General features: G+C 70.1%; 189 protein-coding genes and 8 pseudogenes (2 of these 197 cut by a window edge). 69 read left to right on the top strand and 128 right to left on the bottom strand.

Annotated elements, in window-relative coordinates:
- The 17 genes from ACQPZZ_RS17200 to ACQPZZ_RS17120 all read right to left on the bottom strand — a co-directional run.
- A protein-coding gene (locus tag ACQPZZ_RS17200; RefSeq protein ID WP_432933206.1) for a condensation domain-containing protein crosses the window boundary here: on the bottom strand, nt 1-927 show its 5' portion. The gene continues 852 nt to the left of window position 1, outside the view; only the first 927 of its 1,779 coding nucleotides appear in the window; it begins with the start codon at nt 925-927; the stop codon falls past the left edge of the window.
- Between the two features lie 13 nt (nt 928-940).
- Nucleotides 941-2,362: an acyl-CoA carboxylase subunit beta gene (locus tag ACQPZZ_RS17195; RefSeq protein ID WP_432933204.1), complete on the bottom strand. Its 1,422-nt coding sequence runs from the start codon at nt 2,360-2,362 to the stop codon at nt 941-943.
- Nucleotides 2,363-2,389: 27 nt separating this feature from the next.
- Nucleotides 2,390-3,112, bottom strand: a complete 723-nt coding sequence (locus ACQPZZ_RS17190; protein WP_432933202.1) for a 4'-phosphopantetheinyl transferase family protein — start codon at nt 3,110-3,112, stop codon at nt 2,390-2,392.
- Nucleotides 3,113-3,140: 28 nt separating this feature from the next.
- Nucleotides 3,141-4,643, bottom strand: coding sequence for a class I adenylate-forming enzyme family protein (locus ACQPZZ_RS17185; RefSeq protein ID WP_432933200.1), 1,503 nt, complete (start codon nt 4,641-4,643; stop codon nt 3,141-3,143).
- A gap of 10 nt (nt 4,644-4,653) precedes the next feature.
- On the bottom strand, nt 4,654-5,694 hold the full coding sequence (locus ACQPZZ_RS17180) for a 3-oxoacyl-[acyl-carrier-protein] synthase III C-terminal domain-containing protein (protein WP_432933198.1): 1,041 nt from the start codon (nt 5,692-5,694) through the stop codon (nt 4,654-4,656).
- Nucleotides 5,691-7,229, bottom strand: coding sequence for an AMP-binding protein (locus tag ACQPZZ_RS17175; RefSeq protein ID WP_432933196.1), 1,539 nt, complete (start codon nt 7,227-7,229; stop codon nt 5,691-5,693). Before ACQPZZ_RS17175 ends, ACQPZZ_RS17180 begins: the two co-directional genes overlap by 4 nt.
- Nucleotides 7,230-7,231: 2 nt before the next feature.
- Nucleotides 7,232-8,284 (bottom strand): beta-ketoacyl synthase N-terminal-like domain-containing protein, encoded by a 1,053-nt coding sequence (locus tag ACQPZZ_RS17170; protein WP_432933194.1) that lies wholly within the window; start codon nt 8,282-8,284, stop codon nt 7,232-7,234.
- Complete coding sequence (locus ACQPZZ_RS17165) at nt 8,277-9,488, bottom strand: beta-ketoacyl-[acyl-carrier-protein] synthase family protein (RefSeq protein ID WP_432933192.1); 1,212 nt, start codon at nt 9,486-9,488, stop codon at nt 8,277-8,279. The genes ACQPZZ_RS17170 and ACQPZZ_RS17165 overlap by 8 nt, the downstream gene beginning before the upstream one ends.
- 3 nt (nt 9,489-9,491) lie before the next feature.
- Nucleotides 9,492-9,749 (bottom strand): acyl carrier protein, encoded by a 258-nt coding sequence (locus ACQPZZ_RS17160; protein WP_363642834.1) that lies wholly within the window; start codon nt 9,747-9,749, stop codon nt 9,492-9,494.
- A 65-nt stretch (nt 9,750-9,814) separates the two neighbouring features.
- A complete protein-coding gene (gene fabG / locus ACQPZZ_RS17155) occupies nt 9,815-10,555 on the bottom strand; it encodes a 3-oxoacyl-ACP reductase FabG (protein ID WP_432933190.1) in 741 nt (246 codons plus the stop codon).
- The gene (locus ACQPZZ_RS17150) at nt 10,548-11,891 is read right to left on the bottom strand and encodes an MATE family efflux transporter (RefSeq protein ID WP_363642838.1); all 1,344 of its coding nucleotides are present in this window, start codon (nt 11,889-11,891) and stop codon (nt 10,548-10,550) included. The genes fabG and ACQPZZ_RS17150 overlap by 8 nt, the downstream gene beginning before the upstream one ends.
- A complete protein-coding gene (locus ACQPZZ_RS17145; protein WP_432933188.1) occupies nt 11,888-13,030 on the bottom strand; it encodes an acyl-CoA dehydrogenase family protein in 1,143 nt (380 codons plus the stop codon). Before ACQPZZ_RS17145 ends, ACQPZZ_RS17150 begins: the two co-directional genes overlap by 4 nt.
- A complete protein-coding gene (locus ACQPZZ_RS17140; protein ID WP_432933186.1) occupies nt 13,030-13,740 on the bottom strand; it encodes an acyl-CoA dehydrogenase family protein in 711 nt (236 codons plus the stop codon). Before ACQPZZ_RS17140 ends, ACQPZZ_RS17145 begins: the two co-directional genes overlap by 1 nt.
- Nucleotides 13,737-14,639, bottom strand: a complete 903-nt coding sequence (locus ACQPZZ_RS17135) for a hypothetical protein (protein ID WP_432933184.1) — start codon at nt 14,637-14,639, stop codon at nt 13,737-13,739. The genes ACQPZZ_RS17140 and ACQPZZ_RS17135 overlap by 4 nt, the downstream gene beginning before the upstream one ends.
- Nucleotides 14,640-14,641: 2 nt before the next feature.
- Complete coding sequence (locus tag ACQPZZ_RS17130) at nt 14,642-14,896, bottom strand: acyl carrier protein (protein WP_363642846.1); 255 nt, start codon at nt 14,894-14,896, stop codon at nt 14,642-14,644.
- Nucleotides 14,897-14,908: 12 nt separating this feature from the next.
- Complete coding sequence (locus tag ACQPZZ_RS17125; protein WP_432933182.1) at nt 14,909-16,219, bottom strand: type III PLP-dependent enzyme; 1,311 nt, start codon at nt 16,217-16,219, stop codon at nt 14,909-14,911.
- A gap of 1 nt (nt 16,220) precedes the next feature.
- On the bottom strand, nt 16,221-17,162 hold the full coding sequence (locus ACQPZZ_RS17120) for a 3-oxoacyl-ACP synthase III family protein (protein ID WP_432933180.1): 942 nt from the start codon (nt 17,160-17,162) through the stop codon (nt 16,221-16,223).
- 213 nt (nt 17,163-17,375) lie between these two features.
- Here ACQPZZ_RS17120 and ACQPZZ_RS17115 point away from each other — a divergent pair, with 213 nt between their 5' ends.
- Genes ACQPZZ_RS17115 through ACQPZZ_RS17105 form a run of 3 tightly spaced genes read left to right on the top strand, consistent with a single transcriptional unit; the run spans nt 17,376 to nt 21,523 of the window.
- Complete coding sequence (locus ACQPZZ_RS17115) at nt 17,376-17,687, top strand: hypothetical protein (RefSeq protein WP_432933178.1); 312 nt, start codon at nt 17,376-17,378, stop codon at nt 17,685-17,687.
- Nucleotides 17,688-17,694: 7 nt separating this feature from the next.
- A complete protein-coding gene (locus tag ACQPZZ_RS17110; RefSeq protein ID WP_432933176.1) occupies nt 17,695-19,941 on the top strand; it encodes a TOMM precursor leader peptide-binding protein in 2,247 nt (748 codons plus the stop codon).
- Between the two features lie 40 nt (nt 19,942-19,981).
- Nucleotides 19,982-21,523, top strand: coding sequence for a SagB/ThcOx family dehydrogenase (locus tag ACQPZZ_RS17105; RefSeq protein WP_432933174.1), 1,542 nt, complete (start codon nt 19,982-19,984; stop codon nt 21,521-21,523).
- Nucleotides 21,524-21,678: 155 nt separating this feature from the next.
- Here the strand turns inward: ACQPZZ_RS17105 and ACQPZZ_RS17100 are convergent, their stop codons facing one another.
- Nucleotides 21,679-25,224, bottom strand: a complete 3,546-nt coding sequence (locus ACQPZZ_RS17100; RefSeq protein WP_432933172.1) for a ThuA domain-containing protein — start codon at nt 25,222-25,224, stop codon at nt 21,679-21,681.
- 999 nt (nt 25,225-26,223) lie between these two features.
- Between ACQPZZ_RS17100 and ACQPZZ_RS17095 the strand changes: the two genes are divergently transcribed.
- Together ACQPZZ_RS17095 and ACQPZZ_RS17090 are read left to right on the top strand one after the other, a co-directional pair.
- Nucleotides 26,224-28,023, top strand: coding sequence for a lectin (locus ACQPZZ_RS17095; RefSeq protein ID WP_432933170.1), 1,800 nt, complete (start codon nt 26,224-26,226; stop codon nt 28,021-28,023).
- Nucleotides 28,024-28,192: 169 nt separating this feature from the next.
- A complete protein-coding gene (locus ACQPZZ_RS17090; protein ID WP_432933168.1) occupies nt 28,193-29,206 on the top strand; it encodes a LacI family DNA-binding transcriptional regulator in 1,014 nt (337 codons plus the stop codon).
- Between the two features lie 141 nt (nt 29,207-29,347).
- Here the strand turns inward: ACQPZZ_RS17090 and ACQPZZ_RS17085 are convergent, their stop codons facing one another.
- From ACQPZZ_RS17085 to ACQPZZ_RS17075, 3 genes are all read right to left on the bottom strand, one after another.
- Nucleotides 29,348-31,159 (bottom strand): ThuA domain-containing protein, encoded by a 1,812-nt coding sequence (locus ACQPZZ_RS17085; protein WP_432933166.1) that lies wholly within the window; start codon nt 31,157-31,159, stop codon nt 29,348-29,350.
- Nucleotides 31,160-31,277: 118 nt separating this feature from the next.
- Nucleotides 31,278-34,148, bottom strand: a complete 2,871-nt coding sequence (locus ACQPZZ_RS17080; protein ID WP_432933164.1) for a lectin — start codon at nt 34,146-34,148, stop codon at nt 31,278-31,280.
- Nucleotides 34,149-34,402: 254 nt separating this feature from the next.
- Nucleotides 34,403-36,823, bottom strand: coding sequence for an RICIN domain-containing protein (locus tag ACQPZZ_RS17075; RefSeq protein WP_432933162.1), 2,421 nt, complete (start codon nt 36,821-36,823; stop codon nt 34,403-34,405).
- A 527-nt stretch (nt 36,824-37,350) separates the two neighbouring features.
- On the opposite strand from ACQPZZ_RS17075, the gene ACQPZZ_RS17070 reads away from it, so the two are divergent.
- Together ACQPZZ_RS17070 and ACQPZZ_RS17065 are read left to right on the top strand one after the other, a co-directional pair.
- Entirely contained in the window at nt 37,351-38,091 is a 741-nt protein-coding gene (locus tag ACQPZZ_RS17070) for a FadR/GntR family transcriptional regulator (RefSeq protein ID WP_432933160.1), read from the top strand.
- Nucleotides 38,092-38,605: 514 nt separating this feature from the next.
- Nucleotides 38,606-40,063, top strand: coding sequence for a lectin (locus ACQPZZ_RS17065; RefSeq protein WP_432933158.1), 1,458 nt, complete (start codon nt 38,606-38,608; stop codon nt 40,061-40,063).
- Nucleotides 40,064-40,249: 186 nt separating this feature from the next.
- Here the strand turns inward: ACQPZZ_RS17065 and ACQPZZ_RS17060 are convergent, their stop codons facing one another.
- Genes ACQPZZ_RS17060 through ACQPZZ_RS17040 form a run of 5 tightly spaced genes read right to left on the bottom strand, consistent with a single transcriptional unit; the run spans nt 40,250 to nt 47,552 of the window.
- Nucleotides 40,250-43,210, bottom strand: a complete 2,961-nt coding sequence (locus ACQPZZ_RS17060) for an NEW3 domain-containing protein (protein ID WP_432933156.1) — start codon at nt 43,208-43,210, stop codon at nt 40,250-40,252.
- 39 nt (nt 43,211-43,249) lie between these two features.
- Nucleotides 43,250-44,476, bottom strand: a complete 1,227-nt coding sequence (locus ACQPZZ_RS17055) for a mandelate racemase/muconate lactonizing enzyme family protein (RefSeq protein ID WP_432933154.1) — start codon at nt 44,474-44,476, stop codon at nt 43,250-43,252.
- A gap of 1 nt (nt 44,477) precedes the next feature.
- Nucleotides 44,478-45,305 carry a carbohydrate ABC transporter permease gene (locus tag ACQPZZ_RS17050; protein WP_363642878.1) on the bottom strand — a complete coding sequence of 276 codons (828 nt, stop codon included), beginning with the start codon at nt 45,303-45,305 and terminating at the stop codon, nt 44,478-44,480.
- On the bottom strand, nt 45,305-46,279 hold the full coding sequence (locus tag ACQPZZ_RS17045) for a carbohydrate ABC transporter permease (protein WP_363642880.1): 975 nt from the start codon (nt 46,277-46,279) through the stop codon (nt 45,305-45,307). Before ACQPZZ_RS17045 ends, ACQPZZ_RS17050 begins: the two co-directional genes overlap by 1 nt.
- A gap of 4 nt (nt 46,280-46,283) precedes the next feature.
- Nucleotides 46,284-47,552: an ABC transporter substrate-binding protein gene (locus ACQPZZ_RS17040; RefSeq protein ID WP_432933151.1), complete on the bottom strand. Its 1,269-nt coding sequence runs from the start codon at nt 47,550-47,552 to the stop codon at nt 46,284-46,286.
- Between the two features lie 138 nt (nt 47,553-47,690).
- Between ACQPZZ_RS17040 and ACQPZZ_RS17035 the strand changes: the two genes are divergently transcribed.
- The 5 genes from ACQPZZ_RS17035 to ACQPZZ_RS17015 all read left to right on the top strand — a co-directional run bounded on the left by ACQPZZ_RS17035 (nt 47,691) and on the right by ACQPZZ_RS17015 (nt 57,090).
- Complete coding sequence (locus ACQPZZ_RS17035; RefSeq protein ID WP_363642884.1) at nt 47,691-48,461, top strand: FadR/GntR family transcriptional regulator; 771 nt, start codon at nt 47,691-47,693, stop codon at nt 48,459-48,461.
- A 495-nt stretch (nt 48,462-48,956) separates the two neighbouring features.
- Nucleotides 48,957-50,318, top strand: a complete 1,362-nt coding sequence (locus ACQPZZ_RS17030) for a lectin (protein WP_432933148.1) — start codon at nt 48,957-48,959, stop codon at nt 50,316-50,318.
- Nucleotides 50,319-50,499: 181 nt separating this feature from the next.
- Nucleotides 50,500-51,213: a FadR/GntR family transcriptional regulator gene (locus tag ACQPZZ_RS17025; protein ID WP_432933146.1), complete on the top strand. Its 714-nt coding sequence runs from the start codon at nt 50,500-50,502 to the stop codon at nt 51,211-51,213.
- A 465-nt stretch (nt 51,214-51,678) separates the two neighbouring features.
- Nucleotides 51,679-54,543: a glycosyl hydrolase family 95 catalytic domain-containing protein gene (locus ACQPZZ_RS17020; protein WP_432933144.1), complete on the top strand. Its 2,865-nt coding sequence runs from the start codon at nt 51,679-51,681 to the stop codon at nt 54,541-54,543.
- Between the two features lie 192 nt (nt 54,544-54,735).
- A complete protein-coding gene (locus ACQPZZ_RS17015) occupies nt 54,736-57,090 on the top strand; it encodes a ricin-type beta-trefoil lectin domain protein (protein ID WP_432933142.1) in 2,355 nt (784 codons plus the stop codon).
- Nucleotides 57,091-57,185: 95 nt separating this feature from the next.
- Here ACQPZZ_RS17015 and ACQPZZ_RS17010 read toward each other — a convergent pair whose 3' ends face one another.
- Nucleotides 57,186-57,761: a TetR/AcrR family transcriptional regulator gene (locus ACQPZZ_RS17010; RefSeq protein ID WP_432933140.1), complete on the bottom strand. Its 576-nt coding sequence runs from the start codon at nt 57,759-57,761 to the stop codon at nt 57,186-57,188.
- A gap of 110 nt (nt 57,762-57,871) precedes the next feature.
- Between ACQPZZ_RS17010 and ACQPZZ_RS17005 the strand changes: the two genes are divergently transcribed.
- The 5 genes from ACQPZZ_RS17005 (at nt 57,872) to ACQPZZ_RS16985 (ending at nt 63,930) form a co-directional block, all read left to right on the top strand.
- Nucleotides 57,872-60,103 carry a glycoside hydrolase family 3 C-terminal domain-containing protein gene (locus ACQPZZ_RS17005; protein ID WP_432933138.1) on the top strand — a complete coding sequence of 744 codons (2,232 nt, stop codon included), beginning with the start codon at nt 57,872-57,874 and terminating at the stop codon, nt 60,101-60,103.
- 332 nt (nt 60,104-60,435) lie between these two features.
- The gene (locus ACQPZZ_RS17000) at nt 60,436-60,600 is read left to right on the top strand and encodes a hypothetical protein (RefSeq protein WP_432933136.1); all 165 of its coding nucleotides are present in this window, start codon (nt 60,436-60,438) and stop codon (nt 60,598-60,600) included.
- Nucleotides 60,601-60,657: 57 nt separating this feature from the next.
- The gene (locus tag ACQPZZ_RS16995; RefSeq protein WP_432933135.1) at nt 60,658-61,743 is read left to right on the top strand and encodes a monodechloroaminopyrrolnitrin synthase PrnB family protein; all 1,086 of its coding nucleotides are present in this window, start codon (nt 60,658-60,660) and stop codon (nt 61,741-61,743) included.
- A 43-nt stretch (nt 61,744-61,786) separates the two neighbouring features.
- Nucleotides 61,787-63,085 carry a flavin-dependent oxidoreductase gene (locus tag ACQPZZ_RS16990; protein WP_432933133.1) on the top strand — a complete coding sequence of 433 codons (1,299 nt, stop codon included), beginning with the start codon at nt 61,787-61,789 and terminating at the stop codon, nt 63,083-63,085.
- Entirely contained in the window at nt 63,082-63,930 is an 849-nt protein-coding gene (locus ACQPZZ_RS16985; protein ID WP_432933131.1) for a class I SAM-dependent methyltransferase, read from the top strand. The genes ACQPZZ_RS16990 and ACQPZZ_RS16985 overlap by 4 nt, the downstream gene beginning before the upstream one ends.
- Nucleotides 63,931-63,941: 11 nt before the next feature.
- Here ACQPZZ_RS16985 and ACQPZZ_RS16980 read toward each other — a convergent pair whose 3' ends face one another.
- The 3 genes from ACQPZZ_RS16980 to ACQPZZ_RS16970 are packed head-to-tail and all read right to left on the bottom strand — an operon-like array spanning nt 63,942 to nt 66,384.
- The gene (locus tag ACQPZZ_RS16980; protein WP_432933129.1) at nt 63,942-65,195 is read right to left on the bottom strand and encodes an MFS transporter; all 1,254 of its coding nucleotides are present in this window, start codon (nt 65,193-65,195) and stop codon (nt 63,942-63,944) included.
- A gap of 29 nt (nt 65,196-65,224) precedes the next feature.
- The gene (locus ACQPZZ_RS16975) at nt 65,225-65,800 is read right to left on the bottom strand and encodes a TetR/AcrR family transcriptional regulator (RefSeq protein WP_363642904.1); all 576 of its coding nucleotides are present in this window, start codon (nt 65,798-65,800) and stop codon (nt 65,225-65,227) included.
- Complete coding sequence (locus ACQPZZ_RS16970; RefSeq protein ID WP_432933127.1) at nt 65,797-66,384, bottom strand: sugar O-acetyltransferase; 588 nt, start codon at nt 66,382-66,384, stop codon at nt 65,797-65,799. Before ACQPZZ_RS16970 ends, ACQPZZ_RS16975 begins: the two co-directional genes overlap by 4 nt.
- Nucleotides 66,385-66,886: 502 nt before the next feature.
- On the opposite strand from ACQPZZ_RS16970, the gene ACQPZZ_RS16965 reads away from it, so the two are divergent.
- Nucleotides 66,887-67,306: a hypothetical protein gene (locus ACQPZZ_RS16965; RefSeq protein ID WP_363642908.1), complete on the top strand. Its 420-nt coding sequence runs from the start codon at nt 66,887-66,889 to the stop codon at nt 67,304-67,306.
- Here ACQPZZ_RS16965 and ACQPZZ_RS16960 read toward each other — a convergent pair.
- On the bottom strand, nt 67,299-67,586 hold the full coding sequence (locus tag ACQPZZ_RS16960) for a hypothetical protein (protein ID WP_432933125.1): 288 nt from the start codon (nt 67,584-67,586) through the stop codon (nt 67,299-67,301). The two genes, ACQPZZ_RS16965 and ACQPZZ_RS16960, sit on opposite strands and share 8 nt — an antisense overlap.
- 286 nt (nt 67,587-67,872) lie before the next feature.
- Entirely contained in the window at nt 67,873-69,312 is a 1,440-nt protein-coding gene (locus ACQPZZ_RS16955) for an endo-1,4-beta-xylanase (protein ID WP_432933123.1), read from the bottom strand.
- Between the two features lie 435 nt (nt 69,313-69,747).
- On the opposite strand from ACQPZZ_RS16955, the gene ACQPZZ_RS16950 reads away from it, so the two are divergent.
- Both ACQPZZ_RS16950 and ACQPZZ_RS16945 read left to right on the top strand, forming a co-directional pair.
- Nucleotides 69,748-70,617, top strand: a complete 870-nt coding sequence (locus ACQPZZ_RS16950) for an NAD(P)H-binding protein (protein WP_432933121.1) — start codon at nt 69,748-69,750, stop codon at nt 70,615-70,617.
- A 176-nt stretch (nt 70,618-70,793) separates the two neighbouring features.
- Nucleotides 70,794-71,408, top strand: a complete 615-nt coding sequence (locus tag ACQPZZ_RS16945) for a TetR/AcrR family transcriptional regulator (protein WP_363642914.1) — start codon at nt 70,794-70,796, stop codon at nt 71,406-71,408.
- 91 nt (nt 71,409-71,499) lie between these two features.
- Here ACQPZZ_RS16945 and ACQPZZ_RS16940 read toward each other — a convergent pair whose 3' ends face one another.
- On the bottom strand, nt 71,500-72,477 hold the full coding sequence (locus tag ACQPZZ_RS16940) for an L-threonylcarbamoyladenylate synthase (RefSeq protein ID WP_432933119.1): 978 nt from the start codon (nt 72,475-72,477) through the stop codon (nt 71,500-71,502).
- 552 nt (nt 72,478-73,029) lie between these two features.
- Between ACQPZZ_RS16940 and ACQPZZ_RS16935 the strand changes: the two genes are divergently transcribed.
- Nucleotides 73,030-73,593 (top strand): RNA polymerase sigma factor, encoded by a 564-nt coding sequence (locus ACQPZZ_RS16935; RefSeq protein WP_432933117.1) that lies wholly within the window; start codon nt 73,030-73,032, stop codon nt 73,591-73,593.
- Entirely contained in the window at nt 73,586-74,446 is an 861-nt protein-coding gene (locus ACQPZZ_RS16930) for a CU044_5270 family protein (RefSeq protein WP_432933115.1), read from the top strand. The genes ACQPZZ_RS16935 and ACQPZZ_RS16930 overlap by 8 nt, the downstream gene beginning before the upstream one ends.
- A 227-nt stretch (nt 74,447-74,673) precedes the next feature.
- Here ACQPZZ_RS16930 and ACQPZZ_RS16925 read toward each other — a convergent pair whose 3' ends face one another.
- The 16 genes from ACQPZZ_RS16925 to ACQPZZ_RS16850 all read right to left on the bottom strand — a co-directional run bounded on the left by ACQPZZ_RS16925 (nt 74,674) and on the right by ACQPZZ_RS16850 (nt 92,098).
- Nucleotides 74,674-76,173 (bottom strand): hypothetical protein, encoded by a 1,500-nt coding sequence (locus ACQPZZ_RS16925; protein WP_432933113.1) that lies wholly within the window; start codon nt 76,171-76,173, stop codon nt 74,674-74,676.
- Between the two features lies 1 nt (nt 76,174).
- Nucleotides 76,175-76,522, bottom strand: a complete 348-nt coding sequence (locus ACQPZZ_RS16920) for a hypothetical protein (protein WP_432933111.1) — start codon at nt 76,520-76,522, stop codon at nt 76,175-76,177.
- 123 nt (nt 76,523-76,645) lie between these two features.
- Complete coding sequence (locus ACQPZZ_RS16915; protein ID WP_432933109.1) at nt 76,646-78,187, bottom strand: acyl-CoA synthetase; 1,542 nt, start codon at nt 78,185-78,187, stop codon at nt 76,646-76,648.
- 256 nt (nt 78,188-78,443) lie between these two features.
- Nucleotides 78,444-78,902 carry a MaoC family dehydratase gene (locus ACQPZZ_RS16910; protein ID WP_432933107.1) on the bottom strand — a complete coding sequence of 153 codons (459 nt, stop codon included), beginning with the start codon at nt 78,900-78,902 and terminating at the stop codon, nt 78,444-78,446.
- Complete coding sequence (locus ACQPZZ_RS16905) at nt 78,899-79,789, bottom strand: amidohydrolase family protein (protein ID WP_363643001.1); 891 nt, start codon at nt 79,787-79,789, stop codon at nt 78,899-78,901. The genes ACQPZZ_RS16910 and ACQPZZ_RS16905 overlap by 4 nt, the downstream gene beginning before the upstream one ends.
- 10 nt (nt 79,790-79,799) lie before the next feature.
- Nucleotides 79,800-80,726, bottom strand: coding sequence for an SDR family oxidoreductase (locus ACQPZZ_RS16900; protein WP_432933105.1), 927 nt, complete (start codon nt 80,724-80,726; stop codon nt 79,800-79,802).
- Nucleotides 80,727-80,980: 254 nt separating this feature from the next.
- A complete protein-coding gene (locus ACQPZZ_RS16895; RefSeq protein WP_432933103.1) occupies nt 80,981-82,228 on the bottom strand; it encodes a 2-hydroxyacyl-CoA dehydratase in 1,248 nt (415 codons plus the stop codon).
- Complete coding sequence (locus ACQPZZ_RS16890) at nt 82,216-83,337, bottom strand: 2-hydroxyacyl-CoA dehydratase (RefSeq protein ID WP_432933101.1); 1,122 nt, start codon at nt 83,335-83,337, stop codon at nt 82,216-82,218. The genes ACQPZZ_RS16895 and ACQPZZ_RS16890 overlap by 13 nt, the downstream gene beginning before the upstream one ends.
- A gap of 1 nt (nt 83,338) precedes the next feature.
- Nucleotides 83,339-84,577: a CaiB/BaiF CoA transferase family protein gene (locus tag ACQPZZ_RS16885; RefSeq protein ID WP_432933098.1), complete on the bottom strand. Its 1,239-nt coding sequence runs from the start codon at nt 84,575-84,577 to the stop codon at nt 83,339-83,341.
- Nucleotides 84,570-85,706 carry a CapA family protein gene (locus tag ACQPZZ_RS16880; RefSeq protein ID WP_432933096.1) on the bottom strand — a complete coding sequence of 379 codons (1,137 nt, stop codon included), beginning with the start codon at nt 85,704-85,706 and terminating at the stop codon, nt 84,570-84,572. Before ACQPZZ_RS16880 ends, ACQPZZ_RS16885 begins: the two co-directional genes overlap by 8 nt.
- Nucleotides 85,703-86,521, bottom strand: coding sequence for an amino acid ABC transporter ATP-binding protein (locus ACQPZZ_RS16875; RefSeq protein WP_432933094.1), 819 nt, complete (start codon nt 86,519-86,521; stop codon nt 85,703-85,705). Before ACQPZZ_RS16875 ends, ACQPZZ_RS16880 begins: the two co-directional genes overlap by 4 nt.
- Entirely contained in the window at nt 86,518-87,393 is an 876-nt protein-coding gene (locus ACQPZZ_RS16870; RefSeq protein ID WP_432933092.1) for an amino acid ABC transporter permease, read from the bottom strand. The genes ACQPZZ_RS16875 and ACQPZZ_RS16870 overlap by 4 nt, the downstream gene beginning before the upstream one ends.
- Complete coding sequence (locus tag ACQPZZ_RS16865) at nt 87,390-88,283, bottom strand: transporter substrate-binding domain-containing protein (RefSeq protein ID WP_432933090.1); 894 nt, start codon at nt 88,281-88,283, stop codon at nt 87,390-87,392. The genes ACQPZZ_RS16870 and ACQPZZ_RS16865 overlap by 4 nt, the downstream gene beginning before the upstream one ends.
- A gap of 149 nt (nt 88,284-88,432) precedes the next feature.
- Entirely contained in the window at nt 88,433-89,356 is a 924-nt protein-coding gene (locus ACQPZZ_RS16860; protein WP_432933088.1) for a PaaX family transcriptional regulator, read from the bottom strand.
- A gap of 146 nt (nt 89,357-89,502) precedes the next feature.
- Nucleotides 89,503-90,516 (bottom strand): PaaX family transcriptional regulator, encoded by a 1,014-nt coding sequence (locus ACQPZZ_RS16855; protein ID WP_363642972.1) that lies wholly within the window; start codon nt 90,514-90,516, stop codon nt 89,503-89,505.
- A gap of 181 nt (nt 90,517-90,697) precedes the next feature.
- Entirely contained in the window at nt 90,698-92,098 is a 1,401-nt protein-coding gene (locus ACQPZZ_RS16850) for a hypothetical protein (protein ID WP_432933086.1), read from the bottom strand.
- Between the two features lie 193 nt (nt 92,099-92,291).
- On the opposite strand from ACQPZZ_RS16850, the gene ACQPZZ_RS16845 reads away from it, so the two are divergent.
- From ACQPZZ_RS16845 to ACQPZZ_RS16820, 6 genes are all read left to right on the top strand, one after another.
- The gene (locus ACQPZZ_RS16845) at nt 92,292-93,284 is read left to right on the top strand and encodes a phosphate/phosphite/phosphonate ABC transporter substrate-binding protein (RefSeq protein WP_363642976.1); all 993 of its coding nucleotides are present in this window, start codon (nt 92,292-92,294) and stop codon (nt 93,282-93,284) included.
- Nucleotides 93,277-94,059: a phosphonate ABC transporter ATP-binding protein gene (gene phnC, locus ACQPZZ_RS16840; protein ID WP_432933084.1), complete on the top strand. Its 783-nt coding sequence runs from the start codon at nt 93,277-93,279 to the stop codon at nt 94,057-94,059. Before ACQPZZ_RS16845 ends, phnC begins: the two co-directional genes overlap by 8 nt.
- The gene (gene phnE, locus ACQPZZ_RS16835) at nt 94,052-95,749 is read left to right on the top strand and encodes a phosphonate ABC transporter, permease protein PhnE (RefSeq protein WP_432933082.1); all 1,698 of its coding nucleotides are present in this window, start codon (nt 94,052-94,054) and stop codon (nt 95,747-95,749) included. The genes phnC and phnE overlap by 8 nt, the downstream gene beginning before the upstream one ends.
- Before the next feature lie 38 nt (nt 95,750-95,787).
- Complete coding sequence (locus ACQPZZ_RS16830; protein ID WP_432933080.1) at nt 95,788-96,990, top strand: cytochrome P450; 1,203 nt, start codon at nt 95,788-95,790, stop codon at nt 96,988-96,990.
- Nucleotides 96,991-97,480: 490 nt separating this feature from the next.
- A complete protein-coding gene (locus tag ACQPZZ_RS16825; RefSeq protein ID WP_432933078.1) occupies nt 97,481-98,401 on the top strand; it encodes an alpha/beta hydrolase family protein in 921 nt (306 codons plus the stop codon).
- Nucleotides 98,398-99,789 (top strand): hypothetical protein, encoded by a 1,392-nt coding sequence (locus ACQPZZ_RS16820; protein ID WP_432933076.1) that lies wholly within the window; start codon nt 98,398-98,400, stop codon nt 99,787-99,789. The genes ACQPZZ_RS16825 and ACQPZZ_RS16820 overlap by 4 nt, the downstream gene beginning before the upstream one ends.
- A gap of 205 nt (nt 99,790-99,994) precedes the next feature.
- Here the strand turns inward: ACQPZZ_RS16820 and ACQPZZ_RS16815 are convergent, their stop codons facing one another.
- Both ACQPZZ_RS16815 and lgt read right to left on the bottom strand, forming a co-directional pair.
- Entirely contained in the window at nt 99,995-101,512 is a 1,518-nt protein-coding gene (locus tag ACQPZZ_RS16815) for a non-reducing end alpha-L-arabinofuranosidase family hydrolase (RefSeq protein WP_432933074.1), read from the bottom strand.
- A gap of 728 nt (nt 101,513-102,240) precedes the next feature.
- Nucleotides 102,241-103,134 (bottom strand): prolipoprotein diacylglyceryl transferase, encoded by an 894-nt coding sequence (gene lgt, locus ACQPZZ_RS16810; RefSeq protein ID WP_432933072.1) that lies wholly within the window; start codon nt 103,132-103,134, stop codon nt 102,241-102,243.
- 597 nt (nt 103,135-103,731) lie between these two features.
- Between lgt and ACQPZZ_RS16805 the strand changes: the two genes are divergently transcribed.
- On the top strand, nt 103,732-104,808 hold the full coding sequence (locus ACQPZZ_RS16805; RefSeq protein WP_432933070.1) for a glycoside hydrolase family 11 protein: 1,077 nt from the start codon (nt 103,732-103,734) through the stop codon (nt 104,806-104,808).
- A gap of 169 nt (nt 104,809-104,977) precedes the next feature.
- On the opposite strand, the gene ACQPZZ_RS16800 is transcribed toward ACQPZZ_RS16805, so the two are convergent.
- The 4 genes from ACQPZZ_RS16800 to ACQPZZ_RS16785 all read right to left on the bottom strand — a co-directional run bounded on the left by ACQPZZ_RS16800 (nt 104,978) and on the right by ACQPZZ_RS16785 (nt 109,396).
- Nucleotides 104,978-106,045: a carboxymuconolactone decarboxylase family protein gene (locus tag ACQPZZ_RS16800; RefSeq protein WP_432933068.1), complete on the bottom strand. Its 1,068-nt coding sequence runs from the start codon at nt 106,043-106,045 to the stop codon at nt 104,978-104,980.
- 100 nt (nt 106,046-106,145) lie between these two features.
- Nucleotides 106,146-107,279, bottom strand: coding sequence for a haloalkane dehalogenase (locus tag ACQPZZ_RS16795; RefSeq protein WP_432933066.1), 1,134 nt, complete (start codon nt 107,277-107,279; stop codon nt 106,146-106,148).
- A gap of 114 nt (nt 107,280-107,393) precedes the next feature.
- Nucleotides 107,394-108,950, bottom strand: a complete 1,557-nt coding sequence (locus ACQPZZ_RS16790) for a multicopper oxidase family protein (protein WP_432933064.1) — start codon at nt 108,948-108,950, stop codon at nt 107,394-107,396.
- Nucleotides 108,947-109,396: a hypothetical protein gene (locus tag ACQPZZ_RS16785; protein ID WP_363636200.1), complete on the bottom strand. Its 450-nt coding sequence runs from the start codon at nt 109,394-109,396 to the stop codon at nt 108,947-108,949. The genes ACQPZZ_RS16790 and ACQPZZ_RS16785 overlap by 4 nt, the downstream gene beginning before the upstream one ends.
- Nucleotides 109,397-109,667: 271 nt before the next feature.
- Between ACQPZZ_RS16785 and ACQPZZ_RS16780 the strand changes: the two genes are divergently transcribed.
- Together ACQPZZ_RS16780 and ACQPZZ_RS16775 are read left to right on the top strand one after the other, a co-directional pair.
- The gene (locus ACQPZZ_RS16780) at nt 109,668-110,318 is read left to right on the top strand and encodes a TetR/AcrR family transcriptional regulator (RefSeq protein ID WP_432933062.1); all 651 of its coding nucleotides are present in this window, start codon (nt 109,668-109,670) and stop codon (nt 110,316-110,318) included.
- Nucleotides 110,319-110,856: 538 nt separating this feature from the next.
- Nucleotides 110,857-112,107, top strand: a complete 1,251-nt coding sequence (locus ACQPZZ_RS16775) for an MFS transporter (RefSeq protein WP_432933060.1) — start codon at nt 110,857-110,859, stop codon at nt 112,105-112,107.
- A 24-nt stretch (nt 112,108-112,131) separates the two neighbouring features.
- Here ACQPZZ_RS16775 and ACQPZZ_RS16770 read toward each other — a convergent pair whose 3' ends face one another.
- The gene (locus ACQPZZ_RS16770; protein WP_432933058.1) at nt 112,132-112,587 is read right to left on the bottom strand and encodes a hypothetical protein; all 456 of its coding nucleotides are present in this window, start codon (nt 112,585-112,587) and stop codon (nt 112,132-112,134) included.
- Between the two features lie 90 nt (nt 112,588-112,677).
- Here ACQPZZ_RS16770 and ACQPZZ_RS16765 point away from each other — a divergent pair, with 90 nt between their 5' ends.
- Together ACQPZZ_RS16765 and ACQPZZ_RS16760 are read left to right on the top strand one after the other, a co-directional pair.
- Entirely contained in the window at nt 112,678-114,435 is a 1,758-nt protein-coding gene (locus ACQPZZ_RS16765; RefSeq protein WP_432933056.1) for a helix-turn-helix domain-containing protein, read from the top strand.
- Between the two features lie 206 nt (nt 114,436-114,641).
- On the top strand, nt 114,642-118,850 hold the full coding sequence (locus ACQPZZ_RS16760) for a molybdopterin-dependent oxidoreductase (protein ID WP_432933054.1): 4,209 nt from the start codon (nt 114,642-114,644) through the stop codon (nt 118,848-118,850).
- A gap of 48 nt (nt 118,851-118,898) precedes the next feature.
- Here ACQPZZ_RS16760 and ACQPZZ_RS16755 read toward each other — a convergent pair whose 3' ends face one another.
- From ACQPZZ_RS16755 to ACQPZZ_RS16720, 8 genes are all read right to left on the bottom strand, one after another.
- Nucleotides 118,899-119,939: an ABC transporter ATP-binding protein gene (locus tag ACQPZZ_RS16755; RefSeq protein WP_432933052.1), complete on the bottom strand. Its 1,041-nt coding sequence runs from the start codon at nt 119,937-119,939 to the stop codon at nt 118,899-118,901.
- Complete coding sequence (locus tag ACQPZZ_RS16750) at nt 119,936-120,769, bottom strand: ABC transporter permease (protein ID WP_432933050.1); 834 nt, start codon at nt 120,767-120,769, stop codon at nt 119,936-119,938. The genes ACQPZZ_RS16755 and ACQPZZ_RS16750 overlap by 4 nt, the downstream gene beginning before the upstream one ends.
- A gap of 4 nt (nt 120,770-120,773) precedes the next feature.
- Nucleotides 120,774-121,568, bottom strand: coding sequence for a molybdate ABC transporter substrate-binding protein (modA, locus tag ACQPZZ_RS16745; protein WP_432933048.1), 795 nt, complete (start codon nt 121,566-121,568; stop codon nt 120,774-120,776).
- A 12-nt stretch (nt 121,569-121,580) separates the two neighbouring features.
- Nucleotides 121,581-121,994: a TOBE domain-containing protein gene (locus ACQPZZ_RS16740; RefSeq protein WP_432933046.1), complete on the bottom strand. Its 414-nt coding sequence runs from the start codon at nt 121,992-121,994 to the stop codon at nt 121,581-121,583.
- Nucleotides 121,995-122,264: 270 nt separating this feature from the next.
- On the bottom strand, nt 122,265-122,957 hold the full coding sequence (locus ACQPZZ_RS16735; protein ID WP_432933044.1) for an SDR family NAD(P)-dependent oxidoreductase: 693 nt from the start codon (nt 122,955-122,957) through the stop codon (nt 122,265-122,267).
- Nucleotides 122,958-123,077: 120 nt separating this feature from the next.
- Nucleotides 123,078-123,401: a putative quinol monooxygenase gene (locus ACQPZZ_RS16730; RefSeq protein WP_432933042.1), complete on the bottom strand. Its 324-nt coding sequence runs from the start codon at nt 123,399-123,401 to the stop codon at nt 123,078-123,080.
- Between the two features lie 305 nt (nt 123,402-123,706).
- Nucleotides 123,707-126,475 (bottom strand): AAA family ATPase, encoded by a 2,769-nt coding sequence (locus ACQPZZ_RS16725; RefSeq protein WP_432933040.1) that lies wholly within the window; start codon nt 126,473-126,475, stop codon nt 123,707-123,709.
- Nucleotides 126,476-126,829: 354 nt separating this feature from the next.
- Entirely contained in the window at nt 126,830-127,174 is a 345-nt protein-coding gene (locus ACQPZZ_RS16720) for a hypothetical protein (RefSeq protein ID WP_432933038.1), read from the bottom strand.
- A gap of 10 nt (nt 127,175-127,184) precedes the next feature.
- Between ACQPZZ_RS16720 and ACQPZZ_RS16715 the strand changes: the two genes are divergently transcribed.
- Nucleotides 127,185-128,150, top strand: coding sequence for a ketopantoate reductase family protein (locus tag ACQPZZ_RS16715; RefSeq protein ID WP_432933036.1), 966 nt, complete (start codon nt 127,185-127,187; stop codon nt 128,148-128,150).
- A gap of 210 nt (nt 128,151-128,360) precedes the next feature.
- On the opposite strand, the gene ACQPZZ_RS16710 is transcribed toward ACQPZZ_RS16715, so the two are convergent.
- Nucleotides 128,361-129,083, bottom strand: a complete 723-nt coding sequence (locus ACQPZZ_RS16710; protein WP_432933034.1) for an NUDIX hydrolase — start codon at nt 129,081-129,083, stop codon at nt 128,361-128,363.
- Between the two features lie 138 nt (nt 129,084-129,221).
- Here ACQPZZ_RS16710 and ACQPZZ_RS16705 point away from each other — a divergent pair, with 138 nt between their 5' ends.
- The 6 genes from ACQPZZ_RS16705 to ACQPZZ_RS16680 all read left to right on the top strand — a co-directional run bounded on the left by ACQPZZ_RS16705 (nt 129,222) and on the right by ACQPZZ_RS16680 (nt 137,281).
- Nucleotides 129,222-130,967, top strand: coding sequence for a hypothetical protein (locus ACQPZZ_RS16705; protein WP_432933032.1), 1,746 nt, complete (start codon nt 129,222-129,224; stop codon nt 130,965-130,967).
- The gene (locus ACQPZZ_RS16700) at nt 130,967-131,857 is read left to right on the top strand and encodes a hypothetical protein (RefSeq protein ID WP_432933031.1); all 891 of its coding nucleotides are present in this window, start codon (nt 130,967-130,969) and stop codon (nt 131,855-131,857) included. The genes ACQPZZ_RS16705 and ACQPZZ_RS16700 overlap by 1 nt, the downstream gene beginning before the upstream one ends.
- 37 nt (nt 131,858-131,894) lie before the next feature.
- Nucleotides 131,895-132,563, top strand: coding sequence for a hypothetical protein (locus tag ACQPZZ_RS16695; RefSeq protein WP_432933029.1), 669 nt, complete (start codon nt 131,895-131,897; stop codon nt 132,561-132,563).
- 732 nt (nt 132,564-133,295) lie between these two features.
- Nucleotides 133,296-136,178: an immunoglobulin-like domain-containing protein gene (locus tag ACQPZZ_RS16690; RefSeq protein WP_432933027.1), complete on the top strand. Its 2,883-nt coding sequence runs from the start codon at nt 133,296-133,298 to the stop codon at nt 136,176-136,178.
- Nucleotides 136,179-136,391: 213 nt separating this feature from the next.
- Nucleotides 136,392-137,045: a hypothetical protein gene (locus ACQPZZ_RS16685; protein ID WP_432933026.1), complete on the top strand. Its 654-nt coding sequence runs from the start codon at nt 136,392-136,394 to the stop codon at nt 137,043-137,045.
- Nucleotides 136,964-137,281, top strand: coding sequence for an Ig-like domain-containing protein (locus ACQPZZ_RS16680; RefSeq protein WP_432933024.1), 318 nt, complete (start codon nt 136,964-136,966; stop codon nt 137,279-137,281). The genes ACQPZZ_RS16685 and ACQPZZ_RS16680 overlap by 82 nt, the downstream gene beginning before the upstream one ends.
- A gap of 256 nt (nt 137,282-137,537) precedes the next feature.
- Here the strand turns inward: ACQPZZ_RS16680 and ACQPZZ_RS16675 are convergent, their stop codons facing one another.
- Complete coding sequence (locus ACQPZZ_RS16675; protein ID WP_432933022.1) at nt 137,538-138,971, bottom strand: MFS transporter; 1,434 nt, start codon at nt 138,969-138,971, stop codon at nt 137,538-137,540.
- 78 nt (nt 138,972-139,049) lie between these two features.
- On the opposite strand from ACQPZZ_RS16675, the gene ACQPZZ_RS16670 reads away from it, so the two are divergent.
- Complete coding sequence (locus ACQPZZ_RS16670; RefSeq protein ID WP_432933020.1) at nt 139,050-139,619, top strand: TetR/AcrR family transcriptional regulator; 570 nt, start codon at nt 139,050-139,052, stop codon at nt 139,617-139,619.
- Nucleotides 139,620-139,864: 245 nt separating this feature from the next.
- Here ACQPZZ_RS16670 and ACQPZZ_RS16665 read toward each other — a convergent pair whose 3' ends face one another.
- The 9 genes from ACQPZZ_RS16665 to ACQPZZ_RS16625 all read right to left on the bottom strand — a co-directional run bounded on the left by ACQPZZ_RS16665 (nt 139,865) and on the right by ACQPZZ_RS16625 (nt 147,959).
- On the bottom strand, nt 139,865-140,038 hold the full coding sequence (locus tag ACQPZZ_RS16665) for a hypothetical protein (protein WP_432933018.1): 174 nt from the start codon (nt 140,036-140,038) through the stop codon (nt 139,865-139,867).
- Between the two features lie 41 nt (nt 140,039-140,079).
- The gene (locus ACQPZZ_RS16660) at nt 140,080-141,993 is read right to left on the bottom strand and encodes a glycoside hydrolase family 15 protein (protein ID WP_432933017.1); all 1,914 of its coding nucleotides are present in this window, start codon (nt 141,991-141,993) and stop codon (nt 140,080-140,082) included.
- A 272-nt stretch (nt 141,994-142,265) separates the two neighbouring features.
- Nucleotides 142,266-142,925: a TetR/AcrR family transcriptional regulator gene (locus tag ACQPZZ_RS16655; protein ID WP_432933015.1), complete on the bottom strand. Its 660-nt coding sequence runs from the start codon at nt 142,923-142,925 to the stop codon at nt 142,266-142,268.
- 62 nt (nt 142,926-142,987) lie between these two features.
- Nucleotides 142,988-143,131, bottom strand: a complete 144-nt coding sequence (locus ACQPZZ_RS16650) for a hypothetical protein (protein ID WP_432933013.1) — start codon at nt 143,129-143,131, stop codon at nt 142,988-142,990.
- A 39-nt stretch (nt 143,132-143,170) separates the two neighbouring features.
- The gene (locus ACQPZZ_RS16645) at nt 143,171-143,635 is read right to left on the bottom strand and encodes a YkgB family protein (protein ID WP_432934423.1); all 465 of its coding nucleotides are present in this window, start codon (nt 143,633-143,635) and stop codon (nt 143,171-143,173) included.
- 396 nt (nt 143,636-144,031) lie between these two features.
- Nucleotides 144,032-144,949 carry an NADP-dependent oxidoreductase gene (locus ACQPZZ_RS16640; protein ID WP_432933012.1) on the bottom strand — a complete coding sequence of 306 codons (918 nt, stop codon included), beginning with the start codon at nt 144,947-144,949 and terminating at the stop codon, nt 144,032-144,034.
- Nucleotides 144,950-145,201: 252 nt separating this feature from the next.
- Nucleotides 145,202-146,092, bottom strand: coding sequence for an RNA polymerase sigma factor SigJ (gene sigJ, locus ACQPZZ_RS16635; protein WP_432934421.1), 891 nt, complete (start codon nt 146,090-146,092; stop codon nt 145,202-145,204).
- 215 nt (nt 146,093-146,307) lie between these two features.
- Nucleotides 146,308-147,630: a sensor histidine kinase gene (locus tag ACQPZZ_RS16630; protein ID WP_432933010.1), complete on the bottom strand. Its 1,323-nt coding sequence runs from the start codon at nt 147,628-147,630 to the stop codon at nt 146,308-146,310.
- Nucleotides 147,631-147,704: 74 nt separating this feature from the next.
- Nucleotides 147,705-147,959: a hypothetical protein gene (locus ACQPZZ_RS16625; protein ID WP_432933008.1), complete on the bottom strand. Its 255-nt coding sequence runs from the start codon at nt 147,957-147,959 to the stop codon at nt 147,705-147,707.
- A gap of 384 nt (nt 147,960-148,343) precedes the next feature.
- On the opposite strand from ACQPZZ_RS16625, the gene ACQPZZ_RS16620 reads away from it, so the two are divergent.
- Nucleotides 148,344-149,324, top strand: coding sequence for a sensor histidine kinase (locus tag ACQPZZ_RS16620; RefSeq protein WP_432933006.1), 981 nt, complete (start codon nt 148,344-148,346; stop codon nt 149,322-149,324).
- 586 nt (nt 149,325-149,910) lie between these two features.
- Here the strand turns inward: ACQPZZ_RS16620 and ACQPZZ_RS16615 are convergent.
- The 5 genes from ACQPZZ_RS16615 to ACQPZZ_RS16595 all read right to left on the bottom strand — a co-directional run bounded on the left by ACQPZZ_RS16615 (nt 149,911) and on the right by ACQPZZ_RS16595 (nt 154,088).
- Nucleotides 149,911-150,333: an arsenate reductase ArsC gene (locus ACQPZZ_RS16615; RefSeq protein ID WP_432933004.1), complete on the bottom strand. Its 423-nt coding sequence runs from the start codon at nt 150,331-150,333 to the stop codon at nt 149,911-149,913.
- Between the two features lie 185 nt (nt 150,334-150,518).
- A complete protein-coding gene (locus tag ACQPZZ_RS16610; protein ID WP_432933002.1) occupies nt 150,519-150,884 on the bottom strand; it encodes an ArsR/SmtB family transcription factor in 366 nt (121 codons plus the stop codon).
- Between the two features lie 119 nt (nt 150,885-151,003).
- On the bottom strand, nt 151,004-152,224 hold the full coding sequence (locus ACQPZZ_RS16605; protein ID WP_432933000.1) for a GNAT family N-acetyltransferase: 1,221 nt from the start codon (nt 152,222-152,224) through the stop codon (nt 151,004-151,006).
- A gap of 61 nt (nt 152,225-152,285) precedes the next feature.
- Nucleotides 152,286-153,386, bottom strand: coding sequence for a GTP-binding protein (locus ACQPZZ_RS16600; RefSeq protein ID WP_432932998.1), 1,101 nt, complete (start codon nt 153,384-153,386; stop codon nt 152,286-152,288).
- A 312-nt stretch (nt 153,387-153,698) separates the two neighbouring features.
- Entirely contained in the window at nt 153,699-154,088 is a 390-nt protein-coding gene (locus ACQPZZ_RS16595; protein WP_432932996.1) for an ArsR/SmtB family transcription factor, read from the bottom strand.
- A gap of 151 nt (nt 154,089-154,239) precedes the next feature.
- Here ACQPZZ_RS16595 and pepN point away from each other — a divergent pair.
- Nucleotides 154,240-156,510, top strand: a pseudogene (pepN, locus tag ACQPZZ_RS16590) (aminopeptidase N); the annotation flags it as partial.
- An 18-nt stretch (nt 156,511-156,528) separates the two neighbouring features.
- Here pepN and ACQPZZ_RS16585 read toward each other — a convergent pair.
- The 9 genes from ACQPZZ_RS16585 to ACQPZZ_RS16545 form a co-directional block, all read right to left on the bottom strand.
- Nucleotides 156,529-158,034: a hypothetical protein gene (locus ACQPZZ_RS16585; protein ID WP_432932994.1), complete on the bottom strand. Its 1,506-nt coding sequence runs from the start codon at nt 158,032-158,034 to the stop codon at nt 156,529-156,531.
- A complete protein-coding gene (locus tag ACQPZZ_RS16580) occupies nt 158,031-159,254 on the bottom strand; it encodes an NAD(P)/FAD-dependent oxidoreductase (RefSeq protein ID WP_432932992.1) in 1,224 nt (407 codons plus the stop codon). The genes ACQPZZ_RS16585 and ACQPZZ_RS16580 overlap by 4 nt, the downstream gene beginning before the upstream one ends.
- 15 nt (nt 159,255-159,269) lie before the next feature.
- Entirely contained in the window at nt 159,270-160,610 is a 1,341-nt protein-coding gene (locus ACQPZZ_RS16575; RefSeq protein ID WP_432932990.1) for a metallopeptidase TldD-related protein, read from the bottom strand.
- On the bottom strand, nt 160,594-161,973 hold the full coding sequence (locus tag ACQPZZ_RS16570; protein ID WP_432932988.1) for a TldD/PmbA family protein: 1,380 nt from the start codon (nt 161,971-161,973) through the stop codon (nt 160,594-160,596). Before ACQPZZ_RS16570 ends, ACQPZZ_RS16575 begins: the two co-directional genes overlap by 17 nt.
- Nucleotides 161,964-162,881 carry a methyltransferase domain-containing protein gene (locus ACQPZZ_RS16565; RefSeq protein WP_432932986.1) on the bottom strand — a complete coding sequence of 306 codons (918 nt, stop codon included), beginning with the start codon at nt 162,879-162,881 and terminating at the stop codon, nt 161,964-161,966. Before ACQPZZ_RS16565 ends, ACQPZZ_RS16570 begins: the two co-directional genes overlap by 10 nt.
- A complete protein-coding gene (locus ACQPZZ_RS16560; RefSeq protein ID WP_432932984.1) occupies nt 162,836-164,356 on the bottom strand; it encodes a radical SAM protein in 1,521 nt (506 codons plus the stop codon). The genes ACQPZZ_RS16565 and ACQPZZ_RS16560 overlap by 46 nt, the downstream gene beginning before the upstream one ends.
- A gap of 115 nt (nt 164,357-164,471) precedes the next feature.
- A complete protein-coding gene (locus ACQPZZ_RS16555; protein ID WP_259402773.1) occupies nt 164,472-164,606 on the bottom strand; it encodes a hypothetical protein in 135 nt (44 codons plus the stop codon).
- Between the two features lie 105 nt (nt 164,607-164,711).
- Entirely contained in the window at nt 164,712-166,388 is a 1,677-nt protein-coding gene (locus ACQPZZ_RS16550; RefSeq protein ID WP_432932982.1) for an OPT/YSL family transporter, read from the bottom strand.
- Nucleotides 166,389-166,583: 195 nt separating this feature from the next.
- Complete coding sequence (locus ACQPZZ_RS16545; RefSeq protein ID WP_432932981.1) at nt 166,584-167,312, bottom strand: aquaporin; 729 nt, start codon at nt 167,310-167,312, stop codon at nt 166,584-166,586.
- A gap of 804 nt (nt 167,313-168,116) precedes the next feature.
- Between ACQPZZ_RS16545 and ACQPZZ_RS16540 the strand changes: the two genes are divergently transcribed.
- A complete protein-coding gene (locus ACQPZZ_RS16540; RefSeq protein ID WP_432934419.1) occupies nt 168,117-168,365 on the top strand; it encodes a hypothetical protein in 249 nt (82 codons plus the stop codon).
- Between the two features lie 140 nt (nt 168,366-168,505).
- Nucleotides 168,506-169,537, top strand: coding sequence for an inorganic phosphate transporter (locus ACQPZZ_RS16535; protein WP_432932979.1), 1,032 nt, complete (start codon nt 168,506-168,508; stop codon nt 169,535-169,537).
- A gap of 589 nt (nt 169,538-170,126) precedes the next feature.
- Here the strand turns inward: ACQPZZ_RS16535 and ACQPZZ_RS16530 are convergent.
- The 9 genes from ACQPZZ_RS16530 to ACQPZZ_RS16490 all read right to left on the bottom strand — a co-directional run bounded on the left by ACQPZZ_RS16530 (nt 170,127) and on the right by ACQPZZ_RS16490 (nt 178,850).
- Nucleotides 170,127-171,362, bottom strand: coding sequence for an iron-containing alcohol dehydrogenase (locus tag ACQPZZ_RS16530; RefSeq protein ID WP_432932978.1), 1,236 nt, complete (start codon nt 171,360-171,362; stop codon nt 170,127-170,129).
- Between the two features lies 1 nt (nt 171,363).
- Nucleotides 171,364-171,714, bottom strand: coding sequence for a hypothetical protein (locus ACQPZZ_RS16525; protein ID WP_432932977.1), 351 nt, complete (start codon nt 171,712-171,714; stop codon nt 171,364-171,366).
- Nucleotides 171,711-173,171, bottom strand: coding sequence for an NAD-dependent succinate-semialdehyde dehydrogenase (locus tag ACQPZZ_RS16520; protein WP_432932976.1), 1,461 nt, complete (start codon nt 173,169-173,171; stop codon nt 171,711-171,713). Before ACQPZZ_RS16520 ends, ACQPZZ_RS16525 begins: the two co-directional genes overlap by 4 nt.
- 76 nt (nt 173,172-173,247) lie before the next feature.
- Nucleotides 173,248-173,385: a hypothetical protein gene (locus tag ACQPZZ_RS16515; RefSeq protein WP_432932975.1), complete on the bottom strand. Its 138-nt coding sequence runs from the start codon at nt 173,383-173,385 to the stop codon at nt 173,248-173,250.
- Nucleotides 173,386-173,472: 87 nt separating this feature from the next.
- Complete coding sequence (locus ACQPZZ_RS16510; protein WP_432932974.1) at nt 173,473-174,549, bottom strand: ABC transporter ATP-binding protein; 1,077 nt, start codon at nt 174,547-174,549, stop codon at nt 173,473-173,475.
- On the bottom strand, nt 174,549-175,616 hold the full coding sequence (locus ACQPZZ_RS16505) for an ABC transporter ATP-binding protein (RefSeq protein WP_432932973.1): 1,068 nt from the start codon (nt 175,614-175,616) through the stop codon (nt 174,549-174,551). The genes ACQPZZ_RS16510 and ACQPZZ_RS16505 overlap by 1 nt, the downstream gene beginning before the upstream one ends.
- Nucleotides 175,616-176,527, bottom strand: a complete 912-nt coding sequence (locus tag ACQPZZ_RS16500; protein WP_432932972.1) for a carbohydrate ABC transporter permease — start codon at nt 176,525-176,527, stop codon at nt 175,616-175,618. Before ACQPZZ_RS16500 ends, ACQPZZ_RS16505 begins: the two co-directional genes overlap by 1 nt.
- Nucleotides 176,527-177,477 carry a carbohydrate ABC transporter permease gene (locus ACQPZZ_RS16495; protein ID WP_432932971.1) on the bottom strand — a complete coding sequence of 317 codons (951 nt, stop codon included), beginning with the start codon at nt 177,475-177,477 and terminating at the stop codon, nt 176,527-176,529. The genes ACQPZZ_RS16500 and ACQPZZ_RS16495 overlap by 1 nt, the downstream gene beginning before the upstream one ends.
- Nucleotides 177,474-178,850, bottom strand: a complete 1,377-nt coding sequence (locus tag ACQPZZ_RS16490) for an extracellular solute-binding protein (RefSeq protein ID WP_432932970.1) — start codon at nt 178,848-178,850, stop codon at nt 177,474-177,476. The genes ACQPZZ_RS16495 and ACQPZZ_RS16490 overlap by 4 nt, the downstream gene beginning before the upstream one ends.
- A gap of 445 nt (nt 178,851-179,295) precedes the next feature.
- Here ACQPZZ_RS16490 and ACQPZZ_RS16485 point away from each other — a divergent pair, with 445 nt between their 5' ends.
- From ACQPZZ_RS16485 to ACQPZZ_RS16475, 3 genes are all read left to right on the top strand, one after another.
- Nucleotides 179,296-180,024: a GntR family transcriptional regulator gene (locus tag ACQPZZ_RS16485; RefSeq protein WP_432932968.1), complete on the top strand. Its 729-nt coding sequence runs from the start codon at nt 179,296-179,298 to the stop codon at nt 180,022-180,024.
- Between the two features lie 100 nt (nt 180,025-180,124).
- Nucleotides 180,125-180,694 carry a DJ-1/PfpI family protein gene (locus ACQPZZ_RS16480; protein WP_363636301.1) on the top strand — a complete coding sequence of 190 codons (570 nt, stop codon included), beginning with the start codon at nt 180,125-180,127 and terminating at the stop codon, nt 180,692-180,694.
- A gap of 17 nt (nt 180,695-180,711) precedes the next feature.
- Nucleotides 180,712-181,533: an alpha/beta fold hydrolase gene (locus tag ACQPZZ_RS16475; protein WP_432932966.1), complete on the top strand. Its 822-nt coding sequence runs from the start codon at nt 180,712-180,714 to the stop codon at nt 181,531-181,533.
- Nucleotides 181,534-181,714: 181 nt separating this feature from the next.
- On the opposite strand, the gene ACQPZZ_RS16470 is transcribed toward ACQPZZ_RS16475, so the two are convergent.
- Nucleotides 181,715-181,885 carry a cellulose binding domain-containing protein gene (locus ACQPZZ_RS16470; protein ID WP_432932964.1) on the bottom strand — a complete coding sequence of 57 codons (171 nt, stop codon included), beginning with the start codon at nt 181,883-181,885 and terminating at the stop codon, nt 181,715-181,717.
- A 48-nt stretch (nt 181,886-181,933) separates the two neighbouring features.
- Between ACQPZZ_RS16470 and ACQPZZ_RS16465 the strand changes: the two genes are divergently transcribed.
- Both ACQPZZ_RS16465 and ACQPZZ_RS16460 read left to right on the top strand, forming a co-directional pair.
- Nucleotides 181,934-182,791: a metallophosphoesterase family protein gene (locus ACQPZZ_RS16465; RefSeq protein WP_432932963.1), complete on the top strand. Its 858-nt coding sequence runs from the start codon at nt 181,934-181,936 to the stop codon at nt 182,789-182,791.
- A 109-nt stretch (nt 182,792-182,900) separates the two neighbouring features.
- Nucleotides 182,901-183,098 (top strand): annotated as a pseudogene (locus ACQPZZ_RS16460) (hypothetical protein); the annotation flags it as partial.
- Here ACQPZZ_RS16460 and ACQPZZ_RS16455 read toward each other — a convergent pair.
- The 4 genes from ACQPZZ_RS16455 to ACQPZZ_RS16440 form a co-directional block, all read right to left on the bottom strand.
- On the bottom strand, nt 183,025-183,189 hold the full coding sequence (locus ACQPZZ_RS16455) for a biotin/lipoyl-containing protein (RefSeq protein WP_432932961.1): 165 nt from the start codon (nt 183,187-183,189) through the stop codon (nt 183,025-183,027). The pseudogene ACQPZZ_RS16460 and the gene ACQPZZ_RS16455 overlap by 74 nt on opposite strands.
- Before the next feature lie 86 nt (nt 183,190-183,275).
- A complete protein-coding gene (locus ACQPZZ_RS16450; protein WP_363636313.1) occupies nt 183,276-183,569 on the bottom strand; it encodes a DUF1330 domain-containing protein in 294 nt (97 codons plus the stop codon).
- A 33-nt stretch (nt 183,570-183,602) separates the two neighbouring features.
- A complete protein-coding gene (locus ACQPZZ_RS16445) occupies nt 183,603-185,036 on the bottom strand; it encodes an MFS transporter (RefSeq protein WP_432932959.1) in 1,434 nt (477 codons plus the stop codon).
- Nucleotides 185,033-185,491, bottom strand: a complete 459-nt coding sequence (locus ACQPZZ_RS16440) for a MarR family winged helix-turn-helix transcriptional regulator (protein ID WP_432932957.1) — start codon at nt 185,489-185,491, stop codon at nt 185,033-185,035. Before ACQPZZ_RS16440 ends, ACQPZZ_RS16445 begins: the two co-directional genes overlap by 4 nt.
- A gap of 474 nt (nt 185,492-185,965) precedes the next feature.
- On the opposite strand from ACQPZZ_RS16440, the gene ACQPZZ_RS16435 reads away from it, so the two are divergent.
- The 4 genes from ACQPZZ_RS16435 (at nt 185,966) to ACQPZZ_RS16420 (ending at nt 190,157) form a co-directional block, all read left to right on the top strand.
- On the top strand, nt 185,966-187,294 hold the full coding sequence (locus ACQPZZ_RS16435) for a sensor histidine kinase (RefSeq protein ID WP_432932955.1): 1,329 nt from the start codon (nt 185,966-185,968) through the stop codon (nt 187,292-187,294).
- A 25-nt stretch (nt 187,295-187,319) separates the two neighbouring features.
- Complete coding sequence (locus ACQPZZ_RS16430; RefSeq protein WP_432932953.1) at nt 187,320-188,021, top strand: response regulator; 702 nt, start codon at nt 187,320-187,322, stop codon at nt 188,019-188,021.
- A gap of 158 nt (nt 188,022-188,179) precedes the next feature.
- Entirely contained in the window at nt 188,180-188,920 is a 741-nt protein-coding gene (locus ACQPZZ_RS16425; RefSeq protein ID WP_432932951.1) for an alpha/beta hydrolase, read from the top strand.
- On the top strand, nt 188,913-190,157 hold the full coding sequence (locus tag ACQPZZ_RS16420; protein WP_432932949.1) for an acyltransferase family protein: 1,245 nt from the start codon (nt 188,913-188,915) through the stop codon (nt 190,155-190,157). The genes ACQPZZ_RS16425 and ACQPZZ_RS16420 overlap by 8 nt, the downstream gene beginning before the upstream one ends.
- A gap of 3 nt (nt 190,158-190,160) precedes the next feature.
- Here the strand turns inward: ACQPZZ_RS16420 and ACQPZZ_RS16415 are convergent.
- From ACQPZZ_RS16415 to ACQPZZ_RS16390, 6 genes and pseudogenes are all read right to left on the bottom strand, one after another.
- Nucleotides 190,161-190,508: pseudogene (locus ACQPZZ_RS16415) on the bottom strand (ISL3 family transposase); the annotation flags it as partial.
- 80 nt (nt 190,509-190,588) lie between these two features.
- Complete coding sequence (locus ACQPZZ_RS16410; protein WP_432932948.1) at nt 190,589-190,954, bottom strand: hypothetical protein; 366 nt, start codon at nt 190,952-190,954, stop codon at nt 190,589-190,591.
- A 172-nt stretch (nt 190,955-191,126) separates the two neighbouring features.
- Nucleotides 191,127-192,302, bottom strand: coding sequence for a cytochrome P450 (locus ACQPZZ_RS16405; protein ID WP_432932946.1), 1,176 nt, complete (start codon nt 192,300-192,302; stop codon nt 191,127-191,129).
- Nucleotides 192,303-192,439: 137 nt separating this feature from the next.
- The gene (locus ACQPZZ_RS16400; RefSeq protein ID WP_432932944.1) at nt 192,440-193,021 is read right to left on the bottom strand and encodes a copper resistance CopC family protein; all 582 of its coding nucleotides are present in this window, start codon (nt 193,019-193,021) and stop codon (nt 192,440-192,442) included.
- Nucleotides 193,018-193,734 carry a copper resistance CopC family protein gene (locus ACQPZZ_RS16395; RefSeq protein WP_432932942.1) on the bottom strand — a complete coding sequence of 239 codons (717 nt, stop codon included), beginning with the start codon at nt 193,732-193,734 and terminating at the stop codon, nt 193,018-193,020. Before ACQPZZ_RS16395 ends, ACQPZZ_RS16400 begins: the two co-directional genes overlap by 4 nt.
- A 109-nt stretch (nt 193,735-193,843) precedes the next feature.
- On the bottom strand, nt 193,844-194,464 hold the full coding sequence (locus ACQPZZ_RS16390; protein WP_432932940.1) for an MFS transporter: 621 nt from the start codon (nt 194,462-194,464) through the stop codon (nt 193,844-193,846).
- A gap of 189 nt (nt 194,465-194,653) precedes the next feature.
- Between ACQPZZ_RS16390 and ACQPZZ_RS16385 the strand changes: the two genes are divergently transcribed.
- The 3 genes from ACQPZZ_RS16385 to ACQPZZ_RS16375 all read left to right on the top strand — a co-directional run bounded on the left by ACQPZZ_RS16385 (nt 194,654) and on the right by ACQPZZ_RS16375 (nt 197,174).
- Nucleotides 194,654-195,226: an MFS transporter gene (locus tag ACQPZZ_RS16385; RefSeq protein ID WP_432932938.1), complete on the top strand. Its 573-nt coding sequence runs from the start codon at nt 194,654-194,656 to the stop codon at nt 195,224-195,226.
- Nucleotides 195,227-195,367: 141 nt separating this feature from the next.
- Nucleotides 195,368-195,919 carry a copper chaperone PCu(A)C gene (locus tag ACQPZZ_RS16380; RefSeq protein WP_432932936.1) on the top strand — a complete coding sequence of 184 codons (552 nt, stop codon included), beginning with the start codon at nt 195,368-195,370 and terminating at the stop codon, nt 195,917-195,919.
- On the top strand, nt 195,912-197,174 hold the full coding sequence (locus ACQPZZ_RS16375; RefSeq protein WP_432932934.1) for a Dyp-type peroxidase: 1,263 nt from the start codon (nt 195,912-195,914) through the stop codon (nt 197,172-197,174). The genes ACQPZZ_RS16380 and ACQPZZ_RS16375 overlap by 8 nt, the downstream gene beginning before the upstream one ends.
- A 429-nt stretch (nt 197,175-197,603) precedes the next feature.
- Here the strand turns inward: ACQPZZ_RS16375 and ACQPZZ_RS16370 are convergent, their stop codons facing one another.
- Nucleotides 197,604-198,131, bottom strand: coding sequence for a hypothetical protein (locus tag ACQPZZ_RS16370; protein WP_432932933.1), 528 nt, complete (start codon nt 198,129-198,131; stop codon nt 197,604-197,606).
- On the opposite strand from ACQPZZ_RS16370, the pseudogene ACQPZZ_RS16365 reads away from it, so the two are divergent.
- Nucleotides 198,088-198,609, top strand: a pseudogene (locus tag ACQPZZ_RS16365) (hypothetical protein); the annotation flags it as partial. The gene ACQPZZ_RS16370 and the pseudogene ACQPZZ_RS16365 overlap by 44 nt on opposite strands.
- Here ACQPZZ_RS16365 and ACQPZZ_RS16360 read toward each other — a convergent pair.
- The 7 genes and pseudogenes from ACQPZZ_RS16360 to ACQPZZ_RS16330 form a co-directional block, all read right to left on the bottom strand.
- On the bottom strand, nt 198,492-199,328 hold the full coding sequence (locus ACQPZZ_RS16360; RefSeq protein ID WP_432934417.1) for a type I-E CRISPR-associated protein Cas7/Cse4/CasC: 837 nt from the start codon (nt 199,326-199,328) through the stop codon (nt 198,492-198,494). The pseudogene ACQPZZ_RS16365 and the gene ACQPZZ_RS16360 overlap by 118 nt on opposite strands.
- Nucleotides 199,325-199,585 (bottom strand): type I-E CRISPR-associated protein Cas7/Cse4/CasC, encoded by a 261-nt coding sequence (locus ACQPZZ_RS16355; protein ID WP_432932931.1) that lies wholly within the window; start codon nt 199,583-199,585, stop codon nt 199,325-199,327. The genes ACQPZZ_RS16360 and ACQPZZ_RS16355 overlap by 4 nt, the downstream gene beginning before the upstream one ends.
- A 698-nt stretch (nt 199,586-200,283) precedes the next feature.
- On the bottom strand, nt 200,284-201,228 hold the full coding sequence (locus ACQPZZ_RS16350; RefSeq protein WP_432932929.1) for a hypothetical protein: 945 nt from the start codon (nt 201,226-201,228) through the stop codon (nt 200,284-200,286).
- Between the two features lie 344 nt (nt 201,229-201,572).
- The gene (locus ACQPZZ_RS16345; protein ID WP_432932927.1) at nt 201,573-202,715 is read right to left on the bottom strand and encodes an NAD(P)/FAD-dependent oxidoreductase; all 1,143 of its coding nucleotides are present in this window, start codon (nt 202,713-202,715) and stop codon (nt 201,573-201,575) included.
- Between the two features lie 41 nt (nt 202,716-202,756).
- Nucleotides 202,757-203,413, bottom strand: a complete 657-nt coding sequence (locus ACQPZZ_RS16340; RefSeq protein WP_432932925.1) for a peroxiredoxin — start codon at nt 203,411-203,413, stop codon at nt 202,757-202,759.
- 67 nt (nt 203,414-203,480) lie between these two features.
- Nucleotides 203,481-205,445, bottom strand: a complete 1,965-nt coding sequence (locus tag ACQPZZ_RS16335) for a BTAD domain-containing putative transcriptional regulator (protein ID WP_432932923.1) — start codon at nt 205,443-205,445, stop codon at nt 203,481-203,483.
- Nucleotides 205,446-205,740: 295 nt separating this feature from the next.
- Nucleotides 205,741-207,115: pseudogene (locus tag ACQPZZ_RS16330) on the bottom strand (IS1380 family transposase).
- Between the two features lie 421 nt (nt 207,116-207,536).
- Between ACQPZZ_RS16330 and ACQPZZ_RS16325 the strand changes: the two are divergent.
- Together ACQPZZ_RS16325 and ACQPZZ_RS16320 are read left to right on the top strand one after the other, a co-directional pair.
- Complete coding sequence (locus tag ACQPZZ_RS16325) at nt 207,537-207,728, top strand: hypothetical protein (RefSeq protein WP_432932921.1); 192 nt, start codon at nt 207,537-207,539, stop codon at nt 207,726-207,728.
- Entirely contained in the window at nt 207,725-208,837 is a 1,113-nt protein-coding gene (locus ACQPZZ_RS16320; protein ID WP_432932919.1) for an IS630 family transposase, read from the top strand. Before ACQPZZ_RS16325 ends, ACQPZZ_RS16320 begins: the two co-directional genes overlap by 4 nt.
- Here ACQPZZ_RS16320 and ACQPZZ_RS16315 read toward each other — a convergent pair.
- Nucleotides 208,773-209,393, bottom strand: coding sequence for an AraC family transcriptional regulator (locus ACQPZZ_RS16315; protein ID WP_346230975.1), 621 nt, complete (start codon nt 209,391-209,393; stop codon nt 208,773-208,775). The two genes, ACQPZZ_RS16320 and ACQPZZ_RS16315, sit on opposite strands and share 65 nt — an antisense overlap.
- A 436-nt stretch (nt 209,394-209,829) precedes the next feature.
- Here ACQPZZ_RS16315 and ACQPZZ_RS16310 point away from each other — a divergent pair, with 436 nt between their 5' ends.
- Together ACQPZZ_RS16310 and ACQPZZ_RS16305 are read left to right on the top strand one after the other, a co-directional pair.
- Entirely contained in the window at nt 209,830-210,861 is a 1,032-nt protein-coding gene (locus tag ACQPZZ_RS16310; protein ID WP_432932917.1) for an alpha/beta hydrolase family protein, read from the top strand.
- Between the two features lie 97 nt (nt 210,862-210,958).
- Nucleotides 210,959-211,438, top strand: a complete 480-nt coding sequence (locus ACQPZZ_RS16305; RefSeq protein WP_432932915.1) for a hypothetical protein — start codon at nt 210,959-210,961, stop codon at nt 211,436-211,438.
- A gap of 114 nt (nt 211,439-211,552) precedes the next feature.
- Here the strand turns inward: ACQPZZ_RS16305 and ACQPZZ_RS16300 are convergent.
- A pseudogene (locus ACQPZZ_RS16300) lies at nt 211,553-212,376 on the bottom strand (transposase); the annotation flags it as partial.
- A 152-nt stretch (nt 212,377-212,528) separates the two neighbouring features.
- Nucleotides 212,529-214,058, bottom strand: a pseudogene (locus ACQPZZ_RS16295) (IS1634 family transposase).
- Nucleotides 214,059-214,768: 710 nt separating this feature from the next.
- On the opposite strand from ACQPZZ_RS16295, the gene ACQPZZ_RS16290 reads away from it, so the two are divergent.
- Both ACQPZZ_RS16290 and ACQPZZ_RS16285 read left to right on the top strand, forming a co-directional pair.
- On the top strand, nt 214,769-215,692 hold the full coding sequence (locus tag ACQPZZ_RS16290; RefSeq protein WP_432932914.1) for a sensor histidine kinase: 924 nt from the start codon (nt 214,769-214,771) through the stop codon (nt 215,690-215,692).
- A gap of 294 nt (nt 215,693-215,986) precedes the next feature.
- Complete coding sequence (locus ACQPZZ_RS16285; protein ID WP_432932912.1) at nt 215,987-217,114, top strand: DUF5994 family protein; 1,128 nt, start codon at nt 215,987-215,989, stop codon at nt 217,112-217,114.
- 73 nt (nt 217,115-217,187) lie between these two features.
- Here ACQPZZ_RS16285 and ACQPZZ_RS16280 read toward each other — a convergent pair whose 3' ends face one another.
- Nucleotides 217,188-217,475: a hypothetical protein gene (locus tag ACQPZZ_RS16280; protein ID WP_432932910.1), complete on the bottom strand. Its 288-nt coding sequence runs from the start codon at nt 217,473-217,475 to the stop codon at nt 217,188-217,190.
- A 252-nt stretch (nt 217,476-217,727) separates the two neighbouring features.
- Between ACQPZZ_RS16280 and ACQPZZ_RS16275 the strand changes: the two genes are divergently transcribed.
- On the top strand, nt 217,728-218,819 hold the full coding sequence (locus tag ACQPZZ_RS16275) for a ferredoxin reductase (protein ID WP_432932908.1): 1,092 nt from the start codon (nt 217,728-217,730) through the stop codon (nt 218,817-218,819).
- Between the two features lie 11 nt (nt 218,820-218,830).
- On the top strand, nt 218,831-219,940 hold the full coding sequence (locus ACQPZZ_RS16270) for a fatty acid desaturase family protein (RefSeq protein ID WP_432926956.1): 1,110 nt from the start codon (nt 218,831-218,833) through the stop codon (nt 219,938-219,940).
- 17 nt (nt 219,941-219,957) lie between these two features.
- Here the strand turns inward: ACQPZZ_RS16270 and ACQPZZ_RS16265 are convergent.
- Nucleotides 219,958-220,146 (bottom strand): annotated as a pseudogene (locus ACQPZZ_RS16265) (SpoIIE family protein phosphatase); the annotation flags it as partial.
- A gap of 51 nt (nt 220,147-220,197) precedes the next feature.
- Between ACQPZZ_RS16265 and ACQPZZ_RS16260 the strand changes: the two are divergent.
- On the top strand, nt 220,198-220,380 hold the full coding sequence (locus ACQPZZ_RS16260) for a hypothetical protein (RefSeq protein ID WP_432932906.1): 183 nt from the start codon (nt 220,198-220,200) through the stop codon (nt 220,378-220,380).
- Between the two features lie 244 nt (nt 220,381-220,624).
- On the opposite strand, the gene ACQPZZ_RS16255 is transcribed toward ACQPZZ_RS16260, so the two are convergent.
- On the bottom strand, nt 220,625-221,479 hold the full coding sequence (locus ACQPZZ_RS16255; RefSeq protein WP_432932904.1) for a helix-turn-helix domain-containing protein: 855 nt from the start codon (nt 221,477-221,479) through the stop codon (nt 220,625-220,627).
- A 111-nt stretch (nt 221,480-221,590) separates the two neighbouring features.
- Here ACQPZZ_RS16255 and ACQPZZ_RS16250 point away from each other — a divergent pair, with 111 nt between their 5' ends.
- On the top strand, nt 221,591-222,037 hold the full coding sequence (locus ACQPZZ_RS16250) for a flavoprotein (RefSeq protein ID WP_432932902.1): 447 nt from the start codon (nt 221,591-221,593) through the stop codon (nt 222,035-222,037).
- Nucleotides 222,034-222,447, top strand: coding sequence for a hypothetical protein (locus ACQPZZ_RS16245; protein ID WP_432932900.1), 414 nt, complete (start codon nt 222,034-222,036; stop codon nt 222,445-222,447). Before ACQPZZ_RS16250 ends, ACQPZZ_RS16245 begins: the two co-directional genes overlap by 4 nt.
- Nucleotides 222,448-223,023: 576 nt before the next feature.
- Here ACQPZZ_RS16245 and ACQPZZ_RS16240 read toward each other — a convergent pair.
- The 5 genes from ACQPZZ_RS16240 to ACQPZZ_RS16220 all read right to left on the bottom strand — a co-directional run.
- The gene (locus ACQPZZ_RS16240) at nt 223,024-225,285 is read right to left on the bottom strand and encodes a DEAD/DEAH box helicase (protein ID WP_432932898.1); all 2,262 of its coding nucleotides are present in this window, start codon (nt 225,283-225,285) and stop codon (nt 223,024-223,026) included.
- Nucleotides 225,254-226,606 carry an ATP-binding protein gene (locus ACQPZZ_RS16235; protein ID WP_432932897.1) on the bottom strand — a complete coding sequence of 451 codons (1,353 nt, stop codon included), beginning with the start codon at nt 226,604-226,606 and terminating at the stop codon, nt 225,254-225,256. The genes ACQPZZ_RS16240 and ACQPZZ_RS16235 overlap by 32 nt, the downstream gene beginning before the upstream one ends.
- Nucleotides 226,603-228,675 (bottom strand): TerB N-terminal domain-containing protein, encoded by a 2,073-nt coding sequence (locus ACQPZZ_RS16230; protein ID WP_432932895.1) that lies wholly within the window; start codon nt 228,673-228,675, stop codon nt 226,603-226,605. Before ACQPZZ_RS16230 ends, ACQPZZ_RS16235 begins: the two co-directional genes overlap by 4 nt.
- A gap of 528 nt (nt 228,676-229,203) precedes the next feature.
- Complete coding sequence (locus ACQPZZ_RS16225; protein ID WP_432932893.1) at nt 229,204-229,593, bottom strand: DUF6461 domain-containing protein; 390 nt, start codon at nt 229,591-229,593, stop codon at nt 229,204-229,206.
- 780 nt (nt 229,594-230,373) lie between these two features.
- A protein-coding gene (locus ACQPZZ_RS16220; RefSeq protein WP_432932891.1) for an RICIN domain-containing protein crosses the window boundary here: on the bottom strand, nt 230,374-230,686 show its end. Its footprint extends 767 nt past the window's final position; the window shows 313 of its 1,080 coding nt (coding positions 768-1,080); the start codon falls outside the window, past its right edge — the gene reads right to left on this strand; it ends in the stop codon at nt 230,374-230,376.

The raw sequence follows: 230,686 nt of genomic DNA, 5'->3' as shown, positions 1-230,686 counted from the left end.
GCCCGCGTAGTTCGCCAGCCGGTCCCCGAACCGGTTGCCGACCAGGACGGTGAAGGGCCAGCGGGTGCGCCCCGTGCGCTGAGCGATCACGGCGCACGCCGCCGCCAGGACGACGTTCGACCGGCTCGCCCGGGTGCGCGCCGCCACATAGGGCAGAGCCAGGGCCGCGGCCGGCGACCACAGCTCGACCGCGACAGAGGCGCCGGGCCCGCCGGGGCGCGGAGCCGGGTACAGGCACTGCGGCAGGCGCCGCAACTGCTCCTCGAAATAACGCAGGGTGGCCTCGGCCCGCCGCCGTCCCCGAGGGGCGGCTTCGGCCCGTGCCTGATCCAGCGGCTGGTGGACGGGCGGCCCCGGACGGCGGCCCGCCGGGTCGCGAAGCATCCGGGTGAACTCACGCTTGAGCACGGCTATCGCCTGCCGGTCCACCGCCAGGTGGGAGTATCCGGCGAGCACCGCACGCACCAGACCCCCGCTCACGACGGCGGCGACCCGCAGCGGTAACTGCGTCTCCGGATCGTACGGATCGGCCCGCAGCGAGTCGCCGATCTCGTCGAACAGCTCCTGCGGATCCCGGGCGTCGTCCGGGCCGGCCTCGTAGACGTCGAGCATGAGTTCGCCGGCGGCGGCCACCCGCTGGAGGGGCTTGTCCTGCCCGGAGAAGGTGGTCCGCAGCGTTTCGTAGCGGCCGATCAGGGCGGAGAGGACCTCGACGACGTCGGCCACGGTCACCCCGCCGGGGATGTCTGCCGGGATGTCGAAGGCCCACTCGAGCGTGGCGTGCGCGAGCCCGGCCTCGTTTCCGGCCTCGCGCAGCCACGCCAGGATGTTCAACTGCCCGTGTGTGAGCGGCCCTGTCTCGGCCCGGTCGCCGCGAAAGCGCACCGGGACGCGGTGACGCGTGGCCGCCGTCGTGTCTGTGGTCATGTGTCGCTCCGTGTCAGAGAGGGATGTTTCCGTGAGCGCCCCGCCCGGGGAGCGCGTCGGCCAGGGCCCTGGCGAGGGCGCCGCGGGTCCGGGCCGGCTCGATGACCTCGTCCACCACCCCGATTCCGAGCGCCCGTTCCAGGCCGCCGGCGTCCCGTTCGTGCTCCTCGGCGAACCCTGCCGTCAGCGCGGCGCGCTCCGCCTCGGGCGCCGCCGCCAGCTCGCGGCGGCGCAGGACGCGCACGGCGGCCGTGGCGTTCATCACCGCGATCCGCGTGGCCGGCCAGGCGAAGACGCGGGTCGCGCCGAGCGATCGGGAGTTCATCGCGATGTAGGCCCCGCCGTACGCCTTGCGCGTCACCAGGGTGAGGCGGGGCACGGCCGCCGCGGCGAAGGCGTGCAGCAGCTTCGCCCCGCGGCGCACCACCCCGTCGTGCTCCTGTTGCACGCCCGGCAGGTACCCCGGCACGTCGACCAGGACGATCAGCGGGATGCCGAAGGCATCGCACATGCGGACGAACCGCGCGGACTTGTCGGCGGCGGCCGCGTCGATGCACCCGCCCAGGCGCATCGGGTTGTTGGCGACGACCCCCACCGTGCGTCCGCCGAGGCGGCCCAGGGTGGTCACCATGTTGGGTGCCCAGCGGGGGTGGAGCTCGACGCCCGGCTCGTCCAGCAGCCCCCGCACTAGCGGGTGCACGTCGTAGGCACGGCGGTCGGACTCGGGCAGCAGCGGGGAGAAGTCCACCTCCCCGACCCGCTCGGGCGCCACCGCGCCCTGGCGGCCCAGCAGGTCGGCCAGCCGGCGGGCGTGCGCGAACGCCTCCTCGTCGGTCCGGGTCACCACGTGGACCACGCCGCTGCGTCTGCTGTGCGGCTCGGGACCGCCGAGCGCGGCCATGTCGACGCTCTCCCCCGTGACGCTGCGGACCACCTCGGGGCCGGTGACGAAGATGCGACCGGCCTCCGACATGATCACGATGTCGGTCAGGGCGGGTCCGTACGCGGCTCCGCCGGCGGCCGGGCCGAGCACCACGGACACCTGGGGCACCACCCCGGAGGCCCTGGTCATGGCCGCGAAGACCCGCCCGACCCCGTGCAGCGACGCGACGCCTTCGGTCAGCCGGGCCCCGCCGGAGTGCCACAGGCCGATGATCGGCGCGCGTTGCCGTAGGGCCAGCTCGTAGGCCGCCACGATGCGGTCGCAGCCCGCGGCGCCCATGGCGCCGCCCTGCGTCCGGGCATCGGTGCAGAACGCCACGACCGGCAGGCCGTGCACGAGCCCGGTGGCGGCCAGCACACCGCTCCGGCCGGGCGGGCCGAGCGGGCGGGCCGAGCCGGGGTCGAGCAGCGCGGCCAGGCGTGCCGAGGGGTCTTCGGGATCGGCGTCCGCCACCGGAGGCGGGGGGATCGCCACGGTCATCTCGATCGTCATGACGGCATTCCTCTCTGTCGCGAAGCCTCACGCGCGGCCGGCCAGCAGCGGGCCGGCGTCTGTCTCGACGACCACCGGATCGCGGGCGCCGACGACCGCCAGCGCCGCCGCGTAGCCCTCTCCCGGGTCGAGGTCGCGGAGGGCGAACCGGGAGGTCAGCTCGGGCCGGCCCGCCCAGTCGAGCAGCCGGGGCGGCTCGTCCGGGGCAGAGACGGTGAGCGCGCGCATGGCCACGCGCAACCCGTCTCCGGTCGCCTTGAGCAGTGCCTCCTTGCGGGTCCAGTAGCGGGTGAAGCCGTGGCCGTCCTCCCCCAGCCGCCGCAACTGGGCCACCTCGGGCCGGGCGAGCACCCGGGCCGCCATCGCCCGGATCGGACGGTCGAGGGCGACCCGCTCGACGTCGACGCCGACCTGCGGGACGTCCGCCACGGCCAGGACGACCTTGCCCGCGGAGTGGGAGACCGACAGGCCGATGCCGGTGCCGCGAAGGCAGGGCTTGCCGTGCGGTCGCGGGCAGTCGGGACAGGTGCGGTCGATATCCACGCGGTCGGGCGCGGTCCCCAGCCGGGCGCCCGCGACCAGGCGGGTCAGCGCCACCCCCACCACGAACCTGGCCCGGTCCCGGCCGCGCCGCAACCCGTCGAGCCGGGCCCGTTCCGGCGGGGACAGCAGCCGCTCCAGGTGGGCGGGCGCCACGTCGGGGACGCCGGCCCACCACACTTCGCAGACGGCCGGGCAGGTGCTGGTCAACGGAGTCTCCTTCCGGTCGCGCGCGGGCTCAGGCCGGGGCCCCGGTGAGCTCGGGGACGTGCTCGGCCAGCGCCCGCTTGTCGGTCTTGCCGTTTCCGTTGAGCGGGAGAGCGCCGAGGGTGAGGCACCTGGCCGGCACCTTGTACGGCTCCAGCTCCCCCCGCAGCAGGCGCAGGACCTCGTGCGGGGGCAGGTCGGTGGCGGCCACCAGCACCGCATCGGGGCGACCGGCGGCGGGCGGCAGCACGGCCGCGGCCCGCACTCCCGGCACCCGCTGCGCGGCCGTCTCCACTTCGGTGGCGCTGACCCGGAAGCCGCGCTCCTTGTAGACGTCGTCGCGGCGGCCGGCGAAGTAGAGGTAGCCGTCCGCGTCGAGCCGGCCGTAGTCGCCGGTGCGCAGCTCCGGGAAGAGGCCCTCGGCCCTGAGGAAACGCGCCTCGGTCAGTCCGGGCCGCCGCCAGTATCCGGCCATCACGTTGGGCCCGCGGACGACGATCTCCCCGATCTCCCCCGCTGGCAGGCGGCGGCCGTCGTCGCCGACGACGAAGACCTCCGTGCCGGGCAGCGGCAGACCGCACGCGCCCGGCCGGCGCAGATCCTCGTCCGGCGGCATGATCGTGGCCCTCTTGCACTCGGTGAGCCCGAACATCAGCTGAACGCGCATCCCGGGGATGTGCCGCCGCAGGGTCGCCAGGACCTCCACGTTCATGGCGGCGCCGGTGTTGGTGAGGAGCCGGAGCGCCGGCGGCCGCCCGCCGAGCCGGTCCAGCAGCAGGGCCAGGTTCTGGGCCAGCGAGGGCACAGCCGGCAGCACCGTGGCCCCGCTCTCGCACAGATCCCGGGCGAGGCTGCCGCCGGCCTGCGCGGCCGAGCGGAGCTGCACGTGGGCCCCGCCCAGGGCGGCGAGCAGGAGCTGGTAGAGCCCGTAGTCGAAGGCGAGCGGCAGCGCGCAGAAGACGACGTCACCCGGCCGGTACGCCAGCCTGGCCTGGATGGCCCGCGCGGCGTAGACCATCTGCGCGTGCGTGGAGACCACGGCCTTGGGCATGCCGGTGCTGCCGGAGGTGTAGATGAGGCAGACCGGGTCCACCGGGAGCGGGGGCTCCGCCGGGTCGGCCGGAGGGCCGGGGACGGCCGCCGCCTCGGCGATCTCGCCGGGGGTGGCCACGGCGACGCCGCGGGCCTTCGCCTGGGCGAGCGCGGCCTCGTCGCCGGTCACCAGCAGGCGCGGCTCGGCGTCGGACAGCACGTGGGCCAGACCGGCGCCGCGCACCTGCTCGTGCAGGATCACGAAGGCCGCGCCGATCCGGGCGCACGCGTACAGGATGGGCGGCGTGACCGGGGACGGCGGCAGCAGGACGACGACCCGGTCGCCCCGCCGCACGCCCCGCTCCAGCAGCAGACGGCCGACGCCATGGCTGGCGGCTTCCAGTTCCGAATAGCTCAGGGTGCGGCCGCCGCAGGAAATCGCCGGCGACGGGCCGAACCGGCTCGCGGCCTCGTCGAGCAGACCGTGCAGAAGGTCGATCATGGGGAACTCCCTAGTCTCCGAGGTCGCCTGCCTGCAGGACGACCGCACCGAATGTCGCGCCCAGGCCGACCGCGGCCAGCACGTAGCGGTCTCCGGGCTTCAACCGGCCGGCGGCTTTCAGCGCCGCGAGGTTCACCAGCGGGTCGCCGGCCTGGAGGTGGCCGATCCGTGGCAGGGCGTCCAGGTAGACGCGCTCCATCGGAAGCCCGAGGCCCTTGGCCACGCTTTTCCAGGACAGGCGGTTCACGTTGTGCGGCACCACCATGGCGACGTCGTCCAGGTCCAGTCCCGCGGAGCCGACCGCGGTGCGGATGACCTCGCAGAAGACCGGAGCGTAGGTCTGGTGGTACTCGCGCTCGTCGTCGGGCCCGAGTCCGACACCCCGGTAGAACCTGCCCCGGGTCACGAAGTGCGAGCCCAGCACCGTGTCGCCGATGGGGTGGTCGTCCCGGCGGCCCAGCAGAGCGGCGGCGGCCCCGTCGCCGATCAGGGCGATGCCGGGGATGTGCCGTAACAGCTCGGTGAAGCCGCACTCGCCGGTGACGACCAGCGCGCGGGCGGCCGGTGGCTCGCCGGCCAGCAGCGTCGCCGCGAGGTCGAGCGCGAAAAGTCCCGAGGCGCAGTTCTGCTGGCTGACCGAGAAGACCGAGGCCCGGTGGAGGCCCAGCGTCCGGCGCAGCCGGTCGGCCAGGTTGACGCCGAGCGGCGCGACCTGCTGGGTGGTGTGCGCGTACAGCAGATAGCGGACGGTTTGCGGGTCGACGCCCGCGAGGGTGGCGCGGGTGGCTTCGAGCAGCATGTCCGGCAACCGCGCGCCGTCCGCCACGCGCACGCTGGAGAAGCCCAGGAAGCGGGTGTACATCTTCATCCGCTGCTCGGCGAGGCCGGTGTACGCGCGCAGCGCGGGCCCCGACAGCTCGGTGCCGGGCAGGCAGGCGCGCACCCGTTCCAGGACGGCGCCGCGACCGCAGAGTGCCGGACGAACGACGCCGTCTCGTCCCGGGTGTTCGCCCGATGGCGGGGTGCCGGCGGGCCTCGCGAAGGCGCTCACCGCGCCACCCGCTGCCGCGCCAGGCAGGCCAGCTCCTTGCGGTCGGTCTTGCCGTTGCTGTTCAGGGGGAACTCGGCGACGTGCTCCAGATAGCGGGGAACCAGCGAGTCGGGGAAGATCCCCCGCATCGCGCGGACCAGCGTGGCGCGGGGCGTGGCCTGCCCGGTGTAGAAGGTGTAGAGCTCGCAGGCGCCGTCGACCTCCACCACGACCGTGGCCGACTCCGCCACGCCGGGGCAGCGCCGCATCCCCCAGTCGATCTCGGCCAGCTCCACTCGCTGCCCGTGGATCTTCACCTGGCTGTCCTGGCGGCCGAGGAAGCCCAGTTCGCCATCGGGCAGCCGGCGGACCCGGTCACCGGTCCTGTACCAGCGCCGCCCGCCGTACTCCAGGAAGCGCCCGGTGTCGTCGGCGGGGTCGAGGTAGCCGGGGAACATCTGCGGGCCGGTCACGCACAGCTCGCCCTCGATCGCCGGCCGGTCGTGCTCGTCGCAGATCAGGTGGGCCATGCCCTCGTGCACCGCGCCGATGGACAGGAAACCGTTGACGGCCAGGCCGGGTGAGATGTCGGGCTCGTACCGGTGCACGCTGCAGGAGATGGTCAGCTCGGTGGGGCCGTAGAGGTTCTCCAGCGTCGACTTGGGGGCGGCGGCCAGCCAGGCGTCCGCGTCGGCCAGGGTGAGCGGCTCGCCGCAGAACAGGCTCCACCGCAGCGAGGGGAACGCCTCGGGGCGCAGGTGGCCGAGCCTGCGGACCGCGGCGATGGTGCTCGGAGTGGAGAACCAGACGGTCAGGCCGTGTCTGGCGACGAACTCGGGCAGGTCGAAGAAGGCCTGCTGCGGCGTGCTCACCACCGAGGCGCCCGCCCCCCACGCCGCGAACAGGTCGAACACCGCCAGATCGAAGGTCAGGTCGAAGGTCTGGGAGAAGACGTCGGCGGTGGTGAAGCCGTACCGCGCGTGCACGGCCCGCAGGTAGTGGTCGACGTTGCCGTGGGTGACCGGCACCCCCTTCGGGCGCCCGGTGGAGCCGGAGGTGAACAGGATGTAGGCGACGTCGCCGGGCGTCGCGGGCCGGGGAACGGCCAGGGCGAGGGCCGGGTCGGGGCGAAGCGCGGTGCCGCGATCCGCCGACGGCTGGAGCACCGGCAGACCGGCCGGTAAGGCGCCCGCGAGCTCCGCGGCCACCCGCGCCCCCTGGGCGTCCGCGATGATCGCGTCCGGCCGGGCCGCGTCCAGCATGCGCTGCGTGCGCTCGGCCGGGAAACGGGGGTTGAGCGGCACGGCGGTCGCCCCGGCGTACAGCGCGGCCAGCATGCCGGCGTAGGCCTCGACACTCCGGGTGGCGAGGATGCCGACCCGGTCCAGCCGGCCGCCCGACTCGGCCAGCATCGTGCCTGCCCAGGTGAGGGCCAGTTCGTGGAGTTCGCCGAAGGTGAGGCGGCGACGGTCCACGACGAGCGCCGGGTTGCCGGCCCCCAGCTCCAGGCCCCAGGAGAAACGGTCGTGCAGGGTGTGAGATGGCTGTGCTGACATGATCACTCGCTCCCGGAGAACCTGAGGACCGCCATCGCGGCGACCCCCGTCTCGTCGAAGGCCGCGACCAGGGCGGACCGCCCGGCCAGCCCGGGATCGCGGCGGCGCAGGGTGAGGACGTCGGCGAGTTGCACCGCGGCGAGCGCGCTGTAGCAGTCGCCCGCGATGCTCTCGGCGTCGCGCCAGCGCACGGCCGGATCGGGGAACAGGCCGGCCAGGCCCCGCCGCCGGTCGGCGTCGGCGTGCGGATCGCCGGTGCCCGACAGCGACACCACGGCGACCTCCTCGGCGGGCACCCCCGCCGCCGCCAGGGCGGCCCGGCCGAGCCGGTGGCTCGCGGCCCGGTCATCGGGGTCCCCGAATGTCTGGACCGTCACCGCGAGCAGCTCCGCCCAGGATCGCCGGCCGGGCCGGGCCGCGGCGGCCCGCTCGAGGACGAGCATCGCGGCCGCCTCGCCCAGGGGCGTGTCGTCCCCCCGGGGCCGCCCCCGGACGGCCGTCCACGCGTTCTCCGGAGTGAACTCCTCCACCGCCCCCACCAGGAGGGCATCCGCGTGGCCGGCCCGCAGCGTCAGCTGGGCGTGCCGCATGGCCAGCAGCCCGCTCACCCTGCCGCCGGAGACGGTGGTGTTGATCGCCTTGGCGCCCATCCTGATGGCGGCATGGCCGGCGGCGCAGTTGATCACCGTGTTCGGGAACTTGATCGGATTGACCATGTGCGGCCGCTCGTTGACGAAGCTGTCCCGGATGAACTCCGCCGTGCCCGCCACGCTGCCGCAACTGGTGCCGAGCGTGACTCCGACGCGTTCGGCCATCGGCTCGATCCGCAGGTCCGCGTCGGCCGCCGCCTCGTCGCAGGCCATCAGCGTGAGCGCGGTCGTCCGGTCGATGAACCTGGCCGTCCCGCGGCCGAGCCGGTTCACCGGGTCGAGCCCCGGGTCCACGAAGGCCCGGGTGACCGGGAGCGGGACCGCCGCCTCGGGGCGGCAACCGGCCGGGCCGGCGCCGGCGGGGCCGACCTGGCCCCAGCCGGTGATGAGCAAGGTGTCAGGCATCGCCCCTCCCGAGGATGACGACGGCGTTGTTGCCGCCGAACGCGAACCCGTTGTTCTGCACGATCGACAGGTCGGCGGGCCGGGCCTGGTTCGGCACCGGGTCGATGCCGGCGAGCTGCGGGTCCGGCGTGACGTGGTTGATCGTCGGCGGCAGGAACCCGTGGGTCATCGCCAGTGCGCAGGCCATCGCGCCGAAGCCGCTGGCCGCGCCCATGCTGTGCCCGAGGGCCGACTTGATCGAGCTGACCGGAGGCGGATCGTCGCCGAAGACCTCCAGGATCGCCAGCGCCTCGGTCAGGTCGTTGGTGGGCGTGCCGGTGCCGTGCGCGCACACGTAATCGATCTGGTCGGCGCGCACGCCGGCGTTGCGGTGCGCCAGCCGGAAGCAGCGGGCGATGCTGTTCCGGTCGGGCGCGACCATGTGCGAGGCGTCGCAGGTGGCGCCGTACCCGAGGACCTCGCCGTAGATCCGGGCCCCACGGGCTCGTGCGTGGTCCATGCGCTCCAGCACCAGCATGGCTCCGCCCTCCGCGGTGAGGATGCCCGCCCTGTCCCGGTCGAACGGGCTGCACCGCTCTTCGGCCAGCGCGCCCAGGCGCAGGAACCCGGCATGTGTGGAGCGCGCCACCGAGTCGGCGCCGCCGGCGAACGCGATGTCGGCCTCCCCCTGCCGGATCAGGTCGAAGGCGAAGCCGATGGCGTAGTTGGCGGCGGCGCAGGCGGTGGCGATGGTGGCCGCCTCGCCGGTCAGGCCCAGCTCGTGGTTGACCGCCGCCGAGAGGCGGCCGGCCGGCAGCAGCCGGGCGTCGTGGGGGTCGGTCGCCGGGTATCCGTCCAGCGCCCACGTCCTGGCGAGGTTCACGTCGATGACCGCCTCGCCCGAGGTGGTGCCGACCGCGGCCGCGGTCCGCGCCGCGGCCAGGGTGGCCGGATCCAGGCCGGCGTCCTGAACCGCCAGGCGGGCCGCCGCGGCGGCGAGCTGGCTGCTGCGTCCCCACTCCGCGGGGTCCAGCCGGTGCAGTATCGCATCGGGGTGGAAGTCCTCCACTTCACCCGCCATGACACGCGGGAACCCCGTCGTGTCGAAGCTCTTGATCCGTGAAGTGCCGGACTTGCCGTTGCGCAGCGCGTCCAGGAAATCGCCGACGCCGATTCCGATGTTGGACACCGGCCCGAGACCGGTGATCGCGACACGAGTGGACACGTGTCACCAGCCGGCCTTCTCGGCGACCACCCGGTAGGTGGCGCTCAGGTCGTTCAGCCGGGTCAGGTCCTCCTGTCCCAGCTCGACGCCGAACCGCTGCTCCAGCCGGGCGGCGAGTTCGATGAGCAGGAACGAGTCGGCGGACAGATCGTCGGCGAACGACGTCGCCCGCTCGACCTCCTCGGGTGTGGCCTCAAGCAGGTCGGCGACCATCGTGGCGATCTGGGTCAGCCGCTCGTCGACAGGGGCCGTGGTCTTCATGGATGTCTCCTTCATTGGTGGGTTGCGCGGTGGGCTGATGTGGGGGGCTGATGTGCGGTGGTGGGCTACAGGTGCAGGCCGCCGTCGACGGGGAAGATCGCCCCCGTGACGTACGCGGCGCGGTCGGACACCAGGAACGAAACGGCGTCCGCGACGTTCTGAGCGGTGCCGAACCGGCCGAGGAGGATGCCCTGCTCGGCCCGCTGCCGCTCCTTGCCGGCCAGGCCGGCGACCATGTCGGATTCGATGTATCCGGGGGCGACCACGTTGGCGCGCACGCCGAACGAGGCCACCTCCTTGGCCAGGGCGAGGGTGAATCCGTTGATCCCCGCCTTGGACGCGGCGTAGTTGGTCTGCCCGGCGTTGCCGACCAGGCCGGACACCGAGGAGATGTTGACCAGCACTCCGGCCCGGCGCTTCATCAGCCGGTACACGACGCTCCTGGTCAGGTGGTAGGCGCCGTCGAGGTTGGTACGCAACACGCTGGTCCAGTCGTCTTCCTTCATGACCGCCAGCGCCCGGTCCCTGGTGATGCCCGCACAGTTGACGACCGCGTACGCGGGCCCGATCCGCCGCTCCGCCTCGCCGACGAACGCCTCGACCTCCCCGGCGTCGGCCACGTCGACCCGGTCGGCGAACACCTCGGCGCCCAGGTCGGCGGCCTGCCGCGCCACCTCCCCGGCCGCATCGGCGGCGCTGTGGTAGCAGAAGGCGACGTCGTACCCGTCCGCCGCCAGTTGCAGGACGATGGCCCTGCCCAGGCCACGGGAACCGCCGGTGACGATCGCGCAGCGCCTGTCAGCCATTTCCCTGCCCCTTTCCGCCGCGCATGAGCAGCATCGCGAGCGGCGCCCCGAGGACGAGTCCCGCCACGTTGGCGACCGCCATGGTCTGGTAGAGGGGCGCAGGCCCGGCCGCGGCCGAGACGAGCGCCCAGCCGGCGACGAGCACGGCCACGGCCCACAGGAGGTTCCCGGCCAGGGCCGCGAGCCCGTGCCCCGTCTCCTCCAGAACCGCCGCGCCGGTGAGCGTGCACCCCATGCACGCCCAGGTGGGGGCGATCACGGCGAGGACGTTCCGCGCCTCGCCGGCCACCGCCGGATCCGCCGCCACGGTGGTCATCAGCACGTCGCCCCCGAGCACGACGGCCAGGACGATCAGGACATAACCCGCGGCGGCCACCCGCATCCCGAGCCACAGCACCCGCCGGGCCAGCTCCGGCCGGCCGGCCCCCCGCGCCTGGTTCATGGCGATCGCGACGGCGGAGCCGAAGCCGATCCCCGGCACCACGATCAACGTCTGCAGCGTGTACGCCAGGCTGAAGCCCGCGACCGTCTGCGGCCCGAACGGGGCCAGCATGCGCACGTAGCCGAGGTTGAGCGCGAACAGCACCAGATAGGAGACGGCCACGGGAGCGCCGATCCGGACGAACATCCGGCCCACCGCCGGTTGCCACCAGCCGTGCCCGGCCGCCGGGCGGACGCCCCGCCTGCGGGTCAGCAGCACGCCGAGGACGCACTGGACGATCCCGGCCGCGGCCACGGCGACGGGCACCGCCATGATCCCCCAGCCGGCCACGGAACTCAGCAGGTACACCCCGGCGACTTCGACCACGAGATAGGTGAGGCTGACGGCCGACCCCTGCCCGGTCGCCCCCGTCCCGCGCAGCGCCGCGGCCAGCACCTCCCCGATCAGGGGGAACAGCATGACCAGCGCCATCGCCCGGACGAAGGCGCGGAAGGCGGGCTCGTCGGCGGCGCCCATCCCGACCAGGCCGGCGACCTGCGCGCTCCCGGCCACCAGCAGGGCGCCGAGGGCGGCGTACGCGGCGAGGCCGCCGTAGAGGAATCCGGTGAGGAACCGTCCGGCGCCCGCCGGGTCACCCGCACCGGTCCTCACCGCGGCGGCGACCTGCGCGGACACCGACAGGCCCGCCATGACCGCGGTGTAGACGAGGCTGATCGGCACGTAGACCGACCGCAGGTAGAGGTCGTCGCCGCCCGCCCGCGCCAGGATCGCCAGCACGACGAAGCTCCCGGCCAGGGTGGCCGCCATGGCGCCCGCCATGGGCAGCCCCAGACGCAGCAGCCCCAGGGCCGAGGGCCTGCCGTCGACGATTCCGGCCGTCGCCGTCGCGCTCATGCGGCCGCCTCCCGGCGCCTGAGGTGGTCGCGGGCCACCTGGAGCCGCTGGACGTTGCCGGTGCCCTCCATGAACTCGAAGGCCGACGCGTCGCGCCACCACTTCTCCAGGAGCGGATGCTCCGGCAGCGCGCCGCGGCCGAGCAGCCGCGGCAGCCGGGTGGTCATCCGCTTCGCGAGCCGGACCCCCTCGATCTTGGCGGCGGCGGCCAGACCGGGGCGGTCCGGGCCGGCGTCGACCGCGGCGGCGGTCCGGTACACCATCGCCCGTACGGCGGCGATCTCGGCCTGGGCCGTCTCCAGCTCCGCCCGCTCCCACCGGGTCCAGCCGGTGCGGGCCGCGCGGACGTAGTCGCACACCGCCATGGAGGTCCCGACCGCCATGGCCGCGATCTGGGTGCGCATGTCGCTGAACACCCGGATGGCGCCCCACATGCCGCGCCGGGTCGGCGGCAGGTGCGAGCCGAGCAGCTGCCGCTCGGCGACCGGCACGCCGGTGAGCTCGATCTCGCTCAGGCGGGCGCCGCGTAACCCGATCATGGGCAGCGCCCTGGCCGACCACCCGGTGGCGGGGCTTTCGACGAGCATGGCGCGGATGGCGAGGGGCCCCTTGCCGGTGCGGGCGAAGACCACGCCGACGTCGCCGCGGGTGCCGTTGCCGATGTACCGTTTGACCCCCACCAGCCCGTGGTCCGGGACCAAAGTCGTGCTCATCCGGGTCGCGTCGCTGCCCACGTCCGGTTCGGTTATGGCGCAGAAGGTCCAGGTGCGGCCGTCGGCGATCCGCTGGAAGAACCGCTCCTGCTGTTCTGAGTCGCCGAGCAGGTGCATCACCACCCCGGCGAGCGCGGGCCCGGGCAGGGCGAGGACGCCGGCGGCGTCGCCGTACGCCAGCTCGATCAGCCCGATCACCACGAGCAGGCAGGAGCCGCCCTCCAGAGCCCGGCCGCCGAGGCGGATCGGGTCGGGGTTGACGGCGGACGGCGTCGACAGCCGGCGGATCAGGCCGATCGCGGGCGAATCGAGGTGCACGTCCATGCCCCCGGGGTCCGCGTCGATGCGCAGGGCCCTGGCACGCAGGTCGGGGGCGACTTCGGCGGCGGCGGACCGCAGCAGCGCCAGATGTCCGTCGAGTTCCATCACCCCTCCTCCCCCGGGCACCACTCCACCCACACGTCCGCGACCAGTTCCGACACGTACAGCTCGGCGGCCGGGTGGTCGGCGAGGTAACCGGCGGCGCCGAACAACGTGGCGATCCACCAGCCGATCTCGCCGATCCTGGCGTGCAGCCGCCCTGCGGCCAGTGCGGCGGCCGGTGCGGCGGCCGGTGCTGCGGCCTGCCGGGCCATGTGCCGGCACATGTCGATGGCGGCCAGGGCGTCGGCCACCGTGCCCTGAACCAGTTGCCGCCGGATGATCGGCTCCCCGTCCGCGTGCCGCCGGGTGAGGTGCTCGACCGCCAGGTCCAGCAGTCGCCGGGCCACGCCCAGGCGGGCCGCCGCCAGCCCCGCCACCAGTTCGGCCGCCAGTTCGGGCGCCAGTTCGGGCGGGGGCCGCACGCCCGGTGCATCCGCCGGCGCGCCGGCCGGGGTCACGCTCAGCAGGTCGAAGCCGGCGGACGCGGCGAGCGGGTGCTCGATCGGCGTGAGAAGCACCCGCTCCCAGGCCGTGCCGTCCACGCGCCATCGGCGGACCCCCGCCGCCAGGCCGGCCGGCAGCGCGACGTGGCCGCGACCGGCGCACACCTCGTCCGGCGCCGGGCCGAGCAGCGCGGTCACCGCCGCCGCCAGCCCTTCGGTGCGGCCGACGTGCTCAACATGGCCGAGATCGGGGCGGGTCGCCGTGATCATGACGCCTCCTCCTCAGGGCCGGGCAGGAAGCCGGCCGCGTGGAGCCGTCCGGTGGCGGGGTCGTAGTCGGCCAGGAGCAGGGCGGCGTCCTGCCGCCGGTCGTGCCCGGCCAGCTCCAGCCAGGTCGCGGTGCACAGGTGCCGCTCCGGGGCCACCCGCACCTCGTCGCCGCCCGCGCCGAGCTCCCGCGCGCAGGACGCCAGGGTGGATCCGAGCAGCAGCACGGCCCGGTCCGCGGGCAGCTCCCGGCGTACGCGGCCCACCTCCGCCGCCAATCGCCCGGGCTCCACCGGGACCTCCCACACCGACGCGAGCGCGGGACCGTCGAGCCCGGTCCCGACCACGATCGCCGCCCCGGCGTCGCGCACGGCCGCCCCGTGCACCCTGTCGTCCCAGAACGGCAGGGTGTTCTGGTCGAACACGAAGACCGCGCCGGTCCGCGCCTGGCCGGCGGCCACCATGCGTTCGACGAGCCGCAGCGCGGTGAACGGGGCACCGACGCCCTGGTCGGACACCGAGAACGCGACGGTCCGCTCACCGCGACAGCGGTAGGCCAGGAAGCACGCGGCCGACGCGGAGAAGTCCAGGTCCGGGGTCTCGTGTGCCAGGACGACCACGTCGAGGTCGGGCAGGCCGGGCACGTCCGCCAGCAGCCGCTCCCCCATGGCGATGAAGGAGTGCAGGCCGCCGGAGGCCAGCTGGGCCGACACCTTCTCGTGGTCGATCGGCGGCAGGCCGAAGGACGCCTGGTGGTCCGCGATGACCTGGAGCCGGGCCGGCTCGAACTCGTAGGTGCCCCGTTCCGGGAACACCCGGCCGGCCGCCCGGCCCATCCGCAGCACCGGCCGATCGCTCCGCTTCCGGACGGACGCCGGGGCGTCCGCGGGGGCGAGGATCATTCTCAGCCCACCTTCTCCGTCTTCATCAGGAAGTCCGCGAGCGATCCGACGGTCTCGAACACGTCGTGTTCCAGCTCGTCGGCCTGGATCTCCACGTCGGCCAGGTCCTCGAGGACGATCAGCAGCTCGATCACGCTGGTCGAGTCGAGCGCCAGCTCGTCGAAGAGCCTGGTCTCCTCGGCCACCTCCCCCACGCTGTGGCCGAGCACCTGCTCCAGGGCGTTCTTGATGTGGTAGACGATCTTGTGACGGTCCATTGCCTGCTCTCCTCACTGTCCGTACTGGTGATGGCGCTGCTGCCGTAGCAGGTCGTGCGGGGTGTCCCGGCGCCGGACCAGCCGGGCCCGGCCCTCGTGGACGAGCACCTCCGCCGGAAACCCGTGACTCAGGAACAGGCCGGGCGAGGCGGTGGGGCCGTACGCCCCCGAGCGCTCCACGCCGAGCAGGTCGCCGGGCCGGAGGTCGGGCAGCGTGACGTTCTTGCCGAGGGTGTCGTTGGGGGTGCACAGCGGACCGGCGATGTTCCATGGGCCGGTCGCGGGACGGGACGGATCGGTCAGCGGCACGATCGGGAAGTCGCGATGGGCGAACGAGCCCACGCCGACGGCCGCCATGTGGTGGTTGGTGCCTCCGTCGACCACGGCGAAGCGCACGCCCATCGAGGACTTCACGTATCTGACCCGCACGACGTACGTGCCGGCCCGCGCGGTGAGGTACCGGCCGGACTCGAACAGGAGGCGGACCCCCGGATGCCTGGCGCGGAAGGCCGACACCACCGGTTCCAGGCCCTCGCGCAACCCCTGGAGGTCCGGGTCCGACTCGCCGTGGAAGTAGGCCACGCCGAGCCCGCCTCCCACGTCCACCGCGGACAGGTCGACGCCCGTCGCGGCGGCCACCCGTTCGGCCAGGTCCAGCGCCCGTCGCGTGTTGTCCACGACGGTCTCCGCGTCCAGGATCCGGGTGCCCAGGTAGGCATGGGTGCCGGCGACGTCCAGGTCCGGATACCGCCGGGCCAGGTCGCCGGCGGCCAGCAGCACCTCCTCGTCGATGCCGAACGGCCGCGGCTTGCCCCCCATGGTCAGCCCGGCGCCCCGGGGAGGCCGGCTCGGATTGACCCGCAGCAGCACCCGCTGCCGGATTCCGGCCGCGGCGGCGAGGCGGGCCACGTCGGCCAGCTCGTCGAGGGATTCGACGACCACCGCGTAGATCCGGGCGGCGACGCACGCCTCGATCTCCTCCTCGCTCTTGCCCGGTCCGAGGAAGATGACGTTCCCCGGCGCCACCCCGGCGGCCAGTGCGGTGTGCAGCTCCGCCAGGGACGACACCTCGGCCCTGGCACCGTGGGCGGACAGCAGGGAGACCACGCTGATGTTCGGGTTGGACTTCAGCGAGAAGAAGACCTCCACGCCTTCCGGCAGCGCGCCGCACAGCTCGGCCAGCGAGCCGGCCATGCGATCGCCGTCGTAGACGAACAACGGAGTGCCGTACTCGGCGGCCAGGAGTTCGTAGTCGATGGCCGCTCCGGCCATCGCGTCGATCCCGCCGTGGCTCTCCGGGTCGACCTCGTCGATCACGGTCATTTCAGTCACCGCCCGTTCCGATCCGTACGACCAGTGCGCCGAACGCCGCCCCGATCCCCACGCAGGCCAGGACCACCGCGTCGCCAGGGCGCAGCAGTCCCGCCCGCCGGGCGGCGTCGAGGTTGACGAACGGATCCGCACAGAACAGGTGGCCGAATTTCGGAACATTGTCGAGAAATATCTTTGACAGTGGAATGTCCAGCGCCCCCGAAACGCCGAGCCAGGACAGCCGGCTGACATTGTGCGGGAGCACCAGCGCGATATCGGAGGGCTTCAGCCCGGCGCGGTGCACCGCTTCGCCGATTACATCGGCGAACGTTCGCGCGTAGAGACCGATGAGTTCCCGCATGTTTTCCTTCTCGATGTGTCTGCCGGCGTAGAACTTGCCGTGCAGGCGGAAGGCGCCGGACAGCACGCGGTCACCGGATCCGCCACTGCCGACCAGAACAGCGGCGGACGCCTCCCCCAGCAGCGCCACGTTGGGGATGAATCGCATCTCCGGGCAGAAGGCGCGCTCTCCCATGACCACCAGCGCGCGGCCGTCCTGTTCCGCGGACAGAAGATGGCCGGCCAGCTGCACCGCGTACAGGCCGGTCGCGCAGTTCTGGTGGCTGACCGAGAAGGCGACGGCGTGGTCCAGGCCGAGCGTGGCGCGGAGCCGGTCGACGGTGTTCACCCCGGGCGGCGGCGCCTGCGGGATGGTCTGCGCGTAGATCAGGTAGCGGACCCCGGCGGGGTCGGCGCCGTCCAGCGCCCGGCGCGCGGCCGACGCCAGCAGGTCCGGCAGGGGGATGCCGTCGGCGCTGGCCACCCGCTCGTATCCGAGGAAGCGGCGGTAGGTGCTCAGCTGGGTCTCGGGGAGGCCGAGGAGATCGCGCAGCTCCTCCATGCCGAGGCTGGCCTCGGGGATGAAAGAGCCGACCCGGTCAATCGTGACCGTCATGGACCCGGGCCTTTTCCATCGCGGTGATTCCTTTCCTGATGCCGAAATCCTGACCATGCCGAGAATGCAGCTGTCCCGACTTATCCGCCTAGTGATCGCTTAAGCAAAAACGATGTGATTTATTCACGGTCGATGAATGATCAGAACCCTGGCCCGCCACGCGGGCCGGCGCGCAGAATCGTGACGGATTCGCCGGTCAACCAGGAGGTGCGCATGAACGGCTTCGAGACTGTCTCGGCCCCCGAATCCGTCAGTGACGTCGAGGGCGACTGGCGCTTCGCCGACCTCGTCCTGCACGCCCTGATCGACCCCGGGCTGGCCGGGCGCTACCGGCGGGACCCGCGTGCGGTCCTGGCCGGGTTCGGCCTCCACCTCGCGGTGGACGCCACACCCCCGGCGCTGCCGGCCGCGGACGCCCGGGACCTGGTCGTGGAGGACCTCGATCACGGCGGGGCCGATGTGGCCTTCTTCACGCTCTGCTGGGTGGACGAGGACGTTCAGCACGCCGTTCCGGCCGGGCGATGAGGCGTCCGTGGACTTCACGGGTGACCCGTCCGCGCTCGCCGAGCCCACCGCGCTGATCGGCTTCCGGCGCCATCTGCGCACCGCGGTGGTCCCGGGCGACGGGGTCTGCCTGGTCTCCCCGCGCCGGACCCTCGTGCTGGCCGGGCGCTCGGCCGAGACGCTGGCGTCGCTGCTGGACGGCACCCGCACCCTCGCCGAGGTGGTGCGCGACGCCGCGCCTGAGCTGTCCCCCCGCCAGGTCGGGCAGGCGCTCGGCCGGCTGGCCGAGGCCGGCCTGATCGGCCGGAGCCGTCCCGGCGGCGCGCGCCGAGCCGACCCCGGCAGCGAGGCGTTCTGGGACCTGGCCGGGCTGGACCCGGTCCGGGCCGGGGAGGCGCTGAGCGGCAGCGCGGTCGAGGTGGTGACCGCGGGCGGCGTCGACGCGGACACGGTGCGGCGCGCCTGCTCCGCCTCCGGCCTTACCGTGGTCGACGCCGGCACACCCGCGGCCTTCTCACTGGTGATATGCGGGGACTACCTGGACCCGGAGCTGGCGGAGGTGAACGCGCGGCAGCTGGCGAGCGGCCGTCCCTGGCTGCTCGCCAGTCCCCACGGCCCCGACGTGTGGGTGGGACCGGTCTTCCGGCCCGGCTCCGGGCCGTGCTGGTCGTGCCTGGCCGCGCGGCTGCGCGCCCACCGCCGCCCGTACGCGGTCACGGGCGTGCGCCCCCCGGACGCCTCGATCCCGGCCGGCCGCGCGCTGGCCGTCGAGGCGGCGGTGCTGGAGGCGGCGAAGTGGCTGGCCGGGAGCCGCCACGAAGGCCAGGACACGATCTGGGCGCTGGACACGCTGACTCTGGACAGCCGCCGTCACCGGCTGTCCCGCCGCCCCCAGTGCCCCGACTGCGGCGACCCGGGAGTGGTCGCCGAGCGCGTACGCAGGCCCGTGGTGCCGGTGAGCCGGGGCAAGTCCTCCGGCGAGGGCATCGGCCGGCGCGCCCTGTCCAGCGCGGAGATGTGGGCGCGGTACAGCCATCTGGCCGATCCCGTCACCGGCGTCGTGGCCGAGATCCGGCCCGACAGGATCGGCGCGTCCCCCTCGCTGTACCGATACGTGTCCGGCGCGAACCTGGCTCTCGGCGGGGGCAGCCTGCCGTCGCTGCGGACCAGCCTGCGGATGCCGAGCGGAGGCAAGGGGACCACCGAGCTGGAGGCCAAAGTCAGCGCGCTGGCCGAGGCGGTCGAGCGTTACTGCGGCTCCCGGTCCGGAGACGAGCCCACCGTCCGCGCCGCCTACCGCGACCTCGCGGGTCGGGCCGTGCATCCGGACGACTGCCAGCTTTTCCATGATCTCCAGTACCGGGACCGGGACCGCTGGAACCGGGCGAACCCGCCGGCACTGCGCGTGCCCTCGCCGTTCGACGAGCACGCCCAGGTCGACTGGACTCCGGTGTGGTCGCTCACGCAGGCGCGGCAGCGGCTGATGCCCACCGCGCTGCTCTACTACGGTGCGCGGGCCGGCTTCGGCTCGGCGTGCTCCAACGGCAACGCCGCGGGCGCCAGCGTGGAGGACGCGATCGTGCAGGGCTTCCTGGAACTGGTGGAGCGGGACGCGGTGGCGATCTGGTGGTACAACCGGATTCCCCGGCCGGCGGTCGACCTGTCGTCCTTCGACGACCCGTGGATGCGGGGACTGCGGACGGCCTACCAGGCGCTGGACCGGGAGATATGGGCGCTGGATCTCACCTCCGACCTGGGCGTCCCGGTTGTCGCGGCGGTCTCCCGTCCGGTGGGAGGCACGGGCACGGGAGTCCTGCTCGGGTTCGGAGCCCACTTCGACATCCGGGTGGCGGTACGCCGGGCCATGACCGAGCTGGCGCAACTGCTGCCCGCCGCCGACGGCGGGGGCGAGCCGGGCACCCTGCTGGACTCGTGGTGGCGGCGGATGGCCCGCAGCCCGCAGCCCTACCTGCAGCCGGACCCCGGGCAGGCCCCCTGCGTGGCCGGCGCCCACCCGCACGCCCGGCGGGACGATCTGCGTGACGACGTCGCGGACATCTGCCGCCTGGCCGGGCGCCACGGTCTGGACGTCCTGGTGCTCGATCAGACCCGCCCCGATGTCGGCATGCCCGTCGTCAAGGTCGTGGCGCCGGGCCTGCGGCACTTCTGGCCGCGGCTGGCGCCGGGTCGCCTGTTCGACGTGCCCGTCCGGATGGGCTGGCGTGCTTCGCCGACCCCCTACGAACGGCTCAACCCGATTCCCCTGTTCTTGTGATCCGCACCCGGCACGCCGATGCGGAAAAAGGATCCCGATGGTGTCCCCATTCGAAGCGGGCATGTTCTCCGGCCCGTGGCGCAGCCTGCTCTCGCTCCGCGAAGACGTGCACGTCGAGGAGACGGCCGACGGTGATCTGGTGCTGCACGGCCGCTGGGGCGATGTGCTCCTGCGGCAGCCGGATCCGATCGTCCGCGGCGTGCTGAACAGGATGAGCCTGGGGCCGATCTCCCTGTCGAACGCCGTCAGCGGCCATGGCGGAGGCGCCCACGGAGTGGCGGCCGTACTGCGGGTCCTGGATCGGATCGAACCGCTGGTGGTCCGGACCGTCGGCCGTTCCGACGGCCGGCTGCTGGTGTCCGTCGCGCCGATCGCCCCGGCCGCGCGGCTGCGGCCCGAGCCGCTCCCCGCGGACCGGCCGATCCGTCTGTCCAGGTTCGCCATGGTGCGGACGGACGGCAGCGGCTACATCCTGGAGTCACCGCTCTCGCTGCATCGGGCGACTTTGCACCATCCCGGGGCGGTCCGGATGATCGGCATGCTGGCCCGCGCCACCACGACGGCCGAGGCCCTGGGCGACCCGCCGGACGACCGGCTCCTCGTGGACGCGCTGGTGCTGCTCACGGCGGCCGGCCTGGTGGTGCGCGGGGAGCACGCCGCCGCCCCCGCGGAGAAGGCGATGTTCGCCGAGGACACCGACCCCGCCCTGGCCGCGTGGTCGCCGCTGGACCTGATGTTCCACACCCGCAGCACGCTCGGCCGGCACGACCACGATTTCGGCGCGACCTACCCGCTCGGCACCGGACGCTCCCCCGAGCCGGTCGTCCGGCCCGCGGCGGACGGTCCGGTCATCTCGCTCGATCGCCCGGCCTGGGAGGAGATCCTCGGCGTCGACCCGCCGCTCAGCGTCGCCGTCGAGGGCCGCCGCACCGCCCGCCGCTACACCGGCGAACCGGTCAGCCTGCGGGAGCTAGGCGAGCTGCTGTACCGGACCGCGCGGGTGCGCTCCCTGGTGCTGCGTCAGGACGGCGAGGAGCCGTCCGCCAGCAGCCGGCCCTATCCGAGCGGGGGCTCCAGCTACGAGCTGGAGATCTACATGACCACAACCGGCGGCCGGGACCTGCCCGGCGGGGTCTACCATTACGACCCGCTCGGCCACCGGCTGGAAGTGGTGAGCACCGATCCGGCCATCGTGGCCGAGCTGCTGGAGAACGCCAGGACGGCCGCCGACGCGAGCGGGACCGCCGCCGTCCTGCTCACCATGACCGCCCGGTTCCGGCGGGTGTCGTGGAAGTACCGCGGCCCGGCGTACGCGCTGATGCTCAAGAACCTGGGGGCGCTGACCCAGACGCTCTACCTGGTCGCCACCGCCATGGGATTGAGCGCGTCCCCCCTCGGCGCCGGCGACGTCGACACCTCGGCCCGCGCCCTGGGTGTGGACTGGCGGGTGGAGTCGAGCCTGGGAGAGCTCCTGATCGGCCGCCCTGAGACCTCGTCCGGCGACACCGGCCGCCTGCCGGTGAACGACGCGGCCTGGGCGGAGCGCGCCGCGGCCTACCTCGGCGTCAAGAGGGGCGGTTGACCCTGCGACCGGTACGCCCGCGCTGATCGGGGTGACGAGGCGAACGCCCGGCGCCGCGCGATCGGGGCGGCGCCGGGCGTCATGTCACACAGGGTGGTGCCGGGGGGAGCGGACCTCCGGAGCTCCTGCCGCTCCCCCGGTGTGAACGGGTGGCCTCAGACGCGGGTCCACTTCTGGTTGTTCTGGCCGTTGCACGTCCAGATTTGGACCTTGGAGCCGTTGGCGGTGCCGGCGCCGCTGACGTCCAGGCACTTGTTGGCCCCGACCGCGGTGATGGACCCGTCGGAGTTGAGACGCCACTTCTGGTTGTTCTGCCCGTTGCAGTCCCAGATGACCACGCTGGTGCCGTCGGCCGTGCCGGCGCCGCTCACGTCCAGGCACTTGTTGCCGTAGACCCGCAGCTCACTGGCACTGGTCGAGGTCCACTTCTGGTTGTTCTGACCGTTGCAGTCCCAGATCAGCACCGTCGCGCCGTTGGTCTGCGACGCGCCGTTGACGTCCAGGCACCGGCCCGACGCCACGCCCCGCAGCGAGGTCGTGCTCTCCGCGGGCGGAGTCGGCGACGCGGACGGAGAAGTGGGTGGCGAGACGGAGGGCGACGGAGAGGGCGAGGACGAGCCCCCGTCCTGCGCGACACCCTTGCCGTTGAACGTCAGCGAGTCGAAGTCGAACGCGTTCGCCGTCGGCGCCTTGAACACCACGTAGAGGTCGCCCGTGCCACCGGGGTTGGTGACCCGCACCGCGGGGAGGGACACGTAGGTGTTCCATCCCCCGGTCGCCGGCACCGAACTGGAGGCGACGAGCGCCCCGGTGGGCGAGCCGGCGTGCAGTTCGATGGACGCCCCGGTGCTGGACGGCGCCGACACGCGGAAGGACACCGTGTCGATCCCCGACAGGTTGACCGGCGTGTAGGAGATCCAGTCGTTGTTGGAGATGTCGCCGACGCGCCTGCCGCCCTCGGCACCGGCCTCGTCGACGACCCGGATGCCGTTGGAGCCGTTGAAGTGCTCGGCCTGCTTGTGCTTGGGCTGCAGGGTGATTCCGGCGTCGCCCTTCAGGCCGTCCTTGTCGGTGTAGGACGCGCCCAGGACGTAGTAGACGTTGGCCGCCTCGTCGTGACCCGAGGCGGTCGTCGTGACCGTCCCGGAGCACCCGGTGAACTGGCCGGTGTCGTGGGCGTGCTGGTCGTGGCCGAGCGCGGTGAACACGTTGACCTTGGAGCAGTCGACGGTGCCGTCCTCGGGGTCGGTGACGTTGACCGTGTAGGACACCCGGTCGCCGAAGCTGATGAACCCGCCGTCCGGCGGAGCCGAGAAGACGACCTTGGGACGGGTGTTGCCGACGGCGATGGTCAGCGTGATGCTGCCCGTCTTCCCGCTCGCGTCCCGTACGGTCAGCCTGGCGGTGTAGGTGCCGTTGGTGTTGTAGGTGTGGGACGGGTTGGCGCTGGTGGAGGTTCCGCCGTCGCCGAAGTCCCAGCTGTAGGTGATCGCGTCGCCGTCGGGGTCGGACGAGCCGGCCGAGGAGAACGCCACCGTCAGCGGCGCGGCGCCCGAGTCGGGGCTGGCGCTCGCCTTGGCGACGGGTGCGCGGTTCCCGACCACGTAGTCGATCCGGTAGATGGCGTCGTCGGTGTTCGCGTGGCCGAAGCCGTTGCCCCAGTCGGCCATGTAGAGCGCGCCGTCGGGGCCGAACTTCATGTCGATCGGCGCGTGCGGGGCGATGTTCGCCACGAACGGGCTGATCTTCAGGAGGTTGCCGGAGGAGTCGAGGCGCATCTCCTTGACGAAGTTGCGGCTCCACTCGTACAGGAAGGTTCCGCCGTCGAAGTACTCGGGGAACTTGCGGTCGGAGGCGCTGGCCGCGTCGTAGCGGTAGAACGGGCCGCCCATGGGGGCCGCGCCGCCGCAGCAGTTGATCTCCGGGAACTCCGCCGAGGCGTGGTAGTTGTACCAGACGGTCGCGGGCTTGGCGGCCGGCAGGTTGGTCAGGCCGGTGTTGTTGGGCGAGTCGTTGACCGGCGCCGAGCAGTTGAACTTCGCCCCCGAGGTGTTGGTGGCGAAGTTGAAGTCGTTGAACGGCGTGTTGTTGCCGGTGCAGTACGGCCACCCGTAGAAGCCCGGCTGCTTGATCAGGTTCCACTCGACCGTGCCCTCGGGGCCGCGGTTGGAGTTGGCGCTGCCCGCGTCGGGGCCGTAGTCGCCCACCGAGATCCAGCCGGTGACCTTGTCGACCGAGAAACGGAACGCGTTGCGGAAGCCCATCGCGTAGATCTCGGGCCGCGTCTTGGCCGTGCCCGGCGCGAACATGTTGCCGGACGGGATCGTGTAGGTGCCGTCGGGCTCGGGGTGGATGCGCAGGATCTTGCCGCGCAGATCGTTGGTGTTGGCCGCGGACCGCTGGGCGTCGTAGTGCTCCCGGCCCGGCCGCTCGTCGATCGGGGCGTAGCCGCTGGAGGCGTTGGGGTTGGTGTCGTCACCGGGGGCGATGTAGAGGTTGCCGCCGGGGCCGAACGTGATGTAGCCGCCGGTGTGGCCCGGCTCGTCGACGTTGCGGAACGCCGGAACCTCGATGAGCTTCTTCTCGCTGCTCATGTCAAGACTGGTGCCGTTGAAGGTGAACCGGGAGACCCTGTTCACCTCTCCGCCGTTGGACGGCGAATAGTTAAGATAGATCCAGCCGTTGGTGGCGAAGTTCGGGTCGAGCGCCAGCCCGATGCCGCCGTCCTCGCCGCCGTCGTACACCGACAGCGTGCCGATGACGCGCGTGCTCCCGCCGCCCGCGGGGATCATGTTCACCTTGCCCGAGCGCGAGATGTAGAAGACCCGGCCGTCGGCCGCCACGTCCAGCTCCATCGGCTGGTCCGGCGCGCCGTCGAGGGTCACCTTCTGGAAGCGGGCCGAGATCGTGCCGCCGCAGTCGCCGGGCTCCGCGCCCGCCGCCCACTTCACCGCGCCGAGCAGGTGCTGCTTGAACAGCGGCTCCGAGTAGGAGGACGCGTTGTGGCCCATGGCGGTGGCCCACACCCGGCCGCCCTCCGGATTGTGACACCAGGAGATCGGGTGGTCGGCGCCCATCTTGTTCGGGCCCGCGTCATAGGTGGTCTCGTCCGCCGTCACCAGCACGTGCACCGAGCCGCGCATGTTCTTGTCGAAGTTGTACCACTCCTCCGTACGGGTCCACCGGTCCGGCAGGCCCTTGGTCGAGGGGTGGACCTTGTCGGCGACCTTGGCGGTGCCCTGCACGATCGACGAGTGCTGCGTCATGTGCGCGCCGGCCAGCACGGTCTGGTCCCACCAGGGGAACTGCGACTCGATGTTCATGTCGACGGCGTTGTGAATCGCCACCACGCCGCGGCCGCTGCGCACGTAGGCCTGCATGGCCTGGCGCTGCGCGTCGTTGTCCCACACCATGCCCGACGTCTGGAGCATGATCACCGCGTCGTAGTTGTTGAGGTTCGACGTGGTGAAGACGGAGGAGTTCTCGCTCGCGTCGAGCTGGAAGTTGTTGTCCGTCGCCAGCTGCTGGAACATCGCGATGCCGGCGGAGATGGAGTCGTGCCGGTAGGCGCCGCTCGCGGTCTTGCTGAACAGCAGCACCCTGAACTGCGGCGCCGCCGCCTGCGCCACCAGTGGCACCGCGGACAGCAGCAGTCCCAGCAGGGCCGCGGCCAGTGCGGCGAGTAATCGTGGTCTTCGCATTGAGGATCTCCTGGGGGGTTACCGATGACGGTTGGAGGTGAAACGTGCGAAGGCGTGAGCCGACTCGGCTCAGGCAGGAGACGGCCGGTCGGGTTTCAGGCTCTCCCTCGGCACGACGGCGGTGGCAGGCGGCCTCTCAGCGAGGCGGGCGGCCGGGACCCGTCTTCGCGCCGTCCGGGGTGAGCAGTCCTGCACGGGATCTCCTTGCGGGGGTGGGAGTCGTGCCGCGCCCACCGTGCGGTGGATCGATCCGGCCGCCGGCGAGGACGACGCCACGGCCGCTTGACCGGCCTCCACCCGACGCGACCGGCACGAGTTCCTCCCCGGTGGACGACGCGTGGTGCGGTGCGGGCGCCAGACCTGGCAGGCGAGGTGATCACGATTCGAGATGAAAATAGGTTGGCTCACTATGCCTGTCAAGCATGCTTATCCAGGCATTCAGAACGCGCCTTTCCGGCACACCCGCACGAGCGCCTCGCGGCCTCCTGTTGTATAAGCGCATTTCAGGACGAGGCCCCACTGCGTCACTGACGCCGTTTCCGCTTTCAGCCGGATGCCGATTGGCACGAATCTTCCAGCGGACACGGGGACGATGAGTATGAAACTTTCAGCTGCACGCCGGGGTGACGGGGCCACGACGAAGGGCGCCGTCCACGCCTGACGGCCGCGAATCCGCTCGGTGCCATACGTGATTCACGCCCCAGGACACGTGTCGTTGACATCCCTCGCCGACGAGACCTAGGCTTCGGGCGAATCGATTCGATAACACCCACCTCCAGTATGGCAGGCCAGCCGTCTCCGCCGAAGTGACCGGCGCACACGCGAAAGGCATCCGGAACCAGGCGTGTGGGGCGCGAAACCACCATGGCGGCTCCGCGGTCGTGCCGCGATGCCGCGCCGTCTCGGATGCTCGGGGAAGGCGTCCGGGCGGCTTTTCCGGGAGACGACCGCCGCCGCACCGGCACATCTCCCCATCCCCCTCTGTCCAAGGAGTCATGAGTGGACGCGAAAGACAGAAGGCGCCCCCCGGGCCGCCGCAGGATCGCCACGTTGTTCGCCCTCGGTGCGCTCGTCGCCGGATCCGTCTTCACGACGGCGGCGCCGGCCCAGGCCGCCGACGAGTCGATAACGGTGAACTTCTCCGCCGCCGGCGGCTCCCCGTCCTACCGGGCCTCCGGCTGGATCTACGGCATGACGGAGGACGCCGCCAACCCCCCGGACCATTTCTTCACGGACGTGAAATACCGGTACATGCGAGCCGGCGGTGCGCAGTTGGACGGTCCGGGCGGGTGGGTGTCGGGCAAGTACGACCGGCGGTGGAACGCCACCCGGGCGCAGTTGCTGCGTACCCGCTCGCTGGGCGGGGAGTTCGTCCTGCTGGTGCACGACCTGTGGGGCGCCGACGGTTACGCGATCTCCCGCTTCCCGGGCGACAACGGCAACTGGACCGACTACGACAACTTCCTCACCCGCCTGATCGACGACGTGCGGGCGACCGGTGTCCCGGTGCAGTGGGATCTGTGGAACGAGCCGAACCTCACCTTGTTCTGGAACCGTACGCAGTCGCAGTACTTCGAGATGTGGAAGCGCGCCTACCAGCGCATCCGCGCCGCGTTCCCCTCTCACCTGATCGTCGGCCCGAGCCTCGCGGGCGTGCCGTCCACGGGCGGCTGGTGGACGCAGTATCTCGACTACGTCAAGGCCAACAACGTCGTGCCCGACATCGTCAGCTGGCACTCGCTGCCCGGCGACCCGGTGGCCAACGTCGCCACGGCGAACACCACCCTCGACTCGCGCGGCATCGCGCACCCGCGGCCGTACCAGATCAACGAGTACGGGGCGTCCAACGAGCAGAACCCTGCCGACGGCGCCTGGTACATCGCCCGGCTGGAGCGGGCAGGAGCCGACGGGCTGCGGGCCAACTGGGCCAGCGGTGGCAACCTGCACAACGACCTGGGCAACCTCCTCACCCACAACTCCGCGGGCCAGTACTCGCCGAAGGGCGAATGGTGGGTCTACCGCTTCTACGGCTCGCAGACCGGGCAGATCGCCTCGGTGACCCCCAGCTCGAACTACGACGCCTTCGCCACCAAGGCGAACGGTGAGGCGAAGGTGCTGGTCGGCGGGGGCCGCACGACCGGCAACGTGGCGGTCGGCCTGCAGCGGCTCGACGCCACCAGCGGCATCGTGCAGAACAACCAGGTCCGGGTGGTGGCCGAGCGCATCCCCTACAACGGCGGGGGCGCGGTCGCCGGCCCGGTGACGGTGCAGAACACGGTGGTGACGTTGTCGAACAACGGCACGACGGTGAACCTGCCGCACACCAATGTCGACGAGACCTTCACCATCACCCTGCTGCCCCCCGGCACGCCCGGCCCTTCGCCGACCCCCTCGCCCACGGGCGGCACGGGGAGCACGAGCGCGCTGAAGGGTGTGGGGTCGGGCCGGTGCCTGGACGTCAGCGGCGCCTCGCAGAACAACGGCGCGCAGGTGCAGATCTGGGACTGCAACGGGCAGGCCAACCAGCGGTGGACCTCCACGAGCGCCGGTGAGCTGCGCGTCTACGGCAACAAGTGCCTCGACGTGAACGGCGGCGGCACCGCCGACGGCACCGGCGTGATCATCTGGGACTGCAACGGCCAGAACAACCAGAAGTGGCGCCTGAACTCCGACGGCAGCATCACCGCCGTCGGCGCGAACAAGTGCCTCGACGTGTCCAACAACGGCACCGCCAACGGATCCAAGGTGCACATCTGGACCTGCCACGGCGGCACCAACCAGCAATGGACCCGCGCCTGACCCTGGCGTCCTCCTGAATCGAATCGAATCGAATCGGTTCGGTTCGGTTCGGGGGGAGACCCGCGAATCGCCTGCATCGACGGATCCGGCGCAAACGCCGCCGGTTCGTCGCCTCTATCGATTCGACCTACGATGGTGCGGGGTGGGGACGGCAGGCTGAGGAGCGGGGATGAACATCGGGGAGATCGCCAGGCGATCGGGCGTGTCGCGCAGCACCGTCTCCTACGCTCTGAGCGGCAAACGTCCGGTGTCGGAGGAGACCCGCCGGCGCATCCAGGCGGTCATCGACGAGCTGGGCTACCAGCCCAACGCCACCGCCAGGGCGCTCAAGGAGGGCAGGACCCGCACGATCGGGCTGGTCATCCCCCCGGCCAGCCGGCGCCTCACCGACATGCAGCTCGGCTTCGTCGCCAGCGTCGTCGACGCGGCCGCGCGCGCCGACCTCGACGTCCTGCTGTCACCCTCGGGCGGCGAGCACGATCGCTCGTTCGAACGGGTGGTCGGCGGCAGGCGCGTCGACGGCGTGATCCTGATGGAGATCCGGCTGGAGGACGAACGGGTCACCCGGCTTTCGCAGACCGGACTGCCGTTCGTCGGCATCGGCCGCACCAGCCGTCCCGACGAGATGTCCTGGGTGGACATCGACTACGAGACGCTGATCGCGCAATGTGTGCATCACCTGGCCGACCTCGGCCACCGCCGCATCGCGCTGGTCAACCGCTCCGCCGAACTCATGGCCGCCGGGTACGGCCCCGCCCACCGTGCTCAGGCCGGTTTCAGCCGTGCCGCGGCGGAGCGCGGTGTGGAAGGCGTGCAGACGTGCTGCGCCGACGACGCCCGTGCCGGAGTGTCCTGCGTCGGGCGGCTTCTCACCGAGCACCCCGATCTCACCGCCATCGCCACCACCAACGAGGCCGCCATCCCCGGCATGTACCGCGCGCTCGAACGGGCGGGCCTGGCCGTGCCGGGTGACTTCTCCATCGCCGGCGTCGCGGGCCGGCACTGGGCCGAGAACCTGCATCCGCCGCTCACCGCCGCCGACGTCCCGGCCGACGAGCTCGGCGCTCACGCCGTCGAACTGCTCATCCGGCGGATCGCGGATCCCGCCACCCCTCATCACCGGCTTCTCCTCGCCCCGCCCATCTCCCTGCGCGCAACGACCGGACCCGCACGCCCGCGCTGACCCGGGGATCGGCTGACCGGGGATCGACGAGGTGACGCCCGGCGCCGCGCCCATCGGGGCGGCGCCGGGCGTCATGTCACACCGTCGGTCACAGGGGGCCGGACGGAGTCTCGTGAGCTCTCCCGGGATGAGCGGGTGATCTCATACCCGGGTCCACTTCTGGTTGTTCTGGCCGTTACACGTATAGATCTGCGCCTTTGTGCCATTGGCGGTGCCGCTGACATCCAGGCACTTGTTCGCCCCGACGGCGGTGATGCTGCCGTCGGAGTTGAGGCGCCACTTCTGGTTGTTCTGCCCGTTGCAGTCCCAGATGATCACGCTGGTGCCGTTGGCCGTGCCTCCACCGTTGACGTCGAGGCACTTGTTGCCGTAGACCCGCAGCTCGCCGGCGCTGGTGGAGGTCCACTTCTGGTTGTTCTGCCCGTTGCAGTCCCAGATCAGCACCTGAGCGCCGTTGGTCTGGGAGGCGCCGTTGACGTCCAGGCACCGGCCCGACGCCACGCCCCGCAGCGCGGTCGTGCTCGTCGCGGGCGGGGTCGGCGACGCCGACGGCGACACCGGCGGCGAGGGCGACGGAGAGGACGACGGGCCGCTCAGTTCCTTGATGCGGATGTTCCGGTAGGCCACCACGTTGCCGGACCCGTGGTTCTGGATGCCGATGTACCCCTGCTGCAGGGATCGCGCCGGGTCCGTGTTGGTGAAGTCGTTGATCTTGGAACCGTTGAGGAACACCTGCAGCCGCTCGCCCTCGACGAGCAGTTCGTAGGTGTTCCACTGACCCGGTGGGTTCAGCGCCGCGTCACGTGCGGCGATGTCGGCCGACTTGACGCCGTAGATCGCCCCGGTCGTCTTGTCCGCGGTGTCGGTGGCGTCGATCTGGACCTCGTACCCCGTGTCGAGGGCCGTCTGGGGGTCGCTGGTGGCCGGGAACCCGACGATCACGCCGGAGTTGGAGTCGCCGGTCATCCGCCAGTCGAGCTTGAGGGAGTAGGAGCCGAACTCCTTGGCGTTGTACCACAGCATGCCCATGCCGCCCTGGGAGGTCAGCGTGGCGTCGCTGTTGGTGAACGAGCCGGGCCCGGCCTGCGTCCAGCCGTTGGTCGACCCGTTGTAGAGAGTCGTGTAACCGGTCTCGGGACGGCAGTCGGCGTTCGTGGCCTTGGCCGCGTAACGGATGCCGCCGAGCAGCAGGGTGCGGAAGTTGGAATCGGAGTACGACTCCTGGGTGTGTCCGAGACCGGTGTAGAACGACCGGCCGGACGCCTGCGGGTGGCACCAGGTGATCGGGTGGTCGCCCATGTTCCCGCCGCTGTAGCTGCTCTCGTTCAGGCTCTGCAGCACGTGCACGTTGGCGCGCGGGTTGGTGCGGTAGTTGTACCACTCGTCGGTGCGCGTCCAGGTCTGCCCGAGATGGGCGGTGGCGCCGTGCGCGCGGTCCTCCTGCTTGAGGGTGGCCTGCTGGATCGCCGGGTGGTTGTTGAACCAGGCGCCCATCAGCTGGCCGTAGTAGGGCCAGTCGTACTCGGTGTCGGACGCCGAGTGCACGCCCACGTAACCGCCTCCGCCGTCCACGTACGACTGGAAGGCGGTCTGCTGGGTGGCGTTCAGCACGTCGCCGGTGGTGCTGAGGAACACCACGGCCTTGTACTGCGCGAGGTTGCCCGATGTGAACGCGTTCGCGTCCTCCGTGGTGTCCACGGTGAAGTCGTTGGCGGCGCCGAGTTCGCGGATGGCCTGAATGCCGGCGGGGATGGAGTCGTGCCGGAACGCGGCCGTCTTGGAGAACACCAGCACCTTGAAGGCGGCGGCCTGGGCGTGCGTGGCGGGGACCACCATCGCGGCGGCGGCGGTGGTGAACGCCACCGCGGTCGCCGACAGGCGTCGCAGCACCGATGTCTTCCGGTCGCTCCCCGCGCCGCGCCCGGGGGCGGCGGGGGTCAGATGTCGCAGCATGGATGTCCTTTCGTCGCGGCGCCCGGCGCGGTCCCCGTCTCGTCGTCGAGGGCGGGGCCGTGCCGGGCGTCGCATCAGGTGGTCGGTCGGATGGTGGGGAGTGGTCTGCGGGACGGCGTCAGACGCGGGTCCACTTCTGGTTGTTGCCGCCGGTGCACGACCAGATCTGCACCTTGGTGCCGTTGGCCGTGCCGCTGCTCGCCACGTCCAGGCACTTGCCGGCCCCGACCGCGGTGATCGTGCCGTCGGAGTTGAAGCGCCACTTCTGGTTGTTCTGGCCGTTGCAGTCCCAGATGATCACGCTGGTGCCGTCCGCCGTGCCGCCGCCGTTCACGTCGAGGCACTTGTTGCCGTAGACCCGCAGCTCACTGGCGCTGGTGGAGGTCCACTTCTGGTTGTTCTGGCCGTTGCAGTCCCAGATCAGCACCGTCGCGCCGTTGGTCTGGGAGGCGCCGTTGACGTCCAGGCACCGGCCCGACGGCACGCCCTTGATCGAGGTCGTGCTCCCCGCGGGAGGAGTGGGCGAGGCCGACGGTGACACCTGCGGGGAGGGCGAGGTGGAGGTGCCGGTGTCGAGGGTGAAGGCGTCCAGGTCGAACAGGTATCCCTGCCCGGTCGCCCCGCGGAACACCAGATACAGCGTGGTCGTCCCGGCCGGCGCGCCGCTGAGGTTCGCCGAGACGTCGGCGAAGGTCTCCCAGCCGCCGGTGGGCGACACGTTCACCGTGCCCAGCAGAGTGCCGGTCGCGGAGCCCGCCCGCACCTCCAGCCGGCCGCCGACGCCACCGGACGACACCCGCGCGGTGATGCGCGTGGCGTTGGAGACGTTGTAGGGGGTGAAGGAGATCCAGTCGCCGTCGTCGGTGTAGCCGACGGTCTTGCCGCCCTCGGCGGTGGTGTGGTCGGCCGTCTGCACGCCCTGCTGGGCGCCGAAGTGCTCGGCCTGGCGGTGCCGCGGCTGCAGCGTGCGAACGACGGTGGTGGTCAGGTCGCCCTTGTCGGTGTAGGACGCCTGCAGCACCCCGTAGATGTTGGCCGCCGAGTCGTGCTCACCGTCGACCGGCACCGCGATCGACCCGGAGCACCCGGACTTGGAGGTGATCTGGTGGGCGTGGCTGTCGTGCCCGAGGAAGTAGGTGACCGTCACCGCCGAGCAGTCGATCGTCCCGTCCTCGGGATCGGACACGGTGACCTGGAAGGGCACGGTGTCGCCGAAGGAGAACAACTGCCCCTCCACCGGCGAGGTGAGCGTGACCGACGGCGCGGTGTTGCCCACGTTCACGGTCACGCTCGCCGTCCCGGTCAGCCCCTGCGGGTCACGGACGGTCAGCGTCGCGGTGTAGGTGCCGTTGGCGGTGTAGGTCTTGCTCGGGTTGGCCGCCGTGGAGGTGGTGCCGTCGCCGAAGTTCCACGAGTACGTCAGCGAGCCGCCCTCGGGGTCGGAGCTGCCCGCGGAGGAGAAGCTCACGGTCAGCGGCGCGGGCCCCGAGGTCTTGTCGGCGGCGGCCTTGGCGATCGGGTTGCGGTTGGCCTTTCCGATGTACTCGATCCGGTACAGCGCCTGGTTGTTGCTTCCGGTGCCGTAGTCCAGGACGTACAGGGCCCCGTCGGGGCCGAAGGCCATGTCCATCACCTGCGTGCCCGACCAGGGGAACGCGCTGATCTCGCCGTACCCGCCGTCGGAGCGGACCTCGATCGCCTTGATCCACTTGCGGCCGTACTCCCCGGCGAAGAACCGCCCGTCCAGCGCCTGGGGGAACTTGACCGACGAGTTCAGGTTCGGGTCGTACCGGTAGACCGGGCCGCCCATCGGCGATTCGGACCCGCCGCCGAACTCCGGCGGCGAACCGGCGTCCCCTCCGTACCGGATCCAGGCCGGCTTGGCCGCCGGGAGCGTTGTGAGCCCGGTGTTGCGGAAGGAGTTGTTGGTCGGCCCGCCCGCGCAGTTGAACTTCGGCCCGGTGCTGTTGGTGGCGAAGTTCCACTCGTTGTAGGTCTCGTTCGTGCTGTTGGACCCGGTGCAGTACGGCCAGCCGAAGTTCCCCGCGCTGGTGATGCGGTTGAACTCCACCTGCCCTTGCGGCCCGCGGTTGGAGTTGGTCGACCCCGCGTCCGGTCCGTAGTCGCCCAGGTAGACCACCCCGGTGGCCTTGTCGACGCTCATCCGGAACGGGTTGCGCAACCCCATCGCGTAGATCTCCGGCCGCGTCTTGGCCGTGCCCGGCGCGAACAGGTTCCCGCTCGGGATCGTGTACGACCCGTCCGGCTGCGGCTTGATCCGCAGCAGCTTGCCCCGCAGGTCGTTGGTGTTGGCCGCGGTGCGCTGCACGTCGTACTGCGGATTGCGGTCCGTGCGCTCGTCCAGCGGCGAATACCCCGCCGACTCGAACGGGTTGCTGTCGTCGCCCGTGGTCAGGTAGAGGTTCCCGGCGGCGTCGAAGTCGATGTCACCGCCCACGTGGCAGCACATGCCCCGGTCGTTGGGCACCTCCAGCACGACCTTCTCACTGCTCAGGTCCAGCGTGTCGTCGGACTTGAGCGTGAAGCGGGAGAGGTTCAGGTGCCCCTTCCACTGGTCGAACTGCGACTGTGTGCCGTTGGAGGGGGCGTCGCCGGACGGGGTGCTCAGCCGCGGCGAGTAGTACAGCCAGACGTAGCGGTTGGTCGCGAAGTTCGGGTCGACCGCGACCCCCTGCAACCCCTCCTCGTCGTGGGTGTAGACGTTCAGCTTGGCGGCCACCTTCGTGGTGCCGTTGACGTCGGTGATCCGCAGCGTGCCGTCACGGGCGGTGTGCAGCACCGACCTGTTCGGCAACACCGCCAGCGACATCGCCTCACCCAGCTCCGAGCCGCCCGAGGCGAGCGACACCTGCTGGTAGTCGGACGCGGGAATGGTCAGCGCGTTCGCCGCGGAGGCGGTGAGCGTGAGGGCTCCGGGAGCGATCAGCGCCATCGTGGCCGCCAATGTGAGCCACGAACGTCGGGACATAAACGTTTCCTTCCTGACATATGGAGGTCAGTCAGGGCAAGGCGCGCGCCGCCGCGCTGTTGCCGAAAGTGCGTCGTGCCCAGAGGGGTGCCGCCTCTGGTTCCCTCGTCCCGGCCGCCGTGTCCCGGCGGCCGGTCCTGAGGGAGGTTCCGGTGGCCGGCCACCGTCGCGCGGAGAAGCCGGCTCGTCGAATCGATGCGGTCAGGGAGGGTGCCGCCCTCGCCGATGGCGGCGAGGGCGCGTCTCGGACAGTGTCAGGCGCGGGTCCATTTCTGGTTGGTGCCGCCGTGGCAGGTCCAGATGTGCACCTTGGACCCGTTGGCGGTGCCGTTGTTGGACACATCCAGGCACTTGTTCGCCCCCACGGCGGTGATGCTGCCGTCGGAGTTGAAGCGCCACTTCTGGTTGTCCTGGCCGTTGCAGTCCCAGATGAGCACACCGGTGCCGTCGGCGGTGCCGCCGCCGTTCACGTCCAGGCACTTGTTGCCATACACGCGCAGCTCACCGGAACTGGTGGACGTCCACTGCTGGTTGGCCTGGCCGTTGCAGTCCCAGATCTGCACCTGCGCGCCGTTGGCCTGCGAGGCGCCGCTCACGTCCAGGCACCGCCCCGACCCCACGCCCTTCAGCGCGCTCGTGCTCCCCGTGCCACCCGTGGGCGAGGGCGACGGCGAGGGTGACGTGCCGTTCTGGGGACCCGCGGACGCCATCACGGCCTGGGCGCCGGACGGCCAGTTGCCGTTGCCGACCGTGACGTTGTTGTTGACGACGTTGCCCCGGTCGCCGTTGGTGATGTTGGTGCTGCCGTTGGTCGACCAGTTGCCGGTGACCGTGAAGTTGCCCATGTTCTCACCGCCCCAGTAGTTGGCGGTGGCCCAGGTGCCGGTGTTCGAGAAGACGTTGTTCCTTGCGGTGAAGTACTTGGAGCCCTCATCGAAGTAGAGCCCGAACCAGCCGTTGGTCCGCAGGCAGTAGTTGTCGCTGATCACCGCGTTCGGGTTCCACGACAGCGTGTAGATGCACCCGCCGTCGGTCATCTGCTGCATGACGTCGTGCACGTAGTTGCCGACGAGCTTGTTGCCCGACGCGGTGGTGGCCGTCGTGTACCGCGGCTGGTAGTTGTACAGCCCGCGGTTGGCGTAGTTGGTGCTGCCGCCGGGCTCGTTGGCGCCCCACCCGTAGCCGATCGACATGCCGGTGTACGGCAGGTTGTAGACCTCGTTGTGCGAGACGTTCGAGGTGGTGACGTAGGTGGTCAGGACCGAGACGACGCCCCGGTAGTCCAGGCCGAGGTCGTGGATCCGGTTGTTGCTGACCGTGATGTTCCGGTTGACCATCCGCTGGTCGCTCGGGTGGTGCGCGTCGGCGCGCACCCCGCCGGCCACGACCCCGCCGGCCGAGTTGCGGGCGATCTCGGACCGGGTGACCGTGATGTCGCTCGCGCCCAGGCCCACACCACTGGCGTGCGCGTTCGCGTCGTTGCCGATGCCGATGGCCGTCTGGCCCAGGTTGACGAACTGCGAGTCGGTGAAGGTGATGTTGTTCGCGGCGGAGACCTGGACGGCGGCGGGCATCTGGTACCAGTTCGGCCGCGTGGACTCGAACGCCTGGCAGCCCTCCTGGCAGGAGGTCAGCCGGTCGCCGGGCCAGTTGTAGTTGCCCGCGATGTAGGCGCCGGTCTGCTGGTCCACGAAGCCCTGGTTGCTGCTCGGGCCGAGCCACGTCGTGCCGGTGAACGTGATGCCGCTGAAGGTGATGTGGTGCGCGGGCGAGTCGTAGGTGCCCCCGACGTCGACCAGCGACTGCAGCACCGGCAGCTCGACGGCGACGTTGTTGATGTTCTGCCCCGACGCCGGGATGTAGTACAGGACGCCGGTCCCGGGGTTGATGTACCACTCACCCGGGGAGTCCAGGAACTCGTACGCGTTCTCCAGGTACAGCGCGCCAGCCCGGTGCGGCTGGCTGAAGGTGTCGTACCCGAAGGTGTTGTTGTTCCAGCCGGGCTGCTGCATCGTGATGAAGTTGCCGCTGATGCTCTGCACCGTCACGTACCGGTCGGTGAACGAGCCCACGCTCTCCATCTCGACCCGGTTCTGGTTGGCGAGATTGTTCAGGTAGCTCAGCGCGCTGCTGCTGAACCTCATCCCGGTGGTGGTCGCGGTGAAGTCGTTCCGGTTCACCTGGGTGCGGGCGCGCGTGGCGAGGGCGCCGTTGACGTACAGCTGCCGGGTGTCGATCCCCGTGCCGACGTTGGCGCGCCAGATGTTCTTCCCGGAGTCGGCCAGGGACCACCCGGTGACCGCCCGGGCTCCGCTGATCACCGGGCGGGCGCCCTGCGCGGCCTGCCACTTGACGCTGTAGCCGTTCGTGCCGGAGTCGGCGGCGGTGAACCTCAACGGGGAGGTCTGCCGGTACACGCCGTCGGCGAGCTCGACGACGATGTCACCGGACATGGCGCTGTTCTGCGACCGCACCGCCGTCTGCGCCGCCGGCAGCGAGCAGGGCTCGGCGGAGGTGCAGGCGGTGCCGGTTCCGGAGGGGGACGCGTAAAGGGTGGTGGTGGCCGCGAGGGCCGGAGCGGCCGAGGCGACGAGGGCGGACGCCGCGGCCAGCGTCGCGGCGACGATTCCGGCCAGGACCGGTCTCCACGCCGTGACGAGCGAAGGTGACTGCACGGTGGTTCCTTTGGGGGGTAGGGGGGTGGTCAGGTCACGCCCTCCTCAGGCAGGTCACTCCCTCCCGAGGTGGAGGCCGTCGCCGAACGGTGAGGGGTACGACGGCGGCCGGCCGCCTCACTGGCGGCACCACGAGGGGACGCCTGGTGAAGCGAAGGCTGTGGACGTCGACGTGGCCGGCCGGGGTGCGGAGGGCCGCGCAGCGCCTCCGCACCCCGCCCATGTGATCCAGCCGCGGAGATTCCGGAACGAGCTCTCCCACCGGGATCTCGCTACCAATTACGATCGGAGCGCTGATGCCCGTCAAGACCTTAAGCCCACTTATTTCACCGTGCGCACATCGGCGCCCGGGCCACAGTTATCCTTTTCTCCTCGTTCACCTGTGGTTACGTCCGCCGGCGTATTCGCCGGTGCCAACCATCCCCAATGAATCGTTCATATGTGTCGTACTGATCGGACGTACGTGCCCCACGGGGAGACGACTCCGATCAGTCATACTCTGCAGGGAACGGCGAGGAGGGAGCACGGTGACCGACACCCCCCGTGAGAGCGGATACCGGCCGGGCTACGAGGTGGCCGCGGAACAGGTGCTCGAGTTGATCGTCCGGCTGGGCCTGCGTCCGGGGGACCGCATGCCGACCGAGAACGACCTGGCCCGGGAGCTGGGCACCAGCCGCACCGTCGTACGCGAGGCGGTGAAGATACTCTCCGCGCTCGGACGGGTGCGCGCCCAGAAGGGGCGCGGCCTGTACGTGGCCGACGACGAGGGAATGCTCGGCACCGGGCGCCGGGCGACCTTCTTCCTCCCGACCGACCTGGACCACGTCTACATGCTGTTCGAGTTCCGCCGGACGCAGGAGATGGAGACCAGCCGGCTGGCCGCCCGGCGTGCCACCCCTGCCGAGCTGCGGGCTATCGAGGAGGCGGCCGGCATGTGCCGGCACGGCTTCGAGACCGGTCGCGAGGAGCTGTTCAACGAGGGCGACGACACCTTCCACACCGCCATCGCCACCGCCTCCCACAACATGTTCCTGCAGATCGCGGTGCGGGAGGCCCGGCGCCTGCAAGCACAGTCGAGCCTCATCGGACTGCGGGGCTCGGTGGGCGGGCACGCCGCCAAGGCCGTCGAGGAGCACGACGCCATCGCCCAGGCCATCCGTGCCGGCGACCCCGAGGCGGCCGCCCAGGCCGCCGCCACGCACATCGACAACACTCTCGACGACTACCGCAGAGAGATCCAGCAGCGCCTCTTCTCCTCGTCCCGGTGATCCCGGCCGGCCATCGGCCGACCGAACCGGTTCGATAGCGTGGAACACGCGACACCGGCCACGCGAGCATCGGGCCGGCTCGGCGTGCGGGCGGGCGCCGCCGACGAGAGCCCGCCATAAGAGCCCATCTCGAGAGCCCGGTGAAGGGCTTTCGTGCGGTGGTCGGCCGGGCGGAGCCTTGACAGGCGGTCCGCGCGTCGTGTGTGCTTCGCTGTACACCGCCGTCTCCCCTCTCCAGCGGGGTTCGCATGGTGGCGAATCGATTCGCGTCGTCCGTGGCGGCCGGCCACCCCGGGCCTCTCGCGCCGTTCACGACCGGGAGATCCCCGGCACCGGTCTGGTCGGCGCGCGCCGCCTCCAGCCGTCTCCTGCGACGCCCCGCGGCTGTCCGGGCGCGGCCGTCTCCGCCACGCCCCACCCCCGAAGGAGTACGACATTGCAGCCTTCATCCGTTCCCTTACCACGCCGTACGACGCGTGGACGGCGCTCACCGGCGGCCGTCGCCGCATCTTTCGTGGCCGTACTGGCGACCCTCCTGGCCGCTGCCCTGACATGGTCGGCGCCCGCCTCCGCCGCGACCACGCCACTGGTCGGCGTCGGGTCGGGGCGGTGCCTCGACGTGAGCGGCGCCTCGCAGGCCAACGGCGCCCAGGTGCAGATCTGGGACTGCAACGGCCAGAACAACCAGCAGTGGACCACCACCAGCTCCAGTGAGCTGCGCGTCTACGGCAACAAGTGCCTGGACGTGTACGGCGGAGGCACGGCCGACGGCACCAGCGTGATCATCTGGGACTGCAACGGCCAGAACAACCAGAAGTGGCGCCTCAACTCCGACGGCACCATCACCGCCGTAGGGGCCGGCAAGTGCCTCGACGTGTCCAACAACGGCACCGCCAACGGGTCCAAGGTCCACATCTGGACCTGCCACGGCGGCACCAACCAGAAGTGGACCACCGGAGCCGAGCCCAGCCCGACGCCGCCCTCGTCGCCGACCCCGCCGCCGCCCGGCGCGCGCCCGTGTGACATCTACGCGTCGGGCGGCACACCGTGCGTGGCCGCGCACAGCACCACGCGGGCCCTCTACGGTTCGTACAGCGGCAACCTGTACCAGGTCAGGCGCTCCTCCGACAACGCGACCCGGAACATCGGCGTCCTGACCGCGGGCGGTGTCGCCGACGCCGCTGCTCAGGACTCCTTCTGTGCCGGCGCCACCTGCGTCATCACGGTCGTGTACGACCAGTCGGGGCGGGGCAACGACCTGTGGTATCAGGGCTCAAGCGTGGTTCCCGGATCCCCCCAGAGCAAGCCCGCGGTCGCGACCACCGAGTCCCTCACCGTCGGCGGCAACAAGGCCTACTCCCTCTACATCAACCCCGGCAACAGCTACTGGCGCGACGGCCACACGACCGGCGTCCCCACCGGCAGCGCCCCCGAGGGCATGTACATGGTCACCAGCGGCACCCACGTCAACAGCGGCTGCTGCTTCGACTACGGCAACAGCGAGACCACCCGCAAGGCCGACGCCGCCGGAGCCATGGACGCCATCAACTTCAGCAAGCAGTGCTGGTTCGGCGGCTGCTCCGGAAGCGGCCCCTGGGTGCAGGCCGACCTCGAATGGGGCCTGTACCCCGGCGGCAGCCAATCCTGGAACCCCAACCAGCGCGCCTTCACCAGCAAGTTCGTCACCGCCACGCTGAAGAACAACGGCACCTCCCGCTTCGCCATGAAGGGCAGCAACGCCCAGTCCGGCACCCTGTACACCCTCTACGACGGTGCGCTGCCCGGCGGCTACAGCCCGATGAAGAAGCAGGGCGCGATCATCCTCGGCAGCGGCGGCGACTGCTGCAAGCCCGACGGCGGCGCCAACCTCAGCGCCGGCACCTTCTACGAAGGCGCCATGGTCGCCGGCTACCCCTCCGACGCCACCGAGAACGCCGTCCAGGCCGAGATCGTGGCCGCCGGCTACCGCTGACCCGCTCCCGGCCGGGAGCCGAACCGCACCCGGACGCCGTGCCCCGGAGGCGGGACGCCCCCGGGGCACGGCCGACGACCAAGGGCCGGCCGCCACCGCGGCCGGCCCCCGGTCATGTCCGGACTCGGATGAGCCGGACACACAGCCCGGACACACAGCCCACACGCAGCCCGGACAGGGCCCGGATCAGCTCACGCCGAAGTCGGCGAAGCCGAACTGACCCGTCACGCCCGCGGCGTGGGACGTGGCGATCAGTCCCGCGTCCTGCCTGTCGGCGATGCCGGGCAGGGTCGCGGTCGGGCCGACCTTGGTCCAGGCGGTGCCGTTCGTGGAGTAGTAGCCGCTCACCTGGTCGCCGGAGCGGACGAGGCGGACCCAGGCGGGCGCCCTGATCCCCGAGACCCCGCTGAACGAGTCGAGGTAGCCGTTGCCGTCGGAGTCCCACTGGAAGGCGACCCCGTTGCCCGGCGTGACCACCATGACGGCGTATCCGGGCGACGAGCCCGTGCCGGTGACGTCGTTGCGGAGGACGACCCCCGCCTTGGCCCAGGCGTTGGTGTTGTCCATCTGGGTGACCCGCGCGGTCACGGTCGACGTGCTCCCGGCCGCGTCGTCCCGGTAGACGACGCCGTACTCGTCGAAGGACCCGGCGGCGTCCTGCCAGATGTCGGTCCCCTCGGTGAGGATGGCGTACTCGGATCCGGCCTCCGCGAACCGGCTCGGCACCGAGCCGTGCGCCTTGAGGGAGGTCAGCGGGTTGAGCGCGGTCAGGGTCAGCGACCTGTCCACCGTGTAGCCGGTCTTGCCGGCGCTGAAGGTCACCGACGCCTTGACCGCCGCGCGGCTGACCGGTGTCGTGAACGAGCCGGGTGCGGTGATCTTCCACGTCTCGGTGGCCGAGGCGCCGGCGGCGAGCCCGTGCTTCACCGGCTTGCCGATGCGTTCGGCCTGCCAGCCCTCGGGGACGGTGACCGAGACGGCCAGGCCGGCGGCCCGGCCGTCACTCACGTTCGCGACCGTGGCGGTGACGGTGGCCGAACCACCGGCGCTCACCCCGGCCGGGTCGGCCGTCAGAGAGACGCCGAGCGGCGGGCGCTGCGGGTCGGGTTCGCCGCGGTACTTCCCGGTGGGACCCGCCTCGTAGACGATCCGGGCGGCCTCGGCGGGAATGTTGCCGGCGCTGATGGTCACGTTGTCCCTGACGACGTTCCCACGCTGGCCGTTCACCAGGCCGGTGATCGCGGGGTTGGTGGAGAAGTTGCCGATCAGCGTGAGGTCACCGGTGTGGTTGCCGTTCTGGTTGTTGGCGTGCGCCCACTGCGCGGCGGTGCCGGCGAACACGTTGTGGCTCGCGCTCAGATACCGGGAACCCTCGTCGAAGTACAGACCGAGCTGTCCGCTGCTCTCGCAGTAGTTCTCGTCGATCGTGCTGCGGGGTATCGCCGACAGCGTGTAGATGCAGCCGGCGTCGAACATGGTCTGCACGACCTTGCGCACGTGGTTGCCCACCACGCGGACGTCGCTGAGAGTCGTCGGCGTGTCGTAGAGCGGCTGGAAGTCGTACAGCCCGCGGTTGATGTACTCCGGGCTGCCGCCCGGGTCGTTGGCACCCCAGCCGTAGCCGATGCCGATGCCGGTGTACGGCATGTCGGAGACGTAGTTGTGCTCGATGGCCAGCCGGGTGACGTAGCTGGCGAAGATCGCGTCCTGGTCCAGATACTCGAGCGCGGTCGCGTAGACGCGGTTGTCACGCAGCAGGATGTCGCTGTTGACCATGCGGGGATCGGACGGGTGGTGCGCGTCCGGGCGTATGCCGCCGACCACGATGCCGCCTCCGGCGCTCGCGGTGAACGTGCTTCCCACGACCGACACCTTGTGCGCGCCGAGTCCCACGCCGGTGGCGTGGGCGTTGGCGTCGTTGCCGATGCCGAGCCCGACGGAACCGAGGTTCACGAAGGTACTGTCCACGAAGGCGATGTCCTCCGCGGCCGACACCTGCACCGCCGCGGCCGCCTGCGCCCAGTTGTTACGGGTCGCCTCGAATCCCTTGCAGCCGGAGGAGCACGAGGTGAACGCGTCCGGCGGCCGGTGGGGCTGGACGCCGCTTATGAAAGCGCCGGTCTGCTGGTTCGCGTAGCCGTCGGAGGTGCCGGGGTGCAGCCAGGTGGTGCCGGTGAAGGTCAGGCCCTCGAACCGGAGGTTGCGGGCCGGTTCGTCGTAGGTGCCGCCGACCTGGACCAGCGACTCCAGCCGGGGCAGCTCGGCCCGCACCTGCGAGATGTCCTGCCCGGGGAGCGGTTTGTAGTACAGCGTTCCAGCGGTGGAGTCCAGATACCACTCGCCGGGCTCATCCAGGAATTTCCTGGAATTGAGCAGGAAGAACTTCGGCGTACGGAACGGAGCCTGGATGGCGTCGTACCCGTAGGTGTTGTTGTCCCAGGCCGGCTGCTGCATGACGACGGTGGAGCCGGAGATGCTCTCCACCGGCGCGAACCGGTTGGTGAACGAGAGCATCGCCTGGAAGTCGATGCGCTTCTGGTCGGGAAGCGTGGCGAGATAGGCGAGATCCGGGTTCCTGATGGTGAAGCCGGTGGGGGTCAGGGTGATGTCGGACCGCGCCACGCTGATCCGTGCGCGCTGCGCGGGTTTCCCGTCCACGTAGAGCTGGCGGGTGTCGAACCCGGCGCCGACGTGGGCCTTGTAGACGCCGGTGGCGGCGTCGTCGACCTCCCAGCCGGTGACGGGCGTGGCGCCGCTCAGCACGGGCGTCGCCCCGCGCGCGGCCTTCCAGGTGACGGTGTGCCCGTTGCGGCCGGAGTCGGCGGCGTCGAACCGCAGCGGCGAGGTCAGCCGGTAGGTCCCGTCCAGGAGTTCGACCGTGACGTCGTGCTTCCCCTGCGCCGCCGCGGCGCGGGCTCGTCGCTGTGCCTCCCCGAGGGTGGCCAGCGGCCGGCCCCTGCTGCCCGGGCCGTTGTCGTCGGCGTTCTTGGTTCCGGCGGGCGCCACCACGATGGCGGCGGCCCCGGCCGCTTCCGCCCGGGCGGCGCCCGGCGCGGCGAGCAGTCCGGCGGTGACGAGTAAGGCGGCGGATGCCGCGGCCGTCGTTCTACCGTGTGGTCGTTCATGCGGCACAGGTGACGGACGCATGGTTCTTCCTTTCTTCCGGCACTGCGTGCGCAGGGACGGTCAGCGCCGGACGGCGCCAGTCACCTCGTCGTCCGGCCGCGTGCGAGGGGCGGGCTGGTGCGGCTGTGCGAGATGGTCATGGCCGGCCACGGAAAGCAGCCGTCGTCCGGCGTGTTCCGGCCGGACGCCGGGGCCCGCCGCGGCCCCGTCGTCCGGCCGGCGGGTGACCCCCTTCATCGCGTGCTCGTCGATCGTGATGCCGAGCCCCGGCGAGTCCCCGAGGATGAACGCGCCGTCCTCGACGTACAGGTCGAGTGACAGCCCGAGCGGCGGGTGCAGGTCCTGCAACTCGCTGGCCATGTGGTTCGGCACCGACGTCGCGGCGTGCAGCAGCCCGACCGGCGTGTTGCCGATCGGGCTGACCGGCAGGTCGTGGGCGTGCGCCAGGGCGGACACCCGGAGGAAGTGGGACACCCCCCAGACCGCGGCCGTCTGGACGACGTCGACGGCCCCCGCGGCCAGCAGCGGGCGGAACTGTTCGAGCCCGGTGAGGTTCTCCCCCGTGGCGACGGAGGCGCGGACGCCACGGCCGACGGTGGACAGGCCCTCGGCGTCCCACCGCCGGACCGGCTCCTCGATCCAGATGAGATCCAGGGAGCGCTCGAGCTCGCAGACGTGCCGGACGGCCTGCTTTCGCGTCCAGGCCTCGTTCACGTCGAGCATGAGGCCCGGCCGCGATCCGTGCCCGGCCTCGGTCAGGACGTCGCGTACCAGCGTCAGGCGGCGCCGGTCGTGCTCGATGTCGAGGCCGCCCTTGATCTTGGCCGCGCGCAGCCCGTACCGGGCGTAGACCTGGTAGGCCGAGACGAGTTCCTCGTCGGTCAGGCCGATGTCGAGGCCCGAGGCGTAGGCGGGGACCCGCCGGTCACGTCCGCCCAGCAGACGCCACAGCGGTTCACCGGCCGCCTGCGCCTTGATGTCCCACAGGGCGGTGTCGAGCGCGCCGATCGTGCCGAACACGGCCCCCGCGTGCCCCGCCTTGAAGGTCTGCCGCAGCATGCGGTCGTAGAGCGCCGTCACGGCGCGCGGATCCTCGCCCTCGATCGCGGCGAACACGGCGTCGATCTCCACCTGCGGGCCGAGACCGACGCCGGTGATCCCCTCATCGGTGTCCACCAGGACGATCGACACCGGGACGACTCCGTCGGCGAAGACGCCGTTGGCGTCACCGACGGGACGTCCCCATTCCTGGACCGTCGTCAACGTGCGATACCCCGTGATCCGCATGTCAGCCCTTCGTGGAACCGGCGGTGACGCCGTCGGCGATCTGGCGCTGGAGGAACAGATAAATCATCAGCACGGGTATCGCGGCGATCAGGACCCCGGAGGCGAAGGTGGGGATGTCGTCGGAGTACTGTCCGCGCAGCGAGTTGACCCCGATCATGAGGGTGCGATGCTCGGGCGACGGCATCATCAGCAGAGAGATGAGCACGTCGTTCCAGCAGAACAGCGTGTCGAGGATGCCGACCGACACCAGCGCCGGCACGCCGAGCGGGAGCATGATGCGCCGGTACACGCCGTACACCGAGTTGCCGTCGATCCTGGCCGCGTCGACGATCTCCGCCGGAATGGTCTTGTAGTGGCTCGTCATCAGGAAGACGGTGAACGGGAGGAACTGCGCGACGTAGGCGAGGATCAGTCCCGGGTAGGTGTCGACGAGGCCGCTGTCGGCCATGACCACGGTGAGCGGCACCATGATCACCTGGAACGGGATGAACAGCCCCGCGAGACAGCCCAGGAAGATCATGGAAGAACCGCGGAACCGCAGCCGGGCCAGCGCGAAGCCGGCCATCGACCCCAGCAGAAGCAGCAGGGCCACGGCGGAGGCCACGACGATGAAGGAGTTGGCGAAGTATCGCGCCATCCCGGCTCCGGCCCACGCCTCGGCGATGTTGTCCCAGCGCAGGGAGCCCGCCGGGGAGAACCGGTCGAGGACGTAGTCGCGCCGGGTCTTCATCGCGACGTTGGCGGTGAACACGAGAGGATAGATCGTCGCCAGCGCGAGACCGGCCATCGGAACGGCGGCCGCCCACCTGGCCACACGCATGCCGGGCATCAGTCCTGCCTTCCCGAGCGGCGGAGCAGAGCGATCTGCAGGAGCCCCACCACGAGCATGACGACGAAGAGGACCGTCGAGGCGGCCGAGGCGAGCGCCGGCCGGTTCATCTGCCCCTGCTCGTGCCAGATGTAGTACTCCGGCAGGTAGGTCGACCCCTCCGGGCCCCCGCTGGTCATGACGAAGAGCAGGCCGAACATGGACGTCAGCATCCCGATCATCGTGGTCACGAAGACGAACTGGATGGTGCGCGTCAGGCTCGGGATGATCACATGCCAGATGATCCGGCCGAGGGACGCGCCGTCCACGCGGGCGGCGTCCAGCAACGAGGCGTCCAGGGTGCTGAACCCGGCGAGGAACACCACCAGCGCCATCCCGAACGTCGCCCATATGTGCACGCCGACGACCGTGAACATGGCGATGCCCGGATCGCCGAGCCAGTCGATCGGACCGGCGCCGATCGCCCCGAGAGCGGCGTTCACCGGGCCGTCGAACCCGAGCATGAGGTTGAAGATCGCGCCGACGATCACCGGTGAGAGCACGGCCGGGAAGAAGTAGACGCTGCGGTAGACCCGGTGACCCGGCACGCGCAGATAGATGAAGGTCGCGAGCAGGCCCGGAATCGCCACCGCCACGGGAAGCAGCAGCACCAGCAGCCCGACGTTGCGCATCGCGGTGCGGAACAACGGATCGTCGGCCAGCTCCAGGTAGTTTCCGAGGCCGACGGGGGTCCCGTTGAGCTCGCCGTCACCGGTGAAGGAGAAGTTGACGCCCAGGACGAGCGGCCACAGCCGCAGCACCACGATGATCAGTACGGCCGGGGCCACCAGGACGTAGGGCGCGAGGCGCTCGGCGAGCGCCCCGCGGGTGGGCGTGCGGGCCTCCCCGCCGCGTCCCCGCCGCTTCGCCGTCGCCGCGCCGGACCGCCCGGAGCCGGCCGGGCGGACCGGCGACGGCGAATCTTTGACCGGCACGCGATCAGCCCGCCCGGTCGGAGGCGGCCAGCTGCTCCACCGCCTTGTCCACCGTGGTCGACCCGCTGAGGAGCTGCTGGGACAGCCTTCCCATCAGGTCGAGGGTCTTGGAGGACAACGCGACGTGCAGGGCGGGCTTGCCGGTCTTGATCTCCTGCACGATCGCGGTGACGGCCGGACCGGCCTGCGAGACGTCGATCGTCGTGTCGGACGCGATCGCGCCGGCCTTGGAGTAGAACGCGGTCAGCGCGCCGGTCGAGGTCAAGGATCGCACCAGGTCGGCGGCCAGCTTCGGGTCCTTCGTCCACTTCGCGACCGCGTAGCCGATACCGCCGTCGTACGGCAGGCTCGGGGTGGCGCCGTCGGTGTCGACGGGGGCCTGCATGACGCCGATCTTGTCGGCGGGCAGGAACTCGCCGAAGTCCTTCCAGTGCCCGATGTCCGACATCAGCCCGATGATGTTCGCGGCCTTGCCGGTCTCGAAGACGGTGAAGATGTCGCTGAACATCGCGGTGGAGTTGGCTCCGTCGGTGTTCAGCCCCTTGTCCTGGGCCTCCTTCCACAGCTCGAAGATCCGCCGCACGTGGGGAGAGGTCCAGTCACGCTTGCCGGCGATCCAGTCGTCGTACTCCTGGGGCGTCAGGATGCCGGATCCGAGACCCGACATGAAGAACTGGATCCCGGCGCCTTCCTTGTTGCCCAGCGCGAAGCACTTGGCGCCGGTCGCCTTCTTGATGGCCGCGCAGCCGTCGACGAGCTCGTCCCACGTCTTCGGCGGGTTCGCCGGGTCGAGACCGGCCTTCTCGTAGAGCGTCTTGTTGTAGTAGATGGGGTGTCCCTGCAGGGTCACCGGCGCGGCGTAGATCTTGCCGTCCTTGGTGAACGCGTCCCAGCCCGCCAACCGGCTCTTGTCCTCGGCCACGTACTGGTCCAGCGGAAGGAGCGCGTCGACCCGGTCGCGGATCTGCCCGCCACCGTTGAAGAGCATCACGTCGGGCCCCTTGCCCGACTGGATCGCCGTGCCGAGCAGTGTGTAGTACTGATCGAACGGCTGGGCCACGAACTCGACGGTGACCCCGGGATGCTGCGTGGCGAAGTCGGCCTTCGCCTTTTCTATGTAGTCGGCGGCGGCAGGTTCGCCGGACTTCCAGTCCCAGACCACGAGCTTCTGGTGCGAGCCACCGGACGACGACTGCGTCCGTGCCGCACTTCCGCAGCCTGCGACGGCCAGTCCGGCGACCGTCAAGACCGCCCACAACCGCTGCTGTCTCATCGCTGCTCTCTCTCCGGAGCGGCCGAATGGGCCCGGCCGTCTTCGGCGAAACGTAACTCGTATGACGTATTACGTCAACAGTCGTCACCTATACTGACGCGGTGGCGCTGTTTCGTGCCAGGGCCACCGGAGGGGGATATGACGGCATCGCAGGAAACGGCCGGCGGTATCCCGGCCTCCCCGGCCTGGGTACGACGCCCGGCCAGCCTCGCCCGGGCGGTGACGGCCGAGCTCGTGGAACGCATCGTGCGCGGCGTGCACCCGCCGGGCACGTCACTGCCCCCCGAGCCCGCGCTGTGCGAAGCCTTCTCCGTGAGCCGCACCGTCGTCAGGGAAGCCGTGAAGATCCTCCAGGAGAAGGGGCTGGTGCAGGTCCGCCAGGGCGCCGGCACCATGGTGACCCCTCCGGCGATGTGGGACATGCTCGACGAGCTCGTCCTCGCGGCGACCATCGCCGAGGACGAGAGCCTGGCGATTCTCGACGACGTCGTCGTCACACGGCGCGTGCTGGAGTCCGACATGGCGAACGTCGCCGCCCGCCTGGCCGGCCCGGACACCGTCGAGCGGTTGCGCGCGCTGGTGGACCGGATGGACGAGCTCGTGGACGACCACGTCACCTACGCGGACAGCGACCGCGCCTTCCACGACACGATCATGCAGGCGTCGGGAAACCGCATCGCACGCGGCGTCGTACGGGCGCTCGAGCAGCAGGTCATCCACACCGCCAGATACACGGGCCGGACCGAGCGGGCCCTGTGCGTGGCGTCGAACCTCGGCCACCGCCGCATCTACGAACGCATCGCCGCCCACGATCCCGACGGCGCCGCCGAAGCGATGTTCAATCACATCACCGAGGCCTGGATCGTCCGCCGCAACGGACCGGCCGACCCCGTACGGCTGCGGCGTTAAGAGGTCACTCCTCAGATCCCGGGCCGATCGCCCGCCCGGATGCCGGAAACGATTCGATCGGCGGACGGTGAAAGTTTCATCGCGGTCCGTCAACGGTGACGACGGCCGCTTTCCCTGGCCAGACGACAGGAGGACCGGCTCGTCTCGGGCGTGGCCCCCCGGCGCCCGGAAGGCAGAGCCTTGACAGGTCTCGCCGCCGTCATATTTGCTCCGCTGCATTATCGCCTCCAGCCGCCAGTAAGCCGCCCGGCAGCCGTCCGAAAGAAAGGAGAACCGATCACGGCGGCGTTGTGAGCGCTAACACCCGGCGACTCGACCGGCCGATGAATGCCGGTCCGGCGGGTTCCACCGGCAGAAGACGTCGGCGCAGGCGAACCGGAAATTACCGGGTCAGAGACCGGATACGCCGACCGGCCGGACACCTCCACCTTCGCAAAAGGCCGGAAGAACGGCTTCCCCATTTGCGTGTGTCCTCATGAGAAGGGAGCTTGCGTGATGCCGGGACATCGGTCCCTCTTCACCGCTATCGCGACTACGGCACTGCTCCTCCTGTCCACGGCGCAGGCGGCGCTGGGCGACACCGCGCCCAGGTCTGTCACCGCGAAAAGCGCCCTCGCGGCCACCGCGGGATGCGGCAAGACCCCGACGCTGAGAAGCGGGACGCAGTCGATCACGACCAGCGGGAAGAATCGCAGCTACATCCTGAGAATTCCCGACAACTACAACAACACCACCCCCTATCGATTGATCTTCGGGTTCCACTGGAACGGCGGCACCGCCAACGACGTCGACTCGGGTGGAACCAGCGGATATCCCTGGTCCTACTACGGGCTGCGGGCGTTGTCCAACAACAGCACGATCTTCGTCGCGCCCCAGGGCTTCAACAACGGCTGGGCCAATTCCGGCGGTGAGGACATCACCTTCGTCGACGACATGATCCGGCGGATCGAGGCGGACCTCTGTGTCGACACCTCCCAGCGCTTCGCCATGGGCTTCAGCTACGGCGGCGGAATGAGCTACGCGCTCGCCTGTGCCCGGGCGTCGGTCTTCCGCGCGGTGGCGGTCTACTCCGGCGCTCAGCTCAGCGGGTGCAGCGGCGGCAACGATCCCATCGCCTACATCGGGCTGCACGGCCTCAGGGACCCGGTGCTCAACATCTCCACGGGCCGGTCGCTGCGCGACAGGTTCGTGCGGAACAACGGCTGCACCGCGCAGAACCCGCCGGAGCCCGCGCAGGGCAGCCTGACGCACGTCGTCACCTACTACTCGGGATGCCGTGCCGGGTATCCGGTCGCGTGGGCGGCGTTCGACGCGGGCCACACCCCCGGTCCCGTGGACGGCAAGCCCGGCGACCTCGAACCCGGCGAGAACTCCTGGACCAGGCCGGTGGTGTGGAGCTTCTTCACGCAGTTCGGGAGCGGCGGCAGCCCGTCACCGTCTCCTACGGCCTCCCCCACGGGCGGCACGGGGAGCACGAGCGCGCTGAAGGGTGTGGGGTCGGGCCGGTGCCTGGACGTCAGCGGCGCCTCCCAGAACAACGGCGCGCAGGTGCAGATCTGGGACTGCAACGGCCAGGCCAACCAGCGGTGGACCTCCACGAGCGCCGGTGAGCTGCGCGTCTACGGCAACAAGTGCCTCGACGTGAACGGCGCCGGCACCGCCGACGGCACCAGCGTGATCATCTGGGACTGCAACGGCCAGAACAACCAGAAGTGGCGCCTCAACTCCGACGGCAGCATCACCGCCGTCGGCGCGAACAAGTGCCTGGATGTGTCCAACAACGGCACCGCCAACGGATCCAAGGTGCACATCTGGACCTGCCACGGCGGCACCAACCAGCAATGGACCCGCGTCTGACCTCCGACGCCGCCTGACATGTCCGACCGCCGACTGGCACTGTCCGGCAGCTTGTGACGATCGCCGTCGCCGGGGCGGCTCATCGCCCCGGCGACGGCTCACGCGCTCCGACCGCCGCACCGGCGGGGCCGCGTGACGGCTGCGTGGAGGATCCTCATCTCCAGGTACCAAAATTCATGTCATGTCGTTGACCGAGCAGGCGATCGAACGCATCAGGCAGCTCATCAAGGACGGGACCCTCCCCCCGGGCGCCCGGCTCCCCCCCGAACAGGAACTCGCCGCCGAACTCGGCCTGTCCCGCAACCTCCTCAGAGAAGCCGTCCGCTCCCTGGTCACCACCCGCGTACTCGAAGTACGCAGAGGCGACGGCACCTACGTCACCAGCCTGTCCCCCGCACTCCTCCTCGAAGGAGTCGGCCTCGCCGTCGAAATGATGCGCGGCGACGACCTCCTCGAAATCACCGAAGTACGCCGCCTCTTCGAACCCGTCGCCACCGGACTGGCCGCCACCCGCATCACCCCCGCCCAGCTCACCGAAGTCGAACGCCACCTCAACGCCATGATCGACGCCCAAAACGACGTCGAAGCACTCAACCACCACGACGACGCCTTCCACCGCGCCGTCTTCGACGCCACCGGCAACAAATCACTGGCCGCCCTCCTCGGCGGCATCGCCGGCCGCACCCTCCGCTCCCGCGTCTGGCGCGGCCTCGCCGAAGCGAACGCCGCCGGCCGCACCATCGCCGAACACGCCGCCATCTACCACGCCCTCGCCCACCACGACGCCCCACTCGCCCACGCCGCCGCCCTCATGCACGTCAGCACCACGGAAACCTGGCTACGCGACAACCTCGGCCACACCCTCACCGACACCACCACACAACCCCAACACTGACCACACCACCGGCCGCCGCCGAAGCGGATCCCGGCACGGCCCGAAGCCGGCGGACATCCCCTCAGCCGGCGCGGTCGCTCTGAAAGATTCATGAAGACCCCGGGGCTCGCGACGGCTTCCGCCTTCCGTGACGGCCGGACGGCAACGCCGCCGGCCCGGCTTCCCAAGGCTCGGACCAGCGAGCATTCCACGAATACGACGGAACAAGCTCGCCAAAAATAGATCCCACCTTTCAAGGGCAATCGGGCCAGAATTCCCGCTTTTTCGGGGAGTTCGACACGCCCATTGACTGCATTGATCACATGTTTGTAGCCTTACCGGCACCCGCTCAAAGCCTCTTCGTCACAGGTCACACCGAAATGCCCGTTGCGTCTCGTTGATGCCGTGGTTGTGGTCGAACCGATTCGAGGCATCCCCCCTCCCTCACGCTTGGAGGACCGAGTGTCCGAGTTATCGCGAAGGCAAATGCTCAAGCTCGGCGCGGTTGGCACCGGAGCCGCGCTGCTGCCGATGCAGTGGACGGCGACCGCGCGAGCAGCGTCGGTGGCGCCTCCCGAGGTCCGCGCCGCGAACGATCTGGCGTTGTGGTACGACGCGAGCGCCGGCACGGAGTGGCTGCGCGCGCTCCCCATCGGCAACGGCCGCTTGGGCGCCATGGTGTTCGGCAACGTCGACACCGAGCGGCTGCAGCTCAACGAGGACACCATCTGGGCCGGCGGGCCGTACGACCAGAGCAATCCGAAGGGCGCGGGGGCCCTGGGACAGATCCGGCAGGCGGTCTTCCAGAACCAGTGGGGCCAGGCCCAGACCCTCATCGACCAGAACATGCTGGGCAACCCCTCGGCCCAGCTGTCATACCAGACCGTCGGCAACCTGCGGCTCACCTTCGGCAGCGCCAGCGGGGTTTCCGAGTACAACCGGTTCCTGGACCTGACCACGGCCACCACGACCACGTCGTACCTGCAGAACGGCGTGCGGTACCGGCGCGAGGTGCTCGCGAGCGGGCCCGACCAGGTCATCGCCATCCGCCTCACCGCCGACAGGGGCGGCTCGATCACGTTCTCCGCGACGTTCGACAGTCCCCAGCGGACCACACGCTCAAGCCCGGACGGCACGACGGTGGCACTCGACGGCGTCTCCGGCGACCAGCGGGGCCTGGCGGGCAAGGTCAGGTTCCTGGCGCTGGCCCGTGCCGTCGCCGACGGCGGCACGGTCAGCAGCTCCGGCGGGACCCTCCAGGTGAGGGGCGCCAACAGCGTGACCGTGCTGATCTCCATCGGCTCCAGCTACGTGAACTACAAGGACACCGGCGGCGACTACCAGGGCATCGCGCGGCGCTACCTCGACGCCGCCGACGACAGGACCTATGACGACCTGCGCGCCCGGCACGTCGCCGACTACCAGCGGCTGTTCGGGCGCACGACGCTCGACCTCGGCCGCACCTCGGCGGCCGACCAGCCGACCGACGTGCGGATCGCGCAGCACGCGAACACCAACGACCCGCAGTTGTCGGTGCTGCTGTTCCAGTACGGCCGCTACCTGCTGATCTCCTCCTCACGGCCGGGCACCCAGCCGGCCAACCTGCAGGGCATCTGGAACGACTCGCTGACGCCCGCGTGGGACTCGAAATACACCCTCAACGCCAACCTGCCGATGAACTACTGGCCGGCCAACACGACGAACCTGCCGGAGTGCTTCGAGCCGGTGTTCCGGATGATCAACGACCTCACGGTCACCGGGGCCCGTACGGCCCGGGTGGAGTACAACGCGGGCGGCTGGGTCACCCACCACAACACCGACGGATGGCGGGGCTCGTCAGTGGTCGACTTCGCGTCGGCGGGCATGTGGCAGACCGGCGGCGCGTGGCTGGCCACCATGATCTGGGACCACTACCTCTTCACCGGCGACGTCGACTTCCTCCGGCAGTACTACCCGGCGATGAAGGGCGCGGCGCAGTTCTTCCTGGAGACGCTCGTCCAGGAGCCGAGCCTGGGATATCTGGTGACGAACCCGTCGAACTCCCCCGAGCTCAACCACCACTCGGGCGTCAGCGTGTGCGCCGGTCCGACCATGGACAACCAGATCCTGCGCGACCTGTTCAACGGCTGTGCCAAGGCGAGCGAGGTCCTCGGCGTGGACGCGAGCTTCCGGAGTCAGGTCCTGGCCACCAGGGACCGGCTCCCTCCGATGAAGGTCGGCTCGCGCGGCAACATCCAGGAGTGGCTGTACGACTGGGTGGAGACCGAGCAGCAGCACCGGCACATCTCGCACCTGTACGGCCTGCACCCCAGCAACCAGATCACCAAGCGGGGCACCCCCACGCTCTACAACGCCGCCCGCCGGACCCTCGAACTGCGCGGCGACGACGGCACCGGCTGGTCCCTCGCCTGGAAGATCAACTACTGGGCGCGGATGGAGGAGGGCGACCGCGCGCGCAACCTGATCCGCCTCCTGATCAGGACGGACCGGCTCGCGCCGAACATGTTCGACCTGCACCCGCCGTTCCAGATCGACGGCAACTTCGGCGCCACCTCCGGCATCGCCGAGATGCTGCTGCAGAGCCACAACGGCGAGCTGCACGTGCTGCCCGCGCTGCCCTCGGCGTGGCCGACCGGCAAGGTGCAGGGCCTGCGGGGACGCGGCGGCTACACCGTCGGCGCGACCTGGAGCTCCGGCGCGATCACCGAGATCCTCGTCAAGTTCGACCGCACCGGCACCGTCAACGTGCGCAGCCGGATCTTCACCGGCACCTACCAGGTGGTCGACGCCGAGACCGGCGGCGCCGTCACCGTCACCAAGCCGGAGGCCGACGTCATCGCGCTGCCCGGCCAGGCCGGCCGCACCTATCGCCTGACCGGCTCCGGCACCACCTCCTCGCCGTCGCCGTCGCCGTCGGCGTCACCGACGCCGATTCCGTCGACCTACTCGCGGATCGTCAACGCCAGCACCGGGCTGGTGCTGGACAGCGGCGGCAACGTGGCGTCGGGGTCGAACCTCAAGCAGTGGAACTGGGACGGCAGCACCAACCTGCAGTGGCAGCTGGTCGACCTGGGCGGTGGTTGGTACCGGATCGTCAACCGCACCAACGGCATGGTCATCGACAGCTGGGGCAACACCGCCAACGGCGCCAACGCCCGGCAGTCGGCCTGGAACGGCGGCAACAACCAGCAGTGGCGCCTGAACGATCTCGGCAACGGCCGCTACCAGATCATCAACCGCGGCACCGGAACGGCCCTCGACGGGATGGGCTACACCAGCGCCGGCTCCGCCGTCGGCATGTGGGCGCCGAACAACAACACCAACAACCAGTGGACCATCGCGGGCGTGTGACGGCCGCCGGCTGTCACAGCCCGGCCCGCGCCCGCGTCCCGCCGCGCCCGGCCCCCGGCCGCGGCGAGGCGCCGGGCCCGGGGCGGGCCGGGTGCACGATCGAACACCTACTCCGCGGCTTCCCCAGACGTGCTCCCCCTCACCGAAAGGACCCCCATGAGCCGTCGAAGAACAAGCACGGCGCGACTCGTCATGAGTGTCGTGGTCGCGTTCCTGTCGGTCGCCACGTCCCTGATGGCCCTCTCCCCGGCGCAGGCGGCGACCGCGATCACGATCAACGGTGGTTCGGGCGGCCGGACCTTCGACGGTGTCGGCGCGATCAGCGGCGGCGGGGGCAACAGCCGCCTGCTGGTCGACTACCCCGAGCCGCAGCGCAGCCAGATCCTCGACTATCTGTTCAAGCCCGGATACGGCGCGTCGATGCAGATCCTCAAGGTCGAGATCGGCGGCGACACCAACTCCACCGACGGCGCCGAGCCCAGCCACCGGCACACCTCCGGCGACCTCGACTGCAACCGCGGTTACGAGTGGTGGCTGATGGAACAGGCCAAGGCCCGCAACCCCAACATCAAGCTGGTGGGCCTCGCCTGGGGCGCCCCCGGCTGGCTCGGCAACGGCAACTTCTGGTCTCAGGACACCATCAACTACCTGGTCGACTGGCTGGGCTGCGCCAAGAACAGCCACAACCTGACCATCGACTACCTGGGCGGCTGGAACGAGAAGGGCCGCAACACGGGCTGGTACGTCAACCTGAACTCGGCCCTCGACTCCCGCGGCTTCACCAACGTGAAGATCATCGCCGATGACAACTTCGGCTGGGGCATGGCCGACGACGCGGTGAACAACGCCGCCTTCCGCAACGCGGTCGACGTGTACGGGTCGCACTACGTCTGCGGCTACCGGGGTCCCCAGACGAACTGTCCCAGCTCCACCAACGCGATCAACTCCGGCAAGGCGCTGTGGGCCAGTGAGAACGGCTCCGACGACTACAACGACGGGGCCAAGGCGCTGGCCCGGGGCATCAACCGGGACTACATCGACGGGAAGATGACGGCCTACATCAACTGGCCGGTCATCGCCGCCATCGCCCCGAACCTGCCCTTCGCCACGATGGGCGTCGCGGTCGCGCCGCAGCCCTGGTCGGGTTACTACGCCATCGGCAAGAGCGCCTGGGTCATGGCGCAGACCACGCAGGTCACCGCTCCCGGCTGGAAGTACCTGGACTCCTCCAGCGGCTACATCGGCGGCAACCGCAACAACGGCAGCTACGTGTCGCTGAGGTCGCCCAGCGGCTCCGACTACAGCACGATCATCGAGACGATGGACGCCACCGGCGCCCAGACGCTCAACTTCACCGTGACCGGCGGGCTGTCCACCGGGCAGGTGCACGTGTGGGCGACCAACCTCAACTCGGGGAACTCCGCCGACTACTTCGTCCACTCCAGCGACATCACCCCGTCCAACGGCGCCTTCTCGCTGACGGTCCAGCCGGGGTACGTGTACTCGATCACGACCACGACCGGCCAGGGCAAGGGCACCGCGACCAGCCCGGCCCGGGGCACGATGTCCCTGCCGTACTCCGACGACTTCGACTCCTACGCCGTGGGCCGCGAGGCGAAGTACCTCTCGGACATGCAGGGGTCGTTCGAGATCGTGGGCTGCGGCGGCGGCCGGTCCGGCCGGTGCGTGCGCCAGATGGCCCCGCGCCAGCCGATCCTGTGGACCGGTGGTTCCCACCCGTACGCCCTGCTGGGTGACCTGAGCTGGAGCAACTACACCGTCTCGGCGGACGCGATGCTGGAGCAGAGCGGCTACGTCGAGCTCATCGGCCGGGCGGGCGCCCAGCACTCCTTCGGCCCCGAGGGACTGAACGCCTACTACCTGCGGGTGACCGACGGCGGGGCCTGGCAGATCATCCGCAACAACGTCGACAACGCCATGACGACGATCCGCAGCGGCAGCGTCGCCGGGCTCGGCACCGGCCGCTGGCACACCCTGGCCCTGGCCTTCTCCGGCGGCACGATCACCGCGAGCATCGACGGGACGCAGGTGGCCTCGGTCACCGACGGCACCTGGGGTGCGGGCGAGATCGGCCTGGGCACCAGCACCACCGAAACGGCCCAGTTCGACAACCTCACGATCACGCCGGGCCAGGGAGGCCCCAGCGGCAACGGCACCGTGCTGCGCGGCCTGGCCAGCGGCCGGTGCGTCGACGTGCCGAACCAGTCGCAGACCAACGGCACCCAGGTGGCGCTGTGGGACTGCAACGGCGGCGCGAACCAGCAGTTCACCTACACCTCCGGCAAGCAGCTCCAGGTGTACGGCAACAAGTGCCTCGAAGCGGGCACCACCAACGGCGCCGCGGTCGTCATCAACGGCTGCTCCGGCGGGGCCGCGCAGCAGTGGAACCTCAACGCCGACGGCACCGTCACCGGTGCCCAGTCCGGGCTGTGCCTGGACGCCAACGGCGCCGGCACCGCCAACGGCACGAAGATCATCCTGTGGGCCTGCAACGGCGGAAGCAACCAGCAGTGGAGCCGCAACTGACATGACACGGCCGCCCGTCGCGGCGGCCTCCGATCACGAGGAGGAGAACTCGTGACACGCCCGCGGACCGGCCTCGGTCCGCGGGCCCGCTTCGGTCACGGAGCGAAGAAGCGGTCGGCGAAGGCCTCCCACTGGGCCGGGAAATCGATGCCGGCGTCACGCAGCCAGTTGAGCTGCAGGCCGTCGAGGAAGGCGAGCAGGTCCACCGCCGCCTGGCCGGGCCGGGGATGCCAGGCCAGCAGGTAGCGCTCGAGCATGGCGCGACCTTCGCGCAGCCGGGTCGCGAAGTAGGCGTGCGCGGGGTGCGCGGGGTCCAGCGCCTCGGCCGACAGCACCGTGTACAACTGCACGAGTGACCGCTGTTCCAGGTTGCGCCGGACGAATCCCGACATGACGGCACGTGCGGTGGCCGGGTCGGGCGCCGGTTCCAGCGTGTCGACGACGCTTGCGAGATCGAGTTCGTCCCGGCGTTCGAGGACCGCGATGAGCAGGTCCTCCCGCGAGCGGAAATGATGCAGCAGCCCCGCCTTGGTCATCCCGCAGGCCGCCGCGAACGCCTCGAGGGTGACGCCCTTGAATCCGGAGACGGCGATCAGTTCGGTGGCCGCCTTGAGGATCTCCTCCCGGCGTTCGGCGGGCGGCAGCCGGCGCCGCCCCGATGCGGGGGTCATGCCGTCCTGTCTCCTCGGACACGGGGGTTGATTTCGATCACGATACCAGCCTAATTTATCTACCGTTTGGTAGATAGCGCTGTCGCGCCTGTTCAGAGAGTTGTGTGCGCATGTCGACACCCTCTTCCCCGGCCGTCTCTCCGGTCGTCTCCTCCACGGCCTTCTCCGCCGCCGTCGACGCGGTGCGTGCCGGACGACCCCTTGCCGAGGCGGTCGACGAACTGCTGTCGCAGATGACCCGGGAAGAACGCCTGTGGCTGCTGGACGGAGACCTGCCGTTCTGGTCCGGCATGGCCGACATGATGCAGAACGGGTACAACCTCACCCCCATCCCGATGGGCCGCGTCGAACGGCTGGGCATCCCCGGCCTGTTGTTCTCCGACGGCCCGCGCGGCGTGGTGATGGGGAAGTCGACCGCGTTCCCGGTCTCCATGGCCCGCGGCGCCACCTGGGACGTGGAACTCGAGGAGCGGGTCGGCACCGCGATCGGGCTCGAGATGCGCGCCCAGGGCGCGAACTTCTTCGGCGGCGTGTGCGTCAACCTGCCCCGCCACCCCGCCTGGGGCCGGGCCCAGGAGACGTACGGCGAGGACCCGGTCCTGCTCGGCGAGTTCGGCGCGGCGCTCACCCGGGGCGTGCAGCGCAACGCCATGGCCGTCGTCAAGCACTTCGCGCTCAACAGCATGGAGAACGCCCGCTTCAAGGTCGACGTCACCGCCGACGACGCGGCCCTGCACGAGGTCTACCTGGCGCACTTCCGGCGGGTGGTGGAAGAGGGCGTGTCGGGCGTCATGACCGCCTACAACTCCGTGAACGGCGAGTGGGCCGGGCAGAACGAGCATTTGATGGAGGGCGTGCTCCGCGGCCTGTGGGGCTTCGAGGGCGTCACCGTCTCCGACTTCATCTGGGGCCTGCGCGACGCGGCCGCCTCGCTGCGCGCCGGACTTGACGTGGAGGAGCCCTTCCGCCAGCAGCGTGCCGAGCACCTGCCCGCCGACCTGGACGCGGGCCGGGCGAGCTGGGACGACGTCGACCGGGCGGCTCGCCGGATCCTCGCCGTACAGCTGCGCCACTACGCCACACGGGCCGGGGACGAGCCCGCGGCCGACGTGGTGTTCAGCGCCGAGCACCGCGCGCTGGCCCGCGAGGTCGCCACCCGCGGCATGGTGCTGCTCAAGAACGACCCGGTCGGCGACGCGCCCCTGCTGCCGCTGCACCGCGACGGCCTGTCCTCCCTCGCGGTGATCGGCCGCCTGGCCGACATGCCCAACACCGGCGACAACGGCTCCTCCGACGTACGCGCCCCGGAGGTGATCACCGCGCTGCGGGGTCTGACCGAGGCGCTCCCGGACGCCCGGATCACCCACGTGGCCGCCGACGACCCGGCCGCGGCCGCCGCGGCGGCCGCACAGGCCGACGTCGCCGTCGTCGTCGCCGGCTACACCGCGGCGGACGAGGGCGAGTGGGTCGGCGGGGACGTGCTGGCCGACCCCGAGCTGCTGGCGCTGTTCCCTCCCCCGGGCGACGACCCCGCGGGGCAGTCGTTCGCGGCCTTCCTGGCCGAGCCCGGCGCGGTGGACTCCCTCAGCGGGGGAAGCGCCGGCGGCGACCGCGCGAGCCTGCGGCTGCGGCCCGTCGACGCCGACATCATCCGGGCCGTGGCGGCGGCCAACCCCCGCACCGTCGTGGTGATCGTCACCGCCGGGGCCGTCATCACCGAGGAGTGGCGCGACGCCGTGCCCGCCGTGCTGATCTCCTGGTACTCCGGCTGCGAGGGGGGCCGGGCCCTCGCCGACGTGCTGCTCGGCGACGCCGACGCCGCCGGGCGGCTGCCGTACGCGATCCCGGCCGCCGAGGAGCACCTGCCGTACTTCGACCGCGACGCCACCGCCATCACCTACGACAAGTGGTTCGGCCAGCGGCTGCTCGACCGGGACGGCCACGCGCCGGCCTTCCCGCTCGGGTTCGGGCTGTCCTACACCGGCTTCGCCCTCGCCGACCTCACCGTCGGCGCTCCCGACGGCGACTCCTTCACGGGCGTCGTGACCGTGACCAACACCGGCTCGCGTGCGGGCCGCCACGTCGTGCAGCTCTACGGACGGCCCACGGGCGTCGACGCGGTCGCCGACGACTTCCCCACGCGGGTCCTGCTCGGTTTCGCGACCGTCGACCTCGCGGCCGGAGCGTCGGCCCGGGTCACCGTGCCCGCCTCGATCCGGCCCCTGCGGAGGTGGACGGCCACCGGGTTCGTCCCCGCCTCGCCGGCCGCCGTGATAGAGGCCGCTTCGTACGCGGGCGACCCCGGCGCCGTCACCGCGGCCGTCGAGCTCGCGCTCGTCTGACCGAGGCAGCCCGGGCGCCGCGCGCGTGATCCGGAGCGCGGCGAAGGCCGCGGCCGCCGGTGAAAGGCAAGGGTCAAGGGCACGGGCGAATAAAGGGCCGCGCGTAGCCGGCAAAGGCCGCCATCGCGATCGTGATGGCGGCCTTTTCGCGTTCCCGACCCGGCCGACAGCGAAATTCCGGTGAACACGGTCACTGTTCGTCCGCGGTTCACCACCGAGCCGCACCGCGGCTCTCGGTGCGTACGCGGCAATCTGTCAAAACTCTGTCGGACTCGACCCAGTTTCTGCGCTCCTGCCCGAACCTGAGGGCGTGCAGCAGAGGAGAACGCACGGTGGACGGGGTCCTGCCGTGGCCGCCCGAGTTCGCCGATCGCTACCGCGGCGCCCGCTACCGGAACGGTAGCTCCCCCGGCAACCGCGGGCCGGGAGCGCCGAACGGCACGGCCGTCGCCTCCCGCCGTGCCGCTCGGCGCGGCGACCGGATTCCGTATGGCTGATTCCTCACTTCTCCGACGTCAAGTGAAATTGGATCCTCACCGGAAGAGCTGGTTCACATGCGCGGCAGGGCAGATATCGATGTGACCTCCGAGGAACGCAATGAGAAGGTCAGGCGGCTTGACCCGTTGCGGCTGGACGAAGACCTCCGGGCACTGCCGAAAATGAATGAGACCGCGGACGTCGCCGCGTTGGCGCGAGTCCTCGGCGGGGCGGTCCCCTCCGACGAGAGCGTCGCCGGATTCACCCCGGCGGAATGCCTCGCCGCCATGCGCGATCTGGGCATGTATCTGGGCAGCATCAAGAGGCACGGCGTGTCCCCCTTCGACGTCGTCCCCGGCGCCGCGAGGTCGTTGGAGCTGCTGGGGCAGCGCACCCGGATGATTCCGCGCGACACGGTCTACCACTACACGTGCTGGAACCCCGTGGGCGAACGTGAGCGGCTCTACACCGGGCATCAGATGGAGCGCTGCCTCATCGATGCGATACGCACATGCGTGCCGGATCTGGCATATGCCGTCGAAGTCGGCCGCTCATTACAGGGCGAGGATCCGGCCGATTCTTCCTATTCCGACAAGATTTTCTCCCTCGCATCGTACATAGCGGCGGCAGACAGAGCAATGGGTGATGTCATCGCCCAGGTCACACCCGAATTCTTCGCACAGGTCCTCAGGCCGTTCTTCGAAGAAGTCGACATCGCGGGCCACACGTACATGGGCCCGGCCGCCGCCCATATTCCGATCTTCCTCGTCGACATACTGCTGTGGGCGTCCGACCGAAGCAGCGGAGAATATTTGAAGTTCTGCCAGGAGTTCGCCTCGCACACTCTCCCGCATTGGCAGGAATGGTGTTCCGAGTGGATGAGGACGCCGTCCGTGACCTCTCGTGTCACCGCGGCTCTCGACGGTTTCCGATCGCCGGCCGAGGCGGCGAACGCGGAGTCCAGCGCACGGGGTCTGCGGCAGGCCCTGCGGTCGCTCATCTCGTTCCGGGGAAAACATCTGGTGATGGCGCGGCGCGCCTATCACGAGGAGATCCGGCTCTACGAGATGGGCAGCGGCGGAGCACGGGTCGAACTGCTCGAAGAGATTCTCGCCCTCACCAGACAGAACGGAGCCATGATAACCGCGGCCACCCCGCGATGAGCCCGGATGTCGTGACGTGACCTACAGGAGTGGAATGCCGGCGATGAGAATCACGATTGTCGGGGCCGGCATCGCCGGGCTGGCCACCGCGGTCAGTCTTCACGCGGCCGGATTCGAGGACGTCACCGTCTTCGAGGCCGATTCCCGGATCCGTTCGCTCGGGCTCGGGCTGAACATACTGCCCAACGCCGTCCGCGAGCTCGCCGAACTCGGACTGCTGGAGAAGTTGCAGCAGCGGGCCGTCCGCACACGGGAACTGGCGATGTACAACCCGCACGGCGATCTCGTGTGGCGGGAGGATCGCGGGCTTGTGGCGGGCTATCGATGGCCCCAGCTCTCGATATCCCGCTCGCCGCTCGTCGAGGTCCTGGCCGCGGAGGTGCGGCGCCGCCTGGGCACCGGGGCCGTCGTCACCGGCACCCGGCTCACCGGGCTGCGCGTCGAGCCCGGCACGACGTGCGGCGTGTTCACCGGTCGGGACGGCTCCACACGGACCGTGGAGACGGACGTGCTCATCGGCGCGGACGGCGTTCATTCGGCCGTGCGTGCGGCGCTCTACCCGGAGGAGGGCCCTCCCCCGACGAACGGCGTGACGATGTACCGGGGAACCGCGTGGGGAGACCCGTTCCTGACCGGAAGCTCGATGGCCGTGCTGGGAGACGACAGAAGGCGGCTCGTCCTGTATCCGATAGACAGGGACGAGGCGACGGGCAAGGTCCTGATCAACTGGGTGGCCGCCTTCCCCGACGGAGAAGACGACAGGCGCAGGCCGTCCTCGGACGGTGCCGCGGAGATGCGGACGACCGTCCTGCGTCAGTTCGGCGACTGGGCGCCCCCCGGGCTGGACCTGACGCGCCTGCTCGACGACACGCGGGACATCCACCGATACCCGATGATCGACAGAGATCCCCTCCCACGGTGGACGTTCGGAACCGTGACGCTCGTGGGCGACGCCGCCCATGCGATGTATCCCGCGGGATCCAACGGAGCCACACAGGCCGTCGTCGACGCCCGGGTGCTCGCCTGGCATCTCGCCGGGCATCCGGACGCGGGCGACGCCTTACAGGCGTACGAGGACGAACGCCGGCCGCAGATGACGGAACTCCAGAAGGCGAACCGCTCCATGGGGCCGGAAAGAGTCATCACCCTGGCCCACGAGAGGGCTCCGCGGGGATTCGACGACGTACGGGACGTGTTCAGCGAGGAGGAACTCGCGGAGATATCCCGCGGCTATGCCCAGACGGGGAAGTTCGATCAGGACTGGGTCAATTCACGGCCCTCACTGACTGTCCACCGACGTCATGAGCCGGACATGCGGCGAGAAACCTGGAGTGCACAGTGACAGACACCTCCCGGCGGGACGACAGGTCCGAGGCCGTCAAGGAGACCAGTTTCATCACCGCCGCCATCCGAGCCATGGAGAACGACCGCGCCGACCCGTACGTGGTGGATCCCTATGCCACGCTGTTGGTCACGCCCCGGTCGAAGACGATGGCGGACGAGGCGCTGGCCGCCGGCGGCACGATCGGGTCCGTGATCGTGCGAGCCCGTTTCGGTGACATCGCGCTCGCCCGGGCGATCGACGAAGGGATCGCACAAGTGGTCTGCCTCGCGGCGGGCGGTGACACGCGGGCCTGGCGTCTCGGTCTCCCTTCGCACGTCCGGTTCTTCGAGGTCGACCTGCCCGGCCAGCTGGAGGCCAAGGAGAAGCTGCTCGCCCCGGTCGAGGACCGGCTCACCTGCCGCCGCGTCTGCCTCGGGGAGGACCTCCGGCAGGAGACATGGCCGCCGCGGCTGGTGGCCTCCGGCTACGATCCGGGCGAACCCGCTGTGTGGATCATCGAAGGACTGCTTCCGTACCTGCGGCTCGACCACTTCACCGGGCTGATCGCGAACGTCACGAAGATGTCGAGCCGTGGTTCGATCCTGCTGATCGACGCACCGCACGCCGACTTCTACCGGGATCCGGCCAACGAGAGGTTCCTGACGTTCATGAAGTCGCGGGGATCGGCGTTCCAGCTCGGGCTGGAGGACTTCGGCGGTTTTCTCCGGGAGCACGGCTGGCAGGCGGAGGCGTACACGTTGAGCGAGCTTTCCGCGGGCGCGTGCGGATGGCTGCCCTCTCCCCCCGGACGTCTCTGCCCGCCCCACGACCATCACTGGGTGGCCCGCGCGCACCTCGCTTGACGATTCCTCAGTCAGGCGGGCGCGCGGTCCACGAGCACTCGGGCGAGGACGACGGTGACGACCCCGGCCAGGACCACGGAGAGCAGTCCGACGCGCAGGCTGACAAGGTCGGCGACGAAGCCGACGAGCGGCGGCGACAGCAGGAATCCTCCGCGCAGCAGCCAGCTCACGATGGTCAGGCCTGTGCCGGCGGGCAGCCCGGGCAGTTCGTCGGCGGCGTGCATCGCGGCGGGGACGAGGGTGGCGACGCCGAGCCCCGCGAGGGCGAAGCCGGCCAGCGTGGTCGCGATCGACGGCACGGCCAGGGCGGCGCCCATGCCGAGCGCGGCGAGGGCCGCGCCGGCGCGGACGACGGCTCGCCGGCCGAAGCGGTCCACGACGCGGTCGCCGGTGAGGCGGCCGGCGGTCATGGCGGTCTGGAGAGCCACGACGGCCAGGCCCGCGGTGGCGGCTTCGGCGTGCAGGTCAGCGCTGAGATAGATGGCGCCCCAGGACGCGCCGGCGTCCTCGACCAGGGCGCCGCAGGCGGCGAGCATCCCGAGCGCGGCGAGCATCCGCACGGCGAAGCCGGTGAACGAGCGCCGGCCTCCGTGTGCGGGCGGGGCGGCCGCGTGGCCGTCGGCGGCGGCGAGGTCCTGGGCCTCGGCGGCACGTTCGGCGTCTTCGGGACCGGGCAGCAGGAACCGGTGGGCGACGAGGGCGACGATGCTGAACACCGTCGCGGAGATAACGAGGTGGAGCGCGAGAGGAATGTGGAGTCCGGCGGCTGCCGAGCCCATGAGGCCGCCGATGACCGCGCCGACGCTCCACAGGCCGTGCAGCGAGTTGAGGATGGACCGCCCGTACAGGCGTTGCACCCGCAGGCCGTGGGCGTTCTGCGCGACGTCCACGACCGCGTCGAGAGCGCCCACGACGAACAGCGCGCCGCCCAGGGCGATCCAGTTCGGCGCGATGGGGACGACCAGCGTCGCGACGGTGGTCACGACGATCCCGAACGCGCCCACGCGCGCCGAACCGAACCGGCGGATCGCGGCGCCGGCCAGCAGCCCTGCCAGCAACGCGCCGATCGGAGTCCCGGCCAGCGCCGTCCCGAGCACGGCGTTGCTCACGCCGAGGTCGGCCTTGATCTGCGGATATCGCGGGACGATGTTGAAGAACACGGCGCCGTTGGTGAGGAACAGCGCGGCGACGGCGGCGCGGGCCCGGCGTACCTGGCGGGTGGGTGCGGTCAGGGGGACGGCGGCGGACATGAGCTTTCCGATCACAGTGGTGCGGTGGAGGGGTGGGGGCGGCGTCAGCCCAGGTATCGGTGGATGGCGTGGCGGATCTGCGCGGGCGTCATCGGGTCGGTCGACAGGGCGCTGTGCAGCACGAGCCCTTCGATGAGCGCGTCGAGCTCCCTGGCGGTGGTGGCGTCGAAGTGGCGTTCCAGCGCCCGGCGGCTGCGCGCCATCCACGCCTGGGTGACGGCCCTCAGGGCCGGCTCGCGCGCCGCGGCCAGGTACAGCTCCACGGCGAGGATGAGGTCGCGCTGTGAGCCGAGCAGATCATCCGACACCAGCGCGATGACGGCCTCGACCGCCGCCTCCCGGTCGTGGGCGGCACGCATGCGCTCGTCGAAGACGCGGGCCACCGATTCGGCGTGCCGGGTGAACGCCTCGGCGAGCACCTCCTCCAGGGACGTGAAGTGGTAGGTCATCGACCCCAGCGGCACGTCGGCGACACGGGCGATCTCCCGATGCGTCGTCCCGGCGACGCCCCGGTCCGCGATGACGGTGAGTGCGGCGTCGATGAGCCGGTCCCGTCGTCCGGGGTCGTGGCGGCGAGGCCGCCTCGGGACGGGCTGCCGCGGGGTGGCAGGGCCGCTCACGCCGTGTCCGGCCCGATCGCACGGATCACCCGCGCGGGGTTGCCCACCGCGACGACGTTCGCCGGGATGTCGCGGGTGACCACCGCACCGGCGCCGACGACGGCGTTGTCCCCGACGGTGACCCCGGCCAGGACGATCGCCCCGCCGCCCAGCCACACGTTGTCGCCGATGGTGATCGGCTCGGCCGCCTCCCACTTGGCCCTGCGAAGCTCCGGATCCACCGGGTGCGTCGGGGTGAGCAGCTGGACGTTCGATCCGATCTGCACGTCGTCGCCGATCGTGATCGGCGCGACGTCGAGGGCGACGAGCCCGTAGTTGGCGAACGACCGGGCGCCGATGCGGATGTGGCTGCCGTAGTCCACCCGCAGCGGCGGCCGGATGAAGGTGTCCGCACCGATCTCCCCGAGCAACTCGGCGAGCAGCCTGCGGCGCTCCCGGGAGTCGCGGGCCGGGGTGGCGTTGAACGCCTCCATCAGGTCCATTGCCCGCAGGTGGTGCTCGGCCAGCTCCGGGTCGTCGGCGATGTAGAGGTCACCGGCGAGCATCCGCTCGCGCATCGACCGGCCGTCCGCGTCAGACATCATACGTACAAGTGTACATATCGCACATATCCGCAGCTGGCCCGGCTGACTCGGCAGCGCGGACCGCAGGGACATCACGGTCTGCGGCCTGGAGGCCGACGGGGTCGAGGAACATCCGGACGTCAACCGGCGCTGAGCCCTGTACGGTTCCAGGAGGGCGCTCGCAAGGAGGTCAGTGCCGTGAAACAACGCCTGCGGTCGATTCTCGCGGGGCTACGTCATGATCTCGCTGGATTGAACAAGCGCAAGGGCGGGCGGCCGGCAGAGGGATACAGCCCAGCTTTTGATCCATCTCTCCCGCGGGGCGTGGTTTCCCACGGCCCCGGCCCGGACGGCGAGGACCACGCCCACCACGGATAATTGAATTCGGCGATGATCGGAAGGTTTCTCCGGACGCACCGGGATGCCGTGGTCTGGCGCTCCGACCGCGCCGCCGGCCCGGCATGCACCGCGTTTCCCTGCGAGCAGGGAATACGTCGGTTATCCTCCGAGCGGAGGCGATGGGATGGCGATGTACGGGCGAGACGACGAAACCTGGGATCTGCTCGTCGATGCGGGGCTCGAGTTCCTGGCCGAGGTCGCGAGTAAGGGCGGCACGACCACCTATACCGATCTGAACGCGGCCTTGGTCGAACGCACCGGGTTGCCGGGATTCGATTTCGAGCGAATAGACGAGCGCGCCGCGATCGGCCATCTCCTCGGGAAGATCGTGGAGAGGAACCGGCCCGAGACCGGATGGATGATTTCGGCGCTGGTTCTCTACAAGGACTCCCCCGATGCGGGCCCCGGCTTCTTCAATCTCGCCGTCGAGTTGGGCTTACTCACTCCGAAGCCTTCCTTCGAGCAGAAGTTCCTGTTCTGGCGCCGGCACTACGACGGCATTCACGACTACTACCGCGGCCGTGGAGCGGCGTCTTTCAGCTGAGGCGACAGCGGTGGAGTGCCGGAGGACCGGCTTTCCTGGCCGCCTTCTCAGACCGCCCTGAAGTTGCGGCGGCGAGGACGTATGGCGAGGACCGAGGCGGCACAGTACATCGGGGAAACAACACGGGGTTGTAGCCGGCGCCGCCGTCGCTACGCGGCCAGTTGTCGGTCGCGACGGTGACCGAGGTCGCCACGATGCCGAGAACCGCGAACTTCACAGCGATCGGCAGCGCCGGGCGCCCGTCCGGGAAGAGCGCGGTCGCGAGCAGCAGCGGCGCCATGACCTGCGGCACCCAGATTTAGTAGTGCGGCCACGACTCCCAGCTCGCGCCGATTCAAATCGCAGCGGAGGCCACATGCCGGACATGCTCCTCTCGTGCCTGTTCGGCCGCCACTCTGTTCACCTGTCGCCGGGGCCCGGCCCGCGGAGGCCGATTGCACGCGGCCGCCGGTGGGGCGGCGCCTGCGCCCGAGAGATCAACCCCCGGCCCCCGGCGTTGCGGGGTGACCGCGTCGGGCCGGGATGGGAGTCCCGGCCCGACCTCGGCGCTGTTTCCGCGAAGGGGGTCAGGGGCTGGCGCAGGTGAGGGCGGGGGTGGCGGCGGAGCCGTTGGCGGTGAAGCCGAAGGTGGCGGACGCTCCGGCCGCGAGGGAGCCGTTGTAGGACGCGTTGCGAACGGTCACCGAGGAGCCGGACACACTCTGCGTGCCGTTCCACAGGCTGCTGATGGTCTGCCCGCCCGGCCAGGTCCACTTCACCGTCCACCCGTTGACCGGCGCGCTGCCCGCTTGCACCGTCACCTCCGACTGGAAGCCGCCTCCCCAGCTGTTGACCGTCTTGATGGTCGCCGAGCACGCGCCACCGATCGGAGACCTGGAGGGAGACGCGGACGGCGAGGAGGACGGCGACGAAGAGGCCGAAGGGGACGAGGTTCCGCTGTTGAGCGCGTTCAGGGCCGCGGTATAGGCGGGCTTGGGCTTGTAGCCGGAGTCCCACATCATGGCGGCGCCATAGCCGGGGAACGTCCCGGGGATCCAGGAATGGCCGTCGTCGACGCCCCACTGTGAGACGCCGACGCAGCGGGAGACCGCCAGGCAGGCGTTCACGACCTTGCCGTAGTCGGCGCCCTGCTGCTGCAGTTCGGAACTGTCGGCCGGCATCGGGATGCGGTCGTCGATCTCGGTGACGGCGACGTCCAGGCCCAGGTCGGCGAAGCGCTGCATGTTCGCCTGCAGGGACGAGGGAACCTGCCCGACGACGAAGTGGCTCTCCAAACCGATGCCGTGCAGCGGAACACCCTGGGACAGCAGCGACTGAGCCAGCGAGTAGAGCGCGTTGCTCTTGGCGTTGATGCCTTCGATGTTGTAGTCGTTGATGTACAGCTTGGCGTTCGGGTCCGCGGCGTGCGCGGCCCGCAACGCGTTCGCGATGTAGTTGGCGCCCATCGCCTTGTAGAACACGTCCTGGCGCAGCGTGCCGTCCTCGTTGTACGGCTCGTTGACGACGTCCCAGGAATAGACCTTCCCCTTGTAGTGGGTGGCCTCGGTGGTGATGTGGTTCTCCATCACGCTCTGGATCTGGTTGAGCTGAACGCCGGTGACCCAGGCGGGCAACTGGGCGTGCCATACCAGGGTGTGCCCGCGTACCCGCATCCCGTGGGACTGGGCGAAGGAGACGATCTGGTCACCTGATCCGAAGTTGAACGAGCCTCTGGACGGCTCGGTGGCGTCCCACTTCATCTCGTTGCCGGGGGTCACCATGTCGAACTCGGCCGCGGCGAGGTTGGTCAGGGTGCCGTTGCCGAGGTCGCCCCGCGTCAGCGCCGTGCCGAAGTACCTCCCCCTGGCCTCGGCCGACGCCTTCAGCGTCGACGCCGCCTGGGCCGGCATCGCCAGGCCGACCGCGGCGGCGGTGACCGCGGCCAGGGCGGCGGCCAGACCGCCGGCCAGACCGCGGGCGCGGCCTCGTGACCGGCCCGGTTGCTTCGGATGGTTGGGCGGTTTCATTTCGGCCCTCCAGGATGCGGATGCTGTGTGCGGGCACCCCCGTATTGTTAGCGTTAACAATCTCCCTTCTCGGCGTCCCCTCAGCCCGATGGTGGTGCAGCGGAGCAAATACGACACGGACCGGCCCGTCAAGAACGCCCCGCCCTTCCGCATGGACCTCACCTCTTACACCCCGCGCCATCACCGCATACGTGTCCCGTCCCGCTTCGTACGCGCACCTGCCGCTGAAACGTTCAGCACCCGCGACCGCCTGTGGCCGCATCGCCGCGAGGCCGGGGACGGCGGATTGCATGAGACCGGCCGTCCCGGCCCTTCCGCGTGTCGCGGTGGACTTGTATGGAACATTGGTATTCCAAAATCGGGCGTCCATGTCCCATTATGAGAGACGACATGCCGACGTCGAAGGCTCTTCGGGAGCCGGCGAGGGGAGATGGCGTGACCATCCTCGTGACAGGAGCGACGGGCAACGTCGGCCGCCTGGTGGTCGATCGGCTCGTCGAGGCCGGAGTGACCGTACGGGCGCTGACCCGCGACCCGGACGCCGCGGCCCTTCCCGTCGGCGTCGAGGTCGCCGCCGGAGATCTCAGCAGGCCGCAGAGCCTGACCGAGGCGCTCGACGGTGTCCGGCGCATGTACCTCTTCCCCGTGGCACGCACCGCGCGCGAGGTCGTCGGCCTGGCCGAGCGGGCCGGAGTACGGCGGATCGTGGTGCTCTCCTCCGGAGCCGTCACCACCGGTCACGACACCGGCTTCCATCTCCCCGTCGAACGGGCCGTGGAGGCCTCCGGCCTGGAGTGGACCCACGTGCGTCCCGGCGAGTTCGCGCTCAACAAGCTCTGGCTGTGGGGACCCTCGATCCGGGCGGAACGGGTCGTACGAGACCCCTATCCGATGGCCGCCGGATACCCCATCCATGAGATGGACATCGCGGACGTGGCCGCCGCGGCCCTGCTGGGGGACGGGCACACCGGCCGGGCCTACACCCTGTGCGGACCGGCGCCGATCGACAACCGGGAGCAGGTCCGCGTCATCGCGGAGGCCCTCGGCGAGGAGATCCGCTTCGAGCGGGTCACCCCGGACCGGGCCCGCGAGATTTACAGAAAGCAGGGCGGGTTCGCGGCGGCCAACGCCGGCTTCCTGCTCGGGTTCGAGGACTACTCGGGTGTCGAGGTGGACCCCTCCGACGCCCACGGGAAGTGGCGGCATGAGGCCCCGGTCGAGATGCCGACGGCCGAGGCGGTCACCGGCAGGCCCGCCAGGACGTTCGCGCAGTGGGCGCGGGACCATGCCCGCGACTTCCGTTGACATCGGCCCGGCGCCCGCGTCGTGTCCGACACGCCCTGGGTCCGGCCCGCCGTCGAGAAGGGTAGCGACCCGATCTCCGGGGGCGGCGCCGAGGGTGCGCCGGCCCCGCGCGGCCCTGCGCGGCCCTGGCGGACAGCGGCGGGAACGCCACCGGGGTCACTTATTAGGCTCGGGTCATGTCGAGCACCACGTCCCCGGAGGCGACGCCCGCGGAGTCCCGGGTCCGCGCACGCACCCGTCGCGCCATCCTGACGGCGGCGGCGTCCCTGTTGGCCAGGAACCGCGCCGCGACGCTCGCGGAGATCGCCGAGGCCGCCGACGTGGGCCGCACCAGCCTGCACCGCTACTTCCCCGACCGGGAGACGTTGATCAACGCGGTCGTCAGGGACTCCGCGAGCGTGATCAGCCGGGCGGTGCGGGACGCCAGGCTCGACGACGGCGATCCGGTCGAGGCGATGCGCCGGCTGGTCGCCGTGATGCTCGACGTCGGCGACCATCTGCTGTTCCTCTTTAGCGATCCGGGCGTGCGCGCGACCTTCGAGAGCCTGGGCGAACCGGCCGCCGGGGCCGACCCCGTCGCCGACCTGATCGAGCGGGGCCGCGCCCAGGGGGCGTTCGACCCGCAGGTGAGCGGCGCCTGGATTCAGGGCGTGTTCTGGGCCCTTCTGTACGCCGGCTGCGACGCGGTGCACAAGGGGCGCGTCCCTCGCCACCAGGCTTTGCACTCGGTGCTGCGCAGTCTCGAGAACGGCATCCGCGGCGGAACGCCGGAGGCGGGGACCGGCGGGTGAGCTCCGGCGGGCCTCCCCCGCTCGAGGCCGCCTGTCCCACGGCAGCCCATGGCCCTGATCGGCTGGAAGAGCCGCGAGGCGCCGGTGCGGGTCACTCGGAAGGCCGGGGCCCGGCGGCGCGGCGCAGCCGGTTGGCGATCGCGAGTCCCAGACCCTCCTCCACCGGCAGGGACGCGACGATGAGGTCGCACCCCCGCTGGTCGAGCTCGCGCAGGAACCCGTACAGCCCGTGCGCGTAGGCGGCCATCGAGTCCGGGAGCGCCACCACGGCGTGCGCCTTCACCTCGGCGTCGGCGAAGGAGGGGGGAAGGAAGACGCCCACCCGGTGTCCGAGCTCCTGCGCGAGCTCTGCTTCGGCGACGACCTTCTCGGGCTCGACGAGGACGACCCGCGCGCGCGGCGCGTAATGGGACGGATGCTGGCCCGGCACCCGGATGCGGCTCGTCGAAGGGACCGCGAGCGGGCTCCCCAGCACCGCTTCGAGGTCTTCGCGCGTCACCCCGCCGGGCCGAAGGACGCTCGGGGTGCCGCCCGTGACGTCGACGATCGTCGACTCGACGCCGACCTCGCAGGAGCCGCCGTCCAGCACGAAGTCGACGGCCTCACCGAGCTCCGCACGGACGTGACTCGCCGTCGTGGGGCTGACCGAGCCGAAGCGGTTGGCGGACGGGGCCGCGACACCGCCGCCGAAGGCCGACAGCAACGCGAGGGCGACGGGGTGGTCGGGCACCCGCACGGCCACGGTCTCCAGGCCACCGGTCGTCTCCAGAGGCACCCGGCGGCCGCGCCGCAGGACCAGCGTGAGCGGCCCCGGCCAGAAGCGTTCGGCCAGCAGGCGTGCCGTCGCGGGCACGTCCTCCACCCAGTCGCCCAGGTGCTCCACGCCGCCGATGTGAACGATCAGCGGGTGGGTGGGAGGGCGCCCCTTGACCTGGAAGACGCGCGCGACAGCGGCAGGGTCCTCGGCGTTGGCGCCCAGGCCGTAGACGGTTTCGGTCGGGAAGGCCACCAGGCCTCCGGCGCGCAGCACCCCGGCCGCCTTCTCGATGTCACTGGTTCTTGCCGTCACCTTCGCAATCCTCTCACTGTTCCTCCGTCCCTGTTCCGTGGCCCCGTCGGCGCATCAGTGCGCCGTGAACAGACCGGAGGAACCGTCGTACTCGACGGCGGGGCAGCGCCGCGCCCCCGGCAAGGTCACAGGGCGCCGAGTTCGCGCAGGAACGACTCATGCGCGCCCGACGCCACCGCGATCACGCGGGCACCCTTCCATCTCGCCAACTGCAGCGCGAAGTGCCCCACGCCGCCCGTGGCCCCGTTGACGCGGCGACGGCCTCTACGATCGCCTCGCGGCGAAGCTGGGGTTCACCGAGGTCGAGCGGTTCCAGGCCTGGGACGCCGAGCAGTGGCTCGGCCTGCGGCCCCCGGCCGCGTGATGAGGCTACGCGTTTCCCCCGATGAGCTGTCCGCGCACGCGGACCTGCCCGGACCGTTGACGGCCCGTCGCGGCGTCGCCGTTCCAGGGCGGCTCAGGGGGGCGGGAAGAAAAGGCGGGCGTGCAGCGAAGGATGGATGAAAGTAATGATCACCATCCGGAAGGCGCATTCATGACGGAGACGGGCACGTGACCGCCGACGTGGGCGAGCAGGTGACCGACGCCGAGCTCGTCGCCGGCTACCAACGGAACTCCGAGCTGTTCACCGCCGTGTATGACCGGTATTTCCACGACATATACCGGTACGTGGCGGGACGCCTGGGCACCCAGGTGGCCGAGGACATCACGGCAGAGACGTTCCTGCTGGCGTTCGACCGGCGTGACCGATTCGAGCCGGAAAGAGGGGGGTTGAGGCCCTGGTTGTTCGGCTTCGCCACGAACCTGGTGGCCAGGCACCGCCACAAGGAGGCCCGCCGCTACAAGGCGCTGGCCCGGCTGGACCCCGCGCCGGTCGTGGAAGGACACGAGAGCCAGGTCGTCACCTCCGTGACCGCCCAGCCGTACCTGGCCAAGGCACTCGCCTCACTGAACGGCGGCGAGCGTGACGTGCTGCTGCTCCTGGCGCTGGGCCAGCTCAGTTACAACGAGGTAGCGCAGGCGCTCGGCATTTCCCTCGGCACAGTGGGCTCCAGACTCAGCCGGGCCCGCGCCAAGATCCAGGCCCTCATCGACAAGGAGACGACCTGTGAATGACCTGGAAGAGATCGCCACTCTGCTGGCCGAGCCGGAGCCGTCCGCTGCGGCGGTCGCGCGCGGCAGAGATCGCCTTCAGCGAAGGATGCGGTCGCGCCGGCGCGTCGGCTGGTTCGTGCCGGGAGTCGCACTGGTCGCGGCCGGGGCCGCCGCGGCGGTCGTGTTGACCACGGGGGCGCCCACGAACGACGGCGCACCGGTCACGGGTAAGGATGTCCTGCTCATGGCCGCCGTCAGCGCGGAACGTACGCCCCAAGGTCCCGGGACGTACTGGCACGTCACGCGGCAGTCGTCCACGCCGGACGGCCCGCGGATGGAGAGCTGGACCAGGCGCGACGGCAAGCGCTGGATCAAGGGGATGCCGGGGGATCTCCCGGACGCCGTCATAACGGCGCCGGCCTGGAAAACACTCAGCCTCAAGGGCGCCAAGGTGACCTTCGGGGAACTGGAAAGGCTGCCGACGGACCCGGAGGCGCTGAAAAAGTGGATCATCGACCGCAAGGGCAACGAGAATGACATGTCCGCATCCGAGATCCATGGCGATCCCACCTTCACCCTGCTCGCGCTGATCATGGGGCTGCCGGCGCCCGCGGAGGTCCGTTCGGCGGCGTTCCGGGCGCTCGCCGCGACGCCGGGAGTCGAGAACGCGGGCGCGGTCGAGGGCGGCCAGCGACTGCGCTTCCCCTACCCCGGTGGCGGTAAGGACATCGAGCTGGTCGTCGATCCCGAAAAGGCCCTGGTGACCCGCTCCAACCTCGTCATCACCGACGACGGTGACCTGGCCTGGGACGACAGGCTCATCTCCCTGACCACCGAGTGGACGGACCGGCTTCCTCCGGTGAAGAAGAGCTAGGGCACCGGTCATGTAACCGTCAGTCGGCCGGCCCCGATTGGAGGTCGGCCGTCTGACGTGTGATGGCGTGAAGGTAGTGGACCACGACGGTGCGGCGGAGGCCGAACAGGTTCTCTCGGGCGCCGGTTCTCCGCTGATCAGCGCGGCCCGGGTGCCCCACCCTCCACGGCGAAGCCGCTTGGGCAGGGCACCCTCAACCTCAGGGGCTCACCGTGTGACCGTAGGTGTCACCCGACGGCGTAGGCGCGGGTCACTGTCTGGGTGACACCGTTACCCGCCTTGTCGGTGACCGTCGCGCGCAGCGAGACGTAGCCTGGAGCGGCGGGGTTGCCGAGCCGCGCCGTCCAGCCCGATCGGGTCGCCCGGACGCGCACCGGCCGCCACGTCCTCCCGTCGTCGGCGGACGTCTCCAGCGTGATCGAAGAGACGGCCGCCCCGCGGGCGCCGGGAGCCCTCTCGACCCAGATCGGCACGGTGGTCTGTGACCCCGGCTTGGCGCGGTTGGCGTCGTCGAGGCCCTGCGGCGCGTAGCGCACGGCCATCAGCGGCAAGGGCTCGGGCTTCGCCGTACGGGCGGAGTGGAAGGTCCAGACGGCGTCGACGCCCGTGGACAGCCCTGCTTCCGGCCGCCGGGAGGAGACGGTCAGCGTGTAGGCGGTGTCCGCCGTGGGCAACGTGGCGGTGAGCGAGCATTCCTCGCTCTCGTAGGCGATGCAACCGGTGATGTCGGTCTTGGCGATCTCCTTTCCGTTCCCGGCGAGGGTGAGGGTGCCGGTCACGGTCGCGTCCATGCCGGTACGGCCGGCGGTTCCGCTGGTGTAAAGCCCGTTGGCGGGGAAGTCCAGTGTGTCGCCGGTACGGCTGCCGCCGGAGGCGGCGAACGAAGAGCCGGTCACCGCGGCGTTCCAGACCTGGGTGAAGTCCCTGTCGCGCACCGGGCCGGTGCCGAGCTCGACCAGGCCGTCCGTGTCGAATTCGTCGATCCACGCGAACCCCGGGGTGAGGTATCGCGTCAGACGGCTCGGCAGCGGGACGTCCGAGGCGCCCATCCCTCCCGGAAGGTCGCTGCCGGGGATCACCGGCCCTGTGTGCAGCCCGCCGGTGGCACCCGGGACGGACGAGCGGTAGGTTTCGATCGCCTTGACCATGTCCCGGGTTCGTGCGGTGTACCCGGGGTTGTCGGGGAAGCCGCCCTTGCGGTAGTCGACGAGGTCGTAGCGGTAGGGGGTGGGCGTCGCGCCCTTCTTGGTCCAGGCGGTCTGAGCCAGGTAGGCGAATCCCGGTTGCCGCACCGGGACGACGTGGACGCCGCCGGAGTAGCCGTACGCGGACATCCCGATCACTAAGGGGCCGTTGACCATGGACAGGGAGAACCCGCGGCCGGGGACGGCGGTGGGGTCGTCGACCGTGAACGTGATCTGCCTCGCCTTTGGGCCGTGGACCGTCAGCGAAACGTCGGCGTCATCGATCTCGAACGGCTGATGCGCGATCGTCAGGCTGTGATCCTCCCCGTCGTAGATTTCGGTACAGAGGTTCCAGCGTCCCTTCGGCAACCTGATCCTGGCCACGTTGCCGTGGAAGACGAGGGTGCGCTGGGTGCCGGTCGCCTGGTCGTAGACGAAGCTCCGCATCGGTTCCGCGGCGGCCCCGTCCCTGCCCAGGACGGTCACCGTGGCGTCGTAGGACTCCGGTTCCACATAGGCCCCGCCCGGGGTGCGGACCACCATGTCACCGGTCGTGGCGGTGATGACGCCGGGATAGTCGCCGGGACCCTTGTCCTCGGCGTCGATCGTGCCAGTGGCCGACGCCTGCCCACCCGCGGGCTTTCAGCGTGGGGGTCGTGCCCTGCGGCGCCTGTGTGATCAGTGGGATGTCGGCCGTGTCCGCATCGTGGGTGACGTCGAACAGCCGCTCGTCCAGCACTTTCCGGGAGATCAGGGGCACGGCGTCGGACGGGATGACGTACAGGTGCCCGTTGCGGTATCCGGACGAGAAGTGCACTTCCCGGTCCGCGCCCGGCTCCACCCGGAAGCTCCTGCCCGTGACCACGACACGGTCACCGGTCAGCAGCGTCACGCTGCCCGCCGTATCGGAACCCGGTCGTCCGGGGCCCTCCTGGCTTCCCTGCCCGGCGGTGACGGCCCCCGGTGCCGCCACGGCCGTGGTGCGGGGCTCGGCACGCGCCGGGCTGCGCCGCGATCACTCCGGCGAAGTGGAGAGGCCGCCGTCCGGCAGCGGGAGGCGTCGCAGTCGCGGTTTCTGAATCTTCCCCGAGCCCGTTTTCGGCAGGTCGTCCGCGATGTCGAAGTAGACCGGGATCTTGTACTTGGCCAGGCGAGAGCGCAGGAATTCGCGCAGCTCATCGGTGGTGACACTCGCTCCGGGGCGGAGGACCACGAACGCGCGGCCGACCTCGCCCCATTTGGCGTCGGGCACGCCGAGCACGGCGACCTCGGCGACGGCCGGATGCTCGAAGATCGCCGCCTCGACCTCGGCCGGGTAGACGTTCTCCCCGCCCGAGATGTACATGTCCTTGACCCGGTCGACGACGTACAGGTGGCCTTCCTCGTCCAGGACGCCGACGTCGCCGGAGCGGAACCAGCCGCCGTCGGAGAACGCGGCCGCGGTCGCCTCCGGGTTGCGCCAGTAGCCGGGAGTCACGTTCGGCCCCTGGATGAGCACCTCACCCGGCTGTCCCACCGCCGCGTCCGCGCCGTCGGGCCGCACGACCCGTACGTCGGCGAAGAACACCGGCACCCCCGCCGACCCCACCTTGCGCACGCTCTGACTGGCCTCGAGGAAGGTGGCGCCGGGGGCGGTCTCGGTGAGCCCGTATCCCTGGCAGAACACCAGGCCCCGTTCCTGGTACGTACGGATCAGGGCGGCGGGGATCGCCGCTCCCCCGGCCATGAGGTGACGCAGCGACGACAGGTCCGCGCCGGCCCACCTGGGCGACCGGGCGAACGCGGCGAACATCGTGGTGACCCCGAACATCCAGGTGACGTCGTACTTCTCCATGAGGTCGTAACACTCGTCGACGTCCCACGACGGCATGATCACCGAGCAGCCGCCCTTGAGGAAGGTCGGCAGCAGGGTCTGGTTCAGTGCGGCGACGTGGAAGAGCGGCGCGCTGATCAACGTCACCTCGTCGCTGGTCACATCGACGCCGAGCAGGAGGTTGAAGCAGTTCCACACGAGGTTGCCGTGCGTGAGCATCGCGCCCTTGGGCCGCCCGGTCGTCCCCGAGGTGTAGAGGATGAGCGCGGTGTCGTCCAGCCGCACGGGCGTGTCGATCGGGGTGGGATCGCCCTCCGCGAGCCAGGTCTCGTAATGCCGCTCCCCCGGTCCCGGAGCGTCGAGGGCGACGACCTCCCGAAGAGCGGCCGGCAGGGCGCGGACCACCTCGGCGCACTCGGGCGCGTAGATCAGGACCTCGGCCCCCGAGTGGTCCAGCATGTAACCGATCTCGGGTGCGGCCAGACGGAAGTTCAGCGGCACGAAGATCGCCCCGAGCTGGTGCGCGGCGAACATCGTCTCGACGAAGGCGACGTGGTTGCGGCCGAGATAGGCGACCCGGTCGCCGGCCCGCACCCCCGCCTCGCCCAACCGCGACGCCAGCCGTGTCGTCCGTTCGTGGACCTCGGCGTAGGTGACGGGCCGGTCCGCGAAGACGAACGCGGTCCGGTCCGGTGTCATCTGGGCCCTGCGGGCGGGCCACCCTCCCAGTCCGGCGTTGCGCATTGGTGTTCGACCTCCTGTGAGCTGGGGGGATCGGGGAAGCCGCCCGTGCGGCTACAGGCATCGCGCTGAGAGATCCGCCGCGGCTCGGCGGTCCGCCACCTCACCGTCGCGGCGTCCGATCCGCCGGCGCCCCGGCTGCCCGACCCGTGGTCGCCGCCCTCGGGCGGAACCGTGTGACGACGACCAGGACATCGGCGCGGCCGGGTGATGAAGGTCGTGGCGCCGCCTCCGCGCGGGAACGGCGCGCGAGGACGGATCAGGCGTAGTGCCGGTAGATGGCCCGGGCGACGCAGGCGGGCTTGTTCGCGCCCTCGATCTCGACGGTGAAGTCGAGCAGCATCTGGACGCCGTCGCCGGGGACGTCCTCGACGGAGACGACGGCCGCGCCGAGGCGGATCCTGGCGCCGACCTTGACCGGGCTGGGGAAGCGGACCTTCTCCAGGCCGTAGTTGATGCTCATCTTCACGCCCTGGATGTCGAGCAGCTCGTTGAACAGCGGGATGAGCAGGGAGAGGGTCAGGTATCCGTGGGCGATCGTGCCGCCGAACGGGCCGTCCTTGGCCCTGGCCGGGTCGACGTGGATCCACTGGTGGTCGTCGGTGGCGTCGGCGAAGGTGTTCACCCGCTCCTGGGTGATCTCCAGCCAGCCGCTGTGGCCGAGGTCCTTGCCGGCCAGCGCCCTGATCTCGTCGAGCCCGTACGCCGTGGTGGTCATGCGTCTGTCGTCCTCTCCTGCGTGCCGAGCCCGAGCAGGCGTACGGCGTTGTCCTTCAGAATCTTGGGGCGGACCTCGGGCTTGATCTCGAGCTTGTCGAAGTCGGTCAGCCAGCGGTCGGGGGTGATCACCGGGTAGTCGGAGCCGAAGAGCACCTTGTCCTTCAGCAGCGTGTTGGCGTACCGCACGAGCTGCGGCGGGAAGTACTTCGGCGACCATCCCGACAGGTCGATGTAGACGTACGGCTTGTGCGTGGCCACCGCCAGCGCCTCGTCCTGCCAGGGGAACGAGGGATGGGCCAGGATGATCCGCAGCTCGGGGAAGTCCACGGCCACGTCGTCCACCAGCATAGGGTTGCCGTACTTGAGCCGGATGCCGCCCCCGCCGGGGACGCCCGCGCCGATGCCAGTCTGCCCGCTGTGGAACAACGCCGGGACGCCCAGCTCCTCGATCGCCTCGTACAACGGGTACGCCACGGGGTCGTTGGGGGCGATGCCCTGGATGCTCGGGTGGAACTTGAACCCGCGCACGCCGTACTCCTGGACCAGCCGCCGCGCCTCGCGCACGCCCGCCCGGCCCTTCCAGGGATCGACGCTGGCGAACGGGATCAGCACGTCGGCGTGCTCCGCGCAGCTCTCGGCCACCTCCTCGTTGGAGATGCGCGGGTGCCCGGTGGCGTGCTCGGCGTCCACGGTGAACACCACCGCGGCCATCGTGCGCTCCCGGTAGTACGCGGCCATCTCCGCGATGGTGGGCTGCCGGTGCCCGTGGGCCTTGAAGTAGTCCTCCGAGGCGCCGAACAGCTCCGGGCTCAGCGAACCGTGCCCGTCCTTGGAGATCTCCGCGTGCGTGTGGACGTCGATCGCGACGAGATCGGCGACGTTCATGACGGCCATGTCAGGCCCCCTGAGCGTCCGAAGCGGGGACCTTCGGCGCGGGGATGCCGTACGTCTCCGGCTCGGCGCCGACGCCCGACTGCCAGGAGGCGGCGATGGTCTCGGCCGTCCACCCTCCGTCGGCGAACGCGACTGCCTTCTCACCGGGGTGCGACCACAGCGCGAGGCGGTCGCCGCCGATCCCGATCGCCTGGCCGGTCACCCCCGCGGAGGCGTCGGAGGCGAGGAACACGACGAGCTCCGCCACGTCCTCGACCGTGCCCAGCCCCTCGTCCTTGCGCAGCCACTCGGGGAACGGCCGGCCGGTCCGCTCGGACTCCTCGATGATCGGCGCGAACACGGGAATGGTCTTGGTCATCTCGGTGGCCGCCACCGGGACGACCGCGTTCACCGTGATGTTCGCCCTGCCCAGCTCCATCGCCCAGGTCCTGGCCATCGCCACGATGCCGGCCTTGGCCGCCGCGTAGTTGGTCTGCCCGAAGTTGCCGCGCTGGCCCGCCGGCGAGGAGATCAGGATCAGCCGGCCGCCGGTCCCCTGCTCGCGCATCCGGATCGCCGTGGCCCGCGCGCAGGTGAACGTGCCGCGCAGGTGCACGTCGATCACCGCGTCGAAGTCGTCGTCCGACATCTTCCACAGGACCCGGTCGCGCAGGATGCCCGCGTTGGTGACCATCACGTCCAGCCGGCCGAACTCCTCGACCGCGGTGCCGACCAGCCGGTCGGCCACCTCGGCGGATCCGACCGGGGCGACGACGCTCCTCGCCTGGCCGCCCTTGGCGGTGATGGCCTCGACGACCCGCGCGGCCGCGTCGGCGTCCACGTCGTTGACGACCACCGCCGCCCCGGCCGCGGCAAGCGCCTCGGCGTACGCGCGGCCGAGCCCGCGGCCCGCACCTGTGACAACGGCGACCTTGCCGGAAAGATCCATGGGATTCCCCCTGAGTTGTACGGCGATTGATTGGAATATATGACGCTCTCATGACGATCGTCAAAGATTTGCCCAACGTCCCCGCTCCGCCTCCCGCAGGCCCTGATCCCGTACGTGATCCGCACCGAATCAGGGCCGGAATGACGAGCAGGGAATGACGGGCAGGCGGCAGCGGGCGCGCGGCAGCAGCCCCTTCCGGGCATGTGGGTGCCACGCGGCCGCCTCGGGACGGGCGCCGCCGCGTCACGTCGAGGTCAGGCCAGGACGACGTTCTCCAGCCACTGACCGATGCGCTTGACCACCTCGTCGTCGAAGGTGCGGGCGTCGACGTTGTCGGCGTGGATCTCGATCACCGGGATCCCGGCCGCCTCCAGTGCCCTGGCGGTGAAGTAGCTGCCGCGGGGGTCGTCGGAGACCAGGTGGACCACGCCGTCGATGCCGTGCAGGCGGGCCTCCTTCACATACCACTCGCTCGACCACGGCGGGGTGTAGAGCTGGTCGCCGAAGGCGGCGAAGCGTGCCGCCAGCGCTCTCATGGGGTCGTCCCCGTAGCGGATGTACCCGTCGGCGGCGATGGCCAGGTACATCGACCAGACGAACACCGCGCCGTACTCGTCCTGGAAGCGCTGGTAGAAGCCCATGTCGTACCAGAGGCCGCGGCCGATCCACATCAGCCGGGCGCGCTCGTCCGGGCACGCGGCCTGACCCGCGTCGACCCGGTCGCGCACCTCCTCGTAGAACCGCTTGGCGATGTCCCGGGCCCACTCGGTGCCCCGGTGCCACTGCGGGAGCATGACGCTGGGGATGCTGTCGACGACGCCGAGCGGGGCGGGCCGGGTGCGCGCGATGAGGTCGCGCGCCTTCCTGTTCCACTCCTCCTGCTCGTTGACCAGGGCCATCACCTCGCGGAAGCGCGACTCGCCGAAGCGGCGGCCGGTGGTGGTCTCCAGGAACCTGACGAGGTTCTCCAGCTCCCCGGTGAGCAGGTCCAGCCGGGCCGGGCCGACCGCCTGCTCCCATCGGTGCGGCATGAGCTCCCACCAGTTGGCGGGAACCTCGTTTTCGGCGGCGCTCTCCAGCGGATAGAAGGTGACTCCGGGCTCGTGACCCCAGATGTCGAAGACCTTGCGGGTGACGTCGCCGGTGGCGTCGCCGACGACGATGGTCGGTTTGGGCAGGCCGCCCCACGGGCCGGCCTCCGGTTCCGGATCGAAGGCGGAGCCGAGGGTGACCGAGTTGTACTGCTCGGAGTAGTCGGGGTAGCCGCGCTGCCGCACCAGCTCCAGGTAGTGCCCCGAGCGCTGCTTGGCGGCCACCAGGGACGCCCACCACTGGCTGACCGCGTACGGGATGTCCATCGTGCGGAAGATCTCGTGCGGGACGTCCGCGTTCAGCAGGGCGAACGGCTCGCCGGCGGCGACCCGCTGCCGCAGGTCGGCGAACCATTCGCGCTGGTGCCTGCCCGCCTCGGCCGCCGTGGCGAGGGATTTCACACTGCGCATGGGTGTTCCTTCCGCAGGGCGGTCAGGTCGGCACGCCCGTACTCCTGGCGCTCCAGCAGCACGGCGGGGATGTCGAGCGCCGCGCGCTGCGCGGGGAAGTCCCAGGCCGGAGCCTCGTCGCCGGTCCTCGAATAGGCGACGAAGAGCTCGGCCCCGCAGTGCCGTACGGCCCTCGCCGCGTGGGCCGCGCGCTCGCTCACCGTGGCCCGGTGGGCGGTCGGGCCGATGTGGTGGTAGTGCTCGGCCAGCGCGTCGAGGCCGCCCGCGCCGACCATCCGGTCCGGGGACTGGCCGCCGAAGGAGTGGTCCTCGCCGACGATCACGTAGCCCTCGGACTCGATCGCGTCGTACACGTGCGGGGTGTCGTGGTCGCTGCCGCTCAGGAAGACGCGCCGTCCCGCGTGTTCCTCGAGCTCTCCCGCCTCGGCCAGCAGCCGTTCCAGCAGCGCGATGTGCTCGTGCACGGGCAGGGCCGCGCCCGCCACCGCGAGGAACTGCCGCCCCGTCAGGCGGGCGGGCGCGGCCCGGCGCAGCTCGGCGACGGCGGCCAGCAGACGGCGCCGCTCGTTGTGCGCCGCCACCGCCCCGGCCAGGTCGAGGGGGCGGCCGGTCCAGGCCTCCAGCCTGGCCGCGAACTCGCCGATCCTGCGGCGGTTGTACCGGGCGGTCGTGCGGTGCGGCAGGTGCAGGATGTCCACCAGGTACGCCTCGGGCAGTCCCGTGCCCGGCTCCACCCGGCGCAGCTCGCGCAGCGCGTAGAACAGCCGCAGGGACGCCTCGCAGTCGTGCGAGACCACGATGCGATCGAGGTCGCCAAAGGACCCGGCGAGCAGCCGGGTGAGCACCGAGCGGGCCATCGGGTCCACTCCGCCGCCCAGGTATCGGTCGCCGAGCTCGGAGCCGGACTCCGGGTCGCCCGTGAGGCGGATCGCGCGGGCCCCCGCGGCGGTCAGCAGTTCGACCGGCATGTCCGCTCCGACGTAGCCGATAACCGGCGTCCGGTCATCGGCCGGGCCCTCCGGGACGGCCGTGGAGGCCGGGGGGGCCGGGGGACGGGGTGCGCCGCGCCGGGCGTACGCCTCCTCCAGCGCGGTCAGCGCCGTGGGCATGTCAGATCACCCCCTCCTCGGCCAGGGTTTTGAGTTCGTCGTCGGAGTAGCCGAGCAGGCCGCCGTAGATCTCGGCGTTGTGCTCGCCGAGGGCCGGCGCCGGCCGGTCGAGCCCCGTCTCCGAGGCGGAGAAGCGGATCGGCACGCCGGTCCCGTACAGGTCCGCGGGGCGACCGTGGCGCGGATGCTCCAGCGGCACGACCTCCTCGCGCTGGAGCACGAGCGGGTCGCGTACGGCGTCGCCGGGCTCACGCACCTCGGCGGCGGGGACGCCGTTCAGGGTGAGCGCGTCGAGGATCGCGGCGAGCGGGCGGTCCGCCGCCCACGAGGCCACCAGCTCGTGCAGCTCACCCGCGTTGGCCACGCGCGCGTCTCTGGAGGCGTAGCGCGGGTCTCCGGCCAGGTCGTCGCGTCCCATCGCCGCGAACAGGCCGCGGGCGAACGCGTCGGTGGGCCCGCACAGCGCGAACCAGCCGTCCGCGGCCGGGAACGTTCCGAACGGCGCCAGCCTGGGCACGGTCGTCCCCGTGCGCATGGGCAGGCCCAGCTTCTCGTAGGCGTCGAACGGCTCGCACGCGACCAGGGAGGTCAGCGCCCCCAGCATGGACACGTCCACGTGCTGGCCCTGACCGGTCGCGTCGGCCCGCAGGACCGCGGCGAGCGTGCCGATCACCGCGTACAGCGGCGCGACGAGGTCGCCCACCGGCAGCCCGAACCGGACGGGCGGCTCACCGGGCGCGCCCGCGGTCATCATCACGCCGCTGAGCGCCTGGATGATGGTGTCCATCGCCTTGCCGGAGCCGGGGCCGCCCTGCGCGCCGAAGCCGCTGATCGACGTGCACACGATGCGCGGGTTGACCGTGCTCGCCCAGTCGTGGCCGATGCCGAGCCGGGCCATGACGCCGGCGCTGTAGTTGTCGATCATGATGTCCGCTTCCCTGACCAGACCGGCCAGGATGTCGCGGGCTTTGGGGTGCTTGAGGTTGAGCGTGACGCTCTGCTTGTTGCGGCCCCGCAGGAGCATCGACACGGACATGTCGTCGTCCCCCTGGCGGCCCAGCGTCAGCCCGTCCGCACCGAGATAGGGGGCGTTGTTGCGGGAGGTGTCGCCGCCGGTCAGTGGGTTCTCCACCTTGATCACGCGGGCGCCGAGCCCGGCCAGCAGCAGGGTCGCGTACGGTCCGGACAGTGCGGTGGTCAGATCGATCACCGTGCGGCCGGCGAGCGGACGGTCAGCCACGCAGCACCACCTCGTTTCCCTCCCAGTGGAACTCCGTCTTCAGGCCCGCCTGCCGAGTGATGTGCTCGATGTACGACACGACCCGCCTCCCCTCCTCGTCGTCGCCGAGCGGCACGGGCCTGCCCGCGCCGTCGATCCAGCAGGGCACGATTCCGGCAGAGACCAGGCCGGCCTCGCCCTGGTCGTCCCGGTCGAACCGGCATACCGCGATCGCGGTGTTCCGGCTCTCGGGATGGAAGGGGTAGTACGGCATGTCCGGGTCGGGCGCGAAGCCGTACAGCTCGACTCTGCGGCGTGCCCACGCGGCCCGTTCGCCCGCGTCGCCCGTGGTGGGCGTCAACGCGTGGGTGACGGTCACGAAGTTGCCCAGGCCGTGGTAGATCGGCCTGCCGCGGTACATCTCGATGCCGCGCATGATGTGCGCGTGGTGGGCGAACACGGCGTGCGCGCCGGCGTCGATGGCGGCGTGCGCCACGGGCCGCTCGTACATCGCCAGCACGGCGGGCGTGTGCCCGACGCCCTTGTGCATCGACACCGTCACGATGTCGACCTCGGCGGCCAGGGCCGCCACGTCCTCGGCCATCCGCTCCAGAGAGGCGGGGTCGGCGAAGGTGTAGACGGCGGGCGGCCCGCCGGGGCTGGCGTGGTCGAGTTCGTAGTGGGTCAGCACCTTGACGTACGCGCACCCGGGCTTGCGGCTGGTCGCCCAGGACTCGCGCGGACCGACGCAGTTGTAGCTGAGCACCCCGATCCGCAGGCCGTCGCGCTCCACGACGGCGGGACGGCGGGCCTCCTCGAGGGTCAGGCCGGCGCCCGCGGTGGCCATTCCGGCCTCGGTCGCGTACTTGATCGTGTCGGCCACTCCCTGGTCGCCGACGTCGTAGACGTGGTTGCCCGCGAGCGTCACCACGTGGAAGCCGGCGCCGGCGACCGCGGACAGCGCGGCGGGGTCTGCGGGCGGAGCGGGGACGTCGGTGCTCACCTGGGCCGTGGACGTGCTGTGGGGCACCTCGATGTGGCCGATCACCACATCGCCCCGGCCCAGCGTCTCCCGGGCGGGGGCGAAGAAGGACGCGGGGTCGGGCTCGTCGACGACGAGGTCGCCGACGGCCATTACCGTGAAGCTCAAGAGCTGGTCTCCTCCTGCATACGTTCGTCGGGGGTCTGCGCCGCGCGCCCGGAGAAGCGCGACAAGAAGGCTCTCAGGCGGGGCGAGGCGGGGTTGTCGAAGATCTCCTCGGGAGTGCCCGACTCGACGATCTGGCCGTTCTCCATGAAGACGCACCGATCGGCCACCTCGCGGGCGAAGCTCATCTCGTGCGTCACGATGATCATGGTCATGCCGCCGCGGGCCAGGTCGAGCACGACGCTCAGCACCTCGTCCACCAGCTCGGGATCCAGAGCGCTGGTGGGCTCGTCGAACAGCATGATCCGCGGGTTGGTGGCCAGCGCCCTCGCGATGGCGACGCGCTGCTGCTGGCCTCCGGAGAGCATCCGGGGATGGGCGTCCGCCTTGTCGGCGAGCCCCACCCGCTCCAGCAGCCGCAGCGCCTCCCGCCGCGCCTCCTCCGGCCTCCGGCCGTGGATGAGCACCTGCGCCTCGACGACGTTGCGCAGCACGGTCCAGTGCGCGAACAGGTTGAACTGCTGGAAGACCATGCCCATGCGGCCGCGCTGGGCGGCCACCCGCCGGTCCGGCAGGGGACGCAGGTGGCCCCGGTGGAACTCGTAGCCGAGCAGCTCCCCGTCGAGGTACATGGCCCCGCCGTCGATGCCCTGCAGCTGGTGGACGCACCGGGCCAGGGTGGACTTGCCCGAGCCGGACGGGCCGATCACCGCGACGACCTCGCCCTCGTGCACGTCCAGGCTCACCCCGTCGAGCGCCACGTGGTCGCCGAACCGCTTGCGTACGTCACGGACCCGCAGGACGGGCGTGTCACTCACCGCTGCCCCTTTCCGAAGTGCCGCTCCAGGCGCCGCTGGCCGAGCGAGAGGCTGATGACCACCACCAGGTACCAGGCGCAGGCGACGATCAGCAGCGGCGCGACCTCGTAGGTCCTGTTGTAGATCACCTGCACCGAATAGAGCAGGTCGGCCATCGCGATCACGCTGACCAGCGAGGTGCCCTTGAGCACGGTGATGAACTGGCTGCCGGTGGGCGGGATGATCACCCGCATCGCCTGCGGGAGCACGACCTTGACGAAGCTCTGCCGGGCCGTGAACCCCATCGCGCGGGCCGCGTCACGCTGGCCGCCGTCCACGGACGTGATGCCGGCCCGGACGATCTCGGCCATGTACGCGGCCTCGTGCAGGGTGAGCCCGATGACGGCCGCGGTGAACGAGCTGATCACGGAGTTGGTGGGCCACGAGACGAAGGTCGGGCCGAACGGCACGCCCAGCGGGATCCGCGGCAGCAGGTAACCGAGGTTGAACCAGAAGATCAGCTGGACCAGGGGCGGGATGCTGCGGAAGACCGTGACGTAGACGGTGCAGGCCCAGACCACCGGCCGGAAGCCGCTCATCCTGCCCACCTCGAGAAGCACCCCGAGCGCGCTGCCCAGCACCATCGCGATGACGGTGAGCAGCAGCGACATGCCGAGGCCGCGCAGGATGTTCGGGTCGAACAGGTACCTGCCGACCACCGGCCACTTGAGCTCCGGGTTGGTGACGAGGAACCAGGCGAACTGCGCGACGAGCACGAGCAGCACGGCTCCGGCCACCCAGCGCAGAGGCCGGACGCGCGGACGGGCGGCGGCGACGTCCACGGCCTGTGGTGGCACGGCCTGTGGTGGCACGGTCTGGGGTGCCACGCTCATTGCGTCGCCGCGGTGTTCATCTTCGGCTCCGGCACCGACACGCTCTGGAGCCCGTACTTGTCCATGATCTTCTTGTACTCGCCGTTCTTGAAGATCTCCTTGAACGCGTCGAGCATGACCGGGCCGAGACCGCTGGACTTGGGCACGAGCATCGCCAGCTGGTCGACGCCGGCGCCCTGCTCCTCGGTCTGCGTGACGTACGTGAAGGCGTCCTTCTCCTTGGAGAGCACGTCGAGCGCGGCGCTCTCGGTCATGCCGGCCGCGTCGGCCCGGCCGGACTTGGCGGCGAGGATGGTGCCGTTGGTGTCGGCGAAGCCGATGAACTCCATCGCCGGCTTGCCCTGCTTGGCGCACCATTCGGTCAGGCGCTTGGCCTGGTCCTCCACGATGCTGCCGGCGGTGCCGGCGACGCGCTTGCCGCACAGGTCACCCGAGCTCTTGATGGCCGAGGACCCGGCCTTGGGGATCAGGTAGGAGGTCCGGGTGACCATCCACACGAGCGCGTCGAACTGCTGCTCACGCTCGGCGCTGTCCTTGACCGGACCGTTGAAGGCGTCGTATCGGTTGGCGAGCATGCCGGACAGCGCCGCGGGCAGGCCGCTGACGATCGAGATCTCGGTGCGGACCCCGAGCACCTTGCCGAGGGCGTCCTGCAACTCCTTGTCGATGCCCGTGACGGTCTTGCCGTCGTTGGCGACGATCCGATAGGGCGGGTGGGAATCCCCGGCAAATCGGATGACGCCCGCTTCCTTGATGCTGTCGGGCAGGGCGTCGTACAGAGCCGTCGCGCCGGCCGGCCGCTGCGTCTCACCGTCGCCTCCACCGCAGGCTGCGACACTGGCGAGGGCCAAAGCCGCCGCACCCGCGAGGATGGTCCTGGGCATTCTCATGGTGGTCCTTCCGCGACCAGATAATGCTGCATTTCACTTTGCGGTCGTGGGGATAAGTGTCACACCTAGGGATGCACACCTGTCAAGAGGCGGTTGTGCAGCGGAGACGTGCGGGGCGACCGAAGCGCCGCCCCGTCGCCGGGGAGCGCTCAGGTGAGCGCGAGGATGGAGCTGGTCCGGTGATGGGCGACCAGCTCGGCCAGCTCGGGCTCGAACTCCGCGACGATCTGCTTGACGCGGAACTCGGCGAGCGGCCCGAGGGTGTCGTAGATCTCGACGAAAAGGTCTCTGGCCTCGGCGCGGGGCCAGTCGGCGGGCAGCAGCTCCGCCGGCAGGTCGGGGTCGTGGTTGGGGAACGTCCGCCAGGTGTCCATGATCCCCGTACGCGCCACCAGCGCCTCGGACGCGCCGACCACGCCCTTGCGTACGCGTTCCAGAAGAGGCGAATATCGGGCCACGAACTCCTCGTAGGTGCGCCGGAGCTGGTCGAAGTCCCATGCCTCCCGGGGGGCGCGCATGCCCGCGAGATCCAGGGCCTCGGCCCGGAAGATCGTCGACATGGGGATCTCCAGCTCGGCGAGCACGGCCGCCGCGCTGTCGGCGTTGGCGGTGGGCGAGACCCACAGCCCGTCGTAGAGCGGGGCGAAGCCGAGCCAGCGCAACCTGGCGCGCAGCGTGTGGCGCAGGTCGCGTTGTTCCTCGGAGATGGAGAACGCCGCCATCACCCATCTCCCGTCCCACGCGCCCTGCTCCAGGCCGAAGGACATGATCCGCTGCCGTCCCTCCAGCATCACGGCGGCGGCCCGATCCGTCAGGCGATAGTAGGTGCGCCGCCCGACCTTGGACGACACCAGCAGATCTCGCCTGGTCAGGCGGCTGAGTGCGGCCCGGGCCGCGACGGCGGAGACACCGAACTCCTCGGTCAGCCGCACCAGGGCCGCGGACGGCAGTTGCTCGGGCCTGCTTATCCAGTAGTCACCGAGGAGCGTCGTGATCAGGTGTTGCGGGGGTGCGCCCACCTGGAAGCGCGGGAAATCGAGGTCCTCTGCCTCGGACCTTTCACGATCATTCACAACTGGAGTATATGGACAACGCTTGATCGTACGCTCGTTATCAGACTGTCATGCTTTCGAGCGACATGAAGCCGCACCGCAACGGATCTCCGCCACGACCGCGGCCGCTGGTGCCGCAATCTACCCGAGGTGCCGCGACAGCCGCATCAGCCGAGGGACCCGCCGGCGAGGAGATCCAGGCGGTCGCGGTCCGTCGTCTCGTCGAAGTTCGTGTGACGGCGTATCGCCGGCGACTCCAGAGCGGACACCTGCGCGAAGGTGTGGTGCGCGGCCAGACCGGCCAGCTCCGGGTCGAACTCGGCGAGGATCTCGCGGAACCGCCGCTCCGCCGGTTCCCCGAGCGAGTCGTAGATCTGCACGCACAGCCGCCTGGCCTCGTCGCGCGGCCAGCCGGCGGGGAGCAACTCGGCGGGGAGATCGGGGTCGAGCGTGGGGAACACCCGCCAGTCGGTCATGATCGCGGTCCGCAGCCGCAGCGCCCCGGCGGGGCACGGGACGGACACCGCCAGCCGCTCGGCGACCGGCCGGTGGGCGTCGATGAAGCGCAGGTAGCGTTCGCGCAGCGCGGCGATGTCGAAGGCGCGGTCCAGCACCGGGTCCAGGTCGTCGTCGGCGACCTTGCGGGCCCGGAACACGACCGCCCCGCGCACGCCCAGCCTCCGCACGAGGTCGACGACGTCGTCCGTCCTGTCGTGCGGGGACACCCACACCGCGTCGAAGATCATGCCGAAGTGCAGCAGGCGCAGCCCGTCGCGCAGCGCGCGGCGGGTGTCCCGCTGGTCCTCCGGCACCGAGAACGTGACGACCGTCCACTGCCCGTCCCAGCACGGCGTGGTGGCGCCGAACGTCAGCAGCCGTCGCATGTGCGCCACGATCACGTCGTACGCCCGGGGCGGCAGTCCGTACGCGGTGGTGCGGCCGTTGCGGGAACTGGCCAGCAGCCCTCGCGAGGCGACCCGCCGCAGGGCGGCGCGGGCGCTGGTCGCGGTGATGCCGAACTCCTCCAGCAGCCGGACCAGCGCCGCGGACGGGATGTGCTCCTGCCGCCAGAACCAGTAATCGCCCAGCAGCGTGGTCAGCAGCCGCTGGGGTTCCGCCCCTTGCCGGGCCCTGGGCAGGGAGCCGGGTTCCGGCGACGCGGCGACCCGGCGTCCCTCCATCGTCAGACTCCTCAGCCGGTGTAGGTGCCCCGGCCTGCCACGCCCTGAACAGGGGCGCGCTCACCGGGCTCGACCTGCGTGAATCTTACGTCACCCGGCTCCCGTCCGGGCTCTTCCCTGTGGTCTCGGCCGCGGTCCCGCGGCGCGGGGACGACGTTCGCGCGCGCTGTCTCCCCGCCTGTCACCGCGCGGGGACGTGCGGACGCAGGAAGCGGCCGGGGGTGTAGTGGATGAACTCGGCGGTGCCCAGGTCCGGGTTCTCGGCGGTCAGGCGTGCGGCCAGCTTGCCGAGCTGATGGGCGTCGGCGTCCGTCCAGCGGCCGGTGGCGACCCGGTTCTTCAGGGTCTGCACCGCGGCGACGAACTCGGCTCCGGTGTAGCGGCAGTGGCCGGGCCTGTCGACGAACGCCTGGCGCAGCATCGCGCCCTTCCCCGCGCGCCGCACCACGTCGGAGTAGGCGCGGGCCTGGGTGACGGTGGGGTAGTTGTCGCCGCGCTCGTGCATCGTCAGGACGGGGACGCCGAGCGAGCCGCGCGGGGTGAAGTAGTTCTCCATGTAGGTGACCGCGCCGGGGTCGGCGGAGACGCGCGGCGCCGCCGCCAGGGCCGCGAGGTCGGCGTCGAGGTTCAGCCCCGCGCTGTCGTAGAGGGCGCGCACCTGCGTCATCCGCCCGGACTCCCGCAGTTCCCGGCGGTAGTCCACGCCCGTGTTCCAGGAGAAGTTCCCGCCTGCCCGCTGTTCCAGCGGATAGCGGGGAGAGAACACGGTCGCCATGAACGCCGCGTACTCCTGGGCCTCCTGCCCCGCCCAGTCGCGCGCGGCCGGTTCGGCGGTGCCGGTCACCGACCAGGTGGAGACCTGGGCGAAGGACGCGGCGAGGGCGATGCGGGCCCGGCCGGCCGGAGTCTGCTGGGCGGCGTCCAGGACGGCGCGGGCGGCGGTGGTGCTCCGCGTCTCCTCGTCGGCCGAGGCCAGCCGGACGAGCTTCACCGCGTCGTCGCCGGGTGCGAGCAGCGTCTTGAACGCGAAGGCCGCGTCGAACGACTGGTTGAGCATCGCCACCGGCCCGGCCACCGAGGCGCAGTAGGGCAGCGCGCCGTCGATCAGGTCGGGCCGGCGTTCGGCCAGGCCGGCCGCGATGGCGCCGCCCATCGAACCGCCCCAGGCCAGGGTGGTCCCGGGCTTCCCCGCGACCCCGGCGAACGTGGCGAGCGTGTCGGCGGAGGCCTGCAGAGTCTCCTCGACGGCCCAGCCGCTCCCGTAGGGCCGGGTGCCGGCCAGGGCGTACCCGTGGGCCAGCAGCCAGCTCTGCGCTGCGGTGTTGCCGCCGAGTTCGGCCGGCAGGTGCTGCGGCCCGGCGCCCTGGCCGTAGCCCGGGCTGAACGTCAGCACGGTGCCGTTCCAGTTGCGCGGGACCTCGATCGCGTAGGTGGCGCCGCTCGGGTGGACGCCCGTGACGCTGATGGGACCGGCCTGGCCGGACGCCGCCGATGCGTGCGGCAGGCCGGCGGCCGGTGGGAGGGCGAGTGCGAGAGCCGTGGCCGTGAGCGCCGTCACGGCGCGGGCCGCCCGATTGATCACTGAACGGGGATTGATGTCCGCCTCCTGGGGTGGGAAGCTACTGCGACGCGAGACGCGCAACAGTTCGGTGAACGGTCGTCCGAAATTCGCCGCCAATAACATTCGGCAGTAATCCTACGGTCGTCACAGAACTGTTGACAATGCTCTTGGGCCTGCTTACTTTGGCCCGACCACCTGCATGTGAGGAGCCTCGATGTTCCGGAAGTCAGCTCTCGGCGTCGTCGCGGCGGGTGCCGCGATCGCACTCCTGTCCGCCTGCGGTGCCGGCCCCGGAAGTACCCGCAGCGCGTCGGCCGACGGTGGCCGGCCCGACGAGCTGGTCTTCGCCGCCATCCCGTCGGAGCAGAGCGACAACCTCGAGGCGTCGTTCGCCCCGATCGTCTCCGCGCTGCAGAAGGACCTCGGCGTCCCGGTGCGGTTCCAGGCCGTCACCAGCAACGCCGCCGTCGTCGAGGCGCAGGTCGCCAAGCGCGTGGACGTCGCCGTCTACGGAGCCTTCAGCTACTACCTGGCCCGCAGCCGTGCCGACGTCGAGCCCGTCGCCGTCCCGCTGGCCGCCCCGGGCGGCGACCCCGGCGCGTACGCCTACGGGGTGACCCGCGGAGACGACAAGAGCATCGCCTCGCTCAAGGACGTCGCCGGCAAGGACGTCTGCTTCACCGATCCCGGTTCCACCACCGGCTACCTGCAGCCCCTGGCCTCGCTGCGGGAAGCCGGCGTCGACGTGGACAAGGACGTCAAGAAGGTGTTCACCCACGGGCACGACACGGCGGTCGCCTCGCTGCTGGCCGGCGACTGCGACATCGCCTTCGTCGGCGACGTGTTCATCGACCAGCTGCTGCCCGCCCGCGGCCAGCTCAAGCCGGGGCAGGTCACCAAGGTCTGGACCTCTCCGCTCATCCCCGGGCCGCCGATCGTGGTCGGCACGTGGCTTCCGCAGGACGTCCGCGACAAGATCACCAAGACGGTGACCGGCCTGACCGCCACCGGCGCCGCCTCCGCCGGGCTGTGCGAGGGCAGCGAGATCAAGGGCCCGAAGAACTGGGGCCAGTACGCCGACGCGACGGCCTGCACCCTCGGCGCCTCCACCGCCTGGACGTTCGTCAAGGCCACCGACGCCACCTACCAGCCGATCGCGCGCATCTGCGAGATCACCAAGGCGGAGGTGTGCACGTCCGGTGGCTGAGGAACCCGCCGTGATCGGCGATCTCGTGCTGCGGCTGTCGGAGGTCGGCAAGGGCTTCCACGGCGCCACCGTGCTCGACGGTGTCTCACTGGACGTCCCGCAGGGGCAGTTCGTCGCGTTGGTCGGCCCCTCCGGGGCAGGCAAGTCCACACTGCTGCGGCTGGTCAACGGCATGCACCTGCCGGACAGCGGCACCGTGCGCACCCTGGGCGAGAACCCGGCCGCCTGCTCCCGGAGCCGGCTGCGCGCCCTGCGCGCCAGGGTCGGGTTCGTCTTCCAGCAGTACGGCCTCGTCGGGCGGCTGTCCGCGCTGGAGAACGTGCTGATGGGGTCGCTGGCCACCCTTCGGCTGCCCCGATACGGAGTGATGAGCTACCCGCGCGCGCTGCGGATCCGCGCCGTGGAACACCTGGACCGGGTCGGGCTGGCGGACCGGCGGTTCCAGCGCTGCGACACGCTCTCCGGTGGGCAGCAGCAGCGGGTCGCGGTGGCCAGGACCCTGCTGCAGAGCCCCGAGCTGATCCTCGCCGACGAGCCGGTCGCCTCGCTGGACCCGGCGGCGAGCGTACTGGTGCTCGAGACCCTCAAACGAATCAGCGCGGAGGACGGCATCTCCGTGGTGTGCAGCCTGCATCAGGTCGAGCTCGCGCTCGCCACCGCCGACCGGGTCGTGGCGCTGCGCGGCGGCCGGCTGGTGCTGGACGAGCCGGCGGCCGGCCTCACCACCGAGCGGCTGCGGGAGATCTACGACACCGCGGGGGCCCGCGATGGTTAGCACCGCCCCCTCCACGCGCACCCCGGCCATGGCGGAGCCTGGTCCGCTGCGGCCGCCGTGGAGCGCCCGCGCCCTCATCGCGGCGGGGCTGCTCGTCGCCGCCGTGGCCGTCACCTGGCTGACGTTCTGGTGGATCGGCCTGTCCCCCGCCTCGCTGGCCGCGGGACTGGACGACACCGCGCGGCTGCTACGCCGGATGTGGCCGCCGGACCTGCCCGGCGCCGGCGACGTCGTCTGGATGATCGTCGAGACACTGCTCATCGCGGTGGCGGGCACCGGCCTGGCGGCGCTGGCCTCGGTGCCGCTGGCCTTCCTCGCCGCCCGCACCCACCGCGGGCCCCGCTGGCTGCGGCCGGCCGCCCGGGTGGTCGTCGTGCTGACCCGGGCCGTGCCGACGCTGGCCTTCGCGATCCTGTTCGTGCGGATCTTCGGCCTGGGCCCGCCGGCCGGCGCGCTCGCCGTCGCCGTGCACTCGGTGGGAATGATCGCCAAGCTGCTGGCCGACGCCGTCGAGGAAACCGACCCCGTTCCCGCCGAGGCGGCCCGCGCGTGCGGGGCGAGCGAGGTGCAGGTGGCCGTCTCGACCGTGCTTCCCCGCGTGTTCCCGGCGCTGACCGGCATCGTGCTGTACCGCCTCGACATCAACATCCGGGCGTCGGCCGTGCTCGGCGTCGTCGGGGCCGGCGGCATCGGCGTGGCGCTGCAGACCGCGCTGGGCAGCCTCAACTACCACAGGGCGGCGGGGATCATCTGCGTGATCGTCGTCCTGGTGCTGCTCCTGGAGCTGCTGTCGGTGGCGGTCCGCCGCCGCACGGCCGGCCACGGCACACTCCCCCGCCGCACACTCCCCCGCCGCATCCGGGCCGGCCGGTCCCCCGGGGACACGGCGGGCACCGCCGCGCTGCCCGCCGGGCGCGCCCCGCACGACGTCGGCTGGGACCGCGGCCGGGTGCTGCGGGTGGCCGGCGCGGCCGCCACCGGGGTGGTCTTCCTGGTGTCGCTGTGGTCCCTGCACCCCGACCCTGCCCGCCTGTCCGGCGCCTGGCCCAATCTGCGAAGCGTACTCACCGGCATGTGGCCGCCCGCGTTCTCCGGCGACCTGCTCATGGCGGTGCTGGAAAGCCTGCTCATGGCGCTCGGCGCCGCCTCGGCGGGCGCCGCCTGCGGGCTGGTGCTCGCCCTGCTCACCGCCGTCAACACCACTCCCTGGCGGCCGCTGTCCGCGGTGGTCCGGGTGCTGCTGGCAGTGGTCCGGGGCATCCCCGACCTGGTGTACGCGCTGCTGTTCGTGGCCGCACTGGGGCTCGGCCCGTTCGCCGGTTTCCTGGCGCTGTGGATCTCCTCCACCGCGTTGGCGGCCAAGTTCTTCGCCGACTCACTGGAACAGCTCGACCCGCTGCCGCACGAGGCGCTGACCTCGGTCGGCGCCCGCCGCTGGCAGGCGTTCGCCGCCGGGATCTGGCCGCAGTTCGTGCCGTCGTTCACCGGCAACGGCCTGTTCGTGGCCGACCTGGCGCTGCGCGAGTCGGTCGTGCTCGGCATCGCCGGCGCGGGAGGCGTCGGCTACCTGATGCAGGAGTCCATCGCCACGCTGCGCTACGACACCACCGCCGCGATCGTCATCGCGATCGCCGTCGTCGTGTACGCCATCGAGACGCTCGCCCGGGTCGCACGCAGGCACCTGCTGTGAGCGGACGGGCTCATGACGGGAAGGGAAGGGACCTCACCATGACCACCACCGCCGACGGCCCCGGACGCGCCTCCGACTGGGACCCCACCGCGCCGGAGACCTTCGACAGCTCCCACGAGGTCTACGCCGGGCTGCGGCGACGCTGCCCGGTGCCGTGGAGCGACGCCTTCGGCGGATTCTGGGCCGCCACCCGCTACTCGGACGTGGTGCGGGTGGCCCGGGACAGCGCGACGTTCAGCACCGCGGTGCAGAACGTCGTCCCGCACGTGCCGCGCGCCCAGCGCCGGCCGCCGCTGCACTTCGACCCGCCCGAGCATGACATCTACCGCGCTCCGATGGACCGGGTGCTGCGCCGCAGCGTGGTGCGACGCCTCGAACCGGCCTTCGCGGAGGCGGCGCGCGAGCTGCTGGGGCCGCTGCTGGCCCGCGGCGGCGGCGACTACTCCCAGGAGTTCGCGCTGCCGTACGCGGCGCAGTGCTTCGCGCTTTTCCTCGGCCTGCCGGTCGGCCAGGTGCTGGAGATCCGCCGGATCGGCGTCGAGTACAGCTTCGCCATCCAGGAGATGGACCGGGCCCGGGTCTTGGCGGCGAGCGACGAGCTCTACGGGATCGCCAGGGCCATCGTCGAGGACCGCCGGGCCGACCCCCGCGATCCGGACGAGGATCTGGTGACCAGCCTGTTGCAGGCGTCCGGCGACCCGGAACGGCCCATCCCGTACGACCTGGTCGTGGCCACCGTCCGGCAGACCATCGTGGCCGGCATCGGGGCGCCGCACGCCGTGCTGGGCAGCGCCGCCGTCCACCTCTCCCGCGACCCCGCCCTCCAGGACCGGCTGCGCGCCGACCCCGGGCTGCTGCCGGCGACGATCGAGGAGCTGCTGCGGCTGTACGCCCCCTATCGGGTGTTCGCCCGCACCGCCACCCGGGACGTGGAGCTCGGCGGCCGCACGGTGCGCGCCGGCGAGGCGATCGCGATGATCTTCCCTTCGGCGAACCGGGACGAGGCGGTGTTCGACGACGCCGACCGGCTCGACCTGGAACGCCGCCCCAACCGGCACCTCGCGTTCGGCCGGGGCGCGCACCGCTGCCCCGGCGCGGCGATGGCCCGGCTGGAGATGACGGCCGCGCTGGGCGAACTGCTCGCCTGCACCACGCGTGTCGAGCCGGACGGCGAGGTGGAGATGTTCAACTGGCTGGAGTTCGGGCCCAGGTCGGCGCCGCTGCGTCTCGTCCCCCGCTGACGATCACGCCCGCGGATCCGCCGGCCGCGAGCACCGGCCGCCGGCGTCCGCCCGGCGCGACCATCGCCTTCGGCTGCCACCTCTCGGCTCGGGCGCAGCGGGGATGCAAACCGCGTCACATATGACGTTTACCGGAACCGGCGCCGAATGGATGTCGCTCGTCGAATCGTGGACCGGGCACGTCGGCACGCCGCCGATCACCCGGCCACGGTCGGCGTCCGGTCGCCCAACCTTTGCGGGCGCGGTCAGCCGCGTACCGCGCGACGGCATGTCCGGGCCACACCGGCGTACGTCCCGGCCGCTCCACATCGCGATTTACGAAGTAACGAGGGGATTGACATTAATGACATAAAGCTGAACGATCGTCTCCGTTGGCGACGGCCATGTGCCTCACAACAGCTGCCAGGCGCCCTGCCGGCCATTCGCGGACCTCGTCGGGCCCCCGAGCCAACACCCCCTGCCCGTCCATCAACCGTGGAGGAAACGCAACATGCTTGCCCGCTCCATGACCGCGCGCACCCTGCTGGCGGCGACCGTGGGGGCGGTCGTCCTCGCCGGCTCCGGCGCGGCCGCGGCGTCGTCCGCCCACAATCCGCCACCGCCGAAGACCCCCTCGCCCGGCGCCTCGACGCGGGCCGTGCTGCCCACGGTGCGTGAGGCCGCCGAGGGGTTGCCCGGGCACACCGTCTACCGCCCGGCCGATCTCAAGGCACTGCGCAAAGGCAGCCTGCCCGTGATCGTTTACGGCAACGGCGCCTGCGCGACGAGCAACCTGGAGGGGATCACGTTCCTGACCGGGCTGGCCTCCCAGGGATACATCGTCGTGGCCAACGGCGGGGTGGACGAGTTCCCCGTCCCCAACACCCCCGAGAACACGATCGCGCACCCCGAGGCGCTCCTCGCGGCCGCCCACTGGGCCACCGAGTCGAAGCAGGCCCGCAAGCAGTTCGACGGGCGGGCGGACACGACGCGGGTCGGCGTGCTCGGCCACAGCTGCGGCGGCGTCGAGGCCCTCGCCGCCGGGACCGACCCCATCTTCGACGCGGTCGCCGGGTTCAACACCGGATACTTCGCCGACCCGGCCTTCGGCGGCTACGGGCGCGACCGTCTCGCCGGTCTGCACACCCCGACGCTGCTGGTCAACGGTGGTCCCGACGACGTCGCCTACCAGAACAGCATCGACAACTACGCCCTGCTCAAGGTTCCCGCCGCACTGGTCAGCGACACGGCCGCCGGCCACACCGGCCTGATCGCGGGTCTCGAGGCCACCAAGGGCTGGCAGGTGGCCGCCGACTGGTTCAACTACGTCCTGCGCGGAGACCGGGCCGCCGGGGCGCGCTTCGTCGGCCCCGCCTGCGGGCTGTGCGGCGAGGACGGCTGGAAGGTCGAGTCGAAGGGGCTGTCGCTGTGAACCGCCGTAGAGTGACCGCGTGCCTGGCCGCCGCGCTGGCGGCCGTCGTCGGAGGCGGAACCGCCGCCGCCGCTGCCCCCGCCGGGGCTCCCGGCGGCACACCGTGCCTGCCGGACTCCCCCGCCCGCCCGACGTGCATCAGCGGCACCCTCAAGGACGGCACGCCGTACGAGTTCGTCGTCCCGGCCGACTGGAACGGCACCGTGGTGGTCGCCCTCGACTTCGCCGGATCGGGCCGTAACGAGCCCCTGACCGCGCGGTTGCTCGCCGACGGCGTGGCCCGCGGCGGGACGAGCCGGGCGATCACCGGCTGGGACATCCGGTCCGCCATCGACAACCAGGCCGAGGCGCTGGCCCGCTTCGAGCAGGCCTACGGCCGGGCCCGGTACGCGATCGACTCCGGGACCTCGATGGGCGGTTTCGTCTCCGCCGGCGTCGCCCAGGTCCACCCCGGCACCTTCGACGCCGCCGTCCCGATGTGCGGCGGTCTCGGCGGGTCGGTCGGCCAGTGGAACCAGAAGCTCGACACGGTCTTCGTGCTCGAGCGCCTGGTCGCGCCGGGGCTGCCGGTCGTCGACATCCCCGCGGACATCGAATCGGCCAGGAAGGCATGGCTCGACGCCCTGGCCGCAGCGCAGCAGACTCCCGAGGGGCGGGCCCGGATCGCACTGGCGGCCGCGATCGGCCAGTTGCCCGCCTGGGGACGCAACCCCGACGGGTCCGTGCCGCCGCCTCCGGACAGCGGGGACGCCGCGGCGCTGCAGCAGGGCGCCTACCTCGCGCTCGCCGGCGGGCCCCTGCCCTACATCGGGCAGGCCATGAGCAGCCGGCGCCAGATCATGGACGTCGTCGGCGGGAACCCGTCCTGGAACACCGGCGTGGACTACGACAAGCAGCTGGGCCTCGCCGACCCCGCCATGCGGCGTGCCGTCCGGAACCTGTACAAGGCGGCAGGCCTGGACCTCTCGGCCGACCTGAAGAAGCTGGCGGCCGCGCCCCGCATCGCGGCGGACCCGGGCGCCGTCAAGCGCTTCTCGCGCGGCATCGTCCTGAACGGTGACCTCCGGATCCCCGTGCTGACCGTGTCCGGCACCGGTGACCAGATCTCCACCGTCGCCCAGCAGCAGTCGTACGAGGAGAATGTGCGCAGGGCGGGAGCGGGCTCCCTGCTACGCCAGACGTACACCGAGACCGTCGGCCACTGCGACTTCTCGCCTGCGGAGCAGGAGGCGGCGCTGATGACGATGCTCGACCGGCTGCGGAGCGGTCACTGGCCCGCGACGTCCGCCCCGGCCATGAACGCTCGTGCGGCGGCGCTGGCGGCCGACCCCGCCCCCCGGTACGTCCCGTTCACCCCGCCCCGGTTCAACCGGCCCTATCCCGGCTGAGCCGCACGGAGCGCTGCCCGGGCCGTCCGGCCCGGGCAGCGCTCCTCTTCCCCGGACGTCCACCTGTGTGACCGCGGCGGGCCCGGCCTCGGCCGGGCCCGCCGCTCCAGGTTCACCCGGTCCTGATCGCGTGCCGTGTCGACGCTCACCCGACTGGGTGTACGCCTTCACCGCGAACGTCGCCAGGACCGGACCTGTGTCACCGTCAGCGCTGCAGGGTCAGCAGACCCGGACGGTAGGGCAGGAGGCCGTAGTCGACGCCATCGGAGCTGGGGCTGCGGCCCTGGTAGAGCAGCTGCAGGTTGCAGGGGTCGACGGTCTTGGTCTGGTCGGGGTTGTTGCGGACCAGGTCACCGTGGCTGATGTCGTTGGTCCAGGTGGCGCCGCTGTTGGCCTTGCCGGCGAAGGGGTTGCTCTCGGTCGCGGCGTTCGGGGTCCACGAGCCGCTCAGGCTGTCGGCGGTGAACGAGCGGAAGTAGCGGCCCCGCGAACCGATCGCCTCGACGAGCATGAGGTACTTGTTCTGGCCCTGGAGCTTGTAGACCTCGACCGCCTCGAAGAGGTTGTTGGTCGAGTCGCTCATGATCTGGGTGTAGTTGGAGCCGAAGCTGCTGGGGAAGTTGCCGATGGGCATGCTCTGCCGGTAGATCTTGCCGTTGTCGCCGGCGAAGAACAGGTACATGTTCTGGCCGTCACCGATGAGCGTCTGGTCGATGGGACCGGTGCCGGAGCCGGAGATGCTCGCGGTGGACAGCGTCTGCTGCGCCGACCAGCCATTGGGGTTGGTGGGGTCGCTGGAGGTGCGGTAGGAGAAGGCGGTCCCGCCCCACTGGTAGGCCAGCACCCAGATGTTCTTGGGGGCGAAGTAGAACAGCGTGGGCGCGACGGTGCCCGAGTTCATCTTGGTCTGGGTGGCCGAGGCCATGTCGGACCAGTTGGTGAACGTGCTGAAGCCCATCGAACCCCAGCCCGATCCATTGTCGTGCGTCGTCGCGTAGACCAGGTGCTTGCCGTTGTAGACGACGTTGGTGAAGTCCTTGAGCGAGACCCAGCCCGACTTCGGGTTCGCGAGTGCGCCGGTCGACGTCCAGCGGTACGACGACGGGAGAGCGCACGTGCCGGTCGGCGTTGCCGACGGGGACGGAGACGGGGACGTGTTCGGGGACGGGGACGTGTTCGGGGACGGGGACGTGTTCGGGGACGGGGAGGTGTTCGGGGACTGCGCCGGTGAGGGGCTGGGCGAGCCCGGGCTGCCGGTGCAGGCCACTCCGTTCAGGGAGAACGAGGTGGGCACCGAGGCGGAGCCGTTCGAGGACCCGTTGAACCCGAAGTTCGTGCTGCCGCCGCTGGGGATGCTGCCGTTGTAGGAGACGTTGGTGGCGGTCACCGACGAACCGGACTGGGTCTGCGTGGCGTTCCAGATCTGGGAGATCTGCTCGCCGGCGCCGAAGGACCAGGTCAGGCGCCAGCCGTTGACCGCGTCGCCGAGGTTGTTGATGGTGACGCTGGCGTTGAAGCCGCCCGGCCAGCTCGAACTGATGGTGTAGTCGACCCGGCAGGCGACCGCGGCCTGGGCGGGCTGTGTGGCCAGCAGGGTGCCGGCGCCGGCCAGCAGGACCGGGATGGAGCCGATCACGAGGGCGCGGCGCGAGGCCCGCCGGGGCGGCGCCGCGATCGTGCCGGCGGAGGGGCGCGGTGAGCGCGCTCGCCAGGGCAGACGCATCTGTATTCTCCTCATCGTCATGTCCGGCCGCCGTCAGAGGCTCGTGCGGGTAACGGCCGGGATGGCCGCGGTGCCGTTCGCGGTGCACCCGAAGGTCGTGGAGCCGCCGACGGCGATGGAGCCGTTGCAGGAAAAGCGGACACGCGGGGGTAGTCCCGCGCGATCGACGCCGCGTCCCGTGATCGGAGAACGCACACCATCAGGGCGTCGCGAAGGGCGGTCCTCGCCGCGCACCACCACATGGGCAGGAGAAGCCGCCTCGGGGACAAAGTGTGGAAACCATACTTAAATGTGTCAAGCCCTCTAAGAAAGTTTCAGAGCGACGCTCTCCCCGGCAGGGGCGTCGGCCCCCGATAACGCCTGATGAGCCGCACGCCCGTCCGCCGCCCCTCCGTGAGCGCGTGGCGCCGTCCTTGACATCGCCTCTTCGTCTTGTATTGGCTCCGACCTGCCACCACACACAACGATCCGGCAGAGAAGGAACGACGACGAGGAAGAATTGTTAACGCTAACAGCCCACCTGTGGCCACCGTCGCGGCGGTCATGGTGCGGGGCGGCCCGGCGGGCAGACACCACGTCCCTGGAGCCGCCCTCCCGAAGAGTCACCGAGGAGGTTCACGACGGCAAAGACGAACGTCGCGCACGGTCGCCTTCGTCGCGTCATGTCGTCACCGGTGCCGTGTCGGCATCGGCACTGCCGCGGACCGTGCGACGCCCGCACGGACACGTCACGTGATCGATGCTCCGGACCCATGCCCGCGGTTCTCTTCGTGCGAGTCCTCGTGTCGTGCGGCCGGCACCAGGATCTGCTCGCCGTCCTTGTCACGCGTCATCCAGAGATAGACCAGCGCGCCGGCGAACAGCACGATCGAGGTCCACTGGTTGATCCGCAGCCCCAGGAGCGTCACCGCGTGGTCCACTCCGCCCACCGGGTCGATCCGCAGACCCTCGATCCAGAACCGCCCGAACGTGTAGCCGGCGACGTAGAGGGCGAACAGGCGGCCGTGGCGTAGCGCGAACCGCCTGCCGGCCAGGATCAGAGCGAAACCGAGCGTCGCGTCCCACAGCGACTCGTACAGGAACGTCGGGTGGTAGAGCACGCCCGGCTCGCCGCCGTGCGCCTGGTCGATCTCCAGGCCCCACGGCAACGTGGTCGGACCGCCGTACAGCTCCTGGTTGAACCAGTTGCCCCAACGGGCGATCGCCTGCCCGAACGCGATGCCGGGCGCGACCGTGTCGGCCACGGCGCCCAGGGACAGTCCCCGGCGGCGGCAGGCCAGCCACACACCCACGCCTCCCAGGGCGACCGCGCCCCAGATGCTGAGCCCGCCCTCCCAGACGAACAGCGCCTGGTAGGGCTCCTTGACCGCGCGCGGGCCGAAGTAGGTCTGCCAGTCGGTGATGACGTGGTAGAGGCGAGCCCCGATCAGACCGAAGATCACCCCGGGGACCGCGATGTCGCCGATCATGCCCTTCTCGCCGCCGCGGGCGCGCCAGCGGCGCTCGCTGAGCCAGGTGGCGAAGAGGATCGCGACGATGAAGCACAATGCGTAGGCCCGGATCGGAACGAATCCGAGATGCCAGACACCTTGGGCAGGGCTGGGAATCGAGGCAAGAGGCATGCCGGTGAGGCTAATCACCATGAGGCCGCCTCGCCGCCTTCGTGACCCGATCGCTAACCTTCCGCAACGTGACGCGCGTTGACGAACCGTGCAGCACTCGACCGCGGCCGTGATGCGGTCCTCGGCCGTGCCGGTCGTTCGAGCTCAGTGGGTGGACCACCCAGAAATTATCGGCTCAATAACGAAAGTATCAGCTCCCTCATCGCTCGCGGCTCGGCTTTTCTCGGGTCACACCCGACGGGCTCCACGTAACTTTCACTGCGTCCGCCAACGCTCGCACCTCCGGTGGCCACTCATGACCAGGGCCGATCCGCCGAGACGACGCTCCGGGCGGATCCGGCTTCACACAGGTTGTTGACAGTTTCGACGACTCTGGCTGACACTTTCGCCGTCTGTCCGATAGTTTCGCCCACACGAAGGGCCTCGGCCACTGTCGATCCGGGTCACGAACCGCGACATGGTCCTCAGGCCGGCGACCGCGTGCCGACCGGTCAACCCCCGCCGCGGTGTACGACGCCGGCGCGCGGTGGCCGTCACCCCGGCCGCCGGCATCACCTGACCCGGCCGCCGTCGGCCCGTTGAGGAGGAAGCACGTCCATGAATCTCATTCCCGTCAGAAGCCGTGGGCGCGGTGGTGTGCGGCTGTTGATCGGCCGTGTCTGCGCCGTGGCGCTGGCCGCGGCCGTGGCGCTGCTGCCCGGCGTCGCCCACGCCGCCGTGACCACCAACCAGACCGGCACCAACAACGGATACTTCTTCTCGTTCTGGACCGACAGCCAGGGCACCGTCTCCATGGACCTCGGCTCCGGCGGCAACTACAGCACCTCATGGCGCAACACCAACAACTTCGTCGCCGGCAAGGGCTGGAAACCCGGTACGCGCAGGACCATCACCTACTCAGGCAGCTTCAACCCCTCCGGCAACTCCTACCTGTCGGTGTACGGGTGGACGAGGAACCCGCTGGTGGAGTACTACATCGTCGACAGCTGGGGCTCCTGGCGGCCCACCGGCACCTACAAGGGCACCGTCACCAGTGACGGCGGCACCTACGACATCTACGAGACCACGCGCTACAACGCCCCGTCCATCGACGGCAACCAGACCTTCAACCAGTACTGGAGCGTCCGCCAGCAGAAGCGCGTCGGCGGCACCATCACCACCGGCAACCACTTCGACGCCTGGGCCCGCTACGGCATGAACCTGGGCAACCACGACTACCAGATCCTCGCCACCGAGGGCTACCAGAGCAGCGGTAACTCCAACATCACCATCGGCGGCACGACCGATCCCTCTCCCGCGGTCTCGCCCTCCTCCCGCCCCTCGCCCGCGGTCTCGCCCTCCTCGCCGGGAGGCACCGGCGCGTGCCGCGTGTCCTACTCGAAGAACGAGTGGAACAACGGCTTCACCGCCGACGTGACCGTCACCAACACCGGCAACGGCACGATCAACGGCTGGACGCTGGCCTGGTCCTTCTCCGGCGGCCAGCAGATCACCAACTCCTGGAACGCCACAGTGAGCCAGAGCGGCTCGTCGGTGACCGCGCGCAACGTGTCCTACAACGGCTCGCTGGCCCCCGGTGCCAGCACCTCGTTCGGCTTCCAGGGCACCTACTCCGGCGGCAACCCCAACCCCTCGGCCTTCAGCCTCAACGGCTCGGCCTGCACCACCGGCTGACCACCACCGGCTGACCACCGGCGGCTGACCGGCACGACCGTGCGTCACGGCGCGGCGACGCGCGAACGGGGAGCGGGCGCCCTCGGGCCCCGCTCCCTCGCCACGCCGGCCCGCGTCCGACTCCCTCGCCATGCCGGCCGCGTCCGCTCCCCTGCCCGTCGCGGGCGAATCACCCTCCGGCGGGTCCGCGCGTCCTCGGTGCGCCGGGCACTTCCCCGGTGGTGAGCACCGGCGGAAGGGTCGGGTGGCCGGTGATGGCCTCCTCGATCCGGTCCACGGCGATGACGGCGCCATAGGCCAGCAGTCGCACCAGGTCGGCGTCGGTGCCGTGGACCGCGATGCGCCATGCGGTGACCTCCGTGTCGGTGACGTCGTGGGGTGCGAGGGCGGCGAGGAGGGCGAGTCGGGCGGCGGGCCGGTCGGCGGCGGGAAGGCTCGCCAGCCGTTGGGCGAGCCACGCGCCGGGTGACGGCGGGTGGGTGGGGTCCCACTCGGCCACGGCGGTCCGCAGGACGTTCCGGCCCGGTTCGCTCAGCAGCGCGCCGCCGGCGGCCGCGGCGCCGCGCAGCGCGGCGAACGCGGTCGCGATCGGTGTGCCGGCCGCCCAGGCGGGTGCGTGCCCCGACGGTATGCCGGCCAGCAGGGGCAGGCTGTCGCCTCGGGTGAGCTCGCGGTGAACGGTGCGGGTGTACGCCATGGCGCCGACGCGGCGTACCGACCGCGATCGTTGCAGGTTGCCGGGGAGGAGTTGTTCGTCGGTGAGCGCGGAGTACATGCGGTTGTTGAAGTGCGTGGACAGGGCGGTGCCGATGTACTCGGCGGCGAGTTCGGCCGGGAACGGCGGCGACGGCTGCGCCGCGCCGGGCACTCCGGTGGCTTTCGCCCAGGCGACGAGCTTGGCGTGGTCGGCTCGCGCCGGGGTCCGGTCGTGGAGCAGGTCCTCGGCGAGCCGATGCTCGCCGAGGGCGTGGACCAGGATGCTGTGCGCGTCGATGCAGAAGCGGCACCGGTTGGCGTGCGACACGGCGACGGCGACGACCTCCTTGCCGAGGCGGGGCGCGGAGCCCGCCACCTCTGACTCGCGCAGGAAGGCCCAGGCCGCGGCGTGCAGATCGGGTGCGGGCGACAGCATCATGAACGCGGCCTGGCCGAAGTCGGCCACGGACTGGGCGTAGACCTCGGCGACTCGGCCGGACGCCGCTTTCCTGGGCACGGGCGTGATGTGGCGGATCGACATGCAGGACTCCATATGAGGTTGTGGTTCCGCTGCCGGGTTGCCGGCGTCGTGGTCGTACGGCGGTTCGCCGGCGCCTGACGATGAGGGGTCGTGACCGGCCCTACCGCGTCGACTCGACGAAGCCGTTGACGATCGCGGCGAGCCGGGGGCCCTGGTCTTCCTGGACGAAGTGACCCGCGCCGGTGATGGTGGTGTGCGGTTGGCCTTGGGCACCCGGAATGCGCTCGCGCAACCACTGGTCGGGATAGGGGACGGCGTAGCCCGGGTCGTCGGTGTTCGGCGCCTGCGGCAGCAGGATCACGTGGTCGCTGAACGCGCACAGGAACGGTGTGGACAGTGTGCGCAGCACCGCCCATGCGTCGCGGTTGGGAACGGTGGCCTCGTCCCAGGGCGTGATGGGCACCAGGAGAGGGAACTGGCGGGCGCCCTGCCGATAGGTCTCGTCCGGGAACGGCGCGTCGTACGCGGCCTTCACCCCCGGACCGAGCTCGCTGATCGTGCCCGCCTCGACGACGGATCCGGCGTCGAACGGATCGGCCCGCTGGCTGTACTGCGTCCACGCGTGGAAGGCCCGGCCGACGTCCTGGTCACCGGTCGGCAGATAGGTGTCCGTCGCCACCACGCGGCGGAACCGGCCGGGATGTTCGGCCAGCAGCCGCAGCCCCAGCAGGCCACCCCAGTCGTGACACACCATGGTCACGTCGCGCAGGCCGAGCCGGTCGAACAGCGCTTCGCGCAGCCAGTCCACATGACGCTGGTAGGTGTACGCGAAACGGGACGCGGGCTTGTCGGAGCGGCCGAAGCCGACCAGGTCGGGGGCGACGCAGCGATGCCCGGCGGCCACGAGCGGGGGGATCACGTGCCGGTACAGGTAACTCCACGACGGTTGCCCGTGAAGGAGCAGGATCGTCTGCCCGGACGGCTTCACCGCGCCGGCCGGCCGCTCGTCGACGTAATGCATCCGCAGCCGGCCACCGGTGCCGTCGCCGGCGTCGACGTGGACGTAGTGCGGCTCGAACGGGTAGTCGGCCAGGTCCCGGAACCGGGATTCGGGCGTACGCAACACCTTCGTGTGGGGGGCCGGTGCCGATCGCGGCAGCCCGTCACGCGCCGGGGGCGGGAGTCGGAGCAGGCCGGTCGCCGCGGCGGCGGTCCCGGCGCCGAGCATGTGGCGGCGGGTCAGGACGGCCGGCGCGGGTGCGTCGTCACGGTCGTCGGGGCGATCTGCGATCATCGTGTTCCTCTTGTCTTGGCCGATCCGCCGGCCGGGTGGGCCGGCCGCGCCGTACGCGGCCGGGATGCGTGCACGATCGATGCGATCGAGGCGCGGCCTCGGGCTTTCAGACGGTCAGACGGTGATGAAATCGGCCATCATCGCCATGTCCTCGTGTTCGAGGTTGTGGCAGTGCAGCAGGAACGCGCCCTGGTAGTCGGTGAACCGCGTGAGGATCTCCACCGCCTCCGACGGGCGTACGTCGACGGTGTCCTTCCAGCCCGCGTCGTAGGGTCCCGGGGCGCCGCCGTTGCGGGACAGCACCTGGAAGTGGTCCAGGTGCAGATGCACGGGGTGGTGGAAGTCGGTGACGAAACGCCAGATCTCGACGGTGCCCAGCCTGGGTGTCGCCAGCGCGCGGCCCGGCCGGTAGGCCAGATCGTTGATGGCCCAGGCGCCGCCGCGGCGCTGCCGGAACACGAACGTACGGGTGGCGACGGCGCGCTGCGGGGCGAGCGGGGCGACGCCCGCGCCCAGCCGGTCGGGTATCGCGGAATCGTCACCGCGGTCCCGCCCCGTGACGTCGAACCGCATCACCTCCGCGGTGCTGCCAGAACCCAGGCGGTTGACCAGCCGCACCTTGCTTCCCGGCCGGTATCGGGAGAAGTCGACGACCACGTCGAAGCGTTCGCCCGGGGCGAGTTCCAGAGCGTCATGGCCGACCGGCCGGGCCAGCAGCCCTCCGTCGCTGCCGATCTGCACCAGGGCGGAACCGCCGGCCGGCTGCGGATCGAGTTCCAGACGGTAGCGCCGCGCGTTGGAGGCGTTGAGCAGGCGCAGCCGGTAGCGGGCCGGGTCCGTCTGCGCGACCGGCCAGGGTGCGCCGTTGACCAGGATGACGTCGCCGAGGACCCCGTTCATGTACGCGTCCGCCACGCCGCCGGTGGCGGTGACCGGATACCGGAAGGATCCGTCCGCGGCGAAGGACCGGTCGACGATCATCAGCGGGATGTCGCGGTGACCTCGCGGCAGGGGCAGGGCGTCGGACTCGTCGTCGGCGACGAGGTGGAATCCGGCCAGGCCGCGCCACACGTTCAGGCCGGTGTGTCCCATGCGGTGGTCGTGGTACCACAGGGTCGCCGCCCGCTGGTTCATCGGATAGGCGTACGCCCGCTCCCCCGCGGCCACGTCGCCGGGCATGCCGGGCATGGCGTGGTCGGCGGGCATGGCGTGGTCGGCGGGCATGGCTCCGGACGTGGGCAGGATGAGGTCGACGGGGTATCCGTCGCTGCCGGCGGGGGTGTGCCCGCCGTGCAGGTGCACCACGACCGGCTGCGGCAGGTCGTTGCGGTGACGCACCACGGTGCGCCGGCCCGAGCGTGAGACGATCGTCGGCCCGGGGAAGGTGCCGCCGTAGGTCCATGCCGGGGTCGGCAGGCCCGGCAGGATGCGCAGCTCCGCGACCCGCTGGGTGATCTCGTAGTGGTCCGTGGTGGAGTCGGTGCGGACCGGGGCGAGCCGGGAAGGTACGGGCAGCGCGACCCGATAGGGCTCGGGCAGCGCCGTCTGGCTGCGCAGCAGCCGGCCGGGCTGTCCCGGGGCGAGCAGCGCGGCGGCGGACGGCCACCCCACGCCCACGACGCCCACACCGGCCGCGGCCGCGCCGAGACGCAGCACCGCGCGCCGGTTCACGACAGCGCTCCGACCGGCCGGTCGTGCGCGGGAGCGGCCGCCTGGACCCGAGCGGGTAGCGGCGTACGCCACACCCACGCCGCGAGCCGCAGCAGGCCGACCACGGCGAGCACCCCGAGCGGGACGTGCAGGGTCAGCACCCGGCCCATCCCGAGCCCGGTCAGCCCGCCCAGGATCAGGGGAAACGCGAGGCCGAGCAACAGCACCGACCGGGGTCCGCCCGCCCTCCGCAGCACGACCACGCCGGCGGCTTGCACGACCGCGACGGCCACCATCACCATGGCCGTCGTCGCGTGCACCGTCACCGCGTCGTAATGCCCGCTGAGGAAGCTCCCTGCGGATACGGCTTGCGCCACCCCCAGCGCGCCCAGGCCCGCCGTCGTACCCCGGCACAGCAGGTACGGCCGGCGGCGGACGCGTCCGGAATCTCGCACACCATCTGTCACGACGACCCTCTTTCCGTTTCACAAGCATGGTGAGGCCGTGCGGGACGGCACCCCCGGCGTGTCGACGGCGAGACCGATCAACCGTCAACTTGAACATTCATGTTCAGGTTACGACGCTACCACCAAATCGAACATCCGCGTCCGACTTAGCGTTCTCGCAGCGCAGTGACACCGGGAGGGCCCGGACTTCTCGTGGCGGTACGCGGCGGCAACGTGGACTAATCTGTTCGGGTTGCTCGAGAACGCGGGCTCAGGGAGCGCAGGAGCGGAAATGGCAGCCACACCGCGCGACGCCGGTGACGGGTCGCGGTCCGCGCAGCGCCCCGGGGCGCAGGCCGGGCGGCGAGCCGACGCCCGGCGCAACATCAGATCCATCCTGGACGCGGCCCAGCTGTGCCTGGCCCGCGACGCCGACGCCAGCGTCGCCGACATCGCCAAGGCGGCGGGGGTCGGCCGGGTCACGCTCTACGGGCACTTCAAAACCCGGGCGGATCTCGTCGACGCCGTCCTGACACGCACGATGGAGCAGTCCGACGCCGCACTCGACGCGACCGACACCACCGGTGACCCACGCCAGGCGCTGACCCGGCTCGTCGGCGCTTCATGGCAGATCGTCCACCAGTTGCACTCCGTGCTCCGGGCCGCCCAGCGCGAACTGCCGCCGGAGCGGATCCGGGCCGTCCACGACCGGACCCTGCACAGGGTCCGGGCGATCATCGCCCGCGGGCGGCTCGATGGCGTCTTCCGCGACGATCTGCCCGAGAGGTGGCTCGTCACAACCGTGTTCACCCTGATGCACGCCGCGGCGGAGGACACCGCCGCCGGCAGGCTGGACGCCGACGATGCCGCGCGGGTCATCTCGGCGACGCTGCTCGCCGCCCTCACCGCGCCCGGCACGGCCGTGCCCACGCAGGCACCGTAACCGCCGACGTCACCGGTCGGTGCCTGGTCGCGCACGCCGACGACGCGGCCACGCGGCTCCGCATCCTCTCCGCCGGCGACCTGCTGGTCGGCCGCACCTTCGGACGGGTCCGGCGACTCTCCGCCTGACACCCGGTCGCGCCAGCCTGTCCCCTCTTTCGGCGACACCGCGCTGTGACCCATGTCACAGTATAAACCCGAACAGCAGTGTACGACTTAGGCGCTAGAGTAAAACTCGAACATAGTTGTTCGGGTTAATCGGGGGTCATGTCGCGCCCGCGATCGCCGTCGACGCACTCCCCCGCGATCACCCACCCATGTAGGGAGGTGAATGGCCATGACCTCGTTCGCCAAGGGCTGGTTCCCCAACTAGACAGACATGACCCAAGAAGTTGATCTCAGTCCGATTCGGTCACGAGAGCGTCGTACCGGGTCCGAGGGGGCAGAACGCCCCGGCAGTCATGCCGCCCTTCGGACCCGGCGTCGGCGCCCGCGAATACCTGCTGTGACCGTTATGACAGGGAAAAGCGAATCTCCGCATGGCAGAACCCTCCTCAGCGGCCTCGCGAAGCCGAGCACGCGCCGACGCCGGATACGGCACCGTGTTCGCGGTCAGGGAATTCCGGGCGATTTTCGCGGCCCATGTCCTTTCCATGCTGGGCAGCGTCTTCGCCGACGCCTCACTGGCCGTGCTGGTGTTCCGGCGGACCGGTTCGGCGCCGCTGACGGCGCTCGTCTTCGCCCTCGGCTTCCTGCCCTACGCTCTCAGCGGGATCCTGCTCTCCGGCGTCGCCGACCGATACCCCGCCCGCCGGGTGCTGGTGGCCTGCGACCTGCTCTCGGCCGGCTGCGTGGCGTTGATGGCCGTTCCGGTGACTCCGCTCGCGGTTGTGTTCGTCCTCCGCTTCGCCGTCTCGATGATGTCGCCGTTGTTCACCGGCACCCGGGCCGCGAGCATGGCCGACATCCTGCCGGGCGAGGTGTACGTCCTGGGTCGCTCGCTGGTGCGGATGGTCTCGCAGGGGTCCCAGATAATCGGCTACGGACTCGGCGGATTGGCCCTGGTATGGCTGTCACCCCGCACCGCGCTTCACGTGACCGCCGGCACCTTTCTCGGTTCCGCGCTGCTCCTGCGTCTGGGCACCCGTGGCCGCCCGGCCCGGGCGTCGGGGGGCGAGGCGATGATGCGCGCGTCGATCGCCTCCACCCGGCTGCTGCTCGGCGCCCCCCGGGTCCGCGCGCTGCTGCTGATGTGGTGGATCCCGCCGATGTACTTCATCGTCGCCGAGGGAACCGCCGCGCCTTTCGCGGACGCCGCGGGTGCGGGCTCGGCGGGGTTCGGGCTCCTCATGGCCGCGATGCCCGCAGGGACCGCGGTGGGCGAGGTGCTGGCCGGCGCCCTGCTCGGGGCGGCCGGCCGCGAGCGGATCGCATTGCCGCTGGCAGCGGGGTCGATGCTGCCGATGGCCGCGTTCGCCGTCCATCCGCCGTTGCCGCTCGCGGTCGCGCTCCTGCTGCTCACCGGGCTGTGCGCCGCCTACACGCTCGGCATGGACCAGTGGTTCGTGCACGCGGTGCCCGAGACGGTGCGGGGCAGCGCCATGTCCCTGCTGGGCGCCGGGCTCATGACCCTCCAAGGGCTCGGCGTGACCGCCGGCGGCGCCGTCGCCGCGCTGGTTCCCCCGTACGTGGTGATCTGCGGAGCCGGAACGGCCGGGACGGCCTGCATGTTCGTCATCCTGCGATCGGTGCGCGCGACGGGGGCGACGGCGCCGGACGCGCAGACGTAGACGCGACCCCGCCGCGTCCGCGCGTCAGCTGACCTCACACATGGGGTCGCCGTTGGAGTTCTTGAAACAGGTCACGTACTGATCGGAGTGAATCCTCGTCCAGACGCCTCTTGTTCTCCATCCCAGGATGGTTCCGTCTATCTTGATCACGTAGTCGCGGTCGGCGAAAGTGACCGCGTCGACGTCGACGCCCCCTCCGCCCCTGCTCTGGCCGGGAGCCAGCGGCTTCTGTTCGCACGTGGTGTGCCACCAGGACGAGGTCATGCCGCCGCCCCCGTTCCATACGTCGCACCAATGTGGGCCGCCCGTGCCCAGCACCTCGGTCGTGTAGATGGTCCAGGGAGAGTTGTTCTTCGCCTCGCCACAGATCCACAGGGTGCACCCTCCGGCCTGAGCGGGCGAGGACGACGCGAAAACCACACTGGATGCGAGCAGCGTGCCGATGATCGGCATCGCGAGTCGCCTGATCGTTTTGTTCACAACTTCCTCCTCGGCGATCCCATGCCGGCACAGACCCGATCGGCGCCGACGCTTGTCACGTGGGCGTCGTGGATCTCCGGCGCTCCGAGATTGCTGGGCCACATGACTCTGACGCAAGCTATGCGTGTCCCGGCTGACGCCTGGGATGCGACGATTGGTGCGACCTGCGCGGATTCGCCGGGCTGGGACGCGAGGATGCCCGACGGGTGGGGTGAGAAGGTGTCGGAACTGTCCGCGCTCTTGCACTCGCTGAAGGAACGCAGCGGCTGCAGCTACGCGGAGCTCGCCGGCCGCTGTGGCGTCAGCGCCTCCACATTGCACCGATACTGCCGGGGTCAGGTCCTGCCGGACAGCTACGGAATGGTGGAGCGGATAGCGCTGTCCTGCGGAGCGAACAAGGCGGAGTTGGCGGAGTTGTACCGCCTGTGGGCACAAGCCGACGCCGCCCGCCTCGAAGCCGGCCGCAAGCCCGTCGCTGACGATCTCTGGATTCCGGCGCCGGCATCCGCCGGGTACGGCCGGCGCCCTGCCCTCAGCGGCCGCAGGCCGATGCGTTTCACCGCCCTCGCCTGTGTGCTGGCCGCCGTGGTGATCATCGCTGCCACCGCTTCTTCTCCGGCCGGCCGGACGGCTGAGCGCCCGGCGCCGCAATGGATTTCCGGCCCGGCCTGGTCGCAGCCACCCACCCCGGTGGCCGCGGGGTTCTACGGCGTTACGATCAACAGCAGCAGCGGGGCCATGCCGACCTTCCGGGTCGGCGGGATCCGATTATGGGACAGCGGAACCCTCTGGTCCCTGCTCGAACCGGCCCGCGACCGGTTCGACTGGATCACCCTGGACCGCCTCGTCGGCTCCGCCCACCGTGCGAACCTCCCCGTGCTCTACACCTTCGGCGGCACGCCCCAGTGGGCGGCGCCGGACGCGCCACTCGGCCCCTACCCCGACGGGTCACGCACGGCGCCCCCCGATGATCTGAAGGACTGGGTCCGCTTCGTCAAGGCCGTCGCGACCCGATACGCGGGCCGGATCGACGCCTACGAACTGTGGGCGTTCGCGCCCTCACCGCACTTCTACACCGGCGACGCCGCGACGCTGGCCCGCATGACGCAGCAAGCCGCCGCGGCCATCCGCCGCGCCGATCCGGCCGCGACTCTCGTATGCCCCTCGATCGGGAATCTGTGGGAGCCGGCATCCCAGCAGTTCCTGCGCGACTTCGCCGCAGCCGGCGGATACCAGGTGTGCGATGCCGCCGGGGTGAAACTCGCCCCGCAGCACGACGGCGACACCCCCGAGAGCCTCGTTCGTCTCGCGGCCGTCATCGAGCGCACCTTCCATGAGGCCGGAGTGCATCCGCGGCTGTGGAGCACCGGGACCGTCTACCGCATCCCCGAAGATCACAAACTGGACCAGGCACACGCCATCGCGTACGCGGTGCGCTTCTACCTGATTGGGATGTATGTGCGATACGACCGCATGTACTTCTACAACTGGGGCGGCACGAAGATCCCGCTCGTGCTCCAGGCCGTGGGCGGGCCACCGACCGCCGCGGCCCACGCGGTGGACACGCTCCAGCACTGGCTGACCGGCGCCCGCATCACATCCTGTGGTCACAGCTCGCCCGACGGGCTGCCGGCACAGGTCTGGCAATGCCAGTTCGTGCTGGACAGCGCGGACGGCCGGGAACCTGTCCGGGCCGTCGTCCGCTGGACCGAATCGGGCACCGCCTCGATGCCGGCCGATCGCGGCGCCGACACCGTCCGATTCTTGGACGGACACTCCATGCCCGCCCCGCACACCCTGCAGATCACCGAACAGCCGGTGCTGATCACGATACAGCCCGGCCGCTGACGGCGCCCTGCGCGCGCCTGGTTCCGATCGGTACAGGTTTGCGCTGGGGCATCGGCGGTGATCCGCATGTAACCGGTTGCCGTCAGCGCCTGTGACATCCGTGTAACGGCTCATTCTTACGTTGTCGTCGTTGGATCCGCCCGCTGCGGCTGCGGCGCGCCCACTGCTCGGGGACGGCGTTCCGGCCCCATGGAAGAGAAGGGCCGATGACGGCGACAGGCTCGGACAACGCCAACGCTCAGGTGAAGACCGTCTGCTCCTACTGCGGGGTCGGCTGCGGGATCGTCCTCGATGTGGCGCGGGGCGCGGACGGGCGACGCCGGGTCGTCAAGGTCGGCGGCGACAAGACCCATCCGGCCAACGCCGGCCGTCTGTGCACCAAGGGAGCCACCAGCGCCGACATGCTCGCAGCCCCCGGCCGGCTGGAGCGGGCGCTCACCAGATCCGGCCGGGGCGCGGAGCCGCAGGAGACGAGCGTCGACCGGGCGATCACGGCGACGGCCCGGCGGCTGCGCGCGATCCTGGACGAGCACGGACCCGACGCCCTGGCGTTCTACGTGTCCGGGCAGATGACGCTCGAGGCGCAGTACCTGGCGAACAAGCTCGCCAAGGGCTTCGTCGGCACCAACCAGATCGAGTCGAACTCGCGGCTGTGCATGGCGAGCGCGGGCAGCGGCTACAAACTGTCGCTGGGCTCGGACGGACCACCCGGCTCGTACGAGGACTTCGACCGCGCCGAGGTGTTCTTCGTCATCGGCGCGAACATGGCCGACTGCCATCCCATCCTGTTCCTGCGCCTGATGGACCGGGTCAAGGCCGGGGCCAAGCTGATCGTGGTGGATCCGCGCCGCACCGCCACGGCCGACAAGGCCGACCTGTTCCTGCGGATCCGGCCGGGCACGGACCTGGCCCTGCTGAACGGCCTGCTGCACCTGCTGGTGGAGAACGAGCACGTCGACGAGAAGTTCATCGCCGAGCACACCCGCGGCTGGGAGGCCATGCCGGACTTCCTGCGCGACTACCCGCCGGCCGTGGTCGCCGAGATCACCGGCATCCCCGAGGCCGACCTACGCCAAGCCGCCCGGTGGATCGGGGAGGCCGGCGAGTGGATGAGCTGCTGGACGATGGGACTCAACCAGAGCACCCACGGCACCTGGAACACCAACGCCCTGTGCAACCTGCACCTGGCCACGGGCGCGATCTGCCGTCCCGGCAGCGGGCCGTTCTCGCTGACCGGCCAGCCGAACGCGATGGGCGGCAGGGAGATGGGCTACATGGGCCCCGGTCTGCCCGGCCAGCGCTCGGTCCTGGTCGAGGAGGACCGCCGGTTCGTCGAGGACCTGTGGGGCCTCGCGCCCGGCACGCTGCGCACCGACGCCGGCCAGGGCACGATCGAGATGTTCTCCCGGATGGCCGAGGGCGAGATCAAGGCGTGCTGGATCATCTGCACCAACCCCGTGGCCAGCGTCGCCAACCGCAAGACCGTCATCGCCGGGCTGGAGGCCGCCGAGTTCGTCGTCACCCAGGACGTCTTCGCCGCCACCGAGACCAACGCCTACGCCGACGTGGTCCTGCCCGCCGCCCTGTGGGCCGAGACCGAAGGCGTGATGATCAACTCCGAGCGCAATCTCACCCTGCTCCGGCAGGCCGTCGACCCGGCCGGTGAGGCGCTGCCCGACTGGCGGATCATCGCCAGGGTCGCGTGCGAGATGGGATTCGAGGAGGCGTTCTCGTACGACAGCGCGGAGGAGATCTTCGAGGAGATCAAGCGGGCCTGGAACCCGGCCACCGGATACGACCTGCGCGGCGTCACCTACGACCGGCTGCGCCGCACACCCGTGCAGTGGCCCGCCGCGCCGGACTCCGGCGAGCGCAATCCGATCCGCTACCTCGACGACGGCCGCAGCCGCACGCCGCTCACCGGCGATGACGACGGCCGCCCCCGGCTTGCCTTCGCCACGCCGGACGGCCGGGCCGTCTTCTTCCCACGCCCGCACCTGCCCGCCGCCGAACTGCCCGACGACGACTTCCCGTACGTGCTCAACACCGGGCGGCTGCAGCACCAGTGGCACACCCTGACCAAGACCGGCAAGGTCGCCAAGCTCAACAAGCTCAATCCCGGGCCGTTCGTCGAGATCAGCCCGCAGGACGCCGCCGAGCACGAAATCGGCGACGGCGACCTGGTGGCGGTCTCCTCCCGGCGTGGCCGGGCCGTCCTGCCCGCCGTCGTCACGGACCGGGTCATGCCGGGCAACTGCTTCGCGCCGTTCCACTGGAACGACCTGTTCGGCGAGTACCTCAGCGTCAACGCCGTCACCAGCGACGCCGTCGACCCGATCTCGTTCCAGCCCGAGTTGAAGGTGTGCGCGGTCTCCCTCGCCAAGGTCCCCGCCGAAACGACGGCCACGAGACCCGCCCCGGTCCTCGCCGCGCACGGCGCGTCGCAGGCGCCCGGCTCCGCCCCGGGTGATCAGATCTCCGCCGGCGCGCAGGTCCTCGCCGCGCCGGACCGTGTGGCGACGGTTGCGGCGCTGTCCGCCCTGTTCGGGTTGCCCGAGCAGGCCCCGCCGGACCTCGGTGCGCGGGAGCGCCGTTACCTGTCCGGGTTCCTGTCCGGCCTCACGCTCTCGCCGCTCACCGGCGCGGACGTCCCCGTCCTGCCGGACCACGCCCCCATCGACCCCGACCACGCGCTGTGGATCAACGGAGCCCTCGCCGGCGCCTTCTCACGGTCCCCCGCCCCGGCGCCGGGACCGCCGCCACGGGAACCCGTGCGCGAGATCGTCATCCTGTGGGCCTCGCAGACCGGCAACGCCGAGGAGTTCGCCTCGGCCGGCGCCCGCCGCCTCGCCGAGGCCGGCCACAGCCCCAGGCTGGTCAGCATGGCCGACTGCACACCGGCCGCGTTACCCGAGAACGCGGACGTGCTCGTCATCTCCAGCACATTCGGCGACGGGGAGGCGCCGGACAACGGCACCGCCTTCTGGGACGCCCTCTCCGACGCCGGCGCGCCCCGGCTGGACGGGATGCGCTACGCCGTGCTCGCCTTCGGCGACTCCAGCTACGACGACTTCTGCGGGCACGGGCGCCGGCTCGACCGGCGTCTGGCGGAGCTCGGCGCCACACCTCTGGTGCCGCGGGTGGACTGCGAACCTGACGAGGACGTGCGTGCCCTGGGCTGGCTCGAACAGATCCTCGACGCCCTGTCCGGCGCCGCCGCGACCGCCCCCGCGGCGCGCGAGCCCGGACCCGCCGCGGCCGTGCCCGCCGAGCCGTCCGCTCCCCCCGCGCCGAGCCGGTACGGCAAAGCCTCCCCTTTCATCGCGACGCTTTCCGGCAACCGGCTGCTCAGCCTTCCCGGCTCGGCCAAGGAAGTGCGCCGGTTCACCTTCGACACCGGCGGGGAACTGACCTACCGGGCAGGAGACGCCCTCGGCGTGGTGCCGGTCAACGGAGCCGACCTGGTCATGGAATGGCTGGCCGTGACCGGTCTCAGCCCCGTCGAGGACGTCGAGCTCCCCGGGCTCGGCATCCAGCCCTTCGGCGAGGCCCTGCGTCGCCACCTCGACATCACCAGGATCGGCTCCGGCCTGCTGAAGTTCGTCGCCGAACGCAGCCACGACCGTGACCTGGCCCGCATCCTCCGCCCGGGCAACAAGGGCGAGCTGGACAAGTGGGCGTGGGGCCGCCAGGCCATCGACGTCGTCGCCGGTCTGCCGGTCCGCGCCACGGCGCAGGAATGGGCCGGCGTACTCAAAAGGCTGCAGCCGCGGATGTACTCCATCTCCTCCAGCCCTTTAACCAGCCCCGAGCGGATACGCCTGACCGTCTCGGTGGTCCGCTTCGCCAACCCGCGCGGCGTCACACGGAGCGGCGCCTGCTCGGCGTACCTGGCCGACAGCCCGCAGGACGCCCCCGTCTCCGTCTACGTCCAGCCCACCACCCACTTCCGGCCTCCCTCGGACCCCGCCACCCCGATGATCATGGTCGGCCCCGGTACCGGCGTCGCGCCCTTCCTCGGCTTCCTCGACGAGCGCCGCGCTCTGGGCCACCACGGCCGCAACTGGCTCTTCTTCGGAGAACAGCGCCGTGCCACCGACTTCTACTACCGTGACGAGCTGACCGCGTTCCGCGACGACGGACTGCTCACCCGGCTCGACCTGGCCTTCTCCCGCGACCAGCGCACCAAGGTCTACGTCCAGGACCGCATGCGTGAACACGGCGGCCGGCTGTGGGCGTGGCTGCAGGAGGGCGCCCACGTGTACGTGTGCGGCGACGCCAGCCGGATGGCCAAGGATGTCGACCAGACGTTGCGCGACATCGCGACCCAGCACGGCGGCATGACCGCGGAGGACGCCGCCGCCTACGTCAAGCAACTCGCCGCCGCCAAACGCTACGTGCGCGACGTGTACTGATGCGGGCGATCGCAGCGATCACGTGGCGGTCGCCCGCCAGGAGCCCGCTCACGCCGGGTAGGCGTGGGTCTCGGTGGCCTTGACCGAGGCCCAGATCCGCTGACCTGGGCTCAGGTCGAGGTCGGCCAGGGCGGCGGGGGTGATGTCGGCGAAGGCGGTGATCGGGCCGTCGAGATGGACGCGGACGTTGTCGCCGTGCCGCTCGATGCCGTCGATCGTGGCCTGCCAGAGGTTGCGGGGGCTGCCGTCGGGACGGGTCCGGTAGAGCGCCACGGCGGCGGGCGAGAAGGCCACGAACGCGGGCCCGTCGAGCCGTTCGGAGGTGTGCAGCGGCAGTTCGCCGACCTTGACCCGGGCCCCGTCGCCGAGCCCGCGGTAGAGGTTGAGCCCGACGAGGCGCGCGACGTAGTCGGTGCGCGGCCGGCGTGCGACCTCGGCGGGGGCGCCCTGCTGGACGATGCCGCCGGCCTCGATGACGATCAGCCGGTCGGCCAGCACCATCGCGTCCAGCGGGTCGTGGGTGACCAGCACGGTGGCGCCGTCGAAGTCGGCCAGATGACGGCGAAGCCGGGAGCGGACCTCCAGCCGGGTGTGCGCGTCCAGGGCCGCCAGCGGCTCGTCCAGCAGCATCAGCCGGGGTCGTACGGCCAGCGCCCGGGCGAGGGCGACGCGCTGCGCCTGACCGCCGGACAGCTGACGGGGTTTGGCCGCGGCCCGGTCGGCCAGGCCGACGCGTTCCAGCAGGGCCGCGGCGACGCGGCGCGCCTCGGCCTTGGGGACGCCGTGGCAGCGCGGCCCGAAGGCGACGTTGTCGAGCGCGGACAGGTGCGGGAACAGCAGGTAGTCCTGGAAGACCATGCCGACCGGGCGCTGCTCGGGGGCCAGGTGGTGCAGCGGCCGGCCGTCCAGGGTGACGTGCCCGCCGGACATCGGGGTCAGCCCGGCCAGGGCGCGCAGCGCGGTGGTCTTGCCCGCGCCGTTCGGCCCGAGCAATGCGACGACCTCGCCCGGTGCGACCTCCAGCGTGATGTCCAGGGTGAAGGCGGATCGGCGGACGACCAGAGTGGCCCGCAGGCCGCCGGTGGTCATGGGCTGTTCACCCACCGATCGCGCAGGCTGGCCAGGATGACCACGGAGACGGCCAGCAGGACCAGGCTGAGCACGATGGCCGCGTCCGGCTCGGTCTCCAGCGCCAGATAGACGGCCAGCGGCATCGTCCGGGTGGTGCCGGGGAAGTTGCCGGCGAAGGTGATGGTGGCGCCGAACTCGCCGAGCGCCCGCGCCCAGCACAGCACCGCCCCGGCAACGACGCCGGGCATGATGAGCGGCAGGGTGACCCGCCGGAAGACGGTCCAGCGGGAGGCGCCCAGCGTGGCGGCCGCCTCCTCGAACCGCCGGTCCGCGCCGCGCAGCGCCCCCTCCACGCTGATCACCAGGAACGGCATGGCCACGAACGCCTCGGCCACGATCACCCCGAGAGTGGTGAAGGGCAGCGTGATCCCGAAGGCGGACTCCAGCCACTGACCGATCAGCCCGCGCCGCCCGAGCACCAGCAGCAACGCCACACCGCCCACCACGGGCGGCAGCACCAGCGGCACGGTCACCAGCGCCCGCACCAGCCGCCGGCCCGGGAAGTCCACCCGGGCCAGCAACCAGGCCAGCGGCACCCCGAACAGCACGCAGACGGCCGTGGCGGCGGTGGCGCACACCAGCGACAGCCGCAACGCCTCCAGCACCTGCGGCTCGGCCAGCCGCCGGAGCAGCGTCGGCCAGGGCGCCCGGATCAGCAGCCCGGCCAGCGGCAGCACCAGGAAGGCCAGCCCCGCCACGGCCGGGAGCACCAGCATCCACGGCAGACGAGCGGAGACCTCACGGCGTCCGGCCACGCCGCTGCCGGGTGTGTCTGAACGGGTGGTCATGCGATCAGGGCGACTCGAAGCCGGCCTTGGTCAACACGTCCTTGCCCTGCTGCGACAGCACGACATCGACGAACTGCTTGGCGAGGTCACCGGCGGGGGCCTTCGACAGGGTCGCGATCGGGTAGTCGTTGATGGCTTTGTCCGCCTCGGGGAAGTCGATGCCCTGCACCTTGCCCGCCGCGGCGATCACGTCGGTCGTGTAGACGAGGGCGGCGTCCACCTCGCCCAGCTCGACCTTGGTCAGCGCGGCCTTGACGTCCTGCTCCAGCGTGACCGGCGTGACCTTCAGCCCGGCCGCGTCCAGCGCCTTGACGGCCGCCGCCCCGCACGGCACCTGCTCGGCGCACAGCGCCACCTTCACCGTGGGATCGGTCAGGTCCTTCAGCTCGTCGACCTTGGCGGGGTTGTCCTTCGGGACGGCGATCTCCAGCTTGTTGCGCACGAAGGTGGTCGGCGCGCTCGCAAGCGACGCGTCGGTGACGGTCTTCATCGTGGCCGGGCTGGCCGCGGCGAACACGTCGGCCGGAGCTCCCTGGACGATCTGCTGGGCCAGCGTCGCGCTGGAGCCGAAGTTGAACTTCACCGTCGTGCCCGGATGGGCCGCCTCGAAGGTCCTGCCGAGCTCGGTGAACGTCTCGGTCAGCGACGCGGCCGCGAAGACGTTCAGCTCCTTCGCCCCGGCGGCCGCCGCTGTCGAAGCCGAAGACGTGGCCGGTTCGCCCGAGCCGCAACCGGACAGCCCGGCGATCACCAGCGCGACGGGCACGGCGACCGCCCACTGCGAAAGGCGCCTGAACACCAAGGGAGCTCCTCAGGGGGTAGCGGCCACGCGCTCGTGGCCGGGGATCTCGACGACGACGTTGGTGGACTTGATCACGGCGACCGCCACCACCCCTGGTTCCAGGCCCAGCTCGTCGGCGGCCTGCCGGCTCATCAGCGACACGACCCGGAACGGCCCGGCGGCGATCTCCACCTGAGCCATCACGGCGTCCCTGATGACCTCGGTGACGATCCCCCGGAAGCGGTTACGCGCCGAGGACCGCCTGCCGTCGCCGGTCGTCTCGACCTGCGACCGGGCGAAGGCGGCCAGGTCGGCCCCGCTGACCTGCCGGTGGCCGTGCTCGTCCCGTACGGCGGCCAGCCGGCCCGCGTCCACCCATCGGCGGACGGTGTCGGAGCTGACCCCGAGCAACGCGGCCGCCTCGCTGATCCGAAAGGTCGTCACAGACCCTTACCTTACCTCTCGCATATTCCAGCCCGGATACCCCTCTCCCCGCGCAAGAGCGGCACGATTCCCGTTTCTCTTATGGCATCCACGAGATCGGAGCACATCTGCGCCATCCTCCACCGTCCGGCCGATGCCCCGATCGTCGGTTTGGGCTATTCGCAGTACTTCTTCGCGTGAAGCACGATGAGCGTGTCCGTCGAGACCCTCCGGCCCGCGGCGGGCTTCTGCCGCGTCACGATTGCGGTCGAAGACCTGGAACCTGCCGCCTCACCAGGGGAGCACACCGGTGCGGTCGGTCACCGTGCCGGTGGGCGTGTCAGGCCCCAGGGTGGCGATGCGCACCGCTGCCTCGGCGCCCTCCTCGACGCTGTGCCCGATGTTGCCGGTGAACTCGGTCGCGGTCTGGCCGGGGTCCACCGCGTTGAAGCGGACGTCGGTGATCGTCTTGGCGTACTGCATGGTCAGCATTGTGACCGCGCTCTTCGACGAGCCGTACGCGGCGAGCGGGTACTGGGACTCGACACGCTCCGGGTCATGGGTCAGCGTGAACGACCCGAGACCGCTGGTGACATTGATGACGGAGGGGACGGCTGCCGCTCGCAGGAGGGGCAGGAACGCGTGTGTGACGCGTACGAGTCCGAAGACATTGGTTTCGTAGACGTGGCGGATCTGGTCGGCCGTCATGTCCTCGGGTGTGGTCACCTCGCCGAGGATCCCGGCGTTGTTGATGAGGACGTCCAGGTGACCGGCCTGCGCGCGCAGCGTCTCGACCGCCGCATTGACCGACGCGTCGTCGGTCACGTCCAGCTGGACGAAGCCGGCACCGAGCCGGTCGGCGGCCTTACGGCCGTTCTCGGCGTCGCGGGCTCCGATCCAGACCGTCTGGCCTGCCTCGACGAGGCGGCGCGCCATCTCGTAGCCGAGGCCCCTGTTGCCGCCGGTGATCAAGGTGGTCGTCATTGTTCTCTCTCCTGACATTCCGTCGGTGCAGGTGCCTGCGGGAAGAAGCACCCGAAGGCACCTGTGGCGTTCGCGATCCTGTAGCTCGTCGTCGCCGGCTCACCACAAGGGTGTTCTGCTCTAGTGGGAGGGGCGGAAGGGGCGCAGCAGGCGGATGCCGTCCTCGATGGATCCTTCGATCAGTTCGAGCATCTGCGGGACGAGTTCCCGCATCCGGGGTGCGCCGAGGTGAGCGTCGAGATGGGCGCGTGTCTCCCAGCGTTCGTAGATGACGAACGAGCCGGGCCGGCCCTCGACTTCGTGGGCCTCGTAGTCGATGTTGCCCGCGTCGCCGCGGGAGGGGGTGACGGCTGCGGTGATGAATGCCTTGAGCTCGGCCTCCTTGCCCGCTTTCGCCTCCGTTTCCCAGATGACGGTCACGTAGCCGTTGGGTGCCGCGGTCATGGTGATTCCTTTTCGTTGCGGTGGAACACTGGGAGCGGTCGCTGGCCACGCGCTCGCGTAACCCGTCGAAGACCTCGATCGGCAGCCCTCCCGGGTTGGATCCCGTCTGGATCGCGACGCCGTCGTCGGTGGCGCCGAAGGGCGTGGTGTGCTCCTCGTGGTCTCGCCCGAGCGCCGGGCGCATTCGATGTCCCCACGAGGATGCCTCGGTCACCCTGCCGACAGCCTCCGTCAGCTGACTGACATCCGGCCGGCGGGTTGCTTACGCCAGGGCCGGGGCAGCACAGTGACCCGGCCGGCCTGCCTCACAACCGGTCGGCCCGAGGCTGGGGAGGCAGCGCCTCGAGAGCGTCGCGGAGCGCGGCACGTGACGTGATCCCCAGCTTCGGAAACACCCGGTAGAGATGTGACGACACGGTCCGCGGCGAAAGGAACAGACGCGAGGCGATCTGCGGGTTCGACAATCCCGCCGCTGCCAGCCTTGCGACCTCCAGCTCCTGAGGGGTGAGGCTCGCGCCGGCCGCGCCCCGGGCAGTCCGCGTCATGCCGGTGGCGCGGAGCTCCGCCGCTGCCCGGGCCTCCCACGAGCGGGCCCCGAGCTCCTCGAAGCGGCTCCGGGCAGCAGCCAGCTGCTCCCGGGCGTCACGGTTGAGGCCTTGACGGCGCAACCTCTCGCCGTACGCCAGATGAGCACGGCCGACCTCGAAGGGCCACTGCTCGATGCCCGGCAGCCCGAGCGCCTCCTCGAAGCACCGGGCCATCACCTCGGGAGCCGATGTCATCGCCGTGACCGTGGCCGAGCTCAGTGCGAATCGCGACGACAGGCGGCCGACACCGGCGTCGCGCAACGCGTCCGCGTGCCGTCGTGCCTCCGCGTGCCGCCCGGAGCGTACGGCCGCCTCGACGAGGTCCGGCGCGGACCACACGGCCTCGGGGTTGAAGGGCGGCAGCACACCGGGTGCGCAGATCGCCGTGGCATGCCGGAAGGCCGTCTCGAAGTCGGCGGCGCCAAGAGCCGCCCGGGCCGCCGCCTGGTGGGCGCAGTTCTCCAGCCGCCGCAGGCCCCTGGGCCCCGACCAGCCCCAGATGTCCTCACAGTGGTCATGGCACACGTCGAGGTCGCCGCGCTGGGCCGCGGCCATCGCAGCGACGTAGTGCCCCACCTGGCCGAACAGGCGGTATCCCGTCTCCTCGCACAGCGCGATGAGCTCGGCCGCGGCGTCCGCCGACGACTGCCACCGGCCGACATACAGGTCGTCCAGCGCGAGGAACATCAGGCCCGGCATGCTCGACCCCACCGCGCCGCCGTCGCGGATGACCCGGGACACGGCCTCACGGCAGCCCGGGAGCCGATCGAGGTACGAGGCGGCCAGGGCGGTGCGGATGACCACGTCGGCGTCGGTCTGGCTCCTCAGCTGCGAGATCTCCTCGTCCAGGCGTCGCAGCATGTCGTCGGTGACGGAGCCGAGGTCGTGGTGGATGCGCCCCAGCGACACCGCGGCGGCGGGCGACGCTTCGGGGAGCCGGGCGAGCACGTCGGCCAGAGGCCGCCAGTGCTCCTGCCGACCCGAATACTGGCTGGCGAGCGTAAGGGTGAAGAGCGCGGTCTCCAGCTCGCCGCGCGACAGTTCGGACGGAACCGGGGCCTGCTCGATCGCCTTGATCAAGAGCGCGTGGGCCGTGTCGGCGTCGCCCTCCGTGACAAGCACCAGAAAACCGGCAGCGGCAGCCGCCGAGAGCGATCGGGCCGCCGGGCCGCCCTGCACCTCGCGCATGATCTCGTGCGAGATCTCCAGATGGCCCGCGACCCAGGCGGCGACGTAGGCGGCCTGCGACAGGCGGCGCCTGCGGGCCGCCTGGTCGGGGCTCAGCTCGGCCGCGCGCCGCAGCCTCGCGGTCGCGCCGTCGGCATCGCCGCGCCGCAGGCCGCTCCAGGCCGCCGACTCGACGACGGCGGCGACCGCCTCGTCGGGCACCGTAGTGGCTTTCGCGAGGTGGTCGCCGCGACGTTCGGGCTGGTCGGCAAGCGCGTCGGCCAGCCGGCGGTGCGCACTGCGCCGCTGCTCACCGGTGGAACCGTCGACCACCGCGGACCTGACCAGCGGATGCCTGAAGCGCACGACGCGGCCGTTGTCCGCGACCTTGACCAGGTGGTCGCGCTCCGCGGGAGCGAGCCCCTCGATCCCACCCGGCCCGCCGGCCGCCTCGAGAACGCGCATGTCGCCGGAGCCCTCGAGGGCTGCGAGCAGCAGCAGGTCGCGCGTTCTGTGCGGTAGTCGTGCGACGCGTGCGCCGTACAGGGCAAGGACATCTCGTCCCGGGCCACTCGCCCATTCCGCCCTCTTGCCGTGCCGATCGCCGGACACGGTGGTGGAGCCGGCGAACTCGAGCAGGGCGAGGGGGTTTCCCTGTGCTTCTCGCGCCACTGTCAGGAGGACCCGTCGAGGGAGGTGAGCGAAGCGCCGTGACAGCAGCCGCAGTGCATTCGCGTCGTTGAGCGGCACAACCTCGAGCTCTGGCAGTCCAGTGGGCTGGAACGGCCCGCTGGACTCCGCTCGCAGGGCTCCGAGCAGCCCGATGCGGCGACCGCCCAGTCTTCTGGCGACGAAACCCACCGCGGATCGGCTCGCGTGGTCGACGACATGGAGGTCGTCGACCACGAGGAGCAACGGCTGCTCCCTCGCAGCCTCGCCGAACAGCGACAGTGCCGCGTTCAGGACGGCGATCCGGCTCGGCGCGGGGCCGGCGCCGAGACCGAGCGCGACCTCGACGGCCTCTCTCATGGGAGGCGGCAGACGACCGAGCTCGCGCGACAGCGGGATGACGAGCTGGTGGAGCCCGGCGAAGCTGATGTCCGTCTCGTACTCGACGCCGCTTCCGCGGATGACTCGGGTTCCCTTCGCGACCGCCAGCTCAGCGGTCGCGTCCAGGAGCGCCGTTTTCCCCACACCCGGATCGCCCGTGAGCAGGATGGCGGCTCCGTCCGTCCCGGCCGTGTCCAGGAACGTCGCGAGCTCGGCGAGCTCGTGGTCTCGGCCGACCAGTCCGGTCAGGTCGAAGCCCCCGCCTGCCACTGCCTTCGCCCGCCTCGCATCCGCTGCGTCCCCCGTCCTGCCGCGCGGAGCAGCCGAACGACCGGCCACGCGCGTGAGCAGGAAGTATCTCACCGACAGACGGCGGGGGCGAAGCAGCACTCCCGCGAGCTGTTCCTGCGCCCAGCCCTACACGTCCGAGACCCAACGCCGCGCCGCCCTGCCCGCCTGCACACCTACGATCACCACCGCGGCCACACCGCGCTGAACGGCCTGCCACCGGCCGGCCGCGTACCCAGCCTCATGGGACAGAGCGGCTAGCCGGCCCGTCGCGGCCGCCGCCGTACCACCGACCGGATCCTTCGCTCGCGGCTTGCGACCTCGTGTCGCCCCCTGTCACAGCGGGCGGCGCAGCCCGTCCAGCACGAGGGTGATGAGATCGTCGGCCTCGGCCCGCCAACCGGGGCGGTTGTGGGCCGCACCGATGCCGTGCAGCGCCATCATCACGGCGCCGGCATCCACGTCGTCACGAACGGCACCGTCCCGCACGGCGGCGGCCACCAGGTCGGTGACAGCCTGCTCCAGCTCCCGGCTGCCCTCGGCGAGGGCACCCGAGCGATCGGCCATGAGCGTGGCCAGCGTCCGGGCCAGGCCCTCGTGAGCATCTATGTGGGCGACCATGCCGCGCAGGAAGGTCGCCAAAGGAAAGTGGAGATGGTCTCCAGATCGATCGTACCCCATGAGGTGCAGCGTGAAGATCCTGATGTTCGGCCGAGGTGTGATCGCCACCATCTACGGCTGGGTCCTGCAACAGGCCGGGCATGACGTCGAGTTCTACGTCCGGCCGGGCCGGGCCGCGACGTACGGAGAAGCGGTGGACCTCGACCTGTTCGATACGCGGCGCCGGATGTGGGGGCAGCGCGTCGTCGAGAGGTGGCCGGTGCGCTACCGCGAGGCGCTGGAGCCGGACCACGACTTCGACCTGATCGTGCTCAGCGTGCCGCACCACCGCCTCGCGGAGGCGACGGCCTTCCTGTCCCCGCGTGTCGGCCAGGCCACGGTGCTGATCTTCGGCAACATCTGGGCCGAGCCGCCGGCCGCGATCGGCGCACTTCCTGCCGACCGGATCGCCTGGGGCTTTCCCCAGGCCGGTGGCGGTTTCGGCGCGGACGGCGTGCTCCGTGGGATGCTGCTGCCGTCGGTCGTCTTCGGCACTCTCGGCCGGCCCCCGACCGGCCGCGAGCGGGCCGTGCGCCAGACGTTTCGTGAGGCCGGGCTCCGGCTCAAGGAGCGGCCTGACTTCCGCGGCTGGCTGTGGGTCCATTTCGTGTCGGATGCCGGCCTGTTCTCGCAGGGCCTGCGGCTGGGTTCCCTGTCCGAATTGGCCGGAGCGACGGGCGACCTGCGCGAGGGGCTGCTGGCCGGCCGCGAGCTTCTGCCGCTCCTCGAGGCGCGCGGCGTCGACTTGCGACGTCACCGGGGCGCTGTGCTGCTGTTCCGTGCGCCCACCTGGCTGACGGCCCCCGCGCTCGCCTGGCTGACCGCTCACGTCGCGCCCCTGCGCGTGAGTTTCGCGGCGCACTCCGACCCCGAGGCCGAGGAGCCGCGTGAGGTCTGCCGGGACACCCTGGCCGAAGCACGACGGTTGGGCATCTCGGTACCGCGACTGGAAGCGGCGGAACCGAACTTCGCCCGTGAGGAGACGAGTCGAGGCTGAATTCACCGATGTTGCCGGTCCCGGTGGTCCATCGCGGCTCCTTACATCGGGATCGTCACTCAAGGGAGGGACACCGACACGATGACGCAGCCCGGCGACTACGGCCGGCCTGCACCCCCGGCTCGACCACCAACGCGTCCTCCCCGTCCTGCACGCCCCATGGAACAACATGGGGCGCGTGCCTCCGTACGGATCGGAGCAACATCGCGGTCAGGGGAAGGAACCCTCCCCGGTCCGCAGCAGTGGCGGAATCAGGAGTGACGCCGGGCCGCGTCGGTAGAGCGCTGCAGGACGCCCGATATCCGGAATGCGCCGCTCGCCGGTAGGTTTCAGGAAACCCTCCGTTCGCGTGACCTTCCGGCGGAAGTTGCTGGGGTCGAGCTTGAAGCCCCACACCGCTTCGTAGATGCGGCGCAGCTCGCCGACAGTGAAAGGCTCGGGGCAGAAGGCGGCAGCCACCGTTGTGTGCTCGAGTTGCGTCCTGGCTCTCTCCAGCCCGTCAGACAGGATCGCGGCGTGGTCGAACGCTAGCGGCATGCCCTCATCGAGGGCTACCGCGACGGGTGTCCAATGAGCCGCCATCGCGTCCGTACCCGCGACGGGAAGAGGGAGATCCGGGCCGAGGGCTAGGTAGGCCGCGGTGATGACCCTCCCACGGGGGTCACGCGAGGGGTCACTGTAGGTGTGCAGCTGCTCCAGATGGAGCTTGCGGCCATCGAGTGCCGTCTCCTCGCTCAGTTCGCGAAGTGCGGCATCGTCCAGGGTCTCACCATCACGGACAAACCCGCCCGGTAACGCCATATGGCCCAGGTACGGCTCGTTGCCACGTTCGATTAGCAGGACCTGCAGCTGATCCTGCCGGACAGTGAAGATCACTAGATCCACCGTCACAGTGACCTGAGCCGCCGGGCGTCGGCCAGATCTTTCGGTCACTCGCTCACCGTAGCACTAAAGGTCACCTTGACCCAAAATTGGGGAGCGACTTAAGGTCAATCAGACCTAAACAACGGCTGGGAGGATGGCATGGCCCGTGGAGAAGGGACACCTGGCCGGCACGGTCACGGCGATGCCGTGAGGAAGGACCTCGCGACCAGTCATCTGTGCGCCGGAGCCTACTTCGACCCCGAGTTCCGCGGGGTTCTTCTGCGACAGGTCTACAACGACACCACACGCATGATCGCCCCCTCCTACCGCTTCGACCTGGTCTCCGTTGTTCATCAGGCGTGGAGGGCCTGGGCTCTGGAGACCATGCAACACGCGGGCGTGCTCACGGCGTTCGCCGTCGGTCTCCGCGTCAACCTGCCCGCCGTCGTCACCGTCATCTGCTGGCTGACCCTGTGGCACCAGGCTCGCGCACTGGCCAAAACCGCGTTGGCGGTGCTTCCCCTCCACGCGAAGGCGGCGGCGGACAGGTGGCTCCAGCGGACGAGATGGAGAAGCGAAGCGGACGAGCTGCGTCAGCAGACGCGCCTCCTCCGGCTCAACGGAGTCGGATGCGTCGTGCTCGCTCTGACGCCACCCCTGGTAGCCGGAATCTCTCATATTCCGTTCGACGAGCTCATCGATGCGGCCGCGCTGCTCGCCGTACCGGTCATCGTCTTCGTAGCCGGGAGGGGGATGGCCGAGCAGTTGTGCCTCAATCACGTGTACGGAGTGCGCGAGGTCGACGGGCTGCGTCCCCGGCGACTGAGCCGCCGGCAGCAGACGATCGACGACCAGCAAAGTCATCCCTATGTCGTCTACCGCAGGCCCTCGCCGCCCGAAGAGGAGAGCGACCGGGACGAGTTCTCCCTGAGGCTGCCCGGCATCGACCTGATCGACGAGGGCGAGAGCCCGTTCGTCGGCAGCGGCGAGCTCGTCCACCGATGGCTTCCCCCGCTCACCGTCCAACTTCTGGGCCCGAACCCTGAGCCGGAGGCCGATCGGCACATACCGATGCGTGATCGAGAGCGATCTGCCCCGTCTTTCGAGGCTCACGAGCTGGTCGAGCATCTGAGGGAGGCGATGCGGCCGCTGAGCGATGACCACGACCCCAAAGGACTGCGCGGCTTCTTCATGAACGACCGGCTGTACGTCGCCGAGGCCGACGTACAGCCGTTTTCCGAGTGGCTTCGCGAACCTCCCGACGAACACCACATCAACGGGGTCATAGACAACCCCTACGGGGACGTCCACCACTTCCTCGAAATCGGTGCCGGCGCCACCGGGGAACTGGTCACGACGGTATTCCTCCGGGTGACCGTCAAGGGCCGGGCGCTCAGCCTCGACTTCGCCGCGTGCGCGCTGACCCGCACCCCCACCGAGTATCACCGGCTCGATGGGTACGGCGAGACCGGCGTGATCGCCGTGCTGCGCTCCACCCTGCGCAGGTTCTGCAACATGCCGGCTGAAGTCGCCGGAATCGGGCGCCTGGCCGAAGCTCCTGTGCTGCTGGTGACTGCCGTACGCGCCCGCAAGAACCGCATGCTCAGGCCACGGCGCGGAATGGCGATCGGGGCCCGCCTGAGCGTTCGGGAACTCAAGTCGACCCCGTGGAAGTACGCACAGCTCGACAAGGTGATCATTCACGACCACGTGAAACTCATCGAACAACGCCTGTTGACGGCGGTCGAAGACTTCCTCGGCAAGCGCGGGATCGACACCTCCGCGTTCAAGAAGAAGGCACTGAGCATCATCAACACCGGCGTGCTCAACATGGGCGGCAGGACCGAGATCAACCAGTCGGCCGTCGGCACGAACTCCCAGGTCCGCGCGGATGTTCGCGACGATCCCGGCGGAGCCTCTCAGCAACCCCCAGCCTTGGATGGAGTCCAGTGATGCGCGACAACAGCGGCGTCGTGAACTACGGCGGAACCACCCAGATCAGCCAATCCGCCATCGGACACGGAGCGAGGGTCATGCTGTCGGCGGACCGTGGGAAGGGCCAGGAACAGGCCAGACGCGCCGACGTGGGCGTGATCACCGTCAAGGGAAACGAGGCCACAGCCGTCCATCGCGTGCTGGGCCTGCACCGGGCCCCGTCAGGTGGGCTCCCCTTCTGGGAAGGAGAAGTGGACGCCCGGGGCGACGTCATCCGGGTCGCCGCGATCCGCGCCCTGGCTCAGGGACAGCGGTCGACCGTCATGGCCTTCGACCATCTCCGGCGGCACTACAACCCGGCGGTCGTCGTGCTGACCGGGATCGCCGGTGCCATCGACCCCGAACTCCCGATCGGCGACGTCGTGGTGACCACCCAGGTCGTCTACTACGACCTCCGCAAGGAAACACCCGACGGGCGGCGGCACAGAGGCGAGGAGAAGGAGGCGCCCGCCGCCGTCAGCCACGCCGTCAACTCCTACTTCACCGACCACGGCGAGCCTGCCCATCTCGTGAGCACCGGCGACGACGGCGCCGTTCATGACTACCGGGTGCACACCGGGCCGATCGGCTCGGGCGACGCGGTGATCGCCGATGCCGAATCGGAGATCATCAGATATCTGAAGGCGTTCAACGACAAGATCCTCGCCGTGGACATGGAGGCCGGCGGCCTCATGCAGGCGTTCCACGAGCAAGACGGTCCCGACGCCGTCAACGGCTGGGCCGTCATACGTGGGATCTCCGACGACGCCAGCCGGCGGAAGGACGATGCCGAACAGGGTCTCGCCGCATACCGTGCGGCAATGGTCCTGCGCAGCCTGCTCCCCTACCTGGCGGTCGACGGGCGCTGACACGCGCCTCCTCCCAACCGGCCATAAGGAGGCGAACGTGGATGCGTTCACGCTGGGCGTGGTCAGTTCTCTGTTCGCGACCGCGATCACCGTCATCGGCGGATGGCTTTTTTCCGCGCGGTCCCGCCAGTGGCCGGTCATGCTCCTGTCCCGGCTCACGGGCCTCGGAGTCCGCCGTGTCTTTCCACACCAACGGCATGCTTCTCGGGAACTGGCGGCCGAATTATCCCGCGCTCGCTGGGTACGCGTTCTCGCCGGACGCGGAAACGAGCTGACACGAGATGGATTCGCCGCCCTGTGGCAGGCAGCGGGCAGTCGTTACGAAAGCATTCAGGTTCTCCTGCCCGACCCCGACCTCGGCCGCGACTCCTGGCTCTCTCGCAGGGAAGCCGAGATGCGCCGCGTGGACCTGGGCTTCTCCCCCGGAATACTCGCCGAGCAAGTACATATCAACGCCGCCTATGTCACGGAAGTAGCCAGGCATCGCGAACACGTCTCACTGCGGTTCTACGACCTGCCCAACCTGCACCGCGTCATCGTCACCGACAACGTCGCGTACCTCACTATCTACCAACAGTCCGAACACGGACGAAACTCTCCCTGCCTCCTCGCCCACCGGCCCGGCCTCATATACGACTACGCACTCCTCCTCTTCACGACCGCGTGGGAGCACAGCCGCCCAGCACCGTCGAAGCGATCCCCATAGGAAGAATCGGCCGAGACTGCGCGAGCACGGCCGGGATGGCGTTGTCGATCCAGTCGTCGCAGGCCGGGTCTACGCCCGGCTCGCGCGAAGATACCGGTTGAGCCGGTCGGGTGCGGTGCCCCACCAGGTTCCGGGCCGGCTCGCTACGTGAAACGTCACGTCGTCGCGGCGGAGATGGCATACCTCGATGTGCTGGCGGTCCCTGCTTACCGTGACCCGTCCGACGCCGTTCCACTCGTCGCACCGGCCGTCTGCGCCGGCCTGAGCAGGTGATGCGGCGAGCAACAGGCGGCCGGCAACCAGCTTCGCGTTGGGACCTTTATCCAGGCCTCACGTAGCTTTCATCAGTCCACTGGCAAAGTTTACTCATGTTAGCGCTATCTTTCACTGGGGCTGGAGGTTAGGGTCTGCACTCAAGACCCGGACACCTGCGACATATAGCCCCATCCCCCCAGTTAACGCCACCCCCCACATCTCACAGCGAGGTGAACCTTTGTCTGTGCTGCCCTCGACTCGTCGGAGCGCTCGACCAGGCCTGATCACACTGGGCCTCGCCGGCACGCTGACCACCCTTTCGGGCTTCGCCTCTCCCGCGCCTGCGGTCGGCCCCGCCTCGAACGAGGCCGTGCCCCACGTGTCCACAGCGACCGTATCAAGGAGGATCAATTGAGAGGGCGACAGCAAAGGTCGCGCCACAGGCTGAGTCGCAAGGGTAGAGGTGTCGCGGGCCTGGTGCTGGGTGCGCTTGTCTCGGTCTCGTTCGCGGCGACGCCCTCGCACGCTGCCGAGGACGAGCTCAACGAGGGTCTGGTGCACCACTTCGCCCTCGACGAGACCGGTGGGACGACGCTGGTCAACTCGGGTAGCGCGGGCTCGGCGGCGAACGCCACGCTCGTGCATCCGGAGAAGGCGACCTTGACCGGCGATGGAGTCAGGTTCAACCCCGACTCCTACGAGGGCGCCCTCGACGGTGCGTACGTGGCGCTGCCGAACAACATCACCGCCGGCATGTCGAACCTCACCGTCGACTATGACGTGTGGATCGACCCGGCGAACGTCGGCGAGCACCAGATGTGGGGCTTCGGCGCGAAGTCGGGCTCATGCGACGTCGACACCGGCGCCCAGGGCTCCATCTTCGCGTCGAACACCCAGCGGTTCCGCGTCGCGGTGGGTTCGGCGAACCTCCAGCAGAACCGCGTCCGGATGACCGAGGGAGCCTGGACGCACGTCACTTACACGCAGTCGCTGAACCCGAACGGCACGAGCTGGACCGGCACGCTTTACCTCGACGGCGTGCAGCACGCGACGGCAACGAACCTGACCACGCCGCCGTCGGTGAACGCCGCGGGGACCAACTGCAACTTCCTCGCTCGCTCGCAGACGTCGGGCCACTACTCGTTCCGCGGAACGATCCGGGACTTCCGGGTCTACGACCGGGCAGTCAGCCTCGACGAGACGCTCGCCCTGGCGAAGAAGACCGTCTCCGATGGCGTTCGCGCCGACGCCGCCGCCATCGACCTCGGCCTGACCAGTGCGATCGTACGCGACATCGTTCTGCCCAAGGTGGGCTCCGTGGCGGGCTCGACCATCACGTGGACGAGTTCGGACCCGTCGGTCGTCGAGGTCTACACCCCGCCAGCCGTCGCCAGCGCACGCAAGGTCGCGGTGATCGGCAAGATCACCCGGCCCGCGCAGGGGCAGCCCGACGCGACAGCCACGCTCACGGCGACTGTCCGCAAGGGCGCCCAAGAGGTCACCACACGGGAGATCCCCATTGTGGTGAAGGCCCAGTTCAACGACGCGCAGGCGGTCGACCGTGACACGTTCGACCTGACCCTGCACGCCACCGACGACGTGCGCGGAAACATCAACCTTCCTGCCACCGGCGAGTTCGGATCCACGATCACCTGGAAGTCGACCTCCGACCTCGTCACCCCGACGGGTAAGGTGACCCGCCCGGCCTTCGGCCGTGCGGATGTCGAGGCCGTCCTGACGGCGACCATCACCAAGGGCTCGGCCTCGAAGACGAAGTCGTTCCCGGTGACCATCACCGCCATGCCCCGTTCCGAGGAGTACGAGCGGTACTTCCTGGGGTACTTCAAGGGCGAGGGGATCGCCGACGGCGAGCAGATCATGTTCGCGACGTCCAACGGAAACACCGCCCTGGACTGGACCGGTCTGACCGGAGGCCGGCCGTCGCTCATCTCCCAGCTGGGCGACCAGGGCCTTCGTGACCCGCACATCGTCCGCTCACCCGACGGCGACACGTTCTACATGATCGCCACCGACCTGAACTGGTACGACCAGGGCGGATACGCCATCAACGACACCCAGTACATCGAGGTGTTCGAGTCACACGACCTCGTGCACTGGACTCCTCAGCGGCATGTGAAAGTCGCGCCCGACAACGCGGGCAACGCCTTCGCACCCGAGTCGCTGTGGGTCGAGGAGATCGGCGCCTACGCCGTGTTCTGGGCACAGTCGCTGTGGAACGACCCCGTGAACCGCACCGGTCAGGGGAACGCGCAGATGTGGTACACCACGACGCGCGACTTCCAGACGTTCTCCGCTCCCAAGGTCTGGCAGAACCCGGCCCCTCTGTCGCGGATCGACACGACCGCGATCCGGGTCGGTGACCACTACTACCGCGTGACCAAGAACGAGGCCGGCAACCAGGGCTCGGACATCTTCTCGGAGAAGCACACCGACTTCCTGGACAGCAACATCAACAACTGGACGTTGGTCGCTCCGGCTCTGGGGCGCACGACGTGGGTCGCCAACCAGGGGTACGAAGGGCCGATCATCTTCAAGGCCAACCCCGGTGACACCTCCTGCCCCGGCCAGTTCTACCTCTGGGGTGACCGGTACACGAACGGTGGTGGCTACCAGGCCGCGTGCCACGACAACATCGAGGCTCCGACCTGGAACGCCAAGCCGCTCACGATGACCAACGCGGGCGTCGTGCGTCCGCGTCACGGCACCGTGATCCCGCTCACCCTCCGCGAGTGGAACGACATCCGCAAGATCCCGAACAGCGACGTCACGACCACCACGAAGGTGGCTGTCGAGCCGTACGCGAGCGGGGCCCAGACGACCACGGCCACCGCCACGGTCAAGGCGGCCGACGGGTTCGAGACCGGCGGTCAGGTGCGGTTCAGCATCGGCTCGTGGTCGAAGACCGCCTACCTGAAGGACGGCGCGGCCACGGTCACGCTGCCGACGGGTCTGCCCGCGGGTGCCCAGACGCTCAAGGCCGAGTACCTCGGCGTCGACTACCTGAAGGCGTCGGAAGCTGCGGCGTCGTTCACGGTGCCGGTCGCTCCGGAGCTCGCGCTGACCGTGACCGCCACCGCCCGCTGCGTGGGCACCACGGCGTACGTGGCCGTGACCGCGGTCAACAAGGCCGCCGTGCCGGCGAACGTGACGCTGACCACCCCCTACGGTTCGAAGGCCGTGGCCGGCGTCGCCCAAGGCAAGCAGGCCTACCAGTCCTTCAACACCAGGGCCGGGCAGATCGCCACGGGCACGGCGACCGTGACGGCGACCGCGACGATCGATGGCCGGCAGGTCACCTCGACCTACGATTCCTCCTACACCGCCATCAACTGCGCCTAACCCGACCGGCCACGGCGCATTCCCGCTACTGACCCGGGGCCGGTCGCGTACCGGTCGGCCCCGTCCCCCTAGATCGATGTCGCATGAAGACCCGGTGACCGGAACAATCCACACCGATCACCGGGTCGCGACGATCCCCCATAGCGCGTCGCAGCAGAGCGGCGTCGCAGGCATCCGCAGAGCTCCCGATCATGCCGCGTTGCTGGAACTCGGATGTTGGTCGCTCCGGCTCTGGGGCGCACGACGTGGGTCGCCAACCAGGGGTACGAAGGGCCGATCATCTTCAAGGCCAACCCCGGTGACACCTCCTGCCCCGGCCAGTTCTACCTCTGGGGTGACCGGTACACGAACGGTGGTGGCTACCAGGCCGCGTGCCACGACAACATCGAGGCTCCGACCTGGAACGCCAAGCCGCTCACGATGACCAACGCGGGCGTCGTGCGTCCGCGTCACGGCACCGTGATCCCGCTCACCCTCCGCGAGTGGAACGACATCCGCAAGATCCCGAACAGCGACGTCACGACCACCACGAAGGTGGCTGTCGAGCCGTACGCGAGCGGGGCCCAGACGACCACGGCCACCGCCACGGTCAAGGCGGCCGACGGGTTCGAGACCGGCGGTCAGGTGCGGTTCAGCATCGGCTCGTGGTCGAAGACCGCCTACCTGAAGGACGGCGCGGCCACGGTCACGCTGCCGACGGGTCTGCCCGCGGGTGCCCAGACGCTCAAGGCCGAGTACCTCGGCGTCGACTACCTGAAGGCGTCGGAAGGTACGCGTCGGTCGAGGTGCCCTCCGGCCCGGCCGCCGTCAAGGTCAAGGCGAAGACCGCGCCGGCGTCGGTTGTCCGCGGGGACACATTCAAGCTGAACGTCACTGTTGGGCCGGCGGGCGCGCAGAAGAAGGACGCTCCGACCCCGACCGGCGAGGTCACCGTCACCTTCGGCGGCACCGAGCAGGTCGTGTCACTGGCGGACGGCGAGGCCGCCGTCACACTGCGGACCGCCGATCTGCAGCGCGGGGTCTACCCGGTCCACGTTGCCTACTCCGGCAACCCGACCTACCAGCCCCACGCCGCCGACCACCAGAAGTTGACGGTGCGGTAGCCGGCAGGTGGCGGGCTCGGCCCGCCAGGAACGGCCCGGGCGGGCCGGCGAGCTCACCCTCGTCGGCCCGCCCAGTTGTTGTGGGGGATCCTAGAGACGAGCCTGTGTCCGACAGCATGGCGTCGACCAAGGCGTCGGCCCCGTTGCCGGTGCTGTCGATGATGCCGACACCGGCGACCCCGACGACCCGCCGCTTCGGGGTGTTTCTACGGCACCGAAGGACTGCGAATGACCCAGCAGACCTACGCCGGGCGGCTCAAGACGTGAGCCGGCTGGGAGGAGCCGTCAGCAGCGGTTCACTGACCGCTCGGCCTCCTGACTGTGCGGCCGGGACGTCCCTCGGCGTCCGGGCTGTGGTCAGCCACAGGCCGGTGAACACGGCGCAGGCCAGCGTCGCGGCACCGGCCGCGAGGAAGGCGCTGTTGAGGCCGGATTCGAAGGAGGCGCCGCCGGACTCCCGCGTGTGGACGATCGCCCCGAGCACCGCCACGCCGAGCACCGCGCCGATCTGCCGGGTGGTGCTGCTGACGCCCGAGGCGAGGCCGCCCTCCTGCGGGCTGACCGCCTGGATGGCGGCCCCGGTCAGCGGCGACATGGTGAGAGCGAACCCGATGCCGACGACCGCCAGCCGCCACCACACGTTGCCGTAGCCGGTATCGGCGTGGACGAAGCCCAGCGCCAGCAGCCCCAGCCCGGCCAGGGCCAGACCGATGCCGACGACGGCGCGGAAGCCGTACCTGGCCGCGTACCGGCCCGCGTACGGGCTGACGATCACCATGGCCAGCGAGACGGGCAGGGTCCGTAGCCCGGCGACCAGGATCGAAGTGCCCTGAACGTAGACGAAGAACTGGGAGAAGAAGAACGACGACCCCATCAGCGCGAACCCGACCACGACCATCGCCGTGTTGGACACCGTGAACAGCCGCTGACGAAACAGCCGCAGCGGCAGCATCGGCGTCGGCACACGACCCTCGACCACGACGAACGCGGACAGGAACACCAGCCCGGCGGCGAAGCTGCCCAGGATCACCGGCGAAGTCCACCCTCGGGATCCGCCCTCGATCAGGCCGTAGGTCACAGCGCCAACGCCCGCGACGGACCGGACCGTGCCGGGGACGTCGATCGGCGGTGCGCCCGGGTTGCGGGACTCTCCCAGCACGCGCAGCCCTGCCAGTAGCAGAACCACCCCGATGGGCACGTTGACCAGGAAGATGGCGGGCCAGCCGAAGGACTCCACCAGGATCCCGCCCGCCAGCGGTCCTGCGGCCAGGCCGATGCCGCTGAACCCGGCCCACAACCCGATCGCTCTGACGCGCTCCCTCGGAGCGGGGTACGCGGCGGCGAGCAGTGCCAGTGAGGCGGGGCTCAGCGCCGCGGCCCCGACGCCCTGCAGCACCCGCCCGGCGATCAGCCAGCCCATCGAGGGCGCGAGCGAACACACCACGGACGCGGCCGTGAACACCACCACCCCGGCCAGGAACACCCGCCTGCGGCCGAACCGGTCGGCGAAGACGCCGCCCGACAGCAGCAGCATGGCCACCAGCAGCACGTAGGCGTCGACGATCCACTGCAGGCCGGTCAGCCCGGTGTGAAGCCGCTCCTGCATGTCGGGCAGGGCGGCGCCGACGATCGTGTTGTCGAGCAGCACCATGAACTGACCTGCGCAGGTCAGGGTGAGCAACGCTTTCACGTACATCCTTCCTAAAGCAGTCGATGACTGCGTTTAGGGAGACTCTAACGCAAGTCTGGACTGCGTTAAGGTGAGGGTATGGATGAGCAGGGGCGAGCCAGGCGGCCCGGCGGACGCAGCGCCCGGGTCCGCGCTGCGGTGCACCAGGCCGTTACCGACCTGGTCAGCGAGCGCGGCTACGGAAACTTCACCATCGGCGACATCGCGGCCCGCGCGGGCGTGGCCGACACCAGCCTCTACCGCCGCTGGGGCAACCTCCAGGCCCTGCTCGGCGATGTGCTGCTGACCCGGCTCAACGCACAGGCGCCGATGCCCGACACCGGCAGCCTGGCCGGCGATCTGCGCACCTACGCCGCCATCGTGGCCCGCGAGGTCACCGGACCCGACGGCCTGGCGTTGGTGCGACTGACCGTCTCACTGACAGGCGAGGGTCAGCAGGGCCTTCAGGCGCGCGACGAACTCCTGGCCGACCGCACCAGGCAGTTGCAGGCCATGCTCGACCGCGCCCGCGAGCGCGGCGAGGACCCGCCTGAGGCGCTGGAGGTGCTGGACCATCTCCTTGCGCCGATCTACATGCGCGTCCTGTTCGGCGCGGTCCCGCTCACCCCTGACTACCTCGACGGGCTGGTCGACCGGTTGCTCGCCTGATCCAGCCCGTCGAGCTGTGGGACAGCAGCTACCTGTCGACCACCGTCGACGAGCTACGCGCCCAGGGCGTCCCGGTCAAGGACGTCGCCCGGCTCAGCCCCCCTCGCCCACGCCCACCTCAAGTGCCTGGGCACCACGCCATCGCCTCCTGCGGTCGCACCTGAACTGCGGGAATCGTGTTCGACGTGGATTTCGGGTGCGCCACCGGCGTTCCTCCGGCGCCTGCTCAACACGACCGGCCTGATTCAGTCGTTCGAGATACGTGAGACGTTGGAGCAGGCCAACCGGTCCAGGTCACTCTTGCCGCCCGGCCCGACCACCAGCAACGCCTCGATGCGGGCACGGCCCTCAACGCCCAGCCGCCGCCAGACCGTCCGGACGATCTGCCCGTTGACCTGGCCGCGGATCGTCGGCTCCATGCTGTCCATTCTGTGGGACGCCGGCGACCTCGGCGGTGACCTCACGCCATCTGCGCACTGCCGTTCCCGCGGCCCGCGCCGGTCACCCCGCCTGCCCGTACGCTTCGTTCGGCCTCGTCGATGGCCCAGGCGGCGTTGATGAGCCCGATGTGGCTGAACGCCTGCGGGAAGTTGCCGAGCAGCTCGCCGCTCCCGGGGTCGACCTCCTCCGCCAGCAGGCCCACGTCGTTGGCGTACGCGGCGGCTCGCTCGAATGCCTCCCTGGCCCGGCCGATCTGCCCGGACATGGCGAGCGCCTGCGCCAGCCAGAACGAGCACAGCAGGAAGGTGCCCTCCTCGCCGGCGAGGCCGTCGATGCCGTCCCCGGTGCGGTAACGGTAGACCAGGCCCTGGTCGTCGGTGAGCCGCTCCGCGACCGCGTCGATCGTGGCCAGCACCCGCGGGTCGCCGGCGGGCAGGAAGCCGATGATCGGCACCATGAGGGCGCTGGCGTCCAGCTCGTCGGAGCCGAAGGCCTGCGTGAACGCCCCCACCCGGTCGTTCCAGCCCTCGCGCAGCAGAGTGTCGCGGATCTCGGCCCGGGTCCGCCGCCAGGACTCCACATGATCCTGCGCCCGTAGGAGGCCGGCGAGGGCGATGCCGCGATCCAGCGCCACCCAGCACATCAGCTTGGAATACAGGAAGTCGCGTGGCTCCCCGCGTATCTCCCAGATGCCCTGGTCCTTTTCCGTCCAGCGTTCGGCGGCGGTGTCGGCACAGGCGATGAGGAAGCGCCGGACGTCGTCGTCGATGTCGCCGATCTGGTGTTCGAGGCGCATGGCCGCATCGAGCAACTCGCCGTACACGTCGATCTGCCGCTGGTTCCACGCGTCGTTTCCGACGCGTACCGGTCGGCTGCCACGCCAGCCGCGCAGGTGCGGAAGGGTCCGCTCGGTCAGGTCGTGCTCGCCGCGGACGCCGAACATGATCTGCAGCGCGCGGTCCTTGTCCAGGGATGGGGCTGCGGTGGTGAGGAAGGCGAAGAAGTCGCTCGCCTCGTCGGGGCAGGCCGCGACCCACAGGGCGCCCATGGTCAGTGACGCGTCCCGTACCCAGGTGTACCGGTAGTCCCAGTTGCGCTCGCCACCGGCCCATTCGGGTAGCGATGTCGTGGCGGCCGCGACGATCGCGCCGCTGGGCTGGAAGGACAGCGCCTGCAGCACCCGCCCGCTGTGGTGCACCAGGTCGTGCCACGGGCCGTCGTAGGCCTGGTGGAGGCTGGACCACGACTGCCAGGCGACGATCGTGTCGTCCAGCCGGGCCGCCAGTTCCGCCTGGTCCCACACCCGCGCGGGTGTCTCCTGCAGGGTCGAGCGGTGCATCCCGAAGTGCCGTGTCTCGCCCTCTCTCACCGTGAACACGCCGTATCCGCTGCAGTCGCCGATACCGAGGGGGACCGGCGTGGTCAGCACGAGCCACTCGGCGCCGCCGCGGGCGGTCACACCGCCGTCGACGACGGACAGGGTGGGGTAGATCAGGCCGTATTCCGGCCGGGGCCGGTATTCGATCTCCATCGGCACCTCGCCGTGGAGGCCGGACACCCGTCGGGCGAGCAGGTGCGGCACACCGACGCCGAGCCGGTGGCCGCCGTCGTCCGGTCCGGTGAGCAGGGCGTCGGTGAGAACGACCGTGCCGCTCCCGGTGTGGAAGGTGGTCTCCAGCACCATTGTCTGCGGTAGGTAGCGGCGCGTCGTCTCGTACGGAACGGCGGGGCGGATCGCCCAGTGCCCAGCCTCGTCGTCCAGCAGGCGGGCGAAGACGGACGGCCTGTCGAACCAGGGGAAGCACAGCCACTCGGCCGATCCGTCCCGGCTGATCAGGCCGGCGGAATGACGATCGGACACCAACGCGAGGTCGGCGATGGGCGTGGTGCTCATCAGCGCCCGATACCCGGAGAAGACGACGATGTTACGCACGGGCCGGAAAATCGCGGTAAAGGCATGAAAATGGAGCGCTCGCCCGCCCGAGATCACACGTTTCTCAAGCGGCACCCGATTGGCGCATCACCCTCCCGTACGCGGGCACGCCAATATGAGTCGCTGCCCCCGCCGCGGCCTTGCCATGCCGGGAAGGTCGCGTACAAGGGTATGGAAGCGACACTGAGACGCTCCCGGGAATGAGATCGTCTAACGCGGCCCTCGAGAAGACCAGGTCGATCTCATCGTGTCCTAAAAACATCGGGATTCCCTCAACCCGGACGACCTGTCGCTGATCGTTTCTGGCGATCCGCCCTCGCATGAGCCTTGACCCAGCCCAGCGCCATGTCGAGGGCGAGCACGAAGGGCTGTTCGTCCTGCATGGTCTCCGCGAGCAGATAACCGCCCTGCAGCGCCGCGACCACCTCGAGGGCGAGGTCCTCCGCGGCGACCTCGGAGCTCAGTTCACCGCTCTCCTGCAGGCGAGCGAAGGCGCTCGCCAGATCGCCTGTCCACGTGGCGAAGGCGCCCGAAAGCTTACGGCGAGCAGAATCGGAGCGGCCGGCGAGCTCGTTGGCCAGTGAGCCGATCGGGCATCGGTAGCCGCCCTTGCCCAGGCCTGCGACCAGCGCGTCACGCCACTTCTCGAGCTCCTGCATCGTGCACAGCTGCTCAAGCATCTGCTTCTGATCGGAGAGCACGCGGTTCGCCTGTGCTGCGATCACTTCGGCGACCAGCGCCTCTTTGTCGGGAAAGTAGTGATATAGCTGTGACTTGCTGACGCCGCAGGTGCCCACCACCTGATCCAGAGTCGTCGCCGCGACCCCTTGCCTGTGCATCAAGTCCGCGGTGGTCGCGACGATGCGTTCGCGAGTAGCTGCGCCGCGCGCGGTACGTCGCGGAGGATCTTTCTCCGACCCTCGACCAGCCATGATGCCAAACCTATACCTGCAGGCATGTGAACCGAACCAGCCCGCGCATACCTCGGGTGGTCCTACGGACTGCGAGCGGGCGCTCCCTCGCGGCCCGAGGACAACGGGTGGACCTGGGCGTCACCGTGCTCGAAGGTGATGTTGGCGAGGGACTCCTCGGCGGCGGTGCGCCGGGCGAGCTCGGCCGAACGGACCCGGCCGCGCATGTGCGCGGCGATCTGCGCCGGGCCGCGCCAGGCCCTGAGCTACCGGCGCTCGGCGGCTTGCAGGGAGTCCGCGGCCGTCAGCAAGGAGGCTCCAAGAAGCACGACGTCCTTCACCAGGAACTGCCCCGCGAGAGACAGCTTCGGTTCCCCGTGTGTCTCCTGCCACGCCTCGGGCGTCGTAGCCAGGAAGCTGAGAGTGGTGGCGAACATGCCGACAGCGGCGAGGCTGCCGAGGGCTGACGCTCTCGGCGCAAGGGGTTTCGCTCCGATCAGCGAGCCCACGACGATCTCAGTGACGCCGAGCAATCTAGCGACCTTCTTCTCCCCCAATCTGGCGATAAGCCACGCGAGCGGGGGGCTTGAGGTCACGAGGGGACGAATGTTCTCTACCTCGTAGTCTTCAAATTTTATTCGCCCGATCTCCAGAAGGTTGATTACGAGTCCATATCGAATGGTCGCAATCCCCATGCTATGCACTAATTTTCCGATGCGGCATATCTTCATGAAGTCCCCGCCTACCGCGTCGGCTATATCGCTCCGTGCAGGACTCGGAACATCAGCCAACGCCAAGCATCAGGTCATGCTTCACCATCGGTGTCGAGGCCACCGCCGAACACTGCTGCGTGGTGGCAACGACCACGCGGACGGGCCGTGTCCGCGGCGCCGCCCACCACGCTACCTCTCCTCGGCATCGTCCGAATGGGCCGAGTGGTTCAACACCGCCCGTCTGCACTCCCCCGGCACCATCCCGTCGGGTGAGTACGAAGCCCTCTACTACGCTCAACACCACCCGGCGGACCCGCTGCGACCAACCCCTGAGGTCACCACCGAAGCCGGGACGGTTCACCCGACCCTCCAGGTCGCCGGATGTCATGGCGGTTCCCCCCTCACCCCGAGTTGTCAGGGACGAACGCGGATGATCGTCTTCCCCGTGATCCGCTCGGTCGGATTCACGGCCGCGACGGCATCGTCGAGGGTTGCGATGGTGCCGATGTTCGTCCGTAGCCGTCCGTCACGCACCCGCCGGACGATCTCACCCAGTTGGGCACGATCGGCCTCGACAACAAAGTCGACCGCCAGGCCGTCCACAGGCCGCGCCTCGGGCGGCCCGACGATGGACACCAGCGTTCCTCCGGCTCGAACCAGACCCGCGGACCGCTTCTGGATGTCTCCGCCGATGACATCGAAAACCAGATCGACGCCGCCGACGTCTTCCAGCGCGTCGTTTTCAAGGTCGACGAACTCCATCGCGCCGAAGTCGAGCGCCTTCTCACGGTCGGCGGCGCGTCCGGTGCCGATGACGTACGCACCGAACTCACGCGCGAGCTGCATCACCATCGACCCGACTGCGCCGGCCGCGCCGTGAACGAGCACGCTCTGCCCCGCCTGAAGGCGACCGTGCTCGAACAGTCCCTGCCACGCGGTCAGCCCCGAAATCGGCAGGCTCGCGCCCACCGTGAAGTCGACGTCGCCCGGGAGCGGCGCGAGGTTGCGTGCCTCGACGGCCACATACTCCGCCAGGGTGCCGTCGCGATGCCAGTCCGTGAGGCCGAACACCCGTTGCCCCACCGACAGCCCCGTCGTGCCATAGCCGAGGGCGGTGACCACTCCGGCCAGCTCGTGCCCGGGGATCGACGGTGTTCGGTCACGGTCGCGGCGATCGGTCCAGGTCGAGGGCCACGCCATCTCAGTCGGGACGAAGCCCGACGCATGAACCTCAACGACGACGTCGTTTATCGCTGCCGGCGGCTCGGGCCGCTCCACCAGCGTCATCCCGGCCGTCCCCGCAGCCTGGTCCGTCACCACGATCGCTTTCATGGGAATCGTCTCCTCGGTATTTGTCTCTTTGGTGCGCGTGTCTCTCACGGACGAACGCGGTGATCATCCGTCCGCTGATCCGCTCGGTCCGATCGAAGGCCGCGACGGCATCGTCGAGGTTTGCGACGGTGCCGATGTTCGTCCCAGGTGGACGCGTGCGGTCCGGCGATCTCATCTGCTCACGAGCGTTCCTTCGTCTGTCCCGTTTGGTTCTCATCAGGGAGACGAGGTGGCCTCTCGGGTTGTGACAGCTCAGACGTGAGAAAGCTTGTCCGGGTTGATGACCCTGCGATACGCGGTGATCAGACCGTTGGTGATCTGCAGCGTGTCCACGGAGTAGACACGACCCTCCCGGTGGCACACCAGAACGAGCTCGCCGCCGACCTCGACAAGGTCGATGCGGTCCGGACGCCACCGGCGGCCCACCCGCACCATCACCTCAGCGACGCGTTCACCACCGTAGACGGGCTTGCGCATCGCGGCGACCTTGCCGCCGCCATCGGTGACGTAGACGGCGTCGGGATGCAGCAACCTGACCAGACCAGCAAGATCCCCGGCCTCGTAGGCGGTGCGAAAGACCGTGAGCACACGTTCACGCTCCGCCTTCGACGCCTGTGGCGAAGACCGCTTCGCGTTGGCCACCCGCCGCCGCGCCCGCGAGGCCAACTGCCGGGCACCCGGCACGGAGACGTCCAGCACTTCGGCGATCCGGACGAACTCGAGACCGAAGACATCGTGCAGGACGAAGGCCACCCGCTCCAGCGGGCTCAACTCCTCCATGATCAGGAGCATCGCCGAGCCGACGGACTCGTCGACGAGGACCGGCTCGGATGCGTCCGGCCCCGTCAACAGCGGTTCCGGCAGCCACGGCCCGACATAGGTCTCCCGGCGGAAACGGGCACTCTTGAGAATGTCGTACGACCGCCGTGCGGCCACCGTCACCAGCCAGGCCCGCAGATCACCGATGTCCTGCAGATCTGTTCCGGCCGCCCGCAACCACACGTCCTGGGTCACGTCCTCGGCATCGGCCACACTGCCCAGCAGCCGGTAGGCCACGCCGAAGACCGCGGGCCGATGCCTCTCCCATCCGGCTCCGAGCGTGTCCTCGTGCTCAGACCATCCAGGCGCGTTCTCGTTGCCCATACAGATCGCGACCTCCCTCAGCTTGCACATTCAGCGTAGTTATCCGAGCACGGCACGCCGCGGGGGAAGCCGCCGGCCGGGTCGGCCCCGAAGGCCCCGGCCGCCGGAAGGCTCAGGCCGTCGACGGCCAGCAGGCGGGAGCCCCGTCGCGGCCGTGGGCCCGAAAGCAGGCCCACGGCGCTCCCTCCGGCCGGGGCCGGTCCCTCACCGGCCCTTCACCCCCTCCTGGAACGGGACGCCCCCGGATCGCCACGCCTCCGGAGATTTGGGGCAAGATTGTCCCGGCAGCGCTTCCGAGGGAGCAGCGCGCCCGGCTGCGGGGGATTCCGCTCGCCGATCGCGTTCCGGTCGAGGAGTGGCAGCCGGAGGACGAACCGCGCTCCGCGGGGGGAGTCCTCGATTTTGAGGGTTCCGCGATGGGCGTGGGCGATTTCGCGGGAGATCGCCAGCCCCAGTCCGGTGCCGCCGGTGTCCCGGCGCCGCCCCTCGTCCAGGCGGGTGAATCGCTCGAAGACCCGCTCGCGGTCGGCGGGTGCGATGCCGTTCCCGTCGTCGGTCACCGCGACGACCGCCCGGCCGTCGGCGGATCCGACGCAGACCGTGACGGCGGTCGCCGCATGGCGTCGCGCGTTGCTCAGCAGGTTGCCCACCAGCCGGATCAGCTGGATCCGCGAGCCGTGCACCCACACGTCTCCTGCCGTGTAGACCTCCACCGGCGTGCCGCCGGAGTGAGCGTCGACCTCCTCGCAAACCAGCGCTGCGAGGTCGATCGGCTCGTGCGGCGCGGGTTGCCCCCCGCGTAGCCGGGTCATCGTCAGCAGGTCCTGCACGATCTCCTCCAGGCGGCCGGTGGCCGACAGCGCTCCCCGGATGGTGTCCCGGGGATCGACGTGATCGGGGTGGAGCAGTGCTTCCTCCAGTTGCACCCGCAGCCCGGCGATCGGTGTCCTGAGCTCGTGGGAGGTGACGGAGGCGAGCCGGTCCTGCTGCTCCACCGGGCGCAGTGCCCGGCCCATGATCCACCACATGAGGCGGCCGCCCAGCAGGACGATGAGGAGTGCGGCCCCCGCGATGAGGTATTCGAGGCGGTGTGTCGCGGTAAGGGGCGGCTCGACTGTCCCGGCGTAGACGACGGAGGCGTCGGGGGCCGGTGACACCCGGTTGGCCATGAGCAGGACGCACCGCTCGCCCGGCCCGCACTCCACGCGCCGCTGGAGCCGGTCGTGGGGCGAGGGCCGGAACGTGCTCAGCCGCGGCCGCCCCGTCGCGCCCGGGGTGGCGTCCACGACCCTGCCCTGCGCGTCCACCACCTGGACGAGGTCGACGGTGCCGGTGACGGAGGCGGGGCGCGGCAGCACGCCGCCGCGCACCTGCGCGCTCCACTGGGCGGCGACCTGCTCGGCGTCGAAGAACACCTGGTCCTGGATCCTGTATCGGATCGCCAGGTCCAGGCTCACGCCGCCCAGGATCGTGAGCAGGAGCAACAGAATTGTCGCCGCTGTCGTGTAGCGCGCCTGCATCGAGTGCAGAGACGGCATCGGTCTCACCATTCTCCTGCCGCACCCCGTGGACCACCACCAAGGGCAAATTGGACGGTTTCGTCCACTTTGGGTCAATTGTCCGACTGTGTCAAATCGGTGACAGGCGCCCTGACCTGGGCTTTCTCCTGGTCCAGCGCCATGTCGAAGGCGACCAGGAAGGGCCGTTCGTCCTGCACGATCTCGGCGAGCAGGTAGCCGCCCCGCAGAGCGGCGATGACCGCGACGGCGAGTCGCCGGAATTCGCGCCGGGTCGAGTTCGCCGCTCTCCCGCATGCGGGCGAGACCGTCCGCGAGCAATCCCTGCCACCAGGCGTTCGTAGCGGCATGCGAGCTCGTCGGCCAGCGTGCCAATGGGGCATATGTAGGGCTCGTCGCAGCGCTCGCGAGCGGCCACGTGGCGCGCGGTGAGCCTCGGAGAATCCTCCTTCGGCCCTCGAACGGCCATGGGACAGCCCCACGTTCGGAGGCGGGAGCCCGCCGGAGCCGTGCCGGAGGACAGTCTTGACAACTCCCGACATATCACCACAAACTGGACGAAATCGTCCAGTTCTCCGCCGGGATCATCCGACGGCCGCACGCGCGGTCCCGGTCACGCCGGTGTGGGGGACGGTCGGCAGCACGCCGGGCGACACCGCGCTCGACGGCCTGCGCCCGCGGGCCGCGAACTCGACTCCCCGACAGTACGGCCAGTGGTGAGCAGGAGTGCGGTCATGGCAGTGATCTTTCGTGGCGGCAACGGACACGTACGGGCACTCGCCGGCTGCCTGCGGAGGATCCGCGTCGGGCGGGTCACCGGCGCACTCCTGATCGGGGTCCCGTCGGCCTTGAAGGCGCGGCGAGCGGGGGACGGGTCACTGCGGGCGCTGGCGTCCATCCGCCTCGAACTGGACGCCATCAACCTCAAGGAGGCGAGCACCGGGGTCTCCGAGACAGGCGGGGGCGAGGAGGTTGCCCGGCTCGCTCGGGCCGTCAACAGGACGTTGGAACGGCTGCGCGAGGCCGACGATCGAGCCGAACGCGCCCGGGAGCGGCAGCGGCAGTTCGCCGCAGACGCCTCGCACGAGCTGTGCACCCCCATCGCGGCACTGCGCATGCGGTTGGAGGAGGCGCAACTGCATCCGGACGAGATCGATCTGGACGACCTCCTCGGTCACACGTTGCGTGATCTGGACCGGGTGCAGGCCATCGTCACCGACCTGCTCCTCCTGACCCGTCTGGGGACCGCGCCTCGGAGAGCGGAGCGGGTGAACCTCACGGCGCTGGTCCGGGCGGAGGCCGCCCGGCAGGTGGACGGGCCCCGCACGCACCTCCGGCTCGATCCCGGGGTGATCGTCGACGGTGATCCCGAGCAGATCATCCGGATGCTCGGCAACCTGCTCGACAACGCCCGGCGGCACGCCAGGCGCACGATACGGATCGGCCTGCGCCGCACGAGTGACGGCGCCGAGCTGACGGTCGCCGACGACGGAGAGGGCATTCCCCTGGCCGACCGCGAGCGGATCTTTTACCGTTTCGTGCGGTTGGACACCGCCCGCAGCCGGGACAGAGGAGGCGCCGGCCTCGGCCTGGCCGTCGCTCACGCCATCGCCTCCGAGCATCACGGCAGCCTCCACGTCGAGGAATGCGCATGGGGCGGAGCGTGCTTCGTCCTGCGGATGCCGCTCTCGCCGGGTCGCGGTCCGGAAGCGTGATCCATTGCGGTCACGTCAGGGAGCGCAGGGTCCTCGTCGACGGCTGAGTGACCGCCGAGCTGCGGGGAGACGGCGCCGTCATCCTCGGCTGTCCGTCGGTGGTAGCCCCAGTACGGTGATCGACCACTGCCGGCCTGGACTGAGCGGGTGCTGCGCCGGCCGACCTGTGAACGGCGTGGCTGAGGCGCTCAACGCCACCGTGAAGCGGGAGACCCTCCAGGGCACCAGGTGCCGGCCCGCCGCCCGAGCGGCCCGCCTGGCGGTCTTCGCCAACGGTTGCGGTCGTAGGTGAAGGCGATCTTCTTGCCCGGATCCTTTGTCGGGTGCAGCGCCCACGGTGAGCGCCACCACCCGCTTCCGGGCAGCCGGCCCCGGGACCTCCCAGGCGGCGGCATTCACCGTCACCCCCCGGCCCGGCCTCCTACGACGCCACCGCGCCCACCGGCAGTGGTCTGGAGCTATGCTGCGGCGTCGTCTCGCCGCGGGGTGCTGCCCGCCTGGCAGGGGGTTGCGGCGATGCGCTGCCGTTGACCGGGAGAACGCCCGGGCGAGGACGCTCTGGGGGGCGGCGGTAAGAGCGGCGGGATCAGCTTTCCTGCTGCGCGTCGATCTCGGTGATCAGAGCCTGGACGCGGGTTCTGATCTCGTCGCGGATCGGACGGACGGCCTCAACGCCCTTGCCGGCGGGGTCGTCCAGGGCCCAGTCGAGGTACTTCTTGCCCGGGAAGATCGGGCAGGCATCCCCGCAGCCCATGGTGATGACGTAGTCGGAGGCCTGCACCGCCTCGGAGGTGAGCACCTTGGGGGTCTGGCCGGAGATGTCGATGCCGACCTCCTTCATCGCCGCCACGGCGGCCGGGTTGATGCGCTCGGCGGGCAGCGACCCGGCGGAGCGGACCTCGATGCGGTCGCCGGCCAGGTGGGAGAGGAATCCGGCGGCCATCTGGGAGCGGCCGGCGTTGTGCACGCAGACGAACAGCACGGACGCGACAGGAGCGGTCGTGGGCATCTTCTTTTCTTTCTTGCCGATAGCGGTGGGGGGGTCAGGCCGGGGGCAGGGTGGCGAGCAGGCCGGTGACTCGCGCGTCGACCGCGTCGCGCTGCCGCCCTGACAAGACACCCCGTCGACGGCACGGGGTGCCGCTCCGGTGAGTCCGGAGCAGCCCCGCCGCATACAGGCCCAGGCTGTGGTTCTCAGGCGGGGGCGGCGCCGGTCAGCAGCCGGCCCATCCCGGCCAGCACGCTCGGCTCGACCCGGTAGTACACCCACGTGCCCCGCCGCTCGGAGGCCAGCAGACCGGCCTCCTTCAGCTTTTTCAAGTGGTGGGAGACGGTCGGCTGGGACACCCCGACATCGGAGATGTCGCATACGCACGCCTCGCCGCCGGGCGCGGAGGCGACCGCGGAGAACAGGCGCAGCCGCACCGGGTCGCTGAGCGCTTTGAACATCGCCGCCGTCCGCTCGGCTTCCGCGGCCGTGAACGTGCGTTCGGTGAGCGGCGGGCAGCACGGCGCCGCCGCATCGGGCTCCAGCACCGGCAGTGTCCGCGTATTCGACATGCATCTATGTTGACACACATCGAACCAACACGTGAGGGCCAACCCAGTCCACCCGGGGCGGCTGCAGGCCGGTCAGCGGCGCAGGCGGGCGGGCGGCGCGGGCGGCGTCCCGGCCCACGTCAGATGGTGGGGCTGCGGCGTTCGATCATGAGGACGTCGCGCCAGACGCCGTGATGGCGGCCGACGCGTTCGCGGGTGCCGAGGACGCGGAAGCCGGCCGCCTGGTGCAGGGCCAGGCTGGCCGTGTTCTCGGGGAACACGCCGGACTGGATGGTCCAGATGCCGGCGTCCTCGCTGGCGGTGACGAAGGCGTTCAGAAGGGCACGCCCCAGGCCCCGGGAACCGTAATCGGGGTGAACGTAAATGCTGTGTTCGACGACACCCGCGTAGACGGGACGGGCGGAGACGCGGGAGGCGGCCACCCAGGCGACCACCTGGCCCGCACGGGTGTCGGCGACGACGTACCGCAAATGGCCGAGGCGGGCGGAACTGAACGTCTCCCAGGTCGGGGCGGTGGTCTCGAAGCTCGCGTGGCCGGTGTCGAGGCCGAGCTGGTAGACGCTCAGAACCTGGTCGGCGTCCTCGGCCCGCATCGGGCGGATCTCGAAGCCGGGAGCGACGGGCGGCTTGGCGGCCTTGACGATGGCCGAGTGCACGCCGTCGCCGTGGTCGGCGGTGGGGGTGATGGTGATGCCGGTGAAGCCGGCGTCCAGGAGCAGGGTGCGATACTCGCCGACGGTCAGGGAACCGGCCGTGCAGCCGATGCGGGTCTCGGTGCGGCGGCGCAGGTCCTGGTCGGGGATGGCGTCCTCGGTGACGACGTCGCTGACGCCGAAGCGGCCGCCGGGGCGCAGGACGCGGAACGCCTCGGCCAGGGTGGCGGCCTTGTCATCGGACAGGTTGATGACGCAGTTGGAGATGACCACGTCGACCGTACGGCCGGGCAGGGGAACGTGCTCGATGGTGCCGTGCAGGAACTCGGTGTTGGTCGCGCCGGCCTGTGCGGCGTTGTCGCGGGCGAGGCTCAGCATGTCGGGGCTGGCGTCCAGCCCGTAGACCCTGCCGGTGGGGCCGACGCGGCGGGCGGACAGCAGGACGTCGATTCCGCCGCCGGAGCCGAGGTCGAGCACGACGTCGCCCTCGTGCAGGTCGGCGACGGCGACGGGGTTGCCGCAGCCCAGGCTGGCGCGCAGGGCGCCGTCGGGCAGGGCGGCGGTGTCGTCGTAACCGGCGGCGCCGACGCAGCCCTCGCCGAAGGAGGCGGAGTCGTGGCCGGACCGGCCGGTCATCGCGGTCCTGGCGAACCTGGAGTAGCGGTCGACGATCTCATCGTGAGCCACGGCGGCCTCCTTCACGCGCGGACGGGTGCGGCGGCGAGCCCAGGTCGCCCCCGACTTCACCTCATCCTGCCGCGGCGGGGATCCGGTAGGTGGGACGCGGGTAGCCGGGCTTGAACGAAGGGACGCCGGCACTCTGTACGGCCGATGTGCCGGTGGCGGCGGACACCACCTCCACCGCCTCGGCCACCGCGGCGTCGAGCTCGGCGGGCTCGCACGCGACGCGGGCGTTGAGCCGTGCCTCCGCACCGGTGAACGTCCTCCCCACCGCGGCGTCCACGGTCGGCTCGGCACCGCCGGCGGTCACGCTCACCTTGCTCAGGTCACCGGCGGACTCGAGGCTGACCTTCACGTGGCCGATCATCCAGCCGTTGCGGGCGGCGGTCGCGGACAGGTGCTCCAGCAGCGCACGGGCCCAGGTGTCCGGGTCGAAGCCCTCCGCCGCCGTCACGTCCAAACTGAGGTTCAGCCACGCCAGCGCGGCCTCGGCGTTGGCGTAGCGGTCGTAGTCGATGTCAAGACCGCGCCCGACGGGCTGCGAACCCAGCCAGAGGGACACCAGTTGTTCCAGCCCCTCGCCGGTTTTCGCCGAGTAGCCGAGCACGGTGGCCGTGGGGTACCGCTCGCGCAGATCCGCGGTGATGGCGGCGGTCTCCGCCGCGTCGAGCAGGTCGATCTTGTTGAGCGCGATCACGTCGGCTTCCTGTAACTGCTTGCCGAACAGGTAGGACATGTCCGACTCCGTGTCGTCCAGCGGCAACGAGGTACGGAGCGCGTCAAGCCTTTCCGGTTCGACGACGACCAGGAGGGGAGCGGGCGTGAAACGTTCACCGTAGTGGGCGCTGAGCGGCCGGATGACGGTGGCCTGCAGATCGGTGCAACTACCCACCGCCTCGGCGAGCAGTGTGTCCACCTGGTGACCGTCGACCAGGCGCTGCGCGACGGTCAGCAGGTCTTCGAACCGGCAGCAGAAACAACCGCCCGTGACCTCGCCGGCCTCCGCGATCGCCGACTTGGCGAGCTGGGTGTCCACCAGTTCGGTGCCCTGGTCGTTGGTGATGACCGCGACCCTGCGGCCCTGCGACTGGAGATGTTTCGCGACCGCGACGAGAGTGGTGGTCTTGCCCGCCCCGAGAAAACCGCTCAAAGTCATGAAGGTGATCAACCGGCGTTCGCCTCACTTCTGGTAACGGTGCTCCGTACAGATATCGCCGCATGGCACGGCACGAGTGAGTATTCGCGTCACAGGGTGTCGAGGTGGTGTCAGTGATCCGCCATCCGCAGCCAGCTAACAGCGCCCGTTCCACGAGGTCAAGATCCTTGACGCCAGGAAACAAATGATTAACAATGCCGCGAGGCCGCGCCGGAAAGGGGTATTGATGACAATCAATACAGGTGCTACAATCATTGAAATCAATTTCGTGCGCGAAATCAATCGCACATCATTTCCGCGATGACGGCATCGGTACCGGATCGCCTATCTCGCGGCGACGGAAGGCAGGGCGATGATGCCCGTCAGTGCGGTGAGCGCCTCGGGCACGACCCGGTAGTAGACCCAGGTGCCCCGGCGCGTCGACGTGACGAGCCCGGCGTCCCGGAGAACTCTGAGGTGATGGCTGATGGTCGGCTGGGTGAGGTCGAACGCTCCGACGAGGTCGCACACGCACGCCTCGCCGTCGAGATGAGAGGCGACGAGGGAGAGCAGCCGCAGCCGTACGGGGTCGCCGAGCGCCTTGAAGCCCGCGGCGAGCGCGATGCTCTGCTCCCGCGTCAACGGCTCCGTCACCCGCGCCGGGCGCGGCACGCCGGGTTCGACCGTGGGAAGGTTCTCATGCGGCAGCAGCACAGGCTCGTCGTGCTCGGCCATGGCGATCGGGTCCTCTCCCTAAGCGCCCCGGGCTGGGTCACCCGGCCGCATCACGCACGAGTCTAGACAACCCTTTCGCGCAGGAGGTCTCGTCATACCGCGTCCCCCGCTGACCCACGCCGAGGCGACGGAGCGTGGCGCCCTGCTGCGCGTGCGGTCGTACACCCTTCACGTCGATCTGAGCCGGACCGAGGAGCCGGTGTTCCGATCCAGGAGCACGATCCGCTTCACCTGCGCCCGGCCGGGTGCCTCCAGCTGGGCGGACGCACTGCCCCGACGGGTGCGTTCCGCCGTGCTCAACGGGCGGCCGGTCGAATACGACGGCGCGGGACGGATCCTCCTGCCCGATCTGGCGGCCCGCAACGAGCTGACCGTGGACGCGGACTACGACTTCTCCACCAGCGGCGAGGGCCTGCACCGGTACACGGACCCGGCCGATCAGCAGGTGTACGTGTACAGCCACCTGCAGCCCGGCCACGCCCCCCGGGTGTTCGCCTGCTTCGACCAGCCCGACCTCAAGGCGCCCTTCGCGATCAGCGTGACCGCTCCGGACGGATGGACCGTGTTGTCCAACGCCCCGCTCGACGACCGGCCCGGGACGGGCGTCCACAGGTTCGCGCCCACCCCGCCGATCAGCACGTACGTCGCGGCGGTGGCGGCCGGCCCGTGGGCGTCGTGGACGGCGGACCAGGCAGGTGCCGTGCCCCTGGGGGTGCACTCCCGGCGTTCCCTGGCCGCGCACCTCGACCCGGCCGTGCTGCTGGAGCGGCTCGGGGCAGGGGTGGCGTTCTTCGCCGAGGCGTTCGCGACGCCTTATCCGTTCCGCAAGCTCGACCTGTGCTTCGTCCCCGAGTTCAACTTCGGGGCCATGGAGAACGCCGCCTGCGTGTTCGCCGCGGAGACGTTCGTGTTCGACCACGCGGTGACCCGGTACGCGCACCGTCGCCGGGACGAGATGATCTTCCACGAGATCTCCCACCAGTGGTTCGGCGACCTCGTCACGCTGCGCTGGTGGGACGACCTGTGGCTGAGCGAGGCGTTCGCCACCTGGGCGGGCGTCCACGCGCTGACCCGGCTCACGGACGACGTCGACGCCTGGGCCGACTTCGCCGCCGGCAAGAAGGCGCACGCGTACCTCCTGGACCAGTCGGCCTCCACCCACCCGGTCGTGACCGGCGTCCCCGACGTGGACGCGGCCGGGTCGGCCTTCGACGCGCTGACGTACCACAAAGGCGCGAGCGTGCTGCGCCAGCTCGTGGCCCGCCTGGGGCTCGACGGGTTCCTGGAGGGCATGCGGCGCTACTTCGCGGACCATTCTTACGGCACCGCCGGCCGGGCCGAGATGCTCGGTGCCCTGGAGAAGGCGGGCGGCCGGAACCTGACCGCTTGGACTGACGCCTGGCTGCTGACAGCCGGGCTGACAGAGGTGCGGGCCGACTTCGACGTCGACGAGGCCGGGTGCTTCACGCGTTTCGACCTGCTCCAGGACGGAGTGCCGAGGCCGCACCGTCTCGCGGTGGGCGTCTACGCGGAGGACCGCCACGGCGATCTGGTCCGTGTACGGAGGCACGAACTCGACGCCGACGGCCCGCGCACGAGCGTGGACGCGCTCGTCGGCAGCCGGTCCGGCGCGCTGGTGCTGCCCAACGACGGCGACCTGACGTACTGCCGGATCGTGCTGGATGCGCGCTCAACGGAGGAGATCGTCCACCGGATCGGCCGGCTGGCCGATCCCATGGCTCGCTCGCTCTGCTGGACGGCGGCGTGGGGCATGGTCCGGCACGGGGAGTTGCCACCGCGGCGGTTCCTGACGATGGTCCTCGGCGGCCTGACGGCGGAGACGCAGATCGGCGTGTTCCAGCGGCTCCTCGTCCGGGTCGCCACCGTGCTGACGGCCTACACCGAGCAGGGCTGGGCCCGTGCCCACGGCTGGCCCTCGTACGTGGACCGTCTGCTGGACGTCGTCAACACCCCGAACGGCGACGCGGACCAGAGGCTGGCGGCGGCGCGGGCCGTCGCGGATGCGGCGCTGACGGCCGGCCACGTCGACACGGTGCGGAAATGGCTCAACGGAGCGGCCCCGATCGACGTGGACGACGCGTTACGCCGCAGGCTCGCCCGATCCCTGGTCGCGCATGGTGAGCCCCTGGAGGACGTCACCGGCGCCTTCACCGCCGTGGGAGAACGGCTCGCCGAACGGCTCAGGGCGTCGGTGCCCACCGCGAAGGCCAAGGAGTGGGCGTGGACGACGATGCTGGGCAGCGAGAGCGTCGCACAGGTCCGCGCGCTGGCCGACGGTTTCACCCACCCCGCGCATCATCGCCTGCTCGCGCCGTTCGCGCAGCGTTACGCGCGGGACGTCCCCCCGCTGCTGGCCGCCGCGGGAGACCGGGAACCGGCGCGTACGATCGCCGTCCGGTTGTTCCCCTCCTGGCCGGTCTCACGGCGCACGCTGACAATGATCGACCGCCTGCCCTCCGATGACCGGTTCGTCAGGCTGACCGGTGCGGCCAGGGCCGAGCTCGCCCTCGCCGTGGACCTGTCCGAGCGGGACGACGCCGGGTGACAGCCATTCCTCCGCGCTGTCGCCCGCGGCGAACCTCCCGAAGACCTCCCGCATGGCCGGCCCGGCGTCCGGGCCCGCGTACCACCGCTCCCCCGCCCGGCCGGCCAGGTGGTCCCACAGCGTCTCGCGCAGCATGAACGCCTGGTGATACACCAGCGGGTAGCAGGGCTTGCCCTCCAGGTACGTCTGTATCCGATCCCACGCGGCCCCTCGGTCCACCGCGACACCGAACTCCCGCTCATGCGAACGCACGTACTCGGCGGCCGGGTCCGGGTAGCCGTCGTGCACGGCCATCTCGTAGCAGAGACTGGTCGCCACCAGGCGCCGGACGTGCTCACGCGCGAAGGACAGGCGCTCCACGGCCTCGGCGTCCACCGTGACGCCAAGGTGGCGCCGCTGCCAGTCCGGCCGCCGGACGACCCGTTCCAGGGTGAAGCCGAACGCCTCGGTCAGCGCCGGGTGCGTGCGCCACAGGTCGGCGGGGTGCCGGGTGCCCGCGGTGAAGTGCAGCGCGTGCCCGAACTCGTGCACAAGCGTGGCGTAGTGCCCCAGCGTCGTGCCCGGCGTGGTGGACACTCGCACGTCGACCGGCGGCGCGACCGGCGAGCAGAACGCCGTGCCCGACTTCCCGGGCCGTGCGACGTCATCGACGATGATGCGTTCCAGACATCCGCCGAAACCCCACGCGCGTACGGTGGAGCGGACGCTCTCAAGAGCGCCGCCGGCGCCCTCGGGCAGGACGGCGCGTGCGGCGACGAGGCGGGCGTCCCCCATGGACGGGGTGGCGATCGCGTCGCGTGCCCGCCAGTCGTCCCATCGCTTGAGGAACTCAGCCCGCGTGGCGTCCAGCCAGCCGCGGGCGTGGGCCACGAACCGGTCCACCTCCGGGTGCAGCGCCCGCACCAGCGCGGCGTGTGTCGGGAACCCCAGCTCGGCCCGCGCCTCGGCGTACGCGTCGAGCCAGCGCCGCCGCCCTTCGCGCAGCCGCTCCCCGACGTCCGCCAGCGCGGCCCGGACCTCGGCGCGCCGCCGGTCGTCGGTGACCGTCCGCGAGAGGGCGACCAGTTCCCCGTGGGTGAGCGTCCTGCCGCCGGCCTCGGCGGTGACGGTGCGCTGGAGCAACCGCAGCCGCGTGGTCGCCTCCGTCAGCCGGACGCGGAAGTACCAGAGGACCAGTTCCCCGGCGTAGTGCAGGTCGCCGTGCTCCAGTGCCAGGAGGACGAGCCCGCCGTCGGTCAGCCAGGCGAGGCCGCCCTCCGGCGGCGCCGGGTGGTCCTCGCCCTGTCCCGTCGCGGCCAGCCAGCGGGCGTGGGCGACCCGGGCCTGGAGCGCCACGAGATCCTCGACATGACCGGCCAGGTAGCCGGGAACGGCGGTCACGGCGGGTCCACGGAGGCCGCCGGGGGCAGGCCGAGCACCTCCGCGGCGCCGTCGGCGACCCGCTGCCAGAAGTCACGCCGGTCCTCCGGAAGCCCGGCGAACAGCTCCGAGCAGCGGCGCATCAGCTCCAGTGCCAGCCCGGGATGGGCCAGCACGCCGCGGATCCAGGCGAGCTGGCCGGGCTCCGGCGGGTCGATGCGCAGCCCCGCGAGACCCGCGCGGACCTTGCGCCCGACGCGCTCGTCCAGGGTGGTCGCGTAGCTCTCCCGGGCCTGCGGCGTGTCGCCGTCCACCGCGAGGGGCACCGTGGCGGCGAGAGTCTCCGCCGCCGCGCACGCGTCGGTGATGCCCGCGCCGAACAGCGGGTCCTTGTGACAGTAGGCGTCGCCCGCCAGCCGCCAGCCGGGCCCCGCAGGCTCGCGGTGGAAGTTCCGCAGGCTCTTCGACGCGTACACGGGCGAGACCCGCCGTGCCGCACGCAACCGGTCCGCCATGGCGGGGATCGACCGGAGCAGGCGCTCGTACCCCTCGTCTCCCCGGATCGCCGCGTACTCCCCCATGGGCGCCGAGAGCATGATCACCCACCGCCCGCCGTCGCACGGGCCGGCCTGGAGCACGTGGCCGTCGTCGTGCCACAGCTCCAGCGCGGGCGAGGGCAGGGGGACGACGTCCTCCCAGTAGGCGTGGAACGTGCAGCGCATGGCCCCGGCGTCGAAGGTCGTGTCCGCGCCGGCGTGACGGGCGGTCGGAGATCCCCGCCCGTCCGCGCCCACGACGATCCTGGCCTTCTCCGACCACCCCGAGCCCTCGATCCCGATGACATGGTCACCGTCCCAGCAGAGGGACCGCACCGGGCTGCGTTCCCTGATCTCGGCCCCGTGCCGGCTCGCGGCGCGCAGCAGGACCCCGCTGAGGGTCTCCCGGCGTACGCACAGGTTGTAGTGGTACGGCGAGCGGGGCAGCATGGGCGCCCCGTAGTACCCGCCCTCGACCTCCAGGTGCCAGCGTCGCAGCGGTGGCGCGCCGGTGGCGAGCACCTCATCCAGCACGCCGAGCCTGTCCAGGAAGGACAGCGTCGTCGGGCCGAAGAAGTGGGTGGAGACGGCCGGGGCGGGCAGCCGGGTGCGGTCGCACACCAGGACCCGCAGACCCTCCCGCGCGAGCAGGGCGGCGCTCGCGGCACCGGTGACGCCGCCGCCGACCACGATCACGTCATACATCGGCCGCTCCTCACGTCATGTCCCGCCGGCCAGTACGAACGGCATGCGGCCCGACCAGATCCTGCTGACGGCCCACCGGCGGTCGCTGACCGCGCGGAAGCGGCGGCCGAGCACCTCACGCAGGTCCAGGGCGATCGGTCGCTGCCGGAGGATCCCGGCCACCCGTCCGTTCCTGATCAGGAACCCGAGCCGCAACCTGCCCTCGACGACCGGTGAGAGGCCGGCGCGCTGGTGTCCGCCCATCAGCGACTCGACGAGCACCCCCTCGCGGACACCGGCCAGCAGGTCGTCGAAGGAACCGACGTCGGCCGGTCCGGCGGACAGCGTCGCGCCGTTGAGCACCGGCGTGGCGGGCTTGAGAACCGTACGGCGCAGGGCGTTGCCCCGGAACCCGTGCCCGGTGGGCGCCGTCCCGCACGCGGCCGCCGTACGGACGCTGTGGTACACCCGGACCGGGACGCCCCGCTCGACCAGTGTGAGGGGCGCGCACGGCACGCCGTCGTCGTCGCTGCCCGGCCAGGCCAGCCCGCCGGTGCCCTCGTCGTCCGGCGCGGCCGGCTCCGAGGGGTGGTCGCGCAGGCCGATCGAGGGGTGCAGGAACGGCTCGCCCAGGTGCCCGGCGACGAACGAACGGCCCGCGGTGACGGCGGTGCCGTTCAGCGCGGTGACCAGCGGGGTGAGCAGGGTGTGCACCGCGGACGGGGCGAGCAGCACGTCGTGGTCGCCGGAGGGCGCGTCGGTGGCGGGCAGCCCGTCCCAGCCGGCCGCGGCCTCCAGCCACGCGGAGAGCGCGGCGGGCAGCTCCGGCGTCCGGGTCCAGCCGGTCCAGGGCAGCTGGACGGCCGACCCTTCCGCCAGCGCGGCGATGTGGAAGAACCGGTCCGAGGTCGTGGTCCGCCCGTCCGGGGCCGCACGGTGCACCGCCTGTTCGGTCCGGGTCACCGTGCCGTGCACGGTCAGCCCGGCCGAGCGTTGCAGCGCGCCCAGCTGCTCGGCCAGGAGCCGTACGGATCGGGTGCCCTGATCCGCGGCGGACCTCTCGACAGCCTCAGGGGCGGCGTTCCTCCCGATGACCGGGTCGCGTGACGCCGGGGGCCCGTGAGCCGCGTTCCGTACGGCCTCCCCGACCAGCCCGTGCACGTCGTCGAGGCGGGTCGTGGTGGCCGTGCCCACCCGGCCGTGGCGGTGCACCCGCAGGCACAGCGCCGTCTCGTGCGCGGACCTGACCAGGTCGGGCACGCCCGAGCCGACCTCCACCACGGTGTCGTCGCGCTCGACGGCCAGGATCTCCCAGTGGTCGGCGCGGGCCGCGGCCTCCGCTGCGACCTGTTCCAGCCGGTCAGCCAGAGGTGACACGTATGCCTCGCAATCGCAGCATGGGGGCCCAGGAGCTGACCGGCAGCGCGTTCTGGCCCTGCTTGCCGCAGCTCGCCGAGGTGTCGCCGCGCCACTGCTCCCGGCCGATCGCGTCGATGGCCGCGAAGGCGCCGAGCACGTCACCGGACAGCACCACGCCTCTGACCCGGCCGCGGACCTCGCCGTCGCGGATCTCCCGGCACTCCGCGGGCAGGAAGGTGAATCCGGCGCGGTCGGTCTGCCCGCCGAGCACGCCGCGGGCCAGCAGCCCGCGCGCCACACCGCCGATCATCTCCTCCTCGGACGCGGCGCCGGGGGCGATGGCGATCGTCCGCAGCCGGGGCAGCGGCGGGTGGCGGAAGTTCAGGGCTCTGGCGTTGCCGGTGGGGTCCTCACGGAAGGCCGCCGCGGTGGAGCGGTCGTGCAGCCGGGGCCGGGTGACGACGCCGTCGCGCAGCAGCTCCACCGGAGACCCCGCCGTGCCCTCGTCGTCCACCGGTACGAATCCCCGCGCACCGGGACGTCCGGGGTGATCGGTGATCGTCAGTATGGACGGTCCGAGCCGGCGTCCGGGGGCCAGGGACCGTTGCAGAGGCGCGTCCCCGAGGTGGTGGTCGGCCTCGGCGAGATGCCCGATCGTCTCGTGGGCCCAGATGCCGGCCAGCGGGCCGTCGCAGACCACGTCGTACTCCCCCGGCTCCACCACGGGGGCGGCGCGCAGGTCCACCGCGGTCGCGACGGCGGCCTCCACGTCCGGGGCGAGGCCCCGCACCACCGAGAAGTCGCCGCCGCTGCCGACCGACACCGAGCCGGCGGTCCTCGCGGCGCCGCCGTCGGCGTAAACGGTGATCTGCAGCGTCAGATCCCTGCGCCGGTAGGAGACGCCGGTCCCCTCGCTGGTGACCAGCTCCACGTCCGCGACCGACTCGCGGTAGTAGACCAGCGCCCCGGTCACGCCGGGATGCGCCGCCAGCGCCGCCGCGTGGTAGGCGCCGAGCAGTTCCACCTTCTCCGCCAGGCCGACCGTCTCCGCGAGCTCACCGGTCTCACCGGGACGGTCGTCCCGGTAGGGCCGGTGTGCGGCGAGGCGTCCCGCCGCACACCCCAGTTCGACGGCGTCGCGCGCGGCCCTACGCAGCACCGGCCCGGCGTCCATGGCGGTGCTCGACGCGAACGCCGACCCCGACCGGCCGATGACCCGGGCACAGCACCCCTCGTCCCGGCTGGTCACGCTGCTTTCCAGGCCGTCGCCGCGCCACACCAGGTCGACGGTCCTGGCGCGTTCGAGCCGTACCTCGGCGTAGTCGTCCGCCCGGAGGCCGGCCTCCCGGAAGAGCGCGGGCGAGCCGCCGGTCAGCAGCACGGTCGCGCGGGGCTGTCGTCCCGGTAGGCGAAGATCATGGCACTGGTGACCTGCGCGCCGTCGCGGTACGGAACGAGCCCGTCGCTGCGCATGTCCACGCTGCCGAAGCCCGCGCCGAGCACCAGGTCGCGGTACTGGCTCTCGGTCATGCCCACCACGCACCGGGCGAAGTCCTCCGCGCCGGCGGACTCGCCGGCCGCCACGTCCGCCGGGGGCGGGCCGTCGTCGGAGTACACGACGTCGGAGATCACCGCCACCCCTCCCGGGCGCAGGACGGCCGCGACCGCGTGGAGCACTTCCTTCTTGTCGGGGAACATGCCGAGGACGCAGTTGCTCATCACCACGTCCACGCTGGCCTCACGCACCGGCGGGCGCCGGATGTCGCCGACCCGCACGTCGATGTTCTTGAGCCCCATCTCCTTGGCCGCGCGCCGAGCCGTCCTGACCATCTGCATCGACGCGTCGACGCCGATGACCCGGCCCGTCTCACCCACCCGGCGCGCGGCGATCAGCAGATCCAGACCGGCGCCGCAGCCGAAGTCCACGACCGTCTGCCCGGGGCGCAGGCCGATCGCGTTCATGGGCGAGCCGCAGCCACTGGACAGCTCCAGGACCCAGTCGGGGATCTCGGCGAGCTCCTCCGGGGTGTACACCGACGTGGGAGAGCAGCACAGCGTGCTGGTGCCCTGCACCGCCAGCGCGTCGTAGCGCTTCTTGACGTGCGTCTCGACGGGAACGGGACCCTGGTCGGCCGGGGCCGCTTCCGGGGCCGCGCAGCAGCCCGCCGGCTGGTCCGCGGTCGCCGGGGCGCATCCGCAGGCGTCCGGCTCGGCGATCGTCTCAACCGACGTCCGCGGCCGGATCAGCTCATCCAGGGAAACGAACCCACGCGTGTCATCTGCTCCCACGTTCCCTCTTCTCCTTCCGGTCGGTTCGCGTGCTCCTGCTGCCGGCGCAGCGCCATGGGCAGCAGGTAGGCCAGCTGGGTCTCGACACGCGTCGTGATGCTGGACACCTTGGGGCAGTAGCAGGTGTTGAAGTCGCCGCCGTTGGCCGCCCACGCCTTGATTGGGCAGCCGCCGCCCCCGCAGAACAACTTCACGTTGCAGTCGCGGCACATGGGCACCGTGTCCACGTGGCGGTGCCGCCACGGATCCCGATAGCCGGCCGCGTAGCTGAACTCGGGGTAGAACGTCCCGCAGGCGTGCTGGGGGCGGCCCACGGTCTCCGGGCAGCCGTAGATCTTGCCGTTGGGGTCGAAGGCGACGACGCTCGTGCCGGCGCTGCACCCCTGGAGGTTGGGCCGCAGGCGGTCGCCCTCCAGGACGGCCGACCTGATGCGGGCCAGGTCGGGCTGCAGCATGCGGTCCACCAGGGGGTTCTGCTGAACCATGCGCCAGAAGGCCTCCTGGAGCCCGGCCTTGACATCCCCCCGGACCATGCGCTTGCGCTTCTCCTCGGGATGGTCGGGGGTGACGTACAGGAACGTGGTGGCCTTGGTGAAGCCGTTGAACAGGCGGATCTTCGGGTGGTCGAGCCACCCCTTGGCCTGCGCGAACTCCGCGAAGCGCGGCATGTCGTCCACGCTGTCCTCGTCGACGAGCACCCGGATCAGCACGCGGATGCCGGCCTCCGCGGCCACGTCGATGCTGCGCTCGATGAGCTCGAACGTCGGCTTGCCGTTGCGGAACACCCGCCGGGTGTCGTGGGTCCTCGGCGTGCCGTCCAGGCTGACCTGGACCTCCTCGCAGCCGTACTTGAGCAGCATCGGCACGTACGCGTCCAGTGCCACGCCGTTGGTGATCGCGGTGACCGGGTAGCCGCGGTCGTACGAGCCGCGCAGGATCTGCTCGACGGCGCCGCGCTGGTACGGCGTGTCCAGCAGCGGTTCCCCGCCGAACAGGGTGATGTACGGCGGGCCGGAGTTCTGGTGCCGGTCCTGGATCTCGGGGATCGTGTCGAACGCGGCCTCGATCATCTCCTCGTCCATGCGCGGGCTCCTGGTGGTCAGCTCGCCCTCGAAGCAGTACGGGCACGCCAGGTTGCACACGAACGACGGGATGAACATGAACTGGAACGGCGCTTCCTGGATCGCCTGGAAGTAGCCGTCGACGATGGCGCGGTAGCGCGCCTCCTCCTCGGCCGGGTCGGTGCAGACGTATCCGCGCTCCAGCAGGCCGGCCACGAGCTCACGGTCGACGGCGGCGTCTCCGGCGCGGACTCGTTCCAGCACGGCGACCTCGGCGGGGGTGACGATGTCCATCGATCCGGACACCGCGTTGGCGAGGACGCTCACCTTGCCGCTCTCGTCGAGATAGGCCGGGTCCAGGGTGCCCTCGGGGAGCTCCACCGAGAAGGTGACGGTGTTCGGGCTCACAAGCATGGTGTGTCTCCCAGAAACGGTGTCCGTGGTGCCGCCGGGGGGTGGGTGAGGGGGTGGGCCGGGAATTGGAGGGCGCGGCAGGGGATACCGGTGTCGTACGGTCCGCCGGCCACGGTCACTCGCAGCCGTCGGGGTCGTTGGCCATGATGCTGGTCACGACGTCGAGGTTCTTCCGGCCGCGCATGGCGGTGCAGCAGTCGGTCTGCTTCTCGGACACTTCGGCGTTCTCGATCATGGAAATGGCGATCATAGGTATCACCTCCTCCACTGTGATCTCTGCCGCGCTCTCCGGCCCGCTCCCCGCCGCGACATGGCGGAGAGAGTCGTTGGTGGGGCGCGTGCCCCAGGTGGCGGGTCACCTCAGGACCTCCCGCACGATGAGCACCGCGACGGTGATCAGGCCCTCGCCGATGATCAGGCCGGAGGCGACGATCTCGGTGCCACTGCGCCGCCCGGGGTTGCGGCGGGTGAGCAGCCACTGGGTCAGACCTCCGGCGGCGAGGGTCAGCGAGTCTGCGGGGGGAAGCAGCACTCCGAGGCCGATCATCGTGGGCATGGCCGAGGTGAAGGCCAGGCCCAGGCCCAGGGGGCCGGAAACGCCCAGCGCGAGGGCCACGGTGGCGGGGTATGCGGTCGATCCCCGGACGGTGGCGTCCACGAACTGGACCGCGGTGGCCACAGGGGCGGGGAAGGAACGTCCTCCGAGCACACCCGCGCGGCTGAGCACCGCGATCACCAGGACGCCGACCACGGCGCCGGCCAGGCCGCCCGCCAGTTGCGTCCAGCCCGTCAGCCGCCTGGGCGGCTCGTGCAGGCCCTCGGGACGGTCGTGGGCGACCTTCACCGAGTAGGTGAAGTACACGGCGGCGAGGGCCGCGCAACAGATGGTCGAGGCCATGAGCAACGCCGCCGTCTGGTCCGCGCCGGAAATGGCGAAGGCCACGACGCTGAAGTACAGCGCCGGGGACAACGGCACCAGCCCGATCTCGCCGCCGGCCCGGGTGAGGAACACGGTCATCACGGCGAGCAGCACGACGCCGAGCAGGCCGTAGCCGAGGTAGCGCAGAAGGGACGGGTACACCAGCGCCAGGAGCGCCGTTCCCGCGAGGACGGCGACGGCGAGCCACCGCGTACGGCCCGGGAGCAGACGGCCACCCTGGAGGGAACGCGCCAGCGGGCCGCGGACCCGGGCGATCGAGGCGAGGGAGTAGCCGAGGATGATGCCGACGCCGGCGGCGAGCACCCAGGGATAGGACAAATGGTCGGTGTACGCCACGGACCGGCCCTCTGTGCCGTCCTGGACCGCCCACACGACGACGGTGTACGCCGCGCCGGCCGCGAGCCAGGCGCACGCGCGCGGGCCGATGAGGAACCCGACCCCGTACAACAACGGCGAGAGGGCCAAGGCCAGATGGGTGCCCGTGACCTCCGGCGTGACGTCGTGGCCCCACAGGGCGACCCCCAGGGCCGACGCGGCGCCCACGCCGGCGGCGATCGGCAGCATACGGCCGAGCCGGTCGCTCTCCCCGTCCTTGGGGCTGCTGAGCGACGCCATCAGGGTGATGGCCGGCTTCAGGGTCGGGTAAGGCAGCCTCTCGGCGACCACCAGCGCCCGCGCGACGAGCCCGCCGAGGAGGATGCCCACGGCGTTCGCGGCCATCGCCAGCACCACCAGGAAACCCCAGGCCGGCAGCTCACCGGCCCGTAGGACGACGGCTCCGATGCCGGTGTCCAGCGCGGCCGTGGCCATGTATCCGCTGGACGCGATGGAGAAGACGACGAAGAGACCCTGCCAGCTGAGCGCTCCCGCCACCCGGAGCAGCGCCGCGCCCAGCGCGGCCACCAGCGCCGACCCTCCGAAGGACGTGCCGGTGCGGAACAGGACCAGCACGTTGAGGACGCAGAGCAGCACGCCGATGGCCAGGCCGATGAGCGTGGCCCAGACGTACGATCCCCGCCAGCCGGCGAGAGCGTCTACTCCCGGAGTCGAATGCGATGGAGCGGAGGATGCGGTGCGCTCCTTTCCTCCCACAGCGCCCCCCATCTCGACCAGGTGAACTACATTGATAACTATCGATGTATGCGGCAAATGCACATTAAAAGGGGCCGACGGCAATGGTCAAGGGTCTTGACAAGATTTCCTATTCATGCACGCGGCTCATGTTACATGCCGATTACGATACTTTTCGGAATTACGCCATACAGCATGTCCGCCAATTCCGCCAGATCACAGCGTGCGATCGGCGAGCAGGGGGTCGGCCTCTACCCGTCCGGCCGTCACCGCACCCGGATCCCGGCCGTACAGCCCGGCGACCAGCGCGAGACCGATCACGCCGCCGATCAGCTGGACGACGACGAACCCGGGCACCGAGGACGGGGCGATCCCGGCGAAGGTGTCGGAGAAGGCCCGGCCGATGGTCACGGCCGGGTTCGCGAAGCTGGTCGACGAGGTGAACCAGTACGCCGCGCCGATATAGGAGGCGACCGCGACCGGTGCCAGGCGGGCGTTCCCCGCGCGGACCAGCAGGAAGATGACGAGCACCAGCCCCGCCGTGGCGACCAGCTCACCGAGCAGGAGGTTCCCGGCCGAGCGGTCGTGTGTGGACCAGGTGACGGCGGCCTTGCCGAACATCGCGTTGGCCAGCACGGCCCCGCTGATGGCGCCGGCGATCTGCACGGCGGCGTAGACCCCCACGTCGGAGAGCGAAAGCTTGCGGTGCACCCACCAGTCGGCCAGCGTGACCACCGGATTGAAGTGCGCCCCGGAGATCGGGCCGAGAACGAGGATCAGCACCCCGAGCCCGAAGACCGTCGCCGTCGAGTTCTCCAGCAGCTGGAGCCCCGCGTCATCGGGCGAAAGCTCCTGCCCCATGATCCCCGACCCGACCACCACCGTCACCAGCAGCAGCGTGCCCACGTACTCGGCCAGCGCCCGGCGAGGCAACGCCGGGCTCACCAAAAATCACCGATCCGGTCGAGACGTGCTGCCGAGCCACGCACGCTAGGCCTCCCCTTGACACGACATACCGCATGACGTCCTGCCGCACCACACCAGTCGACCTGTCGTCACCTGACCCGACGCGCCGCTTTCAGCACCATCCGAACTGATATTTACAGATATCGATGCGATTTGGTAGCGCCAATTTCCGGGAGGTTCACCCGACCGCCGCGCCGAGAGCCAGGCACCGCGATGGCCCATCTCCGGACAGCCGAAAATATGCTGTTGCTGAGCAGTCGGTCGGCGCGGGCAAGCGAGTCGACCTTCGCCACCGTCTGCATAGCACCAAGGTCACCAAGGGGCCGGGTTCCCGCACGGCCGGACTGGCGATGGCCTTCAAAGCTGATCGAGGCGGCGCGGAAGCGCCGGCGCGGTCAACGCGCCCCATCTCGTCGCCCTGGCCCGCGCCGGGGCCACGCCCGTCGAAGGTGCGCCGTCGAGCGGCTCGAGGAATCACCGGCCGTCGAGGATCAGTCAACAGCCGTTCACAGGATCTTCATCCCCAGGTCTTGACGATAGCTCCGACAGTCCCGACGCTATTGCCGTCGGGCAGGGGATCTACGATCCAAAGGCCGGTGATTTGAGCGTTAACGTCGAACAGGCCGTACAACAACGCTACAGCTTTACAGCGCCGCGTCGCGGGTCCCCGAGGCGGTCCCGTGCTGCCCCGATCCGCGAGACCTTGCGGAAACTCCCTCAGATGTATTGGAGAAGGATTACGGCCGCGGAGATCCCGTCAGCTACGTACGACCGGGCGAGCGGGTGCTCGACCTGGGCAGCGGCGCCGGGAAGGTCTGTTTCATCGCCACACAGACCCTCGGTCCAGCCGGCTCCGTTCTGAGAGTCGACATCAACGACGACATGTGTCAGTCCGCCACGGCGCCGGTGCGCTGTACCACGGACCGTTCCCCGCGGTCGCTCACGGCGCAGGGCTGCAACTGGTACGTGGCCGGGCGGCGCCACTCCGGCCGCAGGACGTGCGCCGACGTAGAAGGCAACTGCGGCTGCTGACCCTGTGGAAGACGGCGCCTGATGCGCCGGTTTCGAGACTGCTCTTCGGTCTGATGCCCGCGGACGTGTAGTCCGGTCCAGCCATACCTCTCGATGCGCGCGCTCCCCCACCAGCACCGCTACCCCCCGGAGGCATGCCCATGGAAGTGCTCGTACTTCTGCTCGTGCTCTTACTGGCCGCCGCCAACGGAGCGAACGACGTACCGAAGGGTGTCGCCACGCTCGCCGGCGCGGGCGTGACGAAAATCCGCACGGCCATCGCGTGGGGCACCGTAGCCACCACCCTCGGCTGCCTCGTCTCGTTGACGTTGGCCTCCAAGATGACCGATCTGTTCTCCAAAGGGATCGTCTCCGCCAAGCCCACCCCGGCTTTCACGGTCGCGGTGCTGATCGGAACCATCTTCTGGGTCGTCTTGGCTACCGTCCTGAAATTGCCCGTCTCCACCACCCATGCCCTGGTCGGCTCGCTTCTCGGCGCGGGAAGCTTGTTCGCCGGCTCCGCGGTCGAGTGGAACGGACTGCTCGGGAAGGTCGTGCAGCCGCTGCTGCTGAGCATCCTGGTGGCCTACGCCATCTCAGCCGTATTAGGGATCATCACCCGGAAGGTCGTGACGATCCGTACTGCGAGAAAGGAAAGAATCCAGGCTCCGGTCCCAGACCGCGGTGCGGCGCCGGTCGCGACCCTGACGACACAGGTCGAGCCGACCAGAACGCAGCAAGTCATCGGAATCGCGCACTGGGCGACAAGCGGCCTGGCGAGCTTCGCCCGGGGCCTCAACGACGCGCCAAAGATCGTTGCTATCGGCTCCTTCGCGCTGGTGGGCGGGATGACCCCGACCGGCCTGCTGTTCGCCGTCACCGCGGCCATGGCCATCGGAGGTGTTGTGGCGGGCTCTCGCATCGCCGACCGGCTCGCGTACTCCGTTATCAAGATTCCTCATGTCGAAGGTTTCACCGCCAACCTCACGACCGCGAGCCTCGTCGGGCTGGGCGCCATGTTGGGCTTGCCTATGTCGACCACGCAGGTGTCGGCGGGGGCCATCTCCGGCATCGCGGCCAACGATCTCTCCAGGCTCAACAAGAAGACGGTCCGTGACCTTCTGATCGCATGGTTGTGCACACCGCCTGTCGCCGCCGCCGTAGCCGCAGGAGCGTATCTACTGCTTTCGTAACGGGCACAGCAGACGGGATTGCCGCCGTTCCTGGCGGCCGGCGGCAATCCCAGAGCGGCAGGTGGTGTGGTGGACCGAGGCGGCGTGCAGGCCGGGCCTACGCCAGCTCGCGAAGATGCCGGTTGAGCCGGTCGGGTGCGGCGCCCTGCCGCGTTCGGGCCGGCTCGACACCGATGACAATGAACAGTGTCGGGACGGCGGGATTTGAACCCACGACCGCTTGACACCCTGTTTTGACGCGCAGGGGCCCATCCGGGCGGACGGGCGACGAGGCCCGAAGCGCCGGCCACCTGTTGGGCGGGCAGTGAAATGATCTTGGGGTGGTGACCGGCCCGGTCGGGGCCGGGAGCAGATGCGATTGATTCGGCTGCTCACTCGCGTTGGTCTATCCGCAGCGGAATGATGACGTTATGTCACCGCGTGGAGCGAGGTGGGCCGGCGGGGTTGTGGCTGTTGAGGCCGTGGCCAGGCCTGGTGGGCGTGCAGCCGTGCGCCAGGCCTGGCAATGGGCGGCTCAATTAAGACGTAGCCGACATTTCGGATACTCAGGGTAGGAGAGGGAACTCGTCGTCATGTGAAAGGCCCGTCACTATCTCTGCCCCGGAGTCAGGACGTGTCGGGTCCGGTCCCCGCTCCAGGCCGCTTCGAGGATCGCGGTCAGGCTGGCGGTGTCGGCCGGGCCTGGATGGTTCTGGATCAAGCGGGTGACGCCACTGGCCATCTCCGCGAAGCGCGGGAGGTCGGCGCGTGCCACGCCGATGTCCGCCAAGGTGCGAGGGATGCCGATGTCGGCGAGGAGCCCGTCGAGCCAGGTGAGGAACGTATCCGCGGCCTCGGCGTCCGAGGCGTCGGTCACGTCGAGCCCGCACACCCGGGCGAGGATGGCCAGCCGGTCGCTGATGGCATCCCTGGCCGCGTCCAGCGCGTAGGGCAGCAGCAGCCCGACGCCCAGGCCGTGCGGCGTGTGGGTGGCTGCGCCGATGGGGTACTGGAGGGCGTGCGGAGCCGCGGTGCCCGCGTGGGCGAATGCGAGCCCGGCCAGCATGGACCCATAGGACATGTCCGCGCGCGCGTCCTTGTCGCCTCCGTCCCTGACGGCACGGGGCAGGCTGCGGGCGATCCGCTCCGCGGCCAGGAGCGCGTAGTGATCGGTGATCGCGTTGCGGCCGAGGAAGACCTGCTCCACCGGGTCGCGCGGTCCGTGGGGCCGGGGTCGCGCGGTGTAGCTCTCCACCGCGTGACAGAACGCGTCGATGCCGGAGTGGGCGGTGACGGTCGCAGGGCAGGAGTAGGTGAGCTCGGGGTCGACGATGGCGAAGTCGGGCACGATGTGGACGCTGGAGACCCCCACCTTCAGCTCGCGGTCCGGGTCGGTCAACACCGCGACGGGCGTGAGCTCGGAGCCGGTGCCCGACGTCGTCGGGACCGCGACGAGAGGAAACGTCGGCCCCGGCACCTTCGACTCGCCGTAGAAGTCGCGCGGCGTCCCACCGTGGCGCCGGATCACGCCGACGATTTTGGCGAGGTCGATCACCGTGCCGCCCCCGATGGCGAGGATCACGTCGGCGTCCACCTCTGCGGCGGCCGAGACGGCCAGGGCGACATCGGCGAGTGGCACATCCGGAGTCGCGTCGGCGAACACCCCGACGACTGCGACCTTCTCCCGCACGGCGGCCACGATCTCGGCCACACCCGGTTGCCCCAGAAGAAACCGGTCGGTCACGATGAGGACTCGCGAGCCACACTCGGCCACCACTCGTGGGATGTTCTGCGCGACCCCTTCGCCCACTATCAGCTGGCGTGGTCCGCGGACGGTCTCAAGCATGTCAGTGCCTCTCTGGAACGTCGGCGGTGATTTGCTGGGCGGACGTCCAGGTCGCCTGCGAGACCGGGACATCGTCGCCAAGGGCGGTGCGAGTCGAGGTCGCGACCTGCACCTCGATCACGAGCCTGAGGGCGTGGCCTTGGGGAACGCCGAAAGGGCTGGTCGCCCCCTCCACCGCCGCGGCCGTGTCTGTGGCGCGCACCCCGCCGGAATCGAGGACGGTGTCCCCTGGTGCCGGCGGATTCGTGCCGACCATGACCGGGGTCCCGCCCCACGGGTGGAGGCCGGTCAGGTCATGTGTGCACGGGGCGCGGTGGTCCTCGGCGGGCACCCTGAGCAGCAGGCCGGTCACGGTAGGTCGATCGCCGCGTAGGTGACGTCGAGGTACTCGAGGATGCCCTCGTGCGACCCCTCCTTGCCGATCCCGGACTGCTTCACGCCTCCGAACGGAGCAGACGGGTCAGAGATCAGACCACGGTTGATGCCGATCATCCCCGTCTCCAACCCCTCGGCGAACCGGAGCGCCCGCTGGAGGTCACGAGTGAAGACGTAGCCGGCCAGGCCGTGCTCGGTGTCGTTGGCCTTCGCGATCACCTCGTCGTCGGACGTGAACGAGATGATCGGCGCCACCGGGCCGAAGATCTCCTCCTGCAGGATCTGCGCGTCCTCGGGCACGTCGACGAGGACCGTGGGCGGGTAGAAGTGGCCCGGCCCATCCGGCCGCTCGCCGCCCACCAGGGCACGGGCGCCGCGACCGACCGCGTCGGTGACGAGCTCGTCGATCTTGGTCACCGAGGGCTCGTCGATCAACGCGCCGACGTTCACGCCGTCGTCGAGACCATGGCCCACCGAGAGCGCGCCCATCCGCTCGACGAAGCGCGCCGTGAACTCCTCGCGCACCGGCTCCTCGACGTAGATCCGGTTGGCCGCGATGCAGGACTCCCCGATGTTGCGCATCTTGGCCACCATGGCGCCGTCGACCGCGACATCCAGGTCCGCGTCGGCACACACGATCAAGGCCGCGTTGCCGCCCAGTTCCATGGAGGTGCGCAGCACGTTGTCCGCCGCCTGCCGTAGCAGCACGCGCCCGACCTCGGTCGATCCGGTGAACGAAAGCTTGCGGGTCCGGCGGTCGGCCAGCAGTGCCGAGACCACCTCGCCGGAACGCTTGGTCGTCACGACGTTGACGACGCCCGGGGGTACGCCGACCTCCTCCATGATGCGGGCCAGGAACAGCATGGTGAGCGGCGTCTGGGCGGCCGGCTTGGTGATCGTCGTGCAGCCCGCCGCCAGCGCCGGAGCGATCTTGCGGGTGCCCATGGCCAACGGAAAGTTCCAGGGCGTCACGAAGACGCACGGTCCGACCGGCTTCGGCACGGTGAGGACGCGATATCCACCATTGGGAGCGGTGTTGTAACGCCCCTCGACGCGCACCGCCTCCTCGGCGAACCAACGGAAGAACTCGGCGCCGTAGGCCACCTCTGCCCGAGCCTCGGCGAGCGGCTTGCCCATCTCGAGCGTTATCAGCCGGGCGACCTCCTCGGATCGCTCGGTCAGCGCCAGGTACGTCGCCCTCAACAACTCTGACCGTTGTCGCGGCGGGGTCGCCGCCCACTCCGCCATCGCCGTGCTCGCCGCGTCCAGAGCGGCGAGCCCGTCGACGACGCCGGCGTCCGCCACCTCGGCGATGGTCTTGCCGGTCGCCGGGTCCTCGACGGGAAAGGTGGCTCCACTGGCGGCGTCGCGCCAGGCGTCGCCGATCCGGAGCCGCCGGTGCTCGGGGGCCAGGACGTTCATCGGGTCACTCACTGCGTCGCCTCCTGAGATGTTCTTGGTGATGTCCAGCGTGACCTCGGCGATCGCGCCACGCGCGTTGACGAACGGGTCACACGGCCTCGTCGGGGTCGAGATCGCCGAGCGGGTCGAACGTGGCGACGGCCCTCGCCGCAGGGCGACGCCCCGCGCCGCCGATCGCCTTCCCGGGCCATGGCTGCTTCGGCGTCGTCAGGCCGTGCTCACCCATGGCGCCGAGGCTCGACTGCCACGTGCGGGCGCATGTCGACGTCGCCGCCCTGTGCTGTTACCTTCCGGGCTGTTACCTCCCGGGCGGTTACCTCCCGGCCTCGGACAGCGACAGCCCGGTGCCCGCGTCGAACAGGTGCGCACGGTCCAGGTCGACCATGACCTGCAGCCGCTCGCCCGGCGTACCGGTGAAGGTGGGTCGCGCCTTGACCTTGAGGATCTCCGTCCCCACTTGGACGTCGACCACCGTCCGGTCACCGAGCGGCTCAAGGCCGTAGAGCTCACCCGGCAACGACGCGTCCCCGCGCCGCTCGACGGACAGGTCTTCCGAGCGCAGGCCAAGCAGCAGCGGACGGCCGTTCTCAGCCGTGGTCCAGCGGGGCCGCGGCAGCGTCCAGCCTGCCGCGCCGACCAGACGATCTCCCTCGGCGTGGCAGGCGAGCAGACCGATCCGCGGGCTTCCGACGAATCCCGCGACCCACTGGTTGGCCGGACGCTCGTACACCTCGGTCGGCGTACCGACCTGTTGCACCTTCCCCTCCTTGAGGACCGCGACCTGGTCGGCCATGGACAAGGCCTCGACCTGGTCGTTGGTCACGTAGACGAAGGTCGTGCCGAGGCTCCGGTGGATGCGGGTGAGCTCGGTGCGCATCTCGACGCGGAGCTTGAGGTCGAGGTTCGTCAGCGGCTCGTCCATGAGGAACGCGCGCGGGCTACGGACCAGCGCCCGGGCCAGGGCGACACGCTGCATCTCACCGCCCGACATCTGCGCCGGACGACGCTGCAGCAGACGTTCGATGTGCAGCAGGTTCGACATCCGCTCGACGGCAGCGGCGATCTCGCTCGAAGAACGGCGGCGTGCCCGCAGCGGCGAAGCGATGTTCTCGTACGCCGTGAGTTTCGGGTAGAGGGCGTAGCTCTGGAAGACCATGGCCAGGTCGCGTGCGGCCGGGGGGTCGCCGGTCGCGTCCCTCCCGTCCAGGTACACCGACCCGGCGTCGAGCTTCTCAAGGCCGGCGATCGCTCGCAGGGTCGTCGTCTTGCCTGCCCCGGAGGGTCCCAGCACGACGAAGAACGAGCCGTCCGGCACGTCCAGCGTCACCCCGTCCAGGGCCTGGACCTTGTCGAAGGACTTGCACAGCCCGTGCGCTGCCAGGGTTCCCATCAGGCCACCAGCTCTTCCGTGCTCACGTCGTACACCGGCGGGGGCCCGCCGGTCTGCCGCAGCCCGACCGGTGCGTCAGCGGCGAAACGGACAGTCGGGGGCATCCGAACCCGCACGTCGCGCTGACCGCCGTGGTCGACCACGTAGATGATCTCGTCGCCCAGCCACTCCGCCGAGACCACGCGGGCCGGGACCGAACCTTCCGCCCCTGGTTCCGTGACTTCCAGCGCCTCCGGCCGGACGCCCGCGACCAGGCGACGGTCGCGCGGCAGGCCCGGCGGTGGCGTGAGGACCAGTCCGCCCTGACCGCGCAGCTTCCCGTCGGCCACCTCCACCTCGATCAGGTTCATCGGCGGGGAGCCGATGAACGCGGCGCAGAAAAGACTCGCCGGGCGGTCGTAAACCTCCAGCGGCGTGCCGACCTGCTCGACGCGGCCCTTGTTGAGGATGGCGATTCTGTGCCCGAGCGACATCGCCTCGACCTGGTCGTGGGTGACGTAGACCATCGTCGCCCCCAGCTCCCCCTGCAGGTGCTTGATCTCCGTGCGCATGTCCTCCCTCAGCTCCGCGTCCAGGTTGGTGAGGGGTTCGTCCATGAGGAATGCGCGCGGTCGTCGCACCAGGGCGCGAGCAAGCGCGACGCGCTGTTGCTCCCCGCCGGACAGCCGGTGCGGTCGCCGGTCCAGGAGCGGACCGAGCCGCATCAGCCGGGCGGCCTCGTCGACCCGCTCGCGCACCTCCGCCTTGGGCAGTCCCTCGGCCCGCAAGGGGAACGCCAGGTTGTCGCGGGTCTTCAGATGCGGGTAGAGCGCGTAGAACTGGAACACCATGGCGATGTCGCGCTCGGCCGGCGGCAGGTCGTTGACCAGCGTGTCGCCGATGCGGATGTCGCCCGTCGTCTGCCTCTCCAGGCCGGCTATGGCCCGCAGCGTGGTCGTCTTGCCGCAACCCGAAGGGCCGAGCATCACGAACAGCTCGCCGTCGCCGATGGACAGGTCGACGTGTTCGACCGCGACCGTCCCGTCCGGGTAGCGCTTGTGCAGGGCGGTCACCTCGATGCCCGCCATCAGCGTCGCACCGCCCCGAGCGTCACACCGGCGACGAGGTGCTTGCGCACCAGGTAGGCGAAGACGAGTACCGGCAGGGCGAACACCACGGAGGCGGCGGCCACGAGACCCCAGTCCACCGTGGTTCCGCCGATGAGGCCGGCGATGGCGGGTGGGGCCGTCCGCACGCTGTCACTGGAGGTAAGGAAGATGGCGAACACGAACTCGTTCCACGAGAAGATCAGTGCGAAGACCGCCGTCGCGGCGATGCCGGGCAGAAGCAGGGGAAGGGTGAATTTCCAGAACGCCTGCAAGCGGGTGTAGCCGTCGAGCATGGCGGCATCCTCGTACTCCGCGGGCACCTCGTCGACGAACCCCTTCATCATCCAGATCGTGAACGGGACGTTGAACGCGGCGTAGATGAGGATCAGGCCGAGCTTGCTGTCGATGAGTCCGACCTGGCGGTACATGAGGAAGATCGGGATCACGACCACCACGGGCGGCATGAAGCGGGTGGACAGGATGAAGAACAGCTGGTCCTTCTTGGCCTTCACGGAGAAGCGTGAGTAGGCCCAGGCCGCGGGGACCCCCAGCACGGTGGCCAGCGCCGTGGAGACCCCGGCGACCACGACGGAGTTGAGGAAGGAGACGGACAAGGCCGAGCGACCGCTGCCGGAGGCGACGAACACGTCCTTGAAATGGTCCAAAGTGACCTTGAAGTCGAAGAACTTGGCCGGGATGGCGTAGACGTCCCGGTTCTCCTTGATGGACGTCTCGATCATCCACAGCACCGGGAAGAGCATCACGACGGCCAGCACGGCCAGCAGCGCGACCTCCAGCACGGCGCGGCCCCGGCCGCCGGAGCGACGCGCGGAGGGCGTGTTGTCCCGGGCAGGACCCGTGGACACGGCCTCGTCGACGGAGACGGCCATCAGTCCTCCTTGAGCTTGTTCAAGTAGCGCAGGTAGAGCTGCGTCAGGACGATGACGATGAGGACCATGAGGATCCCGTACGCCGAGGCGGTTCCGGTGTTGAAGCCCAGGAACCCGACCTTGTAGACGTGGAACGACAACGTCTCGGTGGAGACTCCGGGACCACCGTTGGTGAGGATGTAGACGAGGTCGAACAGCCGGAATGCCTCGATGGCCCTGAACAACACGGCGATGAGGAGCAGCGGCCACACCAGCGGAAGAGTGATGGTGCGGAACCGGAACCACTCGGACGCCCGGTCGATCGAGGCGGCCTCGTACAGGTACTTGGGAACCGCGGTGAGGCCGGCGAGTGCGATGAGCATGATGAACGGCGTCCACTGCCAGGTGTCGACCACGATCAGGGAGAGCAGTGCCGTCCGCTGCTGGGTGAGCCACTCCACCTGTCCCAGGCCGAGCGAGCCGAGCATGCTGTTGATCACGCCGAACTGCGCGTCGAGCATGAATCGCCAGAACAGCCCGACCACGACCGGCGACAGCATCATCGGGACCAGGAACAGAGTGGTCAGCACTCCTCGCCCGTGCGTGCGCCGCGCGATCAGGTAGGCGATGGAGAAACCCAGCACGGTCTGCAGGGTGACCGCGCCGACCACGTAGACCAACGTCGTCAAGGCCCTCAGGTGGACCTGCGCCGAAGTCAGGATGGCGGTGTAGTTCTCGAGCCCGACGAAGTGGGCCGGCCCCCCGCGGGTGGCCGAGTAGTCGGTGAAGGACAGGTACAACGCCCACAGCAACGGGAACACCGACATTGCGAGCAACAGCAGCAGCGCCGGAGAGATGAAGGTTACGGCGAGCCCGCGGTCGCCGAAGCGGCGGCGGGCCCGGCCCGGTGCAGGCGGCGTCGCGGACGCCACCTGCCCGTGGTCGGTCGTCAGGGGGACGGGGTCACTCACAGTCCGCCGCCGCCCTTGCGGTTGCCGGAGTCGAGCACGCTCTGCTGCTGCTTGGCGATCTCGTCGAGCGCGTCCTTCGGCTTCTTCGCGCCGTTGAGAGCCGCGTTCACGTTGGTGTTCTCGATGTCGACGAGGCGCGCGTACTCGGGTACGTTCCACATGTCCCGCATCCGCGCGACCGAGTCGGCGTACACCTTGTTGAACGGCCCGGCGTTGAGGAACTCGGGCGACTGCAGGGCGTCCGTACGCGCCGGCACGCCACCGGCCGCGGCCCACTTCTTCTGGATGTCAGCCTGCTCGAACCACTTCATGAAGTTCAGGGCTTCCGCCTGGTTCGCCGTGGGCGAGTAGGCCGACACGTGCATCCCCATGCCGCCGAGAGGCACCAGGTTCGTCTTCTGGCTCGGCAGGGGGGCGAAACCCAGCTTGTCGAGAATCTGCTCCCGCGTGGTGCCGAGCGTCGACTGCTTCGGGTCGAGCAGGCCGCCGCTCGCGGCGATCCAGTTGAACGCGATGCACGCCTTGCCCTGGGCGACCGCCGCGTTCACCTCGTCGATGAACCAGTTGCCGGAGCCCTTGGCGGTCAGCGGCTTCATCTTGTTGACCAGGACGTCCATCGCCTCCTGGCCCGCAGCGTCGTTGAGAACACCGTCGATCTTGCGCGTCTTGGCGTCCCAGAGGTTGCCGCCGTAGACGCCGTTGACCGTGTTGTAGGTGACGGCCGCGGCGTCGGAGCCGTTGGCCTGGTGGAAAGCCAGCCCGCTGACGCCGGGGTTGTCCGCCTGGCACTTCTCGGCGACCGAGATCATCTCGTCCCACGTCTGCGGTGGCTTGTCGCCGATCAGGTCCTTGCGGTAGATCATCGTCCAGGTGTCGCCGAGCAGCGGCAGGCCGTACAAGCTGGCGTTCTCGTCGCGCTTGCCGGTCTCCGCCTGCGGGTACTGGCCGTAGGCCGCCAGGAGGTACGGGTTGTAGGCCTTGACGTCGATGTTCTTCTTGACGAAGTCGGTGATGTCGAGGATGTTGCCGTTCGTCACGGCCTCGCCGATGTGCTGCGAGTCCAGGATCGCGATGTCGAAGTCGGTCTTGTGCGCTGCGAACTGGGTGAACATCGCGTCGTGCCAGTTCGCGTTCGGCACGGTGTTGACCTTGACGGTGACGTTCGGCCGCACCTTCTTGTACTCCGCGTTCGCGAAGTCCTCCAGCGCGTGAGCGGGCGGCCAGTCGAACCAGATGAACTTGAGGGTCAGCGGGTCCTTGGTGAGCTCCGGGACGGTCGCCGGCGCCTTGGGGGCGCCCGCCTGCGCGCCGTCGTCCTGGCCGCAAGCCGCCATGGTCGTGACCATCAACATGGCCGCCGTCGCCAGCCGCACCGTTCGACCGGGAACGGACAGTCGTCCTATTCGCTTCGGATACCGCATCCTCTTGCCTGCTTTCTGGGGGTGGGGACGTCTGGAGCCCTGCTGCGTGCTTCGCCGGGCAGTCTGGGGGGTGTTCAGGCGTGTTGCCGGCTGTCGCAGGGGCTGACCCGCAGACCGGCGTCACGAGTACGCCGCGACGTAATCGGGCTTCAAGCAGTCGAGAAGTTCTTCGGTCCTTGTGCGGTCCAGTGGCGGATCGAGTAGGACCGACGTCGACATGCTCATAGAAGCTCCAACTGATCGAAGCGGAGCGATGACGGGCGGTTTCGTAATGGGTGGAGGATGGCTGGCATCCGGCACCTTTCCTATACGATCCGCGTGGGGGCGTCAATATCCCGCAGCGTTGCGACCGACGTCAACAGGTTCCCGAAAACCCAAGAAAGGACCTCACGTCACGATGGACGACGAAGTGATGATCGCGCGGCGCCGTGGGGCCATGACGGGCGGAACGCCCCCGCGAAGATCTCGCGGCCGGCTCGCCGACGAGGTGTACGACACGCTGCTCGGACAGCTGATGTCGCTACGGATCGAGCCTGGCTCCCGTGTCACGATCGACGTCCTGGCGCGGGAGCTTGGGGTCTCGCAGACGCCGATCCGAGACGCTCTCAACCGCATGGAGGCGGAGGGCCTGGTCGTGCGTGTGCCCCATGCCGGCTATCGCATTCCCCCGCAAATCACCCGTCAACGATTCGAGGACATGCTTGAGCTCCGCCTGCTCCTCGAGCCGGCGGCGGCGCGCAGATCCGCCGAACGCGCATCCCCCCAGCAGGTGGCCGGTCTGCGACGAATGCTGGAGGAGATGGCGGAGCTGGAGGGGGGCAACGGGATCATGGCCTATGGCGCCTTCGGGCTGCGCGACGCCGCTTTTCACGATCTCGTCGCCCTGAGCGCGGAGAACCAGGTCATCCGCGAAGCGCTCGCTCGCCTGCACACGCACGTGCACCTGTTCCGGCTTCTCCACGACACCCAGGTCACCCACCTGGCCATGGCCGAGCACGAAGAAGTCGTGGCCGCGATCGCCGCACGCGACCCCGACGCCGCCGCCTACGCCATGCGCCGGCACATCCTGCTGTCCGGCGAGCGGTTCCGGCGCTTGTTCGACGAGGTCAAGGATACGGACGAATAGCGGTAAGGGCTTGACGGGCGGGCCGGGCCGAGGAATGCTAACCAATCAGATCGGATCGGATCGGATCTACCTCACCCCCCTCAGATGCGAGGAGAAGCAGGTGCCCAGAGCACTGCTCCTTACCGGCGACGCCGCCGAGGAGCTCGACACCATGTATCCCTACTATCGCGTACAGGAGGGCGGCTGGGACGTCGACGTCTCGTCACGGACGTTGCGTGACGTTCAGCTGGTCATCCACGAGTTCGACCCCAACTCCGACGCCTACGTGGAGAAGAACGGCCGGAAGCTGCCGGTCGACGTGCCCTGGGCCGAGGTAGACGTCGAGCGCTATGACGCCCTCATCATTCCTGGGGGACGTGCCCCCGAGTGGATCCGGGTCGACCCCGACGTCAGGCGCATCACCGAGCACTTCTTCGCGCGCAACCTCCCGATCGCGCTGGTGTGCCACGGCGCGCAGGTGCCGGCTGTGTACGGGCTGCTGAAGGGCCGCAAGACGGCGTGCTTCCCCCCCATTACCGGTGACATGGAGAACGCGGGCGCGACGGTCATCGACGCTCCCGACGTCGTGGACGGAAACCTCGTCTCCTGCCGCGGCTGGCCCGACATGCCGCAGTTCGGCCGGGTGATGATGGAGGTCTTCTCGAAGTCCGTCAACTCCGCATCGGCATGAGCACCTGAGGCATCTCGGTGACGACACTTCGGACCGTCACAGTCGACGGCTCCCCCGTCCACGTCATGGAGAGCGGCACCGGGCCCGCGGTGCTGATGCTGCACGGCTCCGGACCCGGTACGACCGGATCCGGAGCCTGGGCGGCGACGGCACAGGCGCTGGGCACGTCCTGGCACCTGGTGGCTCCTGACCAGGCGGGGTTCGGCCGTACACCGATCCCGGCGGGCTCCCGGGGCGGGCTCCGGCTGTGGACGGAGCAGGCCGCGGGCCTGATGGATGCTCTCGGTGCCGAGCGCTACGCCGTGGTGGGCCACTCCATGGGCGGCGCCGTGGCGCTGGCGTTGGCGGCCGCGCGTCCCCAGCAGGTCACCCATGTCGTGGCGGTCTCGACGATGGGTGCCCCCGGGGCGCCGCTGTCCGCCGATCTCGACGCGCTCTGGGCCGCCCCCGCCGGCCCGGTCGGGGCACGAGACATGTTGAGCCGCCTCGTCTTCGACCAGGCGCTCGTGACCGAGTCGGCCGTCGCGGCCCGTGCGGCCGCAATGGAAGCGGGGGCGGCCGCATACGCGTCGTTGTTCCCGCCACCCAGGGCACGCTGGGCCGACGACCTCACCCTCTCGGCGCAAACGCTGGCAGGGATCCGCGCGCCCGTGCTGCTCGTCCACGGAGCCGAGGACCGAGTCACCCCGCTCGGGACGGCAGCCCTGCCCCTGCTCGAACACCTGGCCGATGTGCGTCTGCACGTGCTCGGCCGATGCGGGCACGTGCCGGCGCTCGAGCACCCGCACGACTTCAGGCGACTCCTGTCGTGCTTCCTCGGCCGGGAACGAGATCACTGATTGCTGCGACAGGTCTCACCCGATCTGCTGCGTCACGGGCGTGGTATCCGCCACATCCGGAGTGCGGGACCCCCACCCCGCCCGGGTGAGGCGGAAGCGGCCGTGCCGAGACGCCGGCCACCCCAGGGCTGGGTCGACCGCCGGCGATCGACGAGGATAGGACCACGGCCTTGGGACACGGTCAGGCCGTGTCGCGGACGGCTCCGTTCAGGGTGAAGCCGGCCGGCTTGCCGTTGGTGCTGCCGGTCGTCGTGACGAGGAAGCCGAAGGCGGCGCTGCCGCCAGGGGCGATGCTCCCGTTCCAGCGGCCAGGTAGGTGGCGCCTTAACCGCAGGTAGCGGACCCGATACAAGATTCGCGATGGTTGTCCACCGATTACCGCTATTTGTAATCTGCACAAGTGAGCAATGTCGAGAGGACCGATGGGCGGTTGTGGGGCGTCAGCGACCTGCACGTCGCCTATCCCGACAACCGTGAGATCCTCGAAGGGGTCCGGCCGGCGTCCGACGCCGACTGGCTCCTGGTCGCCGGTGACGTCGGCGAGCTGACGCCCCACATCGAGTGGGCGCTCACCCGCCTCAAGGAACGTTTCGCCACCGTCGTCTGGGTGCCCGGCAACCACGAACTGTGGACGCTGGCCGACGACCCCGTGCAACTGCGTGGCGACCTGCGTTACAAGTACCTCGTCGACATGTGCCGGCGTATTGGCGTGCTCACGCCCGAGGACCCTTATCCCGTGTGGCACGGCCCGGGGGGTCCGGCCAGGATCGCCCCCCTGTTCCTGCTCTACGACTACTCGTTCCGCCCGCCGGGGCTCTCCCAGCGGGAGGCGCTCGCATGGGCGGAGGAGGCCGGCATCGTCTGCACCGACGAGTTCTTCCTCCACCCGGATCCGTACCCGAGCAGGCAGGACTGGTGCGCGGCGCGCCTGGCCCTCACCGAGCAGCGCCTGACGGCACACCAGGACGGTCTGCCGACCGTCCTGGTCAACCATTTCCCGCTGACCCGTGACCCGCTGAAAGTGCTGCGCCACCAGGAGTTCGCCCAGTGGTGCGGCACCACACGCACTCACGACTGGCACCGCCGCTTCAACGCGTCGGTCGTCGTCTACGGCCACCTTCACATCCCGCGGACCACCTGGGCCGACGGGGTGCGCTTCGAAGAGGTTTCTCTCGGTTACCCGCGCGAGTGGAAACAGCGGCCGCGCCCGCTGCTGCAGAGCATCCTTCCCGCAGAGGAACCCTTAGGATCGAGCTGATCCTGCCTTCGTACATCGTGGCCGTCGACACCCGCGATGAGCTCCTGGACGGCGCCTAGTTCGCCGAGGAGGAGGCCGTCATCTCCCGCTCGGTGGACACAAGCGCCGCAGGGAGTTCACGACGGCCCGCGTGTGCGCCCGCGAGGCCCTGCGCATGCTGGGCCGTCCCGCCACCGCGATCCTTCCCGGCGTACGCGGCGAGCCGCTGTGGCCGGACGGGGTCATCGGAAGCATCACCCACTGCGGCCATCAACCCACTCACAGGGGTCTTCTCCGCGCAGCTGCTGGTCACCGGGGCCGGACGTGACACTCTGCCCCACGGCCGAGACGAGCCCGGAGAGCACCCCGGTCTTGTGGGCGACGAGCGGCTGCTCCATCTTCATCGCCTCCAACACCACGATGGTCCGCCCAGGCGTTCGGTGACGCGGCCGCGAACGGCTTTCCCTCCCTCGCCACTCTGGCGGTGCTTCCGACTGGGCCTCGGTCAGTCGATGCCTTCGACGATGCGGAAGTCGCGCTCGACGCCGTCGGAGAGGGCGGCCAGCGCCTCCTGGTAGGCCGCACTCTCGTACGCCGCGACGGCCTGCTCGAAGCTGTCGAACTCGACCAGGACGGTGCGCTCGGCGATTCCGGCGTCATGCGCCACGACCCGACCTCCACGGACGAGGGTCCGACCGCCCCCGGCCCGGACGGCCGGACCGGCCAGCTTGTTGTAAGCAGCCAGCTTCTCAGGGTCTGAAATGGTGCGGTAGACGCTGACCCAGTAGCCCTTGGGCATGGAACCTCCAGTGTTGGGATGAGTGCATCTGACTTACGGGTTGGTCTCGGACGAGCGTCGGCGGGCGAGAGCGAGGCTTGTCAGCGTCGTGATCGCCATGGCGCCGATGCCGACCAGCGCCGCGGTGGTGTAGGCGCTGTCGTCGGGGAAGAGGTGGCCGGAGCCGGTGCCCGCGGCGAGGATCAGGCCGCCGACGGCGCTGCCCAGGGAGTATCCGACGCTGCGGACGACGTAGTTGAAGCTCATGGCGCTCGACGTCTCGCTCTTGGGGGTGACGGCCAGGATGACGCCGGGCATCGCGGCCGAGAAGCCGCCGACGCCGAAGCCGAGCACGCCCATCGCCGCGAACAGTTCGGCCAGGTCCGACCGGGCCACCGCGAACAGGGCGAACCCGCCGCCGACCACGACGGCGCTGCCGGCCAGGAGCAGGGGGTCGGCGATCCGCGTCCGGACCCGCGGTGTGAGCTTGCCTGCGACGAACCCCAGCACCGAGAACGGGATGAGGACCAGCCCGGCGACGAAGGTCGTCAGCCCGAAGCCGTAGCCGGCGCCGTGCGGCGTCTGCGCGTACCGGGTGATGAGCGTGAGCAGGAGGTACATGCCGATCCCGCCGACGAACATGGCGAGGTTCGCCCCGGCGACCGCCGGGTGCCGCACCGCCCGCACATCGACCAGGGGCGTCGTGCTGCGCAGCTCGATGACGGCCCAGACGCAGAGCAGCACCACCGCGACGACGGCGAGGCCCGCCGCCACGGCGAGGTGCCGGCTCCACAGATTCCGTTCGCCGGCGAGGAACAGCACCAGGAGCAGCGCAGCGGCCAGGACGACCGTGCCTGCCACGTCCACGTGGGCGGAGCGGCCTTCGGGGGCTTCGGGCATGGAGCGCCACGCGGTCAGGAGGGCGGCGGCGGTGACGAGCAGGCCGAGGCCGTAGGCGGCCCGTACCCCGCCGAGCTCGGCGAGCAGTGCGGCCAGCGGGTAGCCGACGCCGGCCCCGATGATCGAGACCACCGAGATCAGGGCGATCACGGCCCCGCTGCGCTCCTCGGGGAGGTGGTCCCGGGCCACGCCCATCATCAGCGCCGTCAGCCCGAGCCCGACGCCCTGGGCCGCCCTGCCGGCCAGCAGCCACGCGAACGGCAGCGGCAGCACGGTGAGCGCGCTGCCGGCGACGACGACCGTCAGCGTGGCGAGGATCGTGGCCCGCCGGTGCGGGCCGGCTCCGAGCCGGCCCAGGACCGGCGTGGCGACGGCGCCGCTGAGCAGCGCGACGGTCAGTGTCCACTGCGCGCTGCCGAGCGAGACGTGGAACGAGGTCGCCACGCTGGTGATGAGCGGCGTCCCGAGGCTGGCGACCGCCGCCACGACCAGAGCGATGAACATCAGGGCGGGGACCAGCAGCCGCGCCTCGGAACGCGCCACCGGGAACGCCTTCGCCGCGACCCCGCCGACCGGCTGCCCGGTCACTGCTTCGGCCCTTCGCGGTCCTGGCTTTCGAGCTCTGCCAGATGCTTCAGCGCCGGAAGGGCCGCCACCAGCGCCTCGACCTCGTCGCCGGTGAGTTCGCCGATCAACCGCTCGAACGCGTGGACGCCCGCCTGGCGCCGCGTCCGGACATAGGAGGCGCCGGCCTCGGTCAGGCACACCAGCGTGACCCGCTTGTCGGACGCGTCGCCCCGCCGCTCGACCAGGCCCGCCTCCTCCATCACCCGGACCAGGGCGGTCATCGCGGGCTGGGTGACGCCCTCGACCGCGGCCAGATCGGTGATGCGCCGCGGGCCGGTCCGGTCCAAAGTGGCCAGGGTGGCGGCGGACGTCAAGCTCATGTCCCGGGGCAGGCGTCTCACGGCCCTGGTGGCCAGGCCGTAGAGGACTGCTCCGATGGCGGCGGACGCGCCAGGAGCGGTGTCTTGACGACTCATGCCCGAAGCATAACGTCTTTATATTCACAGTTTATGGAAATGCTCACCGGCGCGGGCGGCCTCGACCACTGGGAGCCGGCGTCGGTGATCCGGTTGGCGGTCTTCTGGCCGGTGGTGAGCTTGCGGGCGCGGGTGGCCTCCGGGGCTCGCATCACCAGCCGGGAGTTACACCACTCGAGGGGACGTCACCTGACGTCGTCTCGAGAGGTAGGCCTCAGCCCCCAGAGAGTCTGACAGCGGCCGCCGCTGTGAGGACAACGCATCCAGGGTGGACAGCACATGCTTTCGCCACCCGGCCGCCACCGCATAACCACGATGAGCCATCGGTGCCAACAAGCTTGATCCGAGGAAACTCGCCCGCCAGGTCGCAACGCTCCGCCGGTTCCAACCAGCGTGATCCGGCTCACCGGGGTGAGTCGGGAGATCCCTCCACGGTGTGATCCGGATGATCGGCGGTCTCCCTAGACTGGCCGGATGGCTTCTCCCCCCGCCCAGCGGGCGCGGCTGCGGCCAGTCGCCCGGCTGGGCCGCGCGCTCACCGCGGCCGTGTGGACCGGCAGGGCCGGTCCGCCACACCCCCGCCCCCGGCGGCTGGCCCCCCGCGCGCCGGGGTTTCTGAGTCTGCTGCCGTTCCGCACGATCGACCTGGTCCTCGTCGCCGATCTCGTGCTGGCCTTCATCCTGTTCTGCGCCGTGCAGGCGCTCATGAGGGACGAGTCGCTGTATATGGCGACGCCTCTGGACGAGGGAGAGATCGCGTTCATCGCCGTGACCTCCTCGCTGCCGCTGGCGCTGCGCGACCGCTGGCCGCTGACGGCCTGGCGACTCGCGGTGGTGCTGATTCCCTGGGGGATCGCCACCCGCGGCCAGGACCTGGGGGCGGCCTTCCCCGCCGACGCCGTGATCATGTACCTGCTGGTGGTCTACGCGGTCGCGGTCCGCTGCAAGCGGCACGTCATCATCGGCGTGTGGGTGATCTCGGCTGCCGCCCTGTGGATCCTCGGCATCCAATCCGGCCCCAACCTGCCCGGCGTGACGCTCATCGGCATCGCCATGGTGACCGTCACCGTCCTGTTCGGCTACAACGTCCAGGCCAGGAGGACGGCCGCCGGGCGGCTGGCCGAGGAAGAACGGCGCAGCGAGCAGGCGCTGGCCGGGCAGGCCGTGCTGGAGGAGCGGGCCAGGATCGCCCGGGAGCTGCACGACGTGGTGGCGCACCACATGTCGGTGATCGCCATCCAGGCGGAGGCCTCACCGCTGAAGGCGCGGGGGGACGCGCGGCTGCTGGAGGAGGGGCTCGGCGAGATCCGCGCGCTCTCGCTGGCCGCCATGACCGAGATGCGCCGCGTGCTGGGCGTGCTGCGCGACGGGGACGGGCGTACGGACACCGCACCGCAGCCGAGCCTGGACCGCCTGGACGAACTCGCCGCCACCGCGCGCTCCGCCGGGCTCGCCGTGGAGCTCAAGCTGGACGGCGACCTGCTCGAACTGCCCGCCGCGGTGAATCTGTCCGCCTACCGGATCGTGCAGGAGTCGCTCAGCAACGCCATGCGGCACGCGCCCGGCTCGGCCGTCACGGTGAAGATCTCCCGATCCGGCGACGAGCTGAACATCCACGTGGCGGACGACGGCGGGGACCGCGCCGCCGCGGAGGCGGCGAAGGCGGGGCGCGAGAAGCACACGGGACACGGCCTGATCGGGATGCGGGAACGGGCCGCCATGCTCGGCGGGAGCGTGTGGGCGGGGCCGGCGGGAAAGGGCTTCGTGGTCACCGCGATACTTCCGATCACTGAGGAAGCATGACGATCCAGGCGATCACGGAGGACGCGTGACGATCAGGGTGCTCATCGCCGACGACCAGGGCATGGTCAGAACCGGCTTCACCGTGTTCCTGGACGCCCAGCCCGACATCGAGGTCGTGGGCGAGGCGGTGAACGGGCGGGAGGCGATCGAGCGCATCGCCGAGCTGCGGCCGGACGTGGTCCTGATGGACGTGCGCATGCCGGTCATGGACGGGCTGGCCGCGACCCGGGAGATCCTCTCCCCCGGCCCGCGCGGGGAGCGCGGGGAACGGACCGGTTCCGGCGAGGACGACGGGCGCCCGCCGAAGATCCTGATCCTGACCACGTTCGATCTCGACGACTACGTCTACGAGGCGCTGCGGGCCGGGGCCAGCGGGTTCCTGCTCAAGGACGCCTCCGCGCAGCAGCTGGCCGAGGCCGTACGGGTGGTCGCCGCAGGGGAGGCGCTGCTGGCGCCCTCGGTGACCAGGCGGCTCATCGCGGAGTTCGCCCGCGTCGGGCCGCAGCGCCCGCGCGTCCGCCTGGACGGCATCACCGAACGCGAGACCGAGGTGCTCGTCCTCATCGCCAAGGGCCGCTCCAACCAGGAGATCGCCGAGGAGCTCGTACTCTCGGAGCAGACGGTCAAGACCCACATCGGCCGGATCCTGGCCAAGCTGAACCTGCGCGACCGGGCCCAGGCGATCGTGTACGCCTACGAGTCCGGGCTGGTCCGCCCCGGAGAGTGAGGTCCCCAGGGGACCGTCCCACGCCCCGCTCCCCGTGATGGCGCCGCCTCCCTCCCTCCGGGGGGTGACGTGAAGGTGAGCACCGCGGTGTGCCGCGAGTTACCGATCTTGATTCGTAGCGTCCTGTCTCGTTCCCCCGAACCGGACAGGAGGCCCCCGTGCTCCGCTCCTCGCTCGCCGTCGCCACCGCCGCGGCGCTCACCTACCTGGTCGTTCCCTCGCCGCAGGGTGACCGGATCATCCGCGTCTACGGCGATCTCAGTACGGCGGAGCACGTGGCCGTCATCGTCCCCGGCGCCGACACCACGTCCGCCACCTTCGACGGCGGGCGGCCCAAGCCGTACAGCACCCCCGGAGGCGGGGCGCGGGCGGTGCTCGCCCAGGCGCGGGAACTGGATCCGGCAGCCCGGCTGGCCGTGGTCGCCTGGCTCGGGTACGACAGCCCGGCGACCGTCAGCCTGGGGGCCGCCACCGGCTGGGCCGCGGAGAAGGGCGCCCCGGCGTTGCGGCGCTACGTGAACGAGACCCTCCGCGGCAAGCGGGTCAGCCTGCTGTGCCACAGCTACGGGTCGGTGGTGTGCGCCAAGGCCGCGCCGGGGATCCGGGCGGACAACCTGGCCGTGTTCGGCAGCCCCGGGCTCGGCGTCTCCTCGGCGGCCGAGCTGGGCGGGGTCCCGCTCTGGGTGGGCAGCGGCACAGAGGACTGGGCGCGCGGCATCCCCAAGATCGAGATCGGCCCGCTGGGCTTCGGCCGCGATCCCGCCGAGCCCGGCTACGGTTCCCGGGTGTTCGCGGCCGACGCCGCCGGGCACAGCGACTACCTCGCCCCCGGCGGCGAGTCCCTGCGCAACCTCACCCTGATCGCCCTCGGGCGGACCGCCGAGGTGTCCCATGCGTGACCCGGCCGGGCGCCGTACGGCGGCGCGGGTCGAGGCGATGACGCCGCCGGGGCGGGACCGGGGGGTGGACGCGCTGCGGGCGCTGGCGATCGCCGGGGTGGTGCTGGGGCACTGGCTCGTCACGGCGTGGGTGCCCGGGCCCCGGGGGACGGTCGCCGTCTCCAGCCCGCTCGCGTTCATGCCGGAGCTCGCGCCGCTGTCGTGGGTGCTGCAGACGCTGGCGGTGTTCTTCTTCGTGGGCGGGTACGCCGCGGCACGGAGCCTGCGGACTGCGGATGATCGGGCGCGTGCGGAGACGGCGGGTCCGGCGCGGGCGAGAACGGACGGTCCGGCGCGTGCGGAGACGGCGGGTCCGGCGCGGGCGAGAACGGACGGTCCGGCGCGGGCGGCGGCGGGTCCGGCGCGGGTGCGGGCCAGGATGGGGCGGCTGCTGCGGCCGGTGGGCCCGCTCCTGCTGGTCTGGGCGGGGATCGCGGCGGGGCTCGTGCTGCACGGCGCGCCGTACGCGACGGTCAGGGCGCTGGCGCTCCCGGCGCTCGGGCCGATCTGGTTCCTGGCGGTCTTCGCGGTGCTCACCGCCACCACTCCCCTGCTGCTGAAACTGCGGCCGGGCGTCACCGCCGCCTCGGCGGCCGCGGTGGTACTCGCGGTGGACGCGGTCAGGTTCGGCCTGGGCGGGCCGGCCTGGCTGGGGTGGGTGAACCTCGCGGCCGGGTGGCTGGTGCCGTACATGCTGGGGGTGGGCTGGGCGGGCGGCGGGCTCGCCTCCCGGCGGACGGCGGTGGCGCTGCTGGCCGGAGGGGCGGCCGGGGCGGCGGTCCTGGTGGCCGGGTTCGGCTATCACGCGAGCATGGTGGGCGTGCCGGGGGCGGGGGTCTCGAACCTCAGCCCGCCCACGCTGGCCGCCGTCGCCTTCGGGCTCGCCCAGGTGGGGCTGGCGCTGCTGGCGCACGGGCCGCTGGGGCGGCTGATGCGCCGGCCCCGGCTCTGGGCCGCGGTGGCGCTGCTCAACCTGTCCGCTATGACGATCTTCCTCTGGCACCTGACAGTGGCTGCCGTGACCGCCCTGGCCGCACTCCGCTTCGGCGCCGTCCCGGGACTGCTCACCCCGCCCGCCCACCTCTCCTGGCTGCCGGAGCGCCTGGGCTGGCTGCCGGTGTTCGGAGGGCTGCTCGCCCTTGGCAGGGGTCTGTCCAATCAACGGGTCTGTTCCGTAATCGGTGGTGGCGCTCAGTGATCTTCAGTGCAGCAGGATGCGGTGGCGCAGGAGGTCGAACCCTGCCCGGCCGTGCATCTGCCGGCCGTTGTGGTGCGGCAGGATGATGCCGGCGTTCACGGCCTCGCGGTCGAGTTCGAGGCCGTTGGCGAAACCATGCAGGTGGGGCAGGTTGGCGGCCCGGGCGTCGGTGAGCCAGGCGGTGAGCTTGGCGTCGTTACCCGCGGCCGGGGACAGGAGCTCAGCGAAGGAACGGATCGGGCGGGCGAGCTCGGCCAGCTCAGGGCACGCACACACGAGTTCCTGCAGCAACGCGGTGTCGGCCTCGCGCAGCCTGCCGGTGCGGGTGAGCAGGAGCCGAGACAGACGGCGAAGGAACCGGCGGGCCAGGCGGCCGACCGGGAATTGAAGCAAGCTGACGATTGACGCAGCCAGCGCCGGTATGGGTTCGGTCACGGTTCTGCGCTGGCTGTATGCACCAGCGCCATGCCGATGCCGATGCCGAGATGCCCGTGGTCGGTGTGCGCGCCGTGGGCGAGCTGTTCCGCGCTTGACGTCGCCGTCCGGGCGAACAGCTCGTGAAGAAGTGCCTGAGTGCCGATGCTCGCTGTGAGCAAAACCTCGATCCGAGGCTCACGTCCGCTGAGCGCGTACGCGAGCACCATGGCCACCAGTGCCCCGGCGCCCAGAATGCCCGGCGGCACGGAGCCGCCCCCGGCGAAGGCATGGCCGCCCGCGGAAAGAACAACGCACACCGTCGCGAAGACGAGGGCTCGCAGCACGCGCAGCACCGGATGCCGGGGGGACGCGAACATCATCCTGTCAGCCTGACGCCCCGCCGAGAAGACCCCTCGGCATCGGCGTGGTGAACATCGCCTGTGGACGTACGGACGCATTGAGCCTCGCAGCCCCGTCGCACCGTGGGTTTCCCGGATATCGGCAGGTGGCCGGGGAGCGACCGGAGAGCCTGTCGTTCCCCGGCGAACGGTGCTACCAGGCGACCGGCAGACAATCGAGACCGTAGACGATGGAGATCTCGCGGAACGCCAGCTGCTCGAACGGCACGGCCAGCCGCAGACCGGGAAAACGCCGTAGCAGCGCGGGGAAGGCGATCCGCATCTCCATCTGCGCCAAAGGAGCCCCGATACATCTGTGGATGCCGTGTCCGAAGGCGACGTGAGGGCTCACCTTGCGCCCCGGGACGGCCCGGTCCATGTCCGGGCCGAGGGCGGGATCGCGATTGGCGGCGGTCAGCGAGCACAGCACCATCTGCCCCTTGGCGATGGGCTGCCCGGCCACCACGAGATCCTCGCGGGCGAAGCGCGGGAAGGCGACCTGAACAACTGTCAGGTACCGCAGGAGCTCCTCCACGACCTTGTCGACGTGGTCGTCGGTTTCGCGGACCAGGGTGGCCTGCTCGGGATTGCCCAGCAGCCACAGCGTGCCGAGAGCGAGCATGCTGGTGCTGGTGTCGTGCCCGCCGGTCAGCAGGCCGTCGGCCAGACCGGCCAGCTCGCGATCGCTCACCTCGTCACCGTGCTCACGCAGCAGCGTGCCCAGCAGGCCGTCACCGGGGTTCGCGCGTTCCTTGGCGACCAGATCGGTCAGGTAGGTGATCGAGTCGTTGACCGCCCGGATGGAGGCTTCGGGACCGGCGGACAGGTCGAACCTGTCGGCGCTCATCCGGAGGAAATCGGACCGGTCGCCGTACGGCACACCCAGCAGTTCGCAGACGACGAGCGACGGGATGGGAAGGGCAAACGACCGGACCAGGTCTGCTTCACGCCCGCTCCGCTCCATCGCGTCCAGATAGTCGTTGACGATCTTCTGAATGCAGCCGTCCAGCCGCCGCAGCCGCCGCATGGTGAACTCGGGCGTCAGCAGGCGCCGCAGCCGCGTGTGCTCGGGCGGGTCGCGGAAGCCGAGACCGCCGGGGTCTTCCTGGTTCGCCCCGGCGGCGATCACGTTCGCGAAGTCGTTGCTGAACCGGGTCGCGTCGCCCAGTACGGCCCGGACGTCGTCATATCGGGTCACCAGCCAGACAGTGGACCCGTCGGGCATCCGCATCGGGAAGACGGGCTGCTCGGATCGAATACGTCCGAGCTCCGCCACAGGATCGAAACCTTGGCGGAGGAACTGCATGAGGGGAAATTCGTCATCGGCCATCGAAGATGATCCTTCTACGAAAGGCGCGCCGGCTGTCACATCGGCCGGAGGCCGGCGCGGAGGATGGGAGTCCGGAGGAAGACGTCGCATCAGCGGCATGTCCGGTCCGGAAACTGGTCTTGGGCAAATGCCGGCGATCAGGAAGGTGTGTCCCCGCCGGCGGGTTTCCTTCTCCGCCGTATCAGCAGTGCCACGGCTCCGGCGAGTGCCAACCCGGCCATGACCGCCCATGTCCAGGCGGGGAGGCCGCCCTGCTCGTCCGTCGCGCTCACGGGTGTGCGGGCCGGAACCGGGCTGGACATGGGGACGCCGGACACCGGGGTGCTGGACACGAGGGTGCTCGGCAGCCGAGCCGACGAGGAACCCACGGTGAAGGGGATCTCTCCTTCGAGGGGGCGGCCATCGGCGGAGACGACCCGCCAGACGACGGTGTAGCTGCCGTGGGGAAGCGGCTCGTCGACGTCCACGAGCACCTTGGCGCCGCGGGTTCGGGGTGTGCCGGAGGGGAAGCGCTGCCCGGCCGCGTCGTGCAGGAGCACGACGGGATAGCGCACGTTGTTGTTGAACTCCAGCTCGATGAGGTCGAGGCTGGAGACCACGGCGTTGCCGGCGGGTGTGCTCGATCGCAGGGTGTCGTGTGCCAGCGCCGGTGCGGCGAATGCTCCCAGGACGGCGCACAGAAGGCCGAGGAGAAACGCTCTGGCTGTTTTCTTCGTCACTCGTGCTCACCGTTCTCGGAACCCGATGGGCGGTCCGCCACGTCGTCCGGGAGCGGCGGCGTCGACGGTTTGCCGCCCCGCGCCACCAGGACGGCGGCCGCTCCGAGAACCGCGACCGCGGCCACGACCGCCCAGATCCAGCCGGGTACGCCGGTCTCCTGATCCGGGCGGTCCGCTCCGGCCACCGGGGCGGCGGGCGCCGTCCCTCCGGCCGATGCCGCCGACGAGGATCCGACGACGAACGGTATCTCCCCTTGGATGGGGTGGCCGTCGGAGGAGACGACCCGCCAGGCGATGGTGTAGCTGCCCTGGGGAAGCGGGCCTGCGACCGCTTCCACCACTGTGGAGTCGTCGACGCGTGGCGTACCAGATTCGAAGCGGCGTCCGGCTGCGTCATGAAGGAGGACCGTGGGAAAACTGACATGCGCGCTGAATTGCAACTCGATCTTTTCGAGGCCGGAGACGACGGCGTTCGCGGCGGGTGTGCTCTTCTTCAGGCTGTCGTGCGCAGACGCGGGTGCGGCGAACACCACCGCGAACAGGCACGAGATACCGAACAGGAAGACCGCTATGACCGAGGGATGCTTCACGACAGGCTCCGGGGATGCGGGGAGGTCGTGGCCCGGCGTGTGACGGCGGACGGCGGTGTCATCGGTAATCTCCAGTCGTCGTGTGCGGGTACCTGCGGGCGCGCGGGCCGTACGGACCGGCATGGGGGTCCGCGTGTCGTCGAGGCGAGCCGCTACGGGCAGGCGGCGTGACGTCCAGGCGGGCAGGCCGCGCGAAGAAACCTCAGAAGGGCTCAGAAGAGCTAAGAGAGGATCACAGGAACACGAGAACCGGCGGGCCGCGCCGTACGACGGCGTGTCGCAGGACAGCCTCACGCCGAAGTTCGCGGTCAAGGTTGTACGACGCGAGCCGGGGGCGGGGGCGTATGCGGGCAAGGAACTGGAACAGCGTGAGCAGCGCCCGGAGCCAGTGGATCGCGCCCGTGCCGATCCTGTGCAGGATCGACCACAGCGCCGCTTCGCCCCGCGACAGCCACCACCCCGTGATCAGCGCCGCGGTGAGATGCGCGGTGAGCATCCCGGTGCCCACCCCCAGCCGGTGCGTGTGCGCCACGGCCGGTGTCTCCGTCGAGAGCGCGAGTGACCCGAGGAGTTCGTGCAGGAAGACCTGTGCTGCCAGGAGCAGGCCGATGACGACCAATGGTGACCGCTCCCGGCCCGCCGTCGCCGCGGCGACGGTCATGACGCCTGCTCCGCCGATGAGAAGTGCCTGGGGAGTCGGGGCGGCCCCACCGGCGAACCAGTGCGCGCCCACGGCGAGGAGCACGCAGACGACCGAGAAGGCGGCCGACCGCGCGAGTCGCAGGGGTAAGGCGGCGCGCATGACGAAGACGACTATCGCACAGAGGCCGGTCGGCCCCAAGACCGCCGCCATCCGTTCGCTCGGTCGGGCTCGGTCCGGTACACGAAGGGGAGAACCGGTGCCGGACGACATGGTGAGCGCCTTGGTTCCTTCGTCCTCATCGACCGCTCGCGCTCCTTCACGAGGTATTCGGCCCGGTTATCACGATCTGCGTCGCATGCACTGAGGGACGGGGAGGCGGTGTGCGATGATTGCGGCGCCATGACAGCCACCATGCCCTTCCGCGCCGTACGGGCCGCCGCGTTCGCCGCGGTCTCGGTGGCGCTCGGCGTCGGGGCGCATGCTGTCGGCGGCGGTTCGGTCTCCGTGGTCGCCGTTCTCATGGCCCTGCTCATCGCCTTCCTGCCCGCGCACGCCCTCGCACGGCGTGAGCGGACGCTGGCCGTGATCCTGCCGGCGCTGGTGGCCTCGCAGGCGGCGCTCCACCTGCTGTTCTCGTTCGCGCACACCCTGGAACCGAGCGTCGCCGGCTCCGCGATGAGCGGCGGGCACGTCCATTCCGGGTTGGTGCCCGGCCTGGGCATGCTGGTCATGCACGCCTGGGCGGTCGCGCTGACGGCGGTCTGGCTGGCGCATGGCGAGGCGCTGCTTTGGGCCCTGCTGCGCCGGCTGGCCGTCCGGCTGCGGATCGTGTTCGCCGTCTTCCTGAACCCGGCGTACGGCGCGATCGTCGTCCCGGTGATCGAGCAACGGGTGGTCGCGCGGTCGGTCCTGCTCGGCCATTCGATGGGTCGGCGTGGCCCTCCTGGCACCGTTCGCACTGTTCCTGCCTGACCGGAATCTGGTCGGCGGGCCCTTTCTGATGTGACCGGCACCCCGGTAGTGGCGGGGTGCGTCCGGTGTGCGCTCGCGCGCGCCGAATTCGTTCAGTGCAGCGGTACCAGTACCGGCTCTCAGCCGGGTGAAGGGATCTTCATGTTCTCCCGCGTCATGCTCGTCGTTCTCAGCCTGGGCGCAGTGACGGCCACGGCGGCCTGCGGCTCTGAGGAGGCGTCCTCCGTCTCAGCGACTGCTTCGCCCGTTGCGGTGGCGGCCTCCCCGTCGTCCACCTCTGCCGCGCTCAGCATCACCGACCCGTGGGTCAAGACCGCCAAGAAGGGGATGACCGCCGCTTTCGGCACCCTGGTCAACAACTCCGATTCGGACATCACCGTCATCGCCGGCAGCACTCCCGCGGCACCCATGGTGGAGTTGCACGAGGTCGTGGAGTCGAAGGGGAAGATGGTCATGCGGCCGAAGGAGGGCGGTTTCGTGGTCCCTGCCCACGGCTCCCACGTCCTGCAGCCCGGCGGCGACCACATCATGGTCATGGACGTGCCTTCCGAGATCAAGCCAGGGTCCGAAGTGCCGTTCACGCTGGAGCTTCAGGGGGGCGGCACCTACACTTTCACGGCTCTGGGCAAGGACTTCGCCGGAGCCAAGGAGAACTACCAGCCGGGCGCCGACATGGGCGGCATGAATGAGTGAGCGGCATGATGAAGCGGAGCGTCTCCCTCGCCCGCGTCTGAGCCGCAGGGCGCTGCTGTCCGGCGGCGCCGTGGTGGCCGCCGCCGCAACGAGCGGGGCCGTCGTGGCGCGGGCGAGCGCCGACACCGACAACACGCGTACGGCCGGCCGTACCACCGGCTCCGACGTGAACTCGCCCCAGGCGACGGCGGTGGAGCCGTTCTACGGAGCCCACCAGGCCGGTGTCGCGACGCCGCCGCAGGCGCACGCCGCGTTCGTGGCGTTCGACCTGCGGGCGGGCTCGGACCGTGAGAGCGTGGCGCGGCTGATGCGCGTGCTCACCGACGACGCCCGGCGCATCACCCAGGGACAGCCCGCGCTCGCCGACACCGAGCCCCATCTGGCCGTCCTGCCCGCCCGATTGACCGTCACCTTCGGCTTCGGACCGGGTCTGTTCGCCGCCACCAAGACCTCCGATCAGCGGCCGGAGTTCATCGCTCCCCTCCCCGCGTTCGGCATCGACCGGCTGAAGAAGCGGTGGACAGGCGGCGACCTGCTCGTCCAGATCTGCGCGGACGACCCGCTCACCGTTACCCATGCGCTGCGGGTGCTCGTCAAGGACGCCCGGTCGTTCGCAAAGGTCCGCTGGACCCAGCGGGGCTTCCGGCGGGCCGCGCACTCCCAGCAGCCCCACACCACCCAGCGCAACGTGATGGGACAGCTCGACGGGACCGTCAACCCCGTCGCCGGCACACCCGACTTCGATCGGGCGGTCTGGTTTGCCGGGGAGCAGGAGTGGCTGCGCGGCGGGACCACCCTGGTCCTACGGCGCATCCGCGCGGAGATGGAGACCTGGGACGCCGCCGACACCGTGGCCAAGGAGTTCACGATCGGCCGCCGCCTCACCGACGGCGCTCCGCTCACCGGCGCCCGCGAGCACGACGAACCGGACTTCGCGCGGCTCACCCCCGCCGGGCTGCCGGTCATCTCCGAATACGCCCACATCCGGCGAGCACACGTGGCCGACCCCGGCACGCGTATCCTCCGTCGCGTCTACAACTACGACGAGGGCGTTTCGCCCGACGGCACCGCCGACACCGGGCTGCTGTTCGCCTCCTACCAGGCCGACATCGCCCGGCAGTTCATCCCGGTACAGGAGCGACTGGCCGAGGCGGACCTGCTGAACGAGTGGACCACACCGATCGGTTCCGCCGTGTTCGCCATCCCTCCCGGCTGCGACCCCAATGGGTGGATCGGAGAAACCTTGCTGTCATGACGCGGTGCCGGCCAAGGCTCCTGATGGACCCCCGTGGCGACGCCACGGGGGTCCATCACGTCAGGCAGCGTGATCCCGAGTCCGCACGGACTTCGACCGTGTCCAGTTCGCTCCTGTGATCCTCGGTACATCGCGGACCTATGCGTTCAAAGGGCTGCTGCGCTGCGGCCTCTGTCAGCGGTCCATCAAAGGGTCCTGGACCAACAACCGGTCCAACTATCGGTGCCGCCAGGGCATGTCGCGATACTGGCGCTGATCGCGGTGGTCGTGTCGTTCAGGCACATGCACGAGCTCTGCCTTCGCCACTGTGATGACCACCTCGCGGCCAGCAGGAAAACGCCGGCGATCGTCGTACAAGCGGTACAGGGCGGCGAAAACGGGCATACGGCATGGCGAGCCGATGCCGCCGATGGCAGGCGGCAGCCCGTATCAGAGAACGGAGACGGCCGGAGGCGGACCGCGCCGGGCGACCACCACGACGAAGTCGGAGCGACGAGGGACCGGGAGAAGAGGTTCTCCCAGGGGGCGGGGAGAGGGCGGGGCGATGTCGACCAGCGCACCCGCGAGGACGCGCAACACGGCCCGCAGCCCGCGCACCGGAGTGACGGCCAGATGCACGATCATCGCCAGGGCCGACTCACCGTGTTCCAGCACCCAGGCGGACAAGATCGCCATCGCGGCATGGATCAGCAGCATTCCCAGACCGGTGCCGTGCTCACCCGTCCACGGCGACGGCGACGCGTGCGCGGCGCCGACAGTGAACAGGTGGTGCATCCCGTACTGCGCGCCGAAGGAGGCGCTCAGCAGGGCACCCATGCCCCGCTGACGGCCTGCGAGCAGGAACGCGCCCAGCCAGGTCAGCGCCATTGCGGCGACCAGGGTTCCCCCGCGCACGGGAGCCCCGCCGGCCAGCATGTGCAGAGCGGCCGAGACCAGCACGCACGCTACCGCGAACACCGCGGCACGTAACGCACGCAGGGACGATCCGCCGACATGCACAGCGCAATCGTCCCTGTCGATCCTCAGCGGCATCTTCACAACGGCACTGAACGATCAGGTCACCGCACTGCACCCGTGCAAGGGCGTGAAGACACCGACCGTGCCGAAGAAGCCGCTACGCATCGTCTCCCTTGAGGAGTTCGACAAGCTCTACTTCGTCGCGCTGCCCAGCCGAGGAGGCTCGGCTCCTGGCCGAGACCGCCATCGAGAGCGGCATGCGCCGGGGCGAGCTCACCGAGCTCCGAGTCAACATCGCGCCGAGCGTCGGTCCTCCGGCAAGGACAACCCCCGCCGGCCACGCCGCTGGGACACCGACGGTCACATCCCCCGCCGCTGGTTCCGCGACCAGATCTGGCGACCGGCCCTGGCAGCCTCAGGCCTGAAATTCAAGGTCAAAATGCACGACCTCCGCCACGCCCACGCCTCCTGGCTGCTTGCGGGCGGCGCCGACCTCCAGGTGGTGAAGGAACGTCTCGGCCACGGCAGCATCTCCCACCACGGAGAAGTATCTCCACACCCTCCCCGGCGCCGACGACATCGCCCTCGACGCCCTCGCCCGCACCCGCTCACGATCTCGCCGGTGACGAGAGACGTGGCACTTCCACCACCAGCGCTGGTACTCCTGTGCCAGGTGGGCGGCGGAGGTGGCGGCGTGCCGTCGATGTGGTCGGTGTCGCGGATGGGGCGTTCGAAGGCGGAGACGAAGTTGACCGGTTGGTCGTCGCGGACCACGACCGCCACCAGGCTGGGGCGGGTGCGGTGGGCGAAGGAGTTGATGCGTCCGGTCGGCATCGACAGCGCGAACGCTTCGGCGAACCGGCCGACTGCCTCGATCGCCGCCTCCAGGCTGCCGAGGTTGTCGGCGAGCTGGTGGACGCCGACCGTGGCGTAGCGATACAGGGTGGCGGCGTTGGATCCGACGTTTCCGATCACTCCCGCCCCGGATTCGTCGGCTTCGTTCTCGTCGTCGACGGCGGTGTAGCAGTCGGATTCGATCTCGACCGGGTGGGTGGAGTTGGCGTGGGCGACCTGGGTGGCGGCGTCGACGTTCAGGGAGGGGATGTCGGCGGCCATCCTGCCGAACAGCGCCACGCCCATCGGGTGGCCGCTCTTGAGCCGGTCCGCGACCGGCAGGTCCTTCGTGGCCGCCTTCAGCTGCTCGTCGTCCAGCTGCCGTAGCCGAAGAACAGCAGGTAGGCGGTGTCGCCGGCTTTCTTGCCAGCCTTGATGCCCAGCGGTTCCAGCAGCGCACCGGCGATCCTGGCCGCCGCCTCAGCCTCGATACCTGTGCGCGATTCGATGCGCTCGGTCAGTTGCCCGGCGATGCGCTTGGTGCGGGTGCTGTGGTCGGCCTCGGGCAGCTTGTCGTCGAAGGCCCGCCGGGTGGCGCGCTTCCAGGCCTGCGACGACACGCGGGCGGCGCGCCCCGCCGAACCGGGCCTCTTTCGGATTGCCCTGGTCGTCCCGGTCGATCAGGCCCCGCAGCCGGATCAGCAGCGCGTCGGGGGTGGTGGTCGTGGCCGCCGCCTCCACCCGATCGTCGATCGCCTTCTGGCGATGGCGATGCGAGCTGGTCCGACTCGTTGGTGCCGCTTATCATGGGCCGGCCGGCGAGGCCGCAGTTCGCGTCAGGGGTAGTCGCAGACAGTCCGGTAACCCGTGCGGGGCAGCGCTTCAGCCCTGGCACCCAGGACACCCGCAAAACGCCACCCCTGCCCGCTGGGGTGGACACCTGTTCGGTCTGAGATCCTGGGCGGGCCGACGCCGGCAGCGATGGGCGCGGCCAGCCACAGCGAGGACCAGATCGGCCAACTGTGCGCGCTCCGCCTGTTCCGGCGGAGACAGCGATCAAACACGAAACCTGGACACCGTATCCCGAAGATCATTGACGAGGTGTAAAGACACGTCTCAGGCCAGGCGTACGGTGTCGGGCCTGGTGGTGCCCGGTGCGGGAAGCACCGGGCACCACCGGGTGTCTTACTCCACCCGGGCTTCACGGGCGCGCATCAGGCGTGGGTCAGGTACGAGCCTGCGGCCTGTGCCGACGGCCGGCCAGGGGCGGGTGCCGTCGCGTGGGGTGCCGGAGCCGGGTGCCGGGGCACGGTGATGATCAGCTGTACCACGTGTGCTGGATCACACCCCTGCTGGTGACGAACACGTCCATTCTTCCCAGTCCCCAGGAGAGGGCCGGGAAGCCGTCGCCGGGGACGTTCAGCCAGTTGGACCAGCTGCCGTTCTCGTACCTCTGGTGCCGGAGCCCCCAGCCGTAGACCCGCGTGACAACGTCCAGCCGGCCGGGTCCCGGGGAGGCGATGGACGGCTGGACCCTGTCCGCAACCGGGGCGGTGACCCAGGCGGACCAGGTGCCGTTCTCGTACCACCGGCGGAGTATCGTGCGGCCGAAGGTCCCGGCGACGACGTCGATCCGGCCGGGCCCCCAGGAGACGGCCGCCGGCGGGGACCCCAGCACGCCGCCCAGGTTCTCCCAGGCCGACCATCCGCCGTTGCCGTAGACCCGGTGTCGCAGGGCGCTGTCGGAGCCGCGGACGAACAGGTCGAGGCGGCCGGGGCCCCAGGAGGAGACGGCGGGGGTGTCAATCAGTGACACTCCGCCTAGCTCCTCCCAGGCCGACCAGCCGCCGCTGCTGTCGTACCACCGATGGATCAGGATCCTCTCGGAGCTCACGGCGAAGATGTCGAGGCGGCCGACTCCCCAGGAGACGGCGGCCGGCGACGACATCAGGTTGCCGCCCAGATTCTCCCAGTAGTACCGGCGGCCGTTGTCGTACCACATGTGCTGCAGGGTGCCGTCGGAGCTGCGGGCGAAGAGGTCGAGGCGGCCCGGCTCCCAGGAGGCGGTGGCGGGGGTGTCCTTGTCCTGCAGGTCCTTGCCCCCCAGGTTCTCGTAGCCGGACCAGCCGCTGGCCGCCACCGTGGCGTCGGTGGCCGAGTTGAGGCCGGCGGGCTGTGCGGCCTGCGCCGTGGGCGCGATGAGCGTGGCGGTGAGTAACGCGGAGAGGGTGGCGAGGATGACGGACAGTGGGTGTCTCAGCATGGTGCTCTTCCCTGGATCTGCGGACATTGTCCGCCGTCGGGCACATCGATGGGTCATACAAGTAACCGGCAGTCGTCCGGCCGACCGACGACTTCCGCAAGCACTGATGCGCGGGCCGCGATCTCCCGTTCGCCGGCCTGCTGGAGTGGCCGCTGCCGCGACCGAGGCCCAACAAGCTGGACGATCTTGAGTTGCTCTGGAGGCAAGGCCGCAGGAGTCTGGGAGATGGCTCCGGTGCGGGCCTGAGGCATGCGCGAGCGGCGTGGGAGTCGGCGTTGTCGCCTCGTGATCGGGTGCTCCAGGCCAGGCTCATGATCGCTGGCCCGGAGAAGAGGGCATATCGGTCAGTAGGTGGTCCAGTCGCGGTTGAACCAGCGGCGGATGCGGCTGGAGCCGAAGACGGACTTGTCCGCCGCGGACGTCGCGGACGGGTGGTCGAATCGGCCGTGTGGGCGTTCGCCCGTCTTGAAGGTCACTTCGACGCGGGCCACCTGGCCGTGACCGAACTCGATGTAGCAGACACCCGTCCCGTTGTAGGCCGCGGCGGACTCGCCGCGGCGGTGCCGGGCGATGATCTGGTCGGCGGCGACCGCGGCCTGGCCTTCGGCGAAGACACCGGCCTTGGGGGTGCCGACGCTGGTGACATCGCCGACCGCGTAGACATCGGGGTAGGCGGTCTCCAGCGTGTGGGGGTCTACGGGGATCCAGCCGTCGACGCACATCCCGGAGTTCAGGACGACGTCGGGCGCCCGATGGACGGGCACGCCGAGGAAGAGGTCGAAGGGGATCTCTCCACCGTCGGCGAGTACGGCCACCCGGCGTCGCGGATCGAGGGCGCGGACGAGGCGATCGGGATGCCAGGCGATACCACGTTCGGCGAACGCCGCCAGCAGCGCCTGCGACGCCGCCGGGGACGGCGGGATCGGCGCGCCCAGCGGCATGACCAACGCGATCTCGGAAGTGTCGCGCAGGCCGCGTTCCACCAGGAAGTCGTGAACCATCAGCGCGGTCTCGCTCGGCGCGGGCGGGCACTTGAACGGGGTCGAGGTCACCCCCACGACGACCCGGCCGCCGGGGAAGTCGCGCAGGACGTCCCGGACCGCGAACGCGCCCTCCACGGTGTAGAACTCGTGGCCCGCCTCGACGAGGCCCGGCGTCGCCGCGGGATCGAGGTCGGCGCCGAGGGCGACGACCATCACGTCGGCCTCGAAGGGCCCCGCGTCGGTCTCGACGCGCCGCCGCTCGGGGTCGACGGCGCGGATGGTGGTCTGGACGAACCGCACGCCGGGCCGGACGACGTCCGCGTAGGGGTGCCGCACCGCCTCGGCGGTGGTGCGGCCGAACATCACATCGAGCTTGGAGAAGCCGAAAACGAACCCCTCGGACTTGTCGATCAAGACGATGTCGGCGTCGTCCCCCAGTTCCTCCGAGAGCCGGGCCGTCAGCTCCAGGCCACCGAAACCGGCGCCGAGCACGAGGATCCGCATGATCTTCGCTACTTTCCTGAGATTTCCTCGAATCCGTCAGATCACTTCGGCTGAGGAACGATCCGAAGGTAGGGCTTGGGCTCGTCCCAGTCGCCGAAGAGGTCCTTGGCCTGGTCGTTGGAGACCGATCCCGCGATGACGACGTCCTGGCCCTGCGTCCAGTTCGCCGGCGTGGCCACTTTGTGTCTCGCGGTGAGCTGCAGGGAGTCGATCACTCGCAGGATCTCGTCGAAGTTGCGGCCGGTCGTCATCGGATAGAGCAGGATCAACTTGATCTTCTTGTCCGGGCCGATCACGAAGACGCCGCGTACGGTCTGGTTGTCGGCGGCCGTACGGTCCGCCGGGTCCCCGCTGACGTCCGCGCCGAGCATCCCATAGGCCTTGGAGATGGCGAAGTCGGCGTCACCGACCATCGGGTAGTTCGGCGCGGTGCCCTGGGTCTCCTCGATGTCGGCGGCCCAGGCGGCGTGCTTGTCGACCGGGTCGACCGACAGCGCCATGATCTTCACGCCGCGGCGGTCGAACTCACCCTTGATCGCAGCCATGTAGCCGAGTTCGGTCGTGCAGATCGGGGTGAAGTCCTTGGGGTGCGAGAAGAGCACGGCCCAGGAGTCGCCGATCCAGTCGTGGAACCGGATCACGCCGTCCGTGGTGGCGGCGACGAAGTCGGGGGCGGTGTCACCAATGGTCAGGCCCATCGTCGATCTCCATTCGAGAGGAGCGTCCTGCTTCCGGGTGAAGCCGGACGCTCTGTCGTCGAAGACACTAGGACGGCCGCGTTCCCTGAACGTTCCTTCGCTGGAGGCCGTCCCGCACGCTGTTCGCCTGAGCCGTCGCCCGGTCGGCCCAGAAGGAGTGCCCGGCCTCCGCGTAGAGCGCGGCCGCCGACTGGAACCGCTCGCGGGCCGCGTACGGGTCGCCGTCCGCGACCGCGGCGCTCGCCGCCGCGGACTCGGCCATCGCACTCCAGGCCGAGCTCGCGAAGGAGCCGGCGAACTGGGCGGCCGCCGCGGCGTGGGCGTGCGCGCCCTCCCGATCGCCGACCAGGGCGCACGCCTGGGCGCCGACCGGGTGGAGTAGCGCGCTGCAGGTCGGGCAGTCGCCGTAGCGGGCCGCCGCGCTCTGGGTCGCGCGTACCGCCCGGAGCACCTCCTCCGGCCTGTCCCGCTCCAGGGCGGCGAAGGCCGCGGTCGCATGCAGCCGGGCCCACGCATGGCGCGCCATCGGGGTGACGGTCGCGATCGCCGCCGCGCGCTTCAGATAGATCGCCGCGTCGTCGTGCGCGCCCCCGCAGGCGGCCAGTTCCGCCCGCCGCAGCCACGGCAGCGCGACCGAACGGCTTCCCAGCGGCGCGTACAGCTCGCAGCTCCGTTCCAGGCACGCCTCCGCCTCGTCCCATTGGGCACGCAGCAGCAGCGACTCGCCCAGCAGGCACCAGGCGAACGCCTGCGCCGGGATCGCGTCGGCTCGCTCAGCGATGGCCAGCGTCTCGCGGGCGTACTCCTCGACGTCGCCGGCGAGCCCGTCACCGTAGAGCTGGTATTGGCTGAGACAGTGGTTGAAGTCGCAGAAACGGGCGACCCGGACCCCGAGCGCCACACCGGCGAGCCCTTCGATCTGCGCCTGCAGCCCTGGCCGCCAATCCCCCTGGACGTGCGCGATGAACGCCAGCGCTTCCAGCGCCGCCGCGACGTCGGCCGAGTCTCCGTCGGCGCGGGCGATGGCATGGGCCCGCTCAGCGAGGTGGCGTGCCGTGGCGAAGTCGCCGCGTTCCCAGGCAAGGTTCGCTCTCAAGCAGACGAGCCGCCCATGCTCGGCCTGGTCGGGCGCGAGGCCGTCCGCGGCGGCCAGATGCGGTTCGGCCTCGTCGGGCAGGTGCTGCATCAACCACGCACTCGCGCATTTACGGTGGATGCGACCGGCCACCGCGGGATCCGCCGAGTCGGCGAGGGCCTGGCCGAACGCCTTAACTGCCCCCGCCGGATCGCCAGACTGCACCCGGAGGTCGCCGACCCGTTCCCACAGGTCCGTTGTCAGTTTCGGATCGGACGTCTGCCCGCTGTTGATCTCCTCGAACTGGCGTTGCGTCTCCGGACGGGGCTCGACGCCGAGTTCCGCGTCGAGCAGCTCCCGCAGGCGCGCGTACTGGCGTCGTGCCTCGTCCCGGCGGCCGGCCAGCGCGTACAAGCGCATCAGCCAGGCGTGCGCGTCCTCCCGCAAGGGATCGGCCGCGACCAGCTGCTGCACCGCCCGTGCCGCGCGGTTCAGCTCGCCTCGCGCTTCCAGCAGCGCGGCGAACTCCTCGACGACGCCCAGCCAGTCGAGCCGAAGCTCCTCCCGTGGCGCCGCGGCCCAGTCCTCGTACAGGTCCTCAGGAAGCAGACCGTCTCGATAGACCTCGATCGGGACCCGGTACGCGTCGGGCTCCCTGGACCTGCGGGCCACGGCCACGAGCGACCAGTAGTCGGCCACATCCACCGAGGTCCCATCAGGCAGGCACAGCAGATCCCCGACCGACACGATCAGCTCGTTCCCGTCGTCGGTACCAAGACTGCGCCGTGCGGAATGCAGCGCCTTGCGAAGATTCGCCCCCGCCGCCCGCTGGTCGAGTTCCGGCCACAGCGCCTCCATTATCTGTTCCCGCCGCAGCCGGTGCCCAGGTGCCAGGGCGAGCAGCTTCACCAGCGCCGCGGGCTTCCGTTGGGACCACGCCTCCGGTACGACAGGCACCCCTCCCACCGAGACCCGAAAACCCCCGAACAGCCCGATCCGGAAATCCATTACATCGTTCCAAAGGAAGACGCGATCAGCACGATGCAGATCATTTCACACACATCCCTGAATCGCGCCCGTACGCACTAGCCTCGATCTTTCGCGCCCATCCGGTGGCTGGCTGATCGGTTCGGCTGGAGTGTGAAATCGCGACCATGGTCAGGGTGGTGGCCCGGCTGTCGCGCCGGGTGGGCGGGGTTCCACGGGCCCGCGGTGGTGTCCTTCCTGAGTCGTCGGGATGATTTTGCGCTGGTCAGGTCGGTGCCGGTAGTGCCTGGAGCCGGGTGATAGCAGTGACCAGCTGGCCGGCCCAGGGCCATGACGCGGCCACCCGTAGGCGGATGCGCCGTCCACCGCGGACCAGGCGGGCGGCGACGGCGAACAGGCGCAGCCGCAGCCGTTTGGGCTCATACCGGCGAGCGGGCCCGTCCAGGGCGAGCATCTGCATCCAGTCGATGAGCTCGCAGGCCAGAGCGACGATCTCCATCCAGATCTGGTTCTGGTCGAAATCGTGCAGGGGCAGGTTGCGCAGGCCGGTGTCCTTGGCGGCGCGGATGCGGTCTTCGCAGCGGGCGCGGCGCCGGTGCCGTAGCTCCAGGTCGGCGAGCTGACCCCGCTTTGTGTTGGTAACGAAGCAGGTGAAGCGGTGCCCGTCGATGTCGGTGAAGCGCAACTGGGCGCCCGGGTGGGGGCGCTCTTTGCGCACGATCAGGCGCATCCCCTTCGGCCAGCCGTCCAGCTTCACCAGGCCGGTCAGCTCGGCGACCCACGCACCGGGGCCGGACCTGGCCGCCTGCGTCGTAGGCGGGCGTCCACGCTTGGGCGGGCAGGGCAAGGATCGCGGCCTGGACCTCCTCGGTGAGGGTGAACCCGATGGAGTACGACAGTCGCCGCCCGGGCCGGGTCGGCCAGGACAGGAACTCGTGGGTGCCGCCGCCGGAGTCGGCGCGGATCAGCACCTGCCGGCGGCGGTGTTCAGGGAGTTGGGCCAGGGCCAGGCGGGTCGCGGTGATGTGGTCGGCGGCGGTGTTGGACCCGGCGTTGCCGGGCCGCAGCAGCAGGGCCAGTGGTTCCCCGCCACCGCCCGCGCCGTGGTCGGCGAAGACCGTCATCGGGTGGAACCCGAAAGTCTTCTTCCAGGTCGGCGCGGCCTGTTGCTTATCGGAGTGGGCGATGACGATGGTCGCGTCGATGTCCAAGGGGATCAGCTCCCCGTCCGCGCCGGGAGCGGCGTTACCCGCCAGGGCCCAGGCGCGCTGCCGGGCGGCGGCACGTGCGGCGCGGATCGCCTTCAACGCGCGGACGGGGTCGGCGGCCAAGCGGTCGATCAGCCGGGACACGGTCGGGTCGGAGGCGATCGGCCCGAACACCTCCGGCTGGGTGCGCAGCATGGCGATGTCGGCCAGGCAGTCCCCGCCCAGCGCCAGCGTGAGAGCCAGATCAGCGACGACCTTGCCGGGATCGTGCACGGCCCGGGACGGACGCCACCGCTCCAACTGCGCCAATAGCTCCCTGCCCAGGCCGGTGACCCGCAACGTCTCCCGCAACAGCAGCCCACCGGCCTGCGAGACGAGTCCCGGACCGTCTGCGGACACCACGATCTTGCGTCGGGACGCGATAGTCTTCACTCGGAAAGTGCCTTCTGAACTGGTGCGGACAGGACTCTCGACAAGCCCAATCCTCCCAGTTCAAAGGCACTTTTCTCATGTAAACGATCAAGCCCGCTCAAATTCACGGTGAAAGCCCGAGGCTAACTGCCCAACTGCAGGCCCGAACTCCGCCGCCTGGCTTGGAAATCTCAACCGCAGCGCTGTACTGACTCGAACGTGACCTGTTGCCTTCGGCGCTCTTGAAGGGCTGCCCGTCCTGGAGTTCCTGCCCAGCGTGCTCCACGCCGCCAACGGGTGCCGGTGTCTGTTCGAATCGGGGGTGCGCAGCAGCGTCGACGTCATGATGGAGCTAGCTTGCCGTATCAGGCAACGTTCGCCTCGTTGTGAACTGCCGTCCGGCTGCTGCGCCGGACGGCACCGAACCGCCATGATGAACGGCGTGGCTGAACGCGTGCGGGTCCGTGAGATCGACGACGACGAGGGACGGCGGCTGCTGCGGACCGTCCGTCGGGGCAGCGGGTCGGTGGTGACCTGGCGGCGCGCGCAGATGGTGCTGCTGTCGGCCCAGGGCATGCCCGTACCGAAGATCGCTGAGGTGACCTTCACCAGCCCCGACCGGGTCGCGATGTGATCCACAATTTCAACACCGACGGCTTCGACTCCCTGCAACCCAAGTACCGGGGCGGTCGGCCCAAGACCTTCACCCTGCCCGAACGCCGCGAAATCAAGAAGATCGCCAAATCGAAGCCGACCGAGCACGGCCTGCCGTTCTCGACCTGGAGCCTGGCCAAACTGGCCGACTTCCTGGTCGCCGAGGGGGTGGTCGACGACATCAGCCACGAGGGCCTGCGCATCCTGCTCCGCGAGGAAGGAGTCTCGTTTCAACGCCTGAAGACCTGGAAGACCTCCCACGACCCGGACTATGCCGCCAAGAAGGCCCGCATCGAGCACCTGTACGCGATCGTCGACGGCGAGGTCATACCCGAGGAAGGCGAACCCGGGGTCGTCTTGTGCGTGGACGAGTTCGGGCCGCTCAACCTCCAGCCCCACCCCGGGCGGCACTGGGCCGAGCGCGGCGGCCGGCACAAGGACCCCGACCGCCGGCCCCGGCCGCGACGGCGGGCCGCCTACACCCGCCAGCACGGGGTCCGGCACCTGTTCCCCGCCTACGACTTGGGCAAGGACAAGCTGTACGGGCACATCAAGCCCGTCAAGACCCGCACCCGGTTCCTGGAGTTCTGCCGCTACCTGCGCAGCCTGTACCCGCCCGAGGTGCGTATCGCGATCGTGTGCGACAACTTCTCCCCGCACCTGGGCACGAAGAGAGACGGCCGGGTCGGCGGCTGGGCAGGAGCGAACAACGTCGAGCTCGCCTATACCCCGACCAACTCCTCGTGGCTGAATCGGATCGAGGCCCAGTTCACCGCGCTGCGCTACTTCGCCCTGGACGGCACCGACCATGCCAGTCACAAGGAGCAGGGCAGCATGATCCGCCGCTACATCATCTGGCGCAACCGCCATGCCGACGACCGGCGTCTACGCGCCGTCGTCGACAGGGCGAACGTTGCCTGCTACGGCACTAGATACACCACTCCAGCGGAGGTGAGTCGGCCCACCGGTCAGCGCTTTCCCATGGGGGCCGGCAAGGTGGCAGTCGAGCCAAGACATCGCAGGTCTACCGCACGGTCCTGGCATAGCCACCTGCGCTCATGCCGAACCGCCGCCGAAAGTGCCGGTTGAGCTGGCTCTGGTCGCAGTAACCGAGCTCGGCGGCGGTCTCTGCCACGGGGCGTCCCGCTGCCAGCATGGACTTGGCGCCGGCCAAGCGCAACAGGGTCCGGTAATGGTGCGGTGGAACCCCGTAAGCCTGCCGGAAACTCCTGATCAAATGGCGTTTGCTGCAACCGGCGACTGCCGCGAGGTCGTCGAGCTTGATGTTGGAGTTCAGTTGGCTGTGGAGCATCTCCCGTACTTGACGAAGCGCTCGAGGACGAAGTGTCGGACTCGCTGCGCCGGGAGCATCCGCATGCCTGGTGAGCAGGACGTTCAGCAAGCGGATCAGCGACGACTCGAGATCCAACTCGTCCTCGCCGTGCGCCAAATCCCTGTGCAGCGCAGCGATGCCGTCGAAGAGGCCGCGGTCCGAATAGGTCACCTCGTGAAAGCGCGGCCGGCCTGTGCCGACCGGCATGAGATCGGCGTCGAGGAACATCAGTTGCACAATGGCCTGGCCGTCAGCGGCGGCTTTGTCCTGTTCGAGGCAGCTCACGACCTCATGGGGCTCGATCACCGTCACCGCGCCAGGAACAGGGGGACTCTGGGTTCGCCCGAGGTACTGAAAAGGGGGTGCGGAGCCACCATGCGTGATCTTGACGGTGTACCCGCCGTTCACAGCGGTCGGGAAGTCACCATCGGCAGCGCGCACAACCAGGCTCTCGACTCCGAACCGTGCTCTTCTGCGACGCCCATCGGTTGCGGACTCAGCCATGTCACTTTCGCCCTAGTTCGGTTTGTTCGATTGATCTTACAGTTCCCGGTAGACAAGTGCACCCGTCGGGCTAGGGAGGCATGACAGTCGATGGTTGAGCCAGTCGTCCTCCCCCTGCCGCAAGACCGCGGGACGAACACCTGACGAGATCTGTGCACCGCCGCGGAGATCGCCGTCCACACCGACCCAGGTGCCGGGCGGCCGTCCCTGGCCCATCAGGCTCGCGGCCACGACCGCCGATTCCATGCCTACCGCCAGTTACGACAGGCGCTATGTCGACACCGATCTCGAAAGGGCTCCGATGAGCAAGCCGTACAGCGACGCCGCCAACATCCCGGTCAACGCGTCGCAACCCGTCCTCACCTACCACCCGGTCACCCTCGACGTTCCCGGCCGGCCCGTGCCGCTGGAGGTCAAGGTGTCGATCCCCGCGACCGGCACCGACCTGCCGCTCATCCTCCTGTCCCACGGGCACGGGCTGGCGAACTTCCTGTCCTCCTACAACGGCTACGGGCCGCTGGCGAACTTCTTCGCCGCCCACGGGTTCGCGGTCATCCAGCCGACCCACCTGGACTCGACGGCCCTCGGTCTGCGCGACACCGACCTCAAGGACGCGCCCCTGTTCTGGCGTGACCGCGCCACCGACATGCACAACATCCTCGACCGCCTCGACGACATCGAGGCCGCCGTCCCTGGTCTTGCCGAACGGCGGATCGACAGGGACCGTGTCGGTGCCGTAGGGCACTCTCTGGGCGGCAACACCGTCTCCCTCCTCCTCGGAGCCCGGATGCTGGACCCGGACGACGACCGGCCGAAGGACCTCTCCGACTCCCGTGTCAAGGCGGGAGTGCTCATTGGAGCTCCGGGCATCGGCAACGACGAGCACTTCGCCGAGTGGGCCAAGACGAACTACCCGGTGCTGTATTACACCGACTTCGAGCAGATGACAGGCACCGGCCTGATCATCGTGGGCGATCAGGACCTCAACCCCAACTTCTCCAATCGGCTCAGCTACCGTGCTGACGCTTACTCGGCCAGCCCCGGCGGCAACAAAACCATGGTGACCATGTACGGCGCTGGTCACATCTTCGGTGGCATATCCGGATATGACGCGGCGGAGACGAACGACGAAAATCCCGAGCGCGTGGCGACTCTACGGGCTCTCGTGTGGGCCTACTTGCGCAGCCAGCTCTACTCGGCCGACCCGTCCTGGAAGAACGCGGTGAACGCCCTGGAGAACGGTGAAGACCCGATGGCCCAGGTCGAAACGAGGTAGTTCCGCGCGGTGGGCGGCGGTGCGACGGCCGCCGCCCACCGCACTTCATCGCACCGAGACCTTCCACCCCAGCACGGATCGCCCAGGAGCAACCGCCATGTGGACCACGTTCGCCGCAACCGTCGGCGGAAGCGCCGCCGGCCTCACCGGCCTCACCTTCATCGTTGTCGCCTTCCGCTTCGACGTCGTCGCCACCTCCAAGGAATACCGCAACCGCGCCGCGCAAACCGTCTCCCTGTTCCTGACAACCACAGTCACCGCATCGCTGGTCACCCTGCCGCAGCCGACCTGGGCACTCGGGGTCGAGCTGTTGGTCGCCGCAGCGGCAAGCGCAAGTCTGCTCTCGGTGCTCGACCACGCAGCCCGCCGCGGCACGTCCCAGCATGCGCGGCCCATCCTCGTCGTCGCGCTCGTCGTGTTCGCGGCAGGTATCGCCGCCGCCGGACTGTTCGCCACCGTCGGCTCCACCAACGGAATGGGCTTCTACGCCGCGAGTTCGCTGCTCGGCCTGATGTGGGGCGTCTACGGGACGTGGGTCTTCCTCACCCAGGCGGGCACAGATCAGATCAACAGGTAGCAAACGTGCATGACCAGCCCGGCACCGTGCCGGCCGCCTGACCGGCCCCACACAGTGAGGCGGTGGGGTGTGTCCAGTTAACGGCTCTGTCTCTCTTTCGGTGGTGACGGAGCGTCAGGCCAAGAGGATGCGGTGGCGGAGCAACATGAAGCCGGCCCGGCCATGCATCTGGCGCATGATCCGCTTGGTCTTCGTGTTGACGCCTTCGGTGCCGCCGTTATGGAACGGCAAGGTGACGGCCGCTCGCACCGCATCGCGGTCCTGGCCAAGGCCGCGGATGAAGGCGCGCAGGTGAGGAAGATCGCAGGTGAGGGCAGTGGCGATCCACGCATCGAGACGCTCGGCGTTGCCGTCATTCGGCCGCAGCAGGTCGGCGAAACCGCGGACGAGCCCGGCCAGGTCGATCATCTCCGGGCAAGCGGCGATGAGGTCATCCAGCACGCGACGGTGCTCGTCTGTCAGGTTGCCGGGCCGGGTGAGCAGGAGCCGGGCAAGGCGGCGGGGTGAGATGGGCAGGCGGTCGGCCTCGACCCGGCCCTGGGTGATGTAACGGTAGAGAAGGTTGAAGCTGCCCGGGTAGCCCAGGGCCTTGATCTCGTTGAACAGGTGCAGGACGGGGACGGCGGGGTCGTCGGATCGGCGGCGCCGCAGGTGATCGCGGTAGGGTCGACCAGAGTGGGCCGATATTGCGGGGCGCGTTGCAGGCGTTCGGGTTCACCCACGCGGGCGTAGCGTTTGACGGTGTTGAGGGACACGTTGAGGCGGCGGGCGCATTCCAGCAGTCCGACGCCCTTGCCGAGCAGGTCATGGACCTGATGCCAGCGCTCACGGGTGGTCTGCACGCGCTTGCCGTCCTGCAGGGGCGGTCCGGCCTTGGCCCAGCAGGCACTGTGTCCGGCCACTTCTTTCCCGACGGCCTCGCCGAGGTTGTGCCACAGGGTACTGGTGGGCCGCTGACGAGGTGCCTGCTGAGCAGGTCCTCCTTCAGCGACCCCCAGCCCGAACGACGCATGCGACTTATCACCGCACGTCGCTCTCCAGTGACTACTCCGTGAGTGCTGGGACAGGGTTCTTCCTGAGTTGGCTAAATTTAGTGCGCACCTTCGGGGCTGCGGATCTGCTTGAGGGCGTCGCGTAGGTCGGCGGGCAGAGGGTCGGCGGCGGTCAGGACGTGGTTGCCGGCTTGGATACGGACGGTGCGGTAGCGGCGGGCGGTGCGGACGAACTTCTTGATCGACCATCCGGTCCGTGCTTCGATCCACCGCCCGACCGCCAGGGCGGCGAACACGATCGTCAGGTGCGCGTCGATGGACTCGCGTTTATGGTGGTAGATCGGCCGGGCTTTGAGGTCGTGCTTGCTCATCCGGAAGGACTTTTCGATCTCAAACAGCCGGTGGTAGGAGCTGATGACGAACTCGGCGGTGATGGGCGTCCCGTCCGGGCAGGCGGCAAGGTTGGTGATGTAGCCCTTGAGCCCGGCCAGCGCCTTGGCCTTGTCCACCAGTTCGGTGTTGACGCTCTTGGTAGCGCCGGACAGCCTGATGAACCGGTCGCGCTTGACCGGCGCCTGCCCGTCGACGGCGCGCTGGGCCTTGGCGACCTGCTCATCGATACCGCGCAGGGTGCGCCGGGCCCGATCAGCCCGGTACTGGTAGTAGATCATCTGGTCGCGGCGGGGCCGGCTCGATCCCGACGGCCAGGGCTGGATGAAGATGTGCCCGTCGGGGATCGGGGTGCCGGGGTGCTCGCGCCGCCACTGCTTGATCGCATACGGCACCTCGGGGATCTTCATGCCGAGGATGAACGACAGCCCGGCGGCTTCGATGGCCTGCTTGTTCGCCTCGGAGATCATCCCGGCGTCGGCCACGATCGTGACGTCCGGCAGGTTGTGGGCCGCCATGAACCCTTCGATCACCGGGAGCATGGTGTGCGTTTCGGCCTTGTTGCCCTCGAAGGCGGTCACCATGAGCGGGAACCCCGAGGAGTCGGTGAGCAGCCCGATCGTGATCTGCGGGTCCAGGCGGCGTTCCTTGGAAAAGCCCGGCTCGCGGAACCCGTCGCCGGAGTCGGTCTCGACGTACAAGGTCGACACGTCATACAGGACCAGGCTGGCCGGCCCGAGGCGGGTGTGGGCCGCGCACGCACCGGCCAGGGCCTGCCGCCGCTGCGGCGTGGCGTAGTCCGGTAGGCGGCGTTTCACTGTGGCATACGACACCGCGTCGATCCCGGCCTCGGCGAGCACGCGCAGGCTGTCGTGTTTGCTGGTCGGTTCGATCACCCGCGCGAGCACCAGCTGCCGGAACACCTCATCGCCCCCGGCCGCGGCAGCAAATCCCAGCGCCTGGTAGGCGCGCGACAGCGCGTCCCACAGGTGTTCCATCCGGGAGCTGACGATCTCCAGCGGCCCGCCCGCCGCCGGCCCGTCGTCCAGCCCCAGGTCCAGCTCTTACTGACCGGCGGCCAGTCGCTGACGCGCCACCGCCTTGAGCGTCTCCAGCTCGGCGTCGTCGTGCGCCGACCCGATGTGCTCGATCTCCCGTGACCCGCGTCGGGAGGAGTAGACGATCTGCACCGCCCGGGCGCCTGAGGCTGTCTTCACCGTCCGCACGTACGGAGACACGGCCACCAGGGTAGAGACGTGATCGATTTAGTGCGCACTTTTCGCCGTTCCCGACGGGAAACCGCGAGGTCAGCGCCTTGCACTCAACGACGATCTTGCACCGTGAGCCAAGTCAGGTCAAACAACCGCTTCGGACGGAGTCCCAAAAACGCTCAACCGTATCGCCCAAGCCAGCAGATCTCGTCCAATCAAGATCTCCAGTGATGTGCACGACCGCCCGCTTGCCATGGGCGCCATGGTCTACCTCGTAAGCAACGCCCTCCGGAGGCACCTGATCATCGCCTCTCCCTGCGAAGCACCGCCGCTACACCGCCTGACGACCCAGAGACAGAAGTACGGCAACAAGCGGCCCTCGAGGTGCCCATCTCCGTAAATTTATTTTTACCCAGACCTCGCCACATCATGCCTCCGGCGGGGGCCTCTGGCTCCAGGGTGATCGCCCGCGCATAAGCGGGGACCGTAGGTGGTTGCGGAGCTGATCTTCCCGCCGCTGTCATCCCAGGACAAGCCGAGCGGGCCAGGGGGAACAACGATCCTGCGATCGCCGAGCGTTGCTCTGAGCTGCGGGCGGCGGTCAGGTCGTGCGCCGAGCTCGACGTACGCGACGAGGTCGACGGCGTATTGGCCCATTTGCTCGCAATTGATCGAGGTAAACGGTTGATCGGAGGGTAGGGAGACTACGCGGCGGGATGCTTCGCGGGGAGTATCTGATGGGCAGATCAATCCTGAGCGAGCTGCTGGAGCGCGCAGGTTCAGGGAGAGATACCGATTCTCACAAGCGGTGGCGGAATCTCGTCATGGTGCTGGCCGCCGCGGTGACAGGCAGGATGCTTGTCCGCCGACTGCTGCGACGCGTACGTGCCATTTCCGGCGACCTCGCCGACATCAACGTCAGCGACGAACACGCCCAAATCGCTCAGCAGCATGACCCGCAGGAGGTGACGCAGCTGGTCGACACCATCAACGCGAGTTTGGACATGCTGGACCGTGAGCGGCAGTTCGCCTCCAACATCGCCCACGAGATCCGCTCCCCATTGGCCGGGATACGCGTCACGGTGGAAGAAGCGACCACCCGTCCCGGCGAAGCGGACTACCCCCGCGTACTGGAGGCGGTACTACGTGGAGTCGATCGACTGGATGCGCTGACCACCGCGCTTCTTCTGATCGCCCGCTCCCGCGCCGCCCAAGCCGACTGGGAACGGATCGACCTATGCGAACTGGTCAGGCAGGAGATCGCCGACCGGAACGACCCCATCTCGATCGAAGTCATCTGCACTCCCGGTGTCGAGGTCACAGCCATGCGCACGCGGATCTGCCAGATCCTCACCAACCTGCTGGACAACGCTCAGCACCACGCCACCCACCAGGTGCAGGTCCACATCCGCCGCAGCGACGGCAACGCCCGACTGGCGGTGTCCGACGATGGCCCCGGCGTGCCGGACAAGGACAGGGAACGCATATTCGACCGGATGTACCAGCTCAAAACCACCTCCCAGCGGGGCGGGCCCGGCACCGGCCTCGGCTTGGCCATCACCCGCGACATAGCGAAAGCCCACCACGGAACCGTCTGGGTCGAACCCTCCCCGCTCGGCGGCGCCTGCTTCATCCTCCAATTGCCCATCACCGCCCCTTAAGCCATCACCGGTCTCTCACGCTCCTCAGTTGTACGCGCACGTGACCAGCGGTCACGGGCAGGCGGGGCGCCGGCCAGCGCGCGGGCACCTCGGCCAGTTCGTTCAGAGCGCGTCGTCCAGGCGGGACACCGGCGGGCAAGGTAGAGATCGCGGTCCGAGTCGCCACCAACGGCCCGATACGAGTGAGGGGTGCGGCGTCGCACCCGGCGTGAACCTGAAGGCACCCGTTAGTGACGTTGCTCCGGCGAGTGCTAAGCCTGCGATCTCTTGCACGGAATTCCGGACGCGCGATAAATGGTCCTCAAAACGCGCACCCGCGCCTGCGCGTCTCCAAAAGTCGACCACTTTTTACTTCCCGAACGGCGCCATTCCATAAAACCAGGAGGTAATGTTCAAGCACCGAGGACTTCTCGTGCGTTGGCACTCAGGTCGGCGTCGCCCGCGGCGATATATAAGACAGGCCAGGCGATCATGACACCGACGCTGCTCTCTCGTTCCACGCCGCCCAGCGCCCCTGCCGGTACAGCCCCCGTCATCGGCTCTGAGGTTCGACTACGGTTGGCTCCCGTCCTTGGCCCGCGGGGCACCGTGGACGGGGCATGGTGGCCCCATTCCCATGACGCCACGGTGGAGCTACCGAATCTCATCGCCGCCGTCGACCAGCGACTGGGCCTGACGACGCTGCGCGTCGCCGTGCACGTCGACGCATGGGACCACATCCCCCACCGTGTCCAGGCCGGCGGACGCCAGGTCAAAGTGGGCTGGTTCGACAGCGCCGATCCTCGCCTCGTCACCCTGACGTTCGCGGAGGCTGGGCCCGTCATCCTGCTTGTCGTCCCGCCGTACACCGCGGACGGTCCTGCCGGGGCCGCGCTCATGCTCGCCAGTCAGGGCACGGCCGGCCTGCTCCCAGTCGACCTCCTGACCACCGCAGCCCACCAAGCCGGCGATACAGAGGATGCGGGCGGGGAGAACGAGGGAGTGCACATCAGCACGCTGCCGGCGGACCTGCTCGACGGGTGCCGACACCGCCGATCTGGCGCCCACCTGCCAGGCCTGCCACCACAGACCCCGCCTCGTTGCCGGCCGGAGCATTCCGTCTCCATCCGCGACCCCGCGCCACTTGGCAGAGCCGACCCGTCGGTTCCGACGACCATCCGGCTGTCCGGTGAAATCGATATTTTCACCAGTCCCGACCTGCGCGAGGATCTGCTCGACGTCCTGCGTTACAGCAGAAGCCTGCTCATTCTCGACCTGTCGGGTGTGGCGGCATGCGACGCCTGCGGGCTGGGAGTCCTGGTCGGCATCCAGCGCCGTGCCAAGACGATGGGGATCACCCTCTCCCTGACCGCAGCCCGCCCGCACATGTCTCGGCTACTACATGTAACCGGCCTGGACCGCACCATCCCGATGCTGGCGTAACCGAACACGAGCCGGTGGGTCCGGAAGACGGAGGCGAGGCGTCGTCGTAGCCGCACGGGTCCTACGCGAGGGTTCAGAAGCTGCTGATCCGTGTCCTCGCGTAGGGAGCGAAGCGGGCTGCCACCACGTGCCTGAAGTTGACCACGTAGGTGAATGTGCCCGGCTCGCCCTCATGGGAGACCTGAAGGGACATGACGGCGCCCTGCTCCATCCAGCTGACGAGTCTCTCGGCTGCGGGCGTCGTGCCGTGCACGCGGAGAATCAGTTCCTTTTCCTTGCCAACACTCAGCAAGTAGAGCAGCCCGGTGGGAGCGTCCATGGTCATACGCTGCTCCTCATCGTAAGGATCGACCGGGTCCACGTGGGTATCCCCGCAAAGCCCCCCGCGTAGCATGCGCGTCGCCGCTTCGGGGGCTCCGCGAACCTCTTCCCGTAGCCGTGCCGTCACGGGCCCTGCCGCCTACCAGTCCGTTACCGGTCCTGGATCGCTTGCTGTGCCCTTCGTGGCTCCGGCCTGCGGGTGCCGACGCGGGCACCGGGTACACGTCCGTACGGATGGCCGATCGTGGCCCGGGCCCCTTGATGGTTGCCGCTCCCTTGGAAGGCTCTGTCTGTGATCCTTAAGCGTGCGTCCGCACCCCCTGTGGCACTCCTGCGCAGGCTGGCGACAGCCGCGCACTGGCTGACGTCGCCGCTGCTTCCCGAGGACTACTTCGGGTTGATCAATCCGCTCTGGGCGGCAGGGGAGTTGTGCGGCCGGGTCGAGGCGGTTCATGCGGAAACCGCCGATGCGGTGTCCCTGGTGATCCGCCCGGGGCGGGGCTGGGTCACGCACCGTCCCGGCCAGTGGGTGCGGATCGGCGTCGATATCGGAGGGCGGCGACACTGGCGCACCTTTTCCCTGTCGTCGCCCCCAGGCAGGTCCGGTGGTTGCGTCACCGTCACGGTCAAGGCCGTGCGCGGCGGGCTCGTCTCCGACCACCTCGTGCGGAGCACAGCGCCCGGGGCGGTGCTCAGGCTGGGCCGGCCCGAGGGGACGTTCGTCCTCCCGGAGCCACTGCCCCCGCGCCTGCTGTTCGTGACCGCTGGGAGCGGAATCACCCCCGTGATGGCCATGCTGGACAGCCTGCTGGACGGCTTGGCCGTGACGGGACCGGACATCATGCTGGTCCATTCGGCGCCGTCACCCGGCGATGTCATCTTCGGCGAGCGGCTCCGGAACCTGGCCGCACGGTGCCCGCGGCTGCACCTGCACGAACGGCACACGCGCTCTGAGGGGCGGCTGCGGCCCGCACATCTGGCCCGGCTCTGCCCGGACTGGACCGAGCGGTCCGTCTGGGCGTGCGGGCCGCCGGCGATGCTCGACGACATCGCGGCGCACTGGACCGGGCCCGCGGACGGGCTCCATGTCGAGCGCTTCAGTCTGGTGCCCGCGGCGGCAGCGGGTTCGAAGGGACGCGTCCGCTTCACCAGGAGCGGCCGAGAAGCCGAGGCCGACGGCGAGACGCCGTTGCTGGCCGTCGGCGAGAGCGCGGGAGTGCTCATGCCGAGCGGCTGCCGCATGGGCATCTGCCACGGATGCGTCGCCCGCCTTCGTACCGGCCAGGTACGTGACGTACGGACCGGCCAGATACACGGAGACGCGGGAGACATGATCCAGACCTGCGTGTCGGTGGCGGCCGGCCCAGTCGAGATCGAGCTGTGAAAGGAACACGCATGCCTGCCACATTCCATCCGGCGTCTGTCGACACCGAAGGGTTCGGCCGCGAGCTGGACAAGATCCGCGACGAGGTGCTCGCGAGCCTCGGCGAGCGGGACGCGGCCTACATCCGGGATCTCATCGCAGTCCAGCGCAAGCTGGAGCTGGGCGGCAGGGCACTGCTGTTCGCCTCCTGGTTGCCCCCCGCCTGGGCCGCCGGCACGGCGGCACTGGCCGTCGCGAAGATCCTGGAGAACATGGAGATCGGGCACAACGTCCTGCACGGCCAGTGGGACTGGATGCGCGACCCGAAGATCCATTCGACCACCTGGGAATGGGACACCGCCTCCCCCGCCGACCAGTGGAAACACTCCCACAACTTCGTCCACCACACCTGGACCAACGTGCTCGGCAAGGATCGCGACATCGGCTATTCGGTGGTGCGGATCAGCCCGGAGCAACGATGGCATCCGATTTACCTCGCCCAGCCGTTCTACAACGCGCTGCTGGCACTCTTCTTCGAGTACGGCATCGCCATCTACGATCTCGAACTGGAGCGGATCCCGTCGGGACGAAAGGATCCGAAGGACGCGCTGGCCCAGCTCCGCGCGGTGATATCGAAGATACGGCGCCAGATCGCCAAGGACTACATCGCCTTCCCGCTGCTCGCCGGTCCGGCCTTCCTGCCCGTCCTGCTCGGCAACCTGACCGCGAACATGGCACGCAACGTCTGGGCGCACACCATCATCTTCTGCGGCCATTTCCCCGAGGGCGCGGAGGTCTTCACCGAGGACCGGCTCGAAAACGAGACCCGCGGCCAGTGGTACGTCCGCCAGCTACTCGGCTCGTGCAACATCGACGGCGGACACCTCCTCCACATCATGAGCGGCAACCTCAGCCACCAGATCGAGCACCACCTGTTCCCCGACCTGCCCAGCAACCGATACGCCGAGATCGCCCCACGCGTACGCGCCCTGTGCGAGCGGTTCGGCCTCCCCTACACATCCGGCTCACTGGCCCGGCAGGCCGGCTCGGTCTGGAAGCGTGTCCTGCGGATGGCCCTACCGGGGCCGGGCCGGCCATCGGCGGCCGAACCGCCGGCGAGCACGCTCAAGGCCGCGGCATGAGCCCGAGCGGATCCACCTGCCGCGACGAGGCCGTCGGTGTAGAGCACGAGGGTGCTCCCAGGCGGCATCGGCTCGACGGCGTCGCGCCTGGTCGATTCGATACCCAGACGGAGCCCGAGCAGCAGATCCTGCCCTTGTTCCAGATAGCGGGCATGCCCGTCAGGGGTGACCAGCAGGGGCGGATGCCCGGCGTTGCTCCAAGGCAACTGCCAGGGACTACCTCGGAGCCCTCCGCACGCGCGAAGATCATCGTGGCCATGGGCACGTCCGTGACGGCCGACATCGCCTGGTCCACCCGGTTGACGACCATGTTCGCGAGGTCCAGCAACAGAGCCGGAGGACGGCGCCTCGCCTCGATCATCTCGCCGATGGTCTGCCGTGCGAGCGGATTGAAAACGACGGTCTCCGTCGACTGTGTCTCCGACAACGGAGGCAGGTGAGGGCTGCGTCGAAATCCCGCTGCCGCATGTGCCCTCGCGCCAGGTCCAGCAGATGCTGGGTCCGCCGATTCGTCGAGGGGATGGCGGAGACGGTGATGGCCTTGGCCTGGTCGATCGCCGCGCTGGACCGCCCTGTCTCCACCTCTATCGCGACGCCGTAGATGGCGACGTTGGCCTGGCCGAACATCGTCAGAGGGTTGTGGTGAGCAGGGCCGAGAGCGGAGGCGGCCCTGTGAGCGAGGTCTCAGTGCCGCCAGGCGTCGGCACCGCGGTGGTTCTTCGCGCAGGCGATGGCGGCGAACAGGTGCAAGGAGCCCCACGCCGACAGCACGGCCTGCGAGGAGCTCGACCTCGGTTCCAGGTAAGTCGCCGCGGTCGACGCCACTTCGAAGGCCTCGTCAGTCTGTCCGCGCCCGAGTGCGGCCATGGTGGAGGTCCAGGCGGAGATCGCGATCAGTTGCGGATCGTCGGTTTCCTCGGCGGCGACCATCGCACGGTCGGCTGCGCGGGCCGCCAGCTCGGCTTCCCCGACGCAGTAGAGGAAACGCTGCGCGAGCTGGAAGGTCTCGGCGAGAAGCGCCCACGTGCTGCGCCGCATGCTGGGCGCGGCTGCTCGGTGCAGGTTCAACGCGTCTTGTAGCAGGCCGGGCGCCACCGCGCCCAGAGCGGTGTACGGCCGTGCCGACCCGTGCCAGGCCGACCAGGCGACGGCCAGCCGGCGCTTCAGCTTCTCGCTCTCGGCAGGCAGGTCGTCCACGGGCTGCGGCGGATAGATCGGCGTGGACAGCACTTGGCAAATCGCGGGAACGGCCTCGTGCCGGATCCTGCCGCCCTCGGTGACGGTGCACGTCATGCCCTGAAGCCGGTCTTCGACGATGAGACCGAGATCGCGTACACCGAGCACGTTCGCCAGAGCGACGAGCGTGGAGAGCTTGTCCAAGCGCTGCTCACCGCGCTCGACCTGGCGGAGCCACTCCTCGGTTCGTCCGCACAACTCTGCGCAGGCGCGCAGTCCGAGGCCTCGACGCAACCGGAGCGCTCGGACGCGCCTGCCGATGCGCCGGTCCAGCTGCCCACTTTCCACGTGCTCAGTCGCCATGGCACGACCTCACGTTGGGGACGTAGTGTTCGCCTCGACCACGGTAACCGTGTCCGTGGGTCAGCGGATAGTAACCGATGGTGATCGCAGAGGAATGGAGAACGGCGGGACATGGCAGAAGGCAAGCCGGTTCTGTATGTGATCGCGTGCGGAGGTCGGCCGGCGGGCGACCTCCCCTCTTTCGTCCAGCGTTTACAGGCGGACGGCTGGACGGTCTGCGTCATCGCAACGCCGTCAGCGACGAAGTTCGTCGACGCCGAGCGGCTCGGCAAGCTCACCGGCTATCCAGTACGGCACGACTACAAGCGGCCGGAGGAACCGGACGTCCTGCCGGCGGCCGACGCCATGGCAGTCGTCCCGGCGACCTTCAACACCACCAACAAGTGGGCCCAGGGCATCAGCGACACCTTGGCACTGGGCCTGCTGAACGAAGCCCTCGGACTCGGCCTCACCGCCCCATCCTCGCGCCTCTCATCCAAACTGCTCGACCCCGTCAGTCAGTCAACTCCGTGGCTCGACACCCGGATCGCCTCTACAGAAGGGACACCGACACGATGATGCAACCCGGCGACTACGGCGCGCCCGGGTCGCTGCAACGAGTCCTGAGCGACGTGGCAGCGGAACGAGTCGCCCAGGACGCGATGTGGGGCCTGCAGGAACATCCCGACGGCACCGGGCCCGCGTACGCGCCCGAGGCCGACCTCGCCAAACAGGCCGTCACCGACGCTGCGGCCGAAGGCCTACTGACCTGGCGACACATCCTGTACGAGGAGGTCCTCGAAGCCTTCGCCGAGGACGACACCGACCGCCTGCGCACTGAGCTGATCCAGGTCGCAGCGGTCGCGGTCAAGTGGGTCCAGGACTTCGACAGACGCCGATCATGCGGCGGGCCTCAAATGTCACCGGCCGAGAAGGTCACGTCGCCGTGGCCGGACACCGCAGAGCCGGGCACCAGGGCGACTCCATGATGCGATAGAGCGATACCACGAGCTTTGCCGCGGCCAGCCATATTTGAGGTTCGCTACAAAACAGAGAGCAATCCGGCTATCCTCACCACGTCCAACTCACCCGGGTTTCATCAAACCGGGCGCGGTTCAGTCAAACAGCGGGACCGAGAGTGCCCACCATTGGGGTTCTCCAACGCAGCCCGTGCGATACAACTACAGCCAGACGGAGCTTGGAGATGACCTCGCTTGAGGCTACGCCTGCGGCGGCAACCCAGCCAGCCACACTGACTTCTATGCTCGCGATGGCGCCAGGGCCCATTGGTTCTGTAGTCGAATACCTCGTCCGGTCACCGACAGGAACTGATGGTCGTTGGCCGGGCAACTGGACCGGTGAAGCCGAGGTCGACCATAATCCTGCTCCCTACTGGCTGCGTGTTGCTGAGCGGTCAACAGGACATCGCCGCGGATCAGCCCAACGTTCCGGCGTTCACCGGTCCCGGCGAGTACCACACGGGCGGGCCTTTCGGCTTCTTGCACCTCTCAGCGACCGGTAGCGCAGAGATCCGGGATCCGAGCACGCTGGGCGGCAATCTGAAGTTACGCGAAACGAGCGAGGGCGGTCTGCTTGGCGAGACGGTTGATCGCGTTCCGAGCGCCAGGAACATCAAGCCGCCGGGCAGCGAAAGATCGCGCCAAGAGTTCCTCACCGATCAATTCGTCGTACTTGTCGATTCTCTTGTCGGAGATCAGCCGAGCCAGCTCGGTCGCTGCTGGCAGCTCGGATTCGCCCAGTTCTCTCAGCAGGTCGGCGGTGGTCTGTGGCAATGCTCCGGACAGTGCCAGTGCCAGCCCCTGTCGTTCCACAGGGACTCCCCTGGTATGCAGGGTGAGTGCGATCGTCGTCATGATCGCGTCACCGCAGAACGGGAAGAGCAGGGTGTCGTTCCCGTAGCCCACGATCGGCTGGGTTTCCAGGCCGAAGCGGCGGTAGGCGGTGCGGCCCTGCTCCAAGAGGCGCTGGGCGGTCGCATCCAGATAGATCGGAACAACGCTGTCCTCGTAAATGCGCCGCATCTCGGTCCTGATGCGGTCGTGTACCTCCGGGCCGGCCCCAGTGAAGCGCGGCGGGCGTCCGCCCGACGCTCGCGCGACCTCGATGACCTTCGCCCGCGTGTCGACGGCGAGGACTCGCCAGCGCCGGCCTGCGAAAATCAGCAGAGCGCCCTCGGGGAGTGACTGTTCGATCGGCAGGCTTCCGAGAGTCCGTCCCCCATGCACGATGCGGTATTCGGTGGGCGCCGCGAAGGCGGCGTAGAAGGTGTAATGGTTGACGAGCTTCTCCCCCGCGTCACCATGCAGAAGGAGGCCATCGGTCTCCTGCCGGATGATCGTCGCGTCGCCGAGGTCGCGCAGCAGGGCGGCGAAGGTCGCCGCGTCGACCAGCCGAAACGGCCCCTGGACGCAGAGCGTGCGGTAGGCGTCGTTCGGGGTGATGCCGCCGTGCTGAGCGATCAGCGAGAGAGTCTGCTGCACCAGGGTGGACAGATGCAGCGCCGTTCCATGCGGCGGTTCGTACCAGCGCTGCAGCAGAAGATCGATCGTCGCGATGGTCTGCACGAGCTGCGCGCGAAGTTCCTCGGCTGGGTGCAGCGTCGGTGACAGCTCAGGCTCGCGGATGTAGACCCGAAGGATCGCCGGCCCTCCGCGTCGCCCGGAGCGGCCGAGGCGCTGACGCAGGGCGGCAACCCCGGGAGGCGCTCCCACCTGGGCGACCGACGAGACCGATCCGATGTCGATGCCCATCTCCAGGGTGGAGGTGCAGACGGCGGTGACCGGCCGGGCCCGGTCCTTGAGGCGGGACTCGGCATGCTCGCGGATGTCCTTGGAGAGGTTCCCGTGGTGCGGGACGAACTCGTTCGGCACGCCCGCCTGGTCACACCGGCGAGCGAGCAGGTCGGTGAACTCCTCCACGGCAGCCCGGGAATTCGCGAAGATCAGGTTGTGGGAGCCGCGCAGCGTCGTGAGCAGGTGATCGGCGATGGCGGACCGGTCCCCTGAGTCCTCCTCGCCCGTCTGTTGCTCCGCGTCCTCATCGGCGGTTCTGTCCAGGGCAGAAAGGTCGGGCTGCGTTTCGACGTAGCCGCGCACCTGCAACTGGAGCTCTTGACCGTCGGCGTCCGACACGATCACGGTGACCTTGTCCGCGCTGCCGGGCCGGAGGAAATCCGCCGCCGCGCGCATGTCTCCGAGTGTGGCCGACAGTCCGATCCGCGGAACGCGGCGACGGGCGGCCTGGTCGAGCCGGTGCATGAGGGATTGCAGCTGTGCCCCACGCTCCGTTCCCATGAACGAGTGCATCTCGTCGATGACGACGTAGCGCAGGGCAGCGGCCAGGTCGCGCATCTTCCACCCGCGCAGGACGAACATCGCCTCCAGCGATTCGGGGGTGATCAGGAGGATGCCCCGCGGCCGCTCGATGAGCTTGCTTTTGCCACTGGCACCGACGTCGCCGTGCCATCGGGCCACCGGGATGTCCAGGTGTTCACACAGCTCGTCGAGCCTGCCGTACTGGTCGTTGATCAACGCTTTGAGCGGGCTGATGTATATCGCGGCGAACCCACCGGTCTGCGGCGGATCTGCGGTCAGCGCCGAGCAGATGGGCAGGAACGCGGCCTCGGTCTTCCCCGAGGCGGTTGCCGCGGCGATGAGCACGTCTGTCTCACCCGCGAGCACGGGAGCGGCCGCCGCCTCCTGGGCCGGGCGAAGCTCGGGCCAGTCCTGCTGCCAAATCCACCGTTGCACCTTGGGGTGGAGCAGCTGGAATGCACTAGAGCCGGAAGGAGGCGAGGTCGTCGTCACCGAAAGCTCCTGGCTGGGTCACCGATGTCGGCTGGGCAGGATCCTCGCCTTCTTCGAGCGGAGCCAGATCGGGGTTGCTCTCCTGGTCCAGCTCGACCGAGGGGAGAATCCGCCGCCAGTCCGCTCCGGGATTCTGCTCCAGTACGGCCAGCAGGTCGCAGAAGGCTTTGATCGTCGTTCGTGGCGTGCGGAAGTAGGCGTCACCGACGCGGCTGGAGCAGTGGTGCATGAACGCCGGCAGCGCGTCGTCGGCGACAAGATAGCGGGACGGGTCGCCGAAGGCGTAGACGTGCCGGATCTTCGTGAGTAGGACGTAGAGGTCCTCCGGGGTCAAGGCGGTAAGACGGAGCACCGGCCCGGAGTAGTCCACCAGCCCGTCCCTGGCGAAGGAGTTCTCCGCCAGCCGCGACTGCAGTGCGGCATAGCTGTAGAGCCCGCGACGGGAATCGGTGAGGAACTCCGGGGTGCCGCCGAACACGAAGCCCAGGTGCGCGGCCGTGCCCTGCAGTGTGTCGTTGAAGATACGCAGGATCTGCTCGTAGTTGGCGTTGCGGGCCTGCGTGGAGGCCAGCTTGTAGAGGTTGACCATCTCATCCAGGCACACCAGCATGCCGTCGTATCCAGCCAGGCGAACGAACCGGCTCATCAGCTTGAGGTGGTCGTGGAAGGTCGCGTCATCGATGATCGTCCGGACGCCGAGCGCGGACCTGGCCTCGGTCTTGGTGGAGTATTCGGCGCGCAGCCAGCGCACCGCGGCGGCCTTCAGTTGCTCGTCACCGGTGTCGTGCCCGCGCCAGTAGGCGCCGACAACCTCGGCGAAGTCGTACCCCCCGGTCATCTCGGCCAGGTGGGCCAGGCGCGTACGGATGACCTGCCCGGGGTTGACACCGGTCTGCTGGGCCTCGGCCAGTGCGGTCGAGACGAACCTCTCGACGACCGCCGAAAGCGCCCCGCCGTCGGGCTTGGCTCGGGTGGCCATGTTGCGCATCAGTTCGGCATAGAGACTGCGCGCCTGGCCCCCGGTGGAGTGCAGGCGGCGGTCGGGGTTGAGATCGGCGTGAACGGTGACCAGTTTCTTCTCCAGCGCGATGGATCGCACCAGGTGCAGGAAGAAGGTCTTGCCCGCGCCGAAGTCACCGATGACGAAACGCACGGCCGAACCACCACCGGCGATTCGATCGATGTCGGTCACCAGCGCCTGGACCTCGGGGGCCCGGCCCACCTGCACATGCGGCTGGCCGACCCGAGGGACTACGCCCGCCCGCAGCGACTGGAGGAGGGCATCACGCTCGCGGGGGCGAATCGGGATCGTCGTGGTCACGTCAGCATCTCTCCCAGCAGGTGTCGATTGACCCAGATCGGGTCGTCTCCCTCGAGTAACGGCTCACCGCCCACCTCGTAGGCGGCTTCGTTGATTCGATCGAGTGCTCCATCGGGGAGCAGGTTCCATTTCGCCGCGAGGTCCTCGAACTCCCCCCGAGACAACTGCTCCATATCAGGGAGGCCGCGTATGAGGCCGGAATGCGGGCCGTCCAGTCCGACGATCGGATCGGCAGCCGGAGGCGGCGAGGGCATTTGCGCCGGCTCCTCTTCAGTGAAGATCGAGCCCAGCAACGCCCCCACCCTGGCTGTCTCCTCAAGCTTGGCGGCAATGGCACCGTGATCGAGGTGCACGGCGGCCGGGGCAGTTCGAACGTCGACAGGGCGGGGAATCGCAAAGCCCAGTTCCGGCTCGGCCTGGCGGACGACCACCGGACCGGCCGCTGGAGTGGCGTGTGCGTTGGGCAGCAGGACGGCCTTCACCATGGCGGGGTCGAGTCCGAGCAGACGGTAGATACGGCTGAGGGTCTTGACCTCTTCGGGAGAGATGTGGCCGTCGGCGGCGGCCACCCCGGTGAGGAACTCCGCCACGTAAGCCCGCTGTTTCTCGTCGATTTCCGCCAGGCGCCGGGTCAGGCCAGTGAGCTTGACCTCACTGGCGATGAGCCAGCGCAGGTGCGCGTGCAGGCGCCGGCGTTCGTCCTGCGTCAGGTGCAGGGCCCGTTCGAGATGATCGCTCAGATGACGCTGCTCCGCCTCCGAGGTCTCCCCGTCGGCGGCGCTCACAGCCGCCGCCAGATGGAGCAGGATCGTCGCGGCGCGGTAGGCGTCTGAGGACGCCGCGGTGGGTACGCCCGGAGCGGCAAAAAGCACCATGGGACCGCTCGACAGGACCGGCCCGCCCAGCCGCGGATCAGGCTCGACTCCGATCCCCACGCTGCCCAGCAGTTGTGCCAAAGCGACGACGTCTTTCTTCGCCGGCTTGGCCGTAGGCGCGCCCAGCAGTGCGGCGAACTCCTCCGCCGGCACGAGAGCGGTCTCCTGCGCGCCGAGACGGTCCCGCGCCCACGTCACGGCACGGCCCGCGCCTCCCGACCCGAGGTCCAGCAACTCCCGCGGAAGCAGCGCTTGCGCCTGCACGCTCGCCTGCCGGTCCGGGAAGCGCCCGACGAAACGACTGTAGGCGTCCAAGTCGGTGGTGCACTCGTCAGCCAACGCCACGAGCTTGCGTGTCGGCGCGGCCAGCGTCAGCACGTCCGGAAGACCGTGGAGTGTCAGCCGGGGGTAGCCACCGAAGCCCGCACTGGCGGGCCGGTAATCCAGGGAGACTTCCTTACGCCCGGGCCGGACCACCAGCCCCGCGCGATGACGCGCGGCGTACCGCGACAGAAACAGCGCATCGAAGTGAGCGGCGCAGCGCGTCGCCGGAGTACGCGGATGGTACTCGGGGTGAGAGCGGATCCAGGCCAACGCCCACTCGGCCGGGACTGGGCGTCCCTCCTCGGCGAACTCCCCCAATCCCACCCTCAGCCGGAGCGGCGTCACCTCGCGAGAAGGCTCAGGGGGATGCCCGGCGCTGGGCCGCGTGTCCTGGCCCGCCAGGATCAGCAGGTCGAGGACTTGGTCGAACTCACCGGCATAGCTTCGAAAGGAAGAGTTCTCGCCGTAGATCCTGAGAAGCCGGCGGACCTCGGCCTGGATGATCGACAACTCGTGCCCGCCGGTGGAACGATCCAGGCGTAGGTCGTGCAGAGCCCGCCGTTCCAGGCCATAGAAGTACAGGAACACATAGCCGATGGGCACATGCGGGTAGCGCCGTCCGTCAGCGAGCCAGGACAGATAGGCGGCACGCGAATCCGGCGGAATCGACGCATAGGACGGCCAGTAGCGCAGGCCCTGTCCCGTCCAATCCGGACGGCGCAGGTCGACGGGCAGTCGCGGGTCGATCAACGCCGGTTCGACCGTCTGTCCCGACGCTGACGCTAGACCGGCGCCCACATACAGCAGGCCGCCGACGATGTTCAGCCCCGCGACGCCGACCCCGACGCCTGGCGGCAGCCAAGGTCCCACGGGAGGCGGCGGAGGCGGGGGCGACTGCTGCTGCGGATATCCCGTTCCTGCAGGGACTACCGCATGGCGGGGAGCTGCAGCCTGCCTACCGTCGTGCCCGGACGGGTGATGCGCCTCGGCCGCTCGACGCCGGCCCGGCTCACTCCGAAAACGGTCGAAGAATCCCACGCATTCACCTCTTCCGATCACACGCACGATCAGTAGACCGAGAAGCCGTGTGGATGCGATCAAGAAGCACCAGTGAACACTAGCCCCGAACGCCTTTGCCCCACCGTTCGAGCAATCACCTCGTTATCAACTTGAACCACAATTACGGACAGGACCAAAAACACGATAAGGAAGAATTCGACGCCTTCCGTAGCCGACCCCATGACCCCAGTGAAAGCACCTCCGACTATCGTCCGGCTTCAAGTCGGCCCGGAGAACTCGCAGTTGACCATCCGGCCTCTGCGCCGGTTCGGATCAGCCGGTCCGCCACCGGTGCACCTGATCTGGCCCGCACCGGGCACCGAGGCGGCAGAGCCGGCTTCAACGGGGGATCGCGGCACCGAGAACGGGACGCTCAATGTGCGCGGGTGTGACCACGACGCCGGAGATTCGGCCGGCGAGCGCCAGAACGGCCTGGATGGCGTTGTCGATCCAGTCGTCGGAGGCCGGGTCGATGCCGAGCTCGCGAAGATGCCGGTTGAGCCGGTCGGGTGCGGTGCCCCACCAGGTTCCGGGCCAGCAGGGATCGAAACCGGTGACAAGCTCACCATCGAGGGCGTAGGCGAAGTCGTGCCTGGCGGCGTAAACGTGTCGCATCACCGCGACGGCCTCACCGCCATCGCGGGACAGCTCACCGATGACCTCGCGTTGCACGCCGCGCCAGCCGCACTCCTCGATCACGATGGTCCAGTCCCCCACCCGCCGTACCACGACGATCTCGGTACGGCGGTGCCGACGCGTTTGAACCCCGCCTGGTGGGTTCCGCAGGCGGGTTCACCGTCTCTGGGTTAGATGCAATGCCGTTCAGAAACTTCCTTCGGCCTTGGGTCACGAACGCGTCCTCATCAGAGATAGACGGGCGGACACCCTCGAACTTCACTATGTAGATTATTCCCATGATCTTCGTCGAAGCAGACAGCTTGCTATATGGCGAAAGACGTCGTTTGAACACGGCCGCCTGAAGCACTCTCGTTCATCGCGAACTGCCTGGTCAGCTCCGGTATTGAGAGGCACCGGTCGGGAGCGATCGGCACTGTTCATTCGGCTCCCTCACTCCCCAGAGCGCAGTCGCTACTATGTAGGTCAAGGGCATGATTTTCATGCCGAGCAGTACCGGGAGATGACGCCGACTGACGGCGAGGTGGCGCTGGCCGACCACTCCGACCCTGCTACCTGGATCGGCGGCGGCGTCGTCGCCCTCTAGCGGAGCCGGGCCGTGTGCACCTACGTGCAGATGGAGACCACAGGCGTACAGCGGACAGCGCCGATGCGCGGCTGGAGGTCCTGATCTCTCTGCCCGCCATCGACCCAGGTGAGATCAGCAGCCCACTCCTCCAGGTCAAGCCCAGCCGTGCGGGCAGGACAACCAGCCACGAGGAAGGTCACCGGCAAGCAGGTACACGCGAGCAGGGCTTGACGTATCAATGTGGGCTGGCCCGGCACGTCCCCTGCGTGCCGGGCCAATCGTCGAACCCTCCAGCGCAGGATGTCCTAGCGGCGGTTCCACCGCTGGTTGGCTTGCCCGTTGCAGTACCACAGGGCGATCAGGGTGCCGTTGGCAGTGCCCATGCTTGTGGCGTCAAGGCACAGCCCGGACTGGACACCCTTGATGGTGCCGTCGGACCCCAACGTCCACTGTTGGTTGGCCTGCCCGTTGCAGTCCCAGATCTGTACGGCCGTTCCGGCCGCCGTCCCCTGCCCCGCCGCATCCAGGCACTTGTTGCCGTACACACGCAGCTCCCTGGAGCCCGTCAACGTCCACTGCTGGTTCGCCTGCCCTGTGCAGTCCCACAATTCCACCTGG

The organism is Microbispora sp. CA-135349, assembly GCF_050947365.1.
Lineage (GTDB): Bacteria > Actinomycetota > Actinomycetes > Streptosporangiales > Streptosporangiaceae > Microbispora.
Note: the sequence above shows the minus strand (reverse complement) of the source record. Positions and strands in the feature narration are given on the sequence as shown.

Excerpts from the sequence above, each read along its gene's own strand:
- ACQPZZ_RS16855 (WP_363642972.1), bottom strand. The coding sequence starts at position 90,516 with ATGGAGGGACGCCGGGTCGCCGCGTCGCCGGAACCCGGCTCCCTGCCC.
- ACQPZZ_RS17090 (WP_432933168.1), top strand. The coding sequence starts at position 28,193 with ATGAACATCGGGGAGATCGCCAGGCGATCGGGCGTGTCGCGCAGCACC.
- ACQPZZ_RS16730 (WP_432933042.1), bottom strand. The coding sequence starts at position 123,401 with ATGACCGCGGCACCCAACGGCTACGTGACCGTCATCTGGGAAACGGAG.
- ACQPZZ_RS16700 (WP_432933031.1), top strand. The coding sequence starts at position 130,967 with ATGCGCGACAACAGCGGCGTCGTGAACTACGGCGGAACCACCCAGATC.
- ACQPZZ_RS17150 (WP_363642838.1), bottom strand. The coding sequence starts at position 11,891 with ATGAGCGCGACGGCGACGGCCGGAATCGTCGACGGCAGGCCCTCGGCC.
- ACQPZZ_RS16905 (WP_363643001.1), bottom strand. The coding sequence starts at position 79,789 with ATGAACGTCGCCGATCTCGTCGCGATCGACGTCCACACGCACGCGGAG.
- ACQPZZ_RS16805 (WP_432933070.1), top strand. The coding sequence starts at position 103,732 with ATGAATCTCATTCCCGTCAGAAGCCGTGGGCGCGGTGGTGTGCGGCTG.
- ACQPZZ_RS16285 (WP_432932912.1), top strand. The coding sequence starts at position 215,987 with ATGGTCCTCAAAACGCGCACCCGCGCCTGCGCGTCTCCAAAAGTCGAC.
- ACQPZZ_RS16305 (WP_432932915.1), top strand. The coding sequence starts at position 210,959 with ATGTGGACCACGTTCGCCGCAACCGTCGGCGGAAGCGCCGCCGGCCTC.
- ACQPZZ_RS16420 (WP_432932949.1), top strand. The coding sequence starts at position 188,913 with ATGCGTGACCCGGCCGGGCGCCGTACGGCGGCGCGGGTCGAGGCGATG.
- ACQPZZ_RS16610 (WP_432933002.1), bottom strand. The coding sequence starts at position 150,884 with ATGTCGAATACGCGGACACTGCCGGTGCTGGAGCCCGATGCGGCGGCG.
- ACQPZZ_RS16395 (WP_432932942.1), bottom strand. The coding sequence starts at position 193,734 with ATGCCGGTCCGTACGGCCCGCGCGCCCGCAGGTACCCGCACACGACGA.
- ACQPZZ_RS17170 (WP_432933194.1), bottom strand. The coding sequence starts at position 8,284 with ATGCCTGACACCTTGCTCATCACCGGCTGGGGCCAGGTCGGCCCCGCC.
- ACQPZZ_RS17185 (WP_432933200.1), bottom strand. The coding sequence starts at position 4,643 with ATGATCGACCTTCTGCACGGTCTGCTCGACGAGGCCGCGAGCCGGTTC.
- ACQPZZ_RS16895 (WP_432933103.1), bottom strand. The coding sequence starts at position 82,228 with ATGCGCAGTGTGAAATCCCTCGCCACGGCGGCCGAGGCGGGCAGGCAC.
- ACQPZZ_RS16250 (WP_432932902.1), top strand. The coding sequence starts at position 221,591 with ATGGCAGAAGGCAAGCCGGTTCTGTATGTGATCGCGTGCGGAGGTCGG.
- ACQPZZ_RS17040 (WP_432933151.1), bottom strand. The coding sequence starts at position 47,552 with ATGAGACAGCAGCGGTTGTGGGCGGTCTTGACGGTCGCCGGACTGGCC.
- ACQPZZ_RS16750 (WP_432933050.1), bottom strand. The coding sequence starts at position 120,769 with ATGACCACCCGTTCAGACACACCCGGCAGCGGCGTGGCCGGACGCCGT.
- ACQPZZ_RS17135 (WP_432933184.1), bottom strand. The coding sequence starts at position 14,639 with ATGATCCTCGCCCCCGCGGACGCCCCGGCGTCCGTCCGGAAGCGGAGC.
- ACQPZZ_RS16375 (WP_432932934.1), top strand. The coding sequence starts at position 195,912 with ATGAGTGAGCGGCATGATGAAGCGGAGCGTCTCCCTCGCCCGCGTCTG.
- ACQPZZ_RS17055 (WP_432933154.1), bottom strand. The coding sequence starts at position 44,476 with ATGCGGATCACGGGGTATCGCACGTTGACGACGGTCCAGGAATGGGGA.
- ACQPZZ_RS16555 (WP_259402773.1), bottom strand. The coding sequence starts at position 164,606 with ATGATCGCCATTTCCATGATCGAGAACGCCGAAGTGTCCGAGAAGCAG.
- ACQPZZ_RS16970 (WP_432933127.1), bottom strand. The coding sequence starts at position 66,384 with ATGATGTCTGACGCGGACGGCCGGTCGATGCGCGAGCGGATGCTCGCC.
- ACQPZZ_RS17140 (WP_432933186.1), bottom strand. The coding sequence starts at position 13,740 with ATGATCACGGCGACCCGCCCCGATCTCGGCCATGTTGAGCACGTCGGC.
- ACQPZZ_RS16890 (WP_432933101.1), bottom strand. The coding sequence starts at position 83,337 with ATGCCCACGGCGCTGACCGCGCTGGAGGAGGCGTACGCCCGGCGCGGC.
- ACQPZZ_RS16775 (WP_432933060.1), top strand. The coding sequence starts at position 110,857 with ATGGCAGAACCCTCCTCAGCGGCCTCGCGAAGCCGAGCACGCGCCGAC.
- ACQPZZ_RS16530 (WP_432932978.1), bottom strand. The coding sequence starts at position 171,362 with ATGCTTGAGACCGTCCGCGGACCACGCCAGCTGATAGTGGGCGAAGGG.
- ACQPZZ_RS17015 (WP_432933142.1), top strand. The coding sequence starts at position 54,736 with ATGAGTGTCGTGGTCGCGTTCCTGTCGGTCGCCACGTCCCTGATGGCC.
- ACQPZZ_RS17080 (WP_432933164.1), bottom strand. The coding sequence starts at position 34,148 with ATGTCCCGACGTTCGTGGCTCACATTGGCGGCCACGATGGCGCTGATC.
- ACQPZZ_RS16615 (WP_432933004.1), bottom strand. The coding sequence starts at position 150,333 with ATGCCCACGACCGCTCCTGTCGCGTCCGTGCTGTTCGTCTGCGTGCAC.
- ACQPZZ_RS16825 (WP_432933078.1), top strand. The coding sequence starts at position 97,481 with ATGCTTGCCCGCTCCATGACCGCGCGCACCCTGCTGGCGGCGACCGTG.
- ACQPZZ_RS16245 (WP_432932900.1), top strand. The coding sequence starts at position 222,034 with ATGATGCAACCCGGCGACTACGGCGCGCCCGGGTCGCTGCAACGAGTC.
- ACQPZZ_RS16815 (WP_432933074.1), bottom strand. The coding sequence starts at position 101,512 with ATGCGTCTGCCCTGGCGAGCGCGCTCACCGCGCCCCTCCGCCGGCACG.
- ACQPZZ_RS16780 (WP_432933062.1), top strand. The coding sequence starts at position 109,668 with ATGGCAGCCACACCGCGCGACGCCGGTGACGGGTCGCGGTCCGCGCAG.
- ACQPZZ_RS16720 (WP_432933038.1), bottom strand. The coding sequence starts at position 127,174 with ATGGGGTACGATCGATCTGGAGACCATCTCCACTTTCCTTTGGCGACC.
- ACQPZZ_RS16255 (WP_432932904.1), bottom strand. The coding sequence starts at position 221,479 with ATGGCGACTGAGCACGTGGAAAGTGGGCAGCTGGACCGGCGCATCGGC.
- ACQPZZ_RS16410 (WP_432932948.1), bottom strand. The coding sequence starts at position 190,954 with ATGATGTTCGCGTCCCCCCGGCATCCGGTGCTGCGCGTGCTGCGAGCC.
- ACQPZZ_RS16500 (WP_432932972.1), bottom strand. The coding sequence starts at position 176,527 with ATGGCCGTCTCCGTCGACGAGGCCGTGTCCACGGGTCCTGCCCGGGAC.
- sigJ (WP_432934421.1), bottom strand. The coding sequence starts at position 146,092 with ATGGGCAACGAGAACGCGCCTGGATGGTCTGAGCACGAGGACACGCTC.
- ACQPZZ_RS16405 (WP_432932946.1), bottom strand. The coding sequence starts at position 192,302 with ATGGCCGATGACGAATTTCCCCTCATGCAGTTCCTCCGCCAAGGTTTC.
- ACQPZZ_RS16910 (WP_432933107.1), bottom strand. The coding sequence starts at position 78,902 with ATGACCACCACGGCGTACGGGCTCGACGAGATCAGGGCGCTGGCCGGC.
- ACQPZZ_RS16955 (WP_432933123.1), bottom strand. The coding sequence starts at position 69,312 with ATGAAACCGCCCAACCATCCGAAGCAACCGGGCCGGTCACGAGGCCGC.
- ACQPZZ_RS16960 (WP_432933125.1), bottom strand. The coding sequence starts at position 67,586 with ATGGCGCCGCTGCTGCTCGCGACCGCGCTCTTCCCGGACGGGCGCCCG.
- ACQPZZ_RS17125 (WP_432933182.1), bottom strand. The coding sequence starts at position 16,219 with ATGACCGTGATCGACGAGGTCGACCCGGAGAGCCACGGCGGGATCGAC.
- ACQPZZ_RS17130 (WP_363642846.1), bottom strand. The coding sequence starts at position 14,896 with ATGGACCGTCACAAGATCGTCTACCACATCAAGAACGCCCTGGAGCAG.
- ACQPZZ_RS16625 (WP_432933008.1), bottom strand. The coding sequence starts at position 147,959 with ATGCCGCTACGAACGCCTGGTGGCAGGGATTGCTCGCGGACGGTCTCG.
- ACQPZZ_RS16290 (WP_432932914.1), top strand. The coding sequence starts at position 214,769 with ATGGGCAGATCAATCCTGAGCGAGCTGCTGGAGCGCGCAGGTTCAGGG.
- ACQPZZ_RS17035 (WP_363642884.1), top strand. The coding sequence starts at position 47,691 with ATGACGGCATCGCAGGAAACGGCCGGCGGTATCCCGGCCTCCCCGGCC.
- ACQPZZ_RS16735 (WP_432933044.1), bottom strand. The coding sequence starts at position 122,957 with ATGACGACCACCTTGATCACCGGCGGCAACAGGGGCCTCGGCTACGAG.
- ACQPZZ_RS16620 (WP_432933006.1), top strand. The coding sequence starts at position 148,344 with ATGGCAGTGATCTTTCGTGGCGGCAACGGACACGTACGGGCACTCGCC.
- ACQPZZ_RS16655 (WP_432933015.1), bottom strand. The coding sequence starts at position 142,925 with ATGGCTGGTCGAGGGTCGGAGAAAGATCCTCCGCGACGTACCGCGCGC.
- ACQPZZ_RS16870 (WP_432933092.1), bottom strand. The coding sequence starts at position 87,393 with ATGAGCGTGGCACCCCAGACCGTGCCACCACAGGCCGTGCCACCACAG.
- ACQPZZ_RS16435 (WP_432932955.1), top strand. The coding sequence starts at position 185,966 with ATGGCTTCTCCCCCCGCCCAGCGGGCGCGGCTGCGGCCAGTCGCCCGG.
- ACQPZZ_RS16995 (WP_432933135.1), top strand. The coding sequence starts at position 60,658 with ATGCGCGGCAGGGCAGATATCGATGTGACCTCCGAGGAACGCAATGAG.
- ACQPZZ_RS16535 (WP_432932979.1), top strand. The coding sequence starts at position 168,506 with ATGGAAGTGCTCGTACTTCTGCTCGTGCTCTTACTGGCCGCCGCCAAC.
- ACQPZZ_RS16650 (WP_432933013.1), bottom strand. The coding sequence starts at position 143,131 with ATGCGCGGCCGGGTCCGTTCGGCCGAGCTCGCCCGGCGCACCGCCGCC.
- ACQPZZ_RS17100 (WP_432933172.1), bottom strand. The coding sequence starts at position 25,224 with ATGCGAAGACCACGATTACTCGCCGCACTGGCCGCGGCCCTGCTGGGA.
- ACQPZZ_RS16310 (WP_432932917.1), top strand. The coding sequence starts at position 209,830 with ATGCCTACCGCCAGTTACGACAGGCGCTATGTCGACACCGATCTCGAA.
- ACQPZZ_RS17175 (WP_432933196.1), bottom strand. The coding sequence starts at position 7,229 with ATGTCAGCACAGCCATCTCACACCCTGCACGACCGTTTCTCCTGGGGC.
- ACQPZZ_RS16945 (WP_363642914.1), top strand. The coding sequence starts at position 70,794 with ATGTCGAGCACCACGTCCCCGGAGGCGACGCCCGCGGAGTCCCGGGTC.
- ACQPZZ_RS16665 (WP_432933018.1), bottom strand. The coding sequence starts at position 140,038 with ATGGAGCCGACGATCCGCGGCCAGGTCAACGGGCAGATCGTCCGGACG.
- ACQPZZ_RS17010 (WP_432933140.1), bottom strand. The coding sequence starts at position 57,761 with ATGACCCCCGCATCGGGGCGGCGCCGGCTGCCGCCCGCCGAACGCCGG.
- ACQPZZ_RS16845 (WP_363642976.1), top strand. The coding sequence starts at position 92,292 with ATGTTCCGGAAGTCAGCTCTCGGCGTCGTCGCGGCGGGTGCCGCGATC.
- lgt (WP_432933072.1), bottom strand. The coding sequence starts at position 103,134 with ATGCCTCTTGCCTCGATTCCCAGCCCTGCCCAAGGTGTCTGGCATCTC.
- ACQPZZ_RS17160 (WP_363642834.1), bottom strand. The coding sequence starts at position 9,749 with ATGAAGACCACGGCCCCTGTCGACGAGCGGCTGACCCAGATCGCCACG.
- ACQPZZ_RS16515 (WP_432932975.1), bottom strand. The coding sequence starts at position 173,385 with ATGGGTGAGCACGGCCTGACGACGCCGAAGCAGCCATGGCCCGGGAAG.
- ACQPZZ_RS17195 (WP_432933204.1), bottom strand. The coding sequence starts at position 2,362 with ATGACGATCGAGATGACCGTGGCGATCCCCCCGCCTCCGGTGGCGGAC.
- ACQPZZ_RS16800 (WP_432933068.1), bottom strand. The coding sequence starts at position 106,045 with ATGTCGATCCGCCACATCACGCCCGTGCCCAGGAAAGCGGCGTCCGGC.
- ACQPZZ_RS17025 (WP_432933146.1), top strand. The coding sequence starts at position 50,500 with ATGTCGTTGACCGAGCAGGCGATCGAACGCATCAGGCAGCTCATCAAG.
- ACQPZZ_RS16795 (WP_432933066.1), bottom strand. The coding sequence starts at position 107,279 with ATGATCGCAGATCGCCCCGACGACCGTGACGACGCACCCGCGCCGGCC.
- ACQPZZ_RS16340 (WP_432932925.1), bottom strand. The coding sequence starts at position 203,413 with ATGGGCCTGACCATTGGTGACACCGCCCCCGACTTCGTCGCCGCCACC.
- phnE (WP_432933082.1), top strand. The coding sequence starts at position 94,052 with ATGGTTAGCACCGCCCCCTCCACGCGCACCCCGGCCATGGCGGAGCCT.
- ACQPZZ_RS16505 (WP_432932973.1), bottom strand. The coding sequence starts at position 175,616 with ATGGCGGGCATCGAGGTGACCGCCCTGCACAAGCGCTACCCGGACGGG.
- ACQPZZ_RS16965 (WP_363642908.1), top strand. The coding sequence starts at position 66,887 with ATGGCGATGTACGGGCGAGACGACGAAACCTGGGATCTGCTCGTCGAT.
- ACQPZZ_RS16385 (WP_432932938.1), top strand. The coding sequence starts at position 194,654 with ATGACAGCCACCATGCCCTTCCGCGCCGTACGGGCCGCCGCGTTCGCC.
- ACQPZZ_RS17085 (WP_432933166.1), bottom strand. The coding sequence starts at position 31,159 with ATGCTGCGACATCTGACCCCCGCCGCCCCCGGGCGCGGCGCGGGGAGC.
- ACQPZZ_RS16380 (WP_432932936.1), top strand. The coding sequence starts at position 195,368 with ATGTTCTCCCGCGTCATGCTCGTCGTTCTCAGCCTGGGCGCAGTGACG.
- ACQPZZ_RS17020 (WP_432933144.1), top strand. The coding sequence starts at position 51,679 with ATGCTCAAGCTCGGCGCGGTTGGCACCGGAGCCGCGCTGCTGCCGATG.
- ACQPZZ_RS16350 (WP_432932929.1), bottom strand. The coding sequence starts at position 201,228 with ATGCTGAGACACCCACTGTCCGTCATCCTCGCCACCCTCTCCGCGTTA.
- ACQPZZ_RS16510 (WP_432932974.1), bottom strand. The coding sequence starts at position 174,549 with ATGGGAACCCTGGCAGCGCACGGGCTGTGCAAGTCCTTCGACAAGGTC.
- ACQPZZ_RS16640 (WP_432933012.1), bottom strand. The coding sequence starts at position 144,949 with ATGAAAGCGATCGTGGTGACGGACCAGGCTGCGGGGACGGCCGGGATG.
- ACQPZZ_RS16990 (WP_432933133.1), top strand. The coding sequence starts at position 61,787 with ATGAGAATCACGATTGTCGGGGCCGGCATCGCCGGGCTGGCCACCGCG.
- fabG (WP_432933190.1), bottom strand. The coding sequence starts at position 10,555 with ATGGCTGACAGGCGCTGCGCGATCGTCACCGGCGGTTCCCGTGGCCTG.
- ACQPZZ_RS16670 (WP_432933020.1), top strand. The coding sequence starts at position 139,050 with ATGGATGAGCAGGGGCGAGCCAGGCGGCCCGGCGGACGCAGCGCCCGG.
- ACQPZZ_RS16485 (WP_432932968.1), top strand. The coding sequence starts at position 179,296 with ATGGACGACGAAGTGATGATCGCGCGGCGCCGTGGGGCCATGACGGGC.
- ACQPZZ_RS16440 (WP_432932957.1), bottom strand. The coding sequence starts at position 185,491 with ATGAGTCGTCAAGACACCGCTCCTGGCGCGTCCGCCGCCATCGGAGCA.
- ACQPZZ_RS16345 (WP_432932927.1), bottom strand. The coding sequence starts at position 202,715 with ATGCGGATCCTCGTGCTCGGCGCCGGTTTCGGTGGCCTGGAGCTGACG.
- ACQPZZ_RS16450 (WP_363636313.1), bottom strand. The coding sequence starts at position 183,569 with ATGCCCAAGGGCTACTGGGTCAGCGTCTACCGCACCATTTCAGACCCT.
- ACQPZZ_RS17060 (WP_432933156.1), bottom strand. The coding sequence starts at position 43,210 with ATGCGTCCGTCACCTGTGCCGCATGAACGACCACACGGTAGAACGACG.
- ACQPZZ_RS16685 (WP_432933026.1), top strand. The coding sequence starts at position 136,392 with ATGTTGGTCGCTCCGGCTCTGGGGCGCACGACGTGGGTCGCCAACCAG.
- ACQPZZ_RS17145 (WP_432933188.1), bottom strand. The coding sequence starts at position 13,030 with ATGGAACTCGACGGACATCTGGCGCTGCTGCGGTCCGCCGCCGCCGAA.
- ACQPZZ_RS16260 (WP_432932906.1), top strand. The coding sequence starts at position 220,198 with ATGGGCACGTCCGTGACGGCCGACATCGCCTGGTCCACCCGGTTGACG.
- ACQPZZ_RS17115 (WP_432933178.1), top strand. The coding sequence starts at position 17,376 with ATGAACGGCTTCGAGACTGTCTCGGCCCCCGAATCCGTCAGTGACGTC.
- ACQPZZ_RS16270 (WP_432926956.1), top strand. The coding sequence starts at position 218,831 with ATGCCTGCCACATTCCATCCGGCGTCTGTCGACACCGAAGGGTTCGGC.
- ACQPZZ_RS17120 (WP_432933180.1), bottom strand. The coding sequence starts at position 17,162 with ATGACGGTCACGATTGACCGGGTCGGCTCTTTCATCCCCGAGGCCAGC.
- ACQPZZ_RS17050 (WP_363642878.1), bottom strand. The coding sequence starts at position 45,305 with ATGCCCGGCATGCGTGTGGCCAGGTGGGCGGCCGCCGTTCCGATGGCC.
- ACQPZZ_RS16915 (WP_432933109.1), bottom strand. The coding sequence starts at position 78,187 with ATGCGCAACGCCGGACTGGGAGGGTGGCCCGCCCGCAGGGCCCAGATG.
- ACQPZZ_RS16760 (WP_432933054.1), top strand. The coding sequence starts at position 114,642 with ATGACGGCGACAGGCTCGGACAACGCCAACGCTCAGGTGAAGACCGTC.
- ACQPZZ_RS16560 (WP_432932984.1), bottom strand. The coding sequence starts at position 164,356 with ATGCTTGTGAGCCCGAACACCGTCACCTTCTCGGTGGAGCTCCCCGAG.
- ACQPZZ_RS16925 (WP_432933113.1), bottom strand. The coding sequence starts at position 76,173 with ATGGTGGTCCGCACCCCGGGCGGGGCCTATGTGGAACCGGAGTCCTAC.
- ACQPZZ_RS16630 (WP_432933010.1), bottom strand. The coding sequence starts at position 147,630 with ATGCCGTCTCTGCACTCGATGCAGGCGCGCTACACGACAGCGGCGACA.
- ACQPZZ_RS16390 (WP_432932940.1), bottom strand. The coding sequence starts at position 194,464 with ATGGCGGCGGTCTTGGGGCCGACCGGCCTCTGTGCGATAGTCGTCTTC.
- ACQPZZ_RS17030 (WP_432933148.1), top strand. The coding sequence starts at position 48,957 with ATGCCGGGACATCGGTCCCTCTTCACCGCTATCGCGACTACGGCACTG.
- ACQPZZ_RS16755 (WP_432933052.1), bottom strand. The coding sequence starts at position 119,939 with ATGACCACCGGCGGCCTGCGGGCCACTCTGGTCGTCCGCCGATCCGCC.
- ACQPZZ_RS16645 (WP_432934423.1), bottom strand. The coding sequence starts at position 143,635 with ATGAAGATATGCCGCATCGGAAAATTAGTGCATAGCATGGGGATTGCG.
- ACQPZZ_RS16830 (WP_432933080.1), top strand. The coding sequence starts at position 95,788 with ATGACCACCACCGCCGACGGCCCCGGACGCGCCTCCGACTGGGACCCC.
- ACQPZZ_RS16900 (WP_432933105.1), bottom strand. The coding sequence starts at position 80,726 with ATGGATCTTTCCGGCAAGGTCGCCGTTGTCACAGGTGCGGGCCGCGGG.
- ACQPZZ_RS17005 (WP_432933138.1), top strand. The coding sequence starts at position 57,872 with ATGTCGACACCCTCTTCCCCGGCCGTCTCTCCGGTCGTCTCCTCCACG.
- ACQPZZ_RS16595 (WP_432932996.1), bottom strand. The coding sequence starts at position 154,088 with ATGGCCGAGCACGACGAGCCTGTGCTGCTGCCGCATGAGAACCTTCCC.
- ACQPZZ_RS16580 (WP_432932992.1), bottom strand. The coding sequence starts at position 159,254 with ATGTATGACGTGATCGTGGTCGGCGGCGGCGTCACCGGTGCCGCGAGC.
- ACQPZZ_RS16865 (WP_432933090.1), bottom strand. The coding sequence starts at position 88,283 with ATGAGAATGCCCAGGACCATCCTCGCGGGTGCGGCGGCTTTGGCCCTC.